The organism is Exiguobacterium sp. s128 (assembly GCF_018618815.1).
Lineage (GTDB): Bacteria > Bacillota > Bacilli > Exiguobacteriales > Exiguobacteriaceae > Exiguobacterium_A > Exiguobacterium_A antarcticum.
This window is the reverse complement of record NZ_JACSMT010000002.1, coordinates 1-167,557: the sequence shown is the minus strand read 5'-3', so window position 1 is coordinate 167,557 and position 167,557 is coordinate 1. Positions and strand designations below refer to the sequence as shown.

The following is a 167,557-nucleotide window of genomic DNA, read 5'->3' as shown; positions in this document are numbered from 1 at the left end:
GGGAATCCTTGTTTTCAACATCACTTTTTACGACTACATAAGACAAACCCTCATTTCAACGTTGAAATGAGGGTTTGTCTACGATCTGAAAACTTCAGGTTTCTGAAGTTCTTTTTGTGTGCATATAGGTAAGGAAGGGGGAAAAGATATGAACATTGCTTTGATTGCACATGATGAAAAAAAGGACGAAATGATGATGTTTACACGGGCGTATGAAACCTACTTCGCCAAAAATACATTGTATGCGACGGGGACGACGGGGCAACGAATCATGGAAGCGACGGCATTATCCGTTCACCGCTGTAAGTCGGGACCACTTGGAGGAGACCAAGAAATCGGTGCGATGGTCGCACGGGGCGAGATTGATATCGTCATCTTTTTACGGGATCCTTTGACCGCCCAACCCCATGAACCGGATGTCTCAGCCTTGATCCGCTTATGTGACGTCTATGATCTGCCGCTTGCGACGAATGTCGGGACAGCTGAAATTTTGATTAATGGTCTGGAGCAAGGTGAGTTTAAATGGCGTGAAATCATTCGAAAACGACATGAAGTGGAACAACAGAAATTTTTAACCGATTAAATCTGTGAGAATGCTTCTCATTTTCTATCAAGCATGATATAGTCGTATTGAGGATGATACTGATTATCAATTGCGATAGAAAAGGGTGGCGAAAACAGTGGAAATTATTTTAATGACTGGCGTAACAGTCTTACTTGGTGGCGGCGCAACGTTCCTAGCACACGTAGTGAAAACGGAACGTCGTCATGTATCGGCGAATGTTAAAACACATGTAGAACGTGCGACGTATCCATCGTTGCGTCTCGTAAAATAATTTTTTTGTGACGTGCGCCTCTCTTTTCTAAAAAGAGAGCGTTTTTTTTGTACAATTTTTGATTCTCCCATAATTTTGCGGAAATCCTTTGTTACACTAAAAAAAACAACTTAAGCAGGAGTGATGATGATGCATACGATTTATTTAGTGGACGACGAAGTAAACCTGAACCGTGTTTTAGTCAAGTATTTGGAACAAGAAGGTTGGCAAGTTAAATCGTTTACATCAGGAGAAGCTGCAGCATCGGCCATCATCGAAAAACCTGATTTATGGATACTTGACATCATGTTACCCGACGTAGATGGTTTTCAGTTAATTAAGCGGATTAAAGCCCATGATGAGACGACACCCGTCATATTCATCTCGGCTCGTGACGAAGACATCGATAAAATCATTGGACTGGAAATGGGGTCTGACGATTATATAGCCAAACCATTTTTACCCCGCGAACTGGTCATTCGTGTGAAGAAAATTCTAGCACGGACCTATGCAACACCCAAAACAGGAGTCATCCGGTACGGAGATTACACGATTTATCCCGAAAAACGGATTATTGAAGAAAATGGTCAGGAAATTGATTTGACCTCAAAAGAATATGACTTATTGATTTTATTTGCGACGCAGATTGGGACGCCGATGTCCCGGGAGCAAATCCTGATCAGTGTATGGGGCGATGATTATTTCGGATCAGATCGTGTCGTCGATGATCTTGTGCGGCGTGTCCGTAAAAAACTGTCGAAACTTGAACTGGAGACGATTTATGGGATTGGGTATCGTCTGGTGGCTGCATGAAAAACCGGAGTTTGGGTTTTCAGATTTGGGCGATGTTCTTACTCGTCATTGCCACTCTTTCAATCGTCATTTTGGTCGTCATCCGGTCATCCATCGGCAACTTTATCGATGAACAAGTCTATGCGACGCTTGAAAACAGTGAAGTCTTTTTCTCGGAAGATGCTTCCGTCATCGAGATGCTGCAAGAAAATCCGATTGAATTTGATCGACGCAAACAGGAGTCACGATCCGTCAATGTCTTGTTGTTATCGAAAAATGGGAAGTTGTATTATGGTGGTGCACCGCAACAGTTAGTGAATCAAATGTATCGGGATGCCATCAATCAAGAGGATAAGATGGAAAAATATACGACACGTCTTGACAAGGAAGATGTCTACTACAGTATTCTGAAGATGGAAATAAAGGGTGAGACCTATTACCGGGTCTCGTACGTCTGGGATGCCTATCGTCAAGAACTGATTACACAATTATTTTCAAAGATTGGCTGGGTTGTCGCGATTGTCAGTGTCCTGACATTGTTCATCGCTTTTTGGTTAGCTCGCCGATTGACGCATCCGTTGATTGAAATCGAAGGGGCGGTCGGGAAAATTGCAGCCCAAAAGTGGGATACTCCGTTGCCACTCGACCGGGGGGACGAAATCGGACGGCTGGCCCGCTCGGTGGACGCGATGCGAATGGATTTAGAGAAACAAGACAAAGCACAAAAGTCCTTACTCCAAAACATCTCGCACGATTTAAAAACACCGATCATGGTCATTCGTAGTTATGCCCAATCGATTTCGGATGGGATTTATCCAGATGGAGATTTGACGGGGTCCGTCTCTGTCATCGAAGAGGAAGCTGAACGGTTAGAGAAGAAAGTAGCTGCCTTGTTGTATGTAACGAAACTCGACTATTTTGAACTGGATCGTTCAAAATGGGATCATGTGGATTTAGATCGGATGGTTCATCTGCTTCAAAAACGGTTTGTCGGGACAAAAGTGTTGACCTGGAAAATTTCCGGTGAAGCCGGCATCGTCTTAGGGGAAGGTGAACAGTTGCGGGTCGCACTGGAAAACGTGTTGGACAATGCGATTCGTTATGCAGAGACGACGATTGAGATTCGCTTATCCGGAACAGCAGAGACAGCGACGATTGAAATCGAAAACGACGGTCCGCCGTTAGAGACGTCGTCACCACTATTCCATCAATTTTCTCGTGGGAAAGAGGGAAAATTTGGTCTTGGTTTGTATATCGTCAAGCGGATTGTCGAGCGGCATGAAGGAACAGTGACGATTGAGAATAAGCCGTCGGGAAATGAAAAAGATAAAGTTTGTGTGAAATTTAATTTTCCACGTCATTTTCAGGAACAGTCAGCTGAAAAAAAATAAGATCTTCAAAAACGAGATAGTCATATCTCGTTTTTTATTTTGGGAAATAATCCTGACACCTAAACCGAATCGTGTGGAATTTGATATAACCAACTTAATACAGGAAGGGAGAAATCAAAATGCGACATAAAATTACGGAAGAAACATTAGCACTGATTCCAAAGTACGGTCCGTATGGTGAACCACAAACTTTACTTATTCAAGAACAATCAGAAGTTGTATTAGAGGGGCATCCGATCAAGTTGATTGAAGAATCATGTTTGTATTTTGGTTCATCGATGCGGGGACGAATCGAGGCGGCACGCCATATTTTGGGGCCGAATCGAAAAACGCCGGTTTTGATTGACTGGAAAGCACAGACAATCTTTTTCCCGACGACAGCTAAGGAAAAAGCAGAGTGCATCTGGATCAACTTTAAACAGATGAAAACGGTCCAGAAAATCGGTAAAACCGTCCAAGTTGAGTTTCAGACAGGACAACGGATTGATACGGATGCTTCTGCCTACAGTATCGAACGACAACGGATTAAAACGTTAGAACTGGCTTACGAAATGCAACGAAGATTTCAAGAAGAACGACCAATGACGTTTAATAAAGCACGATAAGTGGAACAATCTAACAGGAATCATTACTTAACAAAGCGAATAGGAATGAATGAACGAGAGAGAGCCTAAAGGGAGGTGAAGCGGTCAAATGACCGCTGCACAATGAATGAATCATACGAATGGTTAAACAGAAGAAAATTACAACCTGGATTTGGTGTGAATGGAGGACGACGTTTCATCAGTTCGCGAATCGTCCGTCCGGAAAATACACCAGGTAAACGCGTTAAGGGTGTCAAACGAGCCCGTCAACTAATCGTCGATGACGCAGGAAATCGACGTTGGGTGACGAAACGGATTGTCGTAACAGATGCAGCAAAACATATGACGATCAATCGTCGCACATCCGTTGCCCAAAAAGAAGTAACGGAATCCCGTCTGCAACAAGTCAAACAAAAACTGACGTCGAAAAAAGTGCTTTTACCTGTACTGGCGGCAACAGGACTAGCGGTTGCGGGTGGCGTATTGGCATACGTCCTGCGTCGAAAAAAACGAAACACGCCCGAACAGAATTAATGAGCTTGTAATAGGTACATGCAAAAAGCCGTGCTCCCCATCAACTGATTGGGGGAACACGGCTTTTGCATGAGTAAACAGTCACAAGACGAATACGTTTTTTACAAGAATCGTTTACGAATCGACGTCGCGAGTGCTTTTTCAGAAATCTCTTCTAATTCTTTTTGGTTGGTCGGATCAAAACTGTCATTGTAGAAACGGCCGACAAACTCTACGCGATCATAATCAAGTTCTTTGAAAATCAAATGTTTATGATCATCATAGAAGACAACACGGTAATAATCAGAACCACGTTCAAGCGTAACGAGTGCGCGTATGTGTTCGAGTCGTTTCTGTTCATCGGACTTTTCTTCTTCGACAGGTTCCTCTGTCGTTTTGGCAGCCTCTGCTTGTTCGAGGGCACTCTTTACCAATTCACTCTTTTTATCTTGTTCTTCAGTCATAGTTATCGCCTCCACTTTTCATTTTACATTGAAATGTACCGATGAGAAAGAAAAATCCCTTATCCGTCTTGATGAGCATCGCAAATCCGAAGAACATTCATTGCACCAATCCGAAGACGTTCGATTAAAAGAGCAGCGGCTTCTTGATTTTGGATCGTCTCCTCGATGGCAGCAGTCATCAGTTCGATCCATCGTTCAGCATGCACACGTCTGATCGGTAAAAGACGATGAATCATCGCCAGGTTCATCCGTTCATCGTACAACTCATACTGCTTTGGACCACCCGTGAGCTGAGTCAAAAAAACGATTTGTGCGTGCTCGACACGTTGTCGATCAGCAGGGAATAAGGGACGGAGAAGGTCATCGACATAAACACGTTCATAAAACCGCATAACAAGTTGTTCGATTGCTGGTTGTTTTCCGAGTTTCTCGTAGAGCATGAATGTCCCTCTTTCCATTAACTATTCCTTTGAAATACATTATTATCTCAATCTTTACCCGCTTTTTGCAACTACTGACCAAAAGTTAAGGAATCTAATCGTTTCATCAAGGAAACCTTCGTTTCAAACCGGACGTTTGTTCGTATTTATGCGATAATCATACATATAAGAAAAAATGACGTGAAGCGACAACTCATGTCGCATTAACTAATAAAGGAAGTACTCGCAGCATCCGAACACAAACAGCAACGCAAACATTCGCCGACACTATACAAAGGAGGTGAAGGCCGGCTCCTCCCAAGACGGAAGTCAGGGAGCTACGCCGGCTGGAAACTATGAATTATATGCACTTAGGTCGTGCCGGTACAGGTAAGACTACCAAGTTAATTGAGGACGTCGTCGAACGACTCGTGAAGCAGCCATTAGGACCTCCGATTTATTTTATCGTCCCTGATCAAATGTCATTTGAAATGGAGCGGCGGATTGCGACCGATCCGCGTCTGTCCGGTCTTGTCCGAATGGAAGTCATGAGCTTACGGCGATTTGCCTTTCACATCATCCGTGATCATGGAAACCAAGCGATTCCTTTCTTAGACGAAACGGGGACACAACTTTTATTGCGACAAGTCGTGGAAGAAGCGGAAGAAGAGTTAAAAATCTTCAAACGGACTAAAAACATGCCCGGTTTTTATAAAGGATTGGATGAATTGATCGCATCGTTTAAACGTTCCTTAGTGGATCCTGACATGTTGCGTCAAATCAGCAGTGCTTCACCTGAACGTTCTCCTAAGCTAAACGACTTGGCGTTGATTTATGAACGGTTCACAGAACGGATTGCGGACAAAGCCCTCCATGCAGATGATTATTTTACGACACTCATCGATCTGTTACCGGAAGCGAATCTAAATGAGGCATGCGTATTCGTCGATGGTTTTTATGAATTTTCCTTACAGGAGCAACTCGTGTTACTCCGTTTGATGGAACTGACACAAGAAATGCATCTCAGCTTTACACTCGATGTCGAGGACGCCTATGCCAAACAGTCTGAATTTGGTGTATCACAACGGTGTTATATGCAGTTGATTGAACAGATGAACGAACGTCAGATTGAGCATGAAGAAATTCATTACGAGCAGCCTGTTAAATTCAAGAGCGCAGGATTACGGATGCTTGAACAAGCATTACTTTCACCGGGGTATCCGGCTGTCGATGAAGAAGTGGACGGATTGACGATTGTTGCTGCGGTAAATCGTCAGGTCGAGGCGGAAGCGGCTGTCAGAAAAGCTATCCAATTCGTACGGCAAAATGGATACCGCTTTAATGAAATTGCCTTTCTCGTGCGTCATCTCGAACCGTATGCGGATCATTTAGAACGGGCTTTCCAATTGTATGATATTCCGTACTTTCTGGACCAACGGGAATCGATGGTTCATCACCCGATCGTCGAACTAGTCCATGCGGTCCTCGAAATCGTCATGACAGGTTATCGGGAGGAGTCTGTTTTTCGATTGCTAAAAACAGAACTGATTCCGCTGCCGGCAGAGGACGCGCGATTAGCTCTCGATCGATTAGAAACCTTTGTGCTCGAACGAGGAATCAAAGGGTCGATGTGGAAAAAACCATGGCAACTCAAACGTCGTCTGGCGGATGAAGTCAGTTTGACGGATGATGAATTAAAAGAAGAACTCGAGTTGAACGAGTGGCGTCAATTTTTGATTGAAGCGATTGAACCCCTTGAAAAACGCTTTAAGGCTTCGAAGACGATGAGCGAATATACGCGGGCCTTATACCGTTTTTTAGAAGAACATCAGCTGACGGATCGTTTGATGGTCTGGAAACAGCAGGCGCTCGAGGCAAATGAATTGAGTCAGGCACGGGAACATGATCAAGTGTATGAAGCGGTACTACACCTTTTTGAACAACTAGAAGCAGCAGCTCCTGAGACGGTTTTGTCTACTGAACTATTTGTTCAAATGGTTGAGACAGGACTTGAAAGTCTTCGTTTCTCGCTTGTTCCTCCGTCACTCGATCAAGTGATTGCAACGGACTATGTCCGAGGTCGTTTACAACAGGTCAAGGTAGTCTTTTTACTTGGTGCAAACGATGGCTTGATTCCACTGGTGGAAGATCAATCGAAGCTGTTATCGGAAGGGGACCATGACTTTTTACATGATCAAGGGATCCCGGTCGGAAAAGCATCACTTGACGTGTTTGATGACGAGTTGTATTACCTGTACCAAGGTGTAACGGCACCAAGCGAGTCCTTGCATATCAGCTATGCACTTGTTGACGAGGATGGAAAGGCACTTCAACCGGCCTCGATCGTCAAACAAATCAAACGTCAACTCCTGCAGGACCGTCCAGTAAAAACCTATTTTGCGGAGGCCGGCGACCATGCACCGGATGATCAGCTACAGTTTGTGACGAGTCCAGACCGGGCAGCAGCTGCGACGGCAATTGAGTTAAGACGATTGCAACGTCGTTATCCGATTCAACAATCGTGGTTTGATGTCTACAATCTGTTGCTTGAGAACGGACGAGGGCGAGAACGGATGGCCCTGTTCTCGAGTGCGTTATTTTATCAGAATCAGGCAAAACCCTTGCCGGACGATTTAGCTCGGACCTTGTATGGGGACACGATCAAAGCGAGTGTTTCACGGTTTGAAACATACAATGCGTGCTCCTATAAACATTTTGCTCGCTATGGATTACGGTTAAAGGAACGGAAATTGTATAAATTCGAAGCGCCAGACATCGGGAACCTGTTCCACGGGGCACTCAATGATCTATCGATGAACATCAAGGCGTCAGGGAAACACTGGCGTGAACTCGATGATGAGTCGTGTAGTACCCTCGCAAAAGAGGCCGTCGAAAAAGTGACACCAGAAATTCAAAATGCGATTTTAATGAGTTCGAACCGATTCGGATACATCAAGAAAAAGTTGACCGATGTCGTCGAACAAACCGCAAAAATGCTTGTCAAACAAGCGGAACGGTCGGATTTCGAACCGGATTTATTTGAGATTAGTTTTGGGAATGCGATGTTTCCACCACTTCGGTTCACATTACCGGATGGAACAGAAATTGAATTTACGGGTCGAATTGACCGAGTGGACCAAGCGACGATCGGCGATCAGCTGTACGTCCGGATCGTTGACTATAAGTCGAGTGCCAAAGAGTTGGACTTTGCTGAAATTTATTATGGATTGGCGATTCAGATGCTTTTGTATTTAAAAACCGTCGTCGAACAGTCCGAAGTTCTATTTGATCGACAGGCCAAACCAGCCGGTGCCTTGTATTTCCATGTCAAAAATCCGATGTTACGTGGTGATTTGTCTGCTGATGAAACTGAGCGCAGTCGATTACTCCTCGAATCGTATCAGATGCAAGGTGTCATCGTTGAAAACGATGAGGTGTTGCGTGCGATGGATCAGATTGCATACGATGAACGAAAAAAATCACCGCTTGTCAAAGTGACATTTACGAAAACGGGTCTTCATAAATCGCATACGAAAGGTGTCGTCAAGGAAGAAGAGTTGAATGCCTTGATGGATCATGCCTGGGATGAATTGAAAACGAGTAGCCAATCAATGTATGAGGGGGATATTGCAATTGATCCGTTTGATTATCAAGAACGGACACCGTGTACGTTTTGTGAATATCGCTCCGTCTGTCAGTTTGATGAGTCACTTGGAAATGACTACCGCCAACTGGACACGTTGTCGGAAAAAGAAGTCTTGGAACGGTTGAAGGAGGAGACAGAATGAGTGTGCAATGGACGGATGAACAGCAACAGGCGATTGATGCGAGGGGAGGACATATTTTAGTCTCTGCCGCTGCCGGTTCAGGAAAAACAGCTGTATTAGTGGAACGGTTGACACAACGTGTCATCAATCAAGATGATCCATTGACGGCAGACCGGATGCTTGTTGCAACATTTACGAATGCAGCCGCAAAAGAGATGAAAACCCGTGTCATCGAAGCGATCGAAGCAAAGATAAAACTAGCCCCGGACGACATTTATCTGAAAAAACAACGGCAAATGATGAACCGGGCTCAAATTACGACGATTCATTCATTCTGTTTGTCCATCTTACGAGAAAACTATTACCGGATTGGTCTTGATCCTGCTTTTCGGATTGCTGAAGAAGCGGAGTTGTTATTGCTACAAGATGACGTACTAGAAGAAGTGTTTGAGAGCTTCTACGCAGCGGCGGATCCCGCATTTTATGAACTGATTGATAGCTATACGTCAGATCGAGACGATCAAGCGATGTTGACATTGATTTCGAATCTGTATCGTTTTTCCCGTTCACTTCCGGATCCTGAAGCCTTTTATGATCATTTGATTGCTCAGTACGATCAACCGATTGATCCGGATGAATCCACGTTATTGACGCGATTGCTTGAACTCGAATGGGAACGTGTCGCGCCAGTCGTCAACCGGTATCTGGAACTGTCCTATCGTTTACGGCAATCGGGATACGATGAGATGGCTGAGATGCTGATGCAGGATGTAGCACCGATGCGACAAATCAACCCACAAACTGACCGGTGGACGACCATTGCCCTTGCCTTCCAAGCGGTCGAGTTCGGACGCTGGAAAGGTGTACGTGGAGATGAAGAGATGAAACTGTTTCAAGCAGAACGGACACGACTCGTCAGTGATTTGAAAAAAATGCGGGAGTTGTTCGTTGAAAAGGACGGAGTCGACTATCTAGAGGACTTACGTTCACAGCTGGGGCATGTCCAAATGATCGTTATGTTGGTCCGTCATTTTTCGACCGCTTATCTAGAAGCGAAACAACAGCGCGGAATCGTTGATTTTTCGGATCTTGAGCATTTTGCGTTAGCGATTTTGGAACAAGATGGGGAAGCGACCGATGTTGCCCGTTTGTTGCAAGAGCGTTTCGTTGAGGTATTGGTCGATGAATATCAAGACACAAACGAAGTACAAGAACGGATTTTAAAACTCGTTTCGAAATCGGATGAGGCGACAGGTAATCTGTTTATGGTCGGTGACGTCAAACAGTCGATTTATAAATTCCGTCATGCTGAACCGGGGTTATTTCTCAATAAGTTTAAACGATTCCGACTAACCGATGTCGGGACACGAATTGATTTAACGAAAAATTTCCGGAGCCGTTTAGAAGTGTTGGACGGAACCAATCATATTTTCCGTCAGGTGATGGATGAAGCAGTTGGGGAAATTGATTACGACGAAGCGGCTCATTTACGATTGGGGAACCTGGGTTATGTCGAGTCGAACCAGGTAGAGCCAGAATTGTTGCTGGTTGATCAGACGGATACGAATAAAGAAGAACTCGAAGCACAAGTCATCGCAACACGAATCATTGAGATGGTAAACGATGAAAATCCGTATCTTGTATTCGATGCCAAACAAAAGCGATTCCGTAAATGCGAATACCGGGATATCGTTGTCCTCGTGCGTTCGAGAGGAAAACGGGTTCAGGCACTCGTCGATGTGTTTGAACAATATGAACTGCCGGTATACGCCGATACGACAGGTGGTTATTTCCAAGCAACTGAAATCCAAATCATGATGGCGTTATTAAAAACGATTGATAACCCGTTACAAGACATCCCGCTAGCCGGTGTATTACGGTCGCCGATTTTTGGATTGACGGATCGGGATTTAGGGCGTATCCGTGCCAAATCGAAAGAGACTACTTTTTATGAAGCGGCAGTGTTGGTGGCGCAAGAGGAGACACCGCTAGGGTTACGGGTGGATGAAGCACTTACACGATTACAACAATGGCGTACGGAAGCACGCGGCAAATCATTGGCGAGCCTGATTCGTTCCTTGTTCGATCAGACAGGGTACTTCGAGTATGTCGGTTGTCTGAACGGTGGACGAAGCCGGCAAGCGAACTTAAATGCGCTCTATGAACGGGCCAATCAGTATGAAGCATCCGGTTATCGGGGGTTATACCGATTTTTACGTTTGATCCACCGTCTAGTGGAACGAGGGGAAGATTTTTCAGAAGCCCGTTCTTTAGGAGAAGATGAGGACGTGGTCCGAATCATGACGATTCACCAGTCAAAAGGGTTGGAGTTTCCTGTGACAATCGTCAGCCAGCTCGGAAAACAATTTAATAAACAAGATCAGATGCAAGCAATCCAATTACACAAAACGTATGGGATTGCCCTGGATGCGATTGATCCAATTAAACGTCTTCGGTCCGGAACCTTGCTGAAAGAAGTCATTCGTCGCGAGATGGACCGTGAGATGAAGGCAGAAGAGATGCGGGTGTTATATGTCGCGATGACACGTGCTAAAGAAAAGTTGATCTTAGTAGGGGCAATCAAAGGACTGGAAGAGCAACTTTCGAAGTGGCAAGATCAACCGCTGGATGAGTTGCTTTTACCAGAAATCGATCGACGTAACGCCAAAACATATGCCGACTGGGTCGCACCAGCCGTCCTTCGGAAATTCATGTTAGACGAGCAGGAACAACAGTGGTCGCTCCGAATCATGACGCGAGATGACATTGCACCGTATCAAGAATTGACGAAAATGATTGATCAACTCGAGCATGTCCGAGCGCTCGAAAAAATTGATCATGTCGGGAACGAGCCGTTCAAACAACAAATCGAAGCGGCATTTGCCTATCAATATCCGTATCAAGTTGCTACTGATACGGCCGCCAAACAAACCGTCACAGAGTTAAAGCGGACGGAACAGCTAGAACGGGCTGCATTTGAATCGACATACCGTCAATCGACCTATTACCGGACACCCCAATTTTTAGGTCCGACATTGACAGGGGCTGAACGGGGGACCGTTCTGCATTTAGCGATGCAGTTGTATGAAGCTGGTCGAACCATCGAAGATCAGATTGTTGACTGGGAACGAACAGAACGGATTTCTGCTTTAGAAGCCGGTACGATGCGAGAAGCGATTCCGGAGCTCACGACGTTCCTGTCTTCAGCGATCGGACAGCTGTTTGAACAACGCTTGGCGACAGGGGATGTTTACCGGGAACTGCCGTTTACGTATAAAATTGATTCGGCGCGTTTCCGGAAGGACTGGCATGGTCCGAGTGACCAGGCTGTCATGCAAGGAATCGTGGATTGTTTGATTCAGGACGGTGAGACTTATATCCTGTTGGATTATAAATCCGATCAAGTGTTTGAGGCGATTGATGGTCAGGATCAGCATGACTTGTTACGAGAACGGTATGCAACGCAGTTGAATCTGTACCAAGAAGCTTTGGAATCGATTTTAAAAATCACGATTTCCCAAAAATTGATTTACGCTTTTGCACTCCATGAAGTGATTGAAATTCATTAAGGGACCTACGTCTAACGAATCGTTTCTGTCACTTATCCAGTGATCGGAGCTAGTTCGTTAGACGATTTTCATTTCTAAATATGAAAGAACTGTGTAAAATGAGAAGGTATGCAAAAAGATCAGTGATATTAATTAGGAGGGTTTATAGATGGCACGTATATTATTAGCAGAAGACGAAGATGTGTTACGTATGCTGGTATTAGATACATTGGAAGATGAAGGATACACAATCGATGAAGCGACGGATGGGGACGAAGCCTATCAGAAAATCATGAGTCAGCATTATGACTTGGTTTTACTGGATTACATGATGCCTGGCATGACAGGGATCGAAGTCATTGAAAAGGTCCGCCGTCATCCGGATAAACAACACTTGAAAATCATGATGTTAACAGCAAAAAGTCAACAATCCGACCGCGAACGGGCAGAAGAAATCGGAGCCAATTACTTCTTTTCTAAACCGTTCAGTCCGTTGGAATTAATTGATGTCGTAGGAGGAATATTGAGTGATCATCCAGTGGATTAATCGGAAAATCGGACGCCAGTTGATGGCATCCTTTTATATCGTGTTAACGACACTGATGATTTCTTCACTGATTGTTTATAATTATACCGATACGAAATTACAAGAAACACGACAAAAATTAGAAGATATCAGAGACCGGAGCGCACGTGCCGGCGCGCTGTGGGAAGAATGGCAAGACTTGCAATTCAATATGCGGGGATATGCCCTCATCGGTGATCGGGAAATTTATCAGAAGATGGTAGATCAACGAGCGACGATTGATGAACAAACACGTTGGTTCGAGGAAAATGCGATTTATACACAAGGCAAAGATTATGCACGTTCCTCACGTGAACTGTATGCCTATTATTTTGAATCGATTTTGCCGTTGATTGAATCCTACGTCGAAGCAAAGGAAACAGGCACCGTAGATGAATCCTTTTTACGCGGAACGACGTTGACGTCGCTACCGCTTGGGAAAGAGTTGTTAGCAAGCGGACGAATTAAGCTAGACGGTGCTGGAAACATCGATGTCTTGTCTGAAATCAATAAAAGTGAGCTGGCGCTTGGTGGTTACCGAGAGTTTTTGGAAGAGTGGTCAGAAACGACGAGTGGTCAACTCGAACGAGAAATTCAGACGACACAATTGATCTGGTTATCGAATATCGTCGTTCTAGTCGGTGTCTTAATCTTCTTGATCTATCCGTTTATTCGACGCATTACGGCGGAACTGCTATCGCTCGTTAAAAATAGTGAACGTCTTGCGAGTGGAGAAGATGTCTCGCGCGTGAAAATACCGGATCGTACAGATGAGATTGGTATTTTGGCAGTATCGTTTAACCAGATGGCGAGTTCAATTTCAGATAACAAACAGCATTTGTTAGCAAAAAATGAAGAATTACAGGCGCAACAAGAAGAGTTACAGGCACAACAAGAAGAATTGCAGGCCCAGCAGCAAGAACTTGAGGAAGCGTTGGAACTGACGATGCGAAATGAACAACATCTCCAATATCGAAATGATTTGACGGAAACACTGGCAGCGCGAGAAGCATTGACGGCTTATCCAGAAATCATCGAGAAATTGGTCACAATCACTGATTCTGAAATTGGAGCGCTTGTATTCGTCGATGAAGGCGCCGCCTATTCAATCGTGACACATGGCATGACGGAAGAATTATCCGAACAGTTATTAGGTGGCGATTTTTCTTTATTAAAACGAGCAGAATCACTAAAAAAAGCGGTTCATTCGTCGAAACAAGTTGCGAGTGACCATCCGTTACCATATCCATACTACATGTATGAGACGGCTGTGCCGATTCTTGATCCGGCGTCGGAAGAAATCATTGCCTTCATCTATCTTGTCCGTTACCGTGATCAGTTTACGAACGAACAGATGCGTGACGTCATGTCATTTTCACGTCAATTGTCGCTTTCTTTGTTACGGATGCGGTTATTTGATGAAATGAATCGGGAAAAAACCAAAACGGAGCGAATCCTCGATTCGATTCGAGAAGCAGTCATCTATATCGAACCGGGCAAACAGGAAGTGTTCGTGAACCGTCCCTTGTACGATTTGTTTCCAGAACTCCAACACGGAACGACGAAGACGGAAACCCTCCAAGGATGTCTGGATACGATCCGTGCTGTCGTCGATGAACCTGAAACCTTCTCGCGTTATGTGGAAGGGGTCTTACAAGGAGAAGTTCCGAAAAATAGCCTTCAGTTTTCGATTCGCCAGCAAGTCGTATTCATTCATTTTTATGTAGAACCGATTGAAATTGATGGAATGCGAAAAGGGACGATGCTTGTATTACGTGACGTGACGAAGGAAACGGAGATGGATCGACTCAAATCCGAGTTGGTCTCGACAGTGTCCCATGAATTGCGGACACCGTTATCGTCGATTTATGGTTTTACCGAATTGATGTTGAACCGGGATATCGATTTATCAAAACAAGACCGGTATTTAAAGACGATTCATTCGGAAACGGAACGATTGGCGAATCTTGTCAATGACTTTCTAGATGTACAACGGATGGAATCAGGAACCCAGTCCTATCAAAAGAGACCGCTTGATTTACGTCCTTTATTGGAGGAAACGACCCAATTCTATGCGGCCTCAACGACGAAGCATACGATTACGTTCCGTTCATTCAATGAGACGGGTCCATGGATTGAAGCGGATGAAGAGAAGATGAAACAACTGATGAATAATTTACTGAACAATGCCGTCAAATATTCACCGTCTGGTGGGACGATCGAAGTCGTGTTAACAGCCGATCAGCACCATGTCCAATTCACCGTACGCGATGAAGGAATCGGTATTCCGAAAACGGCTCTAGCGAAGTTGTTCGAAAAATTTTATCGGGTCGATAATTCGGATAGTCGAAAAATCGGAGGAACCGGTCTCGGACTTGCCATTTGTAAAGAAATCGTCGAAGGACATGATGGGGAAATATTAGTGGATTCGGTCGAACGGAAAGGTAGTCTCTTTACCGTAAAATTACCACAAATGGTCACTTCTCATTCCGCCGTTTCGGAAATGATTGATATGTCAGGAAAATAACACTAGGTCTCATGCTGAAAATCAGCTACGATAAATAAGGAATGATAAAAGGGGGAACAAAAATGCCGATTACTGCATTTGTATACACACACGTCTTATTATGGGTTTTATTGTTGGTCACATTTTTTGTTGCGTTTTCGATGTATAAGAATGGTAAGAGTGCTGCTAAGGGCGTACACATGGCGTTTCGTTTGTTATTGCTGTTGACGTTCGCAACAGGTCTTTACCTGTACATCAAGATCATGGGAATGTCTGCTAATCCAGATGGCTTGTACCATGCAAAGATTACAGCAGGAATTCTTGTTTTGATCTTTGGTGAGTTGACACTCGTTCGTCTGAAAAAAGGCAAAGCCTATTCTGGTTTCTTGCTTGGGTTTGCTGTCCTCGTTCTTGTGACGATTTTCCTTGGGTATTCGTTGCCATACGGTATGCAATTCTTTTAAACGATACTGGGCTGTTGAATGAAGAGGTACGGATCGTTCGATTGACTGAAATACACGTTTTGTCCATTTGCGACGAAACGTGTATTTTTTTTGGTTACAATTTGTTGTTATTTGGGAAAAGGGATATATTACGCAGTCGAGAGGGGAACGCTTGTGGCACAGTTGAAAGAATGGACAAAAGTTTTCCGGGCAAGAAAATGGATGAAACGGGCAGAGCCAGTCTTACCGTTATGGCACGGGTATATTGGATACAAGTATGGTTTGTTTGACGTCCTAGGGTCAGGTGCAACGCAAGCGGAAGCACAAATCCGATTAAAACAACCGCTGACGACAGAAGCCTTGTCGCGTTGGTTTGAAGTCGGTCTAGCCGTCGGACACTTAAAAAAGAAAGATCTTCGTTACACGGCGACACGCCATGTCTTACCGGAGTTATCGAAATCAGATGATCGAAGTATCGGTTTTATGTTATCCGAGTTAATGGAATTGCATCTGCCTGCACTATTTTCCTATCCACAGTTTTTAGAAGACGGTCAACAAAAGACATTTAATGGTGAAGAACACGGGGATATCGTTGCTGAAACGTCTGCTTTAGTGGAGACCGTTGCCTTTCCTGCTGTGCGACACATTATCCGTAGTCAAAATGTGACGTCCTTGCTTGACATCGGTTGTGCCTATGGAGGGTACTTACGTAAAATACATGAAGCATTACCAGAGTTGCGACTAGCAGGAATCGATATCGAGGAATCTGTCATTGCGGAAGCAAAACGGCGAGATACGACAGGTGAAATTGATTTTGTGGTCGGGGATATCAAAAGTTTTGAAGTGAAAGAAACATATGATGGTGTGATGATGAATAACATTCTGTATTACTTCCCAAAAGAAGAACGACTTCGTCTTCTAGAAGGCGTTCGGCGTTTCGTCAAAGATGCGGGAACGGTCATCCTCGTCACGCCACTGCGGGACAGCGAGTATGGGGCTCCTTTCTCTGCTGCGTTTAACGCGTTCATGACGCTACATGACAATCTTTATCCGTTACCAGGCAAACAAGAATTGACGGAACAACTACATGCTGCCGGTTTCGAAAATGTATCGATTTCACCATTTTTGAAAGAAGGAGCTTGGTATATCGTGACTGCAAACGCCACTTCCTAAAGGAAGCTTGGCGTTTTTACAGTTTTAGGACAGTTCAAATTTGTGGGGAGTAGTATGTGATTAGTATAATAGTTAAAACAAGTAGAGAGAAAAAGGAGAGATTCGTGTGAAGCAGCGTGTAGCCGTTATTGGAGCAGGACCCGGAGGACTCGCGTGTGCGATGTTGCTTGCGGGCAGAGGAGTAGACGTGACCGTGTACGAAAAACAACCGATTGTTGGTGGACGGACATCTCGTGTACAAGTAGGTGACTATCAATTTGATCGCGGACCCACATTTTTGAATATGCCGCATATTCTAGAAAATCTTTTTACGAGTATCGGTCTAAAACTGAGTGATTATTTAGAACTGAAGGCCCTTGATCCTATGTATACGCTATACTTTAACGGGGGCAACGATCATTTCACGATGACGACGGACCGTGACCGGATGAAACAGACGATTGAACATCACTTTCCTGGAAATGGGGAAGGCTATGATCGTTTCATGGCAGAACAGGCATTGAAGCTTGCCAAAATGATGCCGATTTTACAGACGAAACACGATAAACTAACGGATTATCTGTCGCCACGTGTCATCACGGCACTGCCACGTCTCTCGTTAGGACGTTCCCTATATGATGTTCTCTCTGACTATTTTACGAGTGAAGAATTAAAATATGCCTTTACGTTTCAAGCCAAATATTTAGGGATGTCAGCATGGGAATGCCCAGGCGGTTTTTCGATTTTATCTTACATGGAGCATGCTTACGGTGTCCATCATCCGATTGGAGGAATGAATCAGATTCCGGAAGCGATGAAACGGGCAATCGAAGAATTAGGTGGAACGGTCCATCTCGATACAGGAATCAGCCAGCTGATTTTAGACGGAAAAACAGCGACGGGCGTAATACTTGAGTCGGGCGAACATGTTTTATACGATGACGTCGTCGTCGGTGCAGACTTTGCACATGCGATGAACCATCTTGTTCCGGAAGGTGTCCTGAAAAAATGGTCACGTCCGAAAATTGATCGAAAAAAATTCTCGTGTTCGACGTTCATGTTGTACTTAGGTGTCAATCAAACATTTGATGCCCCGCACCATACGATTTATTTTGCTGATGATTACGAAAAGAATGTTCGTGAGATGACACAGACATTAGAATTATCGGAAGATTTTTCATTTTATGTCCAAAACCCTTCTGTGATCGATTCGACATTGGCTCCGGAAGGAAAATCGGCCCTTTACGTGTTAGTTCCGGTTCCAAACAACTATTCAGAACTTGATTGGGCGATTGAAGGACCGAAATTACGTCGCCGCGTCCTTGATGCGCTAGAAGACCGTTCTCCGTACAAAGGGGTCGAAGCGGCAATCGAGGTCGAAGAAATGTTTACACCGGATGACTGGGAAGCAATGGGAGTCCATCAAGGTGCTACGTTTAACCTGGGACATCAACTGACACAAATGATGTATTTTAGACCACATAACCGCTTTGAAGAATTGGATCATGTGTATTTAGTCGGCGGCGGAACACACCCTGGAAGCGGACTTCCGACCATCTTTGAGTCGGCCCGGATTACAGCAGACTTATTGACAAGCGAAGTAGGTGTTGGAAAATGAAAATCGGATTTGTAGGAGCCGGTGTCGGAACGTTACATGCGGCGTTATTGTTAACGAAACGATACCCTGAAATCGAGATTACTATTTTTGAAAAGGAAACACGTGCGGGTGGACGACTTGCATCAGTCGATTTTGAGTCGGGTGGACGAATTGATCAAGGTCCGACAATCGTCTTGATGCCTGGAAAACTTCAGGAACAACTGAAGGAAGCAGGTCTGGAAGGTGTGGAACTAAAACGGATTGATCCGCTATATGATCTACACTTTGATGATGGGACAGTGGTCACGAAACAGGCAGATGTCGTCGATCAGGCGATTGCGATTGAACGTCAATTCGGAGAAGGCCGTGGTTTTCAAGAATTTATGAATCAAAAATCAAAGGATTATGACGTTAGCGTATCGAAATTTTTAGAACGGAGTTATTTCCGTAAACGTGAATTGTTGCACCCTAGTATGCTAGCACCACTGGTGAAGATGCATGCGATGGAGACGGCACATGATCATTTAAAACGTTTCTTTAAAAGTAAATATCTCAGAATGGCCTACAGTTTTCCAACTTTTTATATCGGTGGGAATCCGTACACGACCCCATCGATTTATGGTTTGATTCCTTACCGGGAGCAAGAAGAGGGTGTCTGGTACGTCAAAGGTGGTTATTTTTCCTTGGCGGAACGAATGTATGAGGCATTAATTGAACGAGGTGTCCAGTTCAAGTTTAATCAATCCGTCGAACGTGTAATGATTAGAGAAGGACAGGCAAAGGGGCTTATTGTCGAGGGGCAAGAATATCATTATGATAGCGTCGTATTAAATGGCGAATTTCCGCTGATGGAATATCTGGTCGAAGGGAAACAACCTAAAAAATATGTCCCGTCTGGTGGTACATTATTGTTGTACTTTAAGATACACGGAAAAGTCGATTTGCCAGTGCATCGTTTTTTGATGCCAAGTGACTTAAAACCCTTGATGACATCGATTTTTCAGAAAGATGAGTTGCCAGAACATCCGGCTGTCTATCTGTTTAATCCAAGTAAGGTAGATGATTCGTTAACTGAAGCGGATGACAGCGTTGTGTATGCGTTAGTTCCTTCGCCACGTGGATATGATCAGGAAAAATATGAAGCACATGGATTCATCGATCAAGTTTTAGCAAAAATCGAACAGCATCTTCCTGGTTTCCAAAGTCAAATTGCAGAAATGAAGATCCGCACACCTCAAGATGCACAAGATTTTGGATTGTATGAAGGGGGCAGTTTTGGAATCGCTCCGACGATTCGCCAATCAGCTGCTCTAAAAACCCAAGCAAAACCGTATGCTGATATTGAACGGTTGTATGCAGTAGGCGCATCTGTCCATCCGTGTGGAGGCGTTCCGATCGTCATGATGGGAGCGACATTACTTGTCAATCGAATGGAACAAGAGATGAGGTGGAAAAATGGATACAGTGACGAACGCATACGTAGTATGTGAACAGACGATTCAAAATGGGTCAAAAACCTTTTATAAAGCCTTTTCCCTATTACCGAAACAAGATCGGATGGCCGTCTATGCGATTTATACGTTTTGTCGGTTTCTTGACGATACGGTGGACGAGTCAGCGACGCCAAAAGAAAGCTTAGCCGAATTCTTGGAGGAATTTCGTCAGTTCCGATCGGGTCAACACATTGACAAACCACTCTGGATTGCGCTTTCTGATGTATTTACTAGATATGAGATGGATGAAACACCATTTTTGGAATTAGCAGAAGGTATGCGGTGGGATATTGAGAAAAACCGCTATCATTCTTTGGAAGAAACAGAAAAATATAGTTATTACGTCGCGAGTACGGTCGGTTTGATGTTACTCCCGATCCTTGCACCAGGACAACCTGAGTTACGAGATTCAGCAATCCAGTTGGGCATTGCGATGCAACTCACGAATATTTTGCGTGATGTCGGTGAGGATGCGAAACGAGGTCGCGTCTATCTTCCTGAAAATTGGATGGACGAATATAGTGTCACGACAAACTCCTTACTAGCAGGAACCCCATCCGGAGACTTTGCTGGTCTTTGGGAAGCATTGGCGTTCCGAGCCGAACAACTGTATGATGCAGCGACTCCGTCTTTTGAACAGTATCCGAAAGAAAGTCGTCGGGCATTAAAAGTAGCGGCTTTACTTTATCGTGGTATTCTAGATGCGGCGCGCGATAATCAATATGATGTTTTTACGAAACGTGCCTACGTCAGTCGTTGGCAAAAAATGAAATTGCTCGCAACGATTTGATGTCACTGCTTAAAAACTCCATAAAAAAAAGACCTTGGCGGGGACCAAGGTCTTTTTTTATTGAGTTTAGACCGGGGAGTCTAAACCTGATCTGTGTGTACATGATCGGATACATACTTCCAACAAGGCAGGTCAGCGATCCACGGGGATGAATCTGTTGGTGATTGAGCTGCCTGTAAACTAGTCAGGATGAGACGATCTAAGGGGGAACGTCGTAAGTCATGCCGAGTAGTTTACGGTGGTGTATCTTCTGAACAAGTGGGTCTTGAACAAGCTATCAAGACACAACAGATATGTTAAGTTCCTAAACGCTTTTGACTCGGGGAAGTCACCATGCGCTTGATTGAGGATGTGGGGTCAATCACTACCTCTTGAACTCGAAGTAATCGTATCAAATCTAAGTTGTCCGTACAAGTAATTGATATGCAATTCACATAACGTTCACAGGGTGGAAGCGACGGCGGACACGATTCGTTCGCTTGCCAGTTTTCCTGAAAGCGTCACCATTGGACTGCCACCACCGGGATGCGTCGATCCACCGGCAAAAAACAAATTGTGAACATTCTTTGAACGGTTGCTCGGACGCATGAAAGCACCACGCGTTCCGTTCGATGAAAGACCGTACAGTGAGCCGTGATATGCTGAAAATTTCTGTTCGATGTCTTGTGGTGTGATCCGTTGCTCAAACAGAACATCAGACGTAATATCGATGCCGAAGTGCTGCAGACGCTGATCAATGATCTTGTCATACGTGTCAAAATCGATGATGGGTCCTTTATGGGTAGCAGGGGCATTGACGAGCACAAACAAATTATCACCGGCAATCCCCATTTCCGGTGCAGTGACCGAAGAGTTGGAAATATAAATCGTTGGTTCCTCCGCGTAACGGTGTTGATCAAACAGTGCCTTGAACTCCGCTTCATAATCGGAAGAGAAAAAGACATTATGATGTGCCAATCCCTCGATGCGACGTGAAAGTCCGATACAGCGGACATACGCAGAAATCGATGGTTCCATCTGGGAGGGGGTTGGATTTTTAAAGTCCGGTCGGATCGTTTCTGAAATCAAGCGAGGATATTGCGTCAGGAGATCCCCGTTTAAGACGATGAAATCAACGGACAGATAATCGATATGATTTAGTTCGATTTCTGTTGCCAGCTGGTTCGTGACTTCGATTTGTGTCACTTCTTCTCCTAATCGGAAGACGACACCAAGTTCGCGTGCACGACGGGCAAATCCTTCGGCAATCGCAGTGTTTCCTCCGTGCGTGAAGTAGACACCGTCATTGAGTTCAAGATGAGCAATCAAACCAAATGTTGCCGGTGCCTGAAACGGACTACTGCCAATATAAGTCGCATAGCGATCAAGTGCTTGGATCAGCTGGGGATCCTTAAAATATTTTTTGTGTAGCCCATGTAAGGTCTTTAACGGGTGTACTTTCGTCATATCGCGTAACAAAGAAAAATTGAAATAAGAATCGATATTAACGAAAAATTGTTGTTTAGCAATCTGGAAAAGGTGTGCGACTTCTTCTTGATAACCCGTGATATCGTTTTTAGCGAGCTGCCCGTTCGTGAAGCGGTCGACTTCGGTTCGCATAGCTTCGCGTCCAGTCGCAAACGTCAAGGTCCGACCATCTGGAAAATGGTTGACGGTATGACGTGCCAATTTTTCAAATGTAAAATAATCATCAGGGTCTGCACCCGACTCTAAGATGACAGATTGAAAAATTTCAGGCATCGTGATGGTGTTTGGACCAAAGTCAAAACGATGACCGTCCGCGGTAATGGGCATCATCTTTCCACCAATATGTTCGTTGCGTTCGATGACAGTGACCTTAAATCCTTTTGAAGCGAGGGAAATCGCGGCACTTAAGCCACCTAACCCCGCACCAATGACTGCAATATGTTTCATACGTAACGCCTCCTTAAGAATATGTCCGACCTTTCCAACTGATTTCCCTTTTCTTGAGTCTTCGAATCATTGCCGTTGCGAGCAGTACTACATAAAGGACCGTCGCCACCGGATGCCAAAACCAGGCATGAGAAATTTGAGCATTTCGGTCAATCCGGTAACGGGCTAACAAGAGGAAGAATAATGCGCCAATCGTGAAGAACGATGGGAACAAGATGGCCAGTGGTAAGATGGTGGCCTGTGCGAGATAAAATAGAAGAAAATAGCTGCCGATCAAGTACGAATCATTCATCCCCCGAAAGACATTTTTCAGAAAACCTTGCCAGACATCAGGATTGGTCGCATACATATCACAGCTGACGTATGGAGCAACATGAACGAGGGTCGTCGTGAATCCGTTTCGTTTGAAGGTCCGACACAGTTCTAAATCATCGACGAGCGCCATTTGAATGGATTGATGACCACCAACTTGTTCATAGGCTTGACGTTCCACTAAGACGACCATCCCGTTTGCAGCGGCAAACGCAGGATGTTTGACTTTCCGGAAGGGGATGGGAAGATGTTGCGCAATTAACACATGTTGCATTGGAATCAGACATTTCCCTAAAAAAGTCGGAACAGGAAACGAAGGAAAACCGGATAAAAAGACAGCTCGTTCTTGTTTCATCGTCGCATACAGTTTAGGGATCGTCTCTTTTGTCAACGTGATGTCGGCATCTAAAAACAACAGATACTCTTCTTTTGACGCCAAAGCGAGTTGGTGGCAGGCATGGACTTTTCCGGCCCAACCAGTCGGTAAGTCAATCCCGTCAATCATCGTGAAACGGTCATCTGCGCCGATCTGCTCGAGCAACAAATCGCGTGTCCGGTCGGTCGAACGGTCTTCATATAAATACACATGTACATTAGCGTGGAGTGCTTGTTTCAGTGATGTCATTAATTTTTCGACATTTCGTTCTTCGTTTCGAAGTGGAATGCAGACCGCAAGACTTGGAGGTGCAACGGGTCCTGTTAGCTTTGGTAAAAATGCTAGATTGAGGAACGTGTAAAGACAGACTAAAACAGAAAAGATAAAAATACCTATAATCATTTTCGGATGGCCTGTAACCACTGTTCTGTTTTGACGGGCAGTGGATCCTTTCGTTCAGTTAAAAGTTGATACGCGGTTGTCTGTCCTTCAATCGCATCAGAGCGGACATCGTCATAGAGCGAAGTCATCGCATCCGTTAAGTATTGCATTTGGACGGATGAACGATCGTTAGGCAATTGAATCTTTCGCGTTCGAATGTAAACATCCGGTTGTTGCTCATGCCCAAACGAATAATAAAATGAAAACAAGGAAATCGACGGAGCACTTTTTGCTAAATGGGTCGCTCCACTGCTCAACTTGAGTGGCCGTTCTTCTTGATGTCGTTCTTCACCTTGTGGAAACATCCAGACGCTACTGCCGTTGGCCAGTTGATCCTTCGCATATTGAAGGCTTTGTTTAATTTCTTTATATGAGCTGCGATCGATTGAAAATCCACCGAGCCGTGTGAAAAAAGGAAACCGTGCGAGTCCTTGTTGGTCGATCATGACGTAAGGGTCATGATGAAGAGTTGTCTGATCGAGGTGGAACAAAATCATTCCATCCCACCACGAACCATGAGTCGCAAGCATTAGTCCCGGTGTCGGCAAATCATCCGCCCGGTATAAGATACGATGAAATTGTTTTCGAATCAAACGTTGTTTGACATAGAGATGAAAAGTGTACTCAGCTAATTTGTTTTTGTTTGCTTTTTGCAAAAAGAATACCTCCTCGTGTGAGCCAATACGTGAGACCGGCGAGGAGACTAATCATCGTGACGCCGTAAAGTCCCGCAACACCTGCCGTCAAACCGAACAATGCATGGAGCATTAAGAATAGATACTGATTGTTTCGTTCCAGTTCCGCGAGGGTGACTTTTTGTTCGAACCGAGCAAGCAGTAGTGAGAAGAACAGGGCCGTCCCGTACCAACCAAAGAAGTTTTGGGTCGGGATATCGTAATACAAACCACCGTCTTGCCAAAGCCAATACGATTTGACGTTTGCAGCAACGGGGTCGATCGCTAAATCCAACCAGACTGCAAACAGCGGGACTAAGATCACTGTGTTATAACGAAACGGAAACCGACGTGAGAAGGCAAGGCTAGCTCCCATGACAGATAACCAGGCGGCGCCGATCGTGATGGGTACACCAAGCAGTTGAACACCAAAGTCCGCTTCATAAGCATATGTACCAAACGGCCAACCGGTGTGTACACCAATGGACTCGATCCCGATTGACCCAAAAAAGATGACTGGAATGATGAAGCGACCTTTTGGGAGGACGTCCCATAAGTAAAGGGCGGCATACAAACCAGAGGCGAATAAAAAGACCGCATTTGCCCATTCAAGCCAAGGAGGAAGTAACGAAAAACCAACTAAAATCAAACCGATGACAAACCAAATCGTAAAAAATAACCAGAGACGTTTTTGAAAAACATTCATAGTGTCTGTCCTCCATATCCAAGTATTCTGATGTAAGTATACCTGTACAAAAGGGAAACGAGCCAGAAATGAGGTGTGATTGCAATAATCAAAAAAAAACAAACCGGGATACGGTCTGTTTTTAATCGATTTGATGATTTTTTTGTTTTTTCTTCTTGATGAAAGAAAATAGCAGGAACGCGACATAGAGAGGAACGGCGACAAACCAAAACGTCGACCACTCATTGCTTCTCGCAATCATGACATAAGTAACGTAAAGCAGCGTAAAAGTGATGACGAAGGTATGTCGTGGAACCGGAATGTCTTTAAAGCTTGGAATCTTCACACGACTGACCATGAGGAAAGCGAGTGCAGTGAACACAAGCGGAACCATCAAATCATTCATTCGTCCACTGAACAGCGTGACAACGGCCAACATGCCTCCGGCAGCGGTAATCGGTACACCGGAAAAGTAGGCAGAAGCTACGTTTGTTGCTGAAAGGTTGAAGCGTGCTAAACGAAACGCTCCAAATAAAGGGAACAAAGCTGCAATCAATAAACCGATTTCTCCAAAATCATAAAAATAAGTGTAATAAGCCATCATAGCGGGGGCGACACCAAACGTCACGACATCAGCAAGTGAATCCAATTCCTTTCCGAAGTCGCCTGCGACGCCAAGCATCCGGGCAATTCGACCGTCCAAACTATCGAGCATCATCGCAATGACAATCAGTAAGGTCGCATTTTGAAAGTCTCCTCGAGCAGCCATGACAATGGCAAGAAATCCACAGTATAAATTTCCGAATGTAAAGAGATTCGGAATCGAGTTACGTACACGTTCTTTCCACAAAATGATTCCTCCTGCCACATCTTCGATACTATCCATCATATCATAAATTTCCAGTACGTATCAGCGGTTCGTGAAGAGAATCCCATTCGTGAATGTTAGAAAATCGTCAGGAGCTAATTTAATCTGCCAGCCACGTTTACCAGCGGAAATGATCATATAGGATTGACCGACTGCCCGATCCGATAAGAGGACGGGAAATGTTTTTTTAGCACCAATCGGGGCGACACCTCCTCGGATGTACCCCGTCAGTCTCATTAAATCGTTCATAGGCACCATTTGTACTTTTTTTGTGGAAAGCGCCAGTGCTACCGCCTTCAAATCTAACTCTTCTTCTCCAGAAATGACGGCAAAAACATGTTGTTTTTGGTCTGTTTCTAAAACAAGAGTTTTAAAAATAGATGAAAGCGGGTAATTAATCTTCCTAGCCACATTTTGAGCGGATAAATCCTTTTCATCGACAGTGTAAGAAAGCAAATCAAATGGAACATCAGATTGCTTCAGAAGTCTTGCGACGTTCGTTTTGCTCATGTTGATCTCCTTTGACGACAGCATATTGTGCCCATTTCCGGCTGTTCCAACGTTTCATGGCGAAAATTCCGCGGAACCATTCATCGGCAGAGAAGGCGATCCAAATACCAAGTAGTCCAAGTCCGTACTGAAGTCCAAGTGTATAACTGAGGACAACGGCGATTCCCCACATCGAAAGGATACCGATGGCTACCGGGAAGCGGACGTCTCCGGCTGATTTCAAAGTTCCCATGAGTACGATATTCATGGCACGGCCCGGTTCGAGGATGACACTTGCCCAAAGCAATGGAATGCCGATGGCGATGATTTCAGGACTTGAAGTAAATAAAGACATAATCGATGTTCCGAATGAAGCGAGAGCTACAGCAGAAACAAAACTAGCAAACACCGCGATTTTTAATGTTTTTACAGCACGTTTGTGTGCTGCTTCAAATTGTTGTGCCCCCACTTGGCGGGCGACAAGCAATTGTGTTCCTTGTGCAATCGCTAAAGTGAATAAGAAACAAAGCATCGTAATGTTTGAGACGTAAACACGTGCAGATAGGGCGGACTCGCCAATCGTCGCAATGAACCCGGTAATGATGAGTTGAGAAAATTGGTACGAGACGCCTTCGCCAGCAGAGGGAATGCCGATATTCATGATACTTTTGATATCACGACGATTAATTTGAATTAAATCTTTTAGTTTGAAACGTAATGATAGTTTGCGGTAAACGACGAAAAACAGAAGGACGACTGCGACTGTCCGAGCGATGACGATTGACCAAGCGACACCGGCAACACCGAGTACGGGAATACCAAACAGTCCGAGGACGGCGATGACGTTACCGAAGGCACTGACAAAGTTCATCAACAACGTGACATACATAGCATTTTTCGTAAAACCATGACTTCTTAAGATGGCACCTAACGTTAAGGAGATAGCTTCTAAAAACAAGAAGAGACCAACAATCTCTAAGAAGGTTTCGCCGTAAGCTAATGTTTTTCCTTCTAATGAGAAGAAACCAAGTAATTGTTTGCCGAACAAGGCAACGAGAACAGAAATGATTAAGCCGATATATAAATTAATGGAAAAAGCAGATCGTGCAGTTTGACGAGCATCCTGGACTCTTCTAGCTCCCAGGTATTGTCCGATGATAATCGTAGCTCCAACAGACGTAATGTTAAATAAAATGATGAAAATATTGAGTACCTGATTGGAGACACCTACGGCAGCAGCTGCACTGTCCGAATAGTAACTAAGAATCAGGGTGGCGATGATTCCTAGGCTCATATGAAGCGCGATTTCAATGAATAGTGGCCAAGTAATTTGGAATAATGATTGTTGTTTAGCTGTTTTCATAAAATAAATTCCCCTTTAAGTCCTTAAAACGTATTGTCTTTCTGTATCTTTTGGAAACTATACGCCTTCAATTTTCATAATGAAAGAGTAAAAACAGTCCTTTCATAAAAAAGTAGGAGATTTAAAAGGATTTTCATAAAACATCACGAATATATCATAATGAATTGATATTCATTTTTAGGATGGAGGGGAATGGAGTGAAAAGTGAGGTCGATTATCTAGTAAAAGGGCACATCGCGACGATTACGTTGTCACGTCCTGAACGATTAAATGCGCTCACATCGACGCTTTTGACAGAATTAGCAGAATCAATCGAAGAAGCGAATCAAGATGAAAGTGTTCGGGTAATTGTTATGACGGGAAAAGGACGAGGATTTTGTGCCGGACAAGATTTAAAAACTGTCCAACCTGGCATGGATCATGGTGAGTATTTAAAGAATTATTATCATCCGGTCATTCGAGCGCTGGCAACAACAAATAAACCAACCGTTGCCGCTATCAATGGTGTCGCTGCAGGAGCAGGTCTTTCCTTGACGTTAGCGTGTGATTTTCGGCTTGTACGGGAGGATGCGAAACTATCTTTAGGATTCATCAACATTGGGTTGGTACCTGATGCGGGAGCACCTTATTTCTTACCACGATTGATTGGAAGTGCCAAAGCATTGGAACTGGCCTTATTAGGTGAGACGATTACAGCGCAGCAAGCGTATGATTATCATTTAGTGACAAAAGTCGTCGAAGCGGAACAGTTTGAAGATGAGGTAACTGCTTTTTCAGAATTTCTTTCCAATCGCCCAACAAAAGTCATCGGCTACATTAAACAATTGCAGGCGGCGAGTTCAGAATCGACGTTAGAAGACATGTTGGCTCAGGAAATCATCTATCAATCGCGTGCGGGTAAAACGGAAGACCACCAACAAGCAGTTCAAGCTTTTCTTGAGAAAAAAGCGCCGGTTTTCGTCGGGCGTTGACGAAACGGTTCTTATATAATAATTCTATCAAAAACGAGACCTTCCGACTATTTAATCGGAAGGTCTCGTTTTCAGCGCTTATTGCATCTTTTGTTTGATTTTCTTAGCGGTCGCATGTGTTCGATCGGTCAATCTACTAGAAATACGGAACAACATGATCCCAAGAAAGGCGGATACAAAAATGTACAGACCAGTCAAGGTCACAAAAGCTCCACTAGCAAGCGTAATGAATAAAATCGAAAATTCTCCACGCGGTCCTAAACAAAACCCGGATTCAATCGCATGGTAGTTAGAGAGTCCAAACGATCGTCCTCCTAGGAAACCAACAAGGAACTTCGACAAAAGTCCCCAGACGACAAGGGCAAAGAAAAACCAGTCTAATGGAAGTCCTTCCGTCATCTCAAACGACATTCCGAATGAAATAAAGAATAATGGTAAAAGCAAATCTTGAAATGGTGTTACAAGCCGTTTTAAATAGCGCGTCTCTTTGATTTCCGTCAATAAAATCCCGACGATGAATGCACCGAGGACTTCGGACAAACCAAACATGATCCCAATTCCTGAAAAGGTCAAAATTAAGCCGATGATGCCGATTCCGGCGTCTGGATGACGATAGAGAGAGTCAACGACTTTGGATTTTTGACGAATGAAGACGGTTAAAAAAATCAAAGCACTGAACAAGAATACAAAACCAAGGAAAATCGTTCCGACCTTCATGAAGGTGAATTCTTGTGTTCCGAGGACAAATGGAGCTGTTGTTAACAAAAGTGGGGCCGCCAAGTCTTCAAAGATGAGCAAAGAGAGTACGAAGCGATTCACATCTTTATGTTTATCAGGTTCACGATCGAGTAAGCGGGCTGAAATCGAAGAACTTGTCGCATACAGGACACAACCGATTAAAAATGCTTCCGGTACAGAAAAACCAAAAGCTAACGTTAAAAGGAAAGTACCACCAAAAGATAACAAAAGATCAATCAGTCCCGCTTTCCAAATGTTTCGGAACTGAATAATCAAATCGGCGACAGAAAACTTTAAACCGAGCAAAAAAAACAGAACAATGATACCCGCTTCTCCACCAAGTTTTAGTTCTTCAGGAAGATCGAAATAAAGACCAAGTACAATCCCGATTAAGATGAAGGCTAAGATGCTTGGAAGATGAAACCGTTCGCTCAGATAACTGACGGCAAACAGACCAATCAAGATGAGTCCAGTGTAAAAAATTAATTCCATGAGAGAAGAATCACCCCTTTCTTATTTTTATTTACCCTAAATTGAAAAAATAAATGAGCTTATCATACAAATGAAAAAAGACAGTCTTTTCGCAAAAAAGCGAAAAGACTGTCTTCAGATCAAATGACTTGAATAATTGTTCCGGTATACGGAGCAAGTGTCACATCCAATGAAGGAAGCGGCGTGTTCGAAAAGAGATCCATGCCTTGTCCAGCCTGAGGAGCTGGAATCGTTGCTTGGTGGTTTGAGTTGTTGAAGTAGACATAATAGGTCCCATCTTGACTCATTCGACGCATGACGATGGTATTGGTTTCATCGTCAGCGTGGACAAAGGAAATATGTCCGTGATTGGCCAGTGTCTTATGGTGGCTTCTCAAATGAAGCAAATGTTTTGTATACATCAACAGATTTAAATCCTGTTCTGCAGTATCCCAAGGCATACACTTTCGGCAACCTGGATCTTGATCGCCACCCAGTCCGATTTCGTCACCATAGTAGATGACCGGGCTTCCAGAGAACGTCAACATCGATAATAAGAGTAACCGCATTTTATTTTTATCATTGCCGGCTCGTGTCAAAGCCCGTGGCGTATCATGTGAGCCAATCAAATTAAACGTCACTTCGTTGACATTCATCGTATTCGAGAACAGGACATGCGACATATCATTGGCATAGGCAGAAGCGGTCGTCTTATCGAGAGCAAAGAAGTTTAAGGCAGCGTTCGTAAATGGATAGTTCATGACGGCATCGAATTGATCGCCGAGCAACCATTCTTGGGAGTCGTGCCAAATCTCTCCAAGAATATACGTATCGGGATTCGCTTCTTTGACGACGTTTCGGAAATCGCGCCAAAAGGCATGATCGACTTCGTTCGCGACATCTAATCGCCAACCGTCGATCCCAAATTCTTCGACCCAATAACGAGCGACATGAAGCAAGTAGGCTTTTACTTCCGGGTTTTCCGTATTGAATTTTGGCATTTCCGGGACAAACGCAAAAGTATCATAGTTGGGCATAGGTTCTGTCACCAGCGGGAAGTTACGCAGGTGGAACCAATCTCGGTAAGATGAATTGCTACCATGTTCTCGAATGTCAGCAAACGCCTTGTGGTGGAAACCAGCATGATTAAAGACGGCATCAAGCATGATTCTGATTCCTTTTTCATGGAGCAGATCCACCATTTCCTTGAACTTTTCTTTTGTTCCGAATTGAGGGTCAATCTCGAGATAATCAATCGTATCGTATTTATGGTTTGATTTGGCCTCAAAAATTGGGCAGAAATAGATTCCTGTAACGCCTAACTCTACGAGATAATCAATCTTATCAATCACACCTTGAAAATCGCCACCGAATAGATTGGTCGTCGTCGGTTCAGTACTGTTCCAAGGCAGTGTGCCGGCAGGATCATTGGCCGGGTCACCGTTCGCAAAACGATCAGGGAAAATTTGGTACCAGACCGTATCTTTGACCCAGTCAGGTGCATGAAAGACGTCCACTTTATTCAAATAAGGGACACAGAAGTAGTAGCCAGTATCATCTAAAGGTTTTTCATCAAACCAGCCACGTTCTGTGAAAACATGGCTTGACTGTCCGTCGTGTAGGCGAAAACCATAGCGGAGACGGCGAAATGGAGGAATGACATCGATGAACCAGTAATCAAACAGTTCATCAGAACCACTGCGTGTCATCGGAGTCTCGAACGTATTCCAGTAGTTAGCCTTAGACGGATCAAAATTCCAGTCAGCATCATCTGGATTTTCAGTATGCCAATCGTACGGGTCACCCCAGATCAACTCGACGTGATTGACATCATTTTTTTTAGTTTGTAATCGAATGTGAATGGTTTTTTCATCATATTTGTAGACGAATGGAGACATGGCGCGGTGGAAAACGGCTTCTTTCAGCATTGTGGTCACTCCCTAAGTGCAATCGCTTGCATTATAATGTAATAGTCCTCGACCTAAGAATAGTGAAGCGCTTTCTTAAAGTCAATTGGAATTCAAGAAAAAGATGACGGATTAAACAGAAGACGCGTATACAATGCAATCGATTGCACCTGTTTGTGCAAAAGGTCTAAATGTAAACGTTTTCTTTTTAAATCGATTTTACTAATACAGACAAACCGTTTTCGAAAAAAATTTTAAATAATCTTTTTGAAATGTAGGAAAATATTTAATAAAAAGGACTTGTCAAAAGGATTTTAGATTGTATAATAAAAATGTAAAGGTGATGCAAACGTTTTCATAAAACGCTTACAACCCCTCGGTTGTTATCACGAGAAAATGGTTGTGCCTTTATGCAAACGTTGTGCATCAGAACTTATCATTCGTACGTTAACTTGGGGAGGAATTTTCAAACATGGAAATCAAAAAATTAGTAGCAGGTCTTTCGGTATCTGTCATGGCAGTCGGTGCTCTTGCAGCATGTGGTGGTGGCACGGATTCAGGTTCTTCGGACACAAGTTCAGAAGGCGGAAAAAAACCAGCTAAAATCGTCATCTGGGAAGATACAGAAAAAGCTGAAACAACAAAAGCAGCTGCTAAAGCGTTTGAAGAAAAAGAAGGCGTCAAAGTTGAAGTCAAAGAAGTAAAAATGACGGATCAACAAAAGAAAGTCGCTCTTGACGGTCCTGCTGGAAAAGGTCCTGACATCATTCTCCTTCCACATGACCAAATCGGAACAGTTGTTGACCAAGGGTTGATCGCTGAACTCAAAGACGGCGAAAAAGCACTTGAGCCATTTATCGATACAGCGAAATCAGCAGTAACGTTTGACGGAAAAGTATACGGTTATCCAAAAGCAGTCGAAACACCAATTCTTCTTTTCAACAAAGATGAGTTAAAAGAAGCACCTGCTTCAATGGATGACTTGTACAAGATTTCAACAGATCAGAAAAAAGACGGCAAATACGGTTTCCTCGCACTTTGGGATAACTTCTACTTCGCACACGGTCCGATTGGTGGATACGGTGGATACGTCTTTAAAGATAACGGTGGAAAACTTGATCCTGCAGACATCGGCCTCAATAATGAAGGCGCAGTCGAAGGAATGGACTACATCGGCAAATGGTACAAAGAAGGTCTCTTCCCGAAAGGTTTGATCGGCGGTGGCGGTGGTCAAGCAATGGACCAATTGTTCGGCGACAAAAAAGCAGTCGCAGTCATGAACGGACCATGGGCAGTCGCAAGCTACAAAGAAAAAGGTATCAACTTAGGGGCAGCAGCTCTTCCGAAGCTTCCTAACGGCGAAGCAATCAAAACATTCGTTGGGGTAAAAACATATGCCGTTTCAGCATACTCAGAAAACGCAGAGTGGGCTGAGAAGTTCCTCGCATCACTCACTGGCGAAGAGAATGCCAAAGCGATGTTTGAGAAATACAACGAGATTCCACCAGTAACAGCACTTCAAGAAGATGCAACGATCAAAGACAACGAAGTCGCAGCAGCTGTCTTCGCACAATCTAAAGATGGTGTTCCAATGCCGAACATCGCTGAGATGGGTCAAGTTTGGGAGCCGATGGCAGCAGCACTTCAACTCGTTGCAACTGACAAACAAGATGCCCAAAAATCAGCTGATGATGCTGTCAAACAAATCAAGCAACAAATCGAAGCAAACAATCAGTAATCAACTGAATCGATGAGACAGAATTAAAGAGAGGGGGATCTTCGATTCCCCCTTATCTTTATGGTTGGAAGAGAAGCCTGAGGTCAGACATGACCTTTGGAAAGGAGAACAGACGATGGCGGCCATTGCGACACCAAAACCAACAAAGACACCAGAACCTAAAACGAATCACCGGACGATTGCGGCGGTGATATCGATCGTTCCTGGATTGGGGCAACTGTACAACAAACAATTTTTAAAAGGCGCGACTTTTTTTATCGTCGTTCTATCGTATTTTTTAGTTAACTTCGAACTGTTTTTTAAAGGAGCTGGGAACGGTCCTGGAGATCGCGGTGCGATTTGGGGATTGATTACACTCGGTGAGGTACCAGGCGTAAGGGGGGATCACTCGATCTTCTTGATGGTCGAGGGAATCATTGCATTGATTCTGCTTGTGTTTGGTATCGCCATTTACGTCTGGAACTTTATCGATGCGTATCGGATCGGTAAGCTCCGTGATATGGAATTAGAAGTACCTTCTTTGAAAATGCAGCTCCGGAACTTCCGTGATAATGGATTCCCGTATGCCATGCTGATTCCATCGTTGGTTCTCCTAGTCTTTACGGTCGTCTTACCATTGATCTTTACATTTTTGATTGCCTTTACGAACTACAAGTTCAATAACTCACCACCCGCAAAACTCGTCGACTGGATTGGAATTCAAAACTTCTTGAACATCTTTACAGTGGATATCTTCCGAGACACGTTCATCAGTGTATTAGGATGGACCTTGATTTGGACAGTCGCTTCGACAACCGGTGTCATCGCGATCGGAATCGGTCTTGCTGTCTTATTGAATCAAAAAGGCTTAAAGGGAAAACGATTCTTCCGTTCGATTTTGATTTTATCGTGGGCAGTACCAGCGTTCATCACGATTTTGATCTTCCGTTCGATGTTTAATGAAACGTTTGGTGTCTTCAATACGACATTACTTCCGGCAATCGGATTAGACGGTGGTGTCGAGTGGATGACGGATCCGACCTATACACGACTCGCTTTGATCGGTATTCAGTGGTGGCTCGGATTCCCGTACATCATGACGTTGACGACGGGTATCTTACAGTCGATTCCAGAGGATTTGTATGAAGCAGCGACGATTGACGGAGCGACTTCAGGCGAAAAATTCCGTTTGATTACGTTACCGATGATCTTGTTTGCAACAGCACCGATCTTAATCACGCAATATACATTTAACTTCAACAACTTCAACATCATCTATCTCTTTAACAACGGGGGACCGGCTGTTCCGGGTCAATCGGCTGGCGGAACGGATATCTTGATCTCCTGGATTTACAAACTGTCGCTTGGTTCGAATCCGCAATATGGATTTGCCGCAGCGATTACGCTCGTGTTGTCGTTCTTTATCATGACGATTGCCGTCATTCAGTTTAAACGTTCAAAATCATTCAAAGATGAGGATATGATCTAATGAGAAAACAAAACCGAATCAATATGGCGTTGTCATACCTCATTTTGACGATCGCCTCGATAATTATCGTGTATCCACTGCTATGGGTTGTCGGGACATCACTGAACCCGGGGAAAAGCATCACTTCTGATATCTTCCCAAGCAATCCGACATTGATCCATTACTTTGACTTATTTGATGCGACACAAACGGATTACGGCATGTGGTACTTAAACACTATCAAAATCGCTGTGATTACGATGGTTGTCTCGGTGGCATTGATTACGTTGACGGGATACATTTTTTCACGGTACCGGTTCGTCGGCCGGAAAAATTCACTGATCTTGTTCCTCGTGCTGCAAATGGTGCCACAATTCGTTGCCATCATCGCGATCTACGTCTTGTTGAACATGTTGCAGTTGTTTGATACACATTTGGCATTGATTCTCCTCTACGCAGGTGGCGCGATTCCGATGAATACGTATCTTGCAAAAGGATATTTTGATACAATACCAAAGGAACTAGATGAAGCGGCACGGATGGACGGGGCAGGACATCTTCGGATCTTCTGGCAGATCATTCTTCCACTCGCTAAACCAATGGTCGCGGTTATCGCCTTGTTTAACTTCATGGCACCATTCAACGATTTCATCTTGGCATCACTCGTTCTCCGTTCACCGGAGAAACAGACGTTAGCCGTTGGACTCTACAACATGGTTTCAGAGCAATTTGATAATAACTTCACATTGTTTGCGGCAGGTGCCGTGTTATCAGCAGTACCAATCGTTCTCCTGTTCTTCGCTTTCCAGCGCTTCTTCGTATCTGGACTGACAGCAGGTGGAACGAAAGGGTAATCAATCAAGGGGGAATCAGCGGCATGAGACGAGGCGTGATGCTTCTCCTCTTGCCGCTTCTCTTGTCTATCGGAATATTTCCGCAGACGAGCGAAGCAGCAGGATGGGAAAAAGAACGGATGTATTTCATCATGGTCGACCGGTTTGAGAACGGTGACCCGAGTAACGATCTAGAAGCAAATTCCGATGATCCAAAAGCCTTTCAAGGTGGCGACTTAGCAGGGGTCACAAAACGTTTGGACTACATCAAGGAACAGGGGTTCACATCGATTTGGTTGACACCAATCTTTAAGAACCGACCGAACGGATACCACGGATACTGGACGGATGATTATTATGAAATCGATCCACATTTCGGGACAAAAGAAGAGTTCAAGACATTGGTCCAGGAAGCGCATAAGCGTGATCTTAAAGTAGTGCTTGATCTGGTCGTCAATCATTTAGGACCTAACCATCCACTTGTTGAGGAAAAACCAGATTGGTTCCATAAAGAACAAACCATCATAAACTGGAACAACCAAGCAGAAGTCGAAAACAATTGGTTATTTGACTTGCCAGACTTCAATACGGAAAATCAAGAGGTCGTCAACTATTTGATTGATGTCGCCAAGTATTGGGTCGATGAGACGGGAATTGATGGCTATCGTCTTGATACCGTCCGGCATGTTCCACCCGGTTTTTGGGAAAAGTTCATTCCGGCCGTCAAACAAGATCATCCGGATTTGTTCTTGCTCGGAGAAGTATTTGACGGGGATCCACGAAAGATTGCGACGTATTCAAAATTAGGATTTGATTCCGTCACGAACTTCCCGTTTTATTACGGCATCAAAGATCAATTCACTCGAAAAAATGGTTCGGCGGAAGAGTTGGATTCGGTTTATAATCGAGATACTACGTTTAACCCGAAAGCGATGTCTTTAGCGAACTTCATTGATAATCATGACTTAAAACGCTTTATCACAGAAGCGAAGATTGGTGGAGCCGAAGATGAGGAACGTCAACTGCGTCTCGCGTTGTTTGCCTTGTATGCAGCACCAGGAATGCCGATTGTCTATCAGGGGACAGAAGTGGCGATGCCTGGTGGAGACGATCCAGGAAATCGGATGATGATGGAGTTCGACAAAAACGATAAGATGCAAGAATATGTACAGACGTTAAACAAGATGCGTGATGACTATTCTGCCTTTGAAACAGGTAAACAGCGAATGGTCGCGAAAACCGATCATATGGCTGTGTTTGAACGAAAAACAAAAAATCAGACAGTCCTGTATGCGATTAACTTAGGGGAAAAGAAAACGACATTACGTGTAAAGGCATCAGAAGTGGGTGACGATCAACGATTACGGGGGTTACTGTTCTCGGATGTCGTTCGCCAAGATGGTGATGCGTATGAAGTGACGCTTGATGCGAACAGTGCCAATGGATATGTGATCGAGCGTTCGCAAGTGAATTGGGTCTCGCTTGTTGCAATTGGGTCAATCGCACCGATTCTTGCCTTAATCATTTTGTTCGTGCATCGAAGACGGATCAATCGGACGAAGGAAACACTCTAAAATACATTTGTAGGGAAATGATGAGGTGAAAGGGATGCAAGTAACAATCAAGGATGTCGCAAGAGAAGCAAATGTCGCGCCCTCTACTGTATCGCGTGTGATTGCAAACAGCCCGCGGATCAGCCAAAAAACGAAGGAACGTGTCCGTCAGGCGATGGAGGAGTTGGGATACTATCCAAACGTTCATGCCCGGAGTCTCGCGAATCGGACAACCCAGGCAATCGGTCTTGTCATGCCAAGTGCGGCGACGAAAACACTTCAAAATCCATTTTTCTCAGAAGTGATTCGGGGTATCAGTACGAAAGCACATCAAAACGGATACTCGCTATACATGACGACAGGTGTCTCGGAAGAAGAAGTATACGAAGGTGTCGTCTCGATGGTTCAGGGTCGTCGAGTCGATGGGGTCGTCGTCTTGTATTCACGGACGGATGATAAAGTCGTCCAGTTTTTACAGGACTCTAAATTTCCGTTCGTCGTCGTCGGTAAACCGTTTAGTGATTCTTCCCATGTGACGTATGTGGATACGGATAACTACCTCGCAGGGCGTGAAGTCACAAAATATTTACATCAACTCGGTCACGAATGTATCGCCTTTGTCGGTGGATCACAGGACTTAGCGGTCACACAGGAACGTGTTGGTGGATACAAAACGGCACTGATGGAAGAAGGCATCCCGATTCATGACTCGTATATCGTCAGTGCGCCGTTCATGACGACAGGCGGGGCCGATGCCGTCAAACGTTTGATGTCGCTTGAACATCCGCCGACTGCTGTCGTTGTCAGTGACGACATGATGGCACTTGGTGTCATGAGTACGCTCAATGAGATGGAAATCAGTGTCCCCGATCAGATGGCAGTCGTCAGTTTTAATAACTTATTCATCGCGGAGTTCTCTAGTCCCCCGTTGACATCAGTCGAAATCAACATCTTTGGTCTTGGATTTGAAGCGACGAATTGTCTGATCGAACAGATTAATGAAGAAGCGACACCTTACGGAAAACGGGTCATCGTGCCTCATTATCTGGTCGTTCGCCAATCATGTGGTGGAACCGCCAAGTAAGTCTTAAACACCATCAGTCCATCACGGACCGGTGGTGTTTTTTTTGAGGGAAATGCCGTGAAGAGGGCCGTCTTGTCCAAAATAGAAAGAGACGCAGAAAAAGAATTTTATTTTCGTGCAAACGATTGCATTAGTGGTTATTATGTGTAAAATAAAGAAGGTAGAGAATATTAAAACGCTTACAAAAAGGCTTGTGCGTCCATGTGATTAAGAATGAAGGAGCGACTTAAAATGAAACGATTATTTGATATTAACGAATGGAAGATTACAGAACAAGGATTCCATCCGGAAGATAACCGTCTAGCTGAATCGATGACATCGATTGGGAACGGACATATGGGAATGCGAGGGAACTTCGAGGAAGATTATTCGGGCGATACCCATCAAGGCATGTATGTCGCCGGTGTCTATTATCCGGACAAGACGCGTGTCGGCTGGTGGAAAAATGGCTATCCAGAATACTTTGCAAAAGTATTGAATGCCGTCAACATCATGGGTATCCGTGTTTCGATCAACGGAAAAAACGTTGACTTGAACGAATGGGATGTCGTTGATTTTAAACGCGAACTCGATATGCAACATGGTGTCCTCACGCGGACGATGTTGATCAAAAATGGAACCGAAGAAACGAAAATCGAAGCAAAACGTTTTTTCTCGATCGTCGATAAAGAGCTTGCCGGACTCCGGTATACCGTCACTCCTGTTAACTTTGACGCAGAAATCGTCATCGAATCCTACCTTGATGCGGATGTCGAAAATGAAGATTCGAACTACGATGAAAAGTTCTGGCTCCCCGTCGAACATGGAGCAGAGGAACGGTTTGCCTATGTCACGTCTAAAACGAAAAAACTGGATTGGCATGTGACGGCAGCAATGATTACAGATGTCGAAGGAGCAAGATGTGAAGTGCTTGAAGGCACATTGCAGTACGTTTCGAATCGCTTCACGAAGCAGGTACCCGCGGGAGAATCCGTTACAGCTGAAAAGTTGGTTGCACTCGTGACGAATCGTGATTATGAAATCGAGGACTTGCTTGCTCAGGCGATGAAACGGGTCAATGATGCGTTCGAAGCTGGATTTGATCATGTTCTGGCTGACCATGAAGCAGCCTGGTTAAAACATTGGGAAGAGGCAGACGTAAAAATCGAAGGCGATATCGAAGCCCAACAAGGTATTCGATTCAATATCTTCCATATGTTCCAGACGTACACAGGAGAAGACTCCCGTCTAAACATTGGACCAAAAGGGTTTACGGGAGAAAAGTATGGCGGTGCGACATACTGGGATACAGAAGCCTACTGTCTCAACTTCTACCTCGCGACGTCGAAGCCGGATGTCGCTTGGAACTTACTCAAATACCGTCATAACCAATTGCCGCAAGCAAAAGAAAACGCGGATAAGAATGTTGGAATGAAAGGTGCCTTGTATCCGATGGTGACGATGAACGGAGAAGAATGTCACAACGAGTGGGAAATCACGCACGAAGAGATTCACCGCAACGGGGCGATTGCTCACGCTATCTACAACTATACGAACTATACAGGTGATACGTCATACCTTGGACAATATGGATTTGAAGTGCTCGTTGAGATTGCGCGTTACTGGGCGAGTCGTGTCAACTATGTGCCACATAAAGACGTCTATATGATCTTGGGTGTAACAGGACCAAACGAATACGAAAACAATGTCAACAACAACTGGTACACGAACCTGATGGCAGCCTGGTGTCTTGAGTATGCCCAAACGGTTCACCGTCATTTAGAACAAGAAGAACCGACACGGTTGGAAGAATTGATGCATCAGCTCGCGTTGACGGATGAAGAATTGGCGCACTGGGCAGATATCGATCAAAAGATGTATTATCCAAAAGATGACTCTGTGCCGGACGTCTTCATGCAACAGGATGGTTTCATGGATAAGGAACAAATCATGGTCGCAGATCTTGATCCGAAACACTTACCATTAAACCAAAACTGGTCGTGGGACCGTGTCTTACGTTCCGTCTTCATCAAACAAGCGGACGTCTTACAAGGGTTATACTTCCTGACGGATCGTTTCTCTATTGAAGAGAAAAAGAAAAACTTTGATTTTTACGAGCCGCGGACGGTCCACGAATCGTCGCTCTCGCCGTGTATCTATTCAATCATCGCGGCAGAAGTCGGGTATGAAGAAAAAGCAATGGAATTATATCAACGTTCGGCGCGTCTCGATCTTGATAACTACAACAACGATACAGAAGACGGTCTACACATTACGTCGATGGTCGGATCTTGGATGTCAATCGTCCACGGATTCGCGGGACTTCGTGTTCAAGACGGTGCCTTGTCCTTTAAGCCGATGTTGCCAAAAGGCTGGACAAGTTATTCGTTCCGGATGCAATGGCGCGGTCATCACATCCTCGTGCACGTCAAACAAAACGAAGTATCTATCGAGCAGAATATCGGCGAGGCATTTACGTTGCAGCTACATGGTGACAGCGTAGAAGTTCCGGCAGAAGGTACGGTTACGATTCTAGCATCGATGACAGTATGACAAAAATTCCGACATGGTCAGCATGTCGGAATTTTTTTAGTTTTTCCTAAACGTTAAGTTGTGTTCAACTTCCGAAAATGAGAGCGGTACCAAAAAAAGAAATACAATTCTTTCGTCTTCTTGACTATCCGGACTCATTTGTTATGTGCTAAAGTGTTCCAAGATAGTTTACGAATGAGAGGAGAACAAGGTGTGACAGCGGTTGTAAAGGAAAGTATCTTAAAGGTAATTGTCGCCTCGATTGGCGGGTTCGTCATTGCTTTAGCAATGAACTGGTTCCTGATTCCAAGCGGAGTTTATTCAACAGGATTTACAGGACTCGCCCAGATTTTAACGCAGACCTTACAGGGGACGGCATTCGCTTTTGGTGAAAACGTCTGGTTCTTAGTCCTGAATCTGCCGTTGATTGTTTTAGCATGGATCATGTTAGGACGTAGTTTTACCATCGTTACCTTGATTTCAGTTTTGGCGACGACGATTTTTATTGGACTGATTCCACAGTATGCTGTCATTCCGGGTGATCAGACACTAAATGCTGTATTTGGCGGTGTGTTGCTTGCGATTGGAACAGGAATCACGATTAAATTCGGGGCCTCGACGGGTGGATTTGATATCGTTGCTTTGATTTTTGCTCGTTTTTCCGATCGAAGCGTCGGGCTGTATCTGTTTGTCCTCAATTTCTTGATCGCGATACTCGCAGGTGCGTTGTTTGGTTGGTCGACAGCGCTCTATACGATTGTCTTCATCTATGTGACATCAAAAGTCGTCGATGAGATCCATACGAGTAACCAACGCCTGACGATTTTCATCATTACCAATCATGCCGATGACATCACGACGGCACTCCATCAACATATCATTCGTGGAATCACACAGATGCCATCGATCGGGACCTATTCAAGAGCGGAGAAGTCGACGCTGATGATGGTCATCGAACGACATGAATTACGGGATGTCGAACGGATTTGTCGTGACGCGGACGAGACGGTTTTCATCAATGTCGTCGCAACAGATTCAGTCGTTGGCTATTTCCGAAAAGGGTAAGGGTATAGCGTATGAATCAACGGTCCTTGAAGGACACGAATAAGCCGTCTTCCTTGTCGTATAGACAGAGAAGACGGCTTATGTTGTTTAGGATGGCTTAAATCAGTCCGAGCACATGCTTCAGATAGTAGGTAATCCCGTCTTCTTGATTGGTTTTTGTTGTCCCGTTGGCGATTAGCTTGAGCGGACCAATCGCATTGCCCATCGCGACACCATGACCCACGTAATCGAGCATTTCCAAATCATTTTCTTCGTCACCAAAGGCGACGATCTGTTTTTGATCAATGCCGAGATATCTTGAAATCTGTTGGAGACCAATTGCTTTACTCGTTCCTTTGCGCATCACTTCGACCATATATTCAGGTTTAATCCACTGCCTGTTCAAGACCGTTTCGGCATGGATGCTCGACAACTCAGAACGGATGTCTTGGACGTGTTCACCTTTCGCATGAATCAGTAACGATGTCGGTTCGTGTTGTAAGACCTTTCGGAGGTCACCTGTCGTCACGGATAAAGCATGGTCCGTATAAAATTCATAAATACCGACCGGATCACGTTGGAAATAAACATGATCGGTCACTTCACAGACGATATTCTGCGTTTTCGTCTCGGATACCGATTCTAAAATATGCTGAACCGTCTTCAGTGGAATCGGATGGTGACTGACTTCAAAGTGTTGATCGTGTGGATGATGAACAAGCCCACCATTGAAATTGACGATCGGTGTCGTCAGACCGAGTTCGTCGTAATAGCGTTTGGCATGTCGAAAAGGACGTCCGGTTGCGATGACGACTTCATGACCGTTTTCCCGAGCGGTCCGTAAAGCCTTTAAGTTCGTTTGACTGATTGTCTTGTCGTCACGTAGTAAAGTACCGTCTAGATCGACGGCGATAAGATGACGTTGCATAAAATAACCCACTCCACTCTTGATTCATTATGTTTACTGTAGCATATCCCTCTAAAAAACATCTGGAATTGCCTGCTTTCCAGAATCAAGAAAGCGTTTAAAAAAAACAGAGAAAAGCTGTCTGTCGTACTAAAAAATGATATACTACAAAACGTAGGACATTAAAAAGTAAGCTAAGAAATGGAGGGGGAAGAATGCGTTTTCTCGTTACATTCTTCTGGTCGTTCTTACTCGTGAACACAGCCGTGTTCATCGTATCAGCGGTCGATGCAGTCACGTACAACTTCGGATTTGCGACAGCTATGTCAGTCGTGACTTCACTTGTCGTCTTCGCACTTGATGCAGTCAATGAAGATCTTGGTCTTGGTCAAGGGACAAAGGCAGAATAAGTTAAAAGCGAGATATCGTCATTCGGACGATAGGCTCGCTTTTTATGGTTTAGGAGGCAAGCGATGATAATTCTTAAAAATGTAAGTGTAGCAGGTGAATCCACCGATGTATGGATTGGGGCAGGTAAGGTTCTGGCAATCGGATCCTATGCCATCGATGAACGGTTGATTACAGAGACCATCGATGGGACAGGGAAACAGCTTATTCCCGGTTTGATTGACGGACATGTCCATCCGATTGGTGGAGGTGGAGAAGGGGGATTTGCGACGCGGACCGCTCCTCTTGTGGCAACAGACTTCTTAGCCGGTGGCGTCACGACCGTCGTTGGTCTGCTTGGGACGGACGGCTGGACCCGGACAGGGATGGACTTACTTGCACACGTTCGTGGGTATACAAGTCAGGGCATCCGTCCTTTTTTATTGTCCGGTAGTTATGCCGTGCCCCCTGTATCAATTACGAATTCAATTGCCGAAGACATTCTTTTAATCAACGAAGTCATCGGCATCGGTGAGATTGCGATCAATGACCATCGTTCGACGCAACCGACTGTCGAAGAGTTAGCGCGTCTCGCTTCACAAGCCCGGATTGCCGGTCTTCTAAAAGGAGTCAACGGAACGATGAATGTCCATATCGGTGACGGCAAACAAGCACTTCGTTTACTGGAAAAAGTGGTCGAAACAACAGACATTCCCATCACACAATTTTTGCCGACGCACATCAATCGAAGCGAACGGATTTTCGAAGCCAGTTTAAGGTGGGCCAAACAAGGTGGGCGAATCGATTTCACGACGTGTACGACGGAGGCCTTCATTCAAGAAGGGGAATTACCGGCAGGACTTGCATTAAAACGTACGCTCGATGCGGGTATTCCGCTCGATCAGATTACGATGTCGAGTGATGCCGGAGCCAGTCTGCCTGCGTTTGATGAGAACGGAAAACTGTTGCGTTTAGAGACAGGAAAACCAAACTCGATTCTTGAAGCAGTCCGTGATGCCGTCCGGCACGGTGTTCGACTGGAGGATGCAATCCAGACGGTCACGTTGAACGTCGCACGGGCATATGGGATTTCTGGTGGAGAAATCAAAATAGGAGAACGCGCTGATCTGTTACTGATTGATGACGCTTTGCAAATCGATACGATTCTTGCGAATGGGCGTGCTATAATGATTCAGAAAAAATGGCTTTTGCCAAGATGACGGAGGGATCGATGTGTCAAAGAAGTCTAACCGTGTCAAACCAACAAAAAAACCGCAATCAAAAGCCAATTGGATTACAGCTGGTGTCATTGCGCTAATCGTCTTACTCGGAGCGGGCCTGTTACTGTTCATGGACCGAGAAGATTCGGCTTCTAAAAACGGAAACTTAACTGCAAGTCAAGTGTCCGATAAACTGCAATCCGGAGATGAGTTCTACACATACTTTTATCAAACGGGATGCGTCCATTGTGAAAAAGTAAAACCGTACTTAGTTCCGCTCGGCGAGAAGCAGGATATTCCGTTCGAACAAATCGATCTTGCAGTTGAGCAGTCGGCTTGGGATACGTTTGCCATCGAAGGGACACCGACCGTCGTTCATTTTAAGGATGGAAAAGAAGTCAGCCGTGTGTCAGGTGAGCAGACAGAAGAAGCGTATAAAGAATTTTTTGCCGGTAAAGACGTTAAAAATTCAGAAGAAGAATCGTCAGGTGATTTAAATGATTAAAAAATGGTTTTTTACTCAACTGTTTGAGTTGAACGGACATCCAGTAGTTGCGAAACAATTACGGCGATTTGCAATGAGTCCAGCGAGTCGACCATTGATCCAACCGTTCGTAAAGATGTATGACCTGCAGATGCAAGAAGCAGACCAACCGCTTGATTCATATAAAACCTTACACGACTTGTTTGTCCGACACTTAAAAGAAGATGTCCGTCCGATTGACGCGTCTCCGAACGCCTTCGTCAGTCCGTGTGACGGTATGTTATCCGTCGTCGATGATTTGACGGAAGACAGTCGGTTTGTGGTAAAGGGTCAAACCTATTCGGTGTCAGAGTTACTCGGTTCGCACCACGAAGCTCAGAATTATGTTGGCGGACGCGTCATGATCTTTTATCTCAGTCCACAAAACTATCACCGGGTCCATGTACCGATCGATGGCATGGTTCGGACAAGCTATACGCTAGGACGCGATTCAGCGCCTGTCAATGAGCTGGGACTCGAGTATGGGAAACGTCCGTTGACACGAAACTACCGACGTGTGACCCGAATTACCCAAGGAAAACACGCACTCGAACACGTCATGGTCGGAGCATTGAACGTCAACACGATCGTTCAGACGAACCCACGTCGTGAAGTCAAACGTGGCGATGAGTTTGGTTATTTTTCGTTTGGTTCGACGGTCGTCTTGATCTGTCCGAAAGATGCTGTCACGCTAGCGGGCGACATCACGGGCTCCGTCCTCATGGGGCAACAAATCGGTCACTGGAATTCATGAACACGAGACGCTCTCTCTACAAGGGAGCGTCTCGTCATGCTTAGGAGGAATCTGTCATGCAGATTTTGATGTTTACAGAAATGACGAACTCATCGCTTCAAGTATATGGAGCCTTATTTATTTTTTTAGTGACGTATGCCTTTATCATCAGTGAAAAGGTGAGTCGAGCGATCGTCGCGCTGCTTGGTGCACTAGCAATGGTGATGTTCGGAATCGTGGAGCTCGAATCCGCTTTATTCGAATACGTCGAATGGGGGACGATCGTCTTACTAATTGGGATGATGATTCTTGTTACGATCGCCAATCAATCAGGGTTATTTGAATACATTGCGATCCGAGCAGCGAAACGGACAAAAGGAGACCCCATTAAAATTTTAATTATGTTGTCGGTATTGACGGCGTTTGGGTCGGCATTTTTAGATAATGTCACGACCGTCCTCTTAATTGTTCCGATTACGTTTTCGATTACAAAAGTCTTGAAAATCAAGCCCTTTCCGTTCCTTCTAGCAGAAGTTTTGTTCGCGAACATCGGCGGAACGGCGACGCTGATTGGAGATCCTCCGAATATCATGATTGGGGCAGCGAATCCTCATCTGACGTTCAACGCCTTTTTATGGAATCTAGCCCCATTGATCGTTGTACTTACGGTCGTGACGATCGGTATTTTATATCTGATTTTCCGGAAACAGTTGCATGTCGAACCGGAAAATCAACAAAAATTGATGGAAATTGATGAAAACAGCTATATCATCAGTCGTAAACTGGTTTTACGCAGCAGTATCGTTTTGTTGAGCACGATCGCGTTGTTCGTCCTGCACCCAGTCCTTGGTCGTATCGGGATTCATCTCGAAGCCCCCGCGATTGCGATGCTTGGAGCGACCGTGTTGATGTTACTGACGATTGAAAACAATCATCAGTTAGAAGAAGTGTTCGCTCGGATCGAATGGACGACGATCTTTTTCTTTGCCGGTCTGTTCATTTTAGTCGGAGGGATTCAAGAAGCTGGAATCATTCGCTTCTTGGCCGAAAAAACAATCACGTTAACAGGTGGAGATATCAATACGACCGCGACTGCCGTCCTGTGGTTATCTGGGATCGCAAGTGCGACGATTGATAATATCCCGTTTGTCGCGACGATGATTCCACTCATCAACGATGTCGCAACTGGAATCGGTCTATCGCCGGACAGTCAACAAGTCGAGGTGTTATGGTGGTCGCTATCGCTTGGGGCCTGCTTGGGTGGGAACGGGACACTGATCGGTGCATCTGCCAATGTCATCGTGGCAGGGTTGGCCACGCGACAAGGTGAGAAATTCACGTATGGACGGTTCTTATTGTATGGAGCGCCGATCACACTCGTGACACTGATTTTATCGCAACTGTATTTGTGGATTCGTTATTATTAACAGTCGATGATACAGGCGGCGGACTCAAAAGTCATTTTTACAGAGAACAGTGTGGTGGATTAAAATCTGCCACACTGTTCTTGTCTAGGAAAAAATCACTTGGTTCACGCGACTCGTGCAGGGAAAGGGGATTACCTTTGGGTTAACCCCTTTTCGTTTGGTCGTCGCTCTATCAAATTGATTGTGCTATAATCGAACGATAAGAACATAACTGTTTCTTAAACTTAACTATAGAGCTAGACCATCATCTGGAGGTTTTATTCGTGTTTAAACGACTTTATCCAAAACATTTTGTAGCGTCGATTTATGATATTGACTTAGAAATGTTAAAACGAAACGGTGTCAAAGCAATTTTAACGGATCTCGATAATACACTTGTCGCTTGGAATATTGCCGATGCTCCAGACGAATTGGTGTCATGGCTCGATATGGTGAATAACCAATATGGATTTGACGTCATCATCGTCTCGAATAACAACGGCGATCGAGTCAAGAAGTTTGCGGATCCACTTGGCCTACATTATATTGCACCGGCACGTAAACCATTACCGATCGGTTTCAAACGGGCGCTGACGGAATTCGGTTATCACGCGAAGGAAGTTGTCTTCCTTGGGGATCAACTGTTTACGGATGTGTTAGGCGCAAATTCAGTAGGTATCGAAGTGATCCATGTTCAACCCGTCGTCAAGACAGACGGTGTCGTCACAAAATTTAATCGCCTGATGGAACGCGTGATTTTTCGACGGATGAAACGTAAAGGGATCTATAAATTGACGCAACGTGTCAAAGAGGATCCAGCAGTGTTAAAACATCCAATTGAAGCGATTCGTCAAGATAAGCAACAATGACCCTGTCATACCGGTAGATGAAAGGATAGGCAGCAGTCGCAGCATGTACGGCAAAAGGTCGGAAGTTACGCTCTTGGAGTGGCGAGCAGGGCGCTACGTTGAATAGAGAAGGGAAAGTTCCCGATGCGGCTCAACACACACATGGAAGAAATCAATTGCGCAGGCTGTGGTGTCGCGATCCAAACAGAGGATCCGAAAGCACCTGGTTATGCGCCTAAATCTGCACTTGACCGTGAAATGGTCATCTGCCAACGTTGTTTTAAACTCAAGCACTACAACCAAATTCAAGACGTCGCATTAACGGACGATGATTTTGTCAAAATTTTAGATGGAATCGGTCAAAAAGATGCACTTGTCGTCAAAATCGTTGATATTTTTGATTTCAACGGAAGTTGGTTACCAGGCTTACATCGTTTTGTCGGAAAAAATGATGTATTATTGGTCGGAAACAAAGCCGATCTCTTACCGAAGTCACTTAATCCGAATCGTCTGATGAACTGGATGCGCCAAACATCGAAAGAACTTGGATTACGCCCAGTGGATGTCCATCTGATCAGTGCGAAAAAAGGACACGGTGTGGACGAACTGGCAGAAAAAATCGATTATTACCGTAAAGGACGCGACGTCTATGTCGTCGGCTGTACGAACGTCGGTAAATCGACTTTAATCAATCAAGTCATCAAACGATTCGGGGAAGAAGAAGAGGCGGTCATCACGGTCAGTCACTTCCCGGGAACGACGCTGGATCTGATTGACATCCCACTCGATGATAACTGTAACCTCTACGACACGCCAGGAATCATCAACCATCATCAGATGGCGCATTATGTGGATGGAAGAGACTTGAAATTGATTACGCCTAAAAAAGAAATCAAGCCGCAAGTGTTCCAAATCCATCCGCAACAAACGTTGTTCTTCGGTGGTCTGGCTCGTCTCGACTACATGGAAGGAAACAAACGGTCATTCGTCATCTACATGTCGAACGACTTGAAGGTCCATCGGACGAAGCTCGATAAAGCGGACGATCTGTATGCGAATCATAACGGAGAACTGTTGTCCCCTCCGAATGAAAAAACGCTTGAGATGCTTCCTCCGCTCGTTCGACACGAGTTCAGTCTCCGCGACAACATGAAGACGGATATCGTCTTCAGTGGACTTGGCTGGGTTGCTGTTCATGGAAAAGGCGGACGAGTTGCTGCTTACGCACCAAAAGGTGTTGCCGTCTCTCTACGTGAGGCGCTCGTCTGATGCATTTTGCTGTCATCGGTCATCCGATTGCCCATTCACTTTCGCCCATGTTGCATGAAACATGGCTGAAGGCGGCTGGGCTTTTCGGCTGTTATACCATGGTGGATGTCGAAGCAGACGCATTAGAGTCACTTGTCATGCGACTACGAAATCGGCAGTTGGATGGAATCAATGTCACGATTCCATATAAAACGGCGATCATTCCCTTTCTCGATCGCTTAGAGCCTGCTGCTGCGCGTGCAGGAGCGGTCAATACGGTCTATTGGGATGGGGATGAACTGGTTGGGGCCAATACAGATGGCATCGGATTTGCGCGTGCCTTAGCAACACAGGGAACGACGACAACGAATCTATTGGTGATTGGTGCCGGTGGAGCAGCCCGTGGAATCATTCCGGCATTATCCGGGCGTGTGACCGTCATGAATCGAACGGATGCGACGGCGCAACAGGTCGCGACTGAATTCGGATGTAACAGTATCCCGTGGTCGACGGTCGTGGATTTAACACCGTACGATGTCGTCATCAATACGACATCGGTCGGAATGGCGCCTCATCTTGAAGTGATGCCGATCGAGTTGACAGAGACGACGGCCTTGATTTGTGATATTATTTATCGACCGACTCCGACCCGTCTCTTGCGTGAAGCAACCGCAAGCGGACTTGCTACATTAGATGGTGTCTTGATGTTCGTACTACAAGCAGCTGAAGCGTTTGAACGTTTCACTGGTCAAAAACCTGATCTCGCACTTGGCGAACAGGTGATTAGAAAGCAATTGGAGGAATCATAAGATGTTAACAGGTAAACAAAAACGGTATTTACGGGCAACTGCCCACGATTTAAGCCCGATTTTCCAAGTTGGAAAAAATGGAGTCGGTGAAGCGATGTGTGCTGATTTGATGGACGCACTCGAAAAACGTGAATTATTGAAAGTACAAGTCTTGCAAAACTGTGCGGAAGCACCAAAAGATGTCGCGTCGGAACTCGTTGACGGAACAAATGCAGATTTGGTACAAGTCATCGGTAAGGTCATTGTTCTCTATAAAGAGTCGAAAGAGAATAAGACACTTCAATTACCACGATGAAGATTGGTCTGATGGGCGGGACATTTGACCCGCCGCATATCGGACACCTGTTGATCGCAGAACAAGCGAAGGAACAACTTGGACTCGATGAGGTCTGGTTTTTGCCGGCAAAACTTCCGCCGCATAAACAATCGACAATCACGAGTGCAACGAAACGACTTCAGCTCGTTCAAGCCGCGATTCAGTCCAATGAGGCCTTTTTTGTATCGGATATTGAATTTGAACGTGAAGCGAAGTCGTATACGTTGGATACGATTCGTGAACTAAAGAGTCGGTATCCGGAACAGGATTTCTTTTTTTTGTTAGGCGCCGATTCGTTAGTCAATCTGGATACTTGGTACCGGGCGGAAGAATTGTATGAAGAAATTCGCTTTGGGGCTGTTGCCCGTCCAGGAAATCAGTATTTGATACCGGAGGGTGCCCGGGTCACAGCCGTCGATATGCCGTTGCTTGAAGTATCTTCGACCGATATCCGGCAACGGGTCGCAAGAGGACGCAGCATTCGTTATCTTGTACCGGAACCGGTCCGACAATTAATCGAGGAGTGGAAACTCTATGCGACTTGAAGAAGCCAAACAAATCATTGAACAGACCTTACCGGAAAAACGGTACATTCATACGTTAGGGGTCGTCGAGACGGCGATTCAACTGGCGCAACAGAATGGAGTTTCAAAAGAGCAAGCCGCATTAGCCGCAATGCTACATGACTACGCCAAGTATCGGAATGTATCCTATATGCGTACGATAGCAGTCGAGTTAGGTTTGGATGATTTATTGATGTATGACGATGAATTACTGCATGCACCGATTGGGGCAGAACTCGTCAAGCGTGAGCTTGGGATCGAGGATGCATCCATCTATCAGGCGATTGCGAATCATACGACGGGTGCGCCTAATATGCCGTTACTCGATCAAGTGATTTTCGTTGCGGATGCCATTGAACCGAACCGGAATTATCCGGGTGTCGAACAACTCCGGCAGATTGCACAAAAAGATTTGACGCAAGCGGTCATTGCGACACTTGTGCAGACGATTGAATTTTTATGTAAAAAACAAACAGTGATTTTTCCGTTGACGATTGAGACGTACAATGCGTTCGTCGCGGAAAAACGAAAGGGGACCGTCCTATGACAGTCGAACAAGAATTAAAATTAATCGTAAATGCTATTGATGATAAACGTGCCGAGGACATCGTCGTACTCGACATGTCGAAAATTTCACCGATTGCGGATTACTTCGTCATCTGTGAAGGGAACTCCGAAAAACAAGTTCAAGCGATTGCACGTGAAGTAAAAGAAGTTGCTCACAAAAACGAATTGCCGATCAAACGACTCGAAGGAATGGATGCGGCACGTTGGGTCCTCGCTGACCTTGAAAACGTCGTCGTCCATGTGTTCCACCGCGATGACCGTGACTATTACAACCTCGAGAAATTATGGGCAGATGCTCCTAAAGTAGAAGTCGAGATCGACTAATGGCGTACGAACAGTTTGCGTATGTCTATGACGAACTGATGCAAGATGTTCCGTACCCCGAGTGGGTGGCGTGGGTCCTCAAACATGTGGAGCCAGGGAAAACAGTTGCTGATATTGGTTGTGGTACGGGAACAGCGACGTTGTTACTCGCCGATCATTACGATGTCACAGGCGTCGATTTGTCAGAGGAAATGCTTGAAATCGCTCAAGAAAAGGCGATGGAAACAGGACGACATATTGACTTTTGGGTACAGGACATGCGGGAACTCGAACTGCCGGCACCGGTCGATGCGATTACGATTTTGTGCGACTCGTTGAATTATCTGCAAACAGAAGCAGATGTCAAACAGACGTTTGAGAGTATGGCACGTTTGCTACAGGACGGTGGATTATTGTTATTTGATGTCCATTCGCCACATAAGATGGAGACCCTTTTCAACGGGAAAACATATGCGACCCATGCCGAACAAAGTTCGTATATTTGGTTTGCCGATCCCGGTGAGTCTCCGTTGTCCGTCGTCCATGAACTGACGTTTTTCATTGAAGGGGAAGATGGACGATATGACCGTGTCGACGAAACGCATCACCAACGGACGTATCGACCTGAGCAGTATATCACCTGGTTACGCGAGGCGGGTTTCCGTGTGCGTGCGGTGACGGGCGACTTTACGTCCGATGCTCCGACCGAGACAGCTGAGCGCATTTTTTTCGTCGCTGAAAAACTATAAGAGTTGCCAAGACCATCAACCAAGTCCAGGTTGATGGTTTTTTTTGCGTTAATCGCGAATAGCCGCAAATAATCGCCCATAAGGAAGGACGGACGGCGATTAGTGTTCAAGAGACGGAGGAGAAAAAGAAGTTAACGAAAAACGATGGTCGCGGAAAAATTGATACAGTCGAAAGACAGGAGGGATACTGATGACGATTCCACGCTTACAACAATTTGCTACTGGAGCAGTAGTCGTGTTACTACTTATCGTATTATTCGTTCCACTGCCTTCTTGTTCGAACGAAGCGCTTGTTGAAAAACCAGCGATCGTCAAACATGAACAGGATGCACAGGCGGAAGATCAATCAGAAGAGCAGCTTCTCCAAAAAAAAATCATGGTCGACATCAAAGGAGCCGTAAAACGTCCCGGACCGTATTCCTTCCGTCTCGGGGACCGGGTTCAAGATGCCGTCAAGCGAGCAGATGTGACAGCGGAAGCAGACACCCATCAATTGAATCTAGCTGCACGTTTGATTGACGGTCAGGAGTTGATTGTTCCGACTAAAAAGAAGGGACGGTCGTCCAAGTCCAAGTCACCGGAAAAAACGGCGGCCGATGTCCCGAAAGGACTGCTTGACTTGAATGCGGCGACGGAAGAACAGTTATTAGAAGTCCCTGGTATCGGTCCGGCGAAAGCAACTGCGATTTTACAATACCGAGAGGATAAGGGTGGATTTGCGACATATGCAAATTTAGGGGACGTCAAAGGCTTTGGACCGAAGACGTTGGAAAATCTGAAAGCCTATTTGATTGTCTACTAATGCCTCTATTTCCTTTGTTTTTTATCATTCTGCTCATTGCCTGCAAAGAATCCCTCTGGTTCGTCGCGGTGCTCGCAAGCATCGGAGTCCTCAAAGCATGGTCGCTGTCGACGTTTCATCTACTGACAATCTGTGGACTGAGTCTGCTTTTCCTGTTTCATGTCGTCACGCCTCCCACGTTAAAAGAAATCACGGTCATCGACATCCTTGATGCCAAACAGAACGGAGACCGGATTCGTTATCTGGCAGAAGCGCAAACACAAACAATCGTCGTCGCGGCAACGCTTGATGATGCAACGCATCTTGATTACGAACGGATTGGACAGCGCTGTGAGGTGACGCTAAAAGAAGTACCTGTCCTGCCGAGGATGAACGAGGGTGGTTTTGATGAGGCACGCTGGATGCGGACAGAACAGTTACGAGGGAAGTATGAGGTCGAACAGTGGGGAGACTGTTCCGAGACACCGGGATATGAAGCGAACGGACGCCGCATTCGACAACGATGGATGGCGCGGATTGAGCAACTTCCCATCAAACAAGCCCTTTATATCGAAGCACTTGTCTTAGGAGAAGACCGTCTGATGGATCAGACGACGCTAGAGCGGTTCAAGAAGTTTGGATTACTCCACGCCATCGTGATTTCCGGCTCGCACATCGCGTTTTTGATTTGGACGATGTTATGGGTCTTAAAGAAGCTCCGATTGACAAGGGAGCGTCGATACGAGTTCCTCTTAGCATTGTTACCGCTGTACGGTTGGTTGACAGAATGGAGTCCTCCGGTGACACGTGCTGTATGTGTCGCGATGTTCCTCTTGTTTTGCTATCGCATCAGCCGCCGACCGGACCCTTTGATGGTCGTTGCTTGGGTAGCGTCCCTTCAATTAGCGGTCTCCTTTACTAGCTTATATGATGTTGGTTTTCAATTGACGGTGGGGTTAACGATTTTTCTCTTATTGTCCCGTAACTTGTGGGAAGGCATCCCTCGTCCGTGGAACTGGTTGTTGATCAGTATGTGGGCACAAGTCATGACGAGCCTGTTTTTACAACTAACGGAGCAGACGGAACTTTCCGTCTGGTCTCCAGTGTTGAATATCGTCTTAGGGGGATGGATTGAATGGATCATCCTACCGCTGTCGTTTCTCGCGAGTGCGACCATCTTGCTGCCAACGTCGACGACGATCATTCCTCTTCATGGTCAAGCCATTTCATTACTCGATCAGTCCTTAGCATGGGTAGAACGATTACCGTTGTCTTCGCTAGCACTGCATCTGTTACCACTCCCGCTCTGGGCGGCTGTCGTAGCTGGTGTGTTTTCGGGGTGGTGGGTAGCTGAACGCAAATGGTTCGGGCATGTGATCCCGCTACTGTGCCTCGCATTAGCGAGTACATGGATGGATGTGCGGACAGGGGAACGGATTACCTTTCTTGATGTCGGACAAGGGGACAGTACGGTCGTCGAAAAAGACGGGGAGACGTTTGTTGTCGATACAGGCGGTGCGTATTCACTCTCGAAACGCCCTCCTTTACGCCCCTTCGATCCAGGTGGGCAAATCGTCGCTCCTTTTCTGTATACACGATCTGAGAAGCAAATTGACGGTTTGATCCTGACCCACGCCGATCACGACCATATCGGTGGTCTTGTCGGACTACTGCAGAAAGTACAGGTTGATACGATTTACCTGGGACGATACGATAACGAAGACGAGAAACGACAAGAATTGGTCAAAACGATTGAAGCGACGGGGGCACGAGTTGAATTCGTCCGATCCGGGCAACGGATTCGCCCCTGGTTGCGTGTCCTTGCTCCGCGAGGGAGTGAGGAGGAAGAAAACGACCGTTCGATCGTCCTGCTGGCCGATGTCGCAGGAAAGCGGGTTTTATTGACAGGAGATGCCAGTGTCGATGAAGAGGAGGAGTGGTCAGTCGGGAAAGTAGACATCCTGAAAGCCGGACATCATGGTTCAAAGACATCGACAGGAAAAGAATTGTTGGAACGGACTGACCCGGAGATCGTCATCATTTCAGCCGGACGAAACAATCGGTATGGTCATCCCCATGCAGAAGTACTGGAGCGAATAAGAGGTCGGACCATCATGCGGACCGATCAAGAAGGAATGATAACTTGTTCAGCAACGGGTTGTGAACCTATGCTAAAATAAAAAACAGCAACCCCCCAAGGTTGCTGTTTTAGTGATTATAGACTTAAGAATTTGATTACAACGCCAATGATGAACAAGACTGCGAAAAAACCGAACGATGCGCCAAAACCGACGGCAGAGTCAAGCGCGTCATTACGTTTTGATTGAATATCGTTTTCAAACGCATTCTCACTTGGTGGGCGTACTGAATGTGCCATGCTGCATTCCCCCTAAAAATAGATTCCGCTTCTAGTATAGCGGAATAAAAGAGGATTATCTATGATGAAGTTAAGAACAAACTGTGAAATGTGGTGGGGAAGATGAAAACTCCTTGGCTTGTCAACGGAAAACTGGCGAACCTTTATTTATTATACGGAACTGAACGGCACCTTTTGGAAGAATGGGAACGTGAAATCGTGAAAGCTGCCTTGCCGGACGGCGAGCGGTTTGATTATATGAAAATCGATTTGAATGACCAGCCGCTCGATGCCGTACTCGATGAAGCAGAAACCGTTCCTTTTTTGAGTGACTACCGTGTTGTCATTGCAAAACCGGCGACTTTTTTAACGGGAGCAAAAGATAAAAAAACACATAACGTCGACCGGTTAGCGGAATACATCATCAAACCAGCTGATTATGCGATCGTCGTCCTGATTGTCGAAGCTGAGAAACTGGACGAACGTAAGACGATCGTCAAACGTCTAAAAGATCGTGCGGTATTGCTTGAAGCGAAAAAACCAACAACGGAAGAATTATTTCGTTTTGTGATGGACGCGGTTAATGACAAAGGATATCGAATGGAACGCCCGGCCATCGAACGACTGATTTTTTTGACGGGTGAGATGTGGGCGACGCTGACACATGAACTGGATAAACTGATGCTGTATGCAGGAGATCATCCGACGATTGAGCTGGAGGATGTGAATCTACTTGTCCCGCGGACGTTGGAAGACAATGTATTTCAATTGACCGATTATTTGATGAAACGCCAACTCGAACCAGCGATTCGTTTGATCCGTGATTTAGAGAAGCAAGGTCAGGAAGTATTGGCTTTACTTGGATTGATGGCGCGTCAATACCGGATGATGCTCTTAGCGAAACGGTTAGCCGAGCAAGGTTATGGAGAGCGACAAATCGCTTCGAAAGTCGGTGCCCATCCTTATGCCATCAAACTGGCATTACAATCCGGAAAACGATTTACGTTCGCCCAGCTCGAACAAGCCTTGATTGCCATTACGACGACGGACGAAGGGATGAAGACCGGACGAGGCGATAAACGCATTTTATTTGATGCGCTCGTCGTTCGATTAGCAACTTTGTAAGGAGGAGATTACGTGGAAATTCGAATGATCCAAGCATCCGAAGTGATTCCGCTTCGACATGAAGTCTTACGTCCGCATCAACCGATCGAAGCATGTATGTATCCGGATGACCATGCGGAAGAGACATTCCATCTCGGTGGAATCAAAAATGGGCGTGTTGTTGCAATTGGTACATTTTCAAAACGTTCGTTTGAACAAGATTCTGAATTGACGTATCAATTGCGCGGGATGGCGACGAGTCCTGATGTTCGGGGTGAAGGGTTCGGGAAGGCATTGATTGAAGAAGCGCGAAACGTGTTAGTCGAACGACAAGCGCGTGGTTGGTGGTGTAATGCCCGACTCGTGGCAGTTCCATTCTACGAGCGGATCGGGCTGACCATCGCAAGTGAATCGTTTGAAATTGAAGGAATTGGCCCGCATCATGTGATGGTCGATCGATTTAAAGCTTGAAGAAAACCACCTGACAGTACTCTGGCCAGGTGGTTTTTAGACATAAAAAAATCACCACTGGAGCAAGCTCCAAGTGGCGATCGATCACTGTATTCTTCAGAAAAGAATTAAAGTGCGTTTACGAGTTTAGCGAGACGTGATTTGTCACGACCAGCTTTGTTGCTGTGGATAAGACCTTTAGCAGCAGCTTTGTCGATTTTCTTAGACGCTGTGTTGAAAGCTACGAGCGCTTGCTCTTTGTTGCCTTCAGTAGCGAAAGTTTCGACTGCTTTGATTGCTGAACGCATAGACGATTTACGTTGTACGTTAGCGACGCGGCGTTTTTCAGCTGTTTTAACACGCTTGATTGCTGATTTAATGTTAGCCATGGATGATTCACCTCCAAGAAAACTCATTCGAGATTTATATTCGCATATCTGCATTTATCGTTCAACAGAACAAACACAATTGTAGCAAACGTTTTTCTTAAAAGCAATAACAGCTCTAGGGTTTCTTTGGATTTTTGTTTTTTGGGAAAACAAAACGAGATGGTACACCCCGTGTGATTTTTGGTATAATGAAGCGTATGTACGTTTGACTATAAGGTAAGGTGACTATAAACATGAATAATGCAGACCGTTTAAAGCGGCAAAAAAGTATTCGAAATTTCTCGATCATCGCCCATATTGACCACGGGAAATCGACGCTTGCAGACCGTATTTTAGAAAAAACAGGTGCTTTGACATCACGCGAAATGAAAGATCAGACGCTGGATGCGATGGACTTGGAACGTGAACGTGGAATTACCATTAAATTGAATGCCGTCCAGTTGAAGTATACGGCAAAAGATGGTGAGGAATATATCCTCCATCTGATCGATACACCGGGACATGTCGACTTCACATATGAAGTATCACGCTCGCTTGCTGCTTGTGAAGGCGCTGTACTCGTCGTCGATGCGGCGCAAGGAATCGAAGCCCAGACGCTTGCAAACGTCTATTTGGCGCTTGATAACGATTTAGAAATCTTGCCGATCATCAATAAGATCGATTTACCGTCGGCGGATGTAGAACGTGTCCGTCAAGAAATCGAAGACGTCATCGGACTCGATGCGTCTGAAGCTGTTCCGACGTCGGCGAAAGCCGGAATCGGAATCGAAGAGATTCTCGAACAAATCGTCGCAAAAGTTCCGGCACCAACAGGAAATCCGGAAGCACCACTCGAAGCGTTGATCTTTGATTCATATTATGACGCCTATCGTGGTGTCGTGGCATCGATTCGTGTCGTCAACGGGACGGTGAAAATCGGTGATAAGATTCGTATGATGTCGACAGGAAAAGATTTTGAAGTCCTTGAACTGGCCGTATCGACACCAAAACCACTTCGTCAGAAGGAATTGACAGTCGGAGACGTTGGAACATTATCGGCGTCCATCAAAACGGTTGGAGACGTCCGGGTCGGAGATACGATCACGCTTGCGAAACAGCCAGCTACTGAGGCCTTACCGGGCTATCGGAAAATGAATCCGATGGTGTACTGTGGTCTCTATCCGATTGATGCAGCACGTTACAATGATTTACGGGAAGCGCTCGAACGTCTTCAGTTGAGTGATGCGGCCCTCGAATTCGAGCCGGAAACATCACAGGCTCTTGGATTTGGTTTCCGCTGTGGATTCCTTGGTATGCTTCACATGGAAATCATTCAGGAACGGATTGAACGTGAATTTAACATCGATATGATCACGACGGCGCCATCGGTTATTTATCATGTGACGACGACGGCTGGGGAAGTTCTCCACGTCGATAACCCGTCGAAGATGCCAGAACAACAAAAAGTCGAGTTCATCGAAGAACCTTACGTCAAAGCGGCTGTCATGACGCCAAACGATTATGTCGGGGCGATCATGGAACTGTGTCAAAAGAAACGTGGGACGTTCATCGATATGGAATATATCGATACGGCACGGGTCAAAATCACATACGAACTCCCGTTGTCGGAAATCGTTTATGATTTCTTTGATCAGCTGAAGTCGAGTACAAAAGGATATGCATCACTTGACTATGAATTGATCGGGTACCAGCAGTCACGTCTCGTCAAGATGGACATCCTCTTGAACAATGAAAACGTCGATGCCTTGAGCTTCATCGTTCACCGTGATTTTGCGTATGAACGAGGTAAGGTCATCGTTGATAAATTAAAAGCATTGATCCCACGGATGCAATTTGAAGTACCGATTCAAGCAGCGGTCGGAACGAAGATTGTCGCCCGTTCGACAATTAAAGCGTTGCGGAAAAACGTTCTTGCGAAATGTTATGGTGGAGATATTTCACGGAAACGTAAATTGCTTGAGAAGCAAAAAGAAGGTAAGAAACGCATGAAGATGGTAGGCTCGGTAGAAGTGCCGCAAGAAGCCTTCATGTCGGTTCTATCGATGGATGAAGATTGAGGAAATAAACCAAGGGGGCGTCTAACGCACCCTTTTTCTGTTTAAGTTGAGAAAGGATGAGGCGAAATGACACCACGCGCCGCATATGTCCACATTCCATTTTGTGAACATATTTGTTATTACTGTGACTTTAATAAAGTATTTTTAAAAAACCAACCGGTCGCCGAGTATCTCGATGCGTTAGAACGGGAAATCGAACTCACGTTACAGCAGTACCCAACCGACCGCCTCGAAACGATTTTCATCGGCGGAGGAACGCCGACCGCGTTGAATGAACCCCAGATGCAACGGTTGATGGACATCATTACAAAACATTTGCTTCCGTTAACGGATGAGACGCTTGAATATACGGTCGAATCGAACCCGGACGGCGTCTCACCCGAAAAACTCGACATCATGAAAGCGGGAGGGGTCAACCGGGTCAGTTTTGGTGTCCAGTCGTTTGACGACGGATTGCTCGAGCGGATCGGACGGACACACCGGGAGGCGAAAGTCGCGGAGACGCTTGATCACGCAGCGAAACGGTTTGATAACATTTCCGTCGATCTGATGTTCGGACTACCGAATCAAACGCTCGAACAAGTTAAATACGATGTCGAACGGGCTTTACGGTTGCCGATCACCCATATCTCATCCTATTCCTTAATCCTTGAGCCGCATACGGTCTTTGCGATTCAAGAACGCAAAGGAAAGTTACCTTTGCCGACACAGGATTTAGAAGCCGATATGTATCGCTTGATGATCGAGACGATTGAAGCAGGTGGCTTAAAACAATATGAAATCTCGAACTTCTCCTTACCGAATCGGGAAAGTCGTCATAACCGGGTTTACTGGGAGAATGACGAATACTACGGATTTGGGGCTGGTTCCCACAGTTACATCAATCAGACACGTCGGGCGAACATCGCACCGATTCCACACTACATCAAAGCGGAAGGGTTACCGGTCCGTAATGAAACACTGTTGACGATAGTCGAACGGATGGAAGAGGAAATGTTCCTTGGTCTCCGGATGAAGGAAGGCGTATCCGAGAAACATTTCGAACACAAGTACGGACTGTCCCTCGACAAAGTGTTTGGGAAAACGATTGCGAAGTTATTGCCACGCGGATTAGTCGAGCGGACAGCGACACACATCCGCTTGACGGATGCAGGTGTACCGCTCGCCAATGAAGTGTTTGCCGAGTTCATCGGGGAAGCGGAGATGGAATAACGAAAAATCAGCACGATGACAGGTTCAATTTCGACAACAAAACGGCGTCCATACGAAAGTATGCAGACGCCGTTTTATTTTTTGGATTTTCGCAAGAAGTATGCTGTTGTTCCAAGGACTGCGATGAAGACCCAGACGAACACGCCGGCCATTGCAAACAGTTCTAACATCTCACTCCTCCTTTTGGTTGTTTGTTTCACTGTATCGCAGAATGGGAAAGTCTTCAAAGGGTTCAGCAAATTGGTTGACATCATTTCCGGGATTCCTTATAGTAAAGATGTAATTAGCACTCGTTAAAAGTGAGTGCTAACAAAATAAGGTGGTGAAGAAGGTGCTGACGGATCGCCAATTGTTGATTTTACGTGCAATCGTCGATGATTATATCAAAACCGCTCAACCCGTCGGCTCACGGACGCTCTCGAAACGGAGTGACGTGACGTTCAGTTCCGCGACCATTCGAAATGAGATGGCGGACCTCGAAGAGATGGGATTGATTGAGAAGCCACATACATCTGCTGGCCGAATCCCATCCGAGCTTGGATATCGATTTTATGTCGATCATCTGATTCGTCCGGAAAGCATCTCACCGCAAGAGGCAAAAGCATTAAAATCGTTATTTGCCCATTCCGTGAATGAAAATGATCGGTTGATCAGACATACAGCGGACCTGTTGAGCGAATTGACCCATTATACGACGCTTGTATTAGGACCAAAAGAAGAAGGGCAACGCCTCCATCACTTAGAGTTGATTCCGTTAGCGGAAGGACGTGTCGTCATCGTTCTCGTGACCGAAACGGGGCATGTCGAACATAAAACCCTTCAGTTAGCAGAAGCACTTTCACGAGAGGCAGCAAGTCGCCTGATGGAACGGTTGAACCAAACGTTGCGCGGTACACCGCTGAGTCAGCTTCGTGTACGTCTGTTAGAAGAAATCAGACGGTTTCGTTCCGAACATTCGGAACAGACGACGTTGCTGTCAAAAGCACTTGATATCGTCCTGATGGATCAAGACAACGAACGTCCGTTGATTTATCTGGGCGGTAAAGCAAATATGTTTGACCAACCGGAATTTCAAGATGTCGCCAAGTTGCGACCTGTTCTTGAGTTGATTGAACAACAGGAAGCATTGTTTGATTTCTTGAGTCCGAATCTCGATAATCAGATTTTGATTACGATCGGTAGTGAAAACAATGTCGATGCCCTGAAGGACTGTAGTGTGATTCGTGCGCATTATTCCGTAGACGGGATTTCGCTTGGCACACTTGCGCTGATTGGTCCAAAACGGATGGATTACAATCGAGGCATCAATTCGATCATTCATCTTCTCCAAGCATTCCAAACCGAGTTGCGTAAAAACAGCTTGGATTGAATATAGAAAGGGGCTCGATTCAGAGTGGAAGAAAAAGAGCAGAATCAAAACCTCAATAATAATGAAGAAGTTACCGAACAAGCAACAGAAACAGTCGAAGTAACGGAAGAAGAGGTCGTTCAAGCTGATCTCGTCGAAGAAACACCGGCTCCTGATTTTGAGGCACAACTTGCGGAAGCAAAAGCGTCAGAGTTACGTCTTCGGGCAGACTTTGATAATTTCAAACGCCGGAACCGGATTGAAGCAGAAAACCGGGCGAAGTATTCTTCGCAAGCGATCGTCGAGAAATTACTCCCGCTCGTCGACAATTTAGATCGTGCACTTCAGATTGAATCAGACAATGAAGAAACGAAATCTGTTTTAGCGGGTGTTGAGATGGTCAAACGACAATTGGTTGAGACGCTTCAAAATGAAGGTGTCGTTGAGATTCCTGCCGTTGGCGAAGCATTTGATCCAAACTTACACCAAGCTGTCGTTCAAGAAGCAAGTGACGAACATGAATCAGGCGTCGTCACGGCCGAGTTCCAAAAAGGGTACAAGTTACACGATCGTGTCATCCGCCCAAGTATGGTTAAAGTCGCAGAATAAATAAGAGTACCATCTGGTTTCACTACACTAACTATTCGAAGGTGAGGAATTTATCATGGCAAAAATCATTGGTATTGACTTAGGAACTACAAACTCATGTGTCGCAGTAATGGAAGGCGGAGAGCCTGTCGTTATCGCAAACGCAGAAGGAAACCGGACAACACCATCTGTCGTTGCCTTTAAAAACGGCGAACGTCAAGTCGGTGAAGTCGCAAAACGTCAAGCGATCACAAACCCAAACACAATCATGTCGATCAAACGTCACATGGGAACAGACTACAAAGTCGAGGTTGAAGGTAAGGACTACACACCACAGGAAGTCTCAGCCATCATTCTTCAAAAATTAAAAGCCCAAGCAGAAGACTACCTCGGTGAAAAAGTTACAGAAGCGGTCATCACGGTTCCTGCTTACTTCAACGATGCAGAACGACAAGCAACAAAAGATGCAGGTACAATCGCTGGTCTTGACGTTAAACGGATCATCAACGAACCGACAGCAGCAGCACTTGCATACGGTCTTGAAAAAGGCGAAGACCACACGATCTTGATCTATGACTTAGGTGGCGGTACGTTTGACGTCTCGATCCTTGAACTGGGTGACGGTGTCTTTGAAGTTGTTTCAACAGCTGGTGACAGCCGTCTTGGTGGAGATGACTTTGACCAAAAAATCATCGACCATCTTGTCGCAGAATTCAAAAAAGACAATGGAATCGATCTTGCTCAAGATAAAATGGCACTTCAACGTTTGAAAGATGCTGCTGAAAAAGCGAAAAAAGACCTGTCAGGTGTTTCTTCGACACAAATCAGCCTTCCATTCATCACGGCTGGCGCAGCAGGTCCACTTCACCTTGAAATGACATTATCACGTGCGAAATTTGACGATCTGACTGCTGACCTCGTCGAACGGACGATGGCACCAACACGTCGCGCACTTAGCGATGCTGGCATGACTCCAGATAAAATCGACAAAATCATCCTCGTTGGTGGATCAACACGAATCCCAGCGGTTCAAAAAGCAGTTCAAGACTTCACAGGCAAAGAATCATTCAAAGGCGTTAACCCGGATGAAGTCGTTGCTCTTGGTGCAGCAGTTCAAGGTGGCGTATTGACAGGTGACGTCAAAGACGTTGTTCTTCTTGACGTGACACCACTCTCACTCGGAATTGAAACAATGGGTAGCGTGATGACGAAACTGATCGATCGTAACACGACGATCCCGACTTCTAAATCACAAGTCTTCTCGACAGCAGCTGACAACCAGCCAGCCGTTGATATCCATGTTCTTCAAGGGGAACGTCCGATGGCGTCTGACAACAAAACGCTTGGTCGCTTCCAGTTGACAGACATTCCGCCAGCACAACGTGGTGTACCACAAATCGAAGTTAAATTCGACATCGATGCAAACGGAATCGTTAACGTATCAGCCAAAGATCTTGGTACAAACAAAGAGCAATCAATCACGATCCAATCATCAAGCGGTTTGACTGAAGCGGACATCGACCAAATGGTCAAAGATGCAGAAGCGAACGCAGATGCGGATAACAAACGTAAAGAAGAAGTGGAACTTCGTAACGAAGCCGATCAACTTGTCTTCGCGACAGATAAAGCAGTCAAAGATCTCGGTGAGCAAATTGACGCAGCTGACAAAGAAAAAGCAGAAGTAGCAAAAGAAAAAGTCACAACTGCCCTTGCGGGAACAGACATCGAAGCGATTCGTACGGCAAAAGACGAATTGTCGACAGTCGTTCAAGAGTTGACACAAAAAGTCTACGAAAACATGGCTCAACAACAAGCGGGCGCTGAAGGCGCACAAGCTGGTGGACAAGATGACAACGTCATGGACGCAGAATTCGAAGAAGTCGACGACAAAGACAACAAATAATTCAATCGACCGATCTTTCGGGCGCTAGAGAGAGCCAAAGCGTAATCCGCGCTTTGGCTCTTTCCATGTCGCATGAAGTTCGGTAAAATCAAACAGTATGAAATGAATCGGAACCAAAGAGAGGAAGAATGCACGTGGAAAAACGCGATTATTATGAAGTCTTGGGCGTCGCGCGCGATGCCTCAGCAGCAGAAATCAAACGAGCTTACCGAAAGTTAGCTCGTACGTATCATCCGGACGTCAATAAAGAGGCGGATGCCGATCAAAAATTCAAGGAGCTTTCTGAAGCATACGAGGTGTTATCGGACGATAATCAACGCGCCCGTTATGATCAGTTTGGTCACCAAGATCCATCACAAGGTGGAGCTGGCTTCAGCGGAGCTGAAGGATTTGGCGATATCTTTGATATGTTCTTTGGTGGCGGTCGCCGTCAAGATCCGAACGCACCACGTAAAGGACAAGACCTCCAATATGTCGAAGAAATTGACTTCATGGAAGCTGTCTCGGGTGTCGAGAAAGTCATCACGATTCCAGTCGAAGAGGATTGTGGCACTTGTCACGGTTCAGGCGCTAAACCAGGCACGCATCCAGAAACGTGTAAGCGTTGTGGTGGATCTGGTCACATCAACGTTGAACAAAACACGATGTTTGGTCGTGTCGTGAACCAAACAACATGTTCGACATGTCACGGACGAGGTCAAATCGTCAAAGAACCATGTGAAACATGCCGTGGTGCCGGTCGCGTTCGTAAAAACAAAGATGTTCGTGTCAAAATTCCAGCAGGGATCGATAACGGACAACAGATTCGTCTTGCTGGTAAAGGAGAAGCAGGCGTCAATGGTGGACCGTTTGGTGATCTGTACGTCGTCGTCCGTGTCCGCGAACATGAATTGTTCGAACGGGTGGATGATCACATCGTCATGGACATGCCACTGACATTTGCCCAAGCGACACTTGGGGATGAAATCGAAGTGCCGACCGTTCATGGAAAAGTGAGCCTCAAGATCCCAGCAGGCACACAAACCGGATCACGTTTCCGTCTGCGGGGCAAAGGGATGCCAAACGTGCGTTCAGGACATCAGGGGGACCAATACGTCAATGTCGTCATCATCACGCCGAAAAACCTGACTGATCGTCAAAAAGAGTTACTGCGTGAATTTAATGAAATCAGTGATGAAAAAGGTGTCGAGGAACAACACGAAGGCGTATTCAGCCGAATCAAAACATTCTTTACAGGGTGATCACTAAAGGAGCGTGACAGATAATGAAATGGTCGGAAGTCAGTGTCCATACGACACAAGAAGCGATCGAGGCAGTCTCGAATATTTTACATGAAGCAGGAGCGAGTGGGGTCGTCATCGAGGATGTAGAGGATTTCGAAGTGATGTCACACCGTGAAGATAACTTCGGTGAAATTTGGGATGAGAAGAAACGGGACGAATATCCGGATAGCGGCGTCCTCGTCAAAGCGTATCTTGCAGAAAGTAGCGATTTGACGGATACGATCAAAGGAATCGAACGTGATATTCAAATGCTGACGAAATTCGGTCTGACGATTGGTGCAGGAACTGTCACGCTCACTCAAGTGGATGAAGAAGACTGGGCACATTCGTGGAAACAGTTTTATAAACCGGTCAAGATCAGCCGGCATTTGACGGTCGTCCCGATGTGGGAGGACTATACACCACAACCGGATGAGAAGATCATCGAACTGGATCCCGGAATGGCATTCGGAACCGGAACACATCCGACGACAGTCCTCTGTATTCAGGCGATCGAAAACTATCTCCAAGACAACGACCGGGTCGTTGATGTTGGTACGGGTTCCGGTGTCCTGGCGATTGCAGCGGCTAAACTCGGAGCAAAAGACGTCTTTGCGCTTGATTTAGATGAAGTCGCGGTTCGTTCGGCAACGGACAATGTGGCATTAAATCAAGTCAGTCAACAAGTCACCGTCCGTCAAGGCGATTTGATGAAAGAACTGAAAGAACCGGTTGAGTTGATTGTCGCGAATATCTTAGCTGAAGTCATCTTATTGTTCGTAAACGATGCCTATGAACTGACTTTGCCGGGCGGTCACTTCATCGCTTCCGGCATCATTGGTCAGAAAAAAGACATGGTGCGTGACGCGATGGTGGAAGCCGGATTCACAATTGTCGAAACGACGAAGCTTGAAGACTGGGTCGCAATCATCGCGAAACGTGAGGCTTAAGCCGATGCAACGATATTTCGTCGAACAGACCGCACGTGCGGGAAACACCTTTACACTGTCAAAAGACGACGCCCATCATATGAAAAACGTCATGCGGATGGATGTCGGTGATGAGATTTTAGTGTTGGACGGAACAGGACTGTTTCGTTGCCGACTTGAGCAGCTCGAAAAGCAAACGGCCGTCGCGGAAATGATTGAAGAATTGCCAATCGAGACGGAACTCCCGATCCACGTGACGATTGCTTATGCGTTACCGAAGGGTGATAAGATCGAACTCGTGGCACAAAAAGCGACCGAACTTGGAGTTCATCAACTACTTGTTTTTGAATCGGCCCGTTCTGTCGCCAAATGGGACGCCAAAAAAGTTCCGAAAAAGCTGGAACGACTCGAAAAAATCGTCAAAGAAGCAGCAGAGCAATCATACCGGGCGCACTTGCCGACGGTTGAGTATGTGACGTATGATGAAGTCCTACAAAGTACTACTGATTATACGGCGTGTCTGATTGCCTATGAAGAATCGGCGAAAGAAGGGGAGGCGTCAGCCTTCGCTTCTACGCTGTCGCGGCTTCAGTCCGGCGACTCCTTATTGGTTGTGATTGGTCCGGAAGGTGGACTGACGGAAACAGAAGTAACGCGTTTAACCGCTGGTGGTTTCGTGCCGGCATCACTCGGACGACGGATTTTACGGACGGAAACGGCACCACTCTATGTCCTGTCCGCCGTATCGTATCATTTTGAATTGAAAGGGTGAGTGAAATGGCAACTGTTGCCTTTCAAACGCTTGGTTGTAAAGTCAATCATTACGAGACAGAAGCCGTCTGGCAACTGTTCAAGGATGCGGGATATGGACGTGTTGACTTTGCAAATCATGCCGACGTTTATGTCGTCAATACATGTACAGTAACAAATACGGGCGACAAAAAGAGCCGCCAAGTCATCCGACGGGCCATCCGTCAAAATCCAGACAGTGTCATCTGTGTCACCGGTTGTTACGCCCAGACATCTCCCGCTGAAATCATGGCGATTCCCGGGGTCGATGTCGTCGTCGGGACGCAGGACCGGCACAAGATGATTGGTTACATCGAACAATTCCGCGAAGAACGGATGCCGATCAACGCCGTCGGTAACATCATGAAGGCAAAAGTCTACGAAGAACTCGACGTCCCGGCATTTACGGACCGGACGCGGGCTTCTCTGAAGATCCAAGAAGGTTGCAACAACTTCTGTACGTTTTGCATCATTCCTTGGGCACGCGGTCTGATGCGTTCACGTCAACCGGAAGATGTCTTGAAACAAGCACAACAACTAGTGGATGCGGGCTATAAGGAAATCGTCCTGACCGGTATTCACACGGGCGGTTACGGGGAAGACCTCAAAGACTATAACTTGGCGAAATTGTTAAAAACGCTGGAGTCCGTGACAGGTCTCGAACGGCTTCGGATTTCTTCGATTGAAGCGAGTCAAATCACAGATGAAGTACTGGACGTCTTAAAAGATTCGCCGATCGTCGTCCGGCATCTCCATGTTCCGATTCAATCGGCATCGGATACGGTCTTGCGCCGGATGCGCCGGAAATACACGATGGCGGAGTTTGGTGAACGGATTACTCGCTTAAAAGAAGTCTTGCCGGATTGTGCGATCACGTCTGACGTCATCGTCGGTTTCCCGGGGGAGACGGAAGAAGAGTTCATGGAGACGTTTAACTTCATCAACGATCACAAGTTCAGCGAACTGCATGTCTTCCCGTATTCGAAACGGACCGGAACACCGGCTGCGATGATGGAGGATCAAGTGGATGAACACGTGAAAGAACAACGTGTCGCTCGGTTGATTGCCTTATCGGATCAACTGGCGAAAGAATATGCTTCGAAATACGAGGGAGAACTGCTTGAAATCATTCCGGAAGAATTTTCGGAAGAAGCAGGGGGTCGTCTCGTCGGCTATACCGACAATTACTTACGTGTCGCGATCGAAGGGGACGAATCATTGATTGGTCAACTCGTTCGTGTCAAAATCACTAAAGCGGGTTATCCGATGAACGACGGACAATTCGTCCGCGTCATGGAGACATTAAAAGAACAAGCGATCTGAAATGGGGGCTGACTCAAAAGTCACCCTTATCTCGTAAAAAAAAGAATTACTCGTTACACGCAACTCCTACAGGAAAAAGCGCATTTTTGCGCTGTCAGAGACAAACAAGACCAGCTTTCCTGCCTGAATGAGGCAGGAAAACTGGCTTGTGTCTCGCCTGAGGAAAGGGCGTGAAAAGACGAGTAATTCTTTTTTTGAGTCAGCCCCTTATTTTTGGAGTGACAAATTATTTTGTTTTCAAGTAACGGATACGCTACACTGAGTAAAGATTATAAAAGAGAAAGAGGACACAAACTTATGCGAATCAATAAATTCATCAGTGAAACAGGATATTGTTCCCGGCGGGCTGCCGATAAATTAATCGATGCCGGACGTGTGACGATCAACGGAAACGTGGCCGAGCTCGGCTCGCAGGTCGAAAAAACAGATGCCGTCGAGATTGATGGACAACCGTTACAAGCGAAGCCGGAGCTCGAGTATTTGATCTTAAACAAACCGGTCGGGATCACGTGTACGACAGAGCGTGACATCGAAGGCAACATCATTGATTTCGTCAATCATCCGAAACGGATTTTCCCGATTGGGCGACTCGACAAAGATTCCGATGGATTGATCATCTTGACGAACGATGGGGATATCGTCAACCGGATTTTACGGGCGGAAAACAACCACGATAAAGAATACATCGTAACGGTCGACGCACCGATTACGGAAACGTTCATCGAAGGTATGGCGAGCGGCGTCGACATTCTTGGAACGACGACGAAGGAATGTGTCGTTGAACAGCTCGAGTCGCGGACGTTCCGAATCGTTTTGACACAAGGGCTGAACCGGCAAATTCGCCGGATGTGCAAAGAATTTGGTTACCGGGTCAAACGCCTGCAACGTGTCCGGATCATGAACGTCGAACTCGGTGATTTACCGATTGGTGAATGGCGCGACTTGACGGAGTCAGAAATGAAGACATTGTTCCAGATTCTTGATCAACAATAAGCTGAAAAAGTCGCCATGATGATGGCGGCTTTACTTGTATATACATAAGGAGGTTCATCGTGGATAAACGGGGAATGAGTGCGACCTTCGTCGCCTACGTGATTGGAGGATTGTTACCGATCTATAAACTGTTTGCGGATGAGGTACCGGCATGGACGGTCGTTTCGATTCGCATCATCAGTGCCTTTGTCTTTGTCAGCCTGTTATTACGGATGACCAAGAAATTCAAGCATGTCAAACAGCTTTGGAAAAATAAACGCCAGCGTAATACCGTTCTCGCGGCTGGTCTCGTCCTTGGTGGGAACTGGACGCTCTATCTGTATGCAATCGGGGAAGGGTATATCGTCGAGTCGTCACTCGGCTACTATATCAATCCGCTCGTCAGTGTACTGTTCGGACTATTGTTTTTCGGAGAACGTTTAAACCGGGCCCAACTACTGGCAATGGTCAGCGCTATCAGCGGTGTCCTGATTTTGACGTTTGGGTACGGAAAGTTTCCGATCATCGCGTTTTCACTCGCGGTATCGTTTGCTTTTTATGGTGTTCTCAAGAAAAAGGCGGCAGCGGAACCGTTGTCCGGTTTATTTCTCGAGACGTTGGTGACGTTACCATTTGCTCTAATGACGCTTAGCATCACTGGTTCAAATCCAATGGCTTTACCGACAGAATCCTTATTTGCCATCATCATGCTGGGTGTAGCAACCGCGATTCAATTGATGTTGTTTGGATACGGTATGCCGAAAATTCCATTCGTCTATGTCGGGATATTACAGTATATCGCCCCGACGTTGACGTTGGTGTTGGGTGTCTTTTTATTCAATGATATCTTCACGACGATTCATTTGATCGCCTTCTTGTTTATCTGGTTGGCTGTAGCCTTATTTACGATCAGCGGGATTTCAAATGGTCGGATCAAAATGAAAAAAGTGTCGTAATCCAGAAAAGAGGAAATGAACAATGAATAAATCGGGCTTAATCGCAACATTAGCCGCCTATGTCATTTGGGGATTGTTGCCGATTTACTGGAAGTTGCTCGCAAGCGTCTCGAGCGAAGAAATTTTAGCACATCGGATTGTCTGGTCCTTCATCTTTTTGATGTTGTTACTATACGTCCAAAAAGCATTACCAAAGTTCGCGGGAGCCTTAAAAAATCCATTTACACGTCGACTCTTTTTTCTAAACGGACTGATCATCAGTATGAACTGGTTCATTTATATTTGGGCAGTCAATCATAATTTTATTGTCGAGGCATCACTTGGGTATTACATCAATCCGATTGTCAGTATCATCTTCGGAGTATTCTTTTTTCGGGAAAAACTATCGCGGATTGAATGGCTGGCGATTGTACTTGCGACGATCGGGGTCTTGATTTTGACGATTGGTTACGGGAAATTTCCTTGGATTTCGCTGGCGCTTGCTTTCAGCTTTGGGTTTTACGGTGTCGTCAAAAAACAACGCCCGCTTGAATCAACCGTCAGTCTGACCATCGAGACGTTGGCACCGTTACCGATTGCGATCCTATTTTTAGGTTACATGGGGATCAGTGGACAAGAGACGTTTACTTCGTCCGGCTTCGTAACGATCGGGCTCGTTTTGACGGGAGTCATCACGGCTGTGCCCTTGTTATTGTTCGGTTTTGGCGCCCAACGGATTCCGTTTACGGTCGTTGGTTTTCTTCAGTTCGTCGCCCCGACCTTGTCGCTTGCGATCGGTGTCCTCCTGTACGACGAACCCTTTACACGAACACACTTGATTGCGTTTACATTCATTTGGTCGGCTGCTTTGGTCTTTACGCTAAACGGATTGTTGATTCGGAAAAAACAACTGCGAAAAGTCGCGTAAAAAGATAGAAGTCAGACTTCTCACGTGATAGAATGGAAACAGAGTCTAAGGGATACCCTTAAGGAGGAACTAATCATGAATTTAGCAGGAATGATCGACCATACAGCGTTAAAAGCAGAAACATCACGTGCTCAAGTCGAAACACTTTGTAAGGAAGCACTCGAATACAAATTTGCAAGTGTCTGTGTCAACCCGACAAACGTAGCACTCGCAGCAGAACTCTTAAAATCAGATGATGCAGTTAAAGTCTGTACCGTCATCGGCTTCCCGCTTGGTGCCAACACACCGGAAGTCAAAGCATTTGAAACACAAGATGCGATCAAAAATGGTGCAACGGAAATCGACATGGTCTTAAACATCGGTGCGTTAAAAGACGGCGATCTTTCACTTGTCGAACGTGACATCCGTGCCGTTGTCGAAGCAGCAAACGGAACACTTGTCAAAGTCATCTTCGAGAACTGTCTCTTAACAAAAGAAGAAATCAAAACGGCTGCTGAATTGTCAGTTAAAGCAGGCGCAGACTTCGTCAAGACATCAACTGGTTTTTCAACAGGCGGCGCAACGGTAGAAGATATCCGTCTGATGCGTGAAACAGTGGGTCCTGACATCGGTGTGAAAGCTTCAGGTGGTGTCCGTGATTTCGAAGGCGCAAAAGCGATGATCGATGCAGGTGCGACACGAATCGGTGCTTCTGCCGGTATCGCGATCGTCACAGGTGGTTCTTCAGACAGCGATTACTAAGTTAAACATAAAGAAATGTGCGCGTCCTTTTTTCAACGAAAGTTGGGAAAAGGACGCTTTTTTTGTTGTGGGATAATTCTGAATTTGATTTTAAGGTTAAGAAGTCAGACATCCCTTCCGATAATCCAGTGTAGAACAGTGGAGGGAAGTGGAAAAATGTCAAAACGAATCGGGTTATCCGGACTTGCACTGACGATGGGTCTAGCAGGTTGCGGCAGTGTCATCGATGATCCTCAGCAAGCAGTCAAGGAACGACGCGAAATGGCAGTCGTGTTGTCTGATGTAGGATTAGGCGATCAATCATTCAGTGACGCTGCGATGAGTGGGATGTCGTTGCTTCGGGAAAAAGAAGATTGGTTCATCGATTATAGAGAATTGAGTGAAACGAAGTCATATGGCGTCGCTTTTGAGACATTGGCCAAACAAAAGCCGACCGTTGTCGTAGGTCTTGGTTTCATGGGGCAGGCAGATTTAGAAAAAGTCGCCAAACGTTATCCGAAACAACAGTTTGCGATTATCGATGCGGTATCTGAGTTGCCGAACGTCTTATCGGTCACATTCAAAGAAGACGAGGGAAGCTACTTAGCCGGGGCAGCAGCGGCGATTCAGTCAGAAAGTGAAACAATCGGATTCATTGGTGGGATGAAGTCGCCTCTCATTGAAAAGTTCGAAAAAGGATACGTGGCAGGGGCAAAAGCTGTCAATCCAGATATCCGTGTCCTGGTCGATTACGCGGAAGACTTTGCCGCACCGGATAAAGGAAAACAACTTGCGGATGCCCAGATGAAAAAAGAGGCGGATGTGTTGTACGCCGCAGCCGGTTTAACCGGGAGCGGCGTCCTCGAAGCTGCTGAGAAAAAAGGTAACAAAGCGATTGGTGTTGACAGCGATCAGACGGCGATTGCACCGGATGCGGTCATGACATCGATGCTGAAACAAGTTGATCTCGCGATTACGAAAATTGGGGATTCGGTAAAAGAGTCGGGTCTCCAGTCGGGTCAAATCGTCTTAGGTGTCAAGGACGGCGCAATCCAGCTCGCACCGATTCGTAATGTCAGCTTCACACCAAAAGAATTACAGCAACTCGAACAGCTGAAACAACAGATTCTTGAAGGGAAGGTGGACGTGCAATGACGTTACGGAAACGCTTTTTAGTATCGACACTCGTGACGATTGTCAGTGTCGTCGCCTTGATGGGCTGGACCTTATTCGAACTACGACAAATTCAATCCTACAACGAAGATTACGGCAAACAGTTAGTCGAGATTTCAGAACTCGAGACAAAATTACTGTACGAGCAGGCTGCTTGGAACCGACTAGCCAGTCAACCTTCAGAAAATCAGAAGGAGCAAGCGCTAGCGTTAAGTAAAAAAAATGAAGCTGCATTGAATTCGCTTCAAAAAGCGTACTTGATCGATCGTTTTCAACAAGATTTGGACCGGGCTAAAATGAAATATACGACGTTATCCTCGGAACGGGAGACATTGCTAAATGAGTTGAATCCGATTACGATTCGATCATATGCTGCCCGAATCGAAGGGGTGTTAAGTGACTTATATACGTTACATACGAAGAACGGGGAATTTTATGATGTCTTACAACAAGAGGCAAAAGACAAGACCTTGAATCTGACGCGTTCTGTCCTGATTGCGACATTCGTTCTGCTGATTGCTTTAGCACTGTACAATTGGTATTTCGCACGGAGCATCACACGACCGATCAGTCGTGTCGTAAAAACGGCAGAACAGATTTCGCAAGGGGATGTGTCACAACAATTAAAAATCTCGGGGCGAACGGATGAAATCGGTCGACTTGAGTCAGCAATCGCCCAGATGCAAGGGACGTTGCATGGGGTCATCGGAACGATCAGTCAAACATCGACGACGATCAATCAGATGAGCGAACAGGCGACGGCCGAAAATGCCAATATCGTTGAAGTATCTGGAAACATGACGCATGCCATTAACGAGATGGCGAGCGGGACCCAGACCGTCTCCGACGATTTACAGACGACCGTGAGTACGATCACGGATATGAGCAGTTTATTTGAACAAAGTGAACATCGGGCCCAACAGGCGTTAAGCCAAGGACAACTTGCCGATGCGACGATGGGGAAAAGTGCAAGAATCATGCAAGAGCAGGCAGAATCATTAGAAACCGCTTCGCTTCAAAATCGAGAGCTTGGTCACCAACTTGCCGGGTTTTTACAACAAACCCAACAGATTGAACAGATGGCGCAACTTGTCTCGAGTGTATCTGCCCAAACGAATCTCCTTTCATTAAATGCGGCAATCGAGGCAGCCCGAGCGGGAGAAGCCGGGCGTGGATTTGCCGTCGTTGCCAGCGAAGTGAAGAAGTTGGCTGATGAGACACACCAAGCGACACGATCGATCTTTTCACTCGTGCGTTCGATTCGAGCAGACGGTGCGGTCTTACAAGACGCTTTGCTTCGATCCGAAAAAGAACAAGAACATCAAGTACAAAACTTTGCTGAAGTCAAAACGGCGTTTGAAGAAACAAGAAGTCATGTCGGAGAAGTCACGGAAACGTTACAGTTCATGGCGACACAGCTCGTTCACTCGAAACAACAAGCCAATCAGGTCGTCAATCAGGTCAGTTCGGTCAGTGGTGTGATGGAAGAATTAGCTGCAGGGAATGAAGAAGTCGCCGCATCAATGCGTGATCAACAAGCTTCATTTGAACAGATTCATCAACTGATGTTAGAACTGGAACAAACGACGATGTCACTCGATCAACAAACAAGTCAGTTCAAACTGTAATTCGAAAGGATACACCAAAAACCCTCACCGGACTTATTCCGGTGAGGGTTTTTGCATCAACTGTTAGAAAAAGTCACTTGGATTCAGTTCGTTCGTCCGACCATTGGCATTATATTGATAACCGCCATCATGAATTTCAAAATGAAGATGGGGACCTGTCGAGTTTCCGGTACTGCCCAGTTTTCCGATTTGTTGGCCTTGTTTGACCTGTTGTCCTGCTTTTACGTTCAACGCGTTCATATGTGCATAGACCGTCGTATAGGTTTTTCCGCCAATGCTGTGCGACAAGTAAACATGGTTGCCGTAAGGACCACCAGAGCTTGCCTGAATGACAGTCCCGTTCGCCGAGGCGATGATGGGGGAATTAACGGGACCGGCTAAATCAATCCCGTTATGATAAGCGTATCCATTACCTCCACTCGCGGCACCCATGCCTTGGGAGATGGAACCAGTTGCCGGTTTGATGAATTTACCTTTTGCTTTTGAGAGCACTTTTGTACTTGTTTTCGTGATGGAAGCAGCTTGTTTTTCGGCTGCTCTTGCGGCACGGGCAGCAGCTTCTTGGGCTTTTAATTGTGCGGCGGCATCCTGTAAGCTCAAGATGTTTGTTTCGATCGACCGTTTTTCTGTTTTTAATCGACTGAGTAACGCTGTCCGTTTGATTTTTTCGGCTTTGAGTTCACGTTGTTTCTTTTTTAGCAGTATCCGATCATCGATCAAATCCATCCGCGTCTGCTTCAAGTCTTTTTGAGCAAGTGCCAATTGATGTTTGTTTTGTTCGTAATCTTTTAACAAAGAAGCATCGCTTTCGGCAATCGTGTTAAAAGCATGGAATCGACTGATCATATCGCCGACATCCTTAGCACCAAAGACGGCTTCGAGTAACGGATCATCGTCTGCTTTGGATTGTCGGACGGCTAAGCGATCGCCTAACATTTTTTCTTGTTTGTTGATCTTTTCTTTTAAGGTACGGATTTTTTTTTCCAATTGATTGATCTGTTTACGGTTGTGATTCATTTTTTGTTGATTCTCGACGACCTGCAATGTCAATCCATTAATCTGCTGATCGAGTGCATAGACCTTTTGTTGTGCTCGTGATAATTGTGTTTTTTTCTTGGAGAGCGCTTTTTTTTGTTTCGATTGTTGTTGTGTATGCTGTTGTTGTTTTTCTTTATAAGAACTCGTTGCCCCAACTGGATGCACCAGCGGGCTGAAGAGTAGTGTCATCGTCATGAGTGAAAGACCAAGCGTTTGCTTTAAAGAGGATTTCATAGGTAGACCGTTCATTCCTTTCTGGATGTTGTACATGTTTTGAAATGATACCTGTTCTACTCTAACAAGAAATGTCTCCAATCATCGTTACAGTTTCATTAAAAATATTATATGGGAATTATCAGGAGGTGATATTTTTTATCAGGAGCGATTAAGTTATAGTGACAACAGTTAAAGAAAACCGCTTGAAGAAAGGAAAAGATGAACAACACAAAAAAGTGAATGAAGACATTCACTTTTCATGAGGACCTGATATGTTTTTGTAACATTAAGAAAAGGGCATTAAAAAAGGTTTAAGTCCGTTGGAAAAAGGTTACTAAATCCGATTCACTCTTCGTAAATCATCTTTCGTGTCATTCCACCATCGAGGACCAACGTCTCACCTGTTAAAAAGTCATTTTCCGGATCTGTTAAAAACAGGGCCGCTCGTGCGACATCTTCCGGTTTTCCGACCCGACCAGCCGGGTGTTGGCTATGATCTTCTGGTGATAGTTCATGATAATTACCAGTCTCAATCCAACCGGGAGCAATCGCATTGACGAAAATCCGGTCCGGTCCTAAGGAAACGGCAAGCGCATGTGTCAAGGCAACGATACCACCTTTCGTAGCGGCATAAGATTCCGTATCCGGTTCGGACATGAAGGCGCGGGTCGAAGCCAGGTTGACAATCCGACCCCCAGCTGAATTCTTCTTCAGATAAGGAGCTGCGGCTTTTGTCGTCAAAAAGATACTGCGAAGATTCGTGTGTTGAACCCGATCCCATTCATCGAGTGATAGTTCAAGGAGAGGTTTTCGGACGATGATGCCCGCATTGTTAATGACGACATCGATGCGCCCTGTATGTTCGATGGCCTTATCGATCAATAGATCGACATCCTGTTCATCCTGGACATCTAGATGATAAAAATAAGCCGTTCCACCATCTGCTTCGATTTCTGATGCAAGATCATCACCTGTCATTTGGTCGATGTCTGCTAAAATGACTGTTGCTCCTTCTTTTGCATAGGTTTTGGCAAGTGTTGCTCCAATGCCGTTAGCGGCACCGGTAATGATGACGGTATGGTTGACATGGTTCATCTGAATCACTCCTAGGATGAGATCATATATCTAAGTAGACTTGCTTTATTCAAATAGCCGAAAATGAATCGATTAAAACCTACTGAAGACAAGGTGAGAGGATTATGAACATCACCTTTAGGGAACATAAGCAATAGCTGACTTTACTATTATGTGAATGGGGGATTTTTTGATGGATTTATCAAATCAAAAGCTCGAGACAGAACAAGAAAAATACGCAAATGAAGCTAAGTCGTATATCAATCAACCGAAAAAGACCAATTCCATGCTAAGACGAGCAACTGATAAAATAAATAAAAACTCAAGTTTATCAGTCGTGTTTTCTCCAGTCCGTTTATTGATTGATATGGTCCGGGCTTATCAATCAGGCGAATATCGAAACATTCGTCGGACGACGATTTTGAAAGTAATCGGTGCATTGATTTATCTCGTGTCGCCGATTGACCTCATTCCAGACTTCGTCCTTGGATTTGGATTCGCGGATGACATCGCGCTTATCTTATTCGTGACGAAAACCGTCTTTGAGGAATTGACACGCTTTAGTGATTGGCAGGACGAGCAACAAAAAGCACGCACACAACCACTCCAAAGTGAAGACGCCTATTGAGCATGTTCAGCCTGTTGTTGACTATGAGTCAGCAATGGGCTTTTTTGTCGTGAAAAAACGTGATTTCTGTACGCTACCTGAAAAGTTCGTTACACTAAAGACAGAAAAAGTTTTCGAGGGAAGGAGGTATGTGATGGCTTGGCACTCATGGGTTGAATCATATGGCTATTTCGGGATGATGTTGACGTTGATGTTTCCCTTTTTACCGAGTGAAGTCCCACTTGCCTACGCGGGTTATCTTGTTCATACGACTGAATTTAACCTGATCATCATGTTAATTGTCGCGGTCATCAGTTTTGTGATCAGTCAAAACATCTTTTTTACGATTGGACGGCTCGGAAGTGACCGCCTGCTGACACGTGTGTTTAAGTGGTTTCGGATTTCTGAAACGAAGATGAACCAATTTCAACGCCAAATGGATACACGGGGGCGCTTCATCCTCTTGTTGTCACCGATGTGGCGGATGGGATTTGCGATTGGAGCAGGATTAACGGGTGTCTCACGGTTGACGTTTACGATTGCGACGACGATTTCTTTTTTTGCCTGGTCGGTCTTTTTTATCTGGGGCGGAAAAAAACTGGGACACGGTATGATGGGACGACAACATGACCTGCACCACTACATACCTTGGTTGATTGGTCTTGTTGTGTTCGGAGCGGGGTACCTGTATTTCCGGAAAAAAACGTTAATGAAAAAACAAGAGGTATTAAAAAAATAGAGGAGTGTTCCTATGGCAGTGATTTTATTTGATATTGACGGTACGCTGATTGATTCGACAACTCAAATGACCGAAGCGATTCATTTGGCGATGGACGATATGCCACATCTCGTCAAACCTTCAAAAGAGAGTGTGCAATCGAGTTACGGATTAGCGGGGAGTGCCTTTTGGCGTCAGGCAATTCCAGATGCATCAGAGGAAGACATTCGGGCGATTCGGAAAAAACGCCACCATCATTTGGAACAGACGATGGTTGGACAAAAAATTTTATTTGACGGAATCCGGGATCTGTTAGCTGAACTGACAAAACGAGGACATATCGTATCGACAGCGAGTAACTGTGGTGTCCACTATTTAAATCTAGTCCTCGATAGTCAATCGATTCGTTCATATTTCACGAGTCCCAAATGTTTAGAGTCCGTCAATGGGAAACAAAAAGCTGATATCCTAGCTGCACACCGCGAAGAGTTTGGGGATGTCGAATATGTGATGGTCGGCGATCGTTCTTCTGACGTCGAAGCAGCACGACTCGAACATATGCCTGTTGCGATTTGCCATTTCGGATTTGGGACGGAAGAAGAATGGAAAACGGCTGATTATCAACTGGATACACCAGCCGATCTCTTGAAATATGTCTAACAAACAAGAAGCAGCCGCGTCAGCGAGCTGCTTCTTTTTCGTATCAATCGAAATCTAACCGATACTGTTCCGGATTCGTCCACGGCCGGAAGCGGCGAAAGAGTTGGTGGAACAGCAGACAAAGGACAATCGGTAGGACGATGAATAATCCGAAAACGAGAATAACATTCACCCAGGTCCAACCACCTGCCATCAAGTGTAAGGCGTTGATGGGACCAATCAGACCAGACATGCCGAAGCCGGCACTGAACGGAGTTCCTTGGATACCAAGCCATCCGGCTAACCCACCGAGAACAGCTGCACTGCAGATGACAGGAACAATCATGAGCGGATTTCGAATGAAGTTCGCCATTTGGATTTTGGGAGATCCTAAAAAATGAGCAATCGAAGTCCCTCGTGAATTAGCTTGCCAGCCGGCGATAGCGAGCCCGAACCCAGCCGCACAGACACCAAGATTAGCAGCACCTGCTGCAACACCAGACAGACTAATTGCTGTTGCGATACCGACTGTCGAAAGCGGGGAAACAATCAGGACAGAAAAGCTGACAGCCAAGGCGATTCCCATCCAGATCGGTTGGAGGATGGTGAATTGTGTTATCAATTGACCGATGCCGGCTGTGATTTTAGTGACGAACGGATAAGTAAGGACGCCAATTCCACCTGCACCGACGATGATCAAGGTCGGAATGACGAGTACGGTGTATGTCTTAAAACGATTGCCAATCCATAAAACGAGTGCTGTCGCGATGGCTGCCGTCAATCCGGCATTGATGACATCCCCCGTTCCGACAAATAAATAACCAGCCGTCTCGGTGCGGCTCGCGACTCCGGACCCCACGACGGTCGCAAGACCAATCGAGGTCGTTTCAATCGGTGTTGTCTTAAACTGCATCGCAACGGCGACACCGATCACCATCGGCAACAACCGCATCGCGAGAGCCGTCGAGTCGATGATATGTTGTGCGGGAGAAAAGTAAGGAAGCAAGGCTTTGGCAAGTTCGCCCAGCAATGCCCCGGGAATAAGAGCAACTAAAATACCGATACTGAGACCGTTCAATACGTGTACACCGAATTGCCGGTCAAACCGTTTCATGGTCGTGTTGATGAAAATCCACTCCTTAATGTATTGCTTTTATGCATAACAGTATAAAAGCGATGAATTGTGATTAATCATACGAAAGACCTTGCAGTACGTCAAGAGGAAAATGGAATTTTCTGAAAAAAGAAAAGCAAAGTATTCGCACTTCCAGAATAGGACTGCTAGAGTGAAGAGGTAAAAAATCGGGGAGGTAATAGTTATGTCAGAACAACAAATCGTATTAGCGAACAGACCAGACGGACGTCCGACACGGGAGACGTTCCGGTATGAATCAATTGAATTGAACCCACTGAAAACCGGTCAAGTCCTGTTAGAAACGCTTTATATCTCAGTCGATCCGTATATGCGTGGGCGGATGAATGATGCCCGTTCCTACTCGCAACCCTTTGAACTCGGTGCACCGATTCAAGGTGGAGTCGTCGCGCGGGTCATCGAATCCAAAAGTGATCTTCTCGCAGTTGATGATATCGTCGTCGGGATGCTCGATTGGGCGACGAAAAAAGTCGTCGATGCGAAACACGTCCGTAAGATCGATGCGACACTGGCTCCTGTCTCGACGGCACTTGGTGTGCTCGGCATGACAGGCATGACCGCTTATTTCGGCTTGCTTGATATCGGTAACCCACAACCCGGGGAAACGGTAGTGGTTTCAGCAGCGGCAGGCGCAGTCGGCTCGATTGTCGGTCAAATCGCTAAAATCAAAGGGGCACGGGTCGTCGGGATTGCCGGCAGTGCTGAAAAGATTCAATATCTTAAGGATGAACTTGGATTTGATGAAGTCATCAATTATAAAACCGAGCAAATCGGAGAAGCATTGGACCGGACATGTCCGGACGGAATCGATGTCTACTTTGAAAATGTCGGCGGTGAAATTGGTGATGCGGTTCTCGATCGTCTGAATCCATTTGCCCGTGTCCCGGTCTGTGGAGCAATTTCCGGATACAATGAAAAAGAGAATGTCGGTCCACGTGTTCAATCAAAACTGATCATTGCCCGCGCACGGATGCAAGGTTTCCTGGTCGGGGATTACGGCAAACGTTTTAAAGAAGCGGCGGAACAACTTGGTCAGTGGGTCAGCAATGGGGAGTTGAAGTACGAAGAAACGATTTTTGAAGGCTTTGATCAAGTCCCAGACGCATTTCTTGGTCTGTTTGACGGTTCGAATACCGGAAAATTGTTAGTCAAGTTATAAGAATACGTCAAAAAGGTTTTGCTTTCCTGACTGGAGAGCAAAACCTTTTTTTGGTCTGATTTATTGATCAGCAGGATTTGTCTTTAATTCTTCGACGTCTGGATCCGGATGCTGTGTTTCTGCCGGTTTGATCCCTGGATCAGATGTTTTTGCTGGTTCTGGATCCGGGTGTAAGCCGACATCCGCTGTTTCGTTTGGCAAGTCTTGTTTTTTATCCGTCATGAATGTTCATCCCCCTTGTCTTCGATATTTTTATATGTACCCGAAATATGGATTCTAAAAACGAAACAGACAGTTTGATGAGATTGATGTTTTGTGGCAAAACAAGACACGAACAAACTCGACTCCACACAATCGCATCCTCATTTGATGACAAATGTAAGGAAACAGGCCAGTTGCTTCACCAAGTCTTTACAAAAACCTTGCACGACCTTTAAGTCCTCTTTGAACTGGTCTCGTAGACTGAAACAGAGATGAATGAAGGAAGGGTGTATACGCGTGAGTGAACAAAAGTGGAAAAAAAGCATTATTGAACAATTAAACTGGGTGCGGACCGAACAGAAACGAATCCAATCGGCACCGGCGGCAAAACGTGCTTCAGTCGAGGGATTGAAACAGCTCGAGGTCTTACGGATGAAAACAACGGTTCGTCCTAAGTCATCACCACTTGAATCAAAAACGAAGCGTTATCACCAAGAAAGCAACAGGGAGTTGCTGAAGGAGATTGCGTATGAGGAAATCCCCGTGACGGGTGGCTCGCGTTATTACGAACGCCGTCCGCTTGAGGTGGCGATTGTTTGTTCAGAGTTCATGCATGCCTATTATCAGGACGCGTTACATTTACATTATGTCAATCCGGCAACGTTTACGGACGTCTTTGAGAAACCGATTGATCTGTTTCTCGTCGTTACGTCCTGGAAGGGTTTAAACGGTGAGGATTGGAAAGGGGTTGCGACACCAACCTCTAAAAAACGGCAGCGTCTGCTCGACATGATGAAGCAGGTGAAGGCAAAAGGAATTCCGGTTGTCTTCCAGTCGACGGAGGATCCAAGCAACTTTGACCGGTTCAGTGATTTGGCGAAAGCAGCCGACTATATCTTAACGTCAGACGAGGCGATGATTCCGGAATACCAAGTACTCTGTGGACATGATCGGATTGAAGCGACATCGTTTGGTGTCAATCCAATCATCCACAATCCGATTGGAGCGACACGAAGCCGCAAAAAACATGTTCTGTTTGCCGGCAGCTGGATGGCGAAGTACCCGGAACGTGTCAAGGATACCGAGATGCTATTTGATGGTGTTTTACGTTCCAATCACACACTCGATATCGTTGACCGCAACTACCAGTTAAATTTACCGGACTATCATTTTCCGGAACGTTACGTCTCGCGTGTTGCTCCGGCGATTCCCTATGATGCGTTGCAACAGGTCAGCAAATGTTATGACTGGGTGTTGAATCTAAACAGTATCAAGTACAGCAAAACGATGTGTGCGCGTCGGGTCTATGAATCGCAAGCACTCGGCAATCTGATTTTGTCGAACTACAGTATCGCCGTCAATAATGATTTCCCGAACGTCTTTACCATCCATGACCACCGAGAGGTGCAGGCGATTCTCGAACGGACGACACAAGGCGAGATTGATCGGCTCCGGGCGGAAGGGATTCGTTCCGTCATGTCGTCGCACACGGTCTATGACCGGATCGATCAATTGACGCGACTTCTCCAGCTGGAGATGCCGCCGGTAAAGCGGACACTCCTCGTCATCCTGCGCAATGCGACGCCGGAACTGGAACAGATGTTGACACGTCAATCAATCACAGCTGATGTAATCTGCCGCGAAGAAGACTTGACCGGAGCGCTTTATGCCGCAGCGGATCTCGTGACTGTGCTCGACGGTGCGGAATCGTACGGAGAGTACTATTTGGAAGACTTGGTGAACGGGTTCAAATACAGCGATGTGTCGATCACCCGCAAAACGTATACTGACGAAGCTCATTTCGTGATCCGGGAAGCCGCGGGTTCGACGGTGAACGCCATGATTTGGCGTGAGGCATTTCCGTATGAACAGTTCACCGAAGGAAAGATTGAGGGAGCGACCTTATTCCTGGATGCGCTCGAGTGGAACGAAGGTGGCGGTACAGCTGTCATAGAATCACCTGTTTTATCTGTCGTCGTCCCTATCTTTAACAATGGAAAGTATCTGACGTATAAATGTTTTGCCAGCCTCAAACGGATGGATCGGTTTGAGGAGGCGGAAATCATCTTAGTGGATGATGGATCGACGGATCGATTTACCCGTCAAGCGATCGATCGTCTGGCACGACGTCATGGGAATGTCGTGACCTACCTGTTTCCGACAGGCGGAAGCGGCAGTGCCTCGCGTCCGCGAAATAAAGGGGTCGAACTGGCCCGCTCGGAACGGATTGCTTTCCTTGATCCCGACAATGAGGTCTTAAGTGATCGGTATGCCGAATTGTTAGCCGAGTTGGATCAAGATCAGACACTCGACTTTGCCGTGGGACATATGAAGAAGTTGGCAGAAAAAACGAGTATCATCGCGTTGCCGAAGATCCGTAAACAAGGGCGGACAGTATGTGATCAACCGAAAGCCTATTTGTTAGAACACCGATTTGCCGTCCAAAGTATCCAGGCGTTGGTCGTCAACCGCCGTTTTCTGCAGGAACATCAACTGGAACAGGTCGTCGGAGCCGTCGGACAAGATTCACTGTTTTTCCAAGAGATGATGCTGCACGCAAACCGTGTCTTGCTTGTTAATCGTGTCATCCATTATTACTATGCCGCGGTTGCCGGTTCGACCGTCAACTCGTTGACGGTTCGTTTCTTCGAACGGAGTGTCGTCCGGGAAAAGGCACGGGCAGAAAAATTTGCCCGTTACGGTGTGCTCGATGCCTATAAGGCGACACGTTTTGAACATTTCTTTGAGCATTGGTATTTAGTGAAGCTACGGTATTGCAGTGATAAGGATTTTGCTCCTAGTGTCGCGTTACTGCGAATGATTGTTGCTTTTTACGAACCAATGAACTTAACGAACCCGCTGATTCGTCAATTCGTTGAGTTGGCGGACATGAAACGGACGGATGCGATTCAAACATTATTACTGGAGGAGGTCAGATGATGCAGACAAAACAGATGATGCGACCGAAAGATGAAATTCGGGCCGCCTATTATGATCAACTCGGTGTCGCATTCGGCAAAAAAGTCCGTTCGCGGGTCCACTGGATCATTCGGGAAACAAAAGGCAATCAAATTCTCGATATCGGTTGTTCCGGTGGATTGGTCCCGATTCTGCTCGGACGTGAAGGGAAGCAAGTTGTCGGTATCGATGTCTCGCCGGAAGCAATCGTGGAAGCGACGGCGGCATTAAGGGAAGAGGCACATTCCGTTCAAGAATTGATTCATTTGGAAGAGGCCAATCTGATGACATTCCAAACGTCTCAACGATTCGATACGGTCTTGATGACCGAGGTTTTAGAACATATCGGGGAACCGGAACGGTTTGTGGAAAAAGCCTGTTCCTTCTTAAAACCCGGTGGTCGGCTTGTCGTGACGGTTCCGTTCGGCGTAAACGATTATGCCGATCATAAACGGACGTACTATTTACAGCATCTGTTGGAACAATTAACACCGTACGGGACGATTGAACAATTGGAACGCATCGATAAATGGTTGGGTGTGACGTTGACGCTTCACCCGGAAAAACAATACTCGCGCACCGTCACGGAACAAGAAGTCAGCTGGCTCGAAACAGCATTCGAAGCGGTCGAACGGTTACATCTCACGGAAATCGTCCGCTTGAAGCAACTCAATAAAAAATGGGAACAGAAGCAACAAAAACAAGCGGAGATCGAGCTGGAACATACGGAGTTGATATCAGAGCGAGATCAACTCGCCCAACACATCATGGAGAAAGAAGAAGCGATTGAGTTGTTGACACAACAGTATCAGTTGGTGCTCGCACGATACGAAGGGGCACTTGTGTCGAATCTGGATGTCTTGGAGGCGAATGCAGAATGGAAATCAAAATACCGGTCACTCGCAAATTCAAAGCTCGGAAAAATCGTCATCCGTTACTGGAAATTCAGACGAAACGTAAAGAAACGACGGGGCCGGAGACGATGAACGTCCTGATGATTTGTCAAAATTTTTATCCGGAAATCGGCAGTGCTGCGAACCGGATGAAAAATATCTTCAAACGGATGGAGCAACAAGGCAGTGAGGTCCATGTCTTGACGTCGGAACCGCTCTATCCGACGGCTGAATTGTATACAGATGCAATGTTCTGGGATGAGCCGAGCTTAGATGCTGCCAAAATCACGCGGATTCAGCCACGTGATCTTCGGGCGACGACGAATTTATGGCGCAGACTTCACTTATTCATTGAACAGTTCGTCTTAGCTGTGCAAGAGGTACGTCATGATAAAAAACAATATGCCTACATTTATGCGACGACACCGTCGATCTTCATGGGACTGGTCGGAGTCGTCGCCAAACACCTTAAAAAAGCACCACTGATTCTGGATGTTCGCGACCTATGGCCGGAATCACTGGTCGGTGTCGGGATCACGAAATCACGGTTGCTATTAGCACCGCTCTACTGGCTCGAAAAATGGATGTATCATCAAGCGGATCAAATCGTCATCAACAGTGAAGGATTTCGGTCCTATATCGAAAGCAAAGGAATCGCCTCGGAGAAGATTCACTACATTCCAAATTCGATTGAAGAAAATGAATGGTTGATCAAACGGCGAAAAGTGTCGGAACAAGTCCGCGTCGTCTATACCGGCAACATCGGGCTGGCGCAGGATGTCTTTTTATTGCTCGATGTCGCAGAACAATTAAAAGAAGATGCCCAGATTGAATTCCATGTCGTCGGATACGGGTATCACAAGGAAAAATTTGAAGCACACGTCTTAGAGCGTGGACTGACGAATATTCATTTCATGAATGCGATGCCACGATGGGATGCGCTGAAACAACTCGCCAAAAGTGATATCGCCTTTGCGACGTTAGTCGAGAGTACGGCGTTTGATACGGTAACGCCAGGTAAGATCATCGACTACATGGCGATGGGGTGTGCGGTTGTCGGAGCAGTCTCGGGACACGCTGCAAAAGTGATTGAGGACGCAGGTGCAGGGTTCGTCTCCCGCGAGCGCAGTCGCGAAAAAATCGTCGAGCATATTCGTTATCTGGCGGAACATCCGCAAGCACGCAGCGCGATGGGGCAATCGGGTGTACGGTATGTCCAGGCTCATTTTGACTGGGAGCAAAATCAAGAGCGGTTGTTTGAGGCGATCCGCCAAACCGATCTTCAGATACTAGGGGTGAGCAAATGAAACGAGTCGGTATGTTTGTCTGGAACACGTTTACGAATGACGCCCGTGTCTTACGGGAATGTACGGCGCTCGCTGAAGCTGATTACCACGTTGATCTGTATTGTCTCAATGATGGAAGCTTACCTAAAATGGAACACCATCCGGCAGGGTTTCGCATCCTTCGCATCGACCGGACGCCACCACTTGAAACCATCCTGCGCCGGATCCGCAAGCGTAATCCAATTACGCTGATGGCCGGCGCAGGATTGCTGTTGTTATTTCCTTGGCTAATCCCGGTCTTATTGATTCTGTATGTGTTGCAGAAAAGTCGATTTGTCCGCTACGCGCTTTACAACAGCTTCGGAATCGTCCGCATGACACGTGCGGCGCGCAAGCATTCGTATGACATCATGCACGCAAATGATTTAAACACGTTACCACAGGCAATTTTTTCCGCAAAAGGAGCTAAAATCGTCTACGATTCGCATGAGGTCCAGACAGACCGGACAGGTTATGGAAAAGGACAAGGTCTATTCGAGCGTCACTTGTTACGTTTCGTGGATCGAACGATTGTTGAGAATGAGACACGAGCCGATTATCACGCGTCACTGTATGGAGAACGGCCTGCCGTTCTCCATAATTACCCGTTCTATCAAGAATTTGTACCCAGCCCACGACCGTTACATCAAGAACTTGGTATTAGTGAGGACGAACCGATCCTGCTGTACCAAGGCGGTATCCAGGAAGGACGGGGGCTCGAACGACTGATTGAAGCGATGCCTTTTATCCGAAGCGGGACGTTACTGTTCATTGGTGACGGAAAAATCAAGACGCGGCTTCAAGAGTTAGCGGCGCAATCCCCGGAACGAGAGCGGATTCATTTTCTGAATAAAGTACCCCTCGATCAATTACCAACTTATACGGCAGCTGCGACAGTCGGTTTTCAAGTCTTACAAAACGTTTGTTTTAATCATTATTCCGCTTCTTCGAATAAGTTATTCGAATACATGGCAGCACTCGTTCCGGTCGTTGCGGCAGATTTGCCGGAAATCCGTCGTGTCGTCGAGACGGAAGCCGTCGGGTTACTCGTTGACGTCGAATCTCCGGAAGCGATTGCTGTTGCCGTAAACCAAATCGTCGAGGAAGACGGCTTGCGTCAGGCGATGAAAGAACGGACAAAGCAGGCGCGCCGGAAATACAACTGGGATAAAGAAAAAGGCCGGTTGTTGCATGTCTATCGTGAAATGATGAGGTGAATGAACGAGAAAGATGGCGGAAATCAATCAACATGCAGGCAAATCCACGACAGGAAGCAACGAAATGGACCGGATTCGGTTGTTTGTTTGACGAATGAAAAGAATCTTCGTCGATTATTTACAAGCTTTACAAAAAGGATAGGAAACGTCTTGAATGTAAGGTCTGTGAAGAATGGTTTAAGAGATGGTTAGAACCATTGGAAACACAAGCAATTGTCGTTATGGTCTAGTTACAGCCACGACACAGCCGGCGTTTTGCCGGCGTGAAGGACTAACTCGTAACTAGATGGAGGAATGACAAAATGAAACTTTGTACAATTGGACTCGGATATATTGGATTACCTTCTTCAGCCATGTTTGCAGATCACGGAACGGACGTCGTCGGGGTCGACATCGACCCACGCATCGTCAAGATGTTGAATGCGGGAGACATTCATATCGAAGAACCGGGACTCGAGGACGTCATCAAACGTGTCGTCGCAAACGGAAAGTTTCGGGCAACGTTGACACCGGAACCGGCAGATGTCTTTTTGATTGCTGTTCCGACACCGAATTTAAATGACACCTATAAATCATGTGACTTGAAGTATGTCCTTGCCGCTGTTCGGAACATGTTGCCGCACGTTCAAAAAGGGAATGTCCTCATCGTCGAATCAACGATCGCACCGCGGACGATGGATGATCATGTCCGTCCGTTGATTGAAGCAGCCGGCTTCGTCATCGGAAAAGACGTCTTTGTCGTTCATTGTCCGGAACGTGTGCTTCCGGGACAAATCCTACATGAGTTGATTCACAATAACCGGATTGTCGGTGGATTGACACCGGCGTGTGCGGATGCCGGTGCGGCCGTCTATGAAACGTTTGTCCAAGGTGAAATCGTCAAGACGGATGCGAAGACGGCAGAGATGTCGAAGTTGATGGAAAATACGTTCCGTGATGTCAACATCGCCTTAGCGAACGAATTGACGCAAGTCTGCCATAAGCTTGAGATCAATGTCCTGGATGTGATTGAGATGGCCAACATGCATCCACGTGTGAATTTACATCACCCGGGACCCGGTGTCGGTGGACACTGCCTGGCGGTTGACCCATACTTCATCGTCGCCAAAGCACCGTCCCTTGCGCGGATCATTCATACGGCACGGGAAACGAACGTCAATATGCCGCACTTCGTCGCGGAACAGGCAGAACGCCTTGTTGCGTCGCACGTGCGACCAAAAATTGCCGTGTTCGGTGTCACATATAAAGGAAACGTCGATGACATGCGCGAAAGTCCGGCTGTTGATGTGATCGAACAATTGATTGACCGTGGACTCGATGTAGCAGTCTGTGACCCACACGTCGCACGTTCGATTTCGTCACGTTTTGAGCTCGTCGATGAAATCGAAGCAATCAAAGGGGCGGACCTTGCGCTTGTACTCGTCGATCATGACGAATTCAAACAGTTTGATTCCCGACGTCTGGCGAATCAGATGCGGACACCGGTCTTATTTGATACAAAAGGTATCGTCCAGCCGCTTGAAGACATCACCGTATTGAACTTCGGCAACTTGCATACGTATCAAACGACGGAAGTGGATGCGAAGGCGATATGAACGGGGTTGGCACAATTGGGAAAGAGTTGAAAGATCATTTTTATCTGATCTTTCGTCTTTCGCTTTATGAAACGAAAAGTCAATACAGCATGCAATATCTCGGTTGGTTTTGGGAAATCATGACGCCGCTCCTGCAGATTGGTGTCTACTGGGTCGTGTTTGGCTTCGGGATCCGTGGAGGAAATCCGGTCGACGGGATTCCGTTCGTCTTTTGGTTGGTCAGTGGATTGATCGCCTGGTTCTTCATCGGCAGTACGATTCCAAGCGGTTCACGATCGATTTACGGGCGGGTCGCCCTTGTTTCGAAAATGCATTTTCCCCTAAGTACGATACCGGCCTATGTCATCCTGGCACAATTTTACCGTCACCTCGCGATGATTGTCCTGACGATCATTCTCGGCATGGCCTTTGGTTATTTTCCGGGGTGGCATACGTTGGAATTGTTGTATATCGTCCCGGCAGGCGTCATCTTCCTGTATGCGGTCTCACTGTTATTGTCGGCACTGGCGACGATGATTCGAGATGTCCAAAACATGGTGACGTCAGCTATCCGGATGTTGATGTATTTGACACCGATCATGTGGATTCCACCGGACCACAGTTTATTCAAGACCTTGTTGATGATCAATCCGCTCGTTTATTTGATCGAAGGATATCGTTCTGCTCTGATTGGAACGGGATATTTACTGGATCACGTCTGGTACGGTGTCTACTTCTGGACCATCACATCCGTTTTATTAATAGTAGGAGCAGCGGTCCATCTACGATTCCGGCGGTACTTCATTGATTATGTCTAGGAGGAAAAACCATGAGTCACGTCGTATTCGAAAATGTTTCAAAACGCTATGTCTTGTATGCCCGACCGATTGATAAATTAAAAGAAGTGTTGTTCGGTAAAGTCAGCGGCAAACCGTTTTATGCATTAAAAAACGTCTCGTTTTCCGTCGAACAGGGGGAAATCGTTGGTGTGGTCGGCATCAACGGGAGTGGGAAGTCGACCTTGTCGCATCTGCTCGCAAACGTCACACCACCGACATACGGGCGTGTGACGCTTGGCGGGAAGTCGGCGTTGATCGCGATTTCCAGTGGTCTCAACAATCAGTTGACCGGACGGGACAACATCGAACTCAAAGGGTTGATGATGGGACTGACGAAAAAACAAATTCAGGCCATCACACCGGACATTCTCGAATTCGCCGACATCGGCGACTTCATTGATCAGCCCGTCAAGACGTATTCGAGCGGGATGCGGGCACGTCTTGGTTTTGCCATTTCCATCAATATCAATCCGGATATCCTCATCATCGATGAAGCCTTATCGGTCGGTGATCAGACATTTACGGAAAAATGTCTGGATAAGATGCGAGAGTTTCGGGATCAGGGCAAAACAATCTTTTTTGTCAGTCATTCCTTAAATCAAGTCAAAAGTTTTTGTACGAAAATTCTTTGGCTCGAGTATGGAGAGGTCCGGATGTTCGGACCAACGGCAGAAACAATGGCGGAGTATAACAAATATTTATACTGGTACAAGCAACTGACAAAAAAACAAGCCACGCATTATGTCACGAAAAAAAGAACAGGGCGAAGTGATGAGATCGAGCGTTCGACACGCGGTGAAACGATCGAGTTGTCGTCATGAATAATAGATAGGGGATGGAACGAATGAAACGAGTCATGTTAGTGTTCGGAACGAGACCGGAAGCGATCAAGATGGCGCCTGTCGTCAAAGCGTTAGAAAAACGAGAAGGCGTCGAACCGATTGTCGTCGTCACGGCACAACACCGGGAGATGCTCGACCAAGTCCTTGAATTGTTCCAAATCGTTCCAGACCATGATTTAGACTTGATGCGACCACGTCAGACACTTGAAGAGATGACAGCACGGATTTTAAATGCGATGCGTCGTGTCTTAGAAAAAGAGCAACCGGATTTGGTGTTAGTCCATGGGGATACGACAACGACATTCGCTGCTTCGCTGGCGGCCTTTTATCAGCAGATTCCAGTAGGTCATGTCGAAGCCGGATTGCGGACGTATCAGAAGTATGCACCGTTCCCGGAAGAGATGAATCGTCAACTGACAGGCGTGCTCGCTGATTTTCATTTTGCGCCGACCGAGCAAGCAGCGGAAAATCTGCGCCGTGAAAATAAACAAAGTCCGATCATCGTCACGGGAAATACCGTCATCGATGCGTTAAAAACGACGGTTTCTCAGGACTATACACATACTGTGTTGACTGATCTCGAAGCAAGTGGACGTAAGTTGATTTTGTTGACCGTCCATCGACGGGAAAATCATCTCCAGTTGTCGCGTATCTTTGATGCCATCGAACGATTGGCAGACAGCCATCCCGACATCGAAATCATCTATCCGGTCCATCCGAATCCAATCGTACTCGAGGCGGCGGAACAATTGAAACATCACCCGCGAATTCGGTTGATCGAACCGCTCGATGTCTTTGATTTTCATAACTTAGCAGCCCGTGCGACCTTGATTTTGACGGATTCTGGCGGGATTCAAGAAGAAGCGCCTTCGCTTGGCGTACCGGTACTTGTCTTACGCGAGACGACGGAACGTCCGGAAGGTGTCGAAGCGGGAACGTTGAAACTCGTCGGGACGGATCCGGAACGCATTTATACAGCGGGACATCTGTTACTGACGGATGAAGTCGCCTATGAAGCCATGGCGCAAGCGGCGAATCCATACGGAGACGGTCATGCGGCAGAGCGGATCGTTGATGCGATTTTGAGTGAGGTACCGGTATGACTGCTCGCTCACTTGAACTGGCAAGCTATCAGTTCTTTCCGCAGGGGAATCGAGAAAAAATTCTACTAGAAGAAAATGCAGAGGGTGTCTGGTTCGATTTTCAACAGGCGGATCCGACGGATAAATTGTACATTCAACTGTTTGATCAAGGGTTTCAATATCCGCCGTCGAAGCTGTATCGCGCAGACGCAGCATTTGAGCAAGCGGATGTCATCACGATCACCTGTGAGCTCGAAGCAAATCAATCGTGCGACATCCAAATCTTCAAGATGCAGTACGGGCAAAAAAAACGGATGCACTCAGAAACCGAATGGCTGACTTTAGACGGTCCGACGACGTGTTCACTTCAACTGAAGCGAATCAAAGGAGCCGATTATTTCAAGATTGCCTTCAAATTTTTACTTGAAGGGGATATGCGGGTTCGGTTGACGGCACTACACGTCAACCGGCTTGTTCCGATCAAGCAGGAGGAATCCTATCATGTTATTTAGTTCGACGATTTTTTTATTTTTATTCTTACCAATCGTGTTGCTTGTCTACCACTTGTTGCCTCGCGTGTTTCGAAACGGCTGGCTCCTCGTAGCGAGCCTTTTCTTTTATGCCTGGGGTGAACCGAAGTTTGTTTTGCTGATGCTGACCAGTATTCTGATTAATTACCTGTTTGCGTTGGCTGTACACACGTATCGCACACGAATTGGTGTCAAATGGATCATGTTCAGTATGATTGCCGTCAACCTTGGTTTACTCGGTTGGTTTAAGTACAGCGGTTTTTTTGTTACGTCACTCAATGAGACGTTCCAAACGTCCTTGTTTGTCCCGGAAGTCGTTTTACCAATTGGGATTTCATTTTTCACTTTCCAAGCGATGAGTTATGTCATCGATGTGTACCGTCAAGCGGGGAAGGTCCAAAAAAATCCGCTTGATCTTGCGCTCTATATCGCTTTGTTTCCCCAGTTGATTGCCGGTCCGATTGTCCGTTACGAAACGGTTGCGGACGAAATCAACCATCGGCAGGAAACATTGCCGGAATTTGCACAAGGTGTCCGTCGCTTCATCATCGGTTTATCGAAAAAGCTGATTTTAGCCAATGGATGTGGACAGGTCGCGGACACGATTTTTAACATGAAGGATTTATCGATGGGACTCGCCTGGATTGGGATCATCGCCTATGCCTTACAAATTTACTTTGATTTTTCCGGATACAGCGATATGGCGATTGGACTTGGATTGATGTTTGGGTTCCATTTTCTTGAGAACTTTAACTATCCCTATATCTCAAAATCTGTCTCTGAATTTTGGCGTCGTTGGCACATTTCGTTAGGTTCTTGGTTCCGGGACTATGTTTACATTCCACTTGGCGGAAATCGGGTCTCACCGTGGAAGCAGTATCGTAATCTCGGAATCGTCTGGATGCTGACCGGACTGTGGCACGGTGCAAGCTGGACGTTCGTTGCCTGGGGGGTCTACTATGGGATCTGGATCATGCTCGAGAAAGCATTCCTTGGGAAACTGTTGGCACGGGTTCCGGTGTTCGCGACCGTCTGGACACTCGTGCTTGTCTTAGTCGGTTGGGTCTTTTTCCGGGCAGAAACGTTCCCGGAAGCGATCACATACATCCAAGCGATGTTCGTCCCAGATGTGTTGTGGGATGACCGCGCCAGTTATCAACTCGTCCAAAATGGTGTCATCTTAACGCTTGCTTGTTTTGCTGCGACACCGATTCCAAAGCGGATCGGAGAACGATTTGTCGAGTCAGCGGGTAAGGTTGGACAGACAGTGCAGTATGGTTATGCGATGGTCTTGTTGTTTCTCGCGACATCGGCGCTTGTCGCAAGCACGTTCAATCCCTTTATTTATTTCCGTTTTTAGAAAGGAGAAGACGAAATGGCACAACCAATCGAACGTAAACCAACAGAAGTCGGTCAACCGTCCTCTTCCTTTGAACGGACGATGATGTGGCTGACGACAATCAGTTTTTTCGTCATCCTGATGACGATCGGGGTGGGGACGATCCTTCGGGAAGACCGGGGCAGTTCCCAGCTTGAAAATCGAGCGCTTGCTCAGTCCGTCGAGCCGACTGTCCAAGGCATTACTTCGGGTGACGACATGGTGAAGATGGAAAATTATTTCACGGACCAATTACTATTGCGCGGCACCTTTGTTGAGATGCAGGCAGGATTGTCTAAAAATGTCTTGCGGCAACCGTTTCGTAACGGCATTTACACGGCGAAAGACGGTTACTTGATTGAGCCGAGCCAAGCGGCGCAACCGGTCGTCCCTTACGCCTTTCAACAGTTCACGCAAGATGTTGGCCGTCCGGTCTTCTTTGCACTCGCACCGTCGAAAACCGTCATTGCAGAGCGGGACGGAATCATTCCAAGTTATGTCGCTTCGAATGCGGAACAACGGTACGAAACGATGCAAGCCGGGTTCACGAAAGCGGGCATCACATCGATTCCCCTCGACGCGTTACGGTTATCCGATTACTTTAAGACAGATCACCACTGGAATGTAGACGGCGCCTATCAAGCCTATGGTGAAATCATCCGGACGGTCGGGAAAATCGAACCGACGTTAAAAAAGGTTGAAGTGGACCCTGAATCAAAACGATCGTCGGAATATCCTTACTTTGGTTCACTCGCCCGCAAGACGACACTGGCGTATGCGAGCACAGGAGACATGATTGAATATTACGACGCGAATCAATTCAAGGGAATTGATGTCTGTTATGACAAGGCGTGTGGACAACCTTTGATTGATGAGCAGTTCATCAAGGAAGAAGGAGACTATGCCGATCGGTATGAAGTGTTCATGCGCGGCAACCACGGCATTTTATCGATGACATCGAAGACGAAGGGACCAAAATTACTTGTCCTCAAGGACTCGTTTGCGAATCCTGTCCTCCCATTTCTCGCCAAGAGTGCCAATCTGGAAGTCGTCGATATTCGGTACGTCACTAAAGATTTTGATGCTTCTGAATTCGCGAAGCAAAAAAACGTCGATGCCATCGTCTTTTTACACAATGCGAACATCGCTGGCTTGATGAAGACGTATCAGCAGAAATTGTAAGGGAGGTGCCGCATGAGATCACGTCTACGAAAAAAGCAACGGCCGATTGGCTGGCGAATCGTGAGTGCCGTGTTGTTATTGTTTGTCTTAACGATCAGTGCGACGACAGGATATGCATTTTTAAAATTTCAGCAAACAGCTGATGCGTTCATCACGCCATTAAAAGGGGAAAAAAAGCTTCCGCTCGAAGTGATGCAACCGGTCAATGTATTATTGATTGGAGTGGATGAACGAAAGAACGATCCAGGACGCGCCGATGCGATCATGTTGCTATCGTTTAACCCGAAAACAAAACAAGCAACCTCCCTTTCGATTCCACGTGATATGCAGGTGACGCTTAAAAACGGTGAGAAAACAAAAATCAATCACACGTATGCTTATGGCGGGGTCGAAGAGACGATTGAAACGGTCGAGCAGACGTTTGAGACTAAAGTCCCGTACTATGCCAAAATCAATATGGATGGATTGATTGAACTCGTTGATGCGGTTGGCGGGGTGACCGTTGACAATCCAGCTGCCTTCAGTTGGAACGATCGACGTCTGCAGAAGGACTACGCTGAAGGGAAAATCAAACTGGACGGACTCGAGGCGAGTGGATACGCGCGGATGCGAAAACAAGATCCGCTTGGGGACATGGGACGGCAAATCCGTCAACGTCAAGTGTTAAAGGCAGTCGGCATGAAACTTGCCGGTCCTGATGTTCTGACGAATTTAGAAGAAGTCAGTCGTGTCCTGAAAAATAACTTCAGTACGAATATCACGTTTTCAGAGGCGGCTCAACTGGCGCAAGAAAATCAAACCGGTTTTGAACGTCTAAAACCGTTGAAACTGGACGGTGAAGGATACATCGCGAGTGATGGTGTCTGGTATTTCTTTGCCTCGGATCAATCGATGCAAGAAGCCAGACAGGAAATCGATGAAGTGACGAAAAGTTAACGACACCACTGTCAACGACTGACGCAAGAGGGCATTCCTTTTGTGCAGTCTTTTTTAGTGTTCCTGTTGGTCCAAAAGTCTTATTTTCTTTAGCGGACTAAAATAAGCTTTGACAGAACTGCAGAACGAATGGAAAATGGAAATGAAAACGATTACATAAAACCAAGGAGGATACGGTATGAATCGATTGAAGTCAGTCTGTGCAGTTGTGCTAACGTTTGCACTGATATTTAGTTTATTTCCAGTAAACGGTTTGGCACTGGAAAAAGGAAAATCGACACTCGTCATCATTCACTATAAAGAGGATAAAACGTCACAAAAAGATTGGAATCTCTGGTTATGGGCCAATGGACCGGATTACTTCCCGAATAAGGCACACGCTTTTAATGGCGAGGATGCTTATGGAAAGATCGCAGCTTATGAATTTCCAGTCGATCAACCGGAAAAAATTGGTTTCATCGTCCGGGATGACGATTGGAACAAAGATGCTGGTTCAGAAAGCGACCGGTTCATCACAAAAGACATGATCAAAGACGGCGTCGCAGAAGTGTGGATCGAGTCAGGTAGTAAAGAGGTATCACCTGTCAATCCAACGGGTGGTAGTGACGTCGAATCCGTCAATACGAATATTCATTATTACCGTTACGATAATGATTATGACAAGTATGGAGTATGGGCATGGCCAAATGCTCAAGACGGAAAACGGTTTGAATTCGACGCTCAAGATGAGTTTGGTGCTGTTGCCAACGTCACACTGGCGAACACGACAAAGGAACGTCTTGTCGGAATCATTCCTCACATCGAAGGCTGGTCGGAAAAAGACGGCGCGGATCGTTTTTATTACGCGGGAGCAAAAGACATTTGGCTGATCGAAGGCGATCAGACCGTGTATTACGGTAAACCGGACATCGACCGGACACCAAAATTCACAAGCTTTTTAGCCGATGATTTTAAGAAGATGACGCTCAAAACGAATTCACCGATGACGGCAGAGGATCTGAAAACATTAACGTTCAAAGGTCTTAACAATCCGGTCGTGAAACAGGTAGATGCGAAAACACTTGAAGTCACGGTAGCATCGGACATTGATCTCGCGAATATCGTCACCGTGTCACATCCGGTGTTTGGCGAAGGAATCTTAGAAGCAGGGAAAATCTTGCGTTCCGATGCCTTCGATCAAAAATATGCGTATGACGGTAAACTCGGCACTTCGTACCAAAAAGGCAAAACGACGTTCCGTGTCTGGGCACCGACTGCCCAAGCTGTTGAACTCGAGCTGTACAAGTTACCGAAAAAACAAGCGGCAACAACAAAAGATATCGTCCGTGAAGTCAAGATGGTCCGTGGCGACCGTGGTGTCTTTACGGTCACCGTCAAAGGAGACCTTGACGGAACAGGGTACACATATGAAGTCAAACATGCCAAAGAAACGACACGGGCAGTTGATCCGTATGCGACGGCTGTTGCTGTCAACGGGGACCAAGGGGTTGTCGTCGATTTAAATGAAACAGATCCAAAACGTTGGACGAAAACAAAAATGCCATTAAAACAAGCGACGGATGCCATCATTTACGAAACACATGTCCGTGACTTGTCGATGTTCGACGTCACGGGGACTACGTATGATTCAGGCATCAAACAAAAAGGGAAATATCTTGGCGTCGTCGAACCCGGCACACGTTTGATGAAAGACGGCAAAAAAACAAAAACGAAGACCGGTCTTGATCACTTAAAAGAACTCGGAATCACCCATGTCCAGTTCATTCCTGTGTATGATTTCAATACGGCTTCTGTTGATGAGACAAATCCACTCAAAACATACAACTGGGGCTATGATCCGAAGAACTATAATGCACCAGAAGGTTCGTACGCAACCAATGCCTATGATCCGAAAGTCCGGATCAAAGAGATGAAACAGATGATTCAAGGGTTACACGACAACGGATTACGTGCCGTGATGGATGTCGTCTACAATCATATGTTTGACGCAAAAGCCTCGAACTTGGATAAAATCGTTCCAGGGTATTACTACCGCTACACAGAAGGCGGCGATTTAGCGAATGGAACGGGTGTCGGTAACGATACGGCTTCTGAACGGAAGATGATGCACAAATTGATCGTCGATTCGGTTGACTACTGGGCAAAAGAATACCGTTGGGATGGATTCCGCTTCGATTTGATGGGGATTCATGATGTCAAAACGATGAATGCCGTCAAACGGACGACAGCGAAAATTGATCCGTCGATCCTCGTCTTTGGGGAAGGTTGGAGTTTAAGCACACCACTCCCGGAAGCGGACAAGGCCAATCAGACGAATGCCAAACAGATGCCGGGTATCGCACATTTCAACGATAACTTGCGTGATGCGATCAAGGGCAGTGTCTTTGAAGATACGGAAGCTGGTTTCGTCAACGGCAAGACGGGTCTTGAAACACGAATCAAACGCGGAATCGTTGGTGAGATCGCCTACAACAAAGACATCACCGGATTTACAGCAGAACCGGGTCAAGCGATCACGTATGTCGAAGCCCACGATAACCACACATTATGGGATAAGTTGAACTTAACGAACCCGACGGATACAGATGCAACGAAAACCAAAATGCACCGTCTCGCGTCAGGTATTTTACTGACGTCACAAGGAACAACATTCATCCACGCAGGGCAGGATTTCATGCGGACAAAAGGTGGCGACCACAACTCGTACAAGTCACCGGACTCCGTCAACCAGCTCGACTGGAAACGAAAAATGGATCGTCAAGCCGATGTCGATTACATGAAAGGACTGATCCAAGTCCGAAAAGCGAACCCAGCGCTTCACTTAGGTTCAGCAAAAGACATCCGACGTTATCTGACGTTCAACGACGCACCGGAACAGGTCGTTGCCTATCAGTTAGCGGATGAGGCACCACAGCAAAAAACTGACCTCTACGTCGTCCACAATGCGAAACGTCAAGCGGTCAAGATGACGTTACCAAAAGGGACATGGCATGTGATCGTCGATGGTAAGACGGCAGGAACGAAAACACTTAAAAAAGTGTCTGGTAGCCTTACGGTCGATCCGCTCAGCTCGTACGTATTAAAAAAATAAAGACTAAAAAACGAGCCGCCCCTGTGAATGACTCACAGGGGCGGCTCGTTTTTTAGAATCAAGGAAAAATTAAGCGTAACGCTCGTCTTCTTCCTCTTCTTCTTTTAGGTTATCTTTTTCTGATTTCGCAACGATGACAGCACAGGCGGCGTCACCTGTAATGTTGACGGCCGTCCGCATCATATCAAGCAGACGATCGACACCGATGATCAAGGCGATCCCTTCGACAGGGAGGTTAACCGATTGCAGGACCATCGTCAACATGACGAGACCAACACCCGGTACACCAGCCGTTCCGACAGACGCAAGTACGGCAGTCAAGACGACCGTCGCCAGTTGCGCAGGTGATAAATCAACTGCATAGACTTGGGCAATAAAGACGGTTGCGACCCCTTGCATGATCGCCGTTCCATCCATATTGATCGTCGCACCGAGCGGTTGGACGAAACTGGACACAGAACGCGGAACCTTCAGTTCACGCTGTGCTGTTTGCATCGCAACCGGTAACGTCGCGTTCGACGATGAGGTTGAGAAGGCAAACAACATGACAGGAGCAAACTTTTTGAAGAAGAAAAACGGGTTCATCTTTCCGAGCAACGAGACAGTTGAGCCGTACGTCAACAAGGAATGAACGACAAGTGCCAAGATAACGACTCCCATATAGAGTGCCATTGCTTTCAGTGAATCAAATCCTTGTGCACCGACGGCCGAAGCGATCAAAGCAAATGCGCCGAGCGGTGCCATCTTCATGACGAGACCGATCAAGTACGTCATCAAGTCGTTACCTTGTTCGATGAACGAACGTAACGTCGAGGCCTTGCTACCGAGGAATGTAATCCCAAACCCGATGAAAACGCTGAAGACGATCAGTTGTAACATGTTGCCTTCTGCCATCGAAGCAATCGGATTCGTCGGGAACATCCCGACGATCGTATTGATCAGGCTGGTATCCGGTAGATTTCCTTGATCATACTTTAAATTGTCTGTCGCGAAATTCCCGAACGTCCCTGGTTTGATTAATAAAGCCAAGCCAAGGGCGATGACGATCGCAACAGCCGTCGTCGTCATGAAATAGCCGATTGCCTTTCCGCCGACACGGCCAAGTTCTCTTGGATTCCCAAGGCCCATGACACCAAGTGAAATTGAAAAGAAGACGATCGGTACGACAAGCATCTTGATCAGGTTCAAGAAAATCGTCCCGATTGGTTGGAGCGCATACTTATTCAATCCTTCATAGATTGATTTGTCCGGTAATGTCGCGAGAATGATTCCGAGGACAATCCCGAGAACCAATCCCCAAATGATTCGTTTGGCTTCTTTCATAAATGAGAACAACTCCTTTTTCAGATAACTGTTTATATTTTGACACATCATTCACTGTTTTGACAAAACATTTCATAAATATTACGGAAGCGCTTACAAAATATTTCGGTTTTTTTCAGCAAAAAATCATGAATCTGTTGTAAATAATCAGGCGACGTGAGAGGATAGAAAAGAACAAAAAGGAACATCTCAGGAATAGATTAAAACCGGTCAATCAACTATTGACCATTTTGTATATTCCTACTATAATGTTGTATGACGTGTCTGACACGTTTCCTTTAGTCGGTAATATCGGAGGGAGGGAAAACTAGTGGAAACTCGTGTACGTAAAAATGAATCACTTGAAGACGCACTTCGTCGCTTCAAACGTGGTGTTTCAAAAGATGGTACGCTTGCTGAAGTTCGTAAACGTAAACACTACGAAAAGCCAAGTGTAAAACGTAAGCTTAAATCGGAGGCTGCGCGTAAGCGTAAGAAGTTCTAACGTTAGAGAGGGTGTATCCTCATGAGTCTTCAAGAGCGTTTGACAGTGGATATGAAGGAAGCCATGCGCGCGCGTGAGAAAGATCGTCTCACGACGATTCGGATGGTGAAGTCGTCCCTGCAAAATGAAGCGATTAAACTCGGTAAGCAAGAATTAACTGATGAGGAAGAGCTAACTATACTCTCACGTGAGATGAAACAGCGCAACGACTCCCTCCGAGAATTCGAACGCGCTGATCGTCACGACCTCGTCGAGAAGATTCAAGCAGAGATAATCGTGCTCGAAGCTTATATGCCAAAACAACTTTCTGAAGAAGAAGTCCAGGAAATCATCGATGCAGCGATTGCGAAGACGGGTGCCTCGGCTCCTTCTGATATGGGGAAAGTAATGGGGATCGTCATGCCGCAACTTAAAGGTAAGGCGGACGGTGCCTTGATTAATCGTCTTGTTAAACAACAATTACATTAATCGGTTTTAAAAGGTGTCCTGCGGGACGCCTTTTTTTTTTTTTTTTTTGAGTTATTAGAATTTTCGGAACTTAAAAGAGTTCTGAAACCTTTTTTGAGATGAAAGCGTATATAATAATAGTAACAACGAACCATGCTCAGAATGAAGAAACATCGTATGTCGTCTGATTCCGATGAAAAAGGGGTGAACGAAGTAATGTCTTTTAGCTTAGGGATGATTTTAGCGGTCTTCATGATCGGTGTCATCATGTTGCTGATCGAAATATTCGTGACAGGATTCGGTATTTTTGGTGTGCTTGGCATCGGTGCTGTCCTCGCGAGTTTAATCATGGCCGGAGCAACGGTTGGTCAAGTTGGTCTCGCGATAGGATTGGCAGTTTTTTTATCACTCGCTGCTGGGTTTTGGGCGTATCGTCGGATTAAATCAAACCAATCGCTCTTATGGAGAGGCTTGATTTTGACGGATTCGACATCGTCGGAAAAAGGATATCTATCTCATCAAGACAAAGAACAACTGCGCGGTAAGGTCGGGATTAGTTTGACCCAGCTTCGCCCTGCAGGAACGATTGAAATCGACGGGAATCGTGTCGACGCCGTCACAGAAGGTAGTTTCATCAACTCGGGCGAACAAGTCGTCGTCCAAGACGTCACCCACGGACGAGTCATCGTTCGAGTCCAAAAAACGAAGGAGGAGTCACTCACATGACACCTGAACTATTGACCATTTTACTCATATCGGGAGGAATACTTATTTTCCTCGCAATCTTCTTTACGCTTGTCCCCATTCCACTCTGGATTAGCTCGCTCGCTGCTGGAGTCCGTGTCTCAATCTTCACGTTAGTCGGGATGCGACTGCGTCGTGTCACACCATCAAAAATCGTGAATCCATTAATCAAAGCCGTCAAGGCCGGCATCGACCTCAATACAAACCAACTGGAAAGTCATTACCTGGCCGGTGGTAACGTTGACCGTGTCGTTAACGCCTTGATTGCGGCACACCGGGCGAACATCGAACTAAGTTTCGAACGAGCGGCCGCGATCGATTTAGCTGGGCGGAACGTTCTTGAAGCCGTACAGATGTCCGTTAACCCAAAAGTCATCGAAACACCATTCATTGCGGGTGTTGCGATGAACGGGATTGAAGTAAAAGCAAAAGCGCGGATCACGGTTCGGGCCAACATCGACCGTTTAGTTGGTGGTGCGGGTGAAGAAACTGTCATCGCGCGTGTTGGTGAAGGTGTCATCTCGACGATTGGTTCGTGTCAGGATCAAAAAGAAGTGCTCGAAAATCCTGAAATGATTTCTCGGACCGTCCTTGCGAAAGGTCTGGATTCAGGAACAGCGTTTGAAATCCTCTCGATTGATATCGCGGACATCGATATCGGTAAAAACATCGGAGCGGTTCTTCAGACGGATCAGGCGGAAGCCGACAAAAACATCGCCCAAGCGAAAGCCGAAGAACGTCGTGCCATGGCGATTGCAAGCGAACAAGAAATGAAATCACGTGTCGAAGAAATGCGCGCCAAAGTCGTGGCGGCAGAAGCAGAAGTCCCACTTGCGATTGCAGAAGCATTACGTGACGGCAACTTCAGCGTGATGGATTATGCCAACTACTTGAACGTGACAGCTGATACGAAAATGCGTCAAGCGATTGGTGGTCAATCTTCGCCGAATGACTCACAATAAAGGGTGATCTAGGATGGAAAGTTTAATTTGGGTCGGATTGATGATCGCCTTTGGTGTCATCTCTGTCATCTCCAAGGCAGCTGATCAGAAAAAAACGAGTTCTTCAACACGAGTTCCCTCGAAGGAATTTGGCGACTATGTCAAAAAAATGGTCGATCAGGTCGAAACGCGGTTACCGGAGGAACGTGATCTGCCTCCTGCGATCAAGCGGAAACAACAAAAACAAACACAACCGGTCAAACATCAACGGACTGAATTGCAACAACGATTGGATGAACGAGATCGTCTGAAAGCACAAAAACAACAGTCGAAATCGAACATCGGTAAAATCACGGGGAGTATTGCAAGCGATGAGATTGGTACACGACGTAATCGGCAAAAGGGTATGCATACGACACAGGAAGAAATTCGCCAAGCCATCATTTGGAGCGAAGTCCTTGGACCGCCGGTTTCGAAACGTTCCTCGAAAACGCCGCCTCGTTGAAAAAAGTGATCCTCGTTTTTTTACGAGGGTCACTTTTTTGCTTCAAGGAGCCGTCTGTTAGTGGTCACGATGAACCGCTGGGAATCAAGATGCGGTAAAACTAGGAAACAACGTGTTGGGGATGGGTTTTTCTTTCCATCTATTCTTTGGAAATGCTAAAGTGGACTAGAATAGACTTATAGAGATGACATACTGTTATCCATCATTAGGAGGCCAATCATAACGTGATATTTAATGAAAGAATCCCATTTGCATTTTCGAATTCAGAACAGATTCAAGCATTCGTAGGACCGAACGATGCCGTACTAAAAACGATGGAAGCGGAACTGGATGTGCAACTGACACCCCGGGGAGATGAATTACTGGCGCAGTCAGAAGAAGAACGGTCTGTTATTTTAGCTAAACAGGTGGTCAGTGTCTTAAAACAGCTTGTTGATCGAGGTGCTGTCTTGACGGAACGTGATGCAACCAGTGCGATTCAACTCGCTCGACAAGATCGTGTGGATGAATTACTGGAATTGTACGATACGGTCATTCATACGAATCATAAAGGAAAACCGCTGCGTGCCAAAACACTTGGGCAGGCCCGTTATGTCCGGGGGATCGAAAAATGTGACCTGACGTTTGGGATCGGACCAGCCGGGACCGGGAAAACGTATCTTGCCGTCGTCATGGCGGCACGTGCCTTGAAGGAAGGGTACGTCAAACGACTGGTGCTAACACGACCAGCGGTAGAAGCAGGTGAGAATTTAGGGTTTTTACCAGGTGACTTAAAAGAAAAGGTCGATCCGTATTTGCGTCCGCTCTATGATGCGTTACATGATGTTCTCGGAGTCGAGCATACCGCCCGTTTGCTGGAACGTGGTGTGATTGAAATCGCGCCGCTCGCCTATATGCGGGGACGGACCCTCGAGCACGCCTTTGTTATTTTAGACGAAGCACAAAATACGACACGAGAACAAATGAAGATGTTTCTGACACGTCTCGGATTCCATTCGAAGATGATCGTCACAGGCGATTTGACACAAGTCGATTTACCGCGCGGGAAGGCATCCGGTTTACAAGAAGCCTTAAACTTACTCGGAAATGTCCGGGGCATTCACTTTGAACACTTCAGCTCGGCTGATGTCGTCCGACATCCACTTGTTCGAAAAATCATTGATGCGTATAGTCAAGAACTCGGCTAACACGCAATAGGTGAGTCTTAGGGTGGAAAGGAGACGAACGAATGCGGAAAGTAGGTATATGGATTGGTCTGTTGACGCTTGGGTTTTATATCATCATCTCAACGATGATGTATGTCAGTGTCCGACCGGAAGCGTTATCGGCAGAACCATTTTCGATTGCGGAAGAAGATATCCGGTCACCGCTGACGATTGAAGACCGTGAAGCAACACGGTTACTCAAAGAAAATACCGTCGCAGCAATCGACAGTCAATATACGATTAAACAAGAATACGCAACACAGCAGATTGATAAAATCGAACAGCTGTTTGCGGGTCTTAAAGGTATCAAGCAGGCAGAAGATATCGGACGAATCAAACAGCGTCTCCGAGGGACGGAAGCTGCTGACTTGCTACAGGATGATGAGTTACGTTTGCTTGCAACGTCATCGAACTCGGTCCGAAGCACGGTCCGTGACGTCGTCATTACGGCGATTGAAGAAGCGATGCGGCAACGGATTTCTTCTGACGGTGGTGAAGTCTCAGAAGCCCGTGAAAATGCACGACTTGACATTGAACGGTCGCCGTTGTCATTTTCGATGAAGGCAGTTGGAAAAACGTTGACCGATCAATTGATCGTGACGAACTACGTCTATGATCCGGAAAAAACAGAACAACTACGTAAGCAGACGAACGAAAAAGTCGAACCCGTACTGATCTCTGAAGGTGAAGTCATCGTCAAACGTGGAGAAGTCATTTCTCAGGATGCGTACCGGCAACTGCAACTCGTTGGATTGATTTCTGATCGTCAATCCTTTAAGCCGCTGCTTGGGACATTGATTTTAAGCGCACTGATGACTATATTATTATTCGGATTCATCGGTCGTTCGAATCTCCGTTATGCGAAGATGGGTAAGGTGAAACTATTTAGTCTCGTCTATCTAGTCGTCATTCTCCAACTCATCGTCACATACGGGATGGCGTTTTTAGCGGATGACATCAATCCAGCTCTCTATCTACTGACACCAACAGCTTTTTCAGCACTTGTCCTACGTAATTTGCTGAACGAACGAATTGCCTTATCGAGTACACTGTTCATGGCGCTAGCGGGGACCTTTTTCTATAGTGTGAATCAGAACTTCAGCTTTAACATTGCGATTTATTTATTGGTCGGGGGATTGGTTGCGACGTATTTTCTGCGGTCCAGCTTGTCGCGCCGACGGATTTTCATCAGCAGTTTGACGATTTCTGCGGCCAATATCGCTGTGTTCCTCGCGTTTGTCTTAATGCGTAGTGGGCAACTGGAACTAAAAGAAACATCGATTTTGATAGGGTTTGCGATTGCAAGTGGCGTCTTAAGCGCAATCTTAGCCATCGGATTATTGCCGTTCCTTGAGATGACGTTTGGTATCTTGGCGCCCACCCGTCTTCTTGAACTACTAAATCCGACGCATCCGTTACTGAAAAAATTATTGGTCGAGGCACCCGGAACCTACCATCACAGTATGATGGTCGCGAACCTGGCTGAGACAGCTTGCGAAGCGATTGGGGCCGATGGATTATTGGCGCGTGTTGGAGCTTACTATCATGATTTAGGCAAAACCCGTCGTCCACTCTACTTCATTGAAAATCAACATGGTCTTAATCCGCACGATCGTCTGAAGCCGGAAGAGTCGGCACGCGTCATCCTGGCGCATACGGACGATGGAGTTGAACTGTTGGAAGAAGCAAAATTACCGAGTGTCATCGTCGATATTTGCCGGGAACATCACGGGACCTCGTTATTACGTTATTTTTACGTCAAGGCGACGGAACAAGGGGAGGTCGACGAAGCCGATTTCCGGTATACTGGTCCAAAGCCACAATCGAGAGAAGCGGCTGTCATCATGATTGTCGATTCGATCGAAGCGGCGGTTCGTTCCATGAAAGCACCGACTGAAACAGGAATTCAAGAATTGGTCAAAAAAATCATTCGTGAAAAGTTACTCGATGATCAATTTTCAGAATGTGACATGACGACACGTGATATTTATCGCGTCGGTGAGAGTGCGTGCCACACATTATCTGGACTTTTCCATGAACGAATTGAATATCCTGAATTAAAGAAAGAGGAACTGACATGAACATTTATACAACAGATGAAGGTACATTGTTGACGGAAGATCAGATGAAGTTGGTCGAGTCGATTTTAGTCTATACGGCAACGGAAGAAGAGGTGGAACAAAACAGTGAATTGTCGGTCACATTTGTGACAAATGATGAAATTCAGCAGATTAACCGGGAGTGGCGTGGGAAAGACCAAGCGACAGACGTCATCTCGTTTGCGATGGATGAACTCGGAGAGGATGAAATCGATTTTCAACTGCTTGAAGACGAACCGGTTGTCCTCGGGGATTTAATCATCTCGGTCGAACGATGCCGGGAGCAGGCCGCGGAATACGGTAATCATTTTGAACGGGAACTTGGATTTTTAGCCGTGCATGGTTTTTTGCATCTGCTCGGGTATGATCACATTGAAAAAGCAGATGAAGACATCATGACAAAGCGTCAGGAGGAAATCCTGCATCACTTCGAGTTGTATCGAGGAAAATTGTGAAGACGTGGTGGTTACCGTTTGTTCATGCGATGAACGGGATACGCCAAGCTGTCAAGGAAGAACGGCATATGAAAGTCCACTTCCTGATTGGTCTGATTGTTTTACTCGTTGCCTTTTACTTACCACTGACTTCGACGGAACGGGCCATCTTGTGTTTAACGGTGGGGGTCGTGCTCAGTGCGGAGATGTTTAACACGGCATTCGAGCGAACCGTCGATCTCGTGACACAAGAGTGGCATCCGTTAGCCAAAGCGGCGAAAGACATCGCGAGTGGTGCCGTTCTTGTGTTGGCGCTTACATCAATTGCGATTGCACTATGCATCTTCGTTCCATATTTGGTACAATAAGAATCCGGCCTTTTTTGGCCAACAAAGTTGCTAAAAGGGGAAAAATGACATGAAAACAGAACAATTACTCGAACAAGCGAAACTCGCACGCGAAAAAGCATATGTTCCTTATTCAAAATTCCAAGTCGGCGCTGCCTTGCTTACGAAAGACGGACAAGTATTCCACGGTTGTAACATCGAAAATGCAGCATACGGTCTTTGCAACTGTGCTGAACGGACGGCTATCTTCTCTGCATGGGCACAAGATGCACGTGAATACGCAGCGATGGCTGTCGTGGCAGATACAGAAGGACCTGTTGCACCATGTGGACAGTGTCGCCAAGTCTTATTTGAGATGTGTGATGCCGATATGCCTGTCTACTTGACGAACCTGACGGGTGATGTCACGGAAACGACGGTTGGTGCCCTCCTACCAGGTGCATTCACGAAGGGAGATCTTCATGTTTAAAGAAGGATTTAAATCAGGATTCGTCTCGATCATCGGTCGTCCGAACGTCGGGAAATCAACATTCTTGAACCGTGTGATTGGTCAAAAAATCGCCATCATGTCGGATAAACCACAGACGACACGGAATAAGATTCAAGGTGTCTACACGACAGACGACTTGCAGACGATTTTCATTGATACACCAGGGATCCATAAACCAAAACACAAACTCGGTGATTTCATGATGAAGGTCGCAACCAATGCGTTGCGTGAAGTCGATGCGATTCTCTTCATGATTAATGTGACGGAACCTAAAGGAAAAGGGGATGAGTTCATTATCGAGAAGCTAAAAGATCTCGATACACCAATCATCCTCGTCATGAATAAAGTTGACTTGATTCATCCAAACGACATCCCGCCAATCATCGAATCGTATCAAAACGAATTGGATTTTGCGGCAGTCGTCCCAATTTCGGCGCTCCAAGGTAACAACGTCGAACCTCTTTTACAAGAGATCGCGAAAATCCTTCCAGAAGGACCAATGTATTACCCGGCAGATCAAATTACCGATCACCCGGAACGGTTTATCATCTCGGAGATGATTCGTGAGAAAGTCTTGCAAAAGACGCGTGACGAAGTCCCGCACTCGATTGCTGTGGCGATTGATCAGATCAAGACACGGGAAGACGGCAACATGGTCGACATCCATGCGACGATTTTGATTGAGCGTGATTCACAAAAAGGAATCATCATCGGTAAACGTGGTGCCTTGTTAAAAGAAATCGGGTCAGAAGCCCGGACGGATATCGAGATGTTACTCGGGACAAAAGTTTACCTCAACCTTTGGGTGAAGGTGCAAAAAGACTGGCGGAACAAAGCCGGACAATTGCGTGAACTCGGTTTCCGGGACGACGAGTATTAAGCGATGATTGATAAGGCGGAAGGGCTTGTATTACGCACGGTCGTGTATGGTGAATCAAACAAAATCATTACGCTGTTAACACGTGAATATGGCAAGCTCGCCGTCATGGCCCGTGGTGCGAAAAAACCAGGCAGCCGTTTTAACGCTGCGAGTCAACCGTTCATTCGGGCGGTTTACGTGTATCCACGTTCACGTGGTCTCGGTCAATTGAAGTCAGCCGATGTCATTACCGGATATTCGAACATCCGCCAAGATGTTTTTTTGATGGCCTATGCGATGTATGTCCTGGAACTGGCGGATAAGGCACTGGATGAACGGGTACCGCAACCGGCACTGTATGACTTGTTCGTTGATGGTCTAGAGGCGATGAACGAAGGACTTGATCCGGACGTCGTCTCGTTTATCATCGAACTTCGATTACTTCGGCATCTAGGAATTGCGCCACATCTAAACGGCTGTACGATTTGCGGCAGTGCCGAAGCGCCATTCGCGTTTTCACTGAACCACGGTGGCTTATTGTGCAGGCGGCATCGGCACGAAGATGAGCATGCTGTCTATTTGACGGAATCGGTCGCTAAGATGCTCTATGTATTTTCCGTCTATGATTTTTCCCGGATCGGTAAGGTTGAAGTGAAGCCGGAAACAAAACGTTTGTTACGGCAAATCATGGATGCTTATATGGAACGGTACAGTGGTCTTCGTCTTCGTTCGAAACGGGTTCTGGATCAATTACTCAATCTCGGAGACGATTGACAGACTGGTCGATCGTTCGGTAGAATAAGTGCGGAAGAACTAACTAAACGAACACGATGAGAAAAAGGAGTAACACCTGACGTTCAGTCAAGCGATTTCGGGATAGTGTGAGCCGAAAATGAATTAGGTGTGAACGGCATTTTTGAGTGTTCCTGATCAAAGAGTGGCATGCTTGTCATGCAAGTAGGGTGGAACCGCGGGCTTGTCTCGTCCCTATGTACAACCTTGTTGTACATAGGGACGTTTTTGCGTTCCCGCATAAATTTGGAGGTGGAAGTCTTGAAGATGACAGTACAGGAAATGATCTTAACACTGCAAAAGTTTTGGGCTGAACAAGGCTGCTTGACGATGCAGGCATATGATGTGGAAAAAGGTGCCGGGACGATGAATCCGATGACATTTTTACGGAGTCTCGGACCAGAACCATGGAACGTCTGTTACACAGAACCATCACGACGACCGGCGGATGGACGTTACGGAGAAAATCCGAATCGTTTGTATCAACACCATCAGTTCCAAGTCATCATGAAACCGTCACCGGATAACATTCAGGAATTGTACTTACAAAGTCTTGAACTGCTTGGGATCAATCCGCTTGAACACGATATTCGTTTTGTTGAGGATAACTGGGAGAATCCGACGTTTGGTGCAGCGGGTCTCGGATGGGAAGTTTGGTTAAACGGAATGGAAATCACGCAGTTCACCTATTTCCAACAAGTCGGTGGGATCGAATGCAGTCCGATTGCTGTTGAAATCACGTACGGAATCGAACGTCTCGCGTCCTATATCCAGGACGTCGAAAGTGTGTTTGATTTAGTGTGGACGGACGGATTCAAATATGGCGATATCTTCTATCAGCCGGAATTCGAGCATTCAAAATATACGTTTGAGACATCGGATGTCGACTTGTTGTTTACATTGTTTGATCAATACGAAAAAGAAGCAAACCGAGCGCTTGATGAAAATCTGGTGTTCCCAGCCTATGACTATATCTTGAAGTGTTCACATGCCTTTAATCTATTGGATGCCAAAGGTGCGATTTCCGTCACGGAACGGACAGGGTTCATTCATCGTGTAAGAAACATGTCACGCCGTTGTGCACAAAGCTTCATCGAAGAACGGGAACGGTTGGGATTCCCATTGATTAAATCGAAAGCAGGTGAATCGCATGCATGAATTATTACTTGAAATCGGTCTTGAAGAAATGCCGGCTCGTTTTGTCCTGCAGTCGGAAACACAATTAAAGGACCGGATTAAGACGTTCTTGAAAGAAGCGCGGATTACGTTCGAGACGATTGAATCGTTTTCGACACCACGCCGTCTTGCGGTCCTCGTCACGGGTATGTCGGAGCGTCAAACGGACTTAGAAGAAACGTTGAAAGGTCCTGCTAAGCGGATTGCTCAGGACGAAGAAGGTAACTGGACCAAAGCGGCACAAGGGTTTGCACGTGGAAAAGGATTGACGACGGAAGACCTGTTCCTCAAAGAAGAAAAAGGTGTCGAATACATCTTTGCGACACGCAAAGAAGTAGGGCAGGAAACAGCGACATTGATGCCGGGATTAAAACAGATCGTCGAAGCGATGTCCTTCCCGAAAAACATGCGTTGGAGTACCCAGTCCTTACGTTACATGCGTCCGATTCGTTGGATGATTGCCTTGCTTGACGAGCAAGTCATACCGTTTGAAGTGGCCACTGTCGAGACGGGACGGACGTCACGCGGACATCGTTTCCTTGGTCAAGACATCACGATCTTACGTCCAAACGCGTATGTCGAGGCGCTCGCAGCAGAACATGTCATCGTCAGTTATGACAAGCGTCGTCAGATGATTGAAAAACAAATTCAAACATTGAGCGAACAGGAAGGTTTTGACGTGCCAATCGACCCAACCCTTCTCGAAGAAGTGACGAATTTGGTCGAATATCCGACTGCTCTGTTTGGTGCGTTTGATGAAGCCTATCTCGAACTACCGGAAGAAGTGCTCATCACGACGATGAAAGAACATCAACGGTATTTCCCAGTGAAGAAAGACGGAACATTATTACACTATTTCGTCACGGTCCGTAACGGAAATGCAAATCATCTGGAGAACGTCGCACGTGGTAACGAAAAGGTCATCCGGGCACGTCTTGCGGATGCCCAGTTCTTCTATGAAGAAGATAAAAAAGCGGATATCGATGCGCAGGCAGCACGGTTGGATAAAATCGTCTTCCATGAAAAACTCGGAACGACAGGCGAAAAAGTCCGCCGTGTTCGTGAGATGGCCTTACAACTTGCCGATCGTTTCGGAGCAGAACAGGCTAAAGTGGAACGCGCCGGAACAATCTATAAGTTTGATCTCGTCAGTCAAATGGTCTACGAGTTTACAGAACTCCAAGGGATGATGGGCGAACGTTATGCCAACATGAAAGGCGAAGATGCAGAAGTTGCAGCATCGATTCGTGAACATTACTTACCACGGTTTGCTGGGGATGAAAGTCCAAGCACGGCAACGGGAACAGTATTAGCTGTTTTGGATAAGATGGATAGCGTCGCCGGTTTCTTTGGTGTTGGTATGATTCCAAGTGGTTCTGCTGACCCTTATGCGTTACGACGCCAAGCGCAGGGGATCGTTCAGATTCTTTCAGACCGTCAGATTGACATGACGTTGTCGGAACTGATTGAATTCGTTGTCGCGGCACAACTAAAAGCAGGGCTTTATCAAGCCGATGCAGAACAAGTAAAAGCAGCGATGGAAGACTTCTTCAATCAGCGCCTGAAATTCCGTCTGTCGGAAAAAGGTCATCGTCATGATGTGATTGAAGCGGCACTTGAACCCCAGTTGACGGTCGAAGCAAATGAAAAACGAGCAGCGATGCTCGAACAGGCGACGCAACGTCCGACGTTTAAGAAAACGGTCGAACAGCTCAGCCGTGTCTTGAACATTTCGAAAAAAGCGGAGACCGTGGTCACTGTCGATCCGACACTTTTTGAAAATGAAGCGGAACGTGCGTTGCATGAACAGATCGAACAGCTGATTCCAGAAATTGAAGCAGCCGTCGAAGTCTCTGACTATGAACGGGCGATTCAAGTACTCGAAGCTAGCGTGCCGACGATCACTGCCTATTTTGACGGGACGATGATCATGGCAGATGATGAAGCGGTTCGGACAAATCGCCTTAGCGAGATGAAACGATTTGCGACGGCAATCGAAAAAGTCGCACGATTCAATGCACTCACTTTAGTGTGAATAAAGGACGGATGAGCCGATGAAGTTAAATGAACGGCAGAAAAAAATACTCCAAATCGTCAAAGAAAATGGTCCGATCACAGGAGAGCAGATTGCGTCTGAACTCTCCTTGACCCGGGCGACCTTACGTCCGGATTTATCGATTTTGACGATGACAGGGATGCTAGAGGCACGTCCGCGCGTCGGCTATATGTATGTCGGTAAAAAAAATGCGTCGATGTTACACGAAAAACTGGATACGTTGACGGTAGGCGAATTCATGTCTTCTGCGAAAGTCATTCATGAAGGGATGACGGTGTATGATGCGATTGTTCACTTGTTTCTCGAAGACGTCGGCTCGTTGTTCGTCGTCGGAAAAGATCATGCCCTAGTAGGCGTCTTGTCCCGAAAGGACTTTTTACGTGCTGCGATCGGGAATCAGGAGCTTGACTCGTTACCGGTCAACATCATCATGACCCGGATGCCGAACTTGACCGTTTGTGAAAAATCAGAGACGTTGATCGGTGCCGGAATGAAATTGATCGAAAAACAGATTGATTCGATGCCGGTCGTCGAACAAGTGGACGGGATCTTAAAAGTTGTCGGACGCATGACGAAAACGAATATGACAAAAGTATTAGTCGCATTAGCACGAGATGAAGAACTTTAAGAGGAGGTTCGCAGATGAGACAACGCATTTATGTAGTCAGTGACTCGGTTGGTGAGACGTGTGAACTCGTGGTGCGGGCAGCCGCGATTCAGTTTCCGGAACAGGCGATCGAAACCGTCCGGATTCCCTTCGTCGATGACGATCAAGTCATTTATGATCTTGTGTTACATGCGAAAGAAGAGCAGGCGACGATCGTTTATACGATCGTTCAAGCGACGCACCGGCGTCTGCTTGCGGAGACGGCGCATGCTCATGACGTCAAAGCAATCGATTTGTTAGGTCCTTTGCTCGATACGATGGAAGAACGCCTCGGCATGCAGCCGAAGGAAGAGCCGGGTTTGATTTACCGGCTAGATGAAGAATATTTCCGGAAAATCGAAGCGGTCGAATTCGCCGTGAAATACGATGATGGACGCGACCCGCGGGGAATCAAACGAGCGGACATCGTGTTGATCGGTGTGTCGCGCACATCGAAAACACCACTTTCTCAGTATTTAGCATTAAAACGATATAAGGTTGCTAATGTGCCGCTCGTCCCGGAATCGATTCCGCCAGAGGAACTGTTTGATATTCCAAAAGAAAAATGTTTTGGATTATTGATTTCTCCTGAAAAGCTGATTGATATTCGGATGGAACGGTTACGCTCACTTGGCTTGAAGCCGGAAGCCGCTTACGCGCAAATCGACCGGATTAATCGAGAACTCGACTATGCTAAAAAATTGTACGACCGGATTGGGTGTCAGGTCATCGACGTGACGAATAAAGCAGTCGAGGAAACAGCCAATTTAATCTTGACCGGGATTTCCGGCAAATCACATGACTAGTAAAGTGATGATTCACGTAGTATACTAATCTAGCTGCTTAAATGAGATGATGTAACTTTTCTAATGAAACGGAACGAGTATTCGTTCCGTTTCATTGCGGGTATATGTATATAAACGTTCGAAAGGAGAGGTGACCGATTGAAACGGCTTCCTGACGAATTGGTTGACCAAGTCCGACAAGCAACGGATATCGTTGAATTGATATCAGAACGTGTAGAATTAAAAAAACAAGGGAATCGTTATTCAGGGTTATGTCCATTTCATTCTGAAAAGTCCCCTTCTTTTTCTGTTTCTCCGGATAAAGGCATGTATTATTGTTTTGGTTGCGGAGCAGGGGGCAATGCGATTACGTTCGTCATGGAAACGGAAGGGATGAGTTTCCCAGAAGCCGTCACGAAGCTCGCAGATCGAACGGATATCAAATTACCAGAGTTTGAACGATCTGATCAAACGGAATCGACACCAGATCAAGAAAAGAAATACCGGATGCGGGAAGCTCACCGAATCGTAGCGGATTTGTATCATGAAGTCATGTTACAGACGGCTGCCGGTGATGTCGGGCGAGAATACCTGGAAAAACGGGGGATTCAAGAACCTGCCATGCGGGAATTCAAGTTAGGGTATGCACCTGATCAAGAACGATTCACAGTCGACTCGTTGGCAAGAAGAAATTTTGATCTGGATGAAATGGTAGAAGCTGGGCTGATTTCTGTAGGTAGAGATGGCGATTATCGCGATCGGTTCAATGGTAGGGTGGTATTTCCAATTTCAGATCGTGATGGCACGATTGTTGGATTCAGTGGACGCTCCATTGACGGAAGAGACCCGAAGTATGTCAACACAGCGGAAACCCCACTCTTTAATAAAAGTGAATTGTTATTTGGTTTTGCACAAGCACGTGGTGCGATGCGTAAAAGTAAGCAAGTAGTGCTAGTGGAAGGGAATTTAGATGTTGTACGTGTCGCTCAAGCGGGTATACCCTATACGGTAGCCTCTTTAGGGACGGCCTTGACACCGATCCATGCTCAAAATCTGGGGCGAATCGTCGATGAAGTCATTGTTTGTTATGACGGAGACAAAGCCGGGCGTGCCGCAACCTTAAAAGCGTTACGCCTGCTAGAAGACATTGCGGTCGATTGTTCTGTCATTCGTCTTCCGGATGAGGAAGATCCCGATTCTTTTATTGGGACACAGTCGGAAGAGTCCTTTCTTCGTTTAATCGAACAGGAGCGGATTTCAAGCCTTGAATTTAAATCTTTTTATTTTCGGCAAGGAAAAAACCTCCGATTAGAAGGAGAACGGGTCCGTTATATTGAAACTATGCTTGAGGAGATTGGTCGGACGGCCAATCCATTGTTACGCGACATCTATTTAGGGAAACTAGCGGAAGAGTTCCACTTGTCGAAAGAATCATTGCTGTCACAAGTTAAACCGTTGCAGACGCAACACATTAAACCAAAACAAGAACGACGGCAAGAGACACAAGTAGTTACCTCTTCCCCTCAAGACCGCACCTTCTCGAACTGGAAACGAGCAGAACGATTTTTGCTTGCGTATATGATTCGTTCAGAGGAAGTTGGCCTTGAGGTACGTGATCAGCTTGGTGTGGCATTTAACGATCCGGCCCATCAATTGATCGCAGGAAAACTATATGAATTTTACGGAGCAAATACCCCAGCGGATCCCGACCGGTTTCTGACGATGCTTCACGATGCTTCGCTTCAGCGAATCGTAGCCGATCTAGAGTTTATGTTAATGCCGGAATATGATCCGGATTTACTGAGTCATTATATTCGTGCCGTTCAAAACGAACGACAACGACGGATGCTGGACGAGGAAAAGTCGCAGTTAAGTCAACAAACAGATATCCGTGCTCAAGCGGAACTAATGCAGGCGATCATCGAACGGAAACGGCGTTTGAAAGATCGGTGACCTGTTGCATGATGTGGAAGGAGTGTATGGTTCGATGGCAGAAAAAGCAAGATCAGAAGCAGAAATACTCCGTCTCGCGAAGGATGAACTAATCGCGCTCGGACACAAGAATGGTGAACTATCGCATCAAAAAATCGAGGATAAACTCAGTTCGTTTGAATCGATGGATGCACAACAATTCGAAGAGTTCCTTCAATTGCTCGAAACCGAAGGCATCAAGGTCAACAACGATGGAACAGGGGACGACAAGGAAGAAGCCGACTTAAACGATCTATCTGTTCCGCCAGGTGTCAAAATCAATGATCCGGTCCGGATGTACCTGAAAGAAATCGGTCGAGTGGATCTTTTGAATGCAGAAGATGAGGTCGAACTCGCAAAACGGATCGAACAAAATGATGAAGAAGCCAAAAAGCGTCTAGCTGAGGCCAACCTGCGTCTTGTTGTATCGATCGCAAAACGTTATGTCGGTCGCGGCATGTTGTTCCTTGATTTGATTCAAGAAGGAAACATGGGATTGATCAAAGCGGTTGAAAAGTTTGATTATACTAAAGGATATAAATTCTCGACGTATGCCACGTGGTGGATTCGTCAGGCCATCACACGTGCGATCGCTGACCAAGCACGGACGATCCGGATCCCGGTTCATATGGTTGAAACCATCAATAAATTGATTCGTGTCCAACGTCAGTTGCTCCAAGATCTTGGACGTGAACCGACACCGGAAGAAATCTCAAAAGAGATGGAAATTACGCCGGAGAAAGTTCGGGAAATTCTCAAGATTGCTCAAGAGCCGGTTTCGCTCGAAACGCCAATCGGGGAAGAAGACGACTCACATCTCGGAGACTTCATCGAAGACCAAGATGCGACAGCACCTCAGGACGCAGCAGCGTATGAGTTGTTAAAAGAACAGTTGGAAGATGTACTCGATACATTAACGGATCGGGAAGAAAATGTCTTACGTCTGCGCTTTGGTCTGGATGACGGTCGGACACGTACACTTGAAGAAGTTGGGAAAGTGTTTGGTGTCACCCGTGAACGAATTCGTCAAATCGAGGCAAAAGCATTACGTAAATTGCGTCATCCAAGTCGTTCGAAACGTCTCAAGGATTTCCTCGATTAATTTTAAAGTGTGAAGAAAATATGAAATTTTAGTGAGAAGGGAGAAAAAGTTTTGTTTTTTTCTTCCTTCTCTGTTTTTTTTACAGTAGAATAGTAACGGGGAATACCATTCAGTCACCAACTTGGTTGGGTATAGAATATGGGGGGGAATCCAAATGCGTAATCCGTTAGTACCGTTCGCAGCGATTGCGATCATCGCCATCATCGCCATGATTTCATTGTCATACTTTGGGGTCGATCAGGTAAAACAAGCTGAAAAAGGTCCATCAACAGCTGAAATGAAGCCGGAAGATCTGTTTGCATCAAAAGGATGTACAGGATGCCACGGTGGAAATCTTGAAGGTGGAGCAGGTCCGAACTTAACTAAGATCGGCGCGAAGCTGAAAGAAGAAGAAATTAAAGAAATCGCAATCAACGGTAAAGGGCAAATGCCTGGTGGTCTTGCGAATGATGAAGAAGCCACTGTTTTAGCGAAATGGCTTGCTGAAAAGAAATAAGTCGATCAACATCTGTCTCTTCTCCGAGATAGATGTTTTTTGTTGTCCTGCTACATCAGGTGACTATTTCTTTTTTTCATCAATTCGGCTATTTTTAAAAGAGATTGAACAGAGGAAGGATGAAAGAAATGCAAACGAACGTCATACTCGACCAACGCTTACAAAAAGTAGTGTCCTATATTCCACAAGGGGCGGTCTTAGCAGACATCGGTTCGGATCATGCCTTTGTACCATGCTACTGCATCCAACAAAACCTAGTCGAACGGGCAATCGCGGGTGAGGTCAATCTTGGACCGATGGAAGCAGCGCAAGCACAAGTGGCGCTTGTCCAGCTAGAAGAAAAAATCGAGGTCCGACTTGGAAGTGGTCTCACAGTTTTAAGACCAGGCGAAGCGACGGCCATTACGATTGCTGGAATGGGCGGGACATTGATTGCGACGATTCTTGAAGAAGGAAAAACACATCTATCAGGAGAGGAACGTCTGATTCTCCAACCGAATGTTGATGCCGTTGATGTCAGAAAGTGGCTTTTAGCGAATGGATATGCCTTGTTATCCGAAGCGATCGTCAAAGAAAATGAAAAGATCTACGAAATTCTTGTCGCCCAAAAAGGCGAAGAGTCCTTATACGCCGATAATCTTGAACGACGGGAATGGGAACTGTTTTTTGGTCCTCAACTCACACGGGAAAAGGCGCCTGCTTTTGTGGAGAAATGGCAAACGGAAAAACAAAAACGGCAGTATATTCTAGAACAGATGCGTCGTGGAAATGATTCCGAAGTATTGCAGGGAAAAATCGAGACGATCGAGCGGCTGATTCAAAAAATGGACGAGGTGACGGGGTAATGGCGAACGGACAACAGATTATCGAACAATTCGAATCGTTTGCACCGAAGAAATTCGCTTTTGAAGGAGATCCAATCGGATTACAAATCGGAACACTGAACAAAGAAGTCAAACGTGTGCTCGTGACACTCGATGTCTTAGAGTCTGTGGTCGATGAAGCGATTGAAAAAAACATCGACTTGATCATCGCGCATCATCCACCGATTTTCAGCAAATTAGCGAAAGTCACGGATCAATCAGCGGCGGGACGAATCGTCATGAAATGTATCCGCCATGATATTGCTGTCTATGCAGCGCATACGAACCTGGATGTTGCGGAAGGAGGTGTCAACGATCTGATGGCAACTGCCTTAGGGTTGACCGATACAAGCGTATTGGCACCTTCTTTCGAGAATACCGTCTATAAACTCGTTGTCTTCGTTCCGGAATCAGCAGCTGAACAGGTCGCTGAAGCTCTTGGAAGAGCAGGAGCAGGGCATATCGGCGCATATAGCGACTGTCAGTTCCACAGCACGGGCATCGGTCAGTTTAAACCAACAGCGGATGCCAATCCGTATAGAGGTAAGCCGGGGCAGGTGGAACGGGTGACAGAAGTCCGAATCGAAACGATCGTAACGGAATTGAATCAGAAACAAGTCATCCGTGCGATGAAAAAAGCCCATCCGTATGAAGAGGTGGCGTATGATCTGCTCCGTCAAGAGATAGCAGCACCCTCACTCGGTCTGGGACGGATCGGATATCTAGAAGAAGCGATTCCACTGAAAGCATTTGCCGAACACGTACGGACAGCCTTCGCTGTTGAGAACTTACGTTTTGTTGGAGATGAAAACCGAATGGTCCGTAAGATTGCCGTATTAGGGGGGGATGGGAATAAGTATGTGTCAACGGCTGCTTTTGCGGGGGCCGATGTGTTAGTGACAGGTGATTTGTATTTCCATGTCGCTCACGATGCGATGGCACTTGGCCTTGCTGTCGTCGATCCGGGACATCACGTCGAATCGGTCATGAAACAAGGAGTGGTTGATCTCTTGACGGAACGGTTCGACAAACAGAACATCAAAGGTGTCGAACTGTTTGTGTCCGTGACCAATACGAATCCATTTCAATTCCTATGAAAAAACGATTCCCACCGCCTGAGACGGTTTGGGAATCGTTTTTGTTTGAGATTAAAGAATTTTGACTTTCGGTAAGATCCGGCGCAGCTCAAGGAACGGTGTTTTGTCATGTGTGCTGATATCAGCAGGGTCATACTGCTGTAAGAAGTCGATGACTTTTTTTGTGATCGGCGTAGGTGTTGAAGCACCTGACGTCACACCAACTTGATGTACACCTTCGAGCCACGATAGATCAAGTTCTGTTAAATCGCCAATCCGGTGAGCCGGAGTCTCGGCGATGTCAAACGACACTTGAGCCAAACGATTGGAGTTATTCGAACGTGGATCTCCGACGACGATGACTAAATCACATTCACCGGCCTGCTCAGCGACAGCTTCTTGACGTACTTGCGTCGCATTACAAATTTCATTATGGACTTCGACATGTGGATATTTTTCGCGAACATGTCCCATCAACGCTTGGACGTCCCATTGACTCATCGTCGTCTGATTCGTGACAATGATTTTTTTCGTCGCCAGATGAGCTGGTAAGGCTTCGATATCCTCCACTTTTTCGATGAGGTGAACGTGTTCTGGTGCTACACCAACTGCGCCTTCAGGTTCCGGGTGACCATGTTTGCCGACATAGATGACTTCGTAATCGTCTGCAACGACGGTCCGGATCAAATCATGGGTCCGGGTGACATCAGGACAGGTCGCATCGACGACTGTCAATTTCTTTTCGGCAGCCCGTGTATAGACCGCTGGTGAAATGCCGTGCGCCGTAAAGATGACCGTACCTTCTTGAATCGTTTCGAGCGCTTCTAGGCGATCGGGACCATCTACGGTCAAGACACCCATTCGTTCGAATTCACGAGTGACATGGGCATTGTGGACGATCATACCCAAAATATGAATAGGTCGCGGCAAATTTTCATTCATTGCGGCTTGTTGGGCAAGTTTCATTGCATCAACAACACCATAACAGTAACCACGAGGACTGATTTTTTTTACAAGCATAGTCTAGATTCTCCTTTAGTATAGAAAGAGTGATTATGTAGAGTGTACCATTGATTCAAGTTGAATGAAAATAGAGGAGTCTGCGTCGGGCGGATAACATGATATACTATTTGAGTTGTAATGAATGGAGGAGGGGGTGGAAAGATGGAGACGAAAAAGATGATGCGGTCCTATTTTTTCCAGATCACGGCTGTATTATTCATTCTTATTTGTCTTGTCATCTCAGCACTTGCCTTCACGGCGGATCGTGTGACGATTTCACGAGTGGAACAGCAGACAGAAAAGCAGAGTGAAAAAAGTGTTGAAGTCTCGAGCAATGCACTTCGGGATAGTATTGGAAATTTACACGAAAAAACCATGGGTCTTCAATTGAATGTCACCAATATGAAGAGCCTCGAGCGGGCGATCCGTGACACGAACTTGCTTGATATCGATACCGGCTTTAAGAGTTTCTTTTATTATGACCGGAAAACCGACAAGATTACATGGTTCTCAAGCGAAGATCGTCGCATTCCGGAAGCGTCCGTTCGACGAGATGATGCTTTTTTACAGGCTTTAACGAGTACGGATTTTCATATGAGTAAACGGTATAAGCTGGACAGTGACTATTTGTCTTATATGTATGTACCTGTCCGGAATGGGAACGAACGTGTCGGCGTGTTTGGCGGTGGACTCAGTCTGATGAATTCCGTCGTCTTTCGAAATTCACTTGAATCGTTTGATGATGACACGATGGCGTACCTTTTTAATAGTCAAGGTGAACCACTTGCGACGTCAAGAAATCTGGTCACGGATCAAGAACGTGTCTTGAGCCAAAGTGTCGTTGACCGTGCCTTTCAGAGTACAAAACCATACGAAATCTTTAGTACGAATAAAGACATGTATTATTTCGCGCGTGATTTGAAGGTGACGGACTGGAAAATACTAGTTCGAACGCCGCGGAGTGTATTTTACGAACCGGTCTATACGACACGCCAACAATATTTGGTCATTGCGGCACTCACATTAGTATTGAGTCTGATCGTCGGCTATTTGATGTCGCGGCAATTGACGGCACCGTTACTGGAATTGGTTCAAAAAATCGAAAAAAGCACGACACCTCAACCGATCACTCTTGAACGGTCTGGTTCAAATGAAATCAAGACGTTGGTCTCTGCCTATAATGAATATGCACAACGGATGGAGCATGCGCGGCTCGAGCAGCTCAGTCAACAACAAGTCATCCTGCATCAAGAAAAGTTAGCATCACTCGGGCAGCTGGCAGCAGGGATTGCCCATGAAATCCGAAATCCGTTGACACCAGTCAAGATGGCACTTCAGCTCTTGTCGGAAGAAAAACAAAATAACCCGGATATGATGCAGATTGCCTTATCGGAACTGGATCGTGCCAATCAGTTGATCCAGACGATGCTTGATTTATCAAAAAATGATAGCACGGCGTTAGAAATGATCCAGATTGATATGAAAAAGCTGATGGAAAAGCTGACATTCATTCTCGAATCAAAATCACATCCATATGAAGCGGATTGTAAAATCTATACGCCGGCACACATGCCGTCACTGTATGCCTCTGAAAATGGATTGTTGCAGGTGTTATCGAATTGTATCGGAAATGCCCTCGACGCTGTCGAATCAAAAGGCATCGATGGCATCTGCCATGTCCACCTGCACGTTTATCCGGATCAGTTTGTGTTTATCATTCAGGATAATGGAGTCGGGATGGATGCGGAGCAGATTAGTCTGATTGGGCAAGCATTTAACACGTCTAAAATCAATGGGAATGGTTTAGGGTTATTCATGTCGAGTCAAATCGTTCGCCAACACAATGGACGGATCGAAGTGGATAGTAAAGTCGGAGTCGGAACGACCGTTCAGCTGTTTTTCCCAAGGCGGGGTGAGCAAGCATGAGGTTCAATAAATCGTGGTTATTTGTTTTAATCATCTGGATTTCGTCCGTTCTCATCATTTCGAATCTGTTTGTCCAAAAGGAAACCAATCCGAAGCGGGACGTCATCGGTTTTACGGTCGTCAATGATAAACATGAATTTGCGCAACGGCTGATCAATGCTTTTAAAGCAGAAGCCAAGGCGAACAAATACGAAGCACTTGTTGCGACCTCACAAAATTCACGAATCAGTGAACGGGAACAAATCTTAGAATTCATCCAACTAAAAGTGGATGCGATCTTCATTACGACACTAGACGATGTCTATATCGGCAGTGCGATTGAAGAGGCTAAACAAGCAGGGATTCCGGTATTTGCGATTGATCGGATGATTCGTTCAGATGCCGTCGTCAGTTCCATCACGTCGAACAACCAAGTAATCGGGGAGCAATTGGCTTCCTATATGAAAAATGAGTTGATTAGACGAACCGGACAGGCGAAGGGCCGCATCATCGAGATTGCCGGTACGGCAAACGTCTACACGACAAATGAACGACACCGGGGATTTTTAAAAGGAATCGAGAACGAACCGGGTCTTTCCATCATAAATTCAGCTAGCGGAAACTACGATCCCGTCACATCGGAGCGTGTCATGCAACAGCTGATTGAGTCAGGAATCGCGTTTGATGCCGTCTACTGTCACAATGATGATATTGCGATGGGGGTACTCGAAGCATTGAAAAAAGCGAACATTTCCGGAAAAATAGTTGTCGGAATTGATGGGAATCGTGCTATATTAGAAGCTGTTGACATGAAATCGATGGACGCGACGGTCGTCCAGTCCGCTGAAGAGATGATGAAAGTTGCCTTCAGCGCGTTGAAGCTTCATACGAAAAACAAAAAAATTCCTGATCGTTTCTATACGTATTCCTATTTGTATGACGGTAGTAGACCAATACCCATGTTGAACTAAAGAAATAGATGGTGAAGGCGGACGATTCGCCTTTAATTGTTAAAGAAAGAGAAAGGATGGTGACAAATATGAATGGATTCAGCCATTTTGATTTGCACCCGTTCGTCGTCGAAGCACTCGAAGACGCACGTATTAAAAAACCAACCGATATTCAATCCCGGATCATTCCGGCAGCGCTCAAAGGGCGGGATATCATTGGACAATCACAAACTGGAACAGGAAAAACGTTATCGTTCCTGTTACCAATCGTTCAAAACGTCAATCCAGCGTCACAGGAAATGCAGGCGATCATCGTTGCACCGACACGTGAACTCGCTTGGCAAATTCACGAGGAATTGAAATCAATCCTCGTCAAACAACCAGACTACATCAAAACGAGTCTGATCACAGGTGGAATGGACCGCGAACGTCAAATTGGACGTCTCAAAGTGTCTCCACAAATCGTCATCGGAACACCGGGCCGCATTTTGGATCTGTTTAAAGAGCAAGCCTTGAAACCACATTTCGTCAAACATTATGTCATTGATGAAGCGGATCAAATGCTCGATATGGGATTCTTACCAGAAGTCGACCGGATTGCGCAAGCTCTCCCAGAGAAATTGCAAATGATGGTTTTCTCAGCAACGATTCCAGAGAAACTGCAACCGTTCTTAAAAAAATACATGAACAACCCACGTTATGCACATGTGGATCCAAAACAACAGACAGCTAAGAAAATCGTCCATCATACCGTTCCTGTCAAACACCGTGATCGTTCTGATTTGGCATTGAAACTGGCAAAGGCGCTTAACCCGTATATCTGTCTTGTCTTTACGAATACAAAAACAGAAGCAATTGAACTTGAAGCCCTCTTCCTTGAAGCGGGACTCAATGTCGGTTCGCTTCACGGTGACTTACCGGCACGCCGTCGGAAACAAGCCATCAAGGAAATCAATGAAGCGAAGTACCAATACGTCATCGTGACGGATCTTGCAGCGCGTGGTATTGATATCTCAGGTGTCTCGCATGTCATCAACCATGGTATTCCAAAAGATCTTGATTTTTATGTACACCGCGTCGGACGGACAGGTCGTGTCGACCAAGACGGTTTGGCTTACACGCTATTCGAAGACCATGAGAATGGTTCAATCAACCGCTTAGAGGATCGTGGCATTGAATTTACGAACGTCGATGTGAAAAGCGGTCAAGTCAGCGAAGTCAAAGAACGCCGCCGTGCTAAACCAAACATGAAGACAGCCGTTTCGAAAACAGCACACAGTCGTTTATCTGGTGAAGCTGCAAAAGCGAAAAAACGCGTAAAACCAGGTTATAAAAAGAAACACCAGTATAAGCTGAAAGAAACAGCAAAACGCGAACGCATCAAGGAACAACGTGGAGTTGGTCGTGCCGAGCGTAAGGCGAATGCAAGCAAATCAAAATAATGAATCTGCGGCGAATTCGTCGAGGATCAACCCTTTAAGCAAAGTTCACGGCATCGATCCGTGGACTTTGTTTTTTAGCATGGCTAAAGGTTCTTGTTTTTTTCGACATTTGGTACACTAGGAACAGAAGAAAGGTGGAAATTCGAATGAAAATTGGTTCACATGTGTCCCTCTCAGGGAAAAAGATGTTGCTTGGTGCGAGCGAAGAGGCGGCATCTTACGGAGCGACGACGATGATGGTCTATACAGGAGCACCTCAGAACACAAGACGAAAGCCGATCAGTGACCTCCGGATTCCGGAAGCCTTATTGCACATGGAGGCGAACGGGATTGAAGAAATCGTTGTCCACGCGCCTTACATCATCAACTTAGGAAATACGACAAAACCAGAAACATTTGAACTGGCGGTATCCTTCTTAGCAGAAGAGATTCGTCGGGCAGAAGCGCTTGAAAAGGCGAAGCATATCGTACTTCATCCGGGAGCCCATGTCGGCGCAGGAGAAGAAATTGGCATCAAACGAATCATTGAAGGACTCAATGAAGTGTTGACGGGAGATGAACAAGTCAAGATTGCGCTTGAGACGATGGCTGGAAAAGGATCGGAAATCGGAAAGACGTTTGAAGAGATTGCAGAAATCATCGCCGGTGTAACCCATAATGATCGTCTATCTGTTTGTCTCGATACATGTCACGTCCACGATGCCGGATACGACCTTGTCCATGACTTGGACGGGGTACTCGAACAATTTGATCGAATCGTTGGCATCGACCGCCTTGGCGTCATTCATGTCAATGATTCAAAAAACATCCGAGGTGCTAAAAAAGACCGTCACGAAAACATTGGTTTTGGTGAAATCGGATTTGATCCGTTACATCGGATCGTACATCACCGGGACTTGGCACATTTGCCAAAAATTCTTGAGACACCGTATATCGGACTTGATCCTAAAAAGAAAGTGGCTCCGTATCAAGAAGAGATTGCGATGTTACGCTCGGGGAATTTTGATGCCGAGTGGCGTTTACCACTGATCGGTACATCCATTTAAACGAGAGAGGTGTCTGTCGCGTGTGTCATCTACTAATCATAGAAGAGTCGGAATTTGCCTTACGTCAAGCGGTTGTCACGTATTATGAAACCAAAGAGCCGTTTTATTTGCCGGCAGAGTTATCCGAAGGGGAAGAAGTTTTTTTGGCAACGAAGGATGGAATCATCGCTTACGCCGAAGTCCTGTTCAGCGAATATACAACACGTCCTGCCGACCCTCACTGGTTGAGGGAGGCGGATGAACAAGAACAGACGTATGCTTGTCTGGATTTGATTAGTGTCGATTTACGTCATCCGTTGTTAGGTTCTTCGCTTCTAGGTTTAAAGATTACCCCAGGACAGATGGATCCGAAAATCAGACAATGGTTGGTAGAAGCATGGCAGGCGGGTCATTTCGAGTCTGATGTGACGACCATCGAACAGGCGAAAGAACGTCGGATGGAACGGTTTCGGGAACGGAATCACCTGACGCCTTTAGAAAAGACCTGTGAGCTTTGTGGAAACACACAGCAATCGATCCTGGAATGGCACGAACATCAAGGCCATTTCCAAACGGTATGTCCGACCTGTCATCGGTTGGCACATCAAGGGTTGCATGAAATCAAGGATATTGCAGCGACATCAGATGAATCATCACCGTAACAGTAAGCAACCCGGATGTTCATCTCCGGGGTGCTTACTGTTTTTTAGATGGTGTCCTCATGATATAATCAAGACTGATAATTATTATCAGTGAAAATGGAGTACTGGAGGAAAGGGCATGACTGATTTAGCAATGATTCCAATTGATCAACCTGTTGTGATGACTGACTTGAACAAAATAGAAGATCGACTCCGAAGACGGCTACTTGCGCTTGGATTTTATGAAGGATGTCCGGTCGTCGTCAAAAGACGAGCGAGCTTTCATGGTCCTTTGACGATAGAACAACGTGATCACCATCAAATGATTGCGATCCGAAGAAGCGATGCCAAGAATATCGGAGTGTTCTCACCATGACTCAAAAAATCGCCCTGTTAGGGAATCCAAATACCGGGAAAACGTCTTTATTCAATCGATTGACAGGATCGTACGCTCATGTCGGAAACTGGTCTGGTGTAACGGTCGATAAAAAGGTCGGAAAACTGCACGGAAATCGAGGGCAGTTGATTGATTTACCGGGGATATATGATCTCGATCCACTGTCAGCAGACGAAGCAGTTGTTGCCCGTTTTTTGATGGAAGACTCGTTTGACGGCATGATCAATATCATCGATGCTTCCCAGCTGGAACGAAACCTACAACTGACGGCACAACTTCTGGAAATCGGAAAACCCATTCAGATTGGGTTAAATATGATGGATGTCGCGCGTAATCGAGGAACGACGATTGATGCCAAACAATTAGCAACCGCACTCGGTGTCGATGTGTTTCCGATCGTCGCAAGAACAGGAGACGGCTGTGAAGTCTTGTTGTCGTCCATCGCCAACAAGGCGAACACACCTTTACGAATCGACTATGGTCCGGAGACGGAACAAGCCATCACGACGATTATCGAACAAGCCGGGTTGCTAGAAAATGAACGTTGGATGGCCGTTCAATATTTAGCAGGCAATCGGGTATTCGTCGAATACCTTGAAACAAAAGCGCCGAGCATCATTGAAGTCCGGAAACAGTTGGAACATCAGCTCGGTCGGTTCATTCATGCGCATATTACCGAGTGCCGAAGAAACTGGGCAATCGCCATTCGTGCGAGCTCCGTCGTCGAAGAAAAGTCAGAGCGAAAAACGTGGACGGATCGGATTGACGCAGTCGTCACACATCCGATTCTTGGATTACCGATTTTCTTTGCGGTGTTATACGTCTTATTCCATGTCACGTTTAACTGGATTGGAGCCCCCTTGTCGGATTTGTTGGCAACGGTCATTGAAGGCCCGATTTCGACGGGAGTCGTCTTTGTGCTGACACAACTTGGTGCATCCGGCTTCATCCAAGATTTATTAATCGATGGGGTCATCGCAGGTGTAGGTGGCGTCTTGGTGTTCGTACCTCAAATCTTTGTGTTATTTTTCTTCATCTCGTTTCTTGAAGATTCCGGATATATGGCGCGTGTCGCAATCGTCATGGACCGGTTCATGCAGATGGTCGGATTGAACGGGAAAAGTTTTATCCCGATGATCATTGGATTCGGGTGTAATGTTCCTGGGATCATGGCAGCACGGTCCGTAGAAGAAGAGCGGGAACGACTGGTGACGATCTTCATTTCACCGTTCATGTCTTGTTCGGCACGATTACCGATTTACGCTGTATTCGCAGGAAGCTTTTTTGCGAGTAATCAGGCATCGATTGTCTTATCACTTTATATTCTTGGTATCGTGTTAGCATTGCTTGCGGCAAAAGTGTTTTCAAAAGTCCTTGCGGCCGAAGATGCAACGAGTTTATTTTTAGTTGAACAACCACCATATCGTGTTCCACAAGGGTTAACGTTATGGCGTAGTACTTGGCAAAAAGGGAAAGGATTCGTCCGGAAAGCAGGGACGTTCATCTTTGGCGGATCGGTTGTCATCTGGTTACTTGCCTATACCGGACCAGGGGGCTTCGATGTCAACATGAATGACAGTTTCCTGGCGATGATTGGTGGTCTGATTGCAATGTTATTGATCCCACTTGGTTTTGGCACATGGCAGGCAGCAGCCGCCTTGATTACAGGTTTCTTAGCAAAAGAAGTCGTCGTCTCGACGATGGCGATTATTTATGCTGTAAATGAATCAGAACTCGGACGGCAATTGTCCGGACAATTTACACCGCTTAGTGCATACAGCTTCATGGCATTCGTTTTACTGTATGTGCCATGCCTTGCAACCGTAGCGGTCATTCGCCGAGAAGTCGGTAGTGTAAAATGGACCTGGATTGCGAGTCTGTACGGATTGTTTGTTGCGTATGGGATTTCGTTTTTGATTTACCAAACGGGACAAGCCCTAGGATTTTCTTAAGGGAGGAATGACGATGCATCTGATCGACTTGTTTATTGGTCTACTCGTATTTGGTTATGCGGGTTTTTCGTTAGTCCGCTTCACGAAAAAAGCGAAAAAAGGAAAATGTGCGACCTGTGAGGTAGAGCCGACCTGCAAAACAGCTTGTGATGACGTCAATTGGGACAACGTCATTGCAGAAGCATTAAAAAAATAACTAAAAAGCGTTTTTCTTGTCCAATCGGAGAAGAAAAACGCTTTTTATGTGGAACGCACTGCACGTTAGGCAATCAGAACGGCCAACGGTCAGCAACGAATAAAAATACTTTCATACCAAGAAACACACCGAAAATCCCGACGATGGCCGGAAAAACGGGCGGAGCGGGAATTGGCAGTTTGAGAGCCGTGAAGACGACGCCACAGATGATACCGGCTAGCAAAGACAATAAAATTTGTTGAAGCATGAGGTCCAGTCCTTTCTTCATATGAAAAACGCTTACATGTTTATTATATGAAGATGTCTGACGTTAAACAACGATTATTTTTTGGAAGAATTCGGATCAAAGGTGATCTTCTCTTCTGATTTCTCAACCGGAATCCATTTTTGATCCAAAGGACGATCAAAAGAAGGTTTTGCTTTCAATTTTCCATTTGTATAATGTTGAATCAAAATTTGTGATTCGCAAGATTGTTTACCCTTAGTGACATAGTGATAGACACCATGTTCATCTTGCTCGCGTGCCTTGACGTTATCGGCTAACGTCAGCGCCAAACAATCCTTGATATAGTTTTTCTGTTCTTCATCGATGATCGGGAAAAGAATTTCAATCCGTTTCCGCATGTTCCGAGTCATCCAATCGGCACTCGAACAATAGATCAAATCGTCGCCATTATGGTGGAAATAAAAGATTCGTGAATGTTCGAGATACCGGTCGACAACCGATGTGACACGAATATTTTCCGAGACGCCTTTGACTTGCGGACGAAGACAACAGACACCTCGTACGATCAATTCGATTCGGACACCGGCTCGCGAAGCTTGATACAGTTTTAAGATGATATCTTTTTCCGTCAAACTGTTCATTTTAGCGACGATTCGTCCATTTCCATGTTTTTTATGGTATTTGATTTCTTCGTCAATCAACGATAAAAATTTCTCGAGCATCGAGTTTGGTGAGGTATGGAGCGCATTCCACTGTGGCTGCTCCCCGTAACCGGATAACCAGTTAAAGAAGTTCGTGGCATCTTCAGCAATCTGTTCGCGCGCTGTCAGAAGACCGATATCCGTGTACAACTTAGCCGTGGAATCATTATAGTTCCCCGTTCCAAGGTGGACGAATCGTTGGATGCGTCCTTCTTGCAGGCGGACGATCAATGTGATTTTAGAGTGGGTCTTTAAATCACTGTAACCATAGATGACGTGGGCTCCTACTTTTTCTAATTGTTTGGCCCATTCGATGTTTTTCGCTTCATCAAAACGTGCCTTCAATTCGACGAGGACCGTGACCTGTTTTCCGTTTTCAGCAGCCGTTTTGAGCGCTTTGATGATCGGAGAGTCCCCGGAGACACGGTACAACGTCTGTTTGATAGCCAGTACGTTTGGATCATTGGCAGCCTGGACGATCAACCGGACGACAGGATCAAACGTATGGTAGGGGTGATGCAGCAGATAATCCTGTTGTAATATTTGATCGAATAAATTTTTTGATTTTTCTAGAGCAGGAGGTTCGACAGGCATGATCGTCTGATAAATCAAATGATCGTATTCAACACCGATTTGACTGTAAAACGCAAAGGCAAATGTTAGATCGATGGGTCCATCGACGGCATAGATATCCCGGTCTTGTAGATCCAACACATCACGTAGCATATTCAGTAAATTCGTATTGATGGCATTTTTTTGGATTTCGAGCCGAATTCCAACTCCCCAACGGCGTTTCTTCAGTTCTTTTTCAATCAATTTCAATAAATCATGGGTCCCTTCTTCATGGAACGGCAAATCAGCATTCCGGGTAATCCGAAACGGCATGGCGGATAATACGCGATAGCCTTTGAACAAGGAATCGATGAACGAGATGATGACATCTTCCAGTAAGATGACAGCCGTCGTTTCTTCATCATCTACCGGTAAATCGACAAACCGTGGCAAGACGGCAGGGACCTGAACGATTGCTAAATTTCGTTTCGAGCCGTCTTCCGCTTCGAGTGCCGTCGCGATGTTCAATGATTTTGACGACAACATCGGGAAGGGGCGGTAGGCGTCAACAGCAACGGGCGTCAAGACCGGGAAAACTTGTTCTCTAAAAAAGGCTTTGACGTATTCCGCTTGGATTTCATTTAATTCTTCATGTTTTAAAAAGGAGACACCTTCTGTCTTCAAGGCTTGGGTCAATTCTTTAAACGCTTCATACTGCTGATCGACAAGTTCTTTTGTTTTTGTTGCGATGGCCCGTAACTGTTGTTTTGGGGTGAGGTATTGTTTATTTTCCGGTTTATTGAATCCTGCTAACACTTCGTCTTTCAGTCCGCCCACACGAACCATATAAAATTCATCCAGATTGGAACTGAAAATCCCTAAAAACTTAAAGCGTTCCATTAAAGGATTTCGTGTATCGAGGACTTCACCTAATACACGTTCGTTGAATTGTAACCAACTGATTTCTCGGTTGTTGAAGAACTCCGGGGAGTCAATCTTCATATAAGGCCGCCTCCTTTAGTATCTAACTGAATAGACCGGTCGATGACACGTTCTAAATGTTTTTTTTGTTTTTCTGCTTTTTCGACTTCAAATCCATAATCATGATCACCCGTATCAAGAATGATGCGGATATTTTTTCCATCCTTTTCTAGCGCAAGCTCGACACTATTGACGGCTCGACGTTCTGTGACATCAAGTGCCTCCGTCAGTTTCAAGATTGAACCAAGTAAATCAAAACGTTCGATTGATTTATCGGTAAACCAATCCTTAAAAGGTTTCAAGAGCTGGTGCATCCGTTTAGAAGAAGAATAAGAACTGACGAGGGCTAGCGCCAGACGATCTTTATGGGTCATGCCTTTTAAATCGGTATTCGTCAAAAGATAAAAGGTCTGATTGGAACGTGTATCTGGATTGATATATTGTCCGCAGTACAACAGTCGGCTTGCCGAATCGAGTAATCGTAAATCGGCGGCCCGTTCCGGAATGATATCGAGTGTGACGAGTTGTCGATAAATCGATTTAGCGATCGTACCCAGGTAGTTCGTTCGGTCCCGGTTGACCTTGTAATCACTCTCGAGCTGGTAAAGACTTTCCTCCCGAACGTTTTCGATACGCCGTTGATTCTGTTCCCGTAAATCATATTCATAGACCAGCCCTTCTCGCAGCCCGTAATTACTCATCACAAACTGATCAGCTTCGATATGTAACGCCAGCTCATGAATCGCAATCAACGCAGGTAAAAAGATATCAACCCGGTCTTTGGATAATCCTTCAATTTTCGTGAGATGTTTAGGTGCTTTATCTTCCAGCTCATCAATCAATTTTCCTAATTCCTTTGCCCGGACTTGATATTGATGAATCCCGTGTAAGGGATAATCCATGGTCGACTGATGGATTCGGACGAAGTTTCGGGCTGAACCACCCACGCCAATCAGTGGGAGCTTTTTGTTTTTAAGCCAAGGAATATCATCGAACTGTTCCCGTAAAAATTTGATTAATTTTTTTTGTTCACCCGATGTCATCGTTTCTCCAGAGAGAAACTGACGTGTCAAGGTGACGGCACCAAACGGAAAACTGTGGTACGCGACCATTTCACGATTTTCGATCAACGTGACTTCCATCGAACCACCACCGATATCGACCGAATAGCCATCCGTTAAAAAGGTGGAGTTGATGATGGCGAAGAAGCCATAATAGGCTTCCTGCTCATCCGAAAGGACACGCATCGTAAACGGTGTTTCTTGTTCAACGGCATGAATGATGTCTTCGCGGTTACTGGCATTTCGAATGGCGGCTGTCGCGACACAAATCGTCTCTTCGACGAGGTGGGTGACGCCGATTTCGTAAAAACGTTGTAACGTCTCACACAACAAGCGAATTCCTAGTGGATCTAATGCACCGTCCTCATCAATATGAGCGGATAGTCGAGCCACGACCTTGACATTGATTTTTTCGATGTATCGACCGGAATCGATTGGATGGAAAATGACGTATCGGATCGAGTTGGATCCGATATCGATGACTGCTAATTCGTTTTTCAAAAGAAATCCGCCCCCTTTCACTTATCAATCCGTCTTTTCCCGAATCAAGGATTCTGAAAACGACAGCTTGTATACTTTCATTGTACATTGTGCGTCTGTCAAAAACCGTCCGTTCACAAAAAAGTTACATCAGTTGCACCGGATGACGGCTGGGGCTATAATAAGACAGTTGATAAGACGTAACTATTCCGTTTTAACATGAGACGGAAGGAGAGAATAGACATGACTGAACCAATTATTGAAATCAAGCAACTCACGTATGATTATCCTGATCGACGTGTTTTAAATGAAGTGACATTTGATGTCGAACAAGGTCAATTTCTCGCGATTGTCGGAGAAAACGGTTCTGGGAAATCGACCTTGATTAAATGTATGCTTGGATTATTAAAGCCGACGGGTTCGATTCGTTTGTTCGGACAGGATCAAGCAGCCTTCAGTGACTGGTGGCGAATCAGCTATGTGTCCCAAAAAGCAGCATCGTTTAATTCAGGTTTTCCGGTGACGGTCGCCGAGGTCGTCGAGATGGGACTGTATGCCAAAAAAGGGCTGTTCCGTCGTGTGACGAAACTCGATCGCCAAAAGGTCAAGACTGCGCTGGAAACGGTCGGGATGTGGGATCGTCGTGATTCGAAAGTCGGAGACCTGTCCGGTGGACAACAACAACGGGTTTTCATTGCACGGGCACTCGTCAATGATCCGGACTTGATGATTTTAGATGAACCGACGGTCGGAGTCGATCAACGGTACGTCAAAGAGTTTTATGAAATCTTAGAGGAATTACGGCGTGATAAAAAGCGGACGTTCGTACTCGTGACGCATGACATTCACTTCGTCAGTAAACTCGTGACGGATGTGATCCACCTTGTCGACGGACGGCTTGGTTGTAACTGTGGTATCAAGGAATACTGGGAACTCGATGAACAGACGATTCGTTCGCTTTACCCAGTCCCTGGACGCGTCTTAGTCCACCAAGGGGAGGTCGTCCAGTGATTGAAGCGTTCATGACACTGAAGTTTTTACAGTACGCCCTCATTGCGGCGGTATTAATCGGGTTTACGGCACCGTTGATTGGCTCCTTTGTCGTCGTCCGGCGGATGAGTCTGATTGCGGATGCGTTGTCACACGTCACGCTCGCCGGGATTGCGCTCAGTCTGTTGATTTCCGGGATGGTTGCGAGCCTGGCCGATTTGAATCCGCTTTATCTTGGTATCGTGACTTCGGTCATCGCCGCCTTGACGATTGATTGGCTCCGGGCAAAATATAAACACTTTCAAGAACTGGCCATCCCGATCATCATGGCGACAGGAATGGGGCTCGGGGCAATCTTCATCAGCCTCGCCAACGGCTTTTCGATGGATCTCGTGTCCTTTTTGTTTGGGACCGTCTCAGCTGTGACCTTGACGGATGTGTATACGATTTTCATCGTCACGGGAGTCGTGATTGTGTTTGTCATCGCATTTTATAAAGAATTACTGTTTTTATCATTTGACGAAGAACAAGCTCGTGTTTCCGGGATTCGCTTGCGACTAGTTCATATCCTCTTTATGATTGTCGTCGCCTTGGTCATTGCAATCAGTATGCGGGTCGTCGGGATTTTGTTAGTATCGAGTTTGATCACGTTACCGGTCGCGGCAGCGCTTCGTTTTGCGAAAAGCTTTAAGGCGACGATTTTCTATGCGATCGTATTTGGGGAAGTCGCAACGATCACCGGCTTGATTCTTGCCTATCAGTTTGATTTGGCACCAGGTGGGATGATTGTCATGTTGGCAGTGATCGAACTGATTCTCGTCATGATCATTGAACGGTTTTGGATCGGAGGGAAAACGCATGAAAAAAAACATCGAACAAGCGCGTGAACGGATGAAGGCATCCGGCTTTAAGATGACACCGAAACGACTGGACTTGTTAGCCTATCTGTTCGAAGCCAACCGCTATGTCAGCGCGCGGGAAGTCGCAGAAGAGTTACGCCTGTCACATCCTTCGCTCAGTTATGATACGATTTATCGAAACTTAAATGACTTTGCGGAAATCGAAATTTTAGAGACGACGGAACTGGATGGGGAGATGAAGTACCGGGCGGCGTGTCAGTCTGGACACCACCACCATCATTTGATTTGTCGGACCTGTGGAAAGACGGAAACATTAGATGTCTGTCCGATGCAATGGGTTGCGCCGATCAAAGACTCAGGTTTTGAAGTCGAAGATCATAAGTTTGAAATTTATGGACGCTGTGCGGCGTGCCAACAATAGGTAAGTGGATCATGAAGAAGTCCTTTGCGTTTGCAAGGGGCTTTTTAGCTTGAAATGAGCCAAAACGGGAATAGGACGAACAGAGGTGATGGAGATGATTTATGATACGCATGAAGCGAGGCAAATCGATGAGTGGGCAAAGACGTCCGGATTGCCCCTTGAGGTGTTGATGGAACGTGCTGGTAGTGAAATTGCAAAACAAATCAAAGAACACCATGATGCCGACGAACGAATCTTGATTGTGTGTGGCACCGGCAATAACGGTGGGGACGGCTATGTCATCGGTCGCGAACTGATTCGTGACGGTTACGATATCACGCTTCATGCGCCGTTTGGAGAACCGAAGACGGCAACGGCTCGGCTGCACACGCGATATGCTGAAAAATTTGGTCTTGTTGCCGAGGGGATTTGTGGTCAATATGATGTGATTGTCGATGCGGTATTCGGGACAGGTTTTGATGGTGCACGTTTCACGAAATCAGTAACGGATTTGTTTGCTTGGGTGCAAGAGCAACAGCAACAAGGGGCTAGACTCTACGCGGTCGACATACCGAGTGGTATTCCTACGGATCAAACGAGTGATTTTTCAGGGCAAGGACTAAAAGCAGATGCGACGTTTTGCCTGCATGCCTTTAAGCGATCTGCATTTTTAGTAAAGACGGCCCCGTTTTTTGGACAGTTGAAAAAAATTGATTTAGGATTACCAGCTTTTGGAGGATGGTCTTTGTATGACGAGTCGATTGAACCGTTGTTGACGCGAAATCCATACGGACATAAAGGAACTTACGGGACGGGGTTATTGATTGGAGGGAGCGAGACGATGCCAGGATCGATTCAGTTGGCCACACGTGCAGCGCTGCGAACAGGAATCGGGAAGTTACAAGTCGCAACCGTCCCGTCGGCTCAGCTCGGATTGATCATCAATGCACCGGAAGCGATGATTCTCGATCAGACGACGGAAACCATTCAAGGTATCGTCACTCAAGTCGACGTCGCTGGCATTGGACCAGGTCTATCTTCTGAGTTTACTTCCGAGTGGATTGATCTGTTGCTTCGGCAAGATATCCCGGTTGTGCTTGATGCGAGTGCACTCATTCGGGACAGTTATCCAGAACGTCAAGCGGCAATCGTCGTTACGCCACATATCGGTGAATTCGCCCGTATGACGAATCAAACGGTCGCGGAGGTTCAAGATGATTTGTTTGAACAAGCAAGTGCGTATGCGATGCTCCATCAAGTAATCGTCGTCTTGAAATCGCACGTCATCTTGATCGCGAAACCCGACGGTGGCGGATATGTGATTGCCGGTGCATCGAGTGGATTAGCGAAAGGTGGAAGTGGTGATACGTTGTTTGGCTTGATTACAAGTTTACTTGGTCAACGAAAACATTATCAGCACTTTTCGATCGAACGATTGATTGCGATGGGGGTGTCTTGGTATGCTCAAGCATCAAAACAAGTCGAACAACGGATGCATCCGAGTAGCATCGTCGCGACAGACTTGATTGAGCAGTTAGGTAAAGTGGAGGGCTGATCTATCATCTGGAAATAGACGAGCAGACATCCACTTTTAAGTGGAATCGTATACGACATGTTCCTGACTCCTTTAATTGAGAGGGGACATGTCTTTTTGAGTGATGATTGCTAGGAGTAGAATGACAGGAGTATCATGAAGTGATGTCGAAAAGTTAAAACAGACATTCCGAAAGAAAGGAGGAGACGGATGCCGATTCAACCAATCGATGAGATCGTTCGAAACCAACAGCGGTGGATTGGAAATTTTGCGTTGTTTTTAATGAGTGCAGGAGCACTGGTTTATTTGGGAACGACAGATACGGTCATTCAAAACGCCTACTTGGATCGTTCGACCATCGTAACTGTCCTGCTTTGTATCGGTCTGATCACGTTTTTGATCAGTCGTAGTCAATTGTCGAATCGTTACCAATCCCATTTGCTATCTATCATGTTACTGATTATTCCAGTTATATCAATTAGTATGTTACCGTACGCAGCCGTCACGGTCTGGGCCAGTTGTTTTATATTTTTGATGATTGCCTTGATTGCGTATGACCGGGTCATGATTTGGTATGCCCTTCTCATCATTGCCTCTACGAACGTGTACGTCATGTTCCGTTCGGAGACGGTATCGGTTGAGATTGATCCGACCGATCATTATGCCAGGCTGGGAATGATCGGGATCGCGATTTGTATCGCCCTGATTATCAATCATCTCCATCTTCGTAATTTAAGTCGTCTCCAGCTATTGGCAAACCAATTACACGAGGCGGCACGTCATGATTTGCAAACACAGCTACTGAACATGCGGGGACTAGAAGAACGTTTTTCAGAGACATCCCATCAGCACCTCTTATTAGTCGGCGTGCATCTTGAAAATTATTATGAATTGGCCCGATATTTTGGGGACGAGATTCAAGAGCAGGTTTTATTGGATTGTATTGACCGTCTGCAAACCCGACTTCCCCCATATTTGACGATTGTCCGGGTCGAAGGAGGGACGTTGGTTGTCGTGATGGAAAAGCCGCCTGGTGTGTCTTGTCAGGAGGAGATGGAACTTCTCAGTCAGCAGATGTCGGCCCCCTATCAAGTCGAGCGGCATCAGATTTATGTGAATCTATATCTCGTCATCGATGATGGGGAAGTCGATCAAACCAGCATGACGAAACGAATCCGGCAAATCACGTCAGCACTTCAGGAAAGCGTCCAAAACTCAGAAAAGGTCATGTGTCTGAATCAGGACTGGCGGAACGAACAGGCCTTACGAGTGGCGGCGGCTCAAGCGTTATCGCAAGCGGATGTGAATCGGGATTTTTACCTGGTGTATCAATTACAATATGATTCTGAACAGGAACGTTTTATTGGTCTGGAAGCACTGGTTCGTTGGAACACCACTATTACGGGAGCCGGACGACCGACGATTTTTATTCCGATTGCTGAAAAAAGTGATTTGATTATCCGTTTAGGTGAGTGGATTTTTGAAGAGGGATGTAAGACAAGAAAACAGTTGATTGGTCTTGTCTCAGACGATTTCAGCTTGTCGGTCAATGTTTCTCCCCGCCAGTTGACACATGATTCGTTTATGGCGTTCATTGAGCGGATGTTGCTGAAATACTCTTTAAAACCAAAACAAATCAAGATTGAAATTACGGAAAGTCAGTCGTTGGATTTTGAAAGTCAACCGATTCTCCGGGCATTACGGCGTATCAAGACATTGGATTTCCCCGTTTCGTTAGATGACTTCGGGACAGGTCATGCTTCTTATCATGTGCTCGAACGCCTGCTGCCACTTCGTCAGTTAAAAGTACCTAAACAGTTTATCGAACAGATTGAAGAATCTGAAAAACGGCAATCGATTCTAGAATCGATTTTTCAACTCAGTCAATCGATGCATGTCGAGTGTATCGTCGAAGGAGTCGAGACGGGAGAAGAAGTTCAAATCGCTAAGGATATTGGGATTCATCTGTTTCAGGGCTACTTTTTTGCGAAACCAGTATTGCTGGATGAAATCATTTGTTTGCTGAAAACAAAACAAACAGGACTGACCCAAAAGTAATCCCGCGCTTCACACGTTCATTCCGGGAGGAGTCGTGTAAGACGCGGGATTTTTTCTAAACATGAAACGTCGGAACTGAATTTAAGTCCGCCCCGAGTTCCGTGTAAAGTTCGACATGTACGATTGATTGTTCTGATTTAGTTCGAATACAAGTAGGATTGATTTCGTCCATTCTTTTTCGCTTCGTATAAAGCGGCATCCGCCTGTTTAAAGACGGTGCTAGCGGGCTGACGTTGAGCAAAGGCGATACCGGCTGAGACGGTAATCGCAAGGGCGTGATCTTGCATGACGAATGGTGTTGCTGTGACGGTAGTCACGATGTGCTGCGCGAACTCAGTCGGAGAACTACGGAGTGTGTTCGGAAAAATAGCAATGAATTCTTCTCCACCATACCGGCCGATGGTCACCTCATCGGGACATTCTTGTGTTAACAAAACAGAAAAATGACGTAAAACGGCATCACCGACGGCATGACCATACTGGTCATTCACAGCTTTGAAATAATCCAAATCAAACAGGATGACACCCCAGGGAGCTTGTTCGCGTTCTAACGTCGCGACTTTATCCATGATGACATGACGATTTGCTAGCCGGGTGAGTTGATCGGTCGAAGCTAGATAAGATTGATAGGAATAGAGGACAAAATGATCTTGTAGCATATAGGACAAGCGGTAAAATAAAAAGGAAGCAAGCGCCGTGATTAAAAAATACGGCAAGTAAATCGTTTGCCAAGCATGTGTTTCAGCATTTCCGAGTAACATTCTTACTAGGACAAGGAAGGAACCTATCGACACGATTATCGTAAAAAGGTATCCTTTTGGTTTGATGAACCATGTACAAAAAATGACGAGGACGATGAAGCTGACCAAAGTAATGATAGAATTCTCGAGGGCGGTCAGTGATTCACCTATGTCCATTCCAACACGATAGAGTAACAACATCGAACCGGTCGTCATGATGCTAATCGGACCACCGTACAAAGCGGACAAGGCAAGTGGCAACAACCGTAAATCGATGAAAGCACCGTTGATGGAAATCGAGTTATGAATCAATAAAATACCGGTCACGCCATTCGCCAGACCAAAATAAAAGCGGGTAGATACCTTAGAATCCTTTTGGATCGGCAGTCGATTTCGCATCAAATAAAACGTGACCGACAAAATCAAAAAAATGATACAGATGTTCAAAAAAAAGATATTAAGTGTCGAAATCATAAAAAAATCCTTTCGCGTTAGGTACGATAAAAAAATACTATGTAATCTGTCATCGTTGTACGATAGTCTAATCGGAACATACAGAAAAATGGGGCTGACTTTAAAAAGAATCACTCCTTTTTCACACGCTTTGCTCAGACGAGACACAAGCCTGTTTTCCTGCCTCATCCAGGCAGGAAAACAGGGCTTGTTTGTCTCTGAAAGCGCAGAAATCTGAACTGCTCCCCGTCAAGTAGACAGTGTAAATAATTAAAACTCACTCAAGCGGCTTTTGTCCTGAATTCAATAGGACTCAAGCCGTTTAATCGTTTTTGAAAACGCCCGTTGTTATAGAAATATATATAAGCTTCGATGTACGATTTCAGCTCTTCGTAGGCTTGGAAATCACGGACAGCTGCTTGCTTTAGCTCTTTCGTATAGATTTTCAATGAAGAAGATTCCTCGAAAGAAGCCACTCCACCTGAATGCAACCGTGCCTTCCAACGCTCTAACGTACTCCTAGAGACCCGATGGGTCTTACACACTTCCTGGACCGTATACTTATTGGATGCAAGCATTCGGAGTGCCTCTAATTTTTGTTCAACGGAATACTTAGTTCTTGTCATAAAGAAGACCCCCCTAATAGAAAAACAGATTGTTTATTTCATCTGTCTACCTATTGGGGAGCATATCAAAGCGAGTGATTTCTCTTGAACGAGACGAGGGTGACAGAATTGCAATCTGCCACCCTCGTCTGTGTAAAGATTGACTTTTGCGTCAGCCCCATTTATCGAATCGGTGCGAACTTATGGATCGTCTGAACGGCCTCATCCCAAGAAGACACCCGAATGATGTTTTCCGGGACAGGGCGACGATTGTATGGTGCATCAAACAAGATGACCGGAATCGACGTATCTTCCGCGATTTGAATCGCATTTTCTAATCGATCTTCCATGAAAAGATCCAGTGCCAAGTCCCGGACGACTTGAACTTTGTCGTGTGATCCAGTCATGATCAGAGAATCGAGTGGTAACTCGTGTTGTTTGATCCATTCTTCCGTTACCGGACGAACGATTTCCGATCGTGCCGTCACATAATGTAAATCATATTGTTTACGTAAATCCCAAAGATGTTGTTTAACAAGCTCTTGAGGAATCGATTCACGATAGATGCCTAATTCATGACCGGACTTGACCATGAATTCCCAAAACTCAATTTGATCCATCTCCGTATAGGTATGGAGTTCATATTCAGAAGCCATCTCAAAATCAATCGATGTACCAAGATATTTATTCATATAGTTGAAACATGAAGAAGGATGAGTGATCGTTCCATCAATATCTATTCCGATTTTCACTTGAATCACCAACATTCTATAAATTTTCTGCCACTAGTATAACATAGTCGAAAAGATGAGACGAAAAAAGAGTCACTCCGCTCGGAGGACTCTTTTGGATTAAGATTGGCTTGCTTTAGCAGCTTCTTTTTCTGCTTCTTTTTCAAGAACAATCGCATCGATTTCTTTTTTCAATTCTTCTACCATCGTTGCCTCAGGTACTTTTCGGATGATTTCTCCATGACGGAACAACAAACCTTCGTTACGAGCACCGGCAATCCCGATATCAGCTTCTCGTGCTTCCCCAGGACCGTTTACGGCACAACCAAGGACAGCGACTTTGATGTTGACTTGGATTTTATCGATGTAGTCTTCGATTTCTGCTGCGATTGCCATCAAATCGATTTCAATTCGTCCGCATGTCGGGCAAGAAATCAATGTCGCGGCATTGGCTGCGAGACCAAATGATTTCAAGACTTCTTTTGCGACTTTTACTTCTTCAACGGGGTCGGCAGAAAGTGAGACACGAACCGTATTCCCGATACCGCGTGACAGAATCGCACCAAGACCAGCCGCCGATTTTAGTGAACCTGTCCGTAGTGGACCAGATTCCGTGATTCCGACATGAAGGGGGTAATCAAACGATTCAGAAGCGAGTTGATATGCTTCGAGTGCCAGTTGTACGTCAGATGCTTTCAACGAAACGATGATATCATGGAAATCGAGATCCTCAAGAATCTTGATGTGATGCAGGGCACTTTCGACCATACCACGGGCAGTCGGATAACCGTATTTCTCGAGAATATGTTTCTCAAGTGAACCGGCATTGACACCAATCCGGATCGGAATGTTTTTTGCTTTTGCTGCCGTAACGACCGCTTCGACTTTTTCGCGGCGTCCGATATTACCCGGGTTGATGCGGATTTTATCGACACCCGCTTCGATGGCCATGAGAGCGAGTTTATAATTGAAGTGAATGTCTACGACAAGCGGAATGTTGATCCGGCTCTTGATTTCTGCAAGGGCGAGCGCATCGCGTTCTTCTGGACAAGCAACACGGACGATTTGGCATCCTGCTTCTTCAAGACGTAAAATTTCAGCGACAGTCGCTTCGACGTCGTGTGTTTTTGTTGTCGTCATACTTTGAATGATGACTTCATTACTTCCACCAATGACAAGGTCCCCAACACGAACGGGACGAGTCTTAGAGCGATGGACCATTTTCGGCATATCGAAAATCCCCTTTTGCGGCATAACGCCAGATTGTTTATGACTACTTGTACTATCATATCGAACTATTCCCTAAAAATCGAGAAACAAGAACGAAAATCGAACATTTACAATTGTTTAACACGGATTGTGTAAAGTCAATCCGCCGCCGGACGGATTGTCGGTCGGGAAAAAATCAGATGCGGCGCCCGGTCACCGCTGGACCTTGGAAGGGTTCTTTTTTTTACGCGCCTGTACGAGAGGGAGGACCGAATAAAGTATATGCCCTCCTAACAGGACGGATATTCCGATAGTTGTTGCTCCTAATTGATAGAAAAGTACGCCGATCGGAAAAGTCCAGATATTGGCGGCAACCGTATAAGGGAATACTTGTCGAAATGCCCATGGTTTCGGAAGAAGCCATTGGATGAGCCAACGATTCAGATAAGAAACGAATAACAGATACAACAAAACGGCGATTGCGATGAAGATAAAATGAAGGATGAACCAGATCACAAATGGGATCGATTGATCGAGCAGGATGCTATCGATGATCGTCGTCCACAGGGAAATCCACGCTAATCCACAGAAATAAAGGGTGATGTCTGCCAAGCGAGTTTTTAAAAAAACACGATTAGGAATTAGGGTGGTTTGTAAGTAATTAAGTAGTTGACTTAAAAAACGCATGGAAATCACTCTTTCTTCTGTATTGTAACAACTCTTTTTGAATTTAAAATCCTTTTAATGCCAACGTATTTTCTGTTTTAGTACAGATTAATAAAACCTTAACAATCAAATATCGGAAAAACTGTTTACAAGTTCAATAGACCTTTACATAATAGGAGAGGTTGAACGACAGAAACTTAATAAAAAATCAATTCCACTTTTTTTATACGAGGAGATGACAAAATGAACTATGATTTGCAGGAAATGATTTTCACTTTTATTGGTGGACTTGGTATTTTCCTATTCGGTATTAAGTATATGGGAGATGGTCTTCAAAAAACAGCAGGAGACCGTCTGCGGTATATTTTAGATAAATATACGTCAAACCCGCTGCTCGGAATTTTAGCGGGTATTGTCGTCACAGTTTTGATTCAGTCGTCATCTGGTACGACCGTCATCGTCGTCGGTCTCGTCAGCGCAGGTCTGATGAACTTACGGCAAGCGATTGGTGTCGTCATGGGGGCGAACATCGGAACAACGATCACGGCCTTCATCATCGGCTTTAACGTCAAGGAAGCAGCACTCCCGGCGATCGCGCTTGGAGCGTTTCTGATCTTCTTCTTCAATAAAGAACGTATTCAATACATCGGACAGATCTTCTTTGGATTTGGTGCACTTTTCTATGGATTGACGCTCATGGGCGACGGGATGGCACCACTGGAGTCAAGCGAATGGTTCCGCGAACTGACAGTGTCGATGTCAGACAATCCGATTCTTGGTGTGTTTGTCGGAACGATTTTTACGATTCTTGTCCAATCTTCCTCTGCAACGATTGGGATTTTGCAAGAGTTATATGATGGCGGGATGATCGATATCAAGGCTGCGTTACCCGTCTTATTCGGTGATAATATCGGAACGACGATTACGGCGGTTCTTGCGGCACTCGGTGCTTCGATTGCAGCAAAACGGACAGCTGCGGCGCACGTCATCTTCAACATCGTCGGAACGATTCTATTTTTGATTGCTTTGCCTGTATTCTCGAGTTTCATCACCTGGATTACAGGAGCGCTTGATCTTGAACCGAAAATGCAAATTGCTTTTGCACACGGAACGTTTAATGTCGTCAACACGTTGATTCAATGTTGGTTCATCGCACAAATCGCATGGCTCGTCCAAAAAGTCGTTCCGGGTACGGATACGACGGTCGACTCAAAACCACGTCACTTGGATCAAAACATCCTCAATCAATCATCGTCACTTGCATTGAATCAAGCGAAGCTGGAAGTATTGCGGATGGGTGAATTCTCTAAAGAAGCACTTGGTAAAGCACATCGTTATACGCAGTCACATGACAAAAAAGATGTATCAGAAGCAGATCAAATCGAGTATGCGATCAATCATTTGAACACTGAAGTAACAAGTTATCTCGTCAAAGTGGCGGCACATGATCTGTCAGAGCGAGAATCAAACGATCATTCGCTCTTGATGCATGCGGTCAATGACTTCGAACGGATTGGTGATCACGTCGAGAACGTCATCGAACTCGTCGACTTCCAAATCGTCAACCGGATTGTCTTTACGAGTCAAGCGAAAAAAGAGTTGGATGAGATGTATGTCCTGACTCAAAAAATCGTTGAGACGGCCATCAAAGCAGTCGAGCTCGATGATGTCTCGTTAGCACGTCAAGTGCTTGAGTTAGAAGGAAAACTTGATTCCCTTGAACGTTCATTCCGTAAACACCACGTCTTGCGTGTTAATGCAGGGGAGTGTACCGGTCAAGCCGGAATGATTTTCGTTGATTTACTATCGAACTTGGAACGAATTGGCGATCATGCCGTTAACATTACGGACCTCGTACTTGAACAACGTTCAGGAACAGCCTGAATGGGGAGATGAAACAAGAGGAATTTCTGAAAAGAAATTCCTCTTTGTTTTTGTGAGATAGTTTATTGACATTCGAGTTTGATTTTAGTAATCTGATATTAGTTGTTTCAAACTATCATGGCGGTGTAGCTCAGCTGGCTAGAGCGTACGGTTCATACCCGTGAGGTCGTGGGTTCGACTCCCTCCGCCGCTACTATTACTTAAGGACCCTTAGCTCAGCTGGTTAGAGCTGACGGCTCATAACCGTCCGGTCGCAGGTTCGAGTCCTGCAGGGTCCATTGTAGAAACGCACACTCTTTTTTTGAGAGGGTGCGTTTATTTTTGCTTTCTTGGGGAATATTAAAGATATTGTAATAATGTTCATACAATACTATTCATACTATGGCAATTTAAGGGAGAGCGAAGAGAGATGGAACGTAACCATACAATGATGCAGTTTTTTGAGTGGCATGTAGAAAATGATGGGAAGCATTGGCAACGCTTGAAAGAGAGAGCGCCGAAACTGCGTGCTGCAGGCATCACATCTGTTTGGATTCCACCCGCATCAAAGGGGCAATCAGATGAAGATACAGGGTATGGCATTTACGATGTCTATGATTTAGGGGAATTCGATCAAAAAGGAACGGTCCGGACGAAATACGGGACAAAAGATGAATTGATTGAAGCGATACAAGTTGCCCATGAAAATGACATTGCCGTCTATGCAGACGTCGTCATGAACCATAAAGCGGCAGCGGATGAATTAGAAACGATTAAAGTCGTGGAAGTCCACCCGGAAGACCGTTCACAAGAAATTTCAGAAGAATTCGAAATCGATGCGTGGACGAAGTTTACGTTCCCGGGTCGAAACGGTAAATACTCTGATTTCATCTGGACACATGAGTTCTTCAATGGAACGGATTTTGATGCACGTGAAGAAAAAACGGGTGTCTTTAAGATTTCCGGTAAAAATAAAGACTGGAACGACCAAGTGGATGATGAGTTCGGTAACTATGATTACTTGATGTTCGCAAACATTGATTACAACCACCCAGAAGTACGTCAAGAGATGATCGATTGGGGGAATTGGTTCAAAGACACAATCAATTGCCAAGGGTTCCGGTTGGATGCCATCAAACACATCAACTATGAGTTCGTCAATGAATTCGCAAAATCGATGATTGGAGATAATCCGGAAGGTTTTTATATGGTCGGTGAGTTCTGGAAATCGGATTTAGATGATTGCCGTCAATTTTTAGACAGTGTGGATTATACGATCGATTTGTTTGATGTGCCGCTTCATTATAAATTCCATGAAGCGTCGCAACAGGGACAAGAATTTGACTTGACGACGTTATTTGCAGATACACTCGTTGAGTCGCACCCGACAAACGCGGTGACGTTTGTTGATAACCATGACTCGCAACCAGGTGAATCGCTTGAATCGTGGATTGACGACTGGTTCAAACAACATGCCTATGCATCGGTACTCCTTCGTAAAGACGGTTATCCATGTGTCTTCTATGGCGACTACTATGGTGTCCAAGGACCTCATCCGGTCGAAGGCAAAAAAGAGATGATCAATGCTTTGTTGTATGCCCGTTACCATAAAGCATATGGCGAACAAGAAGATTACCTCGACGATCCACATTGTGTCGGTTGGGTCCGTCGTGGTGTCGAAGAATTCCCGAACTCGGGCTGTGCGGTCTTACTGTCGAACGCGGATATGTGTGAAAAACGGATGTTCGTTGGTGAATCACGTGCGGGAGAGCATTGGTTCGATTATACGAATCACCAGGAAGAACCGGTCGTCATCGATGAAGAAGGATTTGGTGTGTTCCCGGTTCCAGGCGGCGGCGTTTCTGTATTCGCTCCACGTGACGAACAGTAATTTATAAGGGTGATTGCTTGCGCCTGACCAACTATTTTTGCTAGTCTTAAAGAGTACTGAAATTCCGAAAATAGGATAAAGGGGGACATGAAAATGTCAAAATTTGAATTACCAGAACTCGGCTACGCTTATGATGCGCTAGAGCCACATATCGATGCTCGTACGATGGAGATTCACCACTCTAAACACCACAACACGTATGTCACGAACGTCAACGCGGCACTTGAAGGGTCAGAGCACGAAGGGAAATCACTTGAAGAGTTGCTTCAAAACCTTGATTCGCTTCCGGCAAACATTCAAACAGCTGTCCGCAACAACGGTGGTGGACATTGGAATCACTCGTTCTTCTGGAAACTCTTGAAAAAGAATGACGGAGCGGCTCCGACTGGCGAACTTGCTTCAGCAATCGACGAGTCATTTGGTTCATTCGATGCGTTCAAAGATGCATTCGCAAAAGCAGCAACAACACGTTTTGGTTCAGGTTGGGCATGGCTCATCGTCGACGGTGGCAAATTGGCTGTCGTATCGACACCAAACCAAGATACACCAGTCATGGAAGGCAAAACGCCAATTCTTGGACTTGATGTTTGGGAACATGCGTATTACCTCAACTACCAAAACCGTCGTCCAGACTACATCACTGCGTTCTTTAACGTCGTTGATTGGGATCACGTTGCGAAGCTTTACGCTGACGCAAAATAAAGACAAGGTAAAAGAATCGGTTTCCCGAAACGGAAACCGGTTCTTTTTTTTATGCGGAAAATGATGGGATAGGTTGTTATGGAAAGTTTCCTTCTATATAATGAAACAAGATGACTTTTTGAACGATAGGGGAGTACGCCATGGCGAAACGAATCACGGTAAGAGGGAAACGGCGGAACCACCTGCCGCTTCGCTTGAATTTAATGTTCTTTGTAGTATTTTTATTGTTTGCGATTTTAATTTTCCGCTTAGGTGTCGTACAAATCGTCAACGGTGAGAAAATATCACGGGAAGTCCAAAAAACAGAGATGATTGCCTCCAAGTACGAGGTACCACGCGGAAAGATTTACGATCGGGATGGACGACTGTTAGTCGATACGATTTCGAAGTATTCAATCGTCTACCGCCGTTCTCAAAACACAAAGGTTGACGAGCGGATTGAGATTGCATCACGCCTTGCAGCCATCATCAAGTTGCCAAAAGACGATTGGAAAGTAACAGAGCGGGATATGAAGGATTACTGGATTGCCGTCAACGGTGACGAGTCAGACCGTCGTTATGAACAAGCGGTTAAAGAGAAGTATCCGGATGCTGAAACACGTGATGAATTATCGATTTCGGAACAAGATCAACTTCGTCTCGATACGATTACAGAAAAAGATATCGACTTTGATGATCAGACGATGGAAATCATCGCGATCAAACACAACATGGAAGTCGGTTACGCCCTTGATCCGCAACTTGTTAAATTAGGCGCGGACGCTAAAGAGATGGCAATCATCGATGAAAACCTGGAAGAGTTAAAAGGGGTTTCTGTCGAGCCGTTTTATGAACGTTCGTACCCTTATGAAGGAACATTACGTAACATCTTCGGGAAATATTCGAAAATTCCGGCAGAGCAACAAGCGGAGTTTAAGGCAAAAGGTTATAGCTTAAATGACCGTGTCGGAACCTCATTCTTGGAACAACAATATGAAGATTTATTACGAGGGAAACCAGCGTATGATGTGTATGAAACGTTTAATGGCGAACCGGTTGGTGAACCAAACCGTGAGGAAGGCGAGTCAGGGAAAGATCTCGTTTTGACGGTTGATGCGGAATACAATAAACAAGTTGACCAAATCTTGCAGCAAGCAATCAAAATGGGTCGCGGCATGGGCAGTGGCTATCTAAAAGAAGGGTATGCCGTCGTCATGAATCCGCAGACCGGTGAAATTCTTGCCATGTCCGGACAAAAACTCGACACGTCAACGAACAAATTTAGTGATGTTGCCATCAATAACGTCTTGACGTCCCTTCAAATCGGTTCGACGATTAAGGGAGCGACGGTTGCGATGGGACTTGAGGAAGGTGTCATTCGTCAAAATGAAGTCATCAACGATGCGCCGATTACGATCGGCGGTACTAAAAAAGGGTCGTATGTCAACATGGGACCGATTACGGATCTGACGGCACTTGAACGTTCATCCAACGTCTACATGTTTAACATCGCGATGCGGATGGCAAATTATCCGAGTAATGGTGTGGCTGGTGCGAGTGTTGATGCAGCGGCGGCGATCATGCAGAACTATTACAGCCAATTTGGTCTAGGTGTCACGACGGGAATTGATTTGCCCTATGAAGCCAAAGGGGTACAAGGAACACCAGACCGTGTCACGCTCTTGATGGACCGAGTGATTGGTCAATATGATGCCTTTACACCGTTACAGGTGGCTCAGTACATCTCGACACTCGCCAATGGTGGGTATCGCGTGCAGCCTCACTTCTTAAAAGAAGTATTGGCTTCGAATTCAATCGAAGATGGAACAAAGCAAGTCGATTACAGCTTCAAAACAAATTACCTGAACCGACTCGAAGTTAGTCAAGCGAACATCGATCACGTTCGCGAAGGGTTACACCGAGTCGTCAAAGGAGAACGTGGTACGTCTAAAATCATTGCTCAGACGGGGATTGATGCGGCAGCCAAAACCGGAACGGCACAGGTCAGTGTGTATGGCGAAGATGGCATCGCACTTCGAGATGGTAGCGGACAACCGGTTCGTTCATTAAACTCGAACCTGGTCGGTTGGGCACCATACGACAATCCAGAGATGGCGTGGGCCGTGTTCCTTCCATATATGGAGCAAGAAACAGTCAACTCGAAGATTGGTCATGATTTAGTCAAAGCATACTTCAACGTCAAGGACGTTCCATGGCAGACTAAGCCAAATTAACTAGTCAAGCGAAGGTGAGGAAACTCATCTTCGTTTTTTTTGTATGGATTGACCTGTTTTTCTAATGAAGTTCAGATTGTAAACGCAGAAATACACGCCTTTACAATTCTTTTACGTTGGATTCATTTTGGTTTAATAGTTCATCCGTAGTATAAGTCTTGTAAGGAAAACGGATATAAAGTCGTAGCGTTACCAGCGACATACTTCGAGGAGGAAAATTAATCATGTCTTGGATGAAAAAAACAGCTCTTATCACAACGGTAGCGTCAATCGCAGTAGTCGGTGCGGCATGCGGAAATGACAAAGGTGGCTCTTCAAGTTCTTCTGATCTTTCAGGAAAGATCGCAGTAGATGGATCTTCAACAGTCTTCCCAATCATGGAAGCAGTCGGTGAAGAGTATTCAATCGAACAACCAGACGTCGACGTGACAGTCGGAGTATCCGGAACGGGTGGCGGATTCAAACGTTTTGTCGTTGGTGAAACGGATCTTTCAAACGCGTCACGTGAAATCAAAGATGAAGAAGCAGCGGAAGCTGAAAAAAATAACATTGAATATACACGCTTATCCCTTGCACTTGACGGTTTGACAGTCGCTGTCAGCAAACAAAATACATGGGTCAAGGAATTGACACTCGATCAACTGAACAAGATGTGGCTCGATCCAAACATCAAGACGTGGAAAGATGTTGATCCATCATACCCGGCAGAACCAATCAAATTCTTCAGCCCGGGTAAAGATTCAGGAACGTTTGATTATTTCGATGAAGAAGTATTAGATGAAAAAGATATGCGTAAAGACGTTCAGCTCTCAGAAGACGATAACGTTCTTGTCAAAGGGGTTGAAGGCACAAAAGGTGCAATCGGATACTTCGGTTATGCCTACTACGCAGAAAATAAAGACAAGCTAAAAGAAGTTCCACTCTCAGCTGAAGGAAAAGATGCGGTTGATCCGACACCAGAAACAATCAATGACCTGTCTTACCCACTGTCGCGTGAGATTTACACGTACGTCAACAACAAATCGTTAAAAGATAAAAAACAAGTCGCCGATTTCGTTCAATTCACAAATGAAAACGCAGGAGACTTGGCTGAAGAAGTTGGTTACGTCAAGATGAAACAAGATCGTTATGACGAAAACGCAAAAGCTATCGAAGACGCAATGAAATAACCATCACCACACGAGGACGGCCCAAAAAAAGGGGAAATTCCCTTTTTTCGGGTCCCGTTCCTATGTAGGCATGATGAAGTAGGGAGCGAAGAAGGATGAATTCATCAAACAAATCGGTTCGCGAGCTGATTCAACAGAACCGACAACAAAAATTTAGCATGAAAAATCTTATGGAACGTTTCATGCCGATCGTACTGTTCCTATGTGCGTTCGTTTCAGTCGTTACGACCATCGGCATCATTCTCACGTTAGTTCTTGAAACGCGTCACTTCTTTGAAGTGGTTTCCATCAAAGAATTTTTCGGCAGTACGAGCTGGTATCCACTTAACTCGCAACCTGAGTATGGAATTTGGCCGCTTGTCGTCGGAACGCTTGAAATTACCGTGATTGCGATGCTAGTTGCCGTGCCGATTGGACTCACTTCTGCGATTTATTTGAGTGAGTATGCATCAGAACGCGCACGCCGTGTTCTCAAACCAATTCTTGAAGTTTTAGCCGGTGTTCCGACAATCGTCTTCGGATTTTTCGCCTTGACGTTTGTCACACCATTACTCGTTAAACTCATTCCGGGTCTTGCAATCTACAATGCCTTAAGCCCGGGGATCGTCGTCGGAATCATGATCATCCCGATGATCGCCTCGATTTCGGAAGATGCGATGAGTTCGGTTCCGAAAAAAATCCGAGACGGTGCGTTGGCGCTTGGCTCAACACGTCTTGAAGTCGCTTTAAAAGTGGTTGTTCCGGCAGCACTTTCAGGGATCATCGCGTCAATCGTTCTCGGGATGTCACGTGCGATTGGTGAGACGATGATCGTAACGATTGCTGGTGGATCGAATCCGACGGCTCTCGTCAACCCGTTAGAACCGGTTCAAACGATGACGGCTTATATCGTTCAGGTCGCACTTGGTGATGCTGGATTCGGTACGATTGAATACTATAGTATCTACGCTGTCGGTACGTTGTTGTTCGTCTTTACTCTTTTGATGAACTTACTCGCGAACTGGATCACGCGTCGTTTCAGAGAGGAGTACTAAGATGGCCTTACCAGAAAAACAACCCGTACAAAAAAAGTTTATCGATCCTGTTGCTGTTAAAAAGTCGATCAGTCAACGCTTGGTCGTCAACAATATCACTAAAATCATCTTCTTGATTGGACTGTTATTTGGTTTAGTCGTGCTTGGTATTCTTCTGTTTGGTGTCGTCCGTGACGGAGCAGCTTGGCTGTCACTCGACTTCCTCCAGAATGCACCGTCCCGCCGACCGGACCGCGCAGGGATCTATCCTGCTTTAATGGGTTCGATCTTCTTGATGCTGTTGATCATTCCGATGATTTTCATTCTCGGAGTAGGCGCCGCGATCTATCTAGAAGAGTATGCGAAAAAAGGACGGATGACGTCATTTATTGAAGTCAACATCTCAAACTTAGCCGGTGTCCCGTCAATCGTCTTCGGATTACTCGGACTGACGTTCTTCGTTCGGAACATGGGCTTTGGATCAACCTTGATTGCGGGAGCCTTGACGCTTGCATTGATGAGCTTACCGGTCGTCATCGTCTCTTCCCAAGAAGCAATTCGTGCGGTGCCACAAGCGATGCGCCATGCATCCCTTGCTCTTGGAGCTTCAAAGTGGCAAACGACGTTCAAAGTCGTTTTACCGGCTTCCTTGCCAGGCGTCATCACGGGGATCATCCTTGCGGTATCACGTGCGATCGGAGAGACGGCGCCACTCATCATGGTTGGTGCAGCCATCTTCATCGCCCGCGCACCAGAAGGAATCTTCTCAGAATTTACAGCGTTACCGATTCAAATCTACAACTGGACAAGCCGCCCGCAGGCTGACTTCCAAGGTCTTGCTGCTGCCGGAATCATCGTCTTGATGGTTATTCTGTTGACGATGAACTCGCTTGCGATTTGGATTCGGAACCGTTTCTCAAAACGATACTAATCGAACAAGTAAAATAAACAACGTTCTGAACCACTAAGGAGGAACACAGATGATGGATACGAAGCTGACGACGAAACCAGCCAAAGAAGGGGCAAAAACGATGAATCAACCAGTAGCTACGCGACAAAGTGTATACCGTGTAAACGATTTGAACCTATGGTACGGGGACGATCACGCCTTAAAAGATGTCAATCTCGATATCAAACAAAATGAAGTCACGGCAATCATCGGACCGTCAGGATGCGGGAAATCGACGTTCATCAAAACGTTGAACCGGATGGTTGAACTTGTACCAATCGTTCGGACGAACGGAGTCATCGAGTACCACGGTCGCAATATCTTTGATAAAGATTATGAAGTCGAAGAATTACGGACATCGGTCGGGATGGTATTCCAACAACCAAATCCGTTCCCAAAATCGATTTATGATAACATCGCCTACGGACCACGTGTCCACGGCGTCAAGAACAAGAAAATCTTAGATGAAATCGTCGAACGGAGTTTACGTGGGGCAGCGATCTGGGAAGAAGTCAAGGATCGGTTGAACGAGAATGCGTACGGCTTATCCGGTGGACAGCAACAACGTCTCTGTATCGCACGTTGTTTGGCAATCGAACCGGATGTCATCTTGATGGATGAACCAACATCGGCACTTGATCCAATCTCGACGTTAAAAGTCGAAGAATTGGTTCAAGAACTAAAAAAAGACTACTCGATCATCATCGTTACGCATAATATGCAACAAGCAGCACGTGTATCGGATAAAACAGCCTTTTTCTTAAACGGTGAAGTCGTTGAATTCGATCAAACAGATCGAATCTTCTCGAATCCGAGTGATAAACGGACAGAAGACTATATCTCAGGACGATTCGGATAACGAGGAGGAACTTTCAATGGCAGCGAACCGGACAATTTTTGGAGAAAACCTGGCAGTACTCGATCAAAAAGTATTTTTGTTAGCCCGTAAGACGATGCAACAGATTGCGACGACGGCGGAAGCATTAGAAAAATACGACCGCGACATCGCACTCAAAGTCATCGAAAATGATAATGAGCTCGATGCCCTCGAACTTGAAATCAATGATGATGCGATTTTGCTGATTGCGAAACAACAACCCGTTGCGACCGATTTAAGACGGTTGATTACAGCGATCAAGATTGCGACCGATTTAGAACGGATTGCCGATTATGCCGGCAATATCTCAAAGGCGGTCTTACGTGTCGAAACATTTCCGTACGTGATTGATATCTCGCTGTTAAAAGAAGCGTTCGAAACGTTACTTGATATGACGGAGACTGCGATCGTCGCCTATCGAGATGGCGATATTGAAAAGGCAAAAGCCTTATCGGAGCTCGATAACATCATTGATGAGACGACGTATAAAGCATTACGTCAATACATGCGTCACATGTCGTTACAGCCAATCGTCGTCGATGAAATCATGCAGTTTACGAATATCTGCCGATACATCGAACGGATGGGTGATCATTTGACGAATGTCGGAGAACATCTCATTTATCTAGAAAAAGGAAAACACTATGATTTAAACAACTAATTGCAGTAGGCTAGAGGGAGATCCTCAGCCTACTTTTTTTTGTAAAGGATTTTGAAACAAGTTTGTAGAATAAGAAAGAAGTGAATAAAGAGAAAGAGGTGATAGGTAATGCTTGAAAAAATCATAAAATTAAAAGAACAGGGACTGACGATTAAACAAATCGCAGAACAAGTAGAATCGACGGAAGGTAAAGTCAAATATGCGTGGAGCAAATACCGGAAGTCATTAACAGAAAACAAAACAGCACCAACGGAAACTGCTACGGCTACTAAACCAAAAAAGAAGAAGGCAGGGGTAACCGTGAGCGCTCCGAAACAAAATGAAATCGTACCTGCACTGACAGCAATTCCTTCATTGGAACGAGATGCTTTTGGGATGGCGACACATTATGAAGATGATATCATGCATGCGATCGTTCAGTCGCCGACAGCGGTCTATGTTTACTGGGAGTTATCCGAATTATCGCGAAAAATGCTCGAGACACATTATCATGCTTCTTTTGATTCGTTCCGCAAAGAGATGCGCGTCATTGATGTGACATTACGGGATTATGAAAAAGGGGAAGCTAACCGGACCTATCAATTCGAATTACCAGAAATGACGAATACATGGTTTGTCCGTCCGTTGATGCCGAATACTACATACATCATCGAATGGGGCATTCAGACGATCGATGGAGATTTCTTACCGGTCCTACGTTCGAAACCGGTTGAGACACCGCGTGATGAACCTGTCACGGAGGGTCGTTTTGCAGAAGTCGTCGCACGTTGGCAGTCTGGTGAAGTAGAACAACCAGAGTGGGTGGAAGTCTTACGTCCATACTCTTACTTTGACCGAGTCCGTTAAGCAAAACAGATAGAAAGCACAAGGAGAGGAAGAACAGACATGCGCAAAGGTTATTTTTCATTAGTCCTACACGCCCATTTACCATACATCCGACACCAGGAAGCCCATCGGCTTGAAGAACGTTGGATGTATGAAGCGATTTCAGAAACGTATATTCCATTGTTATGGGAAATTAATCGATTGGAACGTCCGCTCGGTTGGACGATCAGTATCTCACCACCTGTCATCGAGATGTTGGCGGATTCATTGATTCAAAGTCGTTACGTTGAACATCTTGAAGACACGTTACGTTTGATCGAACAGGAGCTCCAACGTGATTTAATGAAAGAAGAGCGTGATGCACTTTTATTCTATAAAGAACGCTATCATGATTTAAAAGTGACATTTGAACATTGGGGGCGCGATTTGAACGGGGCGTTCCGTCACTATAAAGAACAAGGTTATCTGGAATTGATGACATGTACCGCAACACACGGATTCAGTCCGCACATGTTGTCGGAACAAGCAGCTCGGTCTGAGATCCAAACCGGATTAAACTGTTTCGAACGTCATTACGGATATCGTCCGACAGGTCTTTGGATGCCGGAATGTGCGTATACACCAGGACTTGATAAAATCATGTACGAAGAAGGGATCCGGTATACGTTTGTCGATGAACACTCGATTCTCAATGCCGATCCTGCCCCTAAACATGGAATCGGCGCACCGGTCTATTCACCACACGGCGTCGCTCTATTCCCGCGTGATCAGATCATCTCGGGTCGCATCTGGAGTTCTGTCATCGGGTATCCCGGGCATCCGGACTACCGTGAATTTTATCGGGATCTCGCTTACGATCGGGAATGGGATCAAATTGCTGAATTCATGCATCCGGAAGGACTTCGGTATGATACCGGCTTAAAACTGCACCGGGTTACAGGAGAGTCAGATCAAAAAGAATATTATGTCCGTGACTGGGCCTGGAAACGAACAGATGTCCATGCGACTGATTTTGCAGAAGCACTTGCGAATCATTTGGATGAGCAGAGTGGACAAGATTTCCCACCTTTTATCGTCACAGCACCGTTTGATGCGGAATTGTTCGGACATTGGTGGTTTGAAGGTCCTGACTTCCTCGGTAAAACGATGGAGCGGTTCGAAGACTACGGGATTGAATCGATTTCACCCACAACCTTCCTCGAACGCCATTTCCAAGATATCGAGACGGTTCATGTCGCGATGGGAACATGGGGACGAAAAGGATACGCAGATGTCTGGATCAACGAACGAAATGATTGGATGATTCGTCATTTACATCAACTTGAAAAACGGTTAGCGGGAGTTGTTTCACGTAATCGTCATCAAGATGAGTTGACCGTCAAAGCGAAACGTCAATTGATTCGCGAATATCTTCTTGCCGTCTCAAGTGACTGGCCATTTATTTTAGATGGACAGACAACTGCTCAATATGCAGCCAATCGGTTCCGTGAACATATCAAGCGGTTTGAAGAAACAGAACGTCGTCTGGATGCAAATGACTTGACGTTAGAATGGTTGGAAGCCCGTTATGCGGACTATCCATTCCTCGCAGATACGGATATCGACCCGGATGTCTTCTTGACACCACATGATTATTACGTCGCTGTACAACGGGATGCATCTTGGAACACGAATGCGATTCTGCTTTTGACGACTCAGTATGACGATCCAAATCGTCCGGTTGCTCAGTTCGCAAAACGATTAGCCGCTGCGGGAGAAAATGTCTATGTCATCACGTCAGGCACTCCGGATTACCAGCTTCAAGACGGCGTACATGTCTATCATGTCGAAGTCAACGGATTGCCGCTCATCCAAACGTACAATCAATTGGCGGGATTAAACCTGGCTGTCTTGCGACAGGCACAAGCGCTCAATAAAATCGTCGAATTCCGTTTGGTGCATAACTTCAATATGGAGACAGCTTCAGCTGCTCAATCGTTTGCTGAAATGAATGGGTTACCGCTTGTCAGTAACGTCTACAATCTCGAAAGTGAACGTTCACAGTCTGGAACCGGTGGTTTGGTCGTTGCGATCAAACGCCTCGAAGGAGAAGCGTTACGTCATTCAGAAGTCATCTATCTGGAGCGGGAAGAAGCACGAAACGGGATTGAACACGATTATCATGTAGCAAAAGAACTCCGTAATTTCCAAGTGGACCTTGAAAATCCATACCAGCATGTAACGATTCCGAAAAAGAACGGATGAACAGTTGCAATTCACTTCCTTTCTTGGTACGATACTTGAGTATGCTTAACCTTATGTAAAGCAAAAACACTTGATACACTGAGAGCTAGATAGGAGGGAATCCCATGCGCGTTAAAATTACTTTGGCTTGCACTGAAACTGGTGACCGTACTTATATCACTAAGAAGAACAAGCGTAACAACCCAGAGCGTCTTGAGTTGAAGAAATACAACCCACGTCTCCGTAAGCACACACTTCACCGTGAAGTAAAATAATTGAGATGGAAGCCATCACCTTGTGTGATGGCTTTTTTGTTGAATGAGGGGGAACAGAACAGATGGATAAACAGGAGTTACGCCAATTCATTGCCCATCAACTGGATACGTTAGAGAATCGAAAACAACGGGAACAACAGATTTACGACCAATTGTTTGGAATGCCAGAGTGGCATGCCGCACAATCGGTGGCAATCACATTATCTTTTCGAAATGAGTGTGCGACAGAGGAAATCATCTTAAAAGCATGGGAGCATGGAAAACACGTTGTCATTCCGAAAGTCGTCGAACGACAAATGCGATTTTTTGACTACACGCGAGCTAGTCGTTTAGTCGAAAATAAGATGGGCATCCGTGAACCGGACGAAACGGCTGTCGAACGGACGTTGGATACGATAGATCTCTGTATCGTCCCAGGGCGCGTCTTCATGAGAAACGGATTTCGAATCGGATGGGGCGGTGGATTTTATGACCGGGCCTTAGCGAGTTATCCAGGACACACCCTATCGGTTGCATTTGAGAAACAACTTGTTCCGATCTTTGATATCGAACCATTTGATCAACCGGTCAATCAAATCGTTACGGAATCTGAGGTCATCCGATGCCGTTGATCTATGGAATCTTATTTTGTTTGATACTCGGTTATCTCGGTTACCGGCTACATTTATTGACGATCACCGGTGCCATCTGGACAATTGTTGTCGGTACGGTCGTCATTTACGGATTGGGCTATAGCGGATTAATCGTACTAATGCTGTTTTTTGGAAGTTCTAGCCTCTTATCGAAACTCGGAAAACGAAGAAAACGTTCTGTCAATCAGATTGTTGAAAAAGATGGGGCGCGTGATGGTTGGCAAGTATTAGCAAATGGCGGGGTGGCGTCACTTGCTGCCGTCGGTATTATTTTTACCGATCATCCTAGTTTTTTATTGTTATTCCTGATTGTATTAGCAGCTTCGAATGCGGATACGTGGGCGTCTGAAATCGGACCATTGTCACAAAAAGAACCTTTTTTATTCAGTGGACGGCGCGTCCCTGCTGGAACAAGTGGGGCGATTTCAGTGCTTGGAACGTCAGCGACTGTGATTGGCGCCTTGTTCATCGCGACGGCGGGCGATTTATTGTTTGATTTGACGACGGCAGAATGGTTGCTAGTGACAGTTGGTGGTGTCTTAGGCAGTCTTTTCGATACGCTTTTCGGTGGGACGATCCAGCGGAAGTTCCGGTGCGCAGTGTGCGGTAAAGAAACTGAAAAGAGGATCCATCATGAAAAGCCGACGTTGTATGTCACGGGATGGAAGTGGCTTGGGAACGACGGTGTGAATTTTTTATCAAGCGGAATCGCTGGATTGATTGGTTTTATTGTCTACCGAATGTGGTAAGTGGAAGTTGTAGATGTAATTTTTCCTTATGTTAGGATATTATTGACACAAATTAGACAAGATGTGACCGTTTTCACAAGAAACAAACCTTTGTGAAAGATGTTACAATCTATTTGTGAGATAGTTAACAAACTTTTGAATTACCTTAGAAGGGTGGACATATAGAATGGAATTACATGCGAAAGTTACACGCGTTGCCTTGATTGGTGCGGGAGCTGTAGGGTCAAGTTTTGCGTATCAGATGTCAACTGCCGGATTATGCGAAGAATTAGTCATCATCGATGTCAATAAAGCGAAAGCAGAAGGGGAAGCGATGGATTTAAATCATGGAACGCCATTTAGTTCTTCTCCGATGCGCATCTGGGCTGGAGATTATTCTGATTGTAAAGATTCTGAAGTGATTGTCATCACGGCTGGAGCGCCACAAAAACCGGGTGAAACCCGGTTGGACCTCGTCGCTAAAAATGCTTTAATCATGAAAGAGATGATGCGTCAGATTATGGAGTCGGGTTTTGATGGGATTATCGTCGTCGCCTCGAACCCTGTAGACATCATGGCCCACTTAGCCTGGAAATATTCTGGTCTTCCTAAGTCACGTGTCTTTGGTTCTGGAACAGTTCTCGATACAGCACGGTTACGCCAAATGTTAGGGGAATACTTCCATATCGATTCTCGGAATGCACATGCCTATATTTTAGGGGAACACGGTGATACAGAGTTTGCAGCTTGGAGTAATTCTCGTATTTACGGCAAGACGATTGACGAGTTACTGGCAGAAGACGATCGTTATTCTCAGGCCGATCTAGATCAGATTTATATCAATGTCCGCGACGCTGCTTACCATATCATTGAACGCAAAGGGGCGACGTATTACGCGATTGGTCTTGGACTTGTTCGGATCGTCCGGGCAATCCTTGGGAATGAGAACTGTTTGTTGACGGTCGGGGCACACGTCGACGGACAGTATGGGATTTCCGGAATTCATATCGGTGTACCCGCTGTCATCAATCGTCAAGGAGTCCGCGAGATCATTGAAGTTTCGTTGACAGAAGAAGAACTCAAAAAATTCCATCATTCAGCCGAAGTCTTGCGGCAAACAATGGAACCCGTTCTTCGGTAAGCGTTACGAGATTTCTATAGAGTAAGCCGTTCCTTTCTATCAACTTAGAAGGAAACGGCTTTTTTTGCTTCACAGATTGTCGATCAAACGAGGTTTTATTTTACTAGAAAAAGGTTATGTAAGGGATAGAAGAGTTTTTCGTGCCATCGTGCTTGAGAAGAAAACGTATAAAGGGGAGAACGACAGTCATGTATACATTTCGAAAGTTAACGAAAGAAGATGCAGAACAGTATTGGAGTCTTCGACTCGAAGGGTTAAAAAATCATCCGGACGCATTTGGTCATTCGTTCGATGACGAACAACAAACACCGATTAAGGATGTCCAGGAAGGTCTTGAAGGTGATCCGGAATCGGATGAGATTTGGCTTGGAATGTTTGATGGTGAAAGATTGTTTGGATTCGGTCAAGTCAAACCGTATGAATTGTCACGCGAGTCGCACAAGGCGATGATATCCGGTGTTTATGTCTCACCTGATTATCGTGGCGGGACAGGACGTGCCTTGATGGAAGCCTTGATTGAAGAAGCCAAACAGATTCCGGACGTCGAACAAGTCATCTTAGCTGTTTTATCTGGAAACGAGGCAGCACAAAGTTTATATGAATCGCTTGGTTTTGAAGTATATGGCGAAGATCCGGATTCCGTTAAATTAGAAGATGGCACGTACCGTGATGATATCTGGATGAAAAAATACGTCTAAAGTTGTTTTGAATCCAGTCGTGAAGAAGTCCAAGTTCGATTCATGAAAAGTCGTAGTGTCGATGTGAGTTGACACTACGACTTTTCATGGTGGAGGAGTCATTGACGAATCCGTCGAATGTGTACCCGCTTGTTCCAACTTTTGTTATCATGGAGAAGGAGAAAACATTCGACATCAAGAGGAGTGAAGTATATGCAGGAAGTTGTTCAAACGATTCGCGACTTAGTGGAGATTCCGAGTCCGACTGGTTTTACGGTCCAAGCACTTACATATGTAGAAAATCGATTTAAAGAAGAAGAAATTTCCTATACAAAACTCGAAAAAGGTGCGTTGCTTGGCATGTTACCTGGCAAGTCACCCCGTATTCGTCTACTGACAGCCCATGTGGACACGTTAGGTGCGATGGTGAAGGAAATCCTGCCAACGGGACGTCTTAGCTTGTCGCAACTCGGAGGGTACGCTTGGACGGCGATTGAAGGCGAAAACTGCTTAGTCCACAAGATGGATGGTCAAACGATTTCTGGAACGATTTTATTCCACCATTCGAGTGTGCATACGTCTCGTGTCACGAACACAGAAGAACGGAGCGCAGCAAATATCGAAGTCCGACTTGATATTCGATCGACGACGGCTGAAGAAACACGGGTTGCTGGGATTGAGGTTGGTGATATCGTGACCTTTGATCCACGCTTCGTCCACACGGAAACGGGATTCGTAAAATCACGTCACCTTGATGATAAGGCGTCGGTTGCGTTACTACTGGAGCTCGTCAAGAAATGGAAAACCATCGACCTACCGCATCCTGTCCATATTTTAATCTCGAACTACGAAGAGGTTGGTTTTGGAGGAAACGCCGGTTTTTCGAAGGATGTCGCAGAATATATCGCTGTCGATATGGGGGCACTCGGGGAAGGGCAACATTCGGATGAATATACGGTCTCGATCTGTGCGAAGGATGGTTCAGGTCCATACGATCTAGCGTTACGTCACCAGTTTACGCGTCTCGCACAACAACAGGCGATTCCGTATAAAGTCGATATCTATCCGTATTATAGTTCAGATGCGTCGGCTGCCGTCCATGCCGGTCATGATGTTCGTCACGGACTACTTGGTCCCGGTATTGAATCAAGTCATTCGTACGAGCGGACACATGAAACATCGCTTCAAGCCACATATGATTTACTTGATGCATTCGTGAAGGAGCCGATGAACGATGAAAACACTTTATGATGTCCAACAGTTACTCAAATCCTATGGGACGATTGTGTATCTCGGGGACCGAGAATCGGATATCGCGATGATGATGCTGGAACTCGATGAACTCGATCAAGCAGGTGTGCTCGAGAAAAAACAGTATGATTCAGCAAAAATTATTTTGGCATATGAATTACAGCAATCAAGAAAAGGTTGAAAAGCTTGTGCAACCCTTTGCACTAGCTGACGAATCAGCTAAAATAAGGGGAGCGAAATTTTTTATCATAAGGGAGCAATGACGATGAAGTGGTTACTCGGTGTAGATATTGGTGGTACGACAGTCAAAATGGCGATTTTGGATCTGCAAGGCATCATTGTAGAGAAGTGGGAAATCGAGACGGTCATCTTGAATGATGGAGAACAAATTCCGAAAGACATCGCACGTTCGTTTTTTGAGAAGTGTCAACAAAGTAAGAAACGAGTCGAAGACTTTGTCGGAGCGGGAATCGGGGCACCGGGATTCATCGATTTCAATACGGGTGTCGTCGAAAAAGCGGTCAATATCGGCTGGAACAACTTCGAACTGGTTGGCGAATTCGAACGATTGACGGGCTTGCCGGCCGTCATCGAGAATGATGCCAACGCGGCAGCAATCGGCGAGATGTGGAAAGGTGCGGGCAGTGGTGCGACGGAACTACTTGCAGTGACACTTGGTACGGGCGTCGGGGGTGGATTGATCACCAATGGTCAAATCGTTCATGGGACGGTCGGTATGGCAGGGGAAATCGGACATATCACGATGTTGCCTGAAGGTGGCGTCATGTGCGGATGTGGGCGTAAAGGCTGTCTCGAGACGATCGCTTCTGCCACCGGTGTAGCACGGTTAGGTCTTGAGAAACGAAAAGGGCAAGTCACGCTTTTAAATGAAATTCAAGCGGTGACGGCAAAGGATGTTTTTGATGCCTATTCAAAAGGAGATGCCATTGCGACGGAAGTCGTCGAAGAGGTGGCCTTCCACCTTGGACTCGCGATTTCGAATTTGGCAAACAGTCTTAATCCTGAAATCATCGTCATTGGCGGTGGGGTCTCAAAAGCCGGTGATGCTTTGATGACGCCGTTAAAAGAAACATTTAAACGATTTGCCTTGCCGCGTGTCTTTGCATCAACGACATTTAAAATCGCTGAACTGGGCAATGATGCGGGTGTCATTGGTTGTGCATGGCTCGCAAAACAGATGTTCCTAAAAAAATAATTACACGAAGTTTTAAAAAAAGATTCGATATTTCGAATCTTTTTTTTATTTACAAACGTAATAAAAGTATGTGATTGTTAAGTATCGACCGGATTCCGGTTGCATTTTTGTAAAAGTAGGCGTAAAATTTTCACGTGATACGGGTATAAATAGATAAGGCATGTAAGTCGTGTAAAAGTTCGATATAAAGGACACACGTATATTAGGAGGCAGGTTTTTATGCAGCAAGACTCTGGCATCTGGTCGCGTATGCGACTAAAGGTGGGTCAAGGTGTTCGCAGCACCTATAAAGAGCACAAAGTCTTTTGGATTGCGACACTATTGATTTGGTTAAAGACGTATCTGGCGTATACGCTCTTTTTCAATGTGCCTGTGACGAACTCGGCACAAGCATTCATTTTACTGATTAATCCGATCAGTTCGGCGTTGTTCATGTTTGGATTTAGTTTCTTCTTCCGTGGAAACGTCCAAAAATGGTTTATCTACGGTACACTTGTCGTTGCGACATTGATACTGTATGCGGATATTATTTTCTTCCGTTTCTTCAATGATTATTTGACGTTACCGGTTCTCTTCCAAACATCAAATGCAGAGACGGTATCCGCCTCACTCGGTTCGTTACTGACGTGGGCAGATCTATTGATTGTCGGTGATCTATTGATTCTTCCATTCTTCCTTAGAAAAATGGATCTGTCGAAGAACATCGCGTCACGTGGACGTGCGATCTTAGCGTTCGTAGCGGCAACGGCTGTTTTCTTAGGAAACTTAGCACTTGCTGAAACAGAACGTCCAGAATTACTGACACGTGCATTTGACCGTGAATTGCTCGTCAAAAACATCGGTACTTTTAATTTCCACATGTATGATGCGTTGATCCAGTCGAAAACGTCGGCGCAAAAAGCATTGGCCGACAGCTCGGAACTTTCTGAAGTCCAAAGTTTTGCGGATGCAAAATATGCAAAACCGAATCCAGCGATGTTCGGCAAATACGAAGGGAAAAACGTCATCGTGATTTCGTTTGAGTCGGCTCAATCGTTTGCAGTCGGCTTAAAAGTACCAAACGGTCAAGAAATCACACCGAATCTCAACAAGCTAATCAAAGAATCACATTACTGGGATAACTTCTACCACAATACTGGGCAGGGGAAAACAGCGGATGCAGAATTCATTCTTGAAAACTCGATTTATCCATTAGGTCGAGGAGCGGCATTCTTTACGAACGGAGAAAACGAATTCCGTGCGACGCCGGAGATGTTAAAAGAAGATGGTTATTACTCAGCTGTATTCCATGCGAATAATAAATCCTTCTGGAACCGTGACATTGTCTACAATAGCTTTGGTGTCGATCGTTTCTTCTCGGAAACCGATTATGACCTAGGGGATCCGGACGATTTGACAGAATGGGGTCTACTTGATGATAAGTTCTTCGAGCAATCGTTACCGATGCTCAAAGATCTTCCACGACCATTCTATTCAAAATTCATCACACTTACGAACCATTATCCGTTTGAAATGCCAAAACCTGAAGATGAGCTCGTTCCACCGCTTGAAACGAGTTCAACGACATTAAACCATTATGTACAAGCACTTGCATATCAAGATATGGCGCTTGGTAAGTTCATTGAAGGTTTAAAGAAAGACGGCACATGGGACGATACGATCCTAATGGTGTACGGAGATCATTATGGTATCTCGACGAATCATAATGCTGCGATGGCAGAATTGTTGGAAAAAGATGAATTGACACCGTACGATGTCGCACAACTTCAACGTGTTCCGTTTGTCATCCACTTACCTGGACAAGATAAAGGTGTAAAACACGATGATGTCGCAAGTCAAATCGACATCAAACCGACGTTGCTGAATCTACTAGGCCACGATTTTAAAGATGAAGTCCTGTTCGGAACAGATTTGTTCTCAAAAGAACATAAAGATTATGCGTTGTTCCGTGACGGTTCTGTTATCACCGACAAAACGGTGTACACACAAGAAACGTGTTACGACCGTAAAACAGGTGAAGAAGTCACAGATGAACAAGTTGGCGCAATCTGTAAAGAGTCTGTCAAGCAGTCTGAAAAAGAACTCGGACTGTCTGATAAAGTCATCTATGGAGATCTGTTACGTTTTTTACAGACATCTAAATAATCTTTCTGCAAGGAAAGCGTCGGTAAACTTGATCAGTTTATCGGCGCTTTTTTAGCTGGAAAGTCAAAAAAAAAGGTCAGATCTAGACTGACCTAGCAATATGAGACACATATAAAACACCTTGATTAGGCTGCCAGTACACCATATTTTTTAGGTGTCAGGTAGCCTAATT

Annotated in this window: 154 protein-coding genes, 2 tRNA genes and 2 pseudogenes; 129 read left to right on the top strand and 29 right to left on the bottom strand. The window is 45.9% G+C overall.

The window, feature by feature from the left end; genetic code table 11:
* Positions 1 to 148: 148 nt before the first annotated feature.
* The 6 genes from KNQ13_RS01885 (at position 149) to KNQ13_RS01860 (ending at position 4,116) form a co-directional block, all read left to right on the top strand.
* The gene (locus KNQ13_RS01885) at positions 149 to 583 is read left to right on the top strand and encodes a methylglyoxal synthase (RefSeq protein ID WP_014969710.1); all 435 of its coding nucleotides are present in this window, start codon (positions 149 to 151) and stop codon (positions 581 to 583) included.
* 97 nt (positions 584 to 680) lie between these two features.
* The gene (locus tag KNQ13_RS01880) at positions 681 to 836 is read left to right on the top strand and encodes a hypothetical protein (protein WP_014969711.1); all 156 of its coding nucleotides are present in this window, start codon (positions 681 to 683) and stop codon (positions 834 to 836) included.
* Positions 837 to 962: 126 nt separating this feature from the next.
* Entirely contained in the window at positions 963 to 1,628 is a 666-nt protein-coding gene (locus KNQ13_RS01875; RefSeq protein WP_014969712.1) for a response regulator transcription factor, read from the top strand.
* Positions 1,625 to 2,998 carry a sensor histidine kinase gene (locus KNQ13_RS01870; protein ID WP_014969713.1) on the top strand — a complete coding sequence of 458 codons (1,374 nt, stop codon included), beginning with the start codon at positions 1,625 to 1,627 and terminating at the stop codon, positions 2,996 to 2,998. Before KNQ13_RS01875 ends, KNQ13_RS01870 begins: the two co-directional genes overlap by 4 nt.
* A 119-nt stretch (positions 2,999 to 3,117) precedes the next feature.
* Entirely contained in the window at positions 3,118 to 3,603 is a 486-nt protein-coding gene (locus KNQ13_RS01865; protein ID WP_014969714.1) for a competence protein ComK, read from the top strand.
* Positions 3,604 to 3,705: 102 nt separating this feature from the next.
* Positions 3,706 to 4,116: a hypothetical protein gene (locus KNQ13_RS01860; protein ID WP_014969715.1), complete on the top strand. Its 411-nt coding sequence runs from the start codon at positions 3,706 to 3,708 to the stop codon at positions 4,114 to 4,116.
* 101 nt (positions 4,117 to 4,217) lie between these two features.
* Here KNQ13_RS01860 and KNQ13_RS01855 read toward each other — a convergent pair whose 3' ends face one another.
* Positions 4,218 to 4,559 carry a hypothetical protein gene (locus tag KNQ13_RS01855; RefSeq protein ID WP_014969716.1) on the bottom strand — a complete coding sequence of 114 codons (342 nt, stop codon included), beginning with the start codon at positions 4,557 to 4,559 and terminating at the stop codon, positions 4,218 to 4,220.
* Positions 4,560 to 4,618: 59 nt separating this feature from the next.
* Entirely contained in the window at positions 4,619 to 4,999 is a 381-nt protein-coding gene (locus tag KNQ13_RS01850; protein ID WP_014969717.1) for a truncated hemoglobin, read from the bottom strand.
* Positions 5,000 to 5,334: 335 nt separating this feature from the next.
* On the opposite strand from KNQ13_RS01850, the gene addB reads away from it, so the two are divergent.
* From addB to KNQ13_RS01805, 9 genes are all read left to right on the top strand, one after another.
* Positions 5,335 to 8,766 (top strand): helicase-exonuclease AddAB subunit AddB, encoded by a 3,432-nt coding sequence (gene addB / locus KNQ13_RS01845; protein WP_209547897.1) that lies wholly within the window; start codon positions 5,335 to 5,337, stop codon positions 8,764 to 8,766.
* Positions 8,763 to 12,314, top strand: coding sequence for a helicase-exonuclease AddAB subunit AddA (gene addA, locus KNQ13_RS01840; protein WP_014969719.1), 3,552 nt, complete (start codon positions 8,763 to 8,765; stop codon positions 12,312 to 12,314). Before addB ends, addA begins: the two co-directional genes overlap by 4 nt.
* Before the next feature lie 148 nt (positions 12,315 to 12,462).
* Positions 12,463 to 12,840, top strand: a complete 378-nt coding sequence (locus KNQ13_RS01835; protein WP_014969720.1) for a response regulator transcription factor — start codon at positions 12,463 to 12,465, stop codon at positions 12,838 to 12,840.
* Complete coding sequence (locus KNQ13_RS01830) at positions 12,821 to 15,385, top strand: ATP-binding protein (protein WP_026830978.1); 2,565 nt, start codon at positions 12,821 to 12,823, stop codon at positions 15,383 to 15,385. Before KNQ13_RS01835 ends, KNQ13_RS01830 begins: the two co-directional genes overlap by 20 nt.
* A gap of 62 nt (positions 15,386 to 15,447) precedes the next feature.
* Positions 15,448 to 15,828 carry a DUF1516 family protein gene (locus KNQ13_RS01825; protein WP_026830979.1) on the top strand — a complete coding sequence of 127 codons (381 nt, stop codon included), beginning with the start codon at positions 15,448 to 15,450 and terminating at the stop codon, positions 15,826 to 15,828.
* A 153-nt stretch (positions 15,829 to 15,981) separates the two neighbouring features.
* Entirely contained in the window at positions 15,982 to 16,980 is a 999-nt protein-coding gene (locus KNQ13_RS01820) for a class I SAM-dependent methyltransferase (protein ID WP_014969723.1), read from the top strand.
* Between the two features lie 106 nt (positions 16,981 to 17,086).
* On the top strand, positions 17,087 to 18,577 hold the full coding sequence (locus tag KNQ13_RS01815; RefSeq protein ID WP_026830980.1) for a phytoene desaturase family protein: 1,491 nt from the start codon (positions 17,087 to 17,089) through the stop codon (positions 18,575 to 18,577).
* Entirely contained in the window at positions 18,574 to 20,046 is a 1,473-nt protein-coding gene (locus tag KNQ13_RS01810) for a phytoene desaturase family protein (RefSeq protein WP_026830981.1), read from the top strand. The genes KNQ13_RS01815 and KNQ13_RS01810 overlap by 4 nt, the downstream gene beginning before the upstream one ends.
* Complete coding sequence (locus KNQ13_RS01805; protein ID WP_026831250.1) at positions 20,012 to 20,839, top strand: phytoene/squalene synthase family protein; 828 nt, start codon at positions 20,012 to 20,014, stop codon at positions 20,837 to 20,839. The genes KNQ13_RS01810 and KNQ13_RS01805 overlap by 35 nt, the downstream gene beginning before the upstream one ends.
* Before the next feature lie 441 nt (positions 20,840 to 21,280).
* Here the strand turns inward: KNQ13_RS01805 and KNQ13_RS01800 are convergent, their stop codons facing one another.
* The 7 genes from KNQ13_RS01800 to KNQ13_RS01770 form a co-directional block, all read right to left on the bottom strand.
* Positions 21,281 to 22,753, bottom strand: coding sequence for a phytoene desaturase family protein (locus tag KNQ13_RS01800; RefSeq protein WP_014969727.1), 1,473 nt, complete (start codon positions 22,751 to 22,753; stop codon positions 21,281 to 21,283).
* A gap of 13 nt (positions 22,754 to 22,766) precedes the next feature.
* Positions 22,767 to 23,843 (bottom strand): glycosyltransferase family 2 protein, encoded by a 1,077-nt coding sequence (locus KNQ13_RS01795; protein WP_026830982.1) that lies wholly within the window; start codon positions 23,841 to 23,843, stop codon positions 22,767 to 22,769.
* Positions 23,840 to 24,538 (bottom strand): lysophospholipid acyltransferase family protein, encoded by a 699-nt coding sequence (locus tag KNQ13_RS01790; protein ID WP_034774526.1) that lies wholly within the window; start codon positions 24,536 to 24,538, stop codon positions 23,840 to 23,842. Before KNQ13_RS01790 ends, KNQ13_RS01795 begins: the two co-directional genes overlap by 4 nt.
* Positions 24,507 to 25,262, bottom strand: a complete 756-nt coding sequence (locus tag KNQ13_RS01785) for a carotenoid biosynthesis protein (protein WP_026830984.1) — start codon at positions 25,260 to 25,262, stop codon at positions 24,507 to 24,509. Before KNQ13_RS01785 ends, KNQ13_RS01790 begins: the two co-directional genes overlap by 32 nt.
* A 121-nt stretch (positions 25,263 to 25,383) precedes the next feature.
* A complete protein-coding gene (pssA, locus tag KNQ13_RS01780; RefSeq protein ID WP_201723121.1) occupies positions 25,384 to 26,130 on the bottom strand; it encodes a CDP-diacylglycerol--serine O-phosphatidyltransferase in 747 nt (248 codons plus the stop codon).
* Positions 26,131 to 26,151: 21 nt separating this feature from the next.
* On the bottom strand, positions 26,152 to 26,619 hold the full coding sequence (ybaK, locus tag KNQ13_RS01775) for a Cys-tRNA(Pro) deacylase (protein WP_026830986.1): 468 nt from the start codon (positions 26,617 to 26,619) through the stop codon (positions 26,152 to 26,154).
* A complete protein-coding gene (locus KNQ13_RS01770) occupies positions 26,579 to 27,961 on the bottom strand; it encodes an MATE family efflux transporter (RefSeq protein ID WP_026830987.1) in 1,383 nt (460 codons plus the stop codon). The genes ybaK and KNQ13_RS01770 overlap by 41 nt, the downstream gene beginning before the upstream one ends.
* A 197-nt stretch (positions 27,962 to 28,158) precedes the next feature.
* On the opposite strand from KNQ13_RS01770, the gene KNQ13_RS01765 reads away from it, so the two are divergent.
* Positions 28,159 to 28,932, top strand: a complete 774-nt coding sequence (locus KNQ13_RS01765) for an enoyl-CoA hydratase/isomerase family protein (RefSeq protein WP_026830988.1) — start codon at positions 28,159 to 28,161, stop codon at positions 28,930 to 28,932.
* Between the two features lie 78 nt (positions 28,933 to 29,010).
* Here KNQ13_RS01765 and KNQ13_RS01760 read toward each other — a convergent pair whose 3' ends face one another.
* Positions 29,011 to 30,162 (bottom strand): cation:proton antiporter, encoded by a 1,152-nt coding sequence (locus KNQ13_RS01760; protein WP_026830989.1) that lies wholly within the window; start codon positions 30,160 to 30,162, stop codon positions 29,011 to 29,013.
* Positions 30,163 to 30,281: 119 nt separating this feature from the next.
* Positions 30,282 to 32,069, bottom strand: coding sequence for a glycoside hydrolase family 13 protein (locus KNQ13_RS01755; RefSeq protein ID WP_026830990.1), 1,788 nt, complete (start codon positions 32,067 to 32,069; stop codon positions 30,282 to 30,284).
* Between the two features lie 457 nt (positions 32,070 to 32,526).
* On the opposite strand from KNQ13_RS01755, the gene KNQ13_RS01750 reads away from it, so the two are divergent.
* From KNQ13_RS01750 to KNQ13_RS01720, 7 genes are all read left to right on the top strand, one after another.
* Positions 32,527 to 33,786, top strand: coding sequence for an extracellular solute-binding protein (locus KNQ13_RS01750; RefSeq protein ID WP_026830991.1), 1,260 nt, complete (start codon positions 32,527 to 32,529; stop codon positions 33,784 to 33,786).
* Positions 33,787 to 33,901: 115 nt separating this feature from the next.
* A complete protein-coding gene (locus KNQ13_RS01745; RefSeq protein ID WP_026830992.1) occupies positions 33,902 to 35,254 on the top strand; it encodes a carbohydrate ABC transporter permease in 1,353 nt (450 codons plus the stop codon).
* On the top strand, positions 35,254 to 36,087 hold the full coding sequence (locus KNQ13_RS01740; RefSeq protein ID WP_012369657.1) for a sugar ABC transporter permease: 834 nt from the start codon (positions 35,254 to 35,256) through the stop codon (positions 36,085 to 36,087). The genes KNQ13_RS01745 and KNQ13_RS01740 overlap by 1 nt, the downstream gene beginning before the upstream one ends.
* A gap of 23 nt (positions 36,088 to 36,110) precedes the next feature.
* A complete protein-coding gene (locus KNQ13_RS01735) occupies positions 36,111 to 37,640 on the top strand; it encodes an alpha-amylase family glycosyl hydrolase (RefSeq protein ID WP_026830993.1) in 1,530 nt (509 codons plus the stop codon).
* 34 nt (positions 37,641 to 37,674) lie between these two features.
* Entirely contained in the window at positions 37,675 to 38,703 is a 1,029-nt protein-coding gene (locus KNQ13_RS01730) for a LacI family DNA-binding transcriptional regulator (RefSeq protein WP_026830994.1), read from the top strand.
* A 231-nt stretch (positions 38,704 to 38,934) separates the two neighbouring features.
* Positions 38,935 to 41,235: a glycoside hydrolase family 65 protein gene (locus KNQ13_RS01725; protein ID WP_209547898.1), complete on the top strand. Its 2,301-nt coding sequence runs from the start codon at positions 38,935 to 38,937 to the stop codon at positions 41,233 to 41,235.
* Between the two features lie 192 nt (positions 41,236 to 41,427).
* Positions 41,428 to 42,279 carry a YitT family protein gene (locus KNQ13_RS01720; protein WP_026830996.1) on the top strand — a complete coding sequence of 284 codons (852 nt, stop codon included), beginning with the start codon at positions 41,428 to 41,430 and terminating at the stop codon, positions 42,277 to 42,279.
* 97 nt (positions 42,280 to 42,376) lie between these two features.
* Here the strand turns inward: KNQ13_RS01720 and KNQ13_RS01715 are convergent, their stop codons facing one another.
* Positions 42,377 to 43,186, bottom strand: coding sequence for a Cof-type HAD-IIB family hydrolase (locus tag KNQ13_RS01715; protein WP_026830997.1), 810 nt, complete (start codon positions 43,184 to 43,186; stop codon positions 42,377 to 42,379).
* A gap of 194 nt (positions 43,187 to 43,380) precedes the next feature.
* Between KNQ13_RS01715 and KNQ13_RS01710 the strand changes: the two genes are divergently transcribed.
* From KNQ13_RS01710 to KNQ13_RS01640, 15 genes are all read left to right on the top strand, one after another.
* Entirely contained in the window at positions 43,381 to 43,575 is a 195-nt protein-coding gene (locus tag KNQ13_RS01710) for a YjzD family protein (RefSeq protein WP_012369663.1), read from the top strand.
* A gap of 63 nt (positions 43,576 to 43,638) precedes the next feature.
* Positions 43,639 to 44,772 (top strand): beta-aspartyl-peptidase, encoded by a 1,134-nt coding sequence (gene iadA, locus KNQ13_RS01705; protein ID WP_026830998.1) that lies wholly within the window; start codon positions 43,639 to 43,641, stop codon positions 44,770 to 44,772.
* 13 nt (positions 44,773 to 44,785) lie between these two features.
* The gene (locus KNQ13_RS01700) at positions 44,786 to 45,277 is read left to right on the top strand and encodes a thioredoxin family protein (protein ID WP_014969747.1); all 492 of its coding nucleotides are present in this window, start codon (positions 44,786 to 44,788) and stop codon (positions 45,275 to 45,277) included.
* Positions 45,270 to 46,049 carry a phosphatidylserine decarboxylase gene (locus tag KNQ13_RS01695; RefSeq protein WP_026830999.1) on the top strand — a complete coding sequence of 260 codons (780 nt, stop codon included), beginning with the start codon at positions 45,270 to 45,272 and terminating at the stop codon, positions 46,047 to 46,049. Before KNQ13_RS01700 ends, KNQ13_RS01695 begins: the two co-directional genes overlap by 8 nt.
* A 56-nt stretch (positions 46,050 to 46,105) precedes the next feature.
* The gene (locus KNQ13_RS01690; RefSeq protein ID WP_026831000.1) at positions 46,106 to 47,455 is read left to right on the top strand and encodes an ArsB/NhaD family transporter; all 1,350 of its coding nucleotides are present in this window, start codon (positions 46,106 to 46,108) and stop codon (positions 47,453 to 47,455) included.
* Positions 47,456 to 47,718: 263 nt separating this feature from the next.
* A complete protein-coding gene (locus tag KNQ13_RS01685; protein ID WP_014969749.1) occupies positions 47,719 to 48,303 on the top strand; it encodes a YqeG family HAD IIIA-type phosphatase in 585 nt (194 codons plus the stop codon).
* A gap of 141 nt (positions 48,304 to 48,444) precedes the next feature.
* Entirely contained in the window at positions 48,445 to 49,551 is a 1,107-nt protein-coding gene (gene yqeH, locus KNQ13_RS01680) for a ribosome biogenesis GTPase YqeH (RefSeq protein WP_014969750.1), read from the top strand.
* Positions 49,551 to 50,339, top strand: coding sequence for a shikimate dehydrogenase (gene aroE, locus KNQ13_RS01675; RefSeq protein ID WP_014969751.1), 789 nt, complete (start codon positions 49,551 to 49,553; stop codon positions 50,337 to 50,339). The genes yqeH and aroE overlap by 1 nt, the downstream gene beginning before the upstream one ends.
* 1 nt (position 50,340) lies before the next feature.
* The gene (gene yhbY, locus KNQ13_RS01670) at positions 50,341 to 50,634 is read left to right on the top strand and encodes a ribosome assembly RNA-binding protein YhbY (protein ID WP_026831001.1); all 294 of its coding nucleotides are present in this window, start codon (positions 50,341 to 50,343) and stop codon (positions 50,632 to 50,634) included.
* Positions 50,631 to 51,200, top strand: coding sequence for a nicotinate-nucleotide adenylyltransferase (nadD, locus tag KNQ13_RS01665; RefSeq protein ID WP_026831002.1), 570 nt, complete (start codon positions 50,631 to 50,633; stop codon positions 51,198 to 51,200). The genes yhbY and nadD overlap by 4 nt, the downstream gene beginning before the upstream one ends.
* Complete coding sequence (gene yqeK, locus KNQ13_RS01660) at positions 51,190 to 51,765, top strand: bis(5'-nucleosyl)-tetraphosphatase (symmetrical) YqeK (protein ID WP_014969754.1); 576 nt, start codon at positions 51,190 to 51,192, stop codon at positions 51,763 to 51,765. The genes nadD and yqeK overlap by 11 nt, the downstream gene beginning before the upstream one ends.
* Positions 51,762 to 52,109 (top strand): ribosome silencing factor, encoded by a 348-nt coding sequence (gene rsfS / locus KNQ13_RS01655; RefSeq protein WP_014969755.1) that lies wholly within the window; start codon positions 51,762 to 51,764, stop codon positions 52,107 to 52,109. Before yqeK ends, rsfS begins: the two co-directional genes overlap by 4 nt.
* On the top strand, positions 52,109 to 52,837 hold the full coding sequence (locus tag KNQ13_RS01650) for a class I SAM-dependent DNA methyltransferase (RefSeq protein ID WP_014969756.1): 729 nt from the start codon (positions 52,109 to 52,111) through the stop codon (positions 52,835 to 52,837). Before rsfS ends, KNQ13_RS01650 begins: the two co-directional genes overlap by 1 nt.
* Before the next feature lie 190 nt (positions 52,838 to 53,027).
* Positions 53,028 to 53,639: a ComEA family DNA-binding protein gene (locus tag KNQ13_RS01645; RefSeq protein ID WP_026831003.1), complete on the top strand. Its 612-nt coding sequence runs from the start codon at positions 53,028 to 53,030 to the stop codon at positions 53,637 to 53,639.
* Entirely contained in the window at positions 53,639 to 55,798 is a 2,160-nt protein-coding gene (locus KNQ13_RS01640; RefSeq protein WP_026831004.1) for a DNA internalization-related competence protein ComEC/Rec2, read from the top strand. Before KNQ13_RS01645 ends, KNQ13_RS01640 begins: the two co-directional genes overlap by 1 nt.
* Positions 55,799 to 55,833: 35 nt before the next feature.
* Here the strand turns inward: KNQ13_RS01640 and KNQ13_RS01635 are convergent, their stop codons facing one another.
* Positions 55,834 to 55,995: a YqzM family protein gene (locus tag KNQ13_RS01635; protein ID WP_012369678.1), complete on the bottom strand. Its 162-nt coding sequence runs from the start codon at positions 55,993 to 55,995 to the stop codon at positions 55,834 to 55,836.
* A gap of 102 nt (positions 55,996 to 56,097) precedes the next feature.
* On the opposite strand from KNQ13_RS01635, the gene holA reads away from it, so the two are divergent.
* Together holA and KNQ13_RS01625 are read left to right on the top strand one after the other, a co-directional pair.
* Positions 56,098 to 57,099, top strand: a complete 1,002-nt coding sequence (holA, locus tag KNQ13_RS01630; protein WP_014969759.1) for a DNA polymerase III subunit delta — start codon at positions 56,098 to 56,100, stop codon at positions 57,097 to 57,099.
* Positions 57,100 to 57,111: 12 nt separating this feature from the next.
* The gene (locus KNQ13_RS01625) at positions 57,112 to 57,549 is read left to right on the top strand and encodes a GNAT family N-acetyltransferase (RefSeq protein ID WP_014969760.1); all 438 of its coding nucleotides are present in this window, start codon (positions 57,112 to 57,114) and stop codon (positions 57,547 to 57,549) included.
* A gap of 107 nt (positions 57,550 to 57,656) precedes the next feature.
* Here the strand turns inward: KNQ13_RS01625 and rpsT are convergent, their stop codons facing one another.
* Positions 57,657 to 57,917, bottom strand: coding sequence for a 30S ribosomal protein S20 (gene rpsT / locus KNQ13_RS01620; protein WP_014969761.1), 261 nt, complete (start codon positions 57,915 to 57,917; stop codon positions 57,657 to 57,659).
* A gap of 233 nt (positions 57,918 to 58,150) precedes the next feature.
* Between rpsT and lepA the strand changes: the two genes are divergently transcribed.
* From lepA to KNQ13_RS01545, 15 genes are all read left to right on the top strand, one after another.
* Positions 58,151 to 59,974: a translation elongation factor 4 gene (gene lepA, locus KNQ13_RS01615; RefSeq protein WP_014969762.1), complete on the top strand. Its 1,824-nt coding sequence runs from the start codon at positions 58,151 to 58,153 to the stop codon at positions 59,972 to 59,974.
* 66 nt (positions 59,975 to 60,040) lie between these two features.
* Entirely contained in the window at positions 60,041 to 61,186 is a 1,146-nt protein-coding gene (gene hemW / locus KNQ13_RS01610; protein WP_014969763.1) for a radical SAM family heme chaperone HemW, read from the top strand.
* Between the two features lie 331 nt (positions 61,187 to 61,517).
* Positions 61,518 to 62,555, top strand: a complete 1,038-nt coding sequence (gene hrcA, locus KNQ13_RS01605) for a heat-inducible transcriptional repressor HrcA (RefSeq protein WP_014969765.1) — start codon at positions 61,518 to 61,520, stop codon at positions 62,553 to 62,555.
* Between the two features lie 24 nt (positions 62,556 to 62,579).
* On the top strand, positions 62,580 to 63,143 hold the full coding sequence (gene grpE, locus KNQ13_RS01600) for a nucleotide exchange factor GrpE (RefSeq protein ID WP_014969766.1): 564 nt from the start codon (positions 62,580 to 62,582) through the stop codon (positions 63,141 to 63,143).
* 55 nt (positions 63,144 to 63,198) lie between these two features.
* Positions 63,199 to 65,025 (top strand): molecular chaperone DnaK, encoded by a 1,827-nt coding sequence (dnaK, locus tag KNQ13_RS01595; RefSeq protein ID WP_014969767.1) that lies wholly within the window; start codon positions 63,199 to 63,201, stop codon positions 65,023 to 65,025.
* A 134-nt stretch (positions 65,026 to 65,159) separates the two neighbouring features.
* Entirely contained in the window at positions 65,160 to 66,266 is a 1,107-nt protein-coding gene (gene dnaJ / locus KNQ13_RS01590) for a molecular chaperone DnaJ (RefSeq protein WP_014969768.1), read from the top strand.
* 23 nt (positions 66,267 to 66,289) lie between these two features.
* Positions 66,290 to 67,237 (top strand): 50S ribosomal protein L11 methyltransferase, encoded by a 948-nt coding sequence (prmA, locus tag KNQ13_RS01585; RefSeq protein ID WP_014969769.1) that lies wholly within the window; start codon positions 66,290 to 66,292, stop codon positions 67,235 to 67,237.
* 4 nt (positions 67,238 to 67,241) lie between these two features.
* Entirely contained in the window at positions 67,242 to 67,988 is a 747-nt protein-coding gene (locus tag KNQ13_RS01580; protein WP_026831005.1) for a 16S rRNA (uracil(1498)-N(3))-methyltransferase, read from the top strand.
* A gap of 5 nt (positions 67,989 to 67,993) precedes the next feature.
* Positions 67,994 to 69,328, top strand: coding sequence for a tRNA (N(6)-L-threonylcarbamoyladenosine(37)-C(2))-methylthiotransferase MtaB (gene mtaB / locus KNQ13_RS01575; protein ID WP_026831006.1), 1,335 nt, complete (start codon positions 67,994 to 67,996; stop codon positions 69,326 to 69,328).
* 297 nt (positions 69,329 to 69,625) lie between these two features.
* A complete protein-coding gene (rluF, locus tag KNQ13_RS01570) occupies positions 69,626 to 70,321 on the top strand; it encodes a 23S rRNA pseudouridine(2604) synthase RluF (RefSeq protein WP_014969772.1) in 696 nt (231 codons plus the stop codon).
* 59 nt (positions 70,322 to 70,380) lie between these two features.
* A complete protein-coding gene (gene rarD / locus KNQ13_RS01565; RefSeq protein ID WP_026831008.1) occupies positions 70,381 to 71,256 on the top strand; it encodes an EamA family transporter RarD in 876 nt (291 codons plus the stop codon).
* A gap of 22 nt (positions 71,257 to 71,278) precedes the next feature.
* Complete coding sequence (gene rarD, locus KNQ13_RS01560) at positions 71,279 to 72,163, top strand: EamA family transporter RarD (RefSeq protein WP_014969774.1); 885 nt, start codon at positions 71,279 to 71,281, stop codon at positions 72,161 to 72,163.
* A 75-nt stretch (positions 72,164 to 72,238) separates the two neighbouring features.
* Positions 72,239 to 72,904 carry a deoxyribose-phosphate aldolase gene (gene deoC / locus KNQ13_RS01555; RefSeq protein WP_014969775.1) on the top strand — a complete coding sequence of 222 codons (666 nt, stop codon included), beginning with the start codon at positions 72,239 to 72,241 and terminating at the stop codon, positions 72,902 to 72,904.
* Positions 72,905 to 73,060: 156 nt separating this feature from the next.
* The gene (locus KNQ13_RS01550) at positions 73,061 to 74,038 is read left to right on the top strand and encodes a BMP family lipoprotein (RefSeq protein WP_026831009.1); all 978 of its coding nucleotides are present in this window, start codon (positions 73,061 to 73,063) and stop codon (positions 74,036 to 74,038) included.
* Entirely contained in the window at positions 74,035 to 75,684 is a 1,650-nt protein-coding gene (locus tag KNQ13_RS01545) for a methyl-accepting chemotaxis protein (protein WP_014969777.1), read from the top strand. The genes KNQ13_RS01550 and KNQ13_RS01545 overlap by 4 nt, the downstream gene beginning before the upstream one ends.
* A gap of 63 nt (positions 75,685 to 75,747) precedes the next feature.
* Here the strand turns inward: KNQ13_RS01545 and KNQ13_RS01540 are convergent, their stop codons facing one another.
* Positions 75,748 to 76,956 (bottom strand): murein hydrolase activator EnvC family protein, encoded by a 1,209-nt coding sequence (locus KNQ13_RS01540; protein ID WP_034774534.1) that lies wholly within the window; start codon positions 76,954 to 76,956, stop codon positions 75,748 to 75,750.
* A gap of 327 nt (positions 76,957 to 77,283) precedes the next feature.
* The gene (locus KNQ13_RS01535) at positions 77,284 to 78,033 is read right to left on the bottom strand and encodes an SDR family NAD(P)-dependent oxidoreductase (protein ID WP_014969779.1); all 750 of its coding nucleotides are present in this window, start codon (positions 78,031 to 78,033) and stop codon (positions 77,284 to 77,286) included.
* A gap of 172 nt (positions 78,034 to 78,205) precedes the next feature.
* Here KNQ13_RS01535 and KNQ13_RS01530 point away from each other — a divergent pair, with 172 nt between their 5' ends.
* The 3 genes from KNQ13_RS01530 (at position 78,206) to KNQ13_RS01520 (ending at position 79,997) form a co-directional block, all read left to right on the top strand.
* Positions 78,206 to 78,640, top strand: coding sequence for a YkvA family protein (locus KNQ13_RS01530; protein ID WP_026831011.1), 435 nt, complete (start codon positions 78,206 to 78,208; stop codon positions 78,638 to 78,640).
* 133 nt (positions 78,641 to 78,773) lie between these two features.
* Positions 78,774 to 79,358 carry a DedA family protein gene (locus tag KNQ13_RS01525; RefSeq protein WP_014969781.1) on the top strand — a complete coding sequence of 195 codons (585 nt, stop codon included), beginning with the start codon at positions 78,774 to 78,776 and terminating at the stop codon, positions 79,356 to 79,358.
* A 12-nt stretch (positions 79,359 to 79,370) separates the two neighbouring features.
* Positions 79,371 to 79,997, top strand: coding sequence for an HAD family hydrolase (locus KNQ13_RS01520; protein ID WP_014969782.1), 627 nt, complete (start codon positions 79,371 to 79,373; stop codon positions 79,995 to 79,997).
* 43 nt (positions 79,998 to 80,040) lie between these two features.
* Here KNQ13_RS01520 and KNQ13_RS01515 read toward each other — a convergent pair whose 3' ends face one another.
* A complete protein-coding gene (locus KNQ13_RS01515) occupies positions 80,041 to 81,090 on the bottom strand; it encodes a PTS sugar transporter subunit IIC (protein ID WP_014969783.1) in 1,050 nt (349 codons plus the stop codon).
* A gap of 199 nt (positions 81,091 to 81,289) precedes the next feature.
* Between KNQ13_RS01515 and KNQ13_RS01510 the strand changes: the two genes are divergently transcribed.
* Positions 81,290 to 82,288 (top strand): NADP-dependent oxidoreductase, encoded by a 999-nt coding sequence (locus KNQ13_RS01510; RefSeq protein WP_236624429.1) that lies wholly within the window; start codon positions 81,290 to 81,292, stop codon positions 82,286 to 82,288.
* A 60-nt stretch (positions 82,289 to 82,348) separates the two neighbouring features.
* On the opposite strand, the gene KNQ13_RS01505 is transcribed toward KNQ13_RS01510, so the two are convergent.
* On the bottom strand, positions 82,349 to 82,510 hold the full coding sequence (locus tag KNQ13_RS01505; protein WP_014969785.1) for a hypothetical protein: 162 nt from the start codon (positions 82,508 to 82,510) through the stop codon (positions 82,349 to 82,351).
* Positions 82,511 to 82,786: 276 nt separating this feature from the next.
* Here KNQ13_RS01505 and KNQ13_RS16180 point away from each other — a divergent pair, with 276 nt between their 5' ends.
* The 13 genes from KNQ13_RS16180 to pulA all read left to right on the top strand — a co-directional run bounded on the left by KNQ13_RS16180 (position 82,787) and on the right by pulA (position 100,336).
* Complete coding sequence (locus KNQ13_RS16180; protein ID WP_209547899.1) at positions 82,787 to 85,429, top strand: glycosyltransferase; 2,643 nt, start codon at positions 82,787 to 82,789, stop codon at positions 85,427 to 85,429.
* Positions 85,426 to 86,433, top strand: coding sequence for a class I SAM-dependent methyltransferase (locus KNQ13_RS01495; protein ID WP_026831015.1), 1,008 nt, complete (start codon positions 85,426 to 85,428; stop codon positions 86,431 to 86,433). Before KNQ13_RS16180 ends, KNQ13_RS01495 begins: the two co-directional genes overlap by 4 nt.
* Complete coding sequence (locus KNQ13_RS01490; protein WP_236624410.1) at positions 86,325 to 87,647, top strand: glycosyltransferase family 4 protein; 1,323 nt, start codon at positions 86,325 to 86,327, stop codon at positions 87,645 to 87,647. Before KNQ13_RS01495 ends, KNQ13_RS01490 begins: the two co-directional genes overlap by 109 nt.
* Positions 87,644 to 88,882, top strand: a complete 1,239-nt coding sequence (locus KNQ13_RS01485; protein WP_026831016.1) for a glycosyltransferase — start codon at positions 87,644 to 87,646, stop codon at positions 88,880 to 88,882. The genes KNQ13_RS01490 and KNQ13_RS01485 overlap by 4 nt, the downstream gene beginning before the upstream one ends.
* Positions 88,883 to 89,184: 302 nt before the next feature.
* Entirely contained in the window at positions 89,185 to 90,477 is a 1,293-nt protein-coding gene (locus KNQ13_RS01480) for a nucleotide sugar dehydrogenase (RefSeq protein ID WP_026831017.1), read from the top strand.
* Positions 90,474 to 91,274, top strand: coding sequence for an ABC transporter permease (locus tag KNQ13_RS01475; protein WP_026831018.1), 801 nt, complete (start codon positions 90,474 to 90,476; stop codon positions 91,272 to 91,274). Before KNQ13_RS01480 ends, KNQ13_RS01475 begins: the two co-directional genes overlap by 4 nt.
* Positions 91,275 to 91,285: 11 nt before the next feature.
* Positions 91,286 to 92,116, top strand: coding sequence for a teichoic acids export ABC transporter ATP-binding subunit TagH (gene tagH / locus KNQ13_RS01470; RefSeq protein ID WP_014969792.1), 831 nt, complete (start codon positions 91,286 to 91,288; stop codon positions 92,114 to 92,116).
* 14 nt (positions 92,117 to 92,130) lie between these two features.
* Positions 92,131 to 93,240 (top strand): non-hydrolyzing UDP-N-acetylglucosamine 2-epimerase, encoded by a 1,110-nt coding sequence (gene wecB / locus KNQ13_RS01465; RefSeq protein ID WP_026831019.1) that lies wholly within the window; start codon positions 92,131 to 92,133, stop codon positions 93,238 to 93,240.
* Entirely contained in the window at positions 93,237 to 93,731 is a 495-nt protein-coding gene (locus KNQ13_RS01460; protein WP_014969794.1) for a hypothetical protein, read from the top strand. The genes wecB and KNQ13_RS01460 overlap by 4 nt, the downstream gene beginning before the upstream one ends.
* Positions 93,721 to 95,109: an MBOAT family O-acyltransferase gene (locus KNQ13_RS01455; protein ID WP_026831020.1), complete on the top strand. Its 1,389-nt coding sequence runs from the start codon at positions 93,721 to 93,723 to the stop codon at positions 95,107 to 95,109. The genes KNQ13_RS01460 and KNQ13_RS01455 overlap by 11 nt, the downstream gene beginning before the upstream one ends.
* Before the next feature lie 15 nt (positions 95,110 to 95,124).
* The gene (locus KNQ13_RS01450; protein ID WP_209547900.1) at positions 95,125 to 96,309 is read left to right on the top strand and encodes a DHHW family protein; all 1,185 of its coding nucleotides are present in this window, start codon (positions 95,125 to 95,127) and stop codon (positions 96,307 to 96,309) included.
* A gap of 12 nt (positions 96,310 to 96,321) precedes the next feature.
* The gene (locus KNQ13_RS01445) at positions 96,322 to 97,245 is read left to right on the top strand and encodes an LCP family protein (RefSeq protein WP_209547901.1); all 924 of its coding nucleotides are present in this window, start codon (positions 96,322 to 96,324) and stop codon (positions 97,243 to 97,245) included.
* A 178-nt stretch (positions 97,246 to 97,423) separates the two neighbouring features.
* Positions 97,424 to 100,336, top strand: a complete 2,913-nt coding sequence (pulA, locus tag KNQ13_RS01440) for a type I pullulanase (protein ID WP_026831021.1) — start codon at positions 97,424 to 97,426, stop codon at positions 100,334 to 100,336.
* A 69-nt stretch (positions 100,337 to 100,405) separates the two neighbouring features.
* On the opposite strand, the gene KNQ13_RS01435 is transcribed toward pulA, so the two are convergent.
* Entirely contained in the window at positions 100,406 to 101,659 is a 1,254-nt protein-coding gene (locus KNQ13_RS01435) for a dicarboxylate/amino acid:cation symporter (protein ID WP_026831022.1), read from the bottom strand.
* A 310-nt stretch (positions 101,660 to 101,969) separates the two neighbouring features.
* On the opposite strand from KNQ13_RS01435, the gene rpsU reads away from it, so the two are divergent.
* The 22 genes and pseudogenes from rpsU (at position 101,970) to KNQ13_RS01330 (ending at position 121,198) form a co-directional block, all read left to right on the top strand.
* Entirely contained in the window at positions 101,970 to 102,143 is a 174-nt protein-coding gene (rpsU, locus tag KNQ13_RS01430; protein WP_012369719.1) for a 30S ribosomal protein S21, read from the top strand.
* A gap of 21 nt (positions 102,144 to 102,164) precedes the next feature.
* Positions 102,165 to 102,611 carry a GatB/YqeY domain-containing protein gene (locus tag KNQ13_RS01425; protein WP_014969801.1) on the top strand — a complete coding sequence of 149 codons (447 nt, stop codon included), beginning with the start codon at positions 102,165 to 102,167 and terminating at the stop codon, positions 102,609 to 102,611.
* A 195-nt stretch (positions 102,612 to 102,806) separates the two neighbouring features.
* Positions 102,807 to 103,316, top strand: coding sequence for an NfeD family protein (locus KNQ13_RS01420; RefSeq protein ID WP_034774537.1), 510 nt, complete (start codon positions 102,807 to 102,809; stop codon positions 103,314 to 103,316).
* The gene (floA, locus tag KNQ13_RS01415) at positions 103,313 to 104,296 is read left to right on the top strand and encodes a flotillin-like protein FloA (RefSeq protein ID WP_014969803.1); all 984 of its coding nucleotides are present in this window, start codon (positions 103,313 to 103,315) and stop codon (positions 104,294 to 104,296) included. Before KNQ13_RS01420 ends, floA begins: the two co-directional genes overlap by 4 nt.
* A 13-nt stretch (positions 104,297 to 104,309) precedes the next feature.
* Positions 104,310 to 104,780, top strand: coding sequence for a hypothetical protein (locus KNQ13_RS01410; RefSeq protein ID WP_014969804.1), 471 nt, complete (start codon positions 104,310 to 104,312; stop codon positions 104,778 to 104,780).
* A 224-nt stretch (positions 104,781 to 105,004) separates the two neighbouring features.
* Positions 105,005 to 105,967 (top strand): PhoH family protein, encoded by a 963-nt coding sequence (locus KNQ13_RS01405; RefSeq protein WP_014969805.1) that lies wholly within the window; start codon positions 105,005 to 105,007, stop codon positions 105,965 to 105,967.
* A 41-nt stretch (positions 105,968 to 106,008) separates the two neighbouring features.
* A pseudogene (locus KNQ13_RS16280) lies at positions 106,009 to 106,683 on the top strand (HD family phosphohydrolase); the annotation flags it as partial.
* Positions 106,684 to 106,737: 54 nt separating this feature from the next.
* On the top strand, positions 106,738 to 108,066 hold the full coding sequence (locus tag KNQ13_RS16275) for an HD family phosphohydrolase (protein WP_371818607.1): 1,329 nt from the start codon (positions 106,738 to 106,740) through the stop codon (positions 108,064 to 108,066).
* A complete protein-coding gene (ybeY, locus tag KNQ13_RS01395) occupies positions 108,063 to 108,539 on the top strand; it encodes an rRNA maturation RNase YbeY (protein WP_014969807.1) in 477 nt (158 codons plus the stop codon). Before KNQ13_RS16275 ends, ybeY begins: the two co-directional genes overlap by 4 nt.
* A complete protein-coding gene (locus tag KNQ13_RS01390; protein ID WP_014969808.1) occupies positions 108,536 to 108,886 on the top strand; it encodes a diacylglycerol kinase family protein in 351 nt (116 codons plus the stop codon). The genes ybeY and KNQ13_RS01390 overlap by 4 nt, the downstream gene beginning before the upstream one ends.
* A gap of 49 nt (positions 108,887 to 108,935) precedes the next feature.
* Positions 108,936 to 109,334, top strand: coding sequence for a cytidine deaminase (locus KNQ13_RS01385; RefSeq protein WP_014969809.1), 399 nt, complete (start codon positions 108,936 to 108,938; stop codon positions 109,332 to 109,334).
* Complete coding sequence (era, locus tag KNQ13_RS01380) at positions 109,327 to 110,235, top strand: GTPase Era (RefSeq protein ID WP_014969810.1); 909 nt, start codon at positions 109,327 to 109,329, stop codon at positions 110,233 to 110,235. Before KNQ13_RS01385 ends, era begins: the two co-directional genes overlap by 8 nt.
* A 3-nt stretch (positions 110,236 to 110,238) precedes the next feature.
* Positions 110,239 to 110,988, top strand: a complete 750-nt coding sequence (gene recO / locus KNQ13_RS01375; protein ID WP_014969811.1) for a DNA repair protein RecO — start codon at positions 110,239 to 110,241, stop codon at positions 110,986 to 110,988.
* 285 nt (positions 110,989 to 111,273) lie between these two features.
* Positions 111,274 to 112,164, top strand: coding sequence for a glycine--tRNA ligase subunit alpha (gene glyQ, locus KNQ13_RS01370; RefSeq protein WP_026831026.1), 891 nt, complete (start codon positions 111,274 to 111,276; stop codon positions 112,162 to 112,164).
* Entirely contained in the window at positions 112,157 to 114,217 is a 2,061-nt protein-coding gene (gene glyS, locus KNQ13_RS01365; RefSeq protein ID WP_034774540.1) for a glycine--tRNA ligase subunit beta, read from the top strand. The genes glyQ and glyS overlap by 8 nt, the downstream gene beginning before the upstream one ends.
* Before the next feature lie 19 nt (positions 114,218 to 114,236).
* Complete coding sequence (gene ccpN / locus KNQ13_RS01360; RefSeq protein ID WP_014969814.1) at positions 114,237 to 114,866, top strand: transcriptional regulator CcpN; 630 nt, start codon at positions 114,237 to 114,239, stop codon at positions 114,864 to 114,866.
* Between the two features lie 14 nt (positions 114,867 to 114,880).
* Complete coding sequence (locus KNQ13_RS01355) at positions 114,881 to 115,690, top strand: pyruvate, water dikinase regulatory protein (RefSeq protein WP_026831028.1); 810 nt, start codon at positions 114,881 to 114,883, stop codon at positions 115,688 to 115,690.
* Positions 115,691 to 115,828: 138 nt separating this feature from the next.
* The gene (gene dnaG / locus KNQ13_RS01350) at positions 115,829 to 117,622 is read left to right on the top strand and encodes a DNA primase (RefSeq protein WP_026831029.1); all 1,794 of its coding nucleotides are present in this window, start codon (positions 115,829 to 115,831) and stop codon (positions 117,620 to 117,622) included.
* Between the two features lie 34 nt (positions 117,623 to 117,656).
* Positions 117,657 to 118,742 carry an RNA polymerase sigma factor RpoD gene (gene rpoD / locus KNQ13_RS01345; RefSeq protein ID WP_012369736.1) on the top strand — a complete coding sequence of 362 codons (1,086 nt, stop codon included), beginning with the start codon at positions 117,657 to 117,659 and terminating at the stop codon, positions 118,740 to 118,742.
* Positions 118,743 to 118,896: 154 nt separating this feature from the next.
* Complete coding sequence (cccA, locus tag KNQ13_RS01340) at positions 118,897 to 119,238, top strand: cytochrome c550 (RefSeq protein ID WP_014969816.1); 342 nt, start codon at positions 118,897 to 118,899, stop codon at positions 119,236 to 119,238.
* A 128-nt stretch (positions 119,239 to 119,366) separates the two neighbouring features.
* Positions 119,367 to 120,083 (top strand): tRNA (adenine(22)-N(1))-methyltransferase, encoded by a 717-nt coding sequence (locus KNQ13_RS01335; protein ID WP_014969817.1) that lies wholly within the window; start codon positions 119,367 to 119,369, stop codon positions 120,081 to 120,083.
* A complete protein-coding gene (locus KNQ13_RS01330) occupies positions 120,083 to 121,198 on the top strand; it encodes a Nif3-like dinuclear metal center hexameric protein (protein WP_026831030.1) in 1,116 nt (371 codons plus the stop codon). The genes KNQ13_RS01335 and KNQ13_RS01330 overlap by 1 nt, the downstream gene beginning before the upstream one ends.
* Positions 121,199 to 121,249: 51 nt before the next feature.
* Here the strand turns inward: KNQ13_RS01330 and KNQ13_RS01325 are convergent, their stop codons facing one another.
* Positions 121,250 to 122,197, bottom strand: coding sequence for a 4-hydroxy-3-methylbut-2-enyl diphosphate reductase (locus KNQ13_RS01325; RefSeq protein WP_026831031.1), 948 nt, complete (start codon positions 122,195 to 122,197; stop codon positions 121,250 to 121,252).
* 144 nt (positions 122,198 to 122,341) lie between these two features.
* Here KNQ13_RS01325 and KNQ13_RS01320 point away from each other — a divergent pair, with 144 nt between their 5' ends.
* From KNQ13_RS01320 to KNQ13_RS01285, 8 genes are all read left to right on the top strand, one after another.
* Positions 122,342 to 124,105 carry a sensor histidine kinase gene (locus tag KNQ13_RS01320; RefSeq protein WP_026831032.1) on the top strand — a complete coding sequence of 588 codons (1,764 nt, stop codon included), beginning with the start codon at positions 122,342 to 122,344 and terminating at the stop codon, positions 124,103 to 124,105.
* Entirely contained in the window at positions 124,102 to 125,055 is a 954-nt protein-coding gene (locus KNQ13_RS01315) for a sugar ABC transporter substrate-binding protein (RefSeq protein WP_014969821.1), read from the top strand. The genes KNQ13_RS01320 and KNQ13_RS01315 overlap by 4 nt, the downstream gene beginning before the upstream one ends.
* Positions 125,056 to 125,123: 68 nt before the next feature.
* A complete protein-coding gene (locus KNQ13_RS01310) occupies positions 125,124 to 126,476 on the top strand; it encodes a DEAD/DEAH box helicase (RefSeq protein ID WP_014969822.1) in 1,353 nt (450 codons plus the stop codon).
* A 146-nt stretch (positions 126,477 to 126,622) separates the two neighbouring features.
* A complete protein-coding gene (locus KNQ13_RS01305; RefSeq protein ID WP_014969823.1) occupies positions 126,623 to 127,522 on the top strand; it encodes a deoxyribonuclease IV in 900 nt (299 codons plus the stop codon).
* 20 nt (positions 127,523 to 127,542) lie between these two features.
* The gene (locus tag KNQ13_RS01300) at positions 127,543 to 128,163 is read left to right on the top strand and encodes a hypothetical protein (RefSeq protein WP_014969824.1); all 621 of its coding nucleotides are present in this window, start codon (positions 127,543 to 127,545) and stop codon (positions 128,161 to 128,163) included.
* A gap of 118 nt (positions 128,164 to 128,281) precedes the next feature.
* Positions 128,282 to 128,518 (top strand): FeoA family protein, encoded by a 237-nt coding sequence (locus KNQ13_RS01295; RefSeq protein WP_026831033.1) that lies wholly within the window; start codon positions 128,282 to 128,284, stop codon positions 128,516 to 128,518.
* The gene (gene feoB, locus KNQ13_RS01290; RefSeq protein ID WP_209547902.1) at positions 128,515 to 130,491 is read left to right on the top strand and encodes a ferrous iron transport protein B; all 1,977 of its coding nucleotides are present in this window, start codon (positions 128,515 to 128,517) and stop codon (positions 130,489 to 130,491) included. Before KNQ13_RS01295 ends, feoB begins: the two co-directional genes overlap by 4 nt.
* 13 nt (positions 130,492 to 130,504) lie before the next feature.
* Entirely contained in the window at positions 130,505 to 130,687 is a 183-nt protein-coding gene (locus KNQ13_RS01285; RefSeq protein ID WP_026831035.1) for a FeoB-associated Cys-rich membrane protein, read from the top strand.
* Positions 130,688 to 130,760: 73 nt separating this feature from the next.
* Here the strand turns inward: KNQ13_RS01285 and KNQ13_RS01280 are convergent, their stop codons facing one another.
* The 3 genes from KNQ13_RS01280 to KNQ13_RS01270 all read right to left on the bottom strand — a co-directional run bounded on the left by KNQ13_RS01280 (position 130,761) and on the right by KNQ13_RS01270 (position 134,709).
* Positions 130,761 to 130,934 carry a XapX domain-containing protein gene (locus KNQ13_RS01280; protein ID WP_014969827.1) on the bottom strand — a complete coding sequence of 58 codons (174 nt, stop codon included), beginning with the start codon at positions 130,932 to 130,934 and terminating at the stop codon, positions 130,761 to 130,763.
* A gap of 74 nt (positions 130,935 to 131,008) precedes the next feature.
* Positions 131,009 to 133,168, bottom strand: a complete 2,160-nt coding sequence (locus KNQ13_RS01275) for an RNA degradosome polyphosphate kinase (RefSeq protein ID WP_026831036.1) — start codon at positions 133,166 to 133,168, stop codon at positions 131,009 to 131,011.
* Positions 133,165 to 134,709 carry a Ppx/GppA family phosphatase gene (locus tag KNQ13_RS01270; protein ID WP_026831037.1) on the bottom strand — a complete coding sequence of 515 codons (1,545 nt, stop codon included), beginning with the start codon at positions 134,707 to 134,709 and terminating at the stop codon, positions 133,165 to 133,167. The genes KNQ13_RS01275 and KNQ13_RS01270 overlap by 4 nt, the downstream gene beginning before the upstream one ends.
* Positions 134,710 to 134,931: 222 nt before the next feature.
* Between KNQ13_RS01270 and KNQ13_RS01265 the strand changes: the two genes are divergently transcribed.
* The 5 genes from KNQ13_RS01265 to KNQ13_RS01245 all read left to right on the top strand — a co-directional run bounded on the left by KNQ13_RS01265 (position 134,932) and on the right by KNQ13_RS01245 (position 140,530).
* Positions 134,932 to 135,699 carry a metal ABC transporter ATP-binding protein gene (locus KNQ13_RS01265; protein ID WP_014969830.1) on the top strand — a complete coding sequence of 256 codons (768 nt, stop codon included), beginning with the start codon at positions 134,932 to 134,934 and terminating at the stop codon, positions 135,697 to 135,699.
* Entirely contained in the window at positions 135,696 to 136,565 is an 870-nt protein-coding gene (locus tag KNQ13_RS01260; protein ID WP_014969831.1) for a metal ABC transporter permease, read from the top strand. The genes KNQ13_RS01265 and KNQ13_RS01260 overlap by 4 nt, the downstream gene beginning before the upstream one ends.
* Positions 136,537 to 136,959, top strand: a complete 423-nt coding sequence (locus KNQ13_RS01255) for a Fur family transcriptional regulator (RefSeq protein WP_014969832.1) — start codon at positions 136,537 to 136,539, stop codon at positions 136,957 to 136,959. The genes KNQ13_RS01260 and KNQ13_RS01255 overlap by 29 nt, the downstream gene beginning before the upstream one ends.
* Before the next feature lie 88 nt (positions 136,960 to 137,047).
* Positions 137,048 to 138,493 carry a bifunctional ADP-dependent NAD(P)H-hydrate dehydratase/NAD(P)H-hydrate epimerase gene (locus tag KNQ13_RS01250; protein WP_051590520.1) on the top strand — a complete coding sequence of 482 codons (1,446 nt, stop codon included), beginning with the start codon at positions 137,048 to 137,050 and terminating at the stop codon, positions 138,491 to 138,493.
* Between the two features lie 189 nt (positions 138,494 to 138,682).
* Positions 138,683 to 140,530 (top strand): GGDEF domain-containing phosphodiesterase, encoded by a 1,848-nt coding sequence (locus KNQ13_RS01245; RefSeq protein WP_026831039.1) that lies wholly within the window; start codon positions 138,683 to 138,685, stop codon positions 140,528 to 140,530.
* Positions 140,531 to 140,667: 137 nt separating this feature from the next.
* On the opposite strand, the gene KNQ13_RS01240 is transcribed toward KNQ13_RS01245, so the two are convergent.
* The 6 genes and pseudogenes from KNQ13_RS01240 to KNQ13_RS01220 all read right to left on the bottom strand — a co-directional run bounded on the left by KNQ13_RS01240 (position 140,668) and on the right by KNQ13_RS01220 (position 144,955).
* Entirely contained in the window at positions 140,668 to 141,744 is a 1,077-nt protein-coding gene (locus KNQ13_RS01240) for a diguanylate cyclase (protein WP_026831040.1), read from the bottom strand.
* A gap of 260 nt (positions 141,745 to 142,004) precedes the next feature.
* The gene (locus KNQ13_RS15910) at positions 142,005 to 142,172 is read right to left on the bottom strand and encodes an IS3 family transposase (protein ID WP_256439755.1); all 168 of its coding nucleotides are present in this window, start codon (positions 142,170 to 142,172) and stop codon (positions 142,005 to 142,007) included.
* A pseudogene (locus KNQ13_RS16095) lies at positions 142,155 to 142,349 on the bottom strand (transposase); the annotation flags it as partial. The pseudogene KNQ13_RS16095 and the gene KNQ13_RS15910, both read right to left, overlap by 18 nt.
* Before the next feature lie 161 nt (positions 142,350 to 142,510).
* Positions 142,511 to 143,095 carry a 5' nucleotidase, NT5C type gene (locus KNQ13_RS01230; protein WP_014969834.1) on the bottom strand — a complete coding sequence of 195 codons (585 nt, stop codon included), beginning with the start codon at positions 143,093 to 143,095 and terminating at the stop codon, positions 142,511 to 142,513.
* Positions 143,096 to 143,179: 84 nt separating this feature from the next.
* The gene (ispG, locus tag KNQ13_RS01225) at positions 143,180 to 144,289 is read right to left on the bottom strand and encodes a flavodoxin-dependent (E)-4-hydroxy-3-methylbut-2-enyl-diphosphate synthase (protein WP_014969835.1); all 1,110 of its coding nucleotides are present in this window, start codon (positions 144,287 to 144,289) and stop codon (positions 143,180 to 143,182) included.
* Positions 144,290 to 144,481: 192 nt separating this feature from the next.
* Positions 144,482 to 144,955 carry a hypothetical protein gene (locus KNQ13_RS01220; RefSeq protein WP_236624412.1) on the bottom strand — a complete coding sequence of 158 codons (474 nt, stop codon included), beginning with the start codon at positions 144,953 to 144,955 and terminating at the stop codon, positions 144,482 to 144,484.
* A 222-nt stretch (positions 144,956 to 145,177) separates the two neighbouring features.
* Between KNQ13_RS01220 and KNQ13_RS01215 the strand changes: the two genes are divergently transcribed.
* From KNQ13_RS01215 to KNQ13_RS01110, 22 genes are all read left to right on the top strand, one after another.
* Positions 145,178 to 146,818: a Na/Pi cotransporter family protein gene (locus KNQ13_RS01215; protein ID WP_014969837.1), complete on the top strand. Its 1,641-nt coding sequence runs from the start codon at positions 145,178 to 145,180 to the stop codon at positions 146,816 to 146,818.
* Between the two features lie 119 nt (positions 146,819 to 146,937).
* A tRNA-Met gene (locus KNQ13_RS01210) sits at positions 146,938 to 147,011 on the top strand.
* An 11-nt stretch (positions 147,012 to 147,022) separates the two neighbouring features.
* Positions 147,023 to 147,096: transfer RNA gene (locus tag KNQ13_RS01205), tRNA-Ile, on the top strand.
* 131 nt (positions 147,097 to 147,227) lie between these two features.
* On the top strand, positions 147,228 to 148,688 hold the full coding sequence (locus KNQ13_RS01200; protein ID WP_014969838.1) for an alpha-amylase: 1,461 nt from the start codon (positions 147,228 to 147,230) through the stop codon (positions 148,686 to 148,688).
* A 93-nt stretch (positions 148,689 to 148,781) separates the two neighbouring features.
* Positions 148,782 to 149,390 (top strand): superoxide dismutase, encoded by a 609-nt coding sequence (locus tag KNQ13_RS01195; RefSeq protein ID WP_014969839.1) that lies wholly within the window; start codon positions 148,782 to 148,784, stop codon positions 149,388 to 149,390.
* Positions 149,391 to 149,530: 140 nt separating this feature from the next.
* A complete protein-coding gene (locus tag KNQ13_RS01190; RefSeq protein ID WP_014969840.1) occupies positions 149,531 to 151,603 on the top strand; it encodes a peptidoglycan D,D-transpeptidase FtsI family protein in 2,073 nt (690 codons plus the stop codon).
* Positions 151,604 to 151,827: 224 nt separating this feature from the next.
* The gene (locus tag KNQ13_RS01185; protein ID WP_014969841.1) at positions 151,828 to 152,772 is read left to right on the top strand and encodes a PstS family phosphate ABC transporter substrate-binding protein; all 945 of its coding nucleotides are present in this window, start codon (positions 151,828 to 151,830) and stop codon (positions 152,770 to 152,772) included.
* Between the two features lie 95 nt (positions 152,773 to 152,867).
* Positions 152,868 to 153,806, top strand: coding sequence for a phosphate ABC transporter permease subunit PstC (pstC, locus tag KNQ13_RS01180; protein WP_014969842.1), 939 nt, complete (start codon positions 152,868 to 152,870; stop codon positions 153,804 to 153,806).
* Between the two features lies 1 nt (position 153,807).
* A complete protein-coding gene (gene pstA, locus KNQ13_RS01175; RefSeq protein ID WP_014969843.1) occupies positions 153,808 to 154,716 on the top strand; it encodes a phosphate ABC transporter permease PstA in 909 nt (302 codons plus the stop codon).
* Between the two features lie 100 nt (positions 154,717 to 154,816).
* Entirely contained in the window at positions 154,817 to 155,593 is a 777-nt protein-coding gene (gene pstB / locus KNQ13_RS01170) for a phosphate ABC transporter ATP-binding protein PstB (protein ID WP_051004083.1), read from the top strand.
* Between the two features lie 16 nt (positions 155,594 to 155,609).
* Complete coding sequence (phoU, locus tag KNQ13_RS01165) at positions 155,610 to 156,272, top strand: phosphate signaling complex protein PhoU (RefSeq protein WP_014969845.1); 663 nt, start codon at positions 155,610 to 155,612, stop codon at positions 156,270 to 156,272.
* Between the two features lie 108 nt (positions 156,273 to 156,380).
* Positions 156,381 to 157,118 (top strand): DUF4912 domain-containing protein, encoded by a 738-nt coding sequence (locus tag KNQ13_RS01160; RefSeq protein ID WP_026831043.1) that lies wholly within the window; start codon positions 156,381 to 156,383, stop codon positions 157,116 to 157,118.
* Between the two features lie 39 nt (positions 157,119 to 157,157).
* Positions 157,158 to 159,341 carry a 1,4-alpha-glucan branching protein domain-containing protein gene (locus KNQ13_RS01155; protein ID WP_014969847.1) on the top strand — a complete coding sequence of 728 codons (2,184 nt, stop codon included), beginning with the start codon at positions 157,158 to 157,160 and terminating at the stop codon, positions 159,339 to 159,341.
* Between the two features lie 104 nt (positions 159,342 to 159,445).
* Positions 159,446 to 159,595: a 50S ribosomal protein L33 gene (rpmG, locus tag KNQ13_RS01150; RefSeq protein ID WP_012369771.1), complete on the top strand. Its 150-nt coding sequence runs from the start codon at positions 159,446 to 159,448 to the stop codon at positions 159,593 to 159,595.
* A gap of 62 nt (positions 159,596 to 159,657) precedes the next feature.
* Entirely contained in the window at positions 159,658 to 160,206 is a 549-nt protein-coding gene (locus KNQ13_RS01145) for a 5-formyltetrahydrofolate cyclo-ligase (protein ID WP_014969848.1), read from the top strand.
* Positions 160,197 to 160,976, top strand: coding sequence for a DUF92 domain-containing protein (locus KNQ13_RS01140; protein WP_014969849.1), 780 nt, complete (start codon positions 160,197 to 160,199; stop codon positions 160,974 to 160,976). Before KNQ13_RS01145 ends, KNQ13_RS01140 begins: the two co-directional genes overlap by 10 nt.
* A 166-nt stretch (positions 160,977 to 161,142) precedes the next feature.
* Complete coding sequence (locus tag KNQ13_RS01135; RefSeq protein ID WP_014969850.1) at positions 161,143 to 162,096, top strand: L-lactate dehydrogenase; 954 nt, start codon at positions 161,143 to 161,145, stop codon at positions 162,094 to 162,096.
* A 188-nt stretch (positions 162,097 to 162,284) separates the two neighbouring features.
* Positions 162,285 to 162,794: a GNAT family N-acetyltransferase gene (locus tag KNQ13_RS01130; RefSeq protein ID WP_014969851.1), complete on the top strand. Its 510-nt coding sequence runs from the start codon at positions 162,285 to 162,287 to the stop codon at positions 162,792 to 162,794.
* A gap of 192 nt (positions 162,795 to 162,986) precedes the next feature.
* On the top strand, positions 162,987 to 164,024 hold the full coding sequence (locus KNQ13_RS01125; protein WP_026831044.1) for a M42 family metallopeptidase: 1,038 nt from the start codon (positions 162,987 to 162,989) through the stop codon (positions 164,022 to 164,024).
* Entirely contained in the window at positions 164,008 to 164,205 is a 198-nt protein-coding gene (locus KNQ13_RS01120; RefSeq protein ID WP_014969853.1) for a YqgQ family protein, read from the top strand. The genes KNQ13_RS01125 and KNQ13_RS01120 overlap by 17 nt, the downstream gene beginning before the upstream one ends.
* Before the next feature lie 78 nt (positions 164,206 to 164,283).
* Positions 164,284 to 165,240: an ROK family glucokinase gene (locus KNQ13_RS01115; RefSeq protein ID WP_014969854.1), complete on the top strand. Its 957-nt coding sequence runs from the start codon at positions 164,284 to 164,286 to the stop codon at positions 165,238 to 165,240.
* 219 nt (positions 165,241 to 165,459) lie between these two features.
* Positions 165,460 to 167,385 carry an LTA synthase family protein gene (locus tag KNQ13_RS01110; RefSeq protein WP_209547904.1) on the top strand — a complete coding sequence of 642 codons (1,926 nt, stop codon included), beginning with the start codon at positions 165,460 to 165,462 and terminating at the stop codon, positions 167,383 to 167,385.
* The last annotated feature ends 172 nt before the right edge of the window (positions 167,386 to 167,557 follow it).

Excerpts from the sequence above, each read along its gene's own strand:
- KNQ13_RS01295 (WP_026831033.1), top strand. The coding sequence starts at position 128,282 with ATGACTGATTTAGCAATGATTCCAATTGATCAACCTGTTGTGATGACT.
- KNQ13_RS01490 (WP_236624410.1), top strand. The coding sequence starts at position 86,325 with ATGGAAATCAAAATACCGGTCACTCGCAAATTCAAAGCTCGGAAAAAT.
- glyS (WP_034774540.1), top strand. The coding sequence starts at position 112,157 with ATGCATGAATTATTACTTGAAATCGGTCTTGAAGAAATGCCGGCTCGT.
- yhbY (WP_026831001.1), top strand. The coding sequence starts at position 50,341 with ATGTTAACAGGTAAACAAAAACGGTATTTACGGGCAACTGCCCACGAT.
- KNQ13_RS01515 (WP_014969783.1), bottom strand. The coding sequence starts at position 81,090 with ATGAAACGGTTTGACCGGCAATTCGGTGTACACGTATTGAACGGTCTC.
- KNQ13_RS01475 (WP_026831018.1), top strand. The coding sequence starts at position 90,474 with ATGAACGGGGTTGGCACAATTGGGAAAGAGTTGAAAGATCATTTTTAT.
- KNQ13_RS01220 (WP_236624412.1), bottom strand. The coding sequence starts at position 144,955 with ATGCGTTTTTTAAGTCAACTACTTAATTACTTACAAACCACCCTAATT.
- tagH (WP_014969792.1), top strand. The coding sequence starts at position 91,286 with ATGAGTCACGTCGTATTCGAAAATGTTTCAAAACGCTATGTCTTGTAT.
- mtaB (WP_026831006.1), top strand. The coding sequence starts at position 67,994 with ATGGCAACTGTTGCCTTTCAAACGCTTGGTTGTAAAGTCAATCATTAC.
- KNQ13_RS01875 (WP_014969712.1), top strand. The coding sequence starts at position 963 with ATGATGCATACGATTTATTTAGTGGACGACGAAGTAAACCTGAACCGT.
- KNQ13_RS01120 (WP_014969853.1), top strand. The coding sequence starts at position 164,008 with ATGAAAACACTTTATGATGTCCAACAGTTACTCAAATCCTATGGGACG.
- KNQ13_RS01645 (WP_026831003.1), top strand. The coding sequence starts at position 53,028 with ATGACGATTCCACGCTTACAACAATTTGCTACTGGAGCAGTAGTCGTG.
- KNQ13_RS01520 (WP_014969782.1), top strand. The coding sequence starts at position 79,371 with ATGGCAGTGATTTTATTTGATATTGACGGTACGCTGATTGATTCGACA.
- pstC (WP_014969842.1), top strand. The coding sequence starts at position 152,868 with ATGAATTCATCAAACAAATCGGTTCGCGAGCTGATTCAACAGAACCGA.
- KNQ13_RS01285 (WP_026831035.1), top strand. The coding sequence starts at position 130,505 with ATGCATCTGATCGACTTGTTTATTGGTCTACTCGTATTTGGTTATGCG.
- addB (WP_209547897.1), top strand. The coding sequence starts at position 5,335 with ATGAATTATATGCACTTAGGTCGTGCCGGTACAGGTAAGACTACCAAG.
- KNQ13_RS01530 (WP_026831011.1), top strand. The coding sequence starts at position 78,206 with ATGGATTTATCAAATCAAAAGCTCGAGACAGAACAAGAAAAATACGCA.
- addA (WP_014969719.1), top strand. The coding sequence starts at position 8,763 with ATGAGTGTGCAATGGACGGATGAACAGCAACAGGCGATTGATGCGAGG.
- KNQ13_RS01640 (WP_026831004.1), top strand. The coding sequence starts at position 53,639 with ATGCCTCTATTTCCTTTGTTTTTTATCATTCTGCTCATTGCCTGCAAA.
- KNQ13_RS01145 (WP_014969848.1), top strand. The coding sequence starts at position 159,658 with ATGGATAAACAGGAGTTACGCCAATTCATTGCCCATCAACTGGATACG.
- KNQ13_RS01725 (WP_209547898.1), top strand. The coding sequence starts at position 38,935 with ATGAAACGATTATTTGATATTAACGAATGGAAGATTACAGAACAAGGA.
- KNQ13_RS01695 (WP_026830999.1), top strand. The coding sequence starts at position 45,270 with ATGATTAAAAAATGGTTTTTTACTCAACTGTTTGAGTTGAACGGACAT.
- KNQ13_RS01535 (WP_014969779.1), bottom strand. The coding sequence starts at position 78,033 with ATGAACCATGTCAACCATACCGTCATCATTACCGGTGCCGCTAACGGC.
- KNQ13_RS01155 (WP_014969847.1), top strand. The coding sequence starts at position 157,158 with ATGCGCAAAGGTTATTTTTCATTAGTCCTACACGCCCATTTACCATAC.
- floA (WP_014969803.1), top strand. The coding sequence starts at position 103,313 with ATGACACCTGAACTATTGACCATTTTACTCATATCGGGAGGAATACTT.
- KNQ13_RS01305 (WP_014969823.1), top strand. The coding sequence starts at position 126,623 with ATGAAAATTGGTTCACATGTGTCCCTCTCAGGGAAAAAGATGTTGCTT.
- ybaK (WP_026830986.1), bottom strand. The coding sequence starts at position 26,619 with ATGAGCAAAACGAACGTCGCAAGACTTCTGAAGCAATCTGATGTTCCA.
- KNQ13_RS01825 (WP_026830979.1), top strand. The coding sequence starts at position 15,448 with ATGCCGATTACTGCATTTGTATACACACACGTCTTATTATGGGTTTTA.
- phoU (WP_014969845.1), top strand. The coding sequence starts at position 155,610 with ATGGCAGCGAACCGGACAATTTTTGGAGAAAACCTGGCAGTACTCGAT.
- KNQ13_RS01140 (WP_014969849.1), top strand. The coding sequence starts at position 160,197 with ATGCCGTTGATCTATGGAATCTTATTTTGTTTGATACTCGGTTATCTC.
- KNQ13_RS01580 (WP_026831005.1), top strand. The coding sequence starts at position 67,242 with ATGCAACGATATTTCGTCGAACAGACCGCACGTGCGGGAAACACCTTT.
- era (WP_014969810.1), top strand. The coding sequence starts at position 109,327 with ATGTTTAAAGAAGGATTTAAATCAGGATTCGTCTCGATCATCGGTCGT.
- KNQ13_RS01190 (WP_014969840.1), top strand. The coding sequence starts at position 149,531 with ATGGCGAAACGAATCACGGTAAGAGGGAAACGGCGGAACCACCTGCCG.
- KNQ13_RS01200 (WP_014969838.1), top strand. The coding sequence starts at position 147,228 with ATGGAACGTAACCATACAATGATGCAGTTTTTTGAGTGGCATGTAGAA.
- KNQ13_RS01135 (WP_014969850.1), top strand. The coding sequence starts at position 161,143 with ATGGAATTACATGCGAAAGTTACACGCGTTGCCTTGATTGGTGCGGGA.
- yqeH (WP_014969750.1), top strand. The coding sequence starts at position 48,445 with ATGGAAGAAATCAATTGCGCAGGCTGTGGTGTCGCGATCCAAACAGAG.
- KNQ13_RS01160 (WP_026831043.1), top strand. The coding sequence starts at position 156,381 with ATGCTTGAAAAAATCATAAAATTAAAAGAACAGGGACTGACGATTAAA.
- KNQ13_RS01755 (WP_026830990.1), bottom strand. The coding sequence starts at position 32,069 with ATGCTGAAAGAAGCCGTTTTCCACCGCGCCATGTCTCCATTCGTCTAC.
- KNQ13_RS01885 (WP_014969710.1), top strand. The coding sequence starts at position 149 with ATGAACATTGCTTTGATTGCACATGATGAAAAAAAGGACGAAATGATG.
- KNQ13_RS01860 (WP_014969715.1), top strand. The coding sequence starts at position 3,706 with ATGAATGAATCATACGAATGGTTAAACAGAAGAAAATTACAACCTGGA.
- KNQ13_RS01250 (WP_051590520.1), top strand. The coding sequence starts at position 137,048 with ATGGAGATGATTTATGATACGCATGAAGCGAGGCAAATCGATGAGTGG.
- aroE (WP_014969751.1), top strand. The coding sequence starts at position 49,551 with ATGCATTTTGCTGTCATCGGTCATCCGATTGCCCATTCACTTTCGCCC.
- hemW (WP_014969763.1), top strand. The coding sequence starts at position 60,041 with ATGACACCACGCGCCGCATATGTCCACATTCCATTTTGTGAACATATT.
- KNQ13_RS01540 (WP_034774534.1), bottom strand. The coding sequence starts at position 76,956 with ATGAAATCCTCTTTAAAGCAAACGCTTGGTCTTTCACTCATGACGATG.
- KNQ13_RS01330 (WP_026831030.1), top strand. The coding sequence starts at position 120,083 with ATGGCGAACGGACAACAGATTATCGAACAATTCGAATCGTTTGCACCG.
- feoB (WP_209547902.1), top strand. The coding sequence starts at position 128,515 with ATGACTCAAAAAATCGCCCTGTTAGGGAATCCAAATACCGGGAAAACG.
- KNQ13_RS01385 (WP_014969809.1), top strand. The coding sequence starts at position 108,936 with ATGAAAACAGAACAATTACTCGAACAAGCGAAACTCGCACGCGAAAAA.
- KNQ13_RS01185 (WP_014969841.1), top strand. The coding sequence starts at position 151,828 with ATGTCTTGGATGAAAAAAACAGCTCTTATCACAACGGTAGCGTCAATC.
- pssA (WP_201723121.1), bottom strand. The coding sequence starts at position 26,130 with ATGATGGATAGTATCGAAGATGTGGCAGGAGGAATCATTTTGTGGAAA.
- KNQ13_RS01445 (WP_209547901.1), top strand. The coding sequence starts at position 96,322 with ATGAGATCACGTCTACGAAAAAAGCAACGGCCGATTGGCTGGCGAATC.
- ccpN (WP_014969814.1), top strand. The coding sequence starts at position 114,237 with ATGAAGTTAAATGAACGGCAGAAAAAAATACTCCAAATCGTCAAAGAA.
- glyQ (WP_026831026.1), top strand. The coding sequence starts at position 111,274 with ATGACAGTACAGGAAATGATCTTAACACTGCAAAAGTTTTGGGCTGAA.
- KNQ13_RS01310 (WP_014969822.1), top strand. The coding sequence starts at position 125,124 with ATGAATGGATTCAGCCATTTTGATTTGCACCCGTTCGTCGTCGAAGCA.
- KNQ13_RS01125 (WP_026831044.1), top strand. The coding sequence starts at position 162,987 with ATGCAGGAAGTTGTTCAAACGATTCGCGACTTAGTGGAGATTCCGAGT.
- rpoD (WP_012369736.1), top strand. The coding sequence starts at position 117,657 with ATGGCAGAAAAAGCAAGATCAGAAGCAGAAATACTCCGTCTCGCGAAG.
- pstB (WP_051004083.1), top strand. The coding sequence starts at position 154,817 with ATGAATCAACCAGTAGCTACGCGACAAAGTGTATACCGTGTAAACGAT.
- KNQ13_RS01855 (WP_014969716.1), bottom strand. The coding sequence starts at position 4,559 with ATGACTGAAGAACAAGATAAAAAGAGTGAATTGGTAAAGAGTGCCCTC.
- ispG (WP_014969835.1), bottom strand. The coding sequence starts at position 144,289 with ATGCCGAAAATGGTCCATCGCTCTAAGACTCGTCCCGTTCGTGTTGGG.
- KNQ13_RS01730 (WP_026830994.1), top strand. The coding sequence starts at position 37,675 with ATGCAAGTAACAATCAAGGATGTCGCAAGAGAAGCAAATGTCGCGCCC.
- KNQ13_RS01870 (WP_014969713.1), top strand. The coding sequence starts at position 1,625 with ATGAAAAACCGGAGTTTGGGTTTTCAGATTTGGGCGATGTTCTTACTC.
- KNQ13_RS01800 (WP_014969727.1), bottom strand. The coding sequence starts at position 22,753 with ATGAAACATATTGCAGTCATTGGTGCGGGGTTAGGTGGCTTAAGTGCC.
- KNQ13_RS01240 (WP_026831040.1), bottom strand. The coding sequence starts at position 141,744 with ATGATTTCGACACTTAATATCTTTTTTTTGAACATCTGTATCATTTTT.
- KNQ13_RS01650 (WP_014969756.1), top strand. The coding sequence starts at position 52,109 with ATGGCGTACGAACAGTTTGCGTATGTCTATGACGAACTGATGCAAGAT.
- KNQ13_RS01740 (WP_012369657.1), top strand. The coding sequence starts at position 35,254 with ATGAGAAAACAAAACCGAATCAATATGGCGTTGTCATACCTCATTTTG.
- KNQ13_RS01355 (WP_026831028.1), top strand. The coding sequence starts at position 114,881 with ATGAGACAACGCATTTATGTAGTCAGTGACTCGGTTGGTGAGACGTGT.
- KNQ13_RS01810 (WP_026830981.1), top strand. The coding sequence starts at position 18,574 with ATGAAAATCGGATTTGTAGGAGCCGGTGTCGGAACGTTACATGCGGCG.
- ybeY (WP_014969807.1), top strand. The coding sequence starts at position 108,063 with ATGAACATTTATACAACAGATGAAGGTACATTGTTGACGGAAGATCAG.
- KNQ13_RS01505 (WP_014969785.1), bottom strand. The coding sequence starts at position 82,510 with ATGACGGATAAAAAACAAGACTTGCCAAACGAAACAGCGGATGTCGGC.
- KNQ13_RS01425 (WP_014969801.1), top strand. The coding sequence starts at position 102,165 with ATGAGTCTTCAAGAGCGTTTGACAGTGGATATGAAGGAAGCCATGCGC.
- KNQ13_RS01195 (WP_014969839.1), top strand. The coding sequence starts at position 148,782 with ATGTCAAAATTTGAATTACCAGAACTCGGCTACGCTTATGATGCGCTA.
- KNQ13_RS01690 (WP_026831000.1), top strand. The coding sequence starts at position 46,106 with ATGCAGATTTTGATGTTTACAGAAATGACGAACTCATCGCTTCAAGTA.
- KNQ13_RS01805 (WP_026831250.1), top strand. The coding sequence starts at position 20,012 with ATGGATACAGTGACGAACGCATACGTAGTATGTGAACAGACGATTCAA.
- KNQ13_RS01110 (WP_209547904.1), top strand. The coding sequence starts at position 165,460 with ATGCAGCAAGACTCTGGCATCTGGTCGCGTATGCGACTAAAGGTGGGT.
- KNQ13_RS01130 (WP_014969851.1), top strand. The coding sequence starts at position 162,285 with ATGTATACATTTCGAAAGTTAACGAAAGAAGATGCAGAACAGTATTGG.
- KNQ13_RS01545 (WP_014969777.1), top strand. The coding sequence starts at position 74,035 with ATGACGTTACGGAAACGCTTTTTAGTATCGACACTCGTGACGATTGTC.
- KNQ13_RS01835 (WP_014969720.1), top strand. The coding sequence starts at position 12,463 with ATGGCACGTATATTATTAGCAGAAGACGAAGATGTGTTACGTATGCTG.
- holA (WP_014969759.1), top strand. The coding sequence starts at position 56,098 with ATGAAAACTCCTTGGCTTGTCAACGGAAAACTGGCGAACCTTTATTTA.
- deoC (WP_014969775.1), top strand. The coding sequence starts at position 72,239 with ATGAATTTAGCAGGAATGATCGACCATACAGCGTTAAAAGCAGAAACA.
- KNQ13_RS01450 (WP_209547900.1), top strand. The coding sequence starts at position 95,125 with ATGGCACAACCAATCGAACGTAAACCAACAGAAGTCGGTCAACCGTCC.
- iadA (WP_026830998.1), top strand. The coding sequence starts at position 43,639 with ATGATAATTCTTAAAAATGTAAGTGTAGCAGGTGAATCCACCGATGTA.
- yqeK (WP_014969754.1), top strand. The coding sequence starts at position 51,190 with ATGCGACTTGAAGAAGCCAAACAAATCATTGAACAGACCTTACCGGAA.
- rpmG (WP_012369771.1), top strand. The coding sequence starts at position 159,446 with ATGCGCGTTAAAATTACTTTGGCTTGCACTGAAACTGGTGACCGTACT.
- KNQ13_RS01550 (WP_026831009.1), top strand. The coding sequence starts at position 73,061 with ATGTCAAAACGAATCGGGTTATCCGGACTTGCACTGACGATGGGTCTA.
- rsfS (WP_014969755.1), top strand. The coding sequence starts at position 51,762 with ATGACAGTCGAACAAGAATTAAAATTAATCGTAAATGCTATTGATGAT.
- KNQ13_RS01435 (WP_026831022.1), bottom strand. The coding sequence starts at position 101,659 with ATGAAAGAAGCCAAACGAATCATTTGGGGATTGGTTCTCGGGATTGTC.
- rarD (WP_014969774.1), top strand. The coding sequence starts at position 71,279 with ATGAATAAATCGGGCTTAATCGCAACATTAGCCGCCTATGTCATTTGG.
- rpsT (WP_014969761.1), bottom strand. The coding sequence starts at position 57,917 with ATGGCTAACATTAAATCAGCAATCAAGCGTGTTAAAACAGCTGAAAAA.
- KNQ13_RS01715 (WP_026830997.1), bottom strand. The coding sequence starts at position 43,186 with ATGCAACGTCATCTTATCGCCGTCGATCTAGACGGTACTTTACTACGT.
- KNQ13_RS01420 (WP_034774537.1), top strand. The coding sequence starts at position 102,807 with ATGTCTTTTAGCTTAGGGATGATTTTAGCGGTCTTCATGATCGGTGTC.
- dnaK (WP_014969767.1), top strand. The coding sequence starts at position 63,199 with ATGGCAAAAATCATTGGTATTGACTTAGGAACTACAAACTCATGTGTC.
- KNQ13_RS01255 (WP_014969832.1), top strand. The coding sequence starts at position 136,537 with ATGAAAAAAAACATCGAACAAGCGCGTGAACGGATGAAGGCATCCGGC.
- KNQ13_RS01215 (WP_014969837.1), top strand. The coding sequence starts at position 145,178 with ATGAACTATGATTTGCAGGAAATGATTTTCACTTTTATTGGTGGACTT.
- KNQ13_RS01335 (WP_014969817.1), top strand. The coding sequence starts at position 119,367 with ATGCAAACGAACGTCATACTCGACCAACGCTTACAAAAAGTAGTGTCC.
- KNQ13_RS01265 (WP_014969830.1), top strand. The coding sequence starts at position 134,932 with ATGACTGAACCAATTATTGAAATCAAGCAACTCACGTATGATTATCCT.
- KNQ13_RS01245 (WP_026831039.1), top strand. The coding sequence starts at position 138,683 with ATGCCGATTCAACCAATCGATGAGATCGTTCGAAACCAACAGCGGTGG.
- nadD (WP_026831002.1), top strand. The coding sequence starts at position 50,631 with ATGAAGATTGGTCTGATGGGCGGGACATTTGACCCGCCGCATATCGGA.
- KNQ13_RS01525 (WP_014969781.1), top strand. The coding sequence starts at position 78,774 with ATGGCTTGGCACTCATGGGTTGAATCATATGGCTATTTCGGGATGATG.
- lepA (WP_014969762.1), top strand. The coding sequence starts at position 58,151 with ATGAATAATGCAGACCGTTTAAAGCGGCAAAAAAGTATTCGAAATTTC.
- KNQ13_RS01745 (WP_026830992.1), top strand. The coding sequence starts at position 33,902 with ATGGCGGCCATTGCGACACCAAAACCAACAAAGACACCAGAACCTAAA.
- pulA (WP_026831021.1), top strand. The coding sequence starts at position 97,424 with ATGAATCGATTGAAGTCAGTCTGTGCAGTTGTGCTAACGTTTGCACTG.
- KNQ13_RS01635 (WP_012369678.1), bottom strand. The coding sequence starts at position 55,995 with ATGGCACATTCAGTACGCCCACCAAGTGAGAATGCGTTTGAAAACGAT.
- KNQ13_RS01735 (WP_026830993.1), top strand. The coding sequence starts at position 36,111 with ATGAGACGAGGCGTGATGCTTCTCCTCTTGCCGCTTCTCTTGTCTATC.
- recO (WP_014969811.1), top strand. The coding sequence starts at position 110,239 with ATGATTGATAAGGCGGAAGGGCTTGTATTACGCACGGTCGTGTATGGT.
- KNQ13_RS01410 (WP_014969804.1), top strand. The coding sequence starts at position 104,310 with ATGGAAAGTTTAATTTGGGTCGGATTGATGATCGCCTTTGGTGTCATC.
- KNQ13_RS01325 (WP_026831031.1), bottom strand. The coding sequence starts at position 122,197 with ATGCTTGTAAAAAAAATCAGTCCTCGTGGTTACTGTTATGGTGTTGTT.
- KNQ13_RS01315 (WP_014969821.1), top strand. The coding sequence starts at position 124,102 with ATGAGGTTCAATAAATCGTGGTTATTTGTTTTAATCATCTGGATTTCG.
- KNQ13_RS01785 (WP_026830984.1), bottom strand. The coding sequence starts at position 25,262 with ATGAATGTTTTTCAAAAACGTCTCTGGTTATTTTTTACGATTTGGTTT.
- KNQ13_RS01115 (WP_014969854.1), top strand. The coding sequence starts at position 164,284 with ATGACGATGAAGTGGTTACTCGGTGTAGATATTGGTGGTACGACAGTC.
- KNQ13_RS01460 (WP_014969794.1), top strand. The coding sequence starts at position 93,237 with ATGACTGCTCGCTCACTTGAACTGGCAAGCTATCAGTTCTTTCCGCAG.
- KNQ13_RS01485 (WP_026831016.1), top strand. The coding sequence starts at position 87,644 with ATGAAACGAGTCGGTATGTTTGTCTGGAACACGTTTACGAATGACGCC.
- prmA (WP_014969769.1), top strand. The coding sequence starts at position 66,290 with ATGAAATGGTCGGAAGTCAGTGTCCATACGACACAAGAAGCGATCGAG.
- wecB (WP_026831019.1), top strand. The coding sequence starts at position 92,131 with ATGGAACGAATGAAACGAGTCATGTTAGTGTTCGGAACGAGACCGGAA.
- KNQ13_RS01865 (WP_014969714.1), top strand. The coding sequence starts at position 3,118 with ATGCGACATAAAATTACGGAAGAAACATTAGCACTGATTCCAAAGTAC.
- KNQ13_RS01275 (WP_026831036.1), bottom strand. The coding sequence starts at position 133,168 with ATGAAGATTGACTCCCCGGAGTTCTTCAACAACCGAGAAATCAGTTGG.
- KNQ13_RS01760 (WP_026830989.1), bottom strand. The coding sequence starts at position 30,162 with ATGGAATTAATTTTTTACACTGGACTCATCTTGATTGGTCTGTTTGCC.
- KNQ13_RS01455 (WP_026831020.1), top strand. The coding sequence starts at position 93,721 with ATGTTATTTAGTTCGACGATTTTTTTATTTTTATTCTTACCAATCGTG.
- KNQ13_RS01495 (WP_026831015.1), top strand. The coding sequence starts at position 85,426 with ATGATGCAGACAAAACAGATGATGCGACCGAAAGATGAAATTCGGGCC.
- KNQ13_RS01710 (WP_012369663.1), top strand. The coding sequence starts at position 43,381 with ATGCGTTTTCTCGTTACATTCTTCTGGTCGTTCTTACTCGTGAACACA.
- cccA (WP_014969816.1), top strand. The coding sequence starts at position 118,897 with ATGCGTAATCCGTTAGTACCGTTCGCAGCGATTGCGATCATCGCCATC.
- pstA (WP_014969843.1), top strand. The coding sequence starts at position 153,808 with ATGGCCTTACCAGAAAAACAACCCGTACAAAAAAAGTTTATCGATCCT.
- KNQ13_RS01320 (WP_026831032.1), top strand. The coding sequence starts at position 122,342 with ATGGAGACGAAAAAGATGATGCGGTCCTATTTTTTCCAGATCACGGCT.
- KNQ13_RS01850 (WP_014969717.1), bottom strand. The coding sequence starts at position 4,999 with ATGCTCTACGAGAAACTCGGAAAACAACCAGCAATCGAACAACTTGTT.
- KNQ13_RS01795 (WP_026830982.1), bottom strand. The coding sequence starts at position 23,843 with ATGATTATAGGTATTTTTATCTTTTCTGTTTTAGTCTGTCTTTACACG.
- KNQ13_RS01480 (WP_026831017.1), top strand. The coding sequence starts at position 89,185 with ATGAAACTTTGTACAATTGGACTCGGATATATTGGATTACCTTCTTCA.
- KNQ13_RS01770 (WP_026830987.1), bottom strand. The coding sequence starts at position 27,961 with ATGAAAACAGCTAAACAACAATCATTATTCCAAATTACTTGGCCACTA.
- KNQ13_RS01280 (WP_014969827.1), bottom strand. The coding sequence starts at position 130,934 with ATGCTTCAACAAATTTTATTGTCTTTGCTAGCCGGTATCATCTGTGGC.
- KNQ13_RS01230 (WP_014969834.1), bottom strand. The coding sequence starts at position 143,095 with ATGTTGGTGATTCAAGTGAAAATCGGAATAGATATTGATGGAACGATC.
- rluF (WP_014969772.1), top strand. The coding sequence starts at position 69,626 with ATGCGAATCAATAAATTCATCAGTGAAACAGGATATTGTTCCCGGCGG.